Origin of the sequence: Pseudomonas sp. PDM10 (assembly GCF_014852295.1) — a bacterium.
GTDB lineage: Bacteria > Pseudomonadota > Gammaproteobacteria > Pseudomonadales > Pseudomonadaceae > Aquipseudomonas.
Genome location: NZ_JACVBJ010000005.1, coordinates 115,344 through 346,029, shown reverse-complemented (window position 1 = coordinate 346,029; position 230,686 = coordinate 115,344). Strand labels below are relative to the sequence as shown.

Here is a 230,686-nt window from a genome sequence, read left to right as displayed (position 1 = left end):
CGAGATGATGCCGATGAAGGTGGTGTTTTTCAGCATGTCGAAGTTGCTTGGGTCTTGCGCTTCGATGGCCAGGAACGTGGTGTCGATGCCGCCGGTGGCCAGCAGCACGATGATCGGCGTCAGCAACAGGGCGAAGATCATCAGGGTGGCTTGTACGGTGTCAGTCCAGCTCACGGCCAGGAAACCGCCGACGAAGGTGTAGGCAATCGTCGCCGCAGCACCGGCCCACAGTGCAGTCTCGTAGGACATGCCGAAGGTGCTTTCAAACAGACGGGCGCCAGCCACGATGCCGGAAGCGCAGTAGATGGTGAAGAACACCAGGATCACGACCGCGGAGATGATCCGCAGCAGGCCGCTTTTGTCTTCGAAACGGCTGGAGAAGTAATCCGGCAGGGTCAGCGCATCACCGTTGTGCTCGGTCTGCACGCGCAGACGGCCGGCGACGAACAGCCAGTTCAGGTAAGCACCGATGATCAGACCGATGGCGATCCAGCTTTCGGACAGACCGGACATGTAGATAGCGCCCGGCAGGCCCATCAACAACCAGCCGCTCATGTCGGAGGCGCCGGCGGACAATGCAGTCACAACGCTGCCCAGGCTGCGACCGCCCAGAATGTAGTCAGAAAGGTTGTTGGTGGAGCGATAGGCCATGAAGCCGATCAGCACCATTGCTGCGATGTAGATCACGAACGTGATCAGTGTTGGATTGCTTACGCTCATTAAGTGATGCCCTGGCTTTGTTTTTATGTAGCGGCAGAGTGTGAAACCGCCGACAAACGACAACGTTTGTTCAGACGACTTCGGGACCCGCGCATTTAGGACTGATGTTTCCCCAGGAAAGCCATCAGCCGGTGCACCTGTCTTTTGTGACCGGTTGCACCTTGGGCGCGAATGCTATTCAACAAAGCAAATAAGGTGCAACCAGTTTCGCGAGAATAAGTTGCACCTAATCGGATTTACCTGAAAAAGCCCTGTTTTTGCTCCCTTTTAGCGCAGTCTTGGCGGTTTACTAGAAGCAAAAGCACCAAGCAGGAGCGGTACGCCCGTACCGGAATTTATTTCCTGACGAGCTGCGTATTATTCCGACAAAAAAAGGGTTGCACCCGGTTGCACCTCGACGGTTGCACGGCTAATCTTGCCGCCAGCTGATGCCACGCGGTCGTGGCAAACATGAGGATAAAAATATGGCTACCACCACCCTTGGGGTCAAACTTGACGACCCGACCCGCGAGCGCCTCAAGGCCGCCGCGACCTCGATTGATCGCACGCCGCACTGGCTGATCAAGCAGGCAATTTTCAATTACCTGGAAAAACTCGAGGGTGGTGCAACCCTGACCGAGCTGAGCGGTTTGATCAGCAAAGACGCTGACGACGCCGGCGAAGTCCACGCTGACCACGCGCACCAATGCTTCCTCGAGTTCGCCGAAAGCATCCTGCCGCAATCGGTCCTGCGCGCTTCGATCACCGCCGCTTACCGTCGCCCTGAGCCGGAAGTGGTGCCGATGCTGATCGAGCAGGCTCGCCTGCCGATCGCCATGGCCGAAGCCACCAACAAGCTCGCCGCCTCGATTGCCGAAAAACTGCGCAATCAGAAGAGCGCCGGCGGCCGTGCCGGGATTGTTCAGGGCCTGCTGCAGGAATTTTCCCTGTCGTCCCAGGAAGGCGTGGCACTGATGTGCCTGGCCGAAGCGCTGCTGCGCATCCCGGACAAAGGCACCCGCGACGCACTGATCCGCGACAAGATCAGCACCGGCAACTGGCACCCGCACTTGGGCAACAGCCCGTCGTTGTTCGTCAACGCCGCCACGTGGGGCTTGCTGCTGACCGGCAAACTGGTCGCCACCCACAACGAAGCCGGCCTGACTTCATCCTTGAGCCGCATCATCGGCAAGAGCGGCGAGCCGATGATCCGCAAGGGCGTCGACATGGCCATGCGCCTGATGGGCGAGCAGTTCGTCACCGGCGAAACCATCGCCGAAGCCCTGGCCAACGCCAGCAAGTTCGAAGCCAAAGGCTTCCGTTATTCCTACGACATGCTGGGTGAAGCCGCACTCACCGAGCACGATGCCCAGAAATACCTGGCCTCGTACGAACAAGCCATCCACTCGATCGGCAAAGCGTCCCACGGCCGTGGGATTTATGAAGGTCCGGGCATTTCCATCAAGCTGTCGGCACTGCACCCGCGTTACAGCCGTGCGCAGTACGAGCGCGTGATGGACGAGTTGTACCCACGCCTGCTGTCGCTGACCCTGCTGGCCAAGCAATACGACATCGGCCTGAACATCGACGCCGAAGAAGCCGACCGCCTCGAGCTGTCGCTGGATCTGCTGGAGCGCCTGTGCTTCGAGCCGCAACTGACCGGCTGGAACGGCATCGGTTTCGTGATCCAGGCTTATCAAAAGCGTTGCCCGTACGTGATCGACTACGTGATCGACCTGGCTCGTCGCAGCCGTCATCGCCTGATGATCCGTCTGGTAAAAGGCGCGTACTGGGACAGCGAGATCAAGCGCGCCCAGGTCGAAGGCCTGGAAGGCTATCCGGTCTACACCCGCAAGGTGTACACCGACGTTTCCTACATCGCTTGCGCACGCAAGCTGCTGTCGGTGCCGGAAGTCATCTACCCGCAATTCGCCACGCACAACGCCCACACCCTGTCGGCCATTTACCACATCGCCGGTCAGAACTATTACCCCGGTCAGTACGAGTTCCAGTGCCTGCACGGCATGGGTGAACCGCTGTACGAACAGGTTGTAGGCAAAGTTTCCGAAGGCAAGCTGAACCGTCCGTGCCGCGTGTACGCACCGGTCGGTACTCACGAAACACTGCTGGCGTACCTGGTGCGTCGTCTGCTGGAAAACGGTGCGAACACTTCGTTCGTTAACCGTATCGCCGACCAATCTATTTCGATTCAGGAGCTGGTGGCCGATCCAGTGGCCAGCATTGAGCAGATGGCGACGCTGGAAGGCGGCTTCGGCCTGCCGCACCCGCGTATCCCGCTGCCGCGTGATCTTTATGGTGCCGAGCGCGCCAACTCCAGCGGCATCGACATGGCCAACGAACATCGTCTGGCTTCGCTGTCCTGCGCACTGCTGGCAACCGCTCATAACAACTGGAAAGCCGCGCCGATGCTCGGTTGCGCCTCCAGCACTGAAACCCCGGCTCCGGTGCTGAACCCGTCGGATCTGCGCGACATCGTTGGCCACGTACAGGAAGCAACTGTCGAAGACGTCGATAACGCGATCCAGTGCGCCCTGAACGCTGCACCGATCTGGCAGGCCACTCCGCCCGCCGAGCGCGCCGCGATTCTGGAACGTGCCGCTGATTTGATGGAAGGCGAAATCCAGCCGCTGATGGGCCTGCTGGCTCGCGAAGCGGGCAAGACCTTCGCCAACGCCATCGCCGAAGTGCGTGAAGCCGTGGACTTCCTGCGTTACTACGCGGTGCAGGCCCGCAACGATTTCACCAACGACGCCCACCGCCCATTGGGCCCAGTGGTGTGCATCAGCCCGTGGAACTTCCCGCTGGCCATCTTCAGCGGCCAAGTCGCTGCGGCACTGGCTGCCGGCAACCCGGTTTTGGCCAAACCTGCAGAACAAACCCCGCTGGTGGCTGCTCAAGCCGTGCGTTTGCTGCTCGAAGCCGGGATTCCGGAAGGCGTGCTGCAACTGTTGCCGGGCCGTGGAGAAACCGTTGGCGCGCGTCTGGTCGGTGACGATCGGGTTAAAGGCGTGATGTTCACCGGTTCCACCGAAGTCGCTCGTTTGCTGCAACGCAATGTCGCTGGTCGCCTGGATGCTCAAGGTCGTCCGATTCCGTTGATCGCCGAAACCGGTGGCCAGAACGCGATGATCGTCGACTCTTCGGCACTGACCGAACAAGTCGTGATCGACGTGGTGTCGTCGGCCTTCGACAGCGCCGGTCAACGTTGCTCGGCACTGCGTGTGCTGTGCTTGCAGGAAGATTCCGCTGACCGTGTCATCGAAATGCTCAAAGGTGCCATGGCTGAATGCCGTCTCGGCAACCCGGAACGCCTGTCCGTGGACATCGGCCCGGTGATCGACGCCGAAGCCAAGGCCGGTATCGAGAAGCACATCCAGGGCATGCGCGACAAAGGTCGCAGCGTGTACCAGGTGGCAATCGCCAACACCGAAGAAGTCAAACGCGGCACCTTCGTGATGCCGACGCTGATCGAACTGGAAAGCTTCGACGAGCTGCAACGGGAGATCTTCGGTCCGGTGCTGCACGTGGTTCGCTACAAGCGCAAAGACATCGATCAACTGATCGGTCAGATCAACGCTTCCGGTTACGGCCTGACCTTGGGTGTGCACACTCGCATCGACGAGACCATCGCCAAGGTGATCGACAACGTCAACGCCGGTAACGTCTACGTGAACCGCAACATCGTCGGTGCTGTGGTCGGCGTGCAGCCGTTCGGTGGCGAAGGCTTGTCGGGTACGGGTCCGAAAGCCGGTGGTCCGTTGTACCTGTACCGTCTGTTGTCGACACGTCCTACCGATGCAATCGAACAATCCTTCGCTCGTGGTGATGCCATCGCGGCACCGGACGTTCGTCTGCGTGATGCCATGAGCAAACCGCTGAAGGCCCTGCAAGCCTGGGCCGACAGCAGCAAGCTCACCGAGCTGAGCACCCTGTGCGTGCAGTTCGCGGCGCAATCGCAAAGCGGGATCACCCGTCTTCTGGCGGGCCCGACCGGCGAACGCAACAGCTACGCCATTCTGCCGCGCGAACACGTGCTGTGCCTGGCGGAAGTCGAAGGCGATCTGCTGACGCAACTGGCGGCGGTATTGGCCGTCGGCGGTTCGGCGGTATGGCCGGAAGCTGAATTGACCAAGGCGTTGTTCGCACGTCTGCCGAAGGACATTCAGGCGAAGATCAAACTGGTTTCCGACTGGAACAAGGACGAAGTGCTGTTTGATGCGGTTCTGCATCACGGCCATTCCGATCAGTTGCGTGCGGTCTGCCAGCAAGTGGCCAAGCGTGCCGGCGCGATTGTTGGGGTTCATGGCTTGTCGCAAGGCGAGACCAACATCGCGCTGGAGCGTCTGGTGATCGAGCGGGCGTTGAGCGTTAACACTGCTGCGGCGGGTGGTAATGCCAGTCTGATGACTATCGGCTAAACCGCAATACCACCGGGCGCCCGCAATGGACGCCCGGCATGCAATATCCCCTGTGGGAGCGAGCCTGCTCGCGATAGCGGTATGTCATCCGACATCTGTATTGGATGACATACCGCTATCGCGAGCAGGCTCGCTCCCACATTTGATTAGCGGTGCCCGCACCGCACCATCACGCTCATCAATCATCCTGTTCAGCCTTTATTCCCACGCCTAGACTCGGTCCATTCCAAAAAAAGGTAGGCCGCCATGTCCGAGACGTTGCTCAGTTCCCGCAATCTGGCTTTCGAGCTGTATGAAGTCCTTGATGCCGAGGGCCTGACCCAGCGTGAGCGTTTCGCCGAGCACAACCGCGAGACCTTCGACGCCGCCATCGGCACCGCCCGCACCATAGCCGAGAAGTTCTTCGCCCCGCACAATCGCAAGGGTGACGAGAATGAGCCGCGCTATGAGGACGGTCAGGCGATTCTGATTCCGGAAGTGAAACCGGCGGTGGATGCCTTCCTTGAAGCCGGTTTCCTCAACGCTGCGCGCAGTTTCGATGCGGGCGGCATGCAACTTCCTACGCTGTTGTCCCAAGCCTGCTTCGCACATTTCCAATCGGCCAACGCGGCGTCGACTTCTTATCCGTTCCTGACCATGGGCGCGGCGAACCTGATCGAAAGTTTCGGCACCGAGGAGCAAAAACAACGCTTCCTGCAACCGATGATCGATGGTCGCTTCTTTGGCACCATGGCGCTGACCGAACCCCATGCCGGCTCGTCGCTGTCGGATATTCGTACCCGCGCAGAGCCTGCGTCTGACGGCACGTATCGACTCAAGGGCAACAAGATCTTCATCTCCGGCGGTGATCACCCGTTGTCGGAAAACATCGTGCACATGGTGCTGGCCAAGTTGCCGGATGCACCGGCGGGTGTGAAAGGGATTTCGCTGTTCATCGTGCCCAAGTTTCTGGTCAACGATGACGGCAGCCTGGGCAAACGCAACGACGTGTTGCTGGCCGGGCTGTTCCACAAGATGGGCTGGCGCGGCACCACCTCCACCGCGCTGAACTTCGGCGATAACGGCGAGTGTGTCGGCTACCTGGTGGGCAAGCCTCATCATGGCTTGAGCTACATGTTCCAGATGATGAACGAGGCGCGGATCGGCGTCGGCATGGGCGCGGTGATGCTCGGTTACGCCGGTTATCTGTATTCCCTGGAATACGCCCGCGAGCGGCCGCAGGGTCGCGTGCCGGACAGCAAGGACCCGAACACCGCTCCGGTGGCGATCATTCAGCACGCCGACGTCAAACGCATGTTGCTGACTCAGAAAGCCTATGTCGAAGGTTCGTTCGACCTGGGGCTGTACGCAGCGCGGCTGTTTGACGACACCACAACCCTTGAGACTGAAGCCGAGCGCAAACAGGCCCACGAACTGCTGGATTTGCTGACGCCGATCGTCAAATCCTGGCCGTCGGAGTTTTGCCTGAAGGCCAACGAACTGGCGATCCAGATACTCGGCGGCCATGGCTACACCCGCGAATACCCGGTGGAGCAGTATTACCGCGACAACCGCCTGAACCCGATCCACGAAGGGACTCACGGCATTCAATCGTTGGACCTGCTGGGCCGCAAACTGGCGCAGAACGGTGGTGCGGGGCTCAAGCAATTGATCCGCCTGATTGCCGATACCGCCGAGCGCGCTCAAGCGTATGAATCGTTAACCGCGCTGCGTGAGCCGCTGGAGAAATTGGTGGCGCGCCTGCAAACGGTGACCATCGGTTTGCTGACGGATTTGGCGCAAGGCAAGGTTAATAGCAGCCTGGCGAACTCGGCGCTGTACCTCAAAGTGTTCGGGCACACGGTGATTGGCTGGCGCTGGCTGGAGCAGGCGATTCGCGCGCAGGAAGGGCTGGCCAAAGGGAATGCGGCGGATGTGAGCTTCTATAAAGGCAAGCTGCAGGCGGCGCGGTATTTCCTGACGTGGGAAGTGCCGGGTTGCCACCATGAACTGGCGATTCTTGAGGCGCGGGATGATGTGTGCCTGACGATGCAGGATGAATGGTTCTGACACCCTCTCACTGATCGTTCCCACGCTCTGCGTGGGAATGCCTCAGGGGACGCTCCGCGTTCCAATGGGACGCGGAGCGTCCCGGGCTGCATTCCCACGCGGAGCGTGGGAACGATCGGTCAAGTGAGTTTGAAGCTACCCATCTGCCGCGCCAAATCATCGGCCAACCGCTGCAACATCTGACAATCCTCTCGACAAGCCCTGACCTCCCCGGCGGTGGCACGGGCCAGGTCAGAAATCCCCTGCACGTTCCGGTTGATCTCTTCCGTCACCGCCGACTGCTCTTCCGTCGCCGCCGCCACCTGATGGTTCATGTCGCTGATGCGCTCCACCTGCCCGGTAATCGCGGTCAACGACACCCCAGTGCGTTGGCTCGACTCAACGCCCGTGCCGGTCGCCGCTTGCCCGGAATGCATCGACGACACCGCGTTCTCCGCGCCTTGCTTGAGGCTGCCAATCATCTGCTGAATCTCATCAGTCGACGATTGCGTGCGCCGCGCCAACGTGCGCACCTCATCCGCCACGACCGCAAACCCACGCCCCATGTCCCCGGCCCGCGCCGCTTCGATGGCCGCGTTGAGCGCGAGCAAATTGGTCTGCTCGGAAATCCCGCGAATCACTGCCAGCACCTGATCGATGGAGGCCACCTGATGGGCCAACTCGCCCACCGCACTGGCCGCGAGGCCGATTTCATCGGACATGCTTTCGATATGCCGAATCGACCCGCCCACCACTTCCCGCGCCTGCATCGCCTCATCCCGGGCAGTTTGCGAAGCCACCGCGGCATTGCCGGCGTTCTGGGCGATTTCCTGCACCGTCAGGCCCATTTCGTGAACGGCGGTGGCGACCATGTCGGTCATTTCCTGCTGACGGCCGGAGCGTTCAGCGGTGTTGTCCACTACCCGCGCCACCTGGCCGACGGCCGTTCGTAAACGCTCGCTGGTGGTCAACACTTCGCCGATCATGTCGCGCTGGCTTTCCAGGAACCGATTGAAGCCGCGAGCCAGGTCACCCAGTTCATCGGCGCGACTGGAATCTAACCTGTGGGTCAAATCTCCACCACCGCTACCGATGGCTACCAGCGCCGCTGTTACCTGACGGATCGGCCGCACCAATCCACGGGCCAACAACACCACCAGCATCAGGCAAATCAGCGCCACCGCCAGGCCAATGCCGCTGCTCATCCACATCGCGCGGCGGGCTTCGGCGTAGATCTGCGACTGTGGCACTTCGGCCACCAGGGTCCAGCCCAAGTCCCGCAACGGCAGACTCAATGCCAGAAAATCTTCGCCATCGCGATCGAAGCTGCTGTGGGTGGCAGCCTGTTGGCCCATGACGGCTTGCGCTGCCGGGGTGCCAATCTGTTCGGCCAACGTGCGTTTGCCGCTGAACTGCGCTTCGGGGTGAACCTGGATCAAACCGTCGGAACGTACGAGATAGACCTTGCCGCGCTCACCGAAGTTGAAGTTGTGGATCAGCTCCGACAGCTCTTTCATGCTCAGGCCAAGCCCGGCAACGCCCACGACTTTGCCGGCCTGCTCGACCTTGAGGTCGATGAACAGCGCCAACTCTCCGGTCGCGGTGTCATTGTCGATATTGAGGGTGCGCGGCTGGTTGCTGTCGAGAAACGAATAGAACCAGGCGTCTTTGGGGTTGGTGCGGCTGAGGGTCCGGTCCAGGCCTTTTTCCGTGAAGTAATGGTTTGAAGCAGTGCCGACGATCAGCGCGGTAAAGGCTTTGTGCTCGGCGCGGATGCCTTCCAGATAGGTGACGAAGGTGTTGGTCTGGGCACTGTTTTCACCCCCGGCCAACCAGTCGCGCACCATGCTATTGCTGGCGATGTCCTTGGCGGCGGTGAGGGGTTGAACGAGGATTCGCTCGATGTCGTTGCGCATCGCTTCGATGCTCGACGGTAGCGCTTGCTCGACCAGATAGCGCTCGGCGAGGCGATTGACCACGAGGGTATAAATGCCAACCACAATCAGAATACTGACCAGCAGGGCGGTGCCCATGCTCAGGATCAACTGCCATTGAATACTGCGTCGCCAGAACTGCATGGAGCACCCCCAAAGAATAAGAGGCTGAAACACTGCAACAGCCGTGCCGATTGTATACAAAAACAACTTAAATCATCTTTAAAACACAGACCTCTTTGTTGATGATCGGTGGAGATGATCGTGCACATCAGATGCGACCTGTCAACTTTGACAGGTTACAACTCAGTGTTCTGCGACTAGGTTAGGTCTGCCCAAGTCCTGTTTTGCGTAGTGATCAACAGCACCGGCGCCCTCGCCACTTATGTAAAGGTGAAATCATGAACAAAGAAAATGCGATGCCACTACAGCCCAGCGTTGCAGTAGATGCTGATTTCTTTATCAAGCACGCCAGAGTCGGCGCGATAGTGAACGATGGCCCAATGAGTGCCAGAGTGACCAAGAAGCGATTTGTAGAAGCAAATGACAGTCGTATCTTCGTTGAAATTGGATTCGACTCCGACGTCACTTACAAAACATCGCAATCGATCAGCAACCAAGAGTATGCCCCCCTACTCGCGGTGGGTGACCACTTCATCAGAAAGGAGGGGACCACGATGATCGTAAATAGCGTTCTTTATAAGAAGAAGGAGAATGGCGAATGGGAAATCTTCATCGGCTGGCGCTAAGCAGGTGTGCGCTGACCGTGGCCGTTAATTGATTGAAAGCGCCCTAGGCCAAAGGGCGCCCTGAACTATGACAATCAGCCTTGCTGGCCGATCGTCTTGGAGATCACTTCAACCGTGGCGCTGACTTGCTCTTGGTAACGGTCGAGTTCCTGCTTGTGCTGCTTCTGCATTTCGATCTGCTGGGAGCACAGATTCATCGCGGCCAATACCAGCAAGCGGTCACCGATCAACGTCGGGTACTTCCTTTTGGTGTCGGCCAGGGCAGCCTTCAGCATTAACGCGGCGTCCAGCAGGGTTTGTTCTTCCCCGGCCGGCGCCTTGATCGAATAGTCCTCCCCCAGGATCGAGACGACTTTTACCCCTGCGGCGCCGTGATTCATGCGCTGACTGGGCCGGCGCTGACGCGCTCAACCAGGGCCTGGATGCGTGCAGCGGTGGCACCTTGTTTCTCTTCCTGCTCCATCAGGCTCAGTTGCAGGCTTTCGTTTTCATCCTTGGCCTGGGCCAGTTCTGCGCTCAGGGTTTGGTTGGTGCCGAGCAGGGTCTGGTTCTGTTGCACCAGGTCGCTGACCAGCTGTTCCAATTGGCTTAGGGATGCTTCCAACATTTTGATTTTCCAAGCATTTTCAAAGGGCGCGTACGATAAAGAAAAGTCACCACGGATGCCAGGGTTATTGGGGCGCAAGGCCTTGATTTTCCTGGCGGGCGACCTTCCTCGCGAGCTTTAAAGACTGTGATTGGCGGATCTGGTTCCTGCACTTCGTCGCCGCAGCGGTTGTGCGACAAAAACCCGCAGGGGCTCAAGACTTTAGTCGTATGACCGATAAGTCATCCATACGTCAGTCTCAGCGCCGCACGGATGCGCTCTTTTCGGTAAACACCATGTCCCTTCGTAATATGAATATCGCGCCACGGGCGTTCCTCGGTTTTGCCCTGATTGGCGGCCTGATGCTGATTCTGGGTGTGTTTGCCTTGAACCAGATGAGCAAGATTCGCAGCGCCGGTGAAGACATCGCCTCCATGAGCGTGCCGAGCATCAAGAGCCTCGACGAGTTCACTCAGCTGACCCTGCGCCTGCGGGTGTTGTCCTACCGTTTGCTGGTGAACCGCGAGCCGGACGTCCAGCAAAAGACCATGGATCTGCTGGAAACCCGCAATCAGCAGATTCGCGCCGCTCAGGCGACTTACGAAAAACTGATCACCAGCCCGCAGGAACGTTCGGCCTACGACCAATACGTGCAGTTGCTCGGCCAGTACCGTCAGATCGAAGACCGGATGAAGACCCTGTCGCGCAACAATCAGGTGGATGAACTGCGCACCCTGCTCAACACCGATCTGCTGACCAACTCCGAAGCGGTGAACACCGTGTTGAACCGCTTGCTGGAGATCAACACTCAGCAGACCCTCGACACCAATCAACAAGCCGCCGACCAGTACGCTTCGGCCTTCAACCTGGTGATCACCCTGCTGGTGATCGCGACCGGCCTGACCCTGCTGTTCGCCTGGTTGTTGACCAATAGCATCACCAAGCCGATCGCCAACGCCCTGAGCGCTGCCGAAGAAATTGCTGAAGGCAACCTGACCCGCCCGATCACCGTCGATGGTGAGGACGAAGCCGGCCGCTTGCTGCTGGCCATGTCGAAGATGCAGGACAAGCTGCGCGACACCCTGCAACGGATTTCCGGGTCCGCCACGCAACTGGCGTCCGCCGCTGAAGAACTCAACAGCGTCACCGACGAAAGCGCCCGTGGCCTGACCCAGCAGAACAACGAAATCGAACAAGCCGCCACCGCGGTCAACGAAATGACCAGCGCCGTGGAAGAAGTCGCGCGCAATGCCGTCAGCACGTCCGAAGCCTCGAAAAATGCCACTACCTCTGCCGGTGATGGCCGTGACCTGGTGCAGGAAACCGTCAGCGCCATCGAACGCATGAGCGCCGACGTGCAGAGCACCGCCACCCTGATCGGCGACCTGGCCAACGAGTCCCGTGACATCGGCAAAGTGCTGGACGTGATTCGCGGCCTGGCTGACCAGACCAACTTGCTGGCATTGAACGCAGCCATCGAAGCCGCCCGTGCCGGTGAGGCCGGTCGTGGTTTTGCCGTGGTGGCGGACGAAGTCCGTGCCCTGGCGCATCGCACCCAGCAATCGACCAGCGAAATCGAACGCATGATCGGCAGCATCCAGAGCGGTACCGAACACGCAGTGGATTCGATGCGCAACAGCACCGAGCGTGCTGAGTCGACGTTGAACATCGCTCGTGGTGCAGGCATGTCGCTGGACACTATTAATAGCGCGATCGTCGAAATCAACGAACGCAACCTGGTGATCGCCAGCGCTGCCGAAGAGCAGGCGCAAGTGGCCCGTGAGGTGGACCGCAATCTAGTGAACATTCGCGATCTGTCGGTGCAGTCGGCGACCGGGGCTAACCAGACCAGTGCTGCGAGCAATGAGCTGTCGCGATTGGCGCTGGACCTGAACAACATGGTTGGGCGGTTTAGCCTCTAAGAGCACCGCGAACTCTGTGGCTAAGGGATTTATCTGTGGTGGGGGGATTTATCTGTGGCGAGGGGATTTATCCCCGTTCGGCGGCGAAGCCGTCGCAAGACCTGTTTGCGGGGCATGCCTGAAAGAACGCAGGGGGCCGCTTCGCAGCCCAACGGGGATAAATCCCCTCGCCACAGTGATTGCACCCGGAGCTGCGTGTGTCATCTGCTTGCTGCAAAAGCTTTTTGACAGCATCACATTTCAACAGGTTAGAATCGCTGGCACGCAGACTGCATGGTCAGTTTGCGCCCGCCTTTCAGCTTTCTGGAGTACTGCCTTTGAATGCGACGACCATCAACAGCCTGTTCTTGATCGGCGCGTTGCTGGTAGGTGCAAGCATTCTGGTGAGCTCACTTTCATCGCGCCTCGGTATCCCGATTCTGGTGATCATCCTCGCGGTGGGCATGTCGGCCGGCGTCGATGGCGCCGGCATTATTTTCGATAACTACCCAACGGCTTATCTGGTCGGCAACCTCGCGCTGGCCGTCATCCTGCTCGACGGTGGCTTGCGCACCCGGGTTTCCAGCTTCCGCGTGGCGTTATGGCCGGCGCTGTCGCTGGCGACGGTCGGGGTGTTGATCACCACCGGGCTGACCGGCATGGCCGCCGCGTGGCTGTTCAACCTGAACCTGATTCAGGGCCTGCTGATCGGCGCTATCGTTGGCTCCACCGACGCCGCGGCGGTGTTCTCGCTGCTCGGCGGCAAAGGCCTGAACGAACGGGTGACCGCCAGCCTCGAGATCGAGTCCGGCAGCAACGATCCGATGGCGGTGTTCCTCACCGTGACCCTGATCGACATGCTCGCCAGCGGCCAGACCGGTCTGCACTGGAGCCTGCTCGGGCACTTGATGCGTGAGTTCGGTATCGGTGCTGTCATCGGCCTGGGCGGTGGCTGGGTCATGCTGCAACTGGTCAACCGTATCCACTTGGCCACCGGCCTGTATCCGATCCTGGTCATTGCTGGCGGACTGGTCGTGTTTGCCCTGACCAACGCCTTGCACGGCAGCGGCTTTTTGGCGGTTTACCTGTGCGGCCTGGTCATCGGCAACCGCCCGGTGCGCAGCCGCCACGGTATTTTGCACATGCTCGATGGCATGGCCTGGCTGGCGCAAATCGGCATGTTCCTGGTCCTCGGGCTGCTGGTAACGCCCCATGACCTGTTGCCGATTGCCCTGCCCGCTCTGGGCCTGGCGCTGTGGATGATTCTGTTTGCGCGGCCGTTGTCGGTGATCGTCGGCCTGCTGCCCTTCAAGGCGTTCCATGGGCGCGAGAAGGCGTTCATTTCCTGGGTCGGGTTACGCGGCGCGGTCCCGATCATTCTGGCGGTGTTCCCGCTGATGGCCGGCCTGCCCAACGCTCAACTCTATTTCAACCTCGCCTTCTTTATCGTGTTGGTGTCGCTGCTGGTGCAGGGCACGAGCCTGCCGTGGGTGGCGAAGCTTTTGAAAGTGACCGTTCCGCCGGAGCCGGCGCCGATCTCCCGCGCCGCCCTGGAAGTCCACGTCACCAGTGAGTGGGAGCTGTTCGTTTATCGCCTCGGTGCCGAGAAATGGTGCATCGGCTCGCCCCTTCGCGAACTGAAAATGCCCGAAGGCACCCGCATTGCAGCCCTGTTTCGTGGCCAGCAACTGCTCCATCCGTCGGGTAGTACGGTGCTCGAAGTCGACGATTTGCTGTGCGTCATCGGCCATGAACACAACCTTCCGGCCCTCGGAAAACTCTTCAGCCAGGCACCGCAACGGGGCCTCGACTTGCGCTTCTTCGGCGACTTCGTACTCGAAGGAGACGCCCAGCTGGCGGCGGTTGCGGCGCTGTACGGGTTGAAAGTGGAAGGCATCGATCCGGACATGTCGCTCGGCCACTTCATTGCCCAGAAAGTGGGCGGTGCCCCCGTAGTCGGTGACCAGGTGGAGTGGAACAACACCATTTGGACCGTCGCGGTCATGGAAGGGAACAAGATAGGTAAAGTGGGCGTCAGATTCCCCGAAGGAAGTCGCCCCGGTCCGGGCTTGTTCCTCTAAACTCTACACTTCGTCTCGTTTTCGATCGGTCTCTATGTCAACCCTGCGCACGTTTATCATTACGGCCCTGCTGGGCTTGAGTCTTTCTGTCGGTACATTGCAAGCGGCCGAACCGCCGTCCAGCGAAGCCGTGCAGGCGAACCTGGACAAGATCGCCGAGCGCAAATTGCCGGAAGCCGATCAGAAAGCCCTGCAGAGCATCCTGCAAAACACGCTGACACAGCTCAACAACAAGCGTGATTACGAGCAGAAGCTGGCCGATCTCAAGCAGCAACTGGCCAACGCCCCAAAGCAGAACATCGAGAACCAGCGAGAACTGGCCAAGCTCAAAGCCACCAAATTGCTGCCAGTACCGCAGCGCTATGCCAAAGAGCCTATTCAGCAACTGGAGCAAATGCTCACCGAGCGCTCCACCCAGCAAAGCGATCTGCAAAAAGCCCTGGCCGACGCCAACAGTCTGGTGATTACTGCCCAGACCCGCCCCGAGCGCGCCCAGGCCGAAATTTCTGCCAGCCAGACGCGCATCCAGCAGATCAACAACATCCTCAAGATCGGCAAGGACGGCGGCAAGATCTTGACCCCTGAGCAACGCGACCTGCTCAACGCAGAGCTCGCGGCGCTGAATGCCCTGATCCCGTTGCGCCGCCAGGAACTGGCCGGCAACAATCAACTGCAGGACTTGGGCAACAGCCAGCATGACTTGCTCTCGGAAAAATCCGATCGCCTCGATCAGGAAATCCAGGAGCTGCAAACCCTGATCAACCAGAAGCGCCTGGCCCAGTCCCAGGAGACGGTGACGCAGCAGTCCATCGAAGCGCAGAAATCCGGCGGCAGTACCCTGCTGGCGACCGAAAGCGCGGCCAACCTCAAGCTTTCTGACTACCTGCTCAAAAGTACTGACCGCCTCAACGAAGTCACCCAGCAGAATCTGCAGACCAAGCAGCAACTGGACAACGTGACGCAGAGCGACTCGGCGCTGGACGAGCAAATCAACGTGCTCAAGGGCAGCCTGCTGCTCTCCAAGATTCTCTACAAACAGAAACAGTCCCTGCCACGCCTCAGGCTCGACCGTGACCTGGCCGACCAGATCGCCGACATTCGCCTCTATCAATTCGAAGTCAGCCAGCAACGGGAACTGCTCAGCAACCCGGCGACCTACGTCGACAACCTGCTATCGACTCAGCCTCCCGAGCAAGTCACCCCGCAACTGCGCAAAAGCCTGCTGGAGCTGGCCACAACCCGCGCCGACCTGCTGGAGCGGCTGAACCGCGAACTCAGCGCGGTGCTCAACGAATCGATCACGTTGCAACTCAATCAGAAGCAACTGCTCAGCACCGCGCAAAGCCTGCGGGCAACCCTTGATGAGCAGATGTTCTGGATTCCCAGCAACAAACCGCTGGACCTGGAATGGATGCGCGCCGTGCCGGAGCGCCTGGAACGTCAGGTCACCACGCTGCCGTGGGCTTCCAGCCTGAGCGAATTAAGTGACGGCCTGACCCAACGGCCGCTGCTGTTCCTGCCCCTGGCGCTGTTGATCGGTGCCCTGCTGTGGCGACGCAAAAGCCTGTATGCCCGACTGAGCAAGGTTCACCAGGACATCGGCCACTTCAAACGCGACAGCCAGTGGCACACGCCGCAGGCCATCCTGATCAACATTCTGCTGGCGATGCCGGTGTCCCTGGGCCTGGCCTTGTGTGGCCTGGCCTTGCAAATCGACGCCCGCGGACAGAACGCGAACATGGGCGCGGCGCTGCTGCAAATGGCCCAGGCCTGGCTAGTGTTCTACACCGCTTACCGGATCCTTGCGCCGGGCGGCGTGGCCGAACTGCATTTCCGCTGGGAAAAACCCCAGGTCGAATTCCTGCAGGGCTGGGTCCGTCGACTCGGGCTGGTGGTCATGGCGTTGGTCGCGGTGGTGGCGGTCGCCGAGCTGCAACCCGCGACCCTGGCCGATGACGTACTCGGCATGCCGGTGGTGCTGACTTGCTATGCGCTGATGGCCTGGCTGCTCAGCCGCCTGCTGATCAGCAGCCCGACTCACCAGAACGCTTCGCTGTTCCGCAAGGCCGTGGGGATCCTGTTCACCGTCCTGCCTGTCGCGTTGTTCGTGGCGGTGTGCTTCGGCTATTACTACACCGCGCTGAAGCTCAGTGACCGATTGATCAACACCCTTTACCTGCTGATGTTCTGGCTGGTGATCGAGGCCACCTTCGTGCGCGGCCTCAGCGTTGCGGCACGCCGCCTGGCCTACCAGCGCGCCCTGGCCAAACGCCAGGCCGCGAAAGAGGCCGGCGACGGCGAAGCGGTGATCGAAGAGCCAACCCTGGATATCGAGAAGGTTAACGAGCAGTCCCTGCGCCTTATCCGCCTGGCACTGCTGGGCGGTTTCATCGCGGCGTTGTACTGGGTCTGGTCCGATCTGATCTCTGTGTTCTCGTACCTGGATAACGTCACCCTCTACGAATACACCAGCGGCACCGGCGCCAACATGAGCATGGTGCCGATCAGCATTGGCGACATGCTCGGCGCGCTGATCATCATCGGCATCACCTTCGCCCTCGCGCGCAACTTGCCGGGGTTGCTGGAAGTGTTGGTGCTGTCGAAGCTGAACCTGGCTCAGGGCAGTGCGTACGCCACCACCACCTTGCTGTCCTACGTGATCGCCGGCATCGGTTTCGTCTCCACCCTGTCGACACTCGGCGTGAGTTGGGACAAATTGCAATGGCTGGTGGCGGCGCTGTCGGTAGGTCTCGGCTTCGGGATGCAGGAAATCTTCGCCAACTTCATCTCCGGGATCATGATCCTGTTCGAACGTCCGGTGCGGATTGGCGACACCATCACCATCGGCAACCTGTCCGGTACGGTGAGCAAGATCCGCATCCGCGCCACGACGATCACCGACTTCGACCGCAAGGACATCATTGTCCCGAACAAGACGTTCATTACTGGACAACTGATCAACTGGTCCCTGACCGACACCATCACCCGAGTGACCCTCAAGCTCGGTGTCGATTACGGCTCTGACCTGGACCTGGTCAAGGAATTGCTGCTCAAGGCCGCACGCGATAACCCGCGAGTGCTGAAAGACCCGGAACCCCACGTGTACTTCCTGAACTTCGGCGAAAGCACCCTCGACCACGAGTTGCGCATGCATGTACGTGACCTCGGTGACCGTAACCCGGTGCTCGATGAGGTCAACCGCTTCATCAATCGCGAGTTCAAGAAACAGCACATCAACATCTCGTTCCGGCAGATGGAGGTTTACCTCAAGAATCTTCAGGGCCAGGAATACAAAATGGTGCCCATCGAGCCGGAAACCAAGACCATCGTTCCCATGGCCGATGGCAAACCTGTGCAAGAGCCGCCGGCCGCCAAGCTCGACTAAGCGGCTTATCCCTAGCAGAATGCTCGGACATTCTGCTGGAGATGGCCCTTGAAAGCCCTCGACGAACTGACCTTCGATAATCGTTTCGCCCGCCTGGGCGATACGTTTTCCACCCATGTGCTGCCCGAGCCGATCGACAATCCGCGCCTGGTGGTGGCCAGCCCTGCCGCCATGGCGCTGCTCGATCTCGACCCTGCCGAGGCCGAAACCCCTGAGTTTGTCGAACTGTTCAGCGGCCATAAGCTCTGGGCCGACGCGATCCCGAGGGCGATGGTCTATTCAGGTCATCAGTTCGGTTCCTACAACCCGCAGTTGGGCGATGGTCGCGGTCTGTTGCTGGGCGAGGTCTACAACGAGGCCGGCGAGCATTGGGACCTGCACCTCAAGGGTGCCGGCCAGACGCCCTTTTCGCGCATGGGTGATGGGCGGGCGGTGCTGCGGTCCTCGATCCGCGAATTTCTTGCCTCCGAAGCGCTGTATGCCCTGAACATCCCGACCACCCGCGCCCTGTGCGTGATCGGCTCCGACACGCCGGTGTGGCGCGAGAAGCAGGAACGCGCGGCCATGGTCCTGCGCATGGCGCCGAGCCATGTGCGTTTCGGGCATTTCGAGTATTTCTACTACACCAAACGTCCCGAGAAGCAGAAAGAACTCGGCGATCACGTGCTGGCCATGCATTTCCCGCAATGCCTGGAACAGCCGGAACCGTACCTGGCGATGTTTCGCGAAATCGTCGAGCGCAACGCCGAGCTGATCGCCAAATGGCAGGCTTATGGCTTCTGCCACGGCGTGATGAATACCGACAACATGTCGATCCTGGGCATTACCTTCGACTTCGGCCCGTTCGCCTTCCTCGACGACTTCGACGCCCACTTCATCTGCAACCACTCCGATGATCAGGGTCGTTACTCCTACAGCAACCAGGTGCCGATCGGCCAGTGGAACCTCAGCGCCCTCGCTCAGGCCCTGACGCCGTTCATCAGCGTCGAAGCCCTGCGTGAAACCCTCGGCCTGTACTTCCCGCTGTACCAGGCCCATTACCTGGACCTGATGCGCCGCCGCCTCGGTTTCACCACGGCCGAAGACGATGACCAGAAACTGCTGGAGCACCTGCTGCAACTGATGCAGAACAGTGGCGTCGACTACAGCCTGTTCTTCCGCCGCTTGGGAGAAGAATCACCGGAACTGGCCGTCGCCCGGTTGCGCGATGACTTCGTCGACATCAAAGGTTTCGATGCCTGGGGCGAGCTCTACATCGCCCGGGTGACACGTGAAGGCGAGGTTGATCAGGAACAACGCCGCAAACGGATGCATGCGGTGAATCCGCTCTACATTCTGCGTAACTACCTGGCGCAGAAAGCCATCGATGCGGCGGAAAGCGGCGACTATGCAGAAGTTCGCCGCCTGCATGCGGTGCTGAGTAATCCGTTCGAGGAGCAACCGGGGATGGAGAGCTACGCCGAGCGTCCGCCGGAGTGGGGCAAGCATCTGGAGATCAGTTGTTCGTCTTGATGATTGATCAATCCATGGGATCGATGGCACTGACGACTCGAGCAATGATGTCTGCCATCGTGATGTCATCAAGTCGCTCAATGAACTTGGCTGAGCCGTCCCGAACTCGCTGCTCAATATCAAAACTGCGCACCTGATTGCAAACCGCTACACCGTTCGTTTCGTGGCCGGAGATGATGACCGCCAATCCGGAGTTTCGACTGAAGTTCCCACCACTGGTCACGGGCACTGTCATGCTGACACCCAACGAGTTGATTTCCCTTGGCGTAATCACCACAAACCGATGCCGGTTCATCATCTCTCGTCCCGCAACCGGGTTCGGGTCAATCCAGTAGACATCGCCCCGCTGGGGGGCTTGCCGCCTAACCATCAACCTAGCTCCCGGCCGACTGAATCGCCTTCACGTGCAAACGCCGTCTGAGCATTCAGCTCAGCGACTTCTTCGGAACCTTCAAGCAATTCGGCAAGGCTGTAGCGCTTGCGAGGAGGCTGTACAACCGGACGGGCAATCAACTCGCCATCGACCACATTCAGTTCCAACTGTGCCCCTACTTCCAGGTGCAGGAGCTTCAGTAAAGTTGGCGGGAGGGTAATCACCGCAGCCCCACCTTGACGGCGGATTTTGGAAGTCACGGACATGGGATAACTCCTATCCGATAAATGAAAGGCATCGATCTCTCGATAAGTGCAACAAAAGTAGCACGAAGTTAAAGGCAAAGCGAACTCCTCACTAAGAGACTTGAAGATCGTGGCGTTGCTTCCAGCGTAGCCACCGATCCCAAACCGAACGCTTGGAAAATGTGAGGATTTGCGACAAACGCGTAGCTCCTGCCGGCCTTTCACGGCTTGATAAAAGCAGTTTGCAACACCAGATCAGTTCAAGATTGCCCACTCATTTCAGAGTACGACTATGTCCGACCCACTCCTCATCCCCTGCCCCCACTGCAACGGCCTCAACCGCATCCCCGCGGAGCGCCTCAACGACCATCCAAAATGCGGTCGCTGCAAAGCCGAAGTCCTGCTGAACAAACCCTTTGAGTTGAAGCAAAGCGATTACGCCAGCCAGATCAAAGGCGATCTGCCATTGTTGGTAGATGTTTGGGCGGATTGGTGCGGGCCGTGCAAGTCGTTTGCACCAGTGTTCGAGCAAGCGGCGGCGCAATTGGCGGGCAAATGTCGATTGGCCAAGCTGGACAGCGAGGCAAACCAGCAGTTGTCGGCGCAGCTGGGGATCCGTTCAATCCCGAGTCTGATCCTGTTCAAGAACGGCCGGGAAGTGGCGCGTCAGAGCGGGGCCTTTCCGTTACCGCAGTTGATGAGCTGGTTGCGTAGTCAGGGAATTCAATGACACTGAGATCCAACCATGGAACATGGGGTGGCAAAGGCTCGACTTTCGGTCGACCTCTCGCTGGCAGCGTTAGCGGGTGAGCTGCCGAAAAACCTGCTGAAAGTGCGAGATTGAAACGCGAAAAGCACATATTTCACGCTTTGACAAGCTGCGAAATGTGACAGTATCAGAGCTAAAAAAAAGGTGATTGAATCAGGTTCAGCGTTCTGCCACATGGCCGCGACGCCCTCTAAATCCGGCTTGTGCCGGGACTTTTACAAGGGAGAACTGAAATGACTCAATCAACGCCTGATACGTCACGGACTCTTGCCAGGCCAGAACTACCCGAAAAACTGAATGGCAGCATTACGGAGAAATTCCTTGAATCGAACAGACAAAGAATACCCGTGACAATCCACCGCTACCCAGGTCAATCCATAGGTGACCGGATAAATTTGTACTGCGGAGGCCCCAACGCGGACGCTGTTGTGAGCACTGCATTGATCACTCAGTCTGGTGATAAAACAACGATTCAAGTAGATGCCATTAAACTGAGGAAGCTCTCTCCTGGCACACATGCAATGTACTACGACATCACCCCCAAATCCGGGACGTCCGCCCAGAAGTCCTCGTTGCTCCTCTTCAGATGGATACTGGATTAACTTGCAGCTGCATTCAATTTACGGTCGGTACGACCAATTTCGAGCGAGCTGTAAGGCAGCGATCCAACTGCTCAGCCAGTTACGTCGTACCTTCCGCCTGTAGCAATCAGGCATTTTCCAGCAGGTTGTGCAGATCGACGAATTGCTGCGTCAGCTTGTGACGCGGGTCGAGGTGAATCAGCGGTGTGTTGGCCTGGTGGGATTCACGCATGCGCACCGAGCTGCACAGGTACACCGGTAATACCGGCAGGCCTTCGGCGATCAGTTCGTCGAGGATTTGCTGGGGCAGACTGGCGCGAGCCTGGAACTGGTTGACAACGATACCTTCGACTTCCAGCCCTTCGTTATGGTCATCCTTCAATTCTTCGATTTCCGCCAACAGGCCGTACAGCGCCTGACGCGAGAAGCTATCGCAGTCGAAGGGAATCAGCACACGATCAGCGGCAATCAATGCAGATACCGCATAGAAATTCAGCGCTGGCGGTGTATCGAGGTAGATCCGGTCGTAATCGCCGTCCAGTTCCTCGAGCAATTTGCGCAGCTTGTTGATCTTGTGTTTGGCCTCAAGCTTGGGCTGCAAGTCAGCCAGCTCGGCCGTTGCGGTAATCACATGGAGGTTATCAAACGGGGTTTCGTAGATATCGACCTGGTTTTTCTTGGCGAAAGGCCCGGAAGACAGGGTCTGCTTGAAAAAATCGGCGATACCCATGGGAATATCATTACCGGTGAGCCCCGTCAGGTACTGAGTGGAGTTTGCCTGGGCATCGAGATCCACCAATAAAGTGCGATAACCCTCGCTGGCACTGACCGCCGCCAGATTGCAGGCAATGCTGGATTTGCCTACGCCACCTTTCTGATTGAACACCACGCGCCGCATGTCAAAACCTCCGTGTATCAAAGAATGACCGAGTGTAGTAGTCCACGGCGCTGCTTAGCTACCTCGCCAGCATCGGGACTACACAGTCAGGTGCAATCTCGCGCGGAAAAATCCGTGAACTCATGCACCGCTTGCTGACAGAGCCGGCAGATCCGCCGGCCGAAATGCGGATAATGGCCAAACGACAGCCATGCACGAACTAACCGGTACATTTCATTGAGCAAAATGTAACCATCATTTGCTACACGCCCGCCGCAACGGGATAATGCGCACCACTCAGCGCTCAGCGCTACGTAAGGTACGTTCGCCTGTTTTGCGACTCACCGCGTCAAGGAAGCCCGCAGGGGCGGGATGAATGTCAGTGATCAATTTCAACATCGCCCAATGGCGCGCGTGGGCTCCTGGGCTCGAAAGCGTGGACGATTGGCAAGCCTGGAGCCGACAACCGGTCGTGCTTGCGAGCAGCGATGCCGCACCCGACGTCTCGTTTCTGCCGGCCATGCAACGCCGGCGACTCAGTCGTCTGGCGCGAATGGCGTTCAGCGTCGGCTGGCCCTTGGCCGATGGCCGCCAGGACCTACCGTTGGTCTTTATTTCTCGCCACGGCGAAACCCCGCGCACTTTCGATATTTTGAGCGATCTGGCTACCGAACAGCCGCTGTCGCCGACTCAATTCAGCCTGTCCGTGCACAACGCGATCATCGGCCTGTGGTCGATCATGCGCGGCGAAACCAGTGAAATGACGGCCCTCGCAGCAGCCGGCGATGGCCTTGAACACGGCATGCTAGAGGCCGCGGCTTTGCTTTCCGAGGGCGCTCCCGCGGTACTGCTGATCGTCACCGAAGAGCAACCGCCAAAGGCCTACTCGACCTGGATCGACGACGTGCCGTTCCCTTACGCGGTCGGCCTGCTGATCACTCCCGGAAATGACTGGCAGTTGTCCCTGAACAGCGCCTCGGATGAGTTGTCCAAAGCCCAATGGCCCCATGCCCTGAACCTTTTGCGTACCCTGCTCGGCCAGCAAACAACCTGCCAACATGCCTGGAAAAATCGTGTATGGACCTGGCAACGCAACCTGTAACCGAAAAAAACCGCGACGCCTATTACTGGCGCCTGCTGGCTACCGCCGCAAGCTTCACCCTGTTCGGGTTGGGCGGGCTGTGCCTGCGGCTGGTGGTTTTCCCGCTGCTGAACTGCCTGCCCGGCGATGCCCGGACACACCGGCGGCGAGCGCGGCACACCGTCGCCCGCCTGTTCTGGTTTTTTGTGCGATTCATGGCGCGTACCGGCGTGCTGACTTACGACATCCAGGGCGCCGAAAAACTCGGTCGGCCGGGGCAAATGATCGTCGCCAATCACCCGTCGCTGATTGATGTGGTGTTCCTGATCGGCCTGGTGCGCCACGCCAACTGCGTGGTCAAGAAAAGCCTCTGGGAGAACCCTTTTACCCGCGGCCCGCTACGCTGCATCGAATACATCAGCAACGACGGCAGCATGGACATGCTCGATGCCGCCGCCGACGCGCTGAAAAGCGGCCAGACCCTGATCATCTTTCCTGAAGGCACCCGCACTCAGCCCGGTCAGACGCCAGCCTTCCATCGGGGGGCTGCGGCAATCGCCCTGCGCGGTGCGAAAATCCTCACCCCGGTGATCATCAAGGTCAACCCGACCACATTGACCAAGGCCGAGCCCTGGTATCGGATCCCCAAACGCCGTGTGCACTTCAGTTTCCGTGTCGGGGCCGATATAGATCCACAAGCCTTCGCCTCGCTGGGCCCTGCTCCTCAGGCCTCGCGCAAGCTCAATGACTATTTGCATCATTACTACATTAAGGAGCTCGCCGAAGATGAGCGATCTACACCGTGAAATCAAAGAACTGATCATCGACGCCCTGGGCCTTGAAGACATCAGCGCACAAGACATCGGCGACGAGCAGACGCTGTTCGGCGAAGGCTTGGGCCTGGATTCGGTAGACGCCCTGGAACTCGGCCTGGCCATCCAGAAAAAGTACGGCATCAAAATCGACGCCGACGCCAAAGACACCCGCAATCACTTCAGCAACGTGGCGAGCCTTGCGGCGTTCGTCACTGCAAAACAGGCAGCTTGAGACCGGACCATGCAAACTCGTGACGACATCTTCAACACCCTGCGCGATGCTTTGGTCGAACTCTTCGAGCTGGACCCCAAGCGCGTAAGCCTCGAATCCAACCTGTATCAGGACCTGGAAATCGACAGCATTGACGCGGTCGACCTGATCGATCACATCAAACGCCAGACCGGCAAGAAAATCGCGGCCGAAGAGTTCAAATCGGTGCGTACCGTCAGCGACGTGGTCGAGGCGGTCTACCGCCTGGTTCAGCCAGCCGCATGAGCCGACTGATCGGCCTCGGCCTGCTGCTGGCGGGCCTGCTGTACCCCTTCGCGGTGTATTTCGGCATGGAACATTTCGCGCCGTGGCAGTTCGGCCTGCTGCTGGGCAGCCTGTGGCTGGCCCGGGCGCTACTGGGTGCGCGCCGGCCTGGCAATCTGTGGATGGCGATCACCGCGATTGCTTTTTGCCTGCTGCTGGCGTTGTTCGACAGCCCACTGTTGCTGCGCTGGTACCCGGTGCTGATCAGCGCCTTCATGCTCGGGCTGTTTGGCCTGAGCTTGATCGTTGGCCCGCCGATCATCGAACGCCTGGCGCGTTTGCGTGAACCGCAACTGCCGGCCAAGGCGATTGTTTATACCCGCCAGGTGACGATCGTCTGGTGCGTGTTTTTCTTCTGTAACGGTTTGCTCGCTGCCGCCCTGACCCTCTGGGCGCCGCTAAGTTGGTGGATGTTGTACACCGGCCTGATTTCATACGGATTGATGGGCCTGCTGTTTGCCATTGAATGGCTTATACGACAACGGGTACGAGGCCACCCATGAATTGGATAAAACTTGAGCAATTGTTGCTCAAGGCACAACCGGAACGTGCCGTGACGGCCGAACCGACCCTGAATCACGCTCAGCTGTGCGAACGGGCGTTAAGCCTCGCCGCGGGCCTGCAAGCCCAGGATGTGCGGCGTATTGCCGTGCACCTTGAGGACGCCGCTGACCTGGCGATTGCCCTGCTCGGTGCCTGGCGCGCCGGGGTCAGCGTGCTGCTGCCCGCAGACCTGCAAGCCCAGACTCGCCAGCGCTGGTCGACCGAAGTCGATCTGTGGCTGACCGATCAGGCCGATGACGCACACCTGAGCGATTACCGGGATCCGCCGTTGATGGCGGCCGCACTGGATCTGGATCGCTGTTCGCTGAGCCTGTGCACGTCCGGCTCCAGCGGCGAGCCCAAGCGTATCGACAAAACCCTGCGCCAACTGGCCAATGAAGTCGAAGCGCTGGAACGGCTCTGGGGCGCCGATCTTGGCGCCGCTTGCATCATCGGCAGCGTCGCCACTCAACATATCTACGGATTATTGTTTCGGGTGCTATGGCCGCTGTGCGCCGGGCGCTCGTTTGTGCGCAAGCAGCTGGCATTCCCTGAAGACCTGCAGCGCGCCAGCCGTGAACACCCGGCATTTGCCTGGGTCGCCAGCCCGGCGCTGCTCAAGCGCATGGGTGACAACCTCGACTGGCCCGCATTAAGTGCGGTTCGCCGAGTATTTTCCTCCGGCGGTGCATTGCCGGCCGAGGCTGCACAAAGTCTTCAGCAACGCCTGCAGCAATGGCCGACGGAGATCCTCGGCAGCTCGGAGACCGGCGGTATCGCCTGGCGTCAGGGCCACGCGCTCTGGCAGCCCTTTGCTGACATCGAGTTGAGCCAGGACAGCGACGGCGCCCTGCTCATTGCTTCGCCGTACTTGCCGCCCGGCCATATCGAACACACCGCGGATGCCGCGCGAATCGCTGCCGACGGCCGATTCGAACTGCTCGGACGGCTGGACCGAATCGTCAAACTGGAAGAAAAACGTATCTCGCTACCGATGCTGGAACAGGCACTGATGGCCCACGACTGGGTCGCCGAAGCGCGTCTTGGCGTGGTTCAGGAAAACCGCGCCTCATTAGGTGCGCTGCTGGTGCTGACCGAGTCAGGCCTGCATGCCTTGCGCAATCAGGGTCGACGCACCCTCACGCAAGAACTGCGTCAGCATCTGAGCCAGCATTGCGAAGCCCTGGCCCTGCCACGACGCTGGCGCCTGCTGCGGCAACTGCCGCTGAACGCTCAGGGCAAACTGCCCCAGGCCACCGTTGAAGCCCTGCTGCTGGCGCCGCGACCAAAGGCGCCGCAAGTGCTGGAGCAGGTCGAAGTCGATGGCGAGTGGAGCCTGCAACTGGCGGTCCCACCCGACCTCGCCTACTTCAGCGGCCACTTCCCCCAGGCGCCGGTATTGCCCGGCGTGGTGCAAGTGGAATGGGCGTTAACACTGGGCCAGCAATTGATGGACCTGCCGGCAAAATTCGCCGGCATGGAAGTGCTGAAATTCCAGCAACTGGTGCGCCCCGGCGATGAAGTCCAACTGCACCTGCGCTTCGATCCGACGCGCAGCAAGTTGTATTTCACCTATCGCAACGAGACCGCGACCTGCTCCAGTGGACGGATCTTGCTGGAGGCCTCAAGCGATGCATAACCTTAGTGAGTGCTGCGCACTCAATCGCGAGCAGGCTCGCTCCCACACTGGATCTGCGCCCTACACGAATCCCCTGTGGGAGCGAGCCTGCTCGCGATGCAGGCGCCTCGGTGCTTCAGGCGAAACCCAACATGCATAACCCCTGCGCAATTGTCCCGGTCTACAACCACGAAACCGCCATCACCACCGTGGTTGATGCGCTGCTCGCCAGCAGCCTGCCATGCATTCTGGTGGACGATGCCAGCAGCCTGGCCTGCGCAAAGGTGCTCGATCAACTGGCCTTGCGCGACAACGTATTCCTGATCCGGCTTGGCGCCAACCAGGGCAAGGGTGGCGCGGTCATGACCGGTTTTCGCGAAGCCTCGCGCCTGGGCTTCAGCCATGCCTTGCAGGTGGACGCCGACGGTCAGCATGATCTGCAAGACGTCCAGACCTTCATTGAACTGTCACGCGCCCATCCCGAGGCGGTGATCTGCGGCTATCCGCGGTACGACGCCAGCGTGCCGAAAGGTCGCTTGTACGCCCGTTACCTGACTCACGTCATGGTCTGGATCAACACCCTGTCGTTGCAGATTCGCGATTCCATGTGCGGCTTCCGCGTCTATCCGTTAGCACCGACCCTGGCGCTGATCGATTCGGCGAAGATCGGCAAGCGCATGGACTTCGACTCCGACATTCTGGTACGACTGGCCTGGCGCAATCTCCCCATGCAATGGCTGCAAACCAACGTCCATTACCCGCTGGATGGCGTCTCGCATTTCCGCCTGTTCCACGACAACGTGCTGATTACGAGCATGCACACCCGGTTGTTCTTCGGCATGTTGCTGCGCGCGCCAGTGATTCTCTGGCGACGGTGGCGAACATGAGCACTGACGCGGATAAAAAGCACTGGGCTGATCGCGAAGAGCGCGGCAGTTTCTGGTTGATGAAATTCACCGCACTCTGCGCCAAAGTGCTGGGCCGTCGGCTGCTGAGCCCGCTGCTGTACGGCATCGTTCTGTACTTTTTCCTGTTCGGTCGCGGCGCCCGTCGCAGCGCCTGGCAATATCAGCAGCGCCTCGCCGACTGGAGTGGTCGCAACGAATTGCGCCCGACCCATTGGCGGGTGTTCGGCCAGTTCATGGCCTTCGCCGACTCCATGCTCGACAAGCTCGACGTCTGGAACGGCAAATTGAGCATCGAGCAGATTGAAATCATCGACCCGGCCTTGCTGCGCAATCAACTGCGCGGCACCCGCGGGCAGATGCTGGTAGGCGCGCATTTGGGCAATCTCGAGGTCTGCCGTGCGCTGGCCGAGATCGGCGAAAAAGTCACGATGAACGTGCTGGTGCACACCAAGCACGCCGAACAATTCAACCGCTTGCTCGGTGAAGCTGGCGCGACTAATTTGCGGCTGATTCAGGTCAGCGAACTGGACCCGCTGATAATGCTGCAACTCCATGAACGCCTGGAGCGCGGCGAATGGCTGGCGATTGCCGGCGATCGCGTGCCGCTGCATGGCGGGCGCAGCGTGACGGTGGATTTCCTCGGCCATCAAGCCGCGTTCCCTCAGGGGCCCTGGTTGCTGGCCGGTCTGCTGAAATGCCCGATCAATCTGATGCTGTGCCTGAAGAAGCCGACGGGCGACTATCGACTGACCCTCGAACCGTTCGCCGACGCCATCGTGTGGAAACGCAGCGACCGTGAGCAGGTCATTCATCAGTGGGCCTCCCGCTATGCCGAACGCTTGGGTCACTATTGCCTTGAAGCGCCCCAACAATGGTTCAACTTTTACCCTTTCTGGAAGACCGATGACGACGCCAACGCTTGAGCCGGTAACCTTCGGCGAACTCCCTTTGCGCATTGAGGACGTGCTGGCCCTGGCCAACCGTCAGGTGCCGACGCAGTTGCAAAGCGACCCTGCGTACCGCGAGCGTATCGCCAAGGGTGCGCGATTCCTCGACTCCCTGCTGGACAAGGAAGGCGTGATCTACGGCGTGACCACCGGTTACGGCGATTCCTGCGTGGTCGCGGTGCCGCTGCATCACGTCGAGGCGTTGCCTCGTCATCTGTACACGTTCCACGGCTGCGGTCTGGGCAAACTGCTGGATTCGCAGGCCACTCGCGCGGTGCTGGCGGCGCGTTTGCAGTCGCTGTGCCACGGCGTGTCCGGGGTGCGCGTGGAACTGCTGGAACGCCTGCAAGCCTTCCTCGAACACGACATTCTGCCGCTGATTCCCGAAGAGGGCTCCGTGGGCGCCAGCGGTGATCTGACGCCGTTGTCCTATGTCGCCGCGACCTTGTCCGGCGAGCGTGAAGTGATGTTCCGGGGCGAACGCCGACTAGCTGCCGACGTGCACCGCGAACTGGGTTGGGAGCCGCTGGTATTGCGCCCGAAAGAAGCATTGGCGCTGATGAACGGCACCGCGGTCATGACCGGTCTCGCGTGCCTGGCCTATGCCCGCGCCGATTACCTGCTGCAACTGGCCACGCGCATCACCGCGTTGAACGTGGTCGCCCTGCAAGGCAACCCCGAGCACTTCGACGAGCGCCTGTTCGCCACCAAACCGCATCCTGGGCAAATGCAAGTCGCCGCGTGGCTGCGCAAGGATCTGGCGATCGACGCGCCGACCGCGCCGCTGCATCGCCTGCAAGACCGTTATTCCTTGCGTTGCGCGCCCCACGTCCTCGGCGTATTGGCCGACAGCCTGAACTGGCTGCGCTCGTTCATCGAGATCGAGCTCAACAGCGCCAACGACAACCCGATTATCGATGCCGAAGCCGAGCGCGTGCTGCACGGCGGGCACTTCTACGGCGGCCACATTGCGTTCGCCATGGACAGCCTGAAAAACCTGGTGGCTAACGTCGCCGACCTGCTAGACCGTCAACTCGCCTTGCTGGTGGACGAGCGTTACAACCATGGCCTGCCAAGCAACCTGTCCGGCGCCACCGCTGACCGGGCGATGCTCAATCACGGCTTCAAAGCAGTGCAGATCGGCACCAGTGCCTGGACCGCCGAAGCGCTGAAAAACACCATGCCGGCCAGCGTCTTCTCGCGCTCAACCGAGTGCCACAACCAGGACAAAGTGAGCATGGGCACCATCGCCGCCCGCGATGCGATCCGTGTGCTGGAACTGACCGAACAGGTCGCCGCCGCCACCCTGCTGGCCGCCAACCAAGGCGTCTGGCTGCGCAGCAAGGCCGAGGATGCACGTCCATTGCCGCCAGCCCTGGCCGCCATGCACGAAGAACTGGCCAAGGACTTCCCACCGGTCATCGAAGACCGCGCGCTGGAAGGTGAATTGCGCCTGTGCCTGCACCGCATCGCCGAGCAACACTGGAGGCTGCATGCGTAGCAAGGGAGTGCTTCACACCGATACGGAAATCCTCGTGCCGTTCTTTGATGTCGACACCATGAACGTCGTCTGGCACGGCCATTACGTCAAATACCTGGAAGTCGCCCGCTGCGCGCTGCTGGACAAGATCGGCCACAACTATTCGGCCATGGTCGAGTCGGGTTACGCCTGGCCGGTGATCGATCTGCAATTGCGTTATGTGCGCGGCGCCGTGTTTGGCCAAAAGCTCAACGTGCGCGCCAATCTGGTGGAATGGGAGAACCGTCTGAAGATCAGCTACCTGATCAGCGATCTGGAAACCGGCGAACGCTTGACCCGCGCCAGTTCCGTGCAGGTCGCCGTGGACATGAGCAGCCGCGAAATGCAGTTGGCCTCACCCAAGGTTTTCACCAACGCTGTTGAAAGGATGCTCGCATGACCCCGCTGAAAACCCTATGTAGCAGCTGGCGAAGTTGTGGCGAGGGGATTTATCCCCGTTCGGCGGCGAAGCCGTCGCCATGCGTTTATCCTGATGCACCGCACTCTCAGGTTTTACGACGACTTCGTCGCCGAACGCAGCCTCGCGGGCTCGGCAGCTGCTACGGGTTCGTGGTGGGGCTGGTTTTGATGTTTGGCTTTACTTCGTTGGCGCAGGCTTTTGATTTGCAACAGTTGAGCGATCAACTGGCAAAACCTGACGTGATCCACGGCAATTTCATCCAGGAAAAACACCTGCGCGCCCTGCCCCAGCCGCTGACCAGCAAGGGCACTTTCGTCCTCGCAAAAAACCACGGTTTGCTCTGGCTGCTGAAAACCCCGCTGCAACAGGATTACCGCATCAGCGCCAAAGGCATTGCCCGGCGTGACGCCAACGGTTGGCAAATGCTGCCGAGCAAGAGTGCCGGCGCCGAGCAGAACCGTTTGTTCCTCGCCGTACTGCAAGGCGACAGCAGCGGGCTGCAACGGGATTTCGAGCTTTCACTGAGCGGCGACGCACAGAACTGGAAGCTGACGCTGACCCCGCGCTCCATGCTGCTCAAGCAGGTGTTCACTCAGATCAACATTGACGGCGGCGAACTGGTGCACAGCATCGAGCTGCTCGAAACCCAGGGTGACAGTACCCTCTTGCGCATGCAGAACAGCACCAGCGCCCAACCGTTGAGCGACGCGGAGCAACATGACTTTGCCGAGTGAACGGAGGCTTCCACGGCTGTTTCTGATCCTGCTGCTGGCGGTGCTCGCGCTCGCCGGTTGGCAATGGCGTGACGGCGCACCGCTGTCGGCCAACCTCATGGAACTGGTGCCGGGTACGGCGCCGGACGCGCTGGAACTGCGCGCCGAACAACGCATGCAAGAACCACTGAACCGCGAAATGCTGGTGCTGGTCGGCCACACCGATCGCCAGCAAGCGGTCGCGATGGCGCAGAAACTGGGCGAGCAATGGCAGGCGAGCGGCTTGTTCGAGAAGGTCCAGTGGAACCTGCAAGCCGACTTGCCGGCGCTGCGCACGCAATTGCTCAATGGTCGACTCGCGATGTTGTCAACGGCTGACCGACAGCAACTGATCGAGCATCCCGATGCCTTTATCCAGCAGCGAGTCCAAGCGCTGTTCGACCCCTTCACCGGTTTCAGTCTGGTGCCGAGTCAGGATGACTGGCTGGGTCTGACCGGACGCATCCAGAACAGCCAACCGCAGCACGGTTCAGTGCAACTGGACATCGGCAGCGGTGCGCTGGTCGCCGATGCCGACGGCAAGAGTTGGGTACTGCTGCGCTCGCGCACTACCGGCAACGCCTTCGACATGAACCTGCCGCTGCAAGTGGCCGACCTGCTCCAGCACAGCCGTGAAGAAGCCGCCCAGGCCAACGTTCAATTGCTTGCCGCCAGCGGTTTGCTCTATGCGGCCAGTGGGCAAAAGCAAGCCACCCGGGAAATGACCTGGGTCGGTGGCGGCGCCACGGTGGGCATTCTGTTGCTGTTGCTGCTGGCCTTCCGGCGCTGGCGAGTGTTGCTGGCCTTCGTCCCGGTGCTGGTCGGCATGCTTTTCGGCGCGGTGGCCTGTGTGGCGCTGTTCGGCCATATGCATGTGATGACGCTGGTGCTCGGCTCGAGCCTGATCGGCGTGGCGGTCGATTACCCGCTGCATTACTTGTCCAAGAGCTGGAGCCTGAAACCCTGGCACAGTTGGCCGGCCCTGCGCCTGACGTTGCCGGGCCTGACGCTGAGCCTGATCACCAGTTGCATCGGTTACCTAGCCCTGGCCTGGACACCGTTCCCGGCGCTGACCCAGATTGCCGTGTTCTCTGCCGCCGGTCTGCTCGGTGCTTATTTGTCCGCGGTGTGCCTGCTGCCGGCACTGCTCAAGGGCACGGATTTGCGTCCAGCGCAGTGGCCGCTGCGGGTGTCCGAGTATTTGCTGAGGTGCCGTGAAGCGCTGCTCAAACTCGCAAGTACGCCGGTGCTGTTGGCGCTGCTGATTGCCTTTTGTGTGGGCGGCCTGTTGCAGCTCGACACCAAAAACGACATTCGCCAATGGGTCGCTGCACCGCAGCAACTGACTGACGAAGCACAAACCATTGCACGCATCACCGGCTATCAACCCACCAGCCAGTTCTTCCTGGTGCGCGCGGCCAATCAGCAGCAACTGCTGGAACGCCAAACCGCGCTGAGCGAGCGGCTGGATCAGCTGGTCAGCCTGGAAAAACTCCAGGGTTATCTGTCGCTCAATCAATTGGTCAGCCCACCCACCGAACAGCGCAAAGTGCGTGAAGCGCTGAACACGTTGCCGCCGTTCTGGCAACCGCTGCTCGATGTCGGCGTGCCGGCCGAGGCGCTGCAAGCAGAGCTCACGAAGTTACAGGCACTGCCCACCGAAGACATCGACGCAGCGCTGGTCGGTCCGTTGGCTGAACCCTATCGCCCGCTGTGGCTGGGACCGACCGATGACGGCGTAGCGGCGATGGTCAGTCTGCAAGGGCTGAACAACCCTGCCCTGCTGCGCGCCCAGGCGCTGGATTTGCCGGGGGTGGAACTGGTGGACCGCCTCGGTGAGTTGAACAAGGTGTTCGCCGACACCCAGATCAGTGCCGCAGAGTTGAAGCTCGCTTCCTGTGTGCTGATCGTGCTGGTGCTGATCCTGCCGTTCGGTTTCGGCGGCGCGCTGAGAATCGTCTCGCTGCCGCTGTTGGCCGCGCTGTGCAGCCTGGCCAGTCTCGGCTGGCTGGGGCAACCGCTGACGCTGTTCAGCCTGTTCGGCCTGCTGCTGGTGACGGCCATCAGCGTCGATTACGCGATCCTCATGCGTGAACAGGTCGGCGGCGCTGCCGTGAGCCTGCTGGGCACCTTGCTGGCGGCGCTGACCACCTGGCTGTCGTTCGGTTTGCTGGCGGTGTCCAGCACGCCGGCGGTGAGCAACTTCGGTCTGTCGGTGAGCCTCGGCCTGGCGTACAGCTTCATCCTTGCGCCGTGGGCCGGACGCCAGGTTCACACCGCCCCGGTCACGGAGTCGGCAACATGATGGTCGCCGTGTTCTGGGTCATGGCCCTGGCGTTGTTCGCCGTGGCCACCCGTGTCGGTCGTCACTTCGGCGTGATCCCGATTGTCAGCCAGTTGCTGCTGGCCACCTTCGGCCTGCCGCTGCTGATGTACTTCTGGATCGAGCCCCAATGGCAATTGAGCGGTGCTGCACTGGTCGCGCCGGCCTGGCTGAAAAATGTCTACAGCCTGGGCTTTGCCTTGTTGTTGGGGCACATTCTCAGTGATGTGATTGACCTGCGGCTCGACCGTCAGAGCCTGAAAATCGCCCTGCCGAGTTTCTGCATTCCATTTGCCTGCGGCCTCGCGACAGCGGTGTGGCTGTTACCGCCGCAACCCTGGATCAGTTCGCTGGCGGTTGGTCTGCTGTTCGCCATCACGGCGATTCCGGTGTTGTATCTGTACCTGCGGCACATCAAGTACCCGCCTGCCGCTACCCGGCGACTGGTGCAAACCGCGATCCTGATCGACCTCACCTGCTGGACACTGTTCGCCATCGCCCAGGGCAGCCTGCACCTGAGCAGCCTGTTGCTGCCGCTGGCCGGCGCCTGCCTGCCGTTGTTGCTGCGTCTGCTGCACTTGCGCCAACCGTTGCTGCACAGCGGTTGCTTCTTCGCACTGCTGGTCGTGGCGGAACACTTCAAGCTCAATGCGCTGATTTTCGGTATCGGTTACCTGCTGTGGATGGCCGCGCTCAAAGTGCCGCTGGTGCTGCCGTTGCCGGTGATCTGGATGAGTCACTTGCAGACGTATGTCGCGATCCCGCTGATCCTCACGTTCGGTATCGTGCAAATCAACGTCCACGCGGCCATGGCCAGCCTCGGTTGGCTGCAACTGGCGGCACTGTTGCTGTTCCCGATTGCCAGTAAACTGCTGGGCAACTGGCTGGGCCTCGGCTGGGCCGGCGCCTCGTTTGAAGGCGCCAGTCGCTGGCGGGAAAGTGTCTTGCTGAATATTCGTGGCTTGAGCGAGATCGTCTTTCTCAACCTGCTGCTGCAACAACAACTCATCAGCCCGGCACTGTACTTCGCGCTGATGGTGATGGGCCTGATCGCGACACTGCTGCCGGCACTCGCCGGTATGCACCGAACCCCTCTGAACATCGCCGTCCCGGCAAGGAGCCCCCGTGCCAACAGTTGAAATGGAACATCGCCAGGTCGTGGTTATCGGTGCAGGTCCATCGGGCGCCATCGCCGCCGCGCTGCTCAAGCGCAAAGGTCATGACGTGTTGATGATCGAACGCCAGCATTTTCCAAGGTTTTCCATCGGTGAAAGCCTGCTGTCCCACTGCCTGGATTTCGTCGAAGAAGCCGGCATGCTCGAGGCGGTGAACGCCGCCGGATTCCAGTTGAAAAACGGTGCGGCATTCGCTTGGGGCGAGCAATACAGCGCCTTTGATTTCGGCGAGACGTTCAGCAACGGCAAGCCGACCACCTTCCAGGTCCTGCGTGCCGATTTCGACAAGCTGCTGGCCGATCAGGCCGCGCTGCAAGGCGTGGACGTTCGTTACGGCGAAGCCATCGTCAGCGTCGATTTCGCCCTGCCGAAACCGCAGCTCGACGTGCTTCGCGAAGACGGCAGCCAGTACCGCGTCGAAGCCGATTTCGTGCTGGATGCCAGCGGCTACGGCCGTGTGCTGCCGCGCTTGCTCGACCTTGAAGCACCGTCGGATTTCCCGGTGCGCCAGGCCGTGTTCACCCACGTCGAAGACCACATTGACAACCCGGCCTTCGAGCGGGAAAAAATCCTCATCACCACCCATCCGATCCACCGCGATATCTGGTTCTGGACCATCCCGTTCAGCAACGGCCGTTGTTCGGTGGGCGTGGTCGCGGCAGCCGAACACTTCGAAGGCCGTATGGAGAATCTGGATGAGTGCCTACGCGGGTTCATCGCTGAAACCCCAAGCCTGGCCGGTGTTCTGAACAACGCCGTGTGGGACACGCCTGCTCGAACCATCGGCGGCTACTCGGCCAACGTCAAAACCCTCCACGGGCCAGGCTTTGCCCTGCTCGGCAACGCGGCGGAATTCCTCGACCCGGTGTTCTCCTCCGGCGTGACTATCGCCATGCGCTCGGCGAGCATGGCCGCCGCGGTGCTGCATCGCCAACTGCAAGGCGAAAGTGTCGACTGGCAGACTGAGTTCGCCATCCCGCTCAAGCGCGGCGTCGACACGTTCCGTTGCTACGTCGAAGGCTGGTACGCCGGGACGTTCCAGGATGTGATTTATTTTGAGGGCGGCTCGCCGGATATTCGCCGCATGATCAGCTCGATCCTCGCCGGTTATGCCTGGGACGAACGTAATCCGTTCGTCGCCGAACCCAAGCGCCGGCTGCGGATGCTCTCGGAGCTCTGTGCAAAGGACGCCACATGAGCTATTTGAGCGACACCTACGTCGAAGAAACCCGCTTTGGTTTCTGGTTCCTGCGCAGCCACACCTGGCAGCACCATGTTCTGCGAGTGGCAATCACCGATTTGCGCAGCCTGTTCAGCGAAACACCGCCAAGCAACCCGGTGCTGCTGGATGCCGGTTGCGGTCAGGGCAAGTCGTTTCAGTACCTGCGCCAGACCTTCGCGCCCCAGCGCCTGATCGGTCTGGACGCCGACCCGCACAGCCTGAACCTGGCCGGCGAAGAAGCCGTCCGTCAGGGCATGGCGGTGGAGTTGACCGGCAGCGACTGCGCGAGCATCAACGTCCCGAACGCCAGCGTCGATTTGCTGTTCTGTCACCAGACCTTCCACCATCTGGTGCAGCAGGAACAGGCACTGGCCGAGTTCTACCGTGTACTCAAGCCCGGAGGCTATCTGCTGTTCGCCGAATCCACCGAGGCTTACATTGATACCTGGGTAATCCGCTGGTTGTTCCGCCATCCGATGCACGTGCAAAAGAGCGCCGCCGGGTACCTGGACATGATTCGCCAGCAGGGTTTCGAACTCGGCCCGCAAAACGTGTCTTATCCATACTTGTGGTGGAGCCGCGCCAAGGATTTCGGCCTGTTTGAACGCTTGGGTCTGCGCCGGCCAAAGCCCTTCGGCCAACGGGAAGAAACCCTGGTCAATGTGGTCGCGCGCAAACCCCTTGAAGGTGCTGTGTGATGTTCATTGTCAGCCACTCAAAGTATGCAACCTGTGGGAGCGAGCCTGCTCGCGATAGCGGTGGGTCAGCCAACATAGCTGTTGAATGCAGTGCCCTCATCGCGAGCAGGCTCGCTCCCACAGGGACTGCAAACATTCTGCGATTTCTGCTACTCGGCGCGATCCTGTTGCTGAGCGCCTGTGCCAGCCGGGCGCCGCTGCCCGAGCAAACCCCGAACCTGGCGTTGCCGCTGCAATTACACATCCAGCGTCTGGTGGCCGACCAACGGCAGGACTGGGTGCTGGTGATCCAGCGTGAAGGCCCAGGCATTCGCTGGTCGATGATGGACTTGCTGGGCATTCCACAGGCACGCCAGAAACTGGTCGATGGCGAGTGGCAGGCTGACGGTCTGCTGCCACCCAATCCGGAAGCGCGAGAGCTGTTCGCCGCGCTGCTGTTTGCGCTGACTCCCAAAGATGAATTGACGGGCAACTATCCCGCTGCGTGGCAGCATGGCTCGCAACGGTCCTTACCAGCGCACTGGGAAGTCCGCTACTCACAACCCATGAGCTTTGAATTGAACCTGCCCAAAGGACCGAAATATCAAGTCACTCCGCTCAGCGAGGACGCGCCATGACGGCCTACCTGAATGCCCTCGGGGTGATCTGCGCCCTGGGCCGTGACAAGTCCGAAGTCGCCCGCAACCTGTTTGCCGGGGACTGTTCGGGCATGCGCAATGAGGCTGGCTGGGTGGCGGAACGGTCGTTGCCCGTGGCCGCGGTCCAAGGTGAACTGGCGCCGATCCCGTCTGAGCTTGCGCAGCAAGACACTCGCAATAATCAATTGCTGCTGGAAGCCGCGCTGCAAATTCGCGAAGACATCGACCAGGCGATCCAGACCTACGGCCGCGACCGCATCGGTATCGTTCTGGGCACCAGCACCTCGGGCATCGACGAAGCCAGTCGCAGTCTGGCCCATTACATCCGCGAGCATCAGTTCCCGGCCGATTACGACTATCAGCAACAGGAACTCGGCGCCCCGGCCAACTTCCTCGCCGACTGGCTGCAACTGAGCGGCCCGGCCTATGTGATTTCCACGGCCTGCACCTCCAGCGCCCGAGCGCTGATGAGTGCTCAGCGACTGCTGGACCTGGGCGTGTGCGACGCGGTGTTGTGCGGCGGTGTCGACAGCCTGTGCAAGTTGACCCTCAATGGGTTTTCGGCGCTGGAAGCGGTGTCCGGGCAACGCTGCAACCCGTTTTCGGTGAACCGTAACGGCATCAACATTGGCGAAGCGGCGGTGCTGTTTCTGATGAGCAAAAATGTCGGCGACAGCCAGCCGATTGCCCTGCTCGGCAGTGGCGCCAGCTCCGATGCACATCACATTTCCGCACCGGAACCGACCGGCCGCGGCGCCCTGCAAGCGATGCGCAAAGCCTTGAGCCGAGCAAATCTGCAGCCGCAGCAGATCGATTACCTGAACCTGCACGGCACCGCCACCCAACACAACGACGCTATGGAAAGCCTGGCAGTGGCGACGTTGTTCCCGGCGGGGGTGCCGTGTTCGTCGACCAAACCCATGACCGGCCACACCCTCGGTGCGGCCGGCGCCCTGGAAGCGGCGTTCTGCTGGTTGAGCCTGAGTGCAGTCAACCGCGACCACGCCCTGGCGCCCCACGTCTGGGACGGCCAACCGGATCCCCAATTGCCAGCCCTGAAATGGGTGACCCCGGCCGATCGCCTGACGTCCATTGCACCTCGCTATCTGATGAGCAATTCCTTTGCCTTCGGTGGTAACAACGTCAGCCTGATTATCGGAGATGCCCCATGATTGACTGGCCGATCGCCGAGCTGCTGCCACACGCTGGCGACATGATCTTCATCGAGCAGATCCTGTCGTTCGATGACGAGCAGATTTACACCCGCCTCACGGTCAAACCCGATGGCCTGTTCAACCGCCCGGACGGCAGCCTGCCGGCCTGGGTCGGCATCGAACTGATGGCCCAGAGCGTCGCCGCCTACGCCGGTTGCCATGCGCGCCAGCGAGGCGATGCGGTGGAGCTGGGGTTTCTGCTCGGCACCCGCAAATTCGAATGCAACGTCGAGCACTTCCCTGCCGGCACCGAGCTGACCATCCACGGCATCCGCTCGCTGGAGGACGACAACGGCATGGGCGTGTTCGAATGCCACATCACCGCCCCCGGCATTCACGCCACCGCTCGTCTGAACGTGTTCCGTCCGCCTCAGGCTGCCCAATACCTTCATGAAACCCAAGGAACCCAGCCATGACTGAATCCGTACTGATCACCGGTTCCAGCCGTGGCATCGGTCGTGCTATCGCTTTGCGTCTGGCCCAGGCCGGGCATGACATCGTGCTGCATTGCCGCAGTGGCCTGGCGGACGCAGAAGCCGTGAAGGCCGAAATCGAAGCCTTGGGGCGCAACGTGCGCATCGTGCAATTCGACGTGTCCGATCGCGCCAACTGCAAAGCCATTCTCGAAGCCGACGTGGAAACCCACGGCGCCTATTACGGCGTAGTGCTGAACGCCGGCCTGACGCGCGACGGTGCTTTTCCGGCCTTGAGCGAAGAGGATTGGGACGTGGTGATGCGCACCAACCTCGACGGTTTCTACAACGTGCTGCACCCGGTGATGATGCCGATGATTCGTCGTCGCGCCGCCGGGCGGATTGTTTGCATCACCTCGGTGTCCGGGTTGATCGGCAACCGTGGCCAGGTCAACTACAGCGCTTCCAAGGCCGGTTTGATCGGCGCGGCGAAGGCATTGGCGATTGAATTGGGCAAGCGCAAAATTACTGTTAACTGTGTCGCACCCGGCTTGATCGACACCGCGATGCTCGATGAAAACGTGCCGGTGGAAGACATGATGAAAATGATCCCCGCACAACGCATGGGTACCCCGGAAGAGGTGGCCAGCGCGGTGAATTTCCTGATGTCGGCGGAAGCGTCGTACATCACCCGGCAGGTTCTGGCCGTCAACGGAGGCCTGTGCTGATGAAGCGCGTCGTCGTCACCGGCATGGCCGGCATCACCTCACTCGGTAGCGATTGGGACACCATCGCCGCCAACTTCGCGGCCAACCGCAGTGGCATTCGCCGGATGGACGAGTGGGATCGCTTCACCGAACTCAACACGCGCCTGGCGGGTCCGATCGACGACTTCAAAGTGCCGAGCCACTGGACCCGCAAGCAATTGCGCAGCATGGGCCGGGTCTCGCGTCTGGCGGTCGGCGCGGCAGAACAGGCCTTGGCCGATGCCGGGCTGTTGGGTGACGAATCGATCAAGGACGGGCGCATGGGTGTTTCCTGCGGCTCATCCACCGGCAGCACCGACGAGATCAAGGCGTTCGGCAACATGCTGCTCAACTCAGTGGCCGAGGGCCTGAACGCCAACTCCTATGTGCGCATGATGCCGCACACCACGGCGGCGAACATCAGCATCTTCTTCGGCCTCACCGGTCGGCTGATCCCCACCTCCAGCGCTTGCACCAGCGGCAGCCAGGGCATCGGTTATGCCTACGAGTCGGTCAAGTTCGGTCGCCTGCCATTGATGCTCGCCGGCGGTGCCGAAGAACTGTGCCCCACCGAAGCCATGGTCTTCGATGCGCTCTACGCCACCAGCCTGAAAAACGATGCACCGCAGACATCCCCACGCCCCTACGACAGCGGCCGCGATGGCCTGGTGATCGGTGAAGGCAGCGGCATGCTGGTGCTCGAAGAACTCGAACACGCCTTGGCTCGCGGTGCGCACATCCACGCCGAACTCGTCGGTTTCGGCAGCAACGCCGACGGCCAGCACGCCACCCGCCCAGAGCAGGTCACCATGCGCCGAGCCATGGAACTGGCGCTGGAAGACGCCGGGCTGCAGCCTTCTGACATCGGCTACGTGAATGGTCACGGCACAGCCACTGAACAGGGCGACATTGCCGAGACACTGGCAACGAGCGCGTTGTTCGGCGAGCACATGCCGATCAGCTCGCAAAAGAGTTTCCTCGGTCACACCCTCGGAGCCTGCGGTGCGCTGGAATCCTGGTTCAGCATCGAAATGATGAACCGCGACCTGTACATCCACACCCTCAACCTCGACGACGTCGACCCGCACTGCGGCAAACTCGATTACCTGCGCGGCGAGTTCCGGCCGATGAGCAACCAGTACGTGATGAACAACAACTTTGCGTTTGGTGGGGTTAATACTTCGCTGATCTTTCGGCGTTGGTCGTAACAGGGAAGGACGGTGATGCTGCGTTAGATGATCGTTCCCACGCTCTGCGTGGGAATGCAGCCCGGGACGCTCTGCGTCCCATCCAGAGCCGAACGCAGAGCGTCCGTTGAGGCATTCCCACGCAGAGCATGGGAACGATCAGTTGTGTGGCTGCTTACAGGGATTTGCGGTGTGAACCGATTTTTGTTCCACCCCCCATCCACTGTGGGAGCGGGCTTGCTCGCGAATGACTGCGAAGCAGTCACGCCTTCAGCGGCTCAACCTTACGCGTCAACAACTCCACAAACGCCTTGGCCATCGGCGACTTCTGATCCTTGCGCTGCACCAGCCACACCGCCGACACGGCCTCAGGATCGAGCAGCGGCCGATAGACCACCCCATCGATGCGCATCCGCTGATAAGACGCCGGCAGCACCGAAACACCCAACCCCGCCGCCACCAGACCAATGATCGTCATAGCCTCGCCCGCCTCTTGGGCAAAGTGCGGACTGAAACCGGCATCCCGGGCCAGGTTGAGCAATTGTGCGTACAGACCACTGCCATAACTGCGTGGGAAAAATACGAAAGGCTCGAGGGCCAGGGCTGACAGAAACAAGCCTTCTTCGCTGTCGTTCACCAATGGATGCTTGGAGCTGAGCACCGCCACCAGTGGCTCACGCATCAGCTCCACCACGCTGAGCGAGTCCGGCAACCCAAGCGGCCGCATGATCCCGACTTCAATCGACTCATCCACCAGCGCATCCGCTACCTGAGTGCTGCTCATCTCCCGCAGGTTCAGGTGCACCGCCGGGAATCGCTGACGAAACGAAAAAATCGCCTGAGGGATGGTCGAGTTGAATGGCGCCGACGAGGTGAAGCCAATCTTCAGTTCGCCCAGCTCACCCAGCTGCGCCCGCCGTGCAACATCCGCCGCCTTGTCGACCTGTGCCAACACCAGCCGCGCCTCTTCCAGAAACAGCCGACCGGCTTCACTGAGCTCGACCCGACGATTGGTCCGCTCGAACAACCGCGCGCCCACCTCTTGCTCCAGCGCCTGAATCTGCTGGCTCAGGGGCGGTTGCGAGATGCCCAGCACCTGGGCGGCGCGGCCAAAGTGCAGCTCTTCGGCGACGGCGATGAAGTAGCGCAGGTGACGCAATTCCATGAAAACTCAATTAGGTCGTTAAACCTATCAAACAGGTCGAACAATATATTGGATTGAATCATTAGGCAGCTATATGCTTTTTTCATTGCCTGACCGGCTGCGCCCTCCGAGGTCCGAAGTGAAAACTGCTGTTGCTCCCCTTGCCCATGAAGTTCCGCCCGCAGCGGTGGACGATGTTGTCGCCGAATTAAAGGAGATCTACATCGAAAAAGGCACGCCGATGTTCATGCGCACGGTGCTGGCGCTGTTCTGCGGCGGCTTCGCGACCTTCGCCCTGCTTTATTGCGTGCAGCCGATGATGCCGCTGCTGTCCCATGAGTACGCCATCAACGCCGCCCAGAGCAGCCTGATCCTGTCGGTCGCCACCGGCATGCTCGCCATTGGTCTGCTGATCACCGGCCCGATCTCCGATCGCATCGGGCGTAAACCGGTGATGGTCGCCGCGCTGTTCGCTGCCGCGCTCTGCACAATCGCCAGCTCCATGATGCCGAGCTGGCACGGCGTGCTGGTGATGCGGGCGCTGATAGGGTTGTCATTGAGTGGCCTGGCAGCGGTTGCCATGACGTACTTGAGTGAAGAGATTCACCCGCAGCACATCGGCCTGGCCATGGGTTTGTACATCGGCGGCAACGCGATTGGCGGGATGTGCGGACGCTTGATCACTGGCGTGCTGATCGACTTCGTCAGCTGGCACACAGCGATGCTGGTGATCGGCGGCCTGGCCCTGATCGCAGCGGCGGTGTTCTGGAAAATCCTTCCCGAGTCGCGCAACTTCCGCGCCCGCTCTTTGCACCCGCGCAGCCTGATTGACGGCTTCACCCTGCACTTTCGTGACGCCGGCCTGCCGCTGCTGTTCCTTGAAGCCTTCGTGCTGATGGGCGCGTTCGTCACCCTTTTCAACTACATCGGCTATCGCCTGCTGGCCGAGCCGTACCACATGGATCAGGCCTTCGTCGGGCTGCTCTCGGTGGTGTATCTGTCGGGTATCTACAGCTCAGCGAAAATCGGCTCGTTGGCCGACCAGCTCGGCCGTCGCAAAGTGCTGTGGGCGACCATCGTGCTGATGATCGCCGGCCTTGCACTGACCATGTTGACGCCGCTGCCGGTGGTGATCATCGGCATGCTGATCTTCACCTTCGGCTTCTTCGGCGCCCATTCGGTGGCGAGTAGCTGGATTGGCCGCAGAGCTATAAAGGCCAAAGGGCAAGCATCGTCGCTTTATCTGTTCAGCTATTACGCCGGTTCGAGCATTGCGGGTACGGCGGGCGGGGTGTTCTGGCACTTGGGCGGGTGGAACGGAATCGGGTTGTTCATTGGCGGGTTGCTGGTGATTGCGCTGTTGGTGGCGTTGAAACTGGCGAAGTTGCCGCCGCTGGGTGGAGTGAAAGCCTGAATTTGATCCAATACAAAACAACTGTGGGAGCGAGCCTGCTCGCGATGAGGCCATAACATTCAACATCTAAGTTGGCTGTTATGCCGCCATCGCGAGCAGGCTCACTCCCACAGAAAAGCAGGGTGTTTGTTAACCCGTCACGATCACTCGTGATACTGCGCCGACAGTTCATGCACCGCGCGCAGGAAGGCGCCGGCGTGTTCCGGGTCGACTTCCGGGGTGATGCCATGGCCGAGGTTGAACACGTGGCCGCTGCCCTTGCCGTAGCTGGCAAGGATGCGACCGACTTCGGTGCGAATGGCTTCTGGCTTGGCGTAGAGCACGGTCGGGTCCATGTTGCCTTGCAGGGCGACTTTGCTGCCGACGCGATCACGGGCACTGCCGATGTCGCAGGTCCAGTCCAGGCCTAGCGCGTCAGCGCCAGCATCAGCAATGCTTTCGAGCCACAGGCCGCCATTTTTGGTGAACAGGATGACCGGCACTTTACGGCCTTCATGTTCGCGGATCAGGCCGCTGACGATTTTGCGCATGTAGGCCAGGGAGAATTCCTGGTACGCCGCCGCCGAAAGGCTGCCGCCCCAACTGTCGAAGATCTGCACCGCTTGCGCCCCGGCCATGATCTGGCCGTTGAGGTAGCTGGTGACCGTCTGCGCGAGCTTGTCCAGCAGCAGGTGCAAGGCTTGCGGGTTGTCGTAGAGCATGGTTTTGGTCTTGCGGTAGTCTTTCGACGAGCCGCCTTCGACCATGTAGGTGGCCAGGGTCCATGGGCTGCCGGCGAAGCCGATCAGCGGCACGCGGCCGTTCAGTTCGCGGCGGATGGTGCTGACCGCGTCCATGACGTAGCCGAGGTCTTTGTGCGGATCAGGAATCGGCAGCGCTTCGATGTCAGCCATCGTGCTGATGACTTTCTTGAAGCGCGGACCTTCACCGGTTTCGAAGTACAGGCCCTGGCCCATGGCATCGGGGATGGTCAGGATGTCGGAGAACAGGATCGCCGCGTCCAGTTGTGGGTAGCGGTCGAGCGGCTGCATCGTGACTTCGCAAGCGAACTCCGGGTTCATGCACAGGCTCATGAAGTCGCCGGCCTTGGCACGGCTGGCGCGGTATTCCGGCAGGTAGCGACCGGCCTGACGCATCATCCAGACAGGCGTGACGTCTACGGGTTGCTTGAGCAGGGCGCGAAGGAAACGGTCGTTCTTCAGGGCAGTCATGTCGGCATCCGGAAAAAAAGTGCGGGCATTTTCTCAGAGCGCGACGCAAAAGGCACGGTTGCAGGTCAGCCTTTTGTCTATCGGGTCAATTTGTCGCGGTGGAACACAGTATTCGCAACACCACAAAACAACTGTGGGAGCGAGCCTGCTCGCGATAGCGGAGTGTCAGTCAGTACATCTGGTGACTGATTCACCGCTATCGCGAGCAGGCTCGCTCCCACAGGGTTACTGCATTTCAGTTCAGGATCGGGGTTAAACGCCCAGGTAATCCAGGATCCCTTCGGCGGCATTGCGGCCTTCGAAGATCGCCGTGACCACCAGGTCAGAACCGCGAACCATGTCGCCACCGGCGAAGATTTTCGGATTGCTGGTCTGGTGCTTGTACTGACCTTGCTCCGGGGCCACGACGCGGCCCTGGCTGTCGGTCTGGATGCTGTGCTGTTCGAACCACGACGCCGGGCTCGGACGGAAACCGAACGCGATGACCACGGCGTCGGCCGGGATGATCTCTTCGGAACCCGGGATCGGCTCGGGGCTGCGACGGCCACGGGCGTCCGGTTCGCCGAGACGGGTCTCGACCACCTTCACGCCTTCGACGCGGTCTTCACCGACGATCGCGATTGGCTGGCGGTTGTAGAGGAATTTCACGCCTTCTTCCTTGGCGTTTTTCACCTCTTTGCGCGAGCCCGGCATGTTCGCTTCGTCACGACGATAAGCGCAGGTCACCGACTTGGCGCCCTGGCGAATCGACGTACGGTTGCAGTCCATCGCCGTGTCGCCGCCACCCAGCACCACCACCTTCTTGCCTTTCATGTCGACGAAATCTTCCGGCGACTTTTCAAAGCCCAGGTTGCGATTGACGTTGGCGATCAGGAAGTCCAGCGCGTCATGCACGCCCGGCAAATCCTCACCGGCAAAGCCGCCCTTCATATAGGTGTAGGTGCCCATGCCCATGAACACGGCATCGTACTCTTCGAGCAGTTGCTCGACGGTCACGTCCTTGCCCACTTCGGTGTTCAGACGGAACTCGATGCCCATGCCGGTGAAGACTTCGCGGCGATTGCTCAGCACGGTCTTTTCCAGCTTGAACTCGGGGATGCCGAAGGTCAGCAGGCCGCCGATTTCCGGGTTCTTGTCGAACACCACCGGGGTCACGCCGCCGCGGACCAGCACGTCGGCACAGCCCAGGCCCGCAGGACCTGCGCCGATCACCGCAACACGCTTGCCGGTCGGTATGACCTTGGACATGTCCGGGCGCCAGCCCATGGCGAACGCGGTGTCGGTGATGTACTTCTCGACCGAACCGATGGTCACCGCGCCGAAACCGTCGTTGAGGGTGCAGGCACCCTCGCACAGACGATCCTGCGGGCACACCCGGCCGCACACTTCCGGCAGGGTGTTGGTCTGGTGCGACAGCTCGGCAGCCTGGAGGATGTTGCCCTCGGCCACCAGCTTCAGCCAGTTCGGAATGAAGTTGTGCACCGGGCACTTCCATTCGCAATACGGGTTACCGCAACCCAGGCAACGGTGGGCCTGATCGGCCGAGTGCTGGGGTTTGAAGGGTTCGTAGATCTCCACGAACTCTTTCTTGCGTTGACGCAACAGTTTCTTCTTCGGATCCTTGCGCCCGACATCGATGAACTGGAAGTCGTTATTCAGACGTTCAGCCATTGTTAAAACCTCATCAAACTCTTCAGGCGCATATCACTGCGGGTTGGCACGGGTGCTGGAAAGCAACGATTTCAGGTTGGCAGCCTTGGGCTTGACCAGCCAGAAACGACGCAGATAGTCATCGAGGTTTTCAGCGAGGTTACGACCCCACTCGCTGTCGGTTTCCTCGACGTATTCGTTCAGCACGCGTTGCAGGTGGCTGCGATAGGCTTCCATCGCCTCACCGCTGATCCGCTGAATTTCCACCAGTTCGTGGTTGACCCGGTCAACGAAGGAGTTGTCCTGGTCGAGCACATAGGCGAAACCACCGGTCATGCCTGAGCCGAAGTTGTAACCGGTCTTGCCCAATACGCAGACGAAACCACCGGTCATGTACTCGCAGCAGTGATCGCCCGTGCCTTCCACCACGGTGTGAGCACCGGAGTTACGCACGGCGAAACGCTCGCCCGCGGTACCGGCGGCGAACAGCTTGCCGCCAGTGGCGCCGTACAGGCAGGTGTTGCCGATGATGGCACTGTCCTGAGTCTTGTAGACGCTGCCCTTCGGCGGAACGATGACCAGTTTGCCGCCGGTCATGCCTTTGCCGACGTAGTCGTTGGCGTCGCCTTCCAGGTACATGTTCAGGCCACCAGCGTTCCACACGCCGAAGCTCTGACCGGCCGTCCCTTTGAAGCGGAAGGTGATCGGTGCGTTCGCCATGCCTTGGTTGCCATGCTTGCGAGCGATTTCACCGGAGATCCGCGCGCCGATCGAACGGTCGCAGTTGCAGATATCCAGGGCGAAATCGGCGCCGCTCATGTCGTTGATGGCCGAGGTGGCCATGTCGACCATTTTCTCGGCCAGCAGGCCTTTGTCGAACGGTGGGTTGCGGTCGACCTGGCAGAACTGAGGCTTGTCTGCCGGGATGTGATCGCTGCCCAGCAACGGGGTCAGGTCCAGGTGTTGCTGCTTGGCGGTCTGGCCTTCGAGGATGTCCAGCAGATCGGTACGACCGATCAGCTCTTCGAGGGAGCGCACGCCCAGTTTGGCCAGCCACTCACGGGTTTCTTCGGCGACGTAGGTGAAGAAATTCACCACCATGTCGACGGTACCGATGTAGTGATCCTTGCGCAGCTTCTCGTTCTGAGTCGCGACACCGGTGGCGCAGTTGTTCAGGTGGCAGATACGCAGGTATTTGCAGCCCAGCGCGATCATTGGCGCGGTGCCGAAGCCGAAGCTTTCAGCGCCGAGGATCGCTGCCTTGATCACGTCGAGGCCGGTTTTCAAACCGCCGTCGGTTTGTACCCGCACTTTGCCGCGCAGGTCGTTGCCGCGCAGGGTCTGGTGGGTTTCGGCCAGGCCGAGTTCCCACGGAGCGCCCGCGTATTTGATCGAGGTCAGCGGCGATGCACCGGTGCCGCCGTCGTAGCCGGAGATCGTGATCAAGTCCGCGTAGGCCTTGGCCACACCGGCGGCGATGGTGCCGACGCCTGCTTCTGCTACCAGTTTCACCGAGACCAGGGCCTTCGGGTTGACTTGTTTCAGGTCGAAAATCAGCTGCGACAAGTCTTCGATCGAATAAATGTCGTGGTGCGGTGGAGGCGAGATCAGGGTCACGCCCGGCACTGCGTAACGCAGTTTGGCGATCAGACCGTTGACCTTGCCGCCTGGCAGCTGACCACCTTCGCCGGGCTTGGCGCCCTGAGCGACTTTGATCTGCAGCACTTCAGCGTTGACCAGGTACTCCGGGGTCACACCGAAACGGCCAGTCGCGACCTGTTTGATTTTCGAGCTCTTGATGGTGCCGTAACGCGCCGGGTCTTCGCCGCCTTCGCCGGAGTTGGAACGCGCTCCGAGGCGGTTCATCGCTTCGGCGAGGGCTTCGTGAGCTTCCGGCGACAAGGCGCCGAGGGAGATGCCCGCGGAGTCAAAGCGCTTGAGCACCGATTCCAGCGGTTCGATCTCGCTGATGTCCAGCGGCGTGTCCAGGGTTTTGACCTTGAACATGTCACGGATCATCGACACCGGACGGTTGTCCACCAGCGCCGTGTATTCCTTGAACTTGCTGTAGTCGCCCTGCTGCACAGCGGCTTGCAGGGTGTTGACCACGTCAGGGTTGTACGCGTGATATTCGCCACCGTGGACGAACTTCAGCAAACCGCCCTGCTGGATTGGCTTGCGCGGGCTCCAGGCTTCGGCCGCCAGGGCTTTCTGCTCGGCTTCGATGTCGACGAAACGCGCACCTTTGATGCGGCTCGGAACGCCACGGAAGCTCAGCTCGCAGACTTCTTCGGACAGGCCGATGGCTTCGAACAATTGCGCGCCGCGGTACGACGTGATGGTCGAGATGCCCATCTTCGACAGGATCTTCAGCAGACCTTTGGTGATGCCTTTGCGGTAGTTCTTGAACACCTCATAGAGGTCGCCCAGCACTTCACCGGTACGGATCAGGTCGCCCAGCACTTCGTAGGCCAGGAACGGATAGACCGCCGAGGCACCAAAACCGATCAACACGGCGAAGTGATGCGGATCGCGAGCCGTCGCGGTTTCCACGAGGATGTTGGAGTCGCAACGCAGGCCTTTTTCGGTCAGGCGGTGGTGCACCGCGCCGGTGGCCAGGGAAGCGTGGATCGGCAATTTGCCCGGGGCAATGTGACGGTCACTCAGCACGACCTGGGTGCGACCGGAGCGCACGGCTTCTTCAGCCTGATCGGCAACGTTGCGGATCGCCGCTTCGAGGCCGACGCTTTCGTCGTAGTTGAGGTCGATGATCGCGCGCTCGAAGCCCGGACGATCGAGGTTCATCAGCGAGCGCCACTTGGCCGGAGAAATGACCGGCGAGCTGAGGATCACACGCGAGGCGTGTTCCGGCGACTCCTGGAAGATGTTGCGCTCGGCACCGAGGCAGATCTCCAGCGACATGACGATGGCTTCACGCAGCGGGTCGATCGGCGGGTTGGTGACCTGCGCGAACTGCTGGCGGAAATAGTCGTACGGCGTGCGCACGCGCTGGGACAGCACGGCCATCGGCGTATCGTCGCCCATCGAGCCGACGGCTTCGTAGCCTTGCTCGCCGAGCGGACGCAGCACCTGATCACGTTCTTCGAAAGTGACCTGGTACATCTTCATGTACTGCTTGAGCTGGTCGACGTCGTAGAAGGCCGAACCGTGGTCGTTGTCTTCCATGGTCGCCTGGATGCGCAGGGCATTCTTGCGCAGCCATTGCTTGTACGGATGACGCGACTTCAAGCGGTTGTCGATGGCGTCGGTGTCGAGGATCTGGCCGGTTTCGGTGTCCACGGCGAAGATCTGACCCGGGCCAACGCGGCCCTTGGCGATCACGTCTTCAGGCTGGTAGTTCCAGACACCGATTTCCGAGGCCAGGGTGATGAAGCCGTTTTTGGTGGTGACCCAACGCGCCGGACGCAGACCGTTACGGTCGAGCAGGCACACCGCGTAACGACCGTCGGTCATGACCACGCCGGCCGGGCCGTCCCACGGCTCCATGTGCATGGAGTTGTATTCGTAGAATGCACGCAGGTCCGGGTCCATGGTTTCGACGTTCTGCCACGCAGGCGGAATGATCATCCGCACACCACGGAACAGGTCGATGCCACCGGTGACCATCAGCTCAAGCATGTTGTCCATGCTGGAGGAGTCGGAACCGACACGGTTGACCAGCGGGCCGAGTTCTTCCAGGTCCATCAGGTCGTTGGTGAACTTGGTGCGACGGGCCACGGCCCAGTTGCGGTTACCGGTGATGGTGTTGATTTCGCCGTTGTGGGCGAGGAAGCGGAACGGCTGAGCCAGCGGCCATTTCGGCAAAGTGTTGGTCGAGAAGCGCTGGTGGAACACGCAAATCGAGGTCTGCAGGCGCTGGTCGCTGAGGTCTGGATAGAAGGCGGTCAAATCCGCCGGCATCATCAGGCCTTTATAAATGATGGTCTTGTGCGAAAAGCTGCAGACGTAGTGATCGGCGTCGGCGGCGTTGGCCACGGACGAGCGACGACGGGAGGTGAACAGCTTGACGGCCATGTCCTGATCGCTCAGGCCATCGCCGGCGATGAACACTTGTTCAATCTGCGGCAGGCGCTCAAGGGCCAGGCGACCGAGGACGCTGGTGTCGATCGGCACTTTGCGCCAGCCGACGAGGGTCAGGCCAGCAGCGAGGATCTCGCGGTTCATGTTCTCGCGAGCGGCTTCGGCTTTGACCGGGTCCTGGTTGAAGAAGACCATGCCCACTGCATATTGCTTGGGCAGTTCGACGCCGAAGGTTTCCTGGGCGATGGCTCGCAGGAACACATCCGGCTTTTGAATCAGCAGACCGCAACCGTCACCGGTCTTGCCGTCGGCGTTGATCCCACCGCGGTGGGTCATGCAGGTCAGGGCCTCGATGGCCGTTTGCAAAAGGGTATGACTGGGCTCGCCCTGCATATGGGCTATCAGGCCGAAACCGCAGTTATCCTTGAATTCATCTGGTTGGTACAGACCTGCTTTCATAGACACTTTCTCACCAGGCTGCCTCTTATCGAGGCAAATTTCTTTTCAATTCAACCACTTACCATCCGCGCCGAACGTACGCCAGCTTTGCGGGGGCAAAAGGGAGGTCATTGTACACACCGACACGGAGGCTCACAAATTTGACGACGAACTGTCGCAAATCTATGTCGCATTTGTGAAAGGTTTAAAGCGATATGCTGTGCTAGTCAAAACTTTTTTAATTTTGACCGCAACGACTCAAAGACTACTGTGACGCAGACACCACAAGGCACGCGGCCTGTAGAGGCGGCGCGCACTTGCAGAAATTTTGAGGTGCTTGGAGAGGCGGCCTGGGTAAGGCCGCCGAATCTTCAGCGAGTTGTTGCCAGTTCCTGTTGGACGCTGGCGACAGTGCGAGGCCAAGGTTTACCAGCCTGAACCTTCGCTGGCAAGGCCTTGATGGCGGTAACGGCTGCATCGCGGTTGGCGAAGCTACCGTAAGTGATGACGTAAAGCGGCTTGCCGTTGAGGACTTTCTTGAAATAACGGTACTCGCCGCCCTGCTCCTTGACGAAGGATTGCGCGGCCGCTTCGGAGCTGGTGCCGAGGATCTGCACCACGTAGTTACCCGGCGCTTGCGCTGAGTACCAGGTGCCGCCAGCGGCCTTGGCCACGGTGGCTGGTTTCTCGACAGGCTTGGCAGCAGCAGCGGCGGCTGGTTTGGCTGGCACTGGAGCCGGCTTCACGGCAGGCGCAACCGGGACTGGCTTGGCCGTCGCGACCTGAGTCGGCGCAGGCACAGGCTTGGCGGCAGGTGTCGGTGCCGGGCCAGGCTGGACGCCCGCAGGCGGCGCGGTGGTCGTCACGGTCGGCGGCGTAGCGCTCGAGCCTTCGACCGGCACACCGTCATCGCCTTCGGTGATGCCACCGGCGGCTTCGGCCAGCGGACCGCGCATGACCGGCTGCGAGTTGCCGACCAGCGGCAATGGCATCGGTTGCGAGTTACCGGCGAATTCGACGGCAGGCGCGCCGCCGCTGTTAGGTTGTGGCGTGCCCTGGCCGAGCGGCAGTTGCGCCTGTTCGTTGGCAGGTGCGCCAGTGGTCGGTGCTTTGCTGCGACCCGGCATCAACCAGGCGGCGGCTACCGCGACCACGACAACAGCGGAAATCGCCAATACGTGTTTCTTCGGCATGTTGAACCCCATACTTGGACGCTTCACCGCTGAGCGGCTGGCAATCATGGCTTCGATCATCGCATCGCGGGCAACCTGGTTGATGGTGCCAGGCCAACCGTCGGAGCTTTCGTGAATATCAGAGATCTGATCTGCGGTGAAAAGTTCGATACCCCGGCCGGCGCCTTCGAGTCGCTGGTCCAGATATTCGCGGGTTTCTTCTTCGGTGTAAGGCTGCAATTCGATGACGTGGAAACGCTCTTCCTCGAGGCTCAGCGCATCCAGTTGAGCAATCAACGACGACTCGCCGAACAGGAACACATGCGGGCGACCTTCCGGCGCACCGGCGGCCAGGGCCAGCAAGGCTTCCAGCGCGGACTCGTCGAGTTGCTCGGCGTCATCCACCAGCAGATAGACTTCCTGCCCCGTCAGTGCAAGTTGCACCACTTGAGCCAGAATCGCGCCGATCTCGGCCTGGGCGACGTTCAGCGCCTGAGCCACCTGACGCAGCACGCCGGCCGCATCACCGGCGCCACGGGCAGAAACCACCACGCTCTGCACCGACTGCTTGTTGGTGCTGGCCACCAGGGCCTGACGCAACAGCGTCTTGCCACTGCCTTGCGGGCCGGTGACGACCAGCAACAACTGACTGTAGCGTGCCAGGTGATGCAGTTGCCCCAGCACCGGTTTGCGCTGGGCCGGGAAGAATTTGAAGCCAGGCACCCGTGGAGAAAAAGGGTCATGACTCAACTGGTAATGGCCGAGGAAAGCCTCGTCGGCGTGCAAACTAGTCATCGGGATCTTATTAACCTTTAAGCTGAGCCAGAGCGCGGTAATCCGCTCCCAGCGTGGCCTGTAAAACCTCTTTCGGATAATCGTCGGTCACCACCGCTTCGCCCATGTGGCGCAGCAGCACCAGGCGCAAACGACCGTCGATCACTTTCTTGTCAATTGCCATGTGTTCGAGAAAATCGGCTTCTGTCATCTCTTCAGGCGGGATAACCGGCAGGCCGGCACGCTGGAACAGACGAATGCCGCGATCGCGCTCTTGCTCGCTGATCCAGCCCAGGCGCGCGGACATTTCCAAGGCCATTACGGTGCCAGCAGCGACCGCCTCACCATGTAGCCAGACACCATAGCCCATGTGGGTTTCGATGGCGTGGCCGAAGGTATGACCCAGGTTAAGCGTGGCGCGAACACCGGTCTCCCGTTCGTCGGCACCGACCACCGCAGCCTTGGCCGCGCAAGAGCGCTCGATGGCGTAAGTCAGAGCTACTTGATCCAGAGCACGCAGGCGATCAACGTTTTCTTCGAGCCAGGTCAGAAACGGCTCGTCGCAGATCAGCCCGTATTTGATGACTTCAGCAAGCCCGGCGGAGAGTTCGCGGGCCGGCAGGGTATTGAGGGTCGCGGTATCAATCAGCACCACGTTCGGCTGATAGAAAGCGCCAACCATGTTCTTGCCCAGCGGATGGTTGATCCCGGTCTTGCCGCCCACCGAAGAGTCGACTTGCGACAGCAGCGTGGTCGGAATCTGGATGAAATCGACACCACGCTGGTAGCAGGCGGCAGCAAAACCGGCCATGTCACCAATCACGCCGCCACCGAGGGCGATGATCGTGGTACGGCGGTCGTGCCGCGCGGTCAGCAGACCGTCGAAAATCAGTTGCAGGGTTTCCCAGGTCTTGAACGCTTCGCCGTCCGGCAGCACCACGGAAACCACCGAGAACTGTGCGAGGCTGCGGGTCAGACGCTCGAGATAGAGCGGCGCAACGGTCTCGTTGGAGATGATCGCCACTTGCCGTCCGCGGATGTGCGGGGCCAGCAGCTCAGGCTGATCCAACAAACCTTCGCCAATATGAATCGGGTAGCTGCGCTCGCCTAGATCGACCTTGAGTGTCTGCATGTGTCCCCACAGTGAAGATGGAATCAGGCGTCCTGCCTTGAGTTAACGAATGTCCACGGCGTCTGCTGGTATGACGCCGCTCGGTAGCCATCTGCCACAACCTTGAGCGGCCATGACAGGACGCCGAGGATAGCGCATTTCGCGCTGCGCTTTAACGGGGAGGTAGCTGCTGCAAGCGTTCGAGAATATCGAGCACCACCATTCGCGGCGGCCGCTCATCGGTTTCCACCACCAGATCGGCGATTTCCCGATAAAGCGGATCGCGGATCGCCAGCAGATCCCGAAGGGTCTTGGCCGGATCGGCGGTACGCAACAGGGGTCGATTGCGATCGCGGGACGTGCGGCCCACCTGCTGCTCGACAGACGCATGCAGATAAACCACCCGCCCGCCGGCGTGCAGCGCCCGGCGATTGGCCTCGCGCATCACCGCGCCGCCACCGGTCGCCAGCACCACGCCGTCGCACCCACACAGCTCGGCGATCATCGCCTGCTCGCGGTCACGAAAGCCCGGCTCGCCTTCCTTATCGAAAATCCACGGGATATTAGCGCCCGTGCGCAATTCAATTTCCTTATCGGAATCTTTGAACGGCAGGCGCAGCTCTTTGGCCAGCAACCGGCCGATGGTGCTTTTTCCAGCCCCCATCGGTCCAACAAGAATCAAATTTCGCACAGAATCAATGACTCACAGCAATCGCCTGGTTATTCATGATACGCGGAGTGAGGAATACCAGCAGCTCGGATTTTTTCTCCGAAACCACGTCACGCCGGAAAAGGCGGCCAAGATACGGCACATCACCGAGAAATGGCACCTTATCTACAACCTTGCTCTGAGTATTTGAGAAAACCCCGCCAATCACGATGGTCTCGCCGTCGTTGACCAGGACCTTGGCATTGACCTCGTTTTTCTTGATCGGCGGCACATCCTGCACCTTGTTCAGGTAGTCCGGTTCGTCCTTGGTGACCTTGACCTCCATGATGATCCGGTTGTCCGGAGTGATCTGCGGCGTCACTTCCAGAGACAGCGAGGCCTCCTTGAACGACACCGAGGTAGCGCCGCTGGAGCTGGCTTCCTGATAGGGAATCTCTGTGCCCTTGAGGATTTTCGCGGTTTCCTTGTCCGAGGTGACCACCTTGGGCTGCGAGACGATTTCGCCGTTGCCGGTTTTTTCCATGGCCGTCAGCTCAAGATCCAGCAGCACATTGTCGGTGATGAAAGCGATGCCGAGCCCCGAGGTGTTGCCGGCGGCGCCCAGGTCGACAAACGGCGAGTTGGTGCTGGTGCTACCAGGCGTACCGATGGTCGATGAAGCATTCGCCCCATTATTGCTGACGCCTGAGGTGTTCCAGTTGCCCTTGTTCTGGATCGATCCACCCCAGCGCACGCCGAGGCTTTTGTCATAGTCGACGTTGGCTTCGACGATGCGCGCCTCGATCATCACCTGACGCACCGGAATATCCAGTTGCGCGACGATGCGGCGCAGTTCATCGAGGCGATCCTGGGTCTGGTAGGCAATGATGTTGTTGGTCCGCTCATCCACCGTGATCGAGCCCCGCTCGTCGGCTTTTGCCTCGGCACTGGTCACCGACTGGAACAGCTTGGCGATATCGGCAGCTTTGGCGTAGTTGACCTGCAACAGCTCGCGACGCAGGGGGGCCAGGTCGGCGATTTGCTTCTGTGACTCCAGCTCCTGACGCTCGCGGGCAGAGATTTCATCGGCCGGCGCCACCAACAAAACATTACCGATCTTGCGCTTATCCAGGCCCTTGGTTTTCAACACCAGATCCAGCGCCTGATCCCACGGCACGTTCTGCAAACGCAGCGTGATGCCGCCCTGCACCGTGTCGCTGGCCACCAGATTGAGGTTGGTGAAATCGGCGATCAGTTGCAGCACCGAACGCACATCAATGTCCTGGAAATTCAGCGAGAGCTTTTCACCGGTGTAGGCGAAGCGTTCGGTGTTGCGTTTCTGCAGGTCATCGACGGTCATCGGCCGGATGCTGACAGTCAGCTTGTTGTCGGTCTGGTAAGTCGAATAATCGAAGGCGCCGCTGGGTTCAATGCTGATCGTGGCCCGATCACCCGTGGCGCTGGCGTTGACGAACTGCACCGGGGTGGCGAAATCCTTGACGTCCAGACGCACACGCAACGGTTCAGGCAATTGGGTCTTGGGGAAACCGAGGATGATCTTGCCGTCGCGCTCCTGAATGTCCGGGGCGATGGAAGGATCCGACAGATCGATGACCACATTGCCTTCGCCCTGGGTGCCACGCTGGAAATCCACACCCCGGATGGCCTTGCCTACCGGCGCATAGGCTTTCGCCGGGGCTGGCGTTGCAGTCGCTGTGCGCGGGGTTTTTGGCGCCGGGCTGGAGGCCGTTTTGTTGGCGCCTTGCCCGACCACCACGAACAGCGTGTTGCCTTCGACCCGTGCGTTGTACGGCGTCAACTGGGTCAGATTGATGATCAGCCGCGTACGATCCTTGGCTTGCACCACCGTGGCGCTACGGGCATTTCCGCCACCCAGCTCACGACTTTTGCTTTTTAGCTGACTGACAACGCCAGGCAGATCCAGCGCAATCCGTGCAGGCGATTCCGTGGTGTAACCGTGAGGCGACGGTGGCGGCTCATCGAACGACAACTTCAACTCGACGCGGTCCCCCGGCAGCGCCGCTACATCCAGCGCTTTGAGGTTGGCCGCTAGCACCATCGGCGACAGCAACGCTATCCATAGCGAAATACCGAAGGTTGAGAAAATCCTGTTCATTTTTCGAGTTCCACTATGAGTGCTCTTTCAAAGGGATGGTCCGCGGCCGCTCCAGCCAGGCGCCTTCGCCGTCGGGAACGATTTCGACCACATCGACCTGCGAGCCACTGATGGCGACGATCCGCCCATCGTTACGCCCCAGGTAATCGCCGACTTTCAACCGATGTACCCCGCCCGCCCCGCGCAGCAGCGCAAAGGAGCCGGTCGCATTGGCGATCGTTCCGACCATTTCAAACTGCTCGATGTTGAAACCTTCGAGGTACTGTTTGACCCGGTTCGGGTCAGGTTTGACGTTGCGCGAGCCGTGTTTCTGGCCGGCCAGATCGACTCTGATCTGCCGGGAAAACGGGCTTCGCAGGTTGGCGGCGCTGTAGGTGAATGTTGGGTAAGACCGAAATGTCGGCGTTGGTTCAATCTTGCCGGGCGCACGCAAACGCATTTCGTTCATGTACGCGTCCAGGTCGCTGAAGTCATTGTCGCTGCCGCAACCAGCCAGGCTGGCGACCAACACAACCATCGAAAAACAACGAGTCGGGCTCATTTTTGCAGCCCCTTGTCGTTGTAGCGGTAAGTCTTGGCGAGGATGCTCATGCGCAACTTCGGACCACCTTCCGGGTTGGCCGGCGCAAGGTCGAAGTCATGCAGGGTGACAATCCGTGGCAGCCCGGCGACTCCGCTGACGAAGGTGGCCAGGTCATGATAGGCACCGGTGACGGTGATCTGGATCGGCAGTTCGATGTAGAACTGCTGCGTGTTCTCCGGCAGCAGTTTGATCTCTTCGAACTCCAGGCCACTGCCCAGGCCGGTGCGCGTGATGTCCTCCAGCAGGCCGGGCACTTCGGTGTCACTGGGCAATTGCCGCAGCAGCACGCCAAAGGAGTTCTCCATTTCCTTCATCTGCTGCGTATACAGCTCCAGGTTCGCCGCCATATGGGCTTTGTCGGCGAATTGCTCCTTGAGGGTCGACTCTTCCTCGCGCTTGAGTTCGAGCTGGCTCTGAAGGTCGCTGATGGAAAAACTGTAGCCCAGTGAAAACACCAGAATCATGAGCAGGATACCCGCCAGTGCCTTGATGGCTGGCGGCCAGGAACCCATGTTATTGGTGTCCAGGTCATTGATGTCGATCTTGCGCAGGCCTTCGAACCAGTCAGACAGCCTCATTTGCCGCCCTCCGTAGCGGCGGGCTGAGCCTGACGAACGGTCAGCTGAAAGACGTTGGCCTGATCCAGCTGACCGGCGGTCGTCGCTTTGACTTCCGTGAGGCTGGGCGCATCAAACCAATCGGACGCATCCAGATTGCGCATCAGGTCTGACACACGATTGTTGGACTCCGCCGCACCAGTGATGGACAAGGACTTGCCGGCCATTTTCACCTCAGTGAAATACACACCGTCAGGCAGCGTCCGCGCCAGTTGATCGAAAATACGCCCGCTGATCGGCCGGTTGCCTTGCAGGTCCTGGATGATGCGCATGCGCTCGACCAATTGCTGGCGACGGGCCTTCAAATCGCTGATCTGTTTAATCCGCTCGTCGACAACGGCAATCTGTTTGCCGATGTAATCGTTACGAGCCACTTGCCGATCGATAGCGCCACTGATGGCCTGGTTCGCGATCAACACCGCGCCCACGGCCCCCACCATCACACCGACCAGTGTCAGCAAAAAGCGTTTGCGGCGCACTTCACGCAGCTCTTCACGCCAGGGTAAAAGATTGATCCGCGCCATCAGTCGAAACTCCTGAGGGCCAGCCCGCAGGCGATCATCAGTGCCGGCGCATCGCTGGCCAGGGCACCGGCGTTGACCTTGCTGCTCAGGGTCATGTCGGAGAAGGGATTGGCCACTTGCGTCGGCGTTCCCAATCGTTGCTCGATCAACCGGTCCAGCCCTGGGACCGATGCGGTACCGCCGGCCAACAGAATGTGATCAACCGAGTTGTACTGACCGGAGGCGAAGAAAAACTGCAACGAGCGCGACACCTGCTGCACCAGCGCGTCGCGAAACGGCTGCAGCACCTCACTGACGTAATCGTCCGGCAAACCACCCTGCTTCTTCGCCAGCCCCGCCTGCTCAATGGTCAGGCCATAACGTCGCTGGATTTCCTCCGTCAATTGACGACCACCGAACAATTGCTCGCGGGTGTAGATGATCCGCCCCTGATGCAGCACGCTCAGAGTGGTCATGGTGGCGCCGATATCGACTACCGCTACCGTCAGACGCTCTTGAGAGGCAGCCAGCTGGCTCGCCAGCAATCCGTAGGAACGCTCCAGCGCATAAGCCTCGACGTCGACCACGCGGGCTGTCAGACCGGCCAGGGCCAGGGCCGCTTCCCGGACTTCGACGTTTTCCTTGCGACAGGCCGCCAGCAGCACATTGACTCGCTCGGGATTGCGCGCAGAAACGCCCTGGACCTCAAAGTCGATGGCCACTTCGTCCAATGGATAAGGGATGTATTGATCGGCCTCGATCTTCAGCTGGTTTTCCATTTCATCGTCGGAAAGACCGGCGTCCATCTCGATGGTCTTGGTAATCACCGCCGACCCGGCCACGGCCACGGCGACGTTCTTGAGGTTGGTCCTGGCCTTGAGCAGCACGCGCGCGAGTGCCTGCCCTACGCCTTCGAGCTCGGCGATATTTTTCTCGACCACAGCGTTAGTGGGTAAAGGTTCCACCGCATAGGCCTCGACCCGATAACGGTCGCCTTGGCGGCTTAGCTCCAGAAGCTTGACCGACGTGGAGCTGATGTCGATCCCCAGAAGCGTATTGGCCTTTTTATTAAAGAGTCCTAGCACTACCAATTCCCTATGACTATCCGTGTCTTACGGACTCTGTAATATCAGTTGCGTTCAAACCACCCGTCTTGACAGCAGCGCAAATGACGCTCTCGGCGGAAAAATGCTTATAATGCCCAGCGTTTTTTTCCGGTTTTTACTTCAAGCGCGGGTCGTTCCCTGTTTATCTGAACCCTGATGCCTAATTCATTCTTTGCCCTGGATGTCCAAAAGCCTTGATTCGTCTGCTGAAATTTTTCGGATGGTCCATCGTCGCCGTTTTCTGCGGACTGCTCCTCGGTCTTAGCGGCGCCTTTCTCTACCTTAGTCCGGGTTTACCATCCGTGGAGGCTCTGAGAAGCATCCAGTTGCAGATTCCTTTGCGGGTCTACAGCAGCGATAACAAGCTGATCGCAGAATTTGGCGAAATGCGCCGCACACCGATCCGGTTCGCCGACATTCCCCCCAATTTCATTAATGCGTTACTAAGTGCTGAAGATGACAACTTCGCCAATCACTACGGTGTCGACCCCAGCAGCCTGATGCGCGCGGCCACCCAGCTGGTAAAAAGCGGACACATTCAGTCCGGCGGCAGCACCATCACCATGCAGGTGGCGAAGAACTTCTTCCTGACCAGCGAACGCAGCTTCTCACGCAAAACCACCGAAATTCTCCTGGCCCTGCAGATTGAACGGCAGCTGACCAAGGACGAGATTCTTGAGTTGTACGTCAACAAGATCTATCTGGGCAACCGCGCCTACGGCATCGAGGCCGCCGCGCAGGTTTACTACGGCAAGTCGATTCGTGATGTCAGCCTGGCGCAGATGGCGATGATCGCCGGCCTGCCGAAAGCCCCTTCGCGCTTCAACCCGCTGGCCAATCCGGCCCGCAGCAAGGAACGTCGCGACTGGATCCTTGGGCGCATGTACAAGCTCGGCAAAATCACCGAAGCCGACTACACCACCGCGATCAACGAGCCGCTGAACGCCAGTTATCACGTGCCGACCCCGGAAGTGAACGCACCGTACATCGCTGAAATGGCCCGCGCCGAAATGGTCGGCCGTTATGGCAGCGACGCCTATACCGAGGGTTTCCGCGTCACCACCACGGTACCGAGCAACCTGCAGGAAATGGCCAACACCGCAGTCCACGAAGGGTTGATGACCTACGACCAGCGTCATGGTTATCGCGGACCGGAGTCGCGCCTGCCGGGCAAGACTCGCGAGGCCTGGACAATCGAGCTGACCAAGCAGCGCACCATCAGCAGCCTTGAACCTGCCATCGTCACCCAGGTCGACAAGACCGGCCTGCAAGTGATGACCCGTACCGGTGACGAACACGTCGGCTGGGACAGCATGAAATGGGCGCGTCCGTTCCTGAACACCAACAGCATGGGCGCCAATCCGAAGCAGCCTTCGGACGTTGCGCAGGTCGGCGACCTGATTCGTGTGCAGCGCCAGCCGGACAACTCGCTGAGATTCAGCCAGATCCCGCAGGCTCAGGGCGCGCTGGTTTCCCTCGATCCGCAGAACGGTGCCATTCGCTCCCTGGTCGGTGGCTTCGCCTTTGAGCAGAGCAATTACAACCGCGCCCTGCAGGCCAAGCGTCAGCCGGGCTCGAGCTTCAAACCGTTCGTCTACAGCGCCGCACTGGATAACGGCTACACCGCCGCCAGCCTGGTGAACGACGCACCGATCGTGTTCGTCGACGAATACCTGGACAAGGTCTGGCGGCCGAAGAACGACACCAACACCTTCCTCGGTCCGATCCGTCTGCGCGAAGGGCTGTACAAGTCGCGCAACCTGGTGTCGATCCGTCTGGTGCAGGCGCTGGGCGTTGATCGCACCATCGACTACATCAGCAAGTTCGGCTTCAACAAGCAGGACCTGCCGCGCAACCTGTCGCTGGCCCTGGGCACCGCGACGCTGACGCCAATGGAAATCGCCACCGGCTGGAGTACTTTCGCCAACGGCGGCTACAAGATCACCCCCTACATCATCGAGAAAATCGAAAGCCGCAATGGCGACACGCTGTTCGTCGCCAACCCGTCGAGCGTCCCGAAAGGCAACGTCGCCACTGACGGCATCGCCGCTCCTGTCGCGGCCAGCGCCTTCACCGTCAACGCAACCCCGGGCGAAGCCCTGACTGCCCAGCCAGCGCCACAAACGCCGGCCGTGGCCGAGCGCATCATCGATGGTCGCACCACTTTCATCCTCAACAGCATGCTCGAGGACGTCATCAAACTCGGCACCGGTCGCCGCGCCCTGGCCTTGGGCCGCAGCGACATTGCGGGCAAGACCGGTACCACCAACGAGTCCAAGGACGCCTGGTTCTCCGGGTACAACGCCGATTATGTGACCACTGTCTGGACCGGTTTCGACCAGCCTGAAAGCCTGGGTCGCAAGGAGTTCGGCGGTACCGTCGCCCTGCCGATCTGGATGAACTACATGGGCGCCGCACTCAAAGGCCTGCCGCCCCATACGCAGCCAGAGCCGGAAGGCATTCTCAGCCTGCGAGTCGACCCGATCAGCGGCCGTGCAGCCACCCCAGGCACGCCAGGCGCCTACTTCGAGCTGTTCAAGGCCGAAGACACGCCACCGTCAGCGAACGAACTGGGCAACGGCACTGCGCCGGGCAGCCCACTGCCTGCGGATGAAGCGGCACCGATCGATTTGTTCTGATCGCCTGACGCTGCAAAAAGCCCCGCCTTCGAAAGAAGAGCGGGGCTGATCGTTCCCACGCTCTGCGTGGGAATGCCTCTACGGACGCTCCGCGTTCGGCTGTGGGAAGGGACGCGGAGCGTCCCGGGCTGCATTCCCACGCAGGGCGTGGGAACGATCTCTGCAGGCAAAAAAAAAGCTCCGACTCGCAAGAGCCGGGGCTTTGTGTTGAAGCGCTACAACGACTTAGCCGTTGAACACGTCATCCACGCTTTTGAGCGGGTAGTTCTTCGGATACGGCAGGGTCGCTACGCCGGTCTCGATCGCAGCCTTGGCCACGGCATCGGAGATCACGGTGATCAGACGAGCATCCATTGGTTTCGGAATGATGTACTCACGACCGAATTCCAGTTTGATGCCGCCGTAGGCGTCGCACACTTCCTGAGGAACCGGCAGCTTGGCCAATTCACGCAGGGCGTTGGCCGCAGCCACTTTCATTTCTTCGTTGATGCGCTTGGCGCGAACGTCCAGGGCACCGCGGAAGATGAACGGGAAGCCCAGCACGTTGTTGACCTGGTTCGGGTAGTCCGAACGGCCGGTCGCCATGATCACGTCGTCACGGGTGGCGTGAGCCAGTTCCGGGGCGATTTCCGGATCAGGGTTCGAGCACGCGAACACGATCGGGTTGGCCGCCATGGATTTCAGGCCTTCAGCGCTCAGCAGGTTCGGGCCGGACAGGCCAACGAACACGTCCGCGCCTTTCAGGGCGTCGGCCAGCGTGCGTTTTTCAGTCGAGTGAGCGAAAACAGCCTTGTACTGGTTCAGGTCGTCACGGCCGGAGTGGATCACGCCGGTACGGTCAACCATGAAGATGTTTTCGATGTTGGCACCCATGCTCACCAGCAATTTCATGCAGGAGATGGCAGCAGCACCGGCGCCCAGGCAGACGATCTTGGCGTCAGCGAGGGTTTTGCCAGCGATTTCCAGGGCGTTGATCATGCCGGCCGCAGTCACGATCGCGGTGCCGTGCTGGTCATCGTGGAATACCGGAATGTCGCACTGCTCGATCAGAGCACGTTCGATCTCAAAGCACTCAGGTGCCTTGATGTCTTCCAGGTTGATGCCACCGAAGGTGATGGAGATGCGCTTGACGGTGTCGATGAAGGCTTGCGGGCTTTCGGAGTCGACTTCGATGTCGAAAACGTCGATGCCGGCGAAGCGCTTGAACAGCACGCCTTTACCTTCCATTACTGGCTTGGAAGCCAATGGGCCAAGGTTACCCAGGCCGAGAATTGCGGTGCCATCGGAAATGACTGCAACCAGGTTGCCTTTGCCGGTGTATTTGTAGGCCAGTTCAGGATCGCGGGCGATTTCGCGTACTGGTTCGGCTACGCCGGGGCTGTAGGCCAGCGACAGGTCGCGGGCGGTAGCGGTGGCCTTGGTGAGCTCGACACTCAGCTTCCCTGGACGGGGATGGGCGTGATATTCGAGAGCGGCAGTTTTCAGATCAGACATAGGGGCATTCCGCTTTTTACTGTTGGACAGACGGACCGCCGAGGATACTCGTGTCGCAAAGTCCCTACAAGACTGACCGGTCACCCCTGTCAAGCACCCGGCCCTACGACTTTGGACCAAGAGCCGCGTAACACAAGGGATTGACTGTTCACAATCAGAATAAAAAATGTCTACAATTTTTTATCACTGCGCCATCTGAAGCATCGCCGGGTCGGTCAAGGGCAAAAGCCAGCGTGCCTGTCCTTCTTTCAGGCCGCCGCGCCGCGAACGGTCCAGCACCCAGCCACGGGCTTCGATCTGCCTGCCCTTCAGCCGCTCGAGATTCGCCACATCGAACTGCCCCAGCAAATTGGGTGCAACGCGCAGTACAACCGAATCCTGCAATTCGATCCAAACCCCGCCGCGATTGCGCTGAACCTTGCTCACACGACCGCTGAGCACAGCGAAACCGGACGTGTTGATCTGCTCCGCTTTCAGTACAGGGGATTGACGCCACAACCCGAGTCCGGCCTGACGGGCGCGGTGTTCCGCCGCTTGCTGGCAGTCGACCAGATCGACATTTGGCGCGACCGCTACCTGGAAACCAAGTCCTTCAGCGAGCATCTGCGCTTCAAGGTTCGCGCCATCGGCGCTGTAGACATGGGCCAAGGTGCGGCCGTAATGGTCTTTGCTTTCTTTACCGGGCAATAAACCGACCCGTCCGTCGCTTGCAGCCACCAGTGCTTCCAGGCGTTGGCGTGCCGCCACCGCGAACGGCTCGTCGGAGCGACCTTTCTTGCCCAGCTCCGGCGTATTCAAACCGATCATGCGCACGCTACGGCCATCGCTCAGGCGCAGCGTGTCACCATCCACTACCCGTTGCACCACAACGGGTGTCAGCCCGCTCGGCGCCGGGCAGAAGGCCTGGGCACCGGAAAGCCAAATCGCAGACACAAAAAAGGCGCCCACGAGGGACGCCTTTTTCATCAGCAAGGTAAAGCCCATGGGGCTTTGCAACCTTACTCTGCAGCAGCAGGAGCTTTCTTGCCGAAAGCACCGAAACGGTCTGCGAAGCGCTGTACACGGCCGCCAGTATCCAGAGTCTTCTGCTTACCGGTGTAGAACGGGTGGCACTCGTTGCATACGTCAGTACCCAGTGGCTTGCACAGGTTCGAACGAGTTTCGAACTTGTTGCCGCAGCTGCAAGTTACTTCGATGGTTTCGTACGCTGGATGGATATCGGCTTTCATGGTGTATTCCTCAGGCTAGTGTGCCGCCACTCAACACTATTGTTGAATACCGCACATAATTAGGCCGCGGATTCTACCAGACCTTTGCGATCACGCAAGCTGTCCCTTACACCAGTCGTCTGCTAGGCTCCCGGCCCAAAGCGCCGTCCCTGTTGGAGCGAACTGTGGCGAGGGGATTCATCCCCGTTGGGTCGCGAAGCGGCCCTGAACCTGTGATCACGGTGTTTCAGAAAAACCGTATTCACCTGGTTTGCGACTGCTTCGCAGCCGAACGGGGCGGTGCGACGTTTCGCTGAATCCCCTCACCACAGTTAGCTCCCACAGGTGGCAGCCCCGCTGTTTATTTCCTGCTTATCGAGATCCCCCGCGTGCCCGACGCCATTTTGCGCCTCGCCCTGCCTTCGCCTCTGCGCCGCCTGTTCGATTACCGTGCCCCGGCCGGGATCCTGCGTGCCCAGTTGCAGCCGGGCATGCGCCTGCGGGTGCCGTTCGGCCGACGGGAGATGATCGGGATTCTGGTGGAGGTGACCGATCACAGCGAAGTGCCGGTAGAAAAGCTCAAGCCGGCCCTGGCCCTGCTCGATGCCACGCCACCCCTGCCGCCAGCGCTATTCAAACTGTGCCTGTGGACGTCTCAGTATTACCAGCACAGCCTCGGCGACACTTTGAGCTGGGCGCTACCGGTACTGTTGCGACAAGGCGAACTGGCCGAAGCACGGCAGGAGCGCTTCTGGTCCGCCGCGCCCGGCGCCAGCCTTGATGACCCGCGCATCGCTCGCGCTCCGCGTCAACGGGAGGCCCTGGCGACCCTGGCCCAACATCCCCATGGCGTCGCCCATCAGTTGTTGAGCAAACTGATGCTGAGCAAGGACAGCCTGGATTTGCTGCTGGCCAAGGATCTGGTGCACGTCGAAATCCGCAAGCACGCCCCCGACGCCCGCCACGAACACTGGCTGGCGCAGCCGGAACTGCCGCTCAACCCGGAGCAACGTGCAGCCTATGAGGCGATTCGCGCCGGGTTCGACAGTTATCACGCATTCCTGCTGGCCGGCGTCACCGGCAGCGGCAAGACCGAAGTCTATTTGCAGCTGATCCGCGAAACCCTCGAGGCAGGCAAACAAGCGCTGGTGTTGATCCCGGAGATCAACCTCGGCCCGCAGACCCTGGCGCGCTTCGAGCAGCGCTTCAATGCACGCATCGCGCTGATCCACTCGGCGGTCAATGACCGCGAGCGCCTTGAAGCCTGGCTCGCTGCGCGGGATGGTGACGCCGACATCATTATCGGCACCCGCTCGGCGCTGTTCACGCCGATGAAGAACCCCGGCCTGATCATCATCGATGAAGAGCACGACGGTTCCTATAAACAGCAGGAAGGCCTGCGCTATCACGCCCGCGACCTGGCATTGGTGCGCGCACGCCAGGAAAACATCCCGATTGTCCTCGGCTCCGCCACGCCTTCGCTGGAAAGCCTGCACAACGCCTACACAGGTCGATACGGGCTCTTACGCCTGAATGAGCGCGCCGGCGGCGCCAAGCAACCGCGCTTCCTGCGTCTGGACGTGAAAAGCCGTCCACTGGACAGCGGCATTTCCGGGCCGATGCAGCAGGCCATCGGCCAGACGCTGGCCGCTGGGCAACAAGTGTTGGTGTTCCTCAACCGTCGCGGTTTTGCGCCCACGCTGCTCTGCCATGACTGTGGCTGGATGTCCGAGTGTCAGCGCTGCGATGCGCGCATGACCGTGCACCAGCGCTCCGGCGAACTGCGCTGCCACCATTGCGGCTACGTCGAGCGCGTCCCTCGGCATTGCCCGAAATGCGGCAAGGTCGATTTAAGGCCAGTCGGCGCTGGCACCGAGCGCGCCGAAGAACGATTGGGGATTTTGTTTCCGGACGTCCCGGTGCTGCGGGTCGACCGCGATAGCACTTCGCGTAAAGACGCCATGAATCAGCTGTTCGCGACCATTCAGAAGGGCCAGCCCTGCATTCTGGTCGGCACGCAAATGCTTGCCAAAGGGCACCACTTTCCACGGGTGACGCTGGTGTCGATTCTCGATGCCGACGGCGGGCTGTTTTCCGGCGACTTCCGCGCCAGCGAGCGCATGGCGCAGTTGATCGTCCAGGTGGCCGGGCGCGCGGGCCGGGCTGAAGAGCCGGGCAAAGTGATCATCCAGACGCACCTGGCCGACCATCCGCTGCTGGTGCAATTGACTGAACAGGGCTATTTCGCCTTTGCCGAACAGGCGTTGAGCGAACGTCGCTCGGCGGGTCTGCCGCCGTTTGCGCACCTGACGCTGCTGCGGGCCGAAGCGCACAAACCGGGGCAAGCTGAAGGTTTTCTTGATGAGGCGTGCAGCGAGGCCGAGCGTTTGCTGGCCGAACAACACCTGACCGGGATTGAACTGCTAGGGCCGGTGCCGGCACCGATGGAACGCCGGGCCGGGCGTTATCGTGCGCAGTTGTTGCTGCAAGCGACGGCCCGGGCGCCGTTGCATCGACTATTAAGCAGCTGGCTGCTGGTGTTGGAACAGATGCCGAGCGGGCGGGCGGTGCGCTGGTCGCTGGATGTCGATCCTGTGGATTTGTATTGATTTTGATATCGCCATCGCGAGCAGGCTCGCTCCCACAGTGGATTTGCGGCGCTCACCCGGTCAATGTGGGAGCGGGTTTGCTCGCGAAGGCGGCCGATTTGTCACCACATATCCATAACCTGCCCGCTATAGTTGGCAAGCCCGTCTTCGCAACGGATAATGCCCAGTTTTTCCACTAGCGCATCCAGGCGCCGCCGCGCTTGCGGTCGAAAGAGAACACCATGAAAGACACCATTCGCCAGCTGATCCAACAAGCCATCACCCAACTCGTCAACGAAGGTGTGTTGCCTGAAGGCCTGTCGCCGGCGATCCAGGTGGAAAACTCCCGTGACAAGACTCACGGCGATTTCGCCAGCAACATCGCCATGATGCTGGCCAAACCGGCCGGTATGAAGCCGCGCGACCTGGCCGAGAAAATCATCGCCGCGCTGCCGGCTGACGAAAACGTCATCAAGACCGAAATCGCCGGTCCCGGCTTTCTGAACTTCTTCCAGAACACCCAGGCCTTGGCCACTCGCCTGGACGCCGCCCTGGCCGATGCCCATATCGGCGTGCGCAAGGCGGGCCCGGTGCGGCGCACTGTCGTCGACCTGTCGGCACCGAACCTGGCCAAAGAAATGCACGTCGGCCACTTGCGCTCGACCATCATCGGCGACGGCGTGGCGCGCGTGCTGGAATTCCTCGGCGACGAAGTGATCCGTCAGAACCACGTCGGCGACTGGGGCACCCAGTTCGGCATGCTGATGGCGTATCTGCAGGAAAACCCGATCACCAGCGACGAACTGTCGGACCTGGAAAACTTCTACCGCGCCGCCAAGCAACGCTTCGACGAATCCGCAGAGTTCGCCGATCGCGCCCGTGGCCTCGTGGTCAAGCTGCAAGCCGGCGACCCGGACTGCCTGGCGCTGTGGACCAAGTTCAAAGACATCTCGCTGTCGCACTGCCAGAAAATCTACGAACTGCTGAACGTCAAGCTGACCATGGCCGACGTGATGGGCGAAAGTGCCTACAACGATGACCTGATCAACGTAGTCAACGACCTCAAGGCCGCTGGCCTGCTGGTCGAGAGCAACGGCGCCCAGTGCGTGTTCCTCGACGAGTTCAAGAACGCCGACGGCGATCCGCTGCCAGTGATCATCGTCAAGGCTGACGGCGGTTACCTCTACGCCACCACCGACCTGGCGGCCGTGCGTTACCGCAGCGGCAAGTTGAAGGCTGATCGCGCGCTGTACTTCGTCGACCAGCGTCAGGCCTTGCACTTCCAGCAAGTATTCCAGGTCGCGCGCCTGGCCGGCTTCGTGACGCACCCGATGGAAATGGAGCACATGGGCTTCGGCACCATGAACGGCGCCGATGGCCGTCCGTTCAAGACCCGTGACGGCGGCACCGTGAAGCTGATCGACCTGCTGACTGAAGCCCAGGAACGCGCCTACACCCTGGTGAAAGAAAAGAACCCTGCACTTGCCGAAGACGAACTGCGCAACATCGCCAAGGTTGTGGGCATTGGCGCGGTGAAATACGCCGACCTGTCCAAGCACCGCACCAGCGACTACAGCTTCAACTTCGACCTGATGCTGAACTTCGAAGGCAACACTGCGCCGTACCTGCTGTACGCCTACACCCGCGTGGCCGGCGTGTTCCGCAAACTCGGCAAGGACTTCAGCGAAGTCGAAGGCCAGATCGTCCTCGAAGCACCGCACGAGCACGAGCTGGCGACGAAGCTCGCGCAGTTCGGCGAAGTGCTGAACAACGTTTCTGACAAAGGCACGCCGCACATCCTGTGCACCTACCTGTACGATGTCGCCGGCCTGTTCTCCAGCTTCTACGAGAACTGCCCGATCCTCAACGCCGACACCCCGGCGCAAATGCAAAGTCGTCTGCGCCTCGCCGCGCTGACCGGCCGCACTCTCAAGCAAGGCCTGGAACTCTTGGGTCTGGAAACTCTGGAGCGTATGTAAGTTGGCTGCCAAGAAAAAACCTGCACCCAAGCGTGGCGCCAGCCGTTACCAAGCTCCTGCAAAGCAACCGATCCCGGGGTGGCTGTGGATGGCCATCGGCCTGACGGTCGGCGCGTTTGTTGTGTTCCTGATGAAACTGGAACCGGGCAAGGGCAGCGAGAGCGTCAAGCGCGAGAAGATCGAGCAGCAGAAAGCCACCAAGATCGCCGAGGCCAACAAGACCCCGCCGAGCCCGACGCAACCGGTGAAGCCGAAGTACGACTTCTACACGTTGCTGCCGGAATCGGAAGTCATCGTGCCGCCGGATGCCGTGCCGGAGAAAACCCTGCCGACGCCACAAGTGCCGGCCATTCCGACGACGCCGGTTACGCCAGAGCAAGCGGCGAAGATCGATACCGCGCGGGCTCAGGCCGCACTGGCCGGGATTACCCCGCCGCCAGCGCCGCCGGTGTCCAAAGCGGCGCCAGTGACCAAGTTCTTCCTGCAGGCCGGCTCGTTCCGCAAGGAGGCTGATGCGGACAAGGTCCGGGCCCAGATCATCCTGCTCGGCCAGGCGGTGACGGTTGAATCCGGCACCGTGAAGGACGAAACCTGGTACAGGGTATTGGTCGGCCCGTTCAGCAACCGCGAGCAACTGACCACGGCCCAGAAACAACTGGCCGGCAGTGGGTTCAGCAACCTGTTGTTACAACAACGCCAAAGCCGCTGACCCTTTTTTTGTGGGCACCTTAATCTGAGGTCGCCCACAAACCTGTGGTGAGGGGATTTATCCCCGTTGGGTCGCGCAGCGGCCCTCAAACCTCCACCTGCGGAGTATCAGACATACCGCGGGCACTGGTTTCGCGACTGCTCTGCAGCCGAACGGGGATAAATCCCCTCGCCACAGTTATCGCATGCCATTCGTCCCCCACCGTTGAAATCCTCTCCACCACCCCCATATGAGTTGGCATAAGGCATTTTCGCCCCGCTGCGTGGAGACTCTCCCTTTGACCACCATCGTTTCAGTTCGCCGCCACGGCAAAGTCGTCATGGGCGGCGACGGCCAGGTTTCGCTCGGCAATACCGTGATGAAAGGCAATGCGAAGAAAGTTCGCCGCCTGTACCACGGTCAGGTGATCGCCGGTTTTGCCGGGGCCACCGCTGACGCCTTCACCCTCTTCGAGCGCTTCGAAGGCCAGCTTGAGAAACATCAGGGCCACCTGGTTCGCGCCGCTGTCGAACTCGCCAAAGAATGGCGCACTGACCGCTCCCTCAGCCGCCTCGAGGCCATGCTCGCGGTCGCGAACAAAGACGCCTCTCTGATCATCACCGGCAACGGCGACGTGGTCGAACCCGAAGAAGGTCTGATCGCCATGGGTTCCGGTGGCGGATACGCCCAGGCCGCCGCCAGCGCGCTGCTGAAGAAAACCGATCTGTCGGCCCGGGAAATCGTCGAAACCGCCCTCGGCATCGCCGGCGACATCTGTGTATTCACCAACCACACCTTCACCATTGAGGAGCAGGACCTCGCTGAGTAAGCCTGTTTTGGCCACCACGCCACGGCTCACTTTTATCTGAGGACCGCCAATTACTATGTCCATGACTCCCCGTGAAATCGTCCACGAACTCAATCGCCATATCATCGGCCAGGACGATGCCAAGCGCGCCGTCGCCATCGCGCTACGTAACCGCTGGCGCCGGATGCAGCTGCCTGAAGAGCTGCGCGTTGAAGTCACGCCAAAAAACATCCTGATGATCGGCCCGACCGGTGTCGGTAAAACCGAGATTGCTCGTCGCCTGGCGAAACTGGCCAACGCGCCGTTCATCAAGGTCGAAGCGACCAAATTCACCGAAGTCGGCTATGTCGGCCGCGATGTTGAATCGATCATTCGTGACCTGGCCGACGCGGCGATCAAGCTGCTGCGCGAACAGGAAATGACCAAGGTTCGCCACCGCGCCGAAGACGCCGCCGAAGATCGCATCCTCGACGCCCTGCTGCCACCGGCACGCATGGGTTTCAGCAACGAAGACGCCGGATCGTCCGCTGACTCCAACACCCGCCAACTGTTCCGCAAGCGCCTGCGCGAAGGCCAGCTGGATGACAAAGAGATCGAAATCGAAGTCGCCGAAGTGACCGGTGTCGATATCTCCGCGCCGCCGGGCATGGAAGAGATGACCAACCAATTGCAGAGCCTGTTCGCCAACATGGGCAAGGGCAAACGCAAGAGCCGCAAGATCAAGGTCAAGGAAGCACTGAAACTGGTGCGTGACGAAGAAGCCGGTCGCCTGGTCAACGAAGAAGAGTTGAAGGCCAAGGCGCTGGAAGCGGTCGAGCAGCACGGCATCGTGTTCATCGACGAAATCGACAAGGTCGCCAAGCGCGGCAACTCCGGTGGCATCGACGTCTCCCGTGAAGGTGTACAGCGCGACTTGCTGCCACTGATCGAAGGCTGCACCGTCAACACCAAACTGGGCATGGTCAAGACCGACCACATCCTGTTCATCGCATCCGGTGCGTTCCACCTGAGCAAGCCGAGCGATCTGGTGCCTGAGCTGCAAGGTCGTCTGCCGATTCGTGTCGAACTCAAGGCGCTGACGCCTGAAGACTTCGAACGCATTCTCAGCGAGCCGCACGCCTCGCTCACCGAGCAATATTGCGCCCTGCTGAAAACCGAAGGCCTGGTGATCGAGTTCCAGCCGGACGGTATCAAGCGCATTGCCGAGATCGCCTGGCAGGTCAACGAGAAGACCGAGAACATCGGTGCCCGTCGCCTGCACACGCTGCTCGAGCGCCTGCTTGAAGAGGTGTCGTTCAGCGCCGGTGATCTGGCCAGCGCCCACGACGAAAAGGCGATCCTGATCGATGCCGATTACGTCAACAGCCACTTGGGCGAATTGGCGCAGAACGAAGACCTGTCCCGTTATATCCTGTAAGCCAAGCGACCCTCTGTAGGAGCACAGCTTGCTGGCGATAGCGCACTTAAGATCGCCATCGCCAGCAAGCTGTGCTCCTACAGGAGTCAGACCACGCGCCTACAGACGGACTCCAGGTCATGACCCAACTCCCCACCGACATCAAACTGCACAAAGCCTCGAAAACCCTGTCGCTGAAATATGCGTCCGGCGAGGAGCATCACCTGCCCGCCGAGTTCCTGCGCGTGCACTCTCCTTCCGCCGAGGTCCAGGGCCACGGCAAACCTATCCTGCAATTTGGCAAGATCGGCGTAGGCCTGACCAAGGTCGAACCGGCCGGTCAGTACGCACTGAAATTGACCTTCGACGACGGCCACGACAGCGGCCTGTTCACCTGGGAATATCTGTACCAGCTGGGCGTGCGCCAAGAGGATCTCTGGAACGATTATCTTGCCGAACTCAAAGCCGCCGGAAAGACCCGCGATCCGAACGAATCCGTCGTCAAGCTGATGCTCTAGCTCAGGCCTTTCGCTCATTAGAAGGCATTTTCTAATTCCATCTGTTTGAATGCTCCGCTTTCGGGTCAACGATTGGCCCGCTTGCGAAAAAAATTAAACTCGGGTAACCAATGGAGCTGGCAAGGTACCTGCAGTGCTCTCTGAACTAAAAAGCAGCGATGCAGAATTAACGGTCACCCGAGCAGTAGTACCTGGCATTGGCTGTGGACTGCACAGCTGGACCCAGGTATTCGTCTCAGGACAATGGAGCGTCGTAGATGAGTAACAAGAATAACGATGACCTGAAAGTTCAGGCCTCGGAAAATACCTTGGGGCTGAATCCGGTCGTTGGACTGCGTAGAAAAGATCTGTTGGGCTCTGCCCGAATGGTGCTGACCCAGGCCATCAAACAACCGATTCACAGTGCAAAGCATGTCGCTCATTTCGGTATCGAACTGAAGAACGTGCTGTTCGGCAAATCCGCGCTGCAACCGACAAGCGATGACCGTCGCTTCTCCGATCCGGCCTGGAGTCAGAACCCGCTCTACAAACGTTATTTGCAAACTTACCTGGCGTGGCGCAAGGAGCTCCACGACTGGATCGGCGAAAGCAACCTCTCGCCCAAGGACGTCGCACGCGGGCATTTCGTGATCAACCTCATGACCGAAGCCATGGCCCCGACCAACAGTGCGGCCAACCCGGCGGCGGTCAAGCGCTTCTTCGAGACCGGCGGCAAAAGCCTGCTCGACGGCCTCTCCCATCTGGCCAAGGATCTGGTGCACAACGGCGGCATGCCGAGCCAGGTCAACATGGGCGCGTTCGAGGTCGGCACGAGCCTGGGCGTCACCGAAGGCGCGGTGGTGTTTCGCAATGATGTGCTGGAGCTGATCCAGTATCGGCCGACCACCGAGCAGGTGCACGAGCGCCCACTGTTGGTGGTGCCACCGCAGATCAACAAGTTCTATGTTTTCGACCTGAGCCCGGACAAGAGCCTGGCGCGTTTCTGCCTGCGCAACAACATGCAGACGTTCATCGTCAGCTGGCGCAACCCGACCAAGGAGCAGCGTGAGTGGGGTCTGTCGACCTACATCGAAGCGCTCAAGGAAGCGGTCGACGTGGTCACCGCGATCACCGGCAGCAAAGACATCAACATGCTCGGCGCCTGCTCCGGTGGCATCACCTGCACCGCCCTGCTGGGCCACTACGCCGCGCTCGGCGAGAACAAGGTCAACGCCCTGACGCTGCTGGTCAGCGTGCTGGACACCACCCTGGACAGCGACGTTGCACTGTTCGTCGACGAACAGACCCTCGAATCCGCCAAGCGCCACTCCTATCAGGCCGGCGTACTGGAAGGCCGCGACATGGCGAAAGTTTTCGCCTGGATGCGCCCCAACGACCTGATCTGGAACTACTGGGTCAACAACTACCTGCTGGGCAACGAGCCGCCGGTGTTCGACATCCTGTTCTGGAACAACGACACCACACGGTTGCCCGCAGCGTTCCATGGCGACCTGATCGAGATGTTCAAGACCAACCCATTGATCCGCGCCGATGCACTGGAAGTGTGCGGCACACCGATCAATCTGAAGCAGGTCACTGCCGACATCTACTCCCTGGCCGGAACCAACGACCACATCACCCCGTGGAAGTCCTGCTACAAATCGGCGCAACTGTTCGGTGGCAAGGTTGAGTTCGTGCTGTCCAGCAGCGGGCATATCCAGAGCATTCTGAACCCGCCGGGCAATCCGAAATCGCGCTACATGACCAGCACCGAGATGCCGGTCAAGGCCGAGGACTGGCACGAAAACTCCACCAAGCACACCGATTCCTGGTGGCTGCACTGGCAGGCATGGCAAGCCGAGCGTTCCGGCAAGCTGAAGAAGTCTCCAAGCAGTTTGGGCAACAAGGCTTATCCGGCGGGTGAAGCTGCACCCGGCACTTATGTGCATGAGCGATAACTGACACACCTCGCCCCCCTGTGGGAGCGAGCTTGTGTGGCGAGGGGATTTATCCCCGTTGGGTGGCGAAGCCGCCCCAAAACCTGCAGCCTCGGTGTATCAGTTACACCGAGGGCATTGGTTTTACGACTGCTTCGCAGTCGAACGGGGCGGTGCGACGTGTCGCTAAATCCCCTCACCACACAAGCTCAGCTCCCACAGGGGATCGGGGGTGAAATTGAGACAGTGACCCACAGGGCCTGAAGCATGCCGCAACCGTTCATATTCCGTACCGTCGACCTGGATGGCCAGACCCTCCGCACGGCAGTACGCCCCGGCAAGCCTCACTTGACGCCCTTGCTGATTTTCAACGGCATCGGCGCCAACCTGGAGCTGGTGTTTCCGTTCGTCGCCGCGCTGGACCCGGACCTGGAAGTCATCGCTTTCGACGTCCCTGGTGTCGGCGGTTCGTCGACGCCAAGGCGACCGTATCGCTTTCCGGGCCTGGCGAAACTCACGGCGCGGATGCTCGACTATCTCGACTACGGGCAAGTCAACGTAATCGGCGTGTCGTGGGGTGGCGCCCTCGCCCAGCAGTTCGCTTACGACTATCCCGAGCGCTGCAAGAAACTCGTTCTGGCGGCCACGGCGGCTGGCACGGTGATGGTGCCGGGCAAGCCGAAAGTCCTGTGGATGATGGCCAGCCCACGACGCTACATCCAGCCGTCTCACGTGATTCGCATTGCGCCGATGATCTATGGCGGTGCATTCCGTCGCGATCCGACCCTGGCCGCCAGCCATGCCGCCAAGGTCCGCTCGGCAGGCAAACTCGGTTACTACTGGCAGCTGTTCGCCGGCCTCGGCTGGACCAGCATTCACTGGTTGCACAAGATCAACCAGCCAACCCTGGTACTGGCCGGTGACGACGATCCACTGATTCCGTTGGTCAACATGCGGTTACTGGCCTGGCGGATTCCCAACGCCCAATTGCACATCATCGATGACGGGCATCTGTTCTTGATTACCCGGGCCGAAGCAGTGGCACCGATTATCATGAAGTTTCTCCAGGAAGAACGTCAGCGTGCCGTGATGCATCCGCATCCGGCGCCATTGGGCGGCTAATCGGCCCTGGCTTTTGTTACAAAAAGGGGTCGGGAAGACGCAGCGCCGCGCAACAATCCGCAACAGCGTCTATGGTGTTCTGGTTCGGTGTAACTGTATTTGGCCTGAAGACGAAGGAGTGTTGATTCATGCGCGAAAAACCAGCGAGGGAATTTTTGCCCACTCCCGCCGCGTTCATTAATGCGCAGAGTGCGATTTCCGGTTTGCGTGGGCGGGATCTGTTTTCCACCCTGCGCAGCGTTGCCGCCCATGGATTGCGCAACCCGGTGCATACCGCCCGACACGCCTTGAAGCTGGGCGGTCAACTGGGCCGCGTACTGCTGGGCGAAACCCTGCACCCGACCAATCCGCAGGACAATCGCTTTGCCGACCCGGCGTGGAGCCTCAATCCTTTTTATCGCCGCAGTTTGCAGGCTTACCTGAGCTGGCAGAAGCAGGTCAAACACTGGATCGACGAGAGCAACATGACTCCGGACGATCGCGCCCGCGCGCACTTCGCCTTCGCCTTGCTCAACGACGCCATGGCACCGTCCAACAGCCTGCTAAATCCGCTGGCGATCAAGGAGATCTTCAACTCCGGCGGCAGCAGCCTGGTGCGAGGCATCAGCCACCTGGTCGACGACTTCCTGCACAACGACGGTCTGCCCAGACAAGTCACCAAACAAGCTTTCGAGGTCGGCAAAACGGTCGCCACCACTACGGGCTCCGTGGTGTTTCGCAATGAGCTGCTGGAGTTGATCCAGTACAAGCCCATGACCGAAAAGCAGTATTCCAAACCGCTGCTGGTGGTGCCGCCACAGATCAACAAGTACTACATTTTCGACCTGAGCCCGCACAACAGCTTCGTCCAGTTCGCCCTGAAGAACGGCCTGCAAACCTTCATGATCAGCTGGCGCAATCCGGATGTGCGTCATCGCGAATGGGGGCTGTCGACGTACGTCGAAGCCGCGGAAGAAGCGATGAATGTGTGCCGGGCGATCACCGGTGCTCGCGAGGTCAACCTGATGGGCGCCTGCGCGGGCGGGCTGACCATTGCCGCCCTGCAAGGCCATTTGCAGGCCAAGCGACAACTGCGGCGGGTGTCCAGCGCGACCTACCTCGTGAGCCTGCTCGACAGTCAGATGGACTCGCCGGCGACCCTCTTCGCCGACGAACAGACGCTTGAAGCGGCCAAGCGTCGCTCCTATCAGAAAGGCGTGCTGGACGGCCGCGACATGGCCAAGGTCTTCGCCTGGATGCGCCCCAACGATTTGATCTGGAGCTATTTCGTTAACAACTACCTGTTGGGCAAGGAGCCGCCAGCGTTCGACATCCTCTACTGGAACAACGACAACACACGTTTGCCGGCAGCCTTGCATGGCGACTTGCTGGACTTCTTCAAACACAACCCGATGAGTCATCCGGGGGGTCTGGAAGTGTGCGGCACACCGATCGACTTGCAGAAAGTCACCGTCGACAGCTTCAGCGTCGCGGGCATCAACGACCACATCACCCCGTGGGATGCGGTGTACCGCTCGACCCTGCTGCTGGGTGGCGAGCGGCGCTTCGTGCTGTCCAACAGCGGTCATGTGCAGAGCATTCTCAACCCACCCTCAAACCCGAAAGCCAACTTTGTCGAGAGCACGAAGCTGAGCGCTGACCCAAGGGCCTGGTACTACGACGCCAAGCCAGTCAGCGGCAGTTGGTGGACTCAGTGGCTGGGCTGGATTCAAGAACGTTCAGGCGCGCTAAAAGAAACCCACATGGCGCTCGGCAACCAGAACTATCCACCGATGGAAGCGGCACCCGGCACTTATGTGCGCGTGCGCTGACTGACAACGAACCACGGCCGGCGCCGGCCGTGGCATGACTCGACCATTAAGAAGACTGGATGAAAACCCGCGACCGGATTCTCGAATGTGCTTTGCAGTTGTTCAATCACAAGGGCGAGCCGAACGTCTCCACCATGGAAGTTGCCAACGAAATGGGCATCAGCCCGGGCAACCTCTACTACCACTTCCACGGCAAGGAACCATTGATTCTCGGACTGTTCGAGCGCTTCCAGGCCGAACTGGCGCCGCTGCTCGATCCACCGGCCGATGTGGAGCTGGCACCGGAAGATTATTGGCTGTTCCTGCACCTGATCGTCGAGCGCCTGGCCCATTACCGGTTTCTGTTCCAGGACCTGTCGAACCTCGCCGGGCGCTTGCCGAAACTGGCCAAGGGCATACGCAACCTGCTCAATGCGCTGAAGCGCACACTGGCTTCGTTGCTCGCACGATTGAAGGCTCAGGGGCAATTGGTCAGCGATACCCAGGCGTTGGGGCAACTGGTGGAACAGATCACCATGACACTGCTGTTCTCGCTGGACTATCAGCGGATTCTTGATCGCGAGGGTGAGGTGAGATTGGTGGTGTACCAGATCATGATGCTGGTGGCGCCGCATTTGTTGCCGCCGATCAAGGTCGCGACGGAGCAGATGGCCCTTCAATACCTCGAAGAACACGAGTAACCCCTGTAGGAGCTGAGCTTGCTCCGGGCGGCGTTCCGACGATGGCGGCGTGTCAGTCGGTATTAATGTTGGCTGACCCACCGCGATCGTCGGAACGCCGCCCGGAGCAAGCTCAGCTCCTACAGGGACTTGTGGTGCTTTCCAGAATTCCATGCATAAAAAAACGCCCGACCTTTGCAGGCCGGGCGTTTTCTTGAGCCCTGAAAATCAGGACTGACTGGTTGGCGTCGAAGGAGCTGGCGCGACAGTCGGGGTTACAGCAGGGGTCGGCGCAGTCGCGGAGTTCGATGCACTGACCGGAGCCGGGGTTGCCGGTTTGGCGGCAGCTACTGCTGGTTTTGGTGCAGCTGCTTTCGGCGCTGCCGGCTTTTTCACCGCTGGCTTCTTCGCTGCGGCAGGTTTGGCCGCTGGCTTGGTAGCGGGTTTGGCCGCTGCAGTTTTGGCAGCCGGTTTAGCGGCTGGTTTTGCTGCTGCTTTGGCCGCTGGCTTGGCTGCTGCAGGTTTCGCTGCGGCAGTTTTGGCCGCTGGTTTGGCAGCCGGTTTAGCGGCAGCTTTAGCCAGTGGTTTGGCAGCGGACTTCGCTGCAGGTTTGGCCGCCGCGGTTTTCGCCGCAACAGGCGCCACCTTGGCACCAGTGAGTTTTTCGATTTGCTTGGTCAGGGTATCGACCTTGCTGTGCAGTGCTTTGACTTCATTGCGGCTCGGTACACCCAGGCGCGAAATGGCGCTGTTCAGACGCTTGTCGAAAGCCCCTTCCAGCTCATCCCACTTGCCCAGTGCGCGATCTTTCACGCCGCTGATGCGCGACTTGGCCGACGAAGCGGAGTCCTTGGCAGCATCGACTTTTTTGCCGACAGCGCTCTTGGTGAGCTTCTCGGCTTTCTCGCCGTCTTTAACCAATGTATCGAAGAGCTTGCTGCCGTCAGTGTCGATCTTCGAGTACACGCCTAAACCAGCCAGCCAGATTTTGCGGGAGTAGTCTTCGACTTTCCCGATCCACGAGCTGCCTTCTTTTTCGGTGTTCTTTTTACCAGCCATCCCGTTCTCCTTAAGATTTACGCGCGACGCGTTCGAGCAATGCCGTCAGCTCATCGAGCTTGGCAGAGAGTGTCTCAACGTCATGTTTAGACGGAATGCCGATACGATTCAAGGTACTTGCGACACGCGAGTCAAAAGCCTTCTCGACCTTGTCGAGTTGAAGTTCGACCTTGCCTTTGAAAGTGCTTACTTCACTCTTGGCTTCATCGATCTCGGCATTGGCCGCTTCAAGTTTCTCGGCAACTACTTTTTTGCCTTTCTTTTCAACAGTTTGACCAGCCTTTACCAACTCTTGAAAGTACTCGCTGCCCTCTTGGCCGACCTTGGTGTAGGCACCCAGGCCTGCCAGCCAGATCTTGCGGGCATAAGATTTAACGTCGCTCAGAGCAGTTGTCGAAGCGTCGATTTTTTTCTTCAAAATAACTTTGGCCATGGTGCACCTCACGCGCAGAAGGTTTGAGGAACTGCCCGCGAAAGCGTCGGGCTCAGGCACAAAGTAGGGAGAAAAATTAGAAACGGCACCCTAACAACTGACACAAATCCTTGGGCACACCACAAAACAAATGTGGGAGCCAGCCTGCTGGCGATGGCGGTGTATCAGACAACATCTATGTTGACTGACGAGCCCTCATCGCCAGCAGGCTGGCTCCCACATTTGATCCCGTTTCATGCGAAGACCGAATCACGCCAACGCTTTATCCAGCGCCTTTTCGATTTCCGATTTGATCATGCCGCTCATGGCCGACATCATCAGGCCCAACTCCACATCGACGCGGATCGAATCCTCGCCCACATACACCGCGCCTTTCACACCGGAACGTTTGAGGTTCAGGGTGTCGCCGGACCATTGCGGCTCCAGGCCATATTGATCGGACAGCTTCTGCGCCAACAGATCAGCCTTCTCGCGGGCCGCTTCCTTACCCAGGCCATGGGCACGTTCAACACTAATACGGGCCATCGAATGACTCCTGCTTTATGAATACTTCCCTGAAGATCTTGACCGCTACTGCGGCAAAACGTCCCGGTGGTTACCTATCTTACCTGCAGCCTTGCCAAGACAAAGCAGGCCACCGGGATTAGAATGTCCCGCATTCTCTTCTGGTGACAGCGATATGACTGATCAGCGCAAAGGCAGTGATGCCGAACCCACCACTCACTTCGGTTTCAAAAACGTTCCGGAAAGCCAAAAAGCGGAAAAAGTCGCTGAGGTATTCCACTCGGTAGCCGCCAAGTACGACTTGATGAACGACCTCCTGTCTGGCGGCATGCACCGTCTGTGGAAGCGTTTCGCGATCGAGCTGTCGGGTGTTCGCACCGGTAACCGCGTGCTGGACATCGCTGGCGGCACGGGCGACCTGACCAAGAAGTTCTCGCACCTCGTTGGCCCGACCGGCCAGGTGGTGTTGGCCGACATCAACGAATCCATGCTCAAGGTCGGTCGTGACCGCCTGTTGGATCTGGGTGTGGCCGGTAACGTCGAATTCGTTCAGGCCGACGCTGAAAAGCTGCCGTTCCCGGACAACCATTTCGACTGCGTGACCATCGCTTTCGGCCTGCGCAACGTTACCCATAAAGAAGACGCCCTGCGCTCGATGCTGCGCGTACTGAAACCGGGCGGCCGTTTGCTGGTGCTGGAGTTCTCCAAACCGACCAACGCGCTGATGTCCAAAGCCTACGACGCCTACTCGTTCGCCTTCATGCCGCTGATGGGCAAGCTGATCACCAACGACTCGGAAAGCTATCGCTACCTGGCCGAATCGATCCGCATGCACCCGAATCAGGAAACCCTGAAGTCGATGATGGTCGAGGCCGGTTTCGACCGCGTGACCTACCACAACATGACCGCAGGCATCGTCGCCCTGCACCGTGGCATCAAGCCCTGATGTTGCTGGCCGGCCTGCTCGCCAGCGTTGAACTCGGTCTGAACCGGGTGCTGCGTCTCGACAGCACGGCGTTGCCGCGACTGGCGCATTTGAGTGGCAAGGTGATTGCGGTCGACTGCCGAAGCCCGGCGCTGCAAGTGTTCATCCTGCCCAGCGACGAAGGCCTGATGCTGGCTTCCCACTGGGAAACCGGCGCCGACTGCACCTTGCGCGCACCGGCCTCCAGCCTGTTGAAACTGGCCATGAGCAAGGACAAGACGTCGGTCCTGCATGCTCCTGAAGTCGAACTCGACGGCGACAGCGGCGTGCTGCTGGAGCTGGCGGCGATCCTTCAGGACCTTGAGCTGGACTGGGAGTACGAACTCTCGCGCTGGCTGGGACCGGTCGCCACGCAATTGCTCGGCGGTCACCTGCGCAGTCGCGCACGCTGGTATCAGCAAGGGTTCGCCAGCCTGAACCAGAACCTTGGCGAGTACCTGGCCGAAGAATCGCGCGCCCTCGTCGGTCAGCGCGAAGCCGAAGCCCGTTTTAGTGAACTGGACCAGATCAAACTCGATCTGGAACGTCTCGAGGCGCGTTTCGAGCGCCTCTCCCGATCCCTCGACCCAAGCGATAACGCATGAAGCTGCTTGCCGTCCGCCGTTTGTTGCGCATCCAGCGCGTTGTGATTCGCTACCGCCTCGATGACCTGCTGTTCGCCCTGCCACTGCCGTGGTTTCTGCTGGCGCTGCGCTACGCCTTGCCGTGGCGCTGGTTCCCGCGCAAGACGCTGGACCTGAGCCGCGGCGCGCGATTGCGTCTGGCGTTGCAGGACCTGGGACCGATTTTCATCAAGTTCGGGCAAATCCTGTCCACCCGCCGCGACCTGCTGCCCGAAGACATCGCCGATGAGCTGATGAAGCTGCAGGACCGCGTGCCGCCGTTCGACTCGCAAGTGTCGGTCAATCTGATCGAAGAACAGCTCGGCAAAAAAATCAGCGAAGTCTTCAGCCGCTTCGACGTCGAACCGCTGGCCTCGGCTTCGGTGGCTCAGGTGCATGCCGCGCAGCTGAAAACCGGCGAAGAAGTGGTGGTCAAGGTCATCCGCCCGGGGCTCAAACCGATCATCGCGCAGGATCTGGCGTGGCTGTTCATCCTCGCCCGCGCCGCCGAAAAGCTCTCGGCCGACGCGCGCCTGCTGCACCCGGTGGACGTGGTCCAGGACTACGAAAAAACCATCTACGACGAACTCGATCTGCTGCGCGAGGCGGCCAACGCCAGCCAGTTGCGACGTAACTTCGACGGCTCGGAGCTGCTCTACGTGCCGCAAGTCTATTGGGACTGGTGCCGGCCAAAAGTGCTGGTGATGGAGCGCATCTACGGCATTCAGGTCACCGACCTCGCGACCCTGGCCGACCAGCGCACCGACATGAAAATGCTCGCTGAGCGCGGCGTCGAGATATTCTTCACCCAGGTGTTCCGCGACAGTTTCTTCCATGCCGACATGCACCCCGGCAACATCTTCGTCAGCACGGTGAACCCGTGGAGCCCGCAGTACATCGCGATCGACTGCGGCATCGTCGGCAGCCTGACGCCGGAAGACCAGGACTACCTGGCGCGCAACCTGTTCGCGTTCTTCAAGCGTGATTACCGTCGTGTGGCGCAATTGCACATCGATTCGGGCTGGGTGCCGGCGGAAACCAAACTCAACGAATTCGAGGCGGCGATCCGCACCGTGTGCGAGCCGATCTTCGAAAAACCGTTAAAGGATATTTCTTTCGGCCAGGTGCTGATGCGCCTGTTCCAGACCGCCCGGCGCTTCAACATGGAAGTGCAGCCGCAGCTCGTTTTGCTGCAAAAAACCCTGCTGAACATTGAAGGCCTGGGCCGTCAGTTGTACCCGGACCTCGATTTGTGGAACACCGCCCAGCCGTTCCTCGAACGCTGGATGCGTGAGCGCGTCAGCCCCAAAGCCTTGATCGGCAACGTGCAGAGCCAGTTCGAACAGCTGCCGCACCTGGCCAACATGGCCCGCGACCTGCTCGAACGCATGTCCCAGCCCCACGCCTACGACCCGCCGCCACCGTGGCACCGCCGCAAGGACGATTGGCTGCTGCGACTGCTCGGCTGTGCGCACCTGGCCGGCGGCACGATACTCGCTGCCGGTGGGCCGCTGAACGAACTGGGTCATTGGCCGGCCGGCATCATGGTGGCGGTTGGTTTGTATCTGGTCGTTCGCCGATAGCCAGCGTCCCCGCACGCTGGCACACTGTTTCAATGCTGAATTTCACGTAGGCTTCTATTCATGAAGTGTGGGCCTGCATCGGAGTCGAAGATGAAAAACTGGCTGGACGAGATCAAGTGGGACGCCGATGGCCTTGTGCCGGCGATTGCCCAGGATCACAAGACCGGGCGCGTCCTGATGATGGCCTGGATGAACCGTGAAGCGCTGGAACTGACCGCTGCCGAGAACCGCGCCATTTACTGGTCACGCTCCCGTGGCAAGCTGTGGCGCAAGGGCGAAGAGTCCGGCCACGTGCAAATCCTGCATGAGATGCGCCTGGACTGTGACGCCGACGTGATCATCCTGATGGTCGAGCAGATCGGCGACATCGCGTGCCATACCGGCCGTCAGAGCTGCTTCTACCGCGTTTTCGAAAACGGCGACTGGACAACCGTCGACCCGGTGCTCAAAGACCCGCACGCCATCTATTCCGCAGGACACAGCCATGAGTGACACTCTGACCCGTCTGGCCCAGGTGCTGGAAGAGCGCAAAGGCGCCGCCGCCGACAGCTCGTATGTCGCCAGCCTGTACCACAAGGGCCTGAACAAGATTCTGGAAAAAGTCGGCGAAGAGTCGGTCGAAACCATCATTGCCGCCAAGGATGCCGCCATCAGCGGTGACTGCAGCGATGTGATCTACGAAACCGCCGATTTGTGGTTCCACAGCATGGTCATGCTCGCCCAACTGGGGCAGCATCCACAGGCTGTACTCGATGAACTGGACCGTCGTTTCGGTCTGTCCGGACACGCCGAGAAAGCCTCGCGTCCGTCCGCCTGAACAACTATTAGAGAGGAGCAGCGACATGGGCATTTTTGACTGGAAACACTGGATCGTCATCCTGGTTGTCGTCGTGCTGGTGTTCGGCACCAAGAAACTGAAAAACCTCGGCACTGACGTGGGCGAGTCGATCAAGGGCTTCAAAAAAGCCATGAGCGATGAAGACAAGCCAGCTGATCCGACGGTGACGCCGGCCCAACCAGTTCCGCCGGTTCAGCCGCAGGCCTCGGTGAATCAGCCGCACACTATCGACGTGCAGGCACAAAAAGTCGAAGAGCCGATCCGCAAAGACGTGTGAGCACTGACTAATGTTTGGTATCAGCTTCTCTGAACTGCTGCTCGTCGGCCTCGTGGCCCTGCTGGTGCTGGGTCCCGAGCGTCTGCCGGGTGCTGCGCGCACCGCCGGTCTGTGGGTCGGGCGGTTGAAGCGCAGCTTCAACGCGATCAAACAGGAAGTTGAACGTGAAATCGGTGCCGACGAGATTCGTCGGCAACTGCACAACGAGCACATTCTGTCGCTTGAGCAGGAGGCGCGGAAGATTTTCACGCCGACTCAGCAGGAGGCCACGCCGGTTCAGCCGGTTGAGCCTGTGGCGGAGCAGACGATTCATGCTCCAGTCGCTGCCGAACCTGCACCTGTTGTAGCAGCCGTTGAACCTGCGCCCGTTGTTGCAGCAACACCGGTTGAACCTGTTACGCCTGCGGCTGCGCCTGTTGCGTCGGCCCCTCATGACCCAACACTGCCGCCGCGAGCCCCATGAGCGATCTCCCCGAAAACGACCAGCACATGCCGCTGGTTTCGCACCTCACCGAGTTGCGTACCCGTCTGCTGCGTTGTGTAGCGGCGATCTTCATCATCTTCGCCGGGTTGTTTGCCTTCACCCAGCAGATCTACACCTTCGTCTCCACGCCGCTGCGTCAGTACCTGCCCGTGGGCGCGACGATGATCGCCACCGATGTGTCGTCGCCGTTCCTGACGCCGCTGAAGCTGACGATGATGGTCTCGCTGTTCCTGGCGATCCCGGTGATCCTGCATCAGATCTGGGGCTTTATCGCGCCAGGCCTGTACAAGCATGAGAAACGCATTGCGGTGCCGCTGCTGGTGTCCAGCATCCTGCTGTTCTATACCGGCATGGCGTTCGCCTATTACCTGGTGTTCCCGCTGATCTTCAAATTCTTCGCCGCCGCCACCCCGGCCGGCGTGGAAATGATGACCGACATCAGCAGCTACCTCGATTTCGTCATGACGCTGTTCTTCGCCTTCGGCGTAGCGTTCGAGATTCCGGTGGCAGTGGTGCTGCTGGTGTGGATCGGCGTGGTCAACGTCGCTTACCTGAAGAAAATCCGCCCGTACGTGGTCATCGGCTGCTTCGTGGTCGGCATGATCCTGACCCCACCGGACATCTTCTCGCAGACACTCTTGGCCGTACCGATGTGGCTGCTGTTTGAAATCGGCATCCTGTTCGGCAGCCTGGTCAGCAAGCGTGGCGAGCACCCTGACGACCAACCGGCCGACGATCACAACGACCAGCCGCCAGCGACTCAACCGTGAACCTGCTGCTGCTCGAAGAGGCCGACTTCATTGCGGCCGACCGGGCGATCCTGCGTGATCGCCGGTTGACGCACATGCAGGAAGTCCACCGCTCGGTTGTCGGCGACAGCCTGCGGGTCGGGCGTATCGGTGGGCTGATGGGCTCGGCCGAACTGTTGCGCCTGGACGCCGATGAAGCCGAGTTGCGCGTCACCCTCGACCAGCCACCACCGGCCAAGCTCCCGCTGACTCTGGTACTGGCCCTGCCACGGCCGAAAATGCTGCGCAGGGTGTTCCAGACCGTGGCGGCCATGGGTGTGCCACGAATCATTCTGGTGAACAGCTATCGCGTCGAGAAGAGCTTCTGGCAAACGCCGTTCCTGGAGCCCGAGGCGATTCGCGAGCAGTTGATCCTCGGCCTTGAACAGGCCCGGGACAGCGTGCTGCCGGAAATCGTCATCGAGAAGCGCTTCAAGCCGTTCGTCGAAGACCGTCTGCCAGCCATTACCGAAGGCACCCTCGGCCTCGTCGGCCACCCCGGCAATTACCCGCCCTGCCCTCGTGGCCTGAACGAACAGGTGACCCTGGCCATCGGCCCCGAAGGCGGCTGGATTCCTTACGAAATCGACCTGCTGGGCAAGGCCGGCCTGCAACCGGTGCAACTCGGCGACCGCATCCTGCGGGTCGAAACCGCCGTCACCGCGCTGCTCGCTCGCCTGTTCTAAGGTCAAACACGCTCCCCTGTGGTGAGGGGATTTATCCCCGTTGGGCTGCGAAGCGGCCCCCAGCGTCTTTTCAGACAAACCAAATTGTCTGGATTTACGACTGCTTCGCAGCCGAACGGGGCGGTGCGACGTTTCGCTAAATCCCCTCACCACAGGTATTTACTCCCCCGCCCATCGTGCTGCACCTACAGATTCCCGGCTGCCAGCCGATACAGTCCCCATAAAACCAACGAATGGTTCGAGGGAGTAGCACATGCACCGATGGCTAGCCGAGAAACTGGGGAACGTCAGCGTCAATCGCAAACTGAGTGTCGGCTTCGGTCTGGTGCTGCTGCTTACCTTGTTGATCACCTTCACCGGTTGGACCGGCCTGAGCGGCGTGATGAGTCGCGGCGATAAGCTGGGGTTCATTGCCAGCCTCAATGACCTGACCAAAGACCTGCGCGTGGCCCGCCTGGAATACGAAATGCGCCGTGGCGAACAAGGCCCCGGTGCGGTCAACGACCTGCTCGGCCAACTCGATACCGGTCTGAAAACCGCACGCACGCTGATTGAACAACCGGCCGACGTGGCCATGATCGACCAGCAACTGGCCGCCGTCAGTGAGTACAAACAAGCCTTCACCGCCATGACCCAGGCCGGCGCCAACCGCGAAGACGCCCGCGGCAAACTCGGCGCCACCGCCGACAATGCCGTGGCTCGTGTCGCCGAAGTCGAAAAATCCATGCTGCAAGGTGACAGCGTCGCCGATTTCAACAGCGTGATCGACCTGAGCAAACTGATCCAGCAAGCGCGCTTCCAGGTGCGCGGTTACACCTACAGCGGCAAGACCGAGGCCGAGCAACCGGCTCTGGACGCCATCGACAACGCGCTGAAAAACCTCGAAAGCCTGCCCTCCAAACTGCCGGAACAGCACATCGCCAACCTGCAGCAGGCCACTGACTCGCTCAAGGCCTATCGCGCCGCCGTCAGCCAGTTCCGAGACTCTCAGGTTGCCAGCGCCGCAGCCCTCCAACGCATGGCCGATCAAGGTCAGATCCTGCGCGACACCAGCAAAAAACTCACCGTGTCGCAAACCATCGTCCGGGACACTGACGCCGCGCACGCCAAAAACACACTGCTAATGGCCACCGCCCTGGCGCTAGCCTTCGGCATGCTTGCCGCGTGGGCCATCACTCGCCAGATCGTGATTCCCCTGAGCCAGACCCTCAAAGTGGCCGAGCGAGTTGCCGCCGGCGACCTGACCCAAAACCTGATCTCTGAGCGTCAGGATGAACTCGGCCAGCTACAGCGCGCCATGCAGAGCATGACCCTGGGCCTGCGCGAATTGATTGGTGGCATCAGTAACGGCGTCACGCAAATCGCCAACGCTGCCGAAGAACTGTCGGCAGTCACCGAGCAGACCCGCACCGGGGTCAACAGCCAGAAGGTCGAGACCGACCAAGTGGCCACCGCCATGAACGAAATGACCGCCACCGTGCAGGAAGTCGCGCGTAACGCCGAAGAAGCGTCCGAAGCTGCCGTCGCCGCCGACCAGCAGGCCCGTGAAGGTGACAAAGTGGTCGGCGAAGCCATCGCCCAGATCGAGCGCCTGGCCAAGGAAGTCGGCAACTCCACCGAGGCCATGAGCCATCTCAAGCGCGAAAGCGACAAGATCGGCAGCGTGCTCGACGTGATCAAATCCGTGGCCCAGCAAACCAACCTGCTGGCCCTCAACGCCGCCATCGAGGCCGCCCGCGCCGGTGAGGCCGGACGTGGTTTTGCGGTAGTTGCCGATGAAGTCCGCAGCCTGGCCCAGCGCACCCAAAAATCTACCGAAGAGATTGAAGAGCTAATCGTCGGCCTGCAAACCGGTACCCAGCAAGTGGCGACCATCATGGACAACAGCCGCAGCCTGACCGACAGCAGCGTCGAACTGACCCGCCGCGCCGGTGGCTCGCTGGAAAGCATTACCCGCACCGTCTCGGCGATTCAGTCGATGAACCAGCAGATCGCAGCGGCGGCCGAGCAGCAGAGCGCCGTGGCCGAAGAGATCAACCGTAGCGTGCTGAACGTGCGCGACGTATCCGAGCAGACCTCGGCAGCCAGTGAAGAGACCGCGGCGTCCAGCGTTGAGCTGGCACGGTTGGGGACGCATCTGCAGATGCTGGTGGGCAGGTTCAAGGTTTGAGGTGATGTGAATGCCTCGGTTCGCACAGGACCGAGGTGACGCCATCGCGAGCAGGCTCGCTCCCACATTGACCGGCGGCGGACACATAATTTGTGTCTGACACGTAACCCTGTGGGAGCGAGCCTGCTCGCGATAGCGGTTCGACAGGCGCTGAGGTTAGAGGACCTGGCGCAAGAAGGCCTGAGCCCGCGGATCCTTCGGTGCATCGAAGAATTCGGCCGGTGAAGCGTCTTCCAGCAATTTGCCGTGATCGAAAAACAGCACCCGATCCGCCACTTCCCGGGCAAAGCCCATTTCATGGGTGACGCACACCATGGTCATGCCTTCCACTGCCAGGGTTTTCATCACGTCCAGCACTTCGCCGACCATTTCCGGGTCAAGCGCCGAGGTCGGCTCATCGAACAGCATGACCTTCGGTTCCATCGCCAATGCCCGGGCGATGGCCACGCGCTGCTGCTGACCGCCGGACAGGCGCGACGGAAACTCATTGGCCTTCTGCGCAATACCAACCTTCTCCAGCAACGCCAGGGCCTTGGCCTCGCGCTCCTTCTTGCCACGCTTGCGCACGACTTTCTGGGCCAGGCAGAGGTTTTCCAGCACGGTCATGTGCGGAAACAGGTTGAAATGCTGGAACACCATGCCGACTTCACGGCGGTAGGCATTCACATCGGTTTTCGGGTCGGCCAGTTGCAGACCATCGATGCTCACCGAGCCCGAGTCGAACGCTTCCAGCCCGTTGAGGCAGCGCAGGAAGGTCGACTTGCCTGAACCGGAAGGGCCGATCACCACCAACACTTCGCCCTTGGCCACCTGCGTGGTGACGTTATCCACTGCGCGAACCACGTGGCCGCGGGTGTCGAAAACTTTTACCAGATCGCGGACTTCAATCACTTTGCGCGAGCCTCCGCTCAAGCCGGCTGGCGATTTTCGACAGCGGCAGGTTGATCAACAGGTACAGACCGGCCACGCAGAACAGGATTTCGAACGGCGAGAACGAGGTGGTGATGACTTCGCGACCGCTTTTGAGCAGCTCGGTAATGGCGATCACCGACACCAGCGAGGTGTCCTTGACCAGACTGATGAACTGACCGGCCAGCGGTGGCAGCACCCGTTTGAACGCTTGCGGCAGCACCACGTGGCGCATCGACTGACCCGCGCTCAGGCCCAGGGAGCGCGCGGCTTCGTTCTGGCCACGGGCGATGGATTGCACGCCGGAACGGATGATTTCCGCCACATAAGCACCGGTGAACAGCGACAGCGCGGCGATCCCGGCGAACTCCCGGGAGAGGTTCATCACCGTGCCGATGAAGAAGTAAAAGATGAAGATCTGCACCAGCAGCGGCGTACCGCGCACCAGCTCGACGTAGATCGTCGAAAGATCGCGCAGGGTCGGGTTGCTCGACAGTCGGCACAGGCCCGTGGCCAGGCCGATCAGCAGACCGAGCACACCTGAAACCACGGACAACCACAAGGTGGTCCAGAGCCCCCACATCAGCGGTCCGGCGGCCCAATGGCGGGTCACACCGATCACGTCGCCTTCGGCCACGTCATCACCTTGGGCGACTTGCAGACTGCTGTCGTCGACGGTCAGATGCTGCTCGACGCCGGCATCGCTGCGCAGGGTGACTTCAGCCTTGTCGCCCTTGCGCACCAGTTCGCTGACGGTGGAGATGTCGGCGGCACGCTGGGATTCTTCGGCGTGGTAGGCGAAGTATTGCGGCACACGGTTCCAGCGCCATTCGTAGGACATCAGCGAGGTGGCGTAATACAACGCGCCGGCCAGGCCGATCAGCAGCAGCACGGTTAAAACGTGCCACGGCCATTGGGCTTTTTTCTGTTTCATGGGTTTAACAAAATCCGAAAGTTGTGTCGCCAGGAAGGCCGTCATCGCCAGCAGGCTGGCTCCCACAGGGGATTTGTGTACGCCACAGATCCAGTGTGGGAGCCAGCCTGCTGGCGATGGGAGCGACGCGGTCTAACTGACCGGGCCTTATTCCATGTCCTTGAGCCAAGCGGTGTCTTTGAACCACTTGTCATGGATACGATCGTAGGTGCCGTCTTCGTGAATCTGGCGCAGGAAGTTGTTGATGAAGTTGATGCTGTCGTAGTCACCCTTCTTCAGACCGAAGGCCAGCGGCTCGTAGGTGAACGGCTTGTCGAGGAACACCAGTTTGCCGTTGCCGACCTTGTTAACCGCCACAACGTTGTAAGGCGCGTCGTAGATGAAGGCGTCGGCCTTGCCGTTGACCACATCAAGCACGGCTTCCTGCTCGTTGTCGTAGCCGTGGTACTTGGCCTTGGAGATCAGCTTTCTGGCGACCATCTCGCCGGTGGTGCCGAGCTTGGAAGTGATGCGGTAGTCGGCGGTGTTCAGGTCTTTATAGGACTGGATGGTGCCTTCCAGTTCCTTGCGGATCAGCAGGGTCTGGCCCACCACGATGAACGGTTCGCTGAAGTTCAGGCGCAGGTTGCGTTCCTGGGTCAGGGTCATGCCGCTGCCGATCATGTCGAACTTGTCGGTGAGCAAGGCCGGGATAATGCCGTCGTAGCCGGTGGAAACCATCTCCAGCTTGACGCCCATGGCCTTGGTCATGGCTTTGAGGAGGTCGACTTCGAAGCCGATGATCTCGCCGCGCTTGTTGGTCATTTCGAACGGCATGTAGGTCGGGTCCATGCCGACTTTCAGCGTGCCACGCTTGACCGCGTCATCGATGGCACCGGCGTGCGCCGCGCTGACTGCAACCAATGCCGTGACGCCGACCAGCAGCATCGAGAGATACTTCTTCATCTTCAAGTCCCCAAAACCATCGCGTTGTGAGGCGCGCAAACCGCTGATTTTCCTTTGAAAACCGGCAGATACGAACAGAAAGTTGTCCGGGCGCACCAATTCGGGGACGGATGCTAACGCACTCGTTCGTTTGCACAAGGGCTTACACAGGATTTGTTACTCGACGCCGATCAGCAGCGCAAAAAAACCCCGCTTTCGCGGGGTTTCTTGTCAGGCCAACTGAGGCTGCTCACTCAGCGGTTTGAGCGGCAACAGCGGCGCATGGGGGTCGGCGTTCACCGATTTACGCCACGCTTCCAGCCACTCGGGGTGACCTTCACTCCAGATTTGCTCATGCAGACGACCCAGTGCTACCGGGTCACTGAGCAGTTGCACGCGCTCATTGTTGTTCAGACCCTCAGGCCCGACTTTCAGCGCATGACGCACCCGTTCGACCCGCAACCATTCGATCGGCTCGGCCTCACGGTGGCGTGAAGTCGCCAGCGAGCACGCCAAGGCGTTCTGCTGTGGATCGACCACTGCCCGGACAAAGCCGTCGTTCAGCGCATGCCAACGGTTTTCGTGGGTGTACTGGTCGGTCGCCAGCAACGCCTGTGGCGGATTGTATTCCTCAGGGATCAGGAACAGGCTTTCGTCACGGGACTTGAGGCCCAGGCCAACTCGACTGGAGATCACCGACACCGGAATCGACAGCATCAACGAACCGACGATCGGCACCAGCCACCAGAGGAAGCTCGGGTTCAGCCAGATCACCAGCAGGGCCCAGAAGAAGCCCAGCAAGGTTTGCGGACCGTGGCGTTTTACCGCTTCGCTCCATGGCGTGGAGTCGTCGTCACGTTGCGGCGAGTTCCACGTCGCAGCCCAGCCGAGGAACGCGGCGAGCACGAAGCGGGTGTGGAAAATCATCCGCACTGGCGCCAGCAACATGGAGAACAGCATCTCCAGCAGCATCGACAGGGTCACCTTGAACTTGCCACCGAACTCTTTCGCGCCCTTGGCCCAGATCAGGATGACGCTCAACAACTTAGGCAGGAACAGCAGCACGACGGTGGTCGAGAACAGCGCGATCGCCTTGTCCGGATGCCATTGCGGCCACAACGGATAGAGCTGACGTGGCTCAAGGAAGTACTGCGGCTCCATCAACGTGTTGACCGCCAGCAGCGCCGTCGACAGCACGAGGAAGAAGAACCACAACGGCGCCGACAAGTAAGACATCACGCCCGTCAGGAACACCGCACGGTGCACCGGGTGCATGCCTTTTACCAGGAACAGGCGGAAGTTCATCAGGTTGCCATGACACCAACGACGGTCACGCTTGAGTTCGTCCAGCAGGTTCGGCGGCAATTCTTCGTAGCTGCCCGGCAAGTCGTAGGCAATCCACACGCCCCAGCCGGCACGGCGCATCAGAGCCGCTTCGACGAAGTCGTGGGACAGAATTGCACCGGCAAACGCGCCTTTACCGGGCAACGGCGCCAGGGCGCAGTGCTCGATGAATGGCTTCATGCGGATGATCGCGTTGTGGCCCCAGTAGTGGGATTCGCCCAACTGCCAGAAGTGCAGACCGGCGGTAAACAGCGGACCGTACACGCGGGTGGCGAACTGCTGCATGCGTGCATACAGCGTGTCCATGCCAGACGCGCGCGGCGCAGTCTGGATGATCCCGGCGTCCGGGGTGGCTTCCATCAAGCGCACCAGACTGGTCAGGCAATCGCCGCTCATCACGGAGTCCGCGTCGAGCACGACCATGTACTTGTAATCACCGCCCCAACGACGGCAGAAGTCGTCGAGATTGCCGCTTTTACGTTTGACGCGACGGCGACGGCGGCGATAGAAGATCTTGCCGAAGCCTTTGGCTTCACGACAGACGTCCAGCCAGGCTTGTTGCTCGGCGACGCAGATATCGGCGTCGTTACTGTCGCTGAGGACAAAGAAGTCGAAGCGATCCAGGCTACCCGTGGCCGCAACCGACTCGAAGGTCGCCCGCAAACCGGCAAAAACCCGTGGCACGTCTTCGTTGCAGATCGGCATCACCAGTGCGGTGCGAGCGTCCTTGGGGATCGGCTCGTTGCCGGCGCTTTTACCGGAAATGCGGTATTTGTCGTGACCGGTGAGCAACTCGAGAAAGCCCATCAATGCGGTCCAGAAACCGGCCGACACCCAGCAGAACAGAATCCCGAACAAGATCAGGATGCTGGTTTGCAGCGCATACGGCAGCACTTGCGTAGCCGTTTGCGACAGCGGTTGATGCAGCACTTCGTTCAGGTCGACGAACGACCAGCCCTGGTACGGCATGATGCCCTTCATGTACCAGCCGGCGACGATGGTCTGGCCGAGCATCAGCACCAGCAGGATATAGCGGCGGATCGAACCGACGGTGCGCCAGCGAGCGGCCGGCAGCACACGCTCATCCTTCGGCGGGGCCGGCGGATTGGTGCGACCGGTCAGACGACGCCAGCCACGCACCAGAATGTTGGTGCGCCACGGCTCCGGCACGACTTTGGTCCGACGAATCGGCGGGGTTGCCCGCAGGCAAACCCGGCCGCTGGCGTCGAGCACCAGCATTTCGGCGTCGGCCAGTTCTTCGGCGGTGTTCAGGGTCAAACGACGACCCACCGAAGCTTGAGCAGCTTCGGTCGGCGCGTCGAACGTCGAGGACGAAAGGCGCTCATGCAATTCGCTGAAAGACTGGCAGCCCGCGAGTTCCGCGCGCTGCTCGTCGGTCATTGGCAGATGCGCCAGATACTCGGCAAGAGTCTCTGGCTGTACTTGAGAATTACTCATCGGCAGGCAACTGATAGCTCCAGGTCTCGGTCAAGACTTCTTCAGTCGGTACCGATTCCGGTGTGGCTGGGACCGCTTCGGCAGCGACTGGCTGCTTGGCGTCTTTGTTGTCCTTGTCCTTGGAATCTGCGGCTGGCTTGGCTGCGGCCGGTTTGGCTTCAACCTGCTTGGCCTCAGTTTGCTTGGTTTCCTTCGCGTCCTTGGCTTCCTTGTCCAGCTTCTCCTGCTGCCGAGCGGCAATCTTGTCAGCCTTGGCGACGGAAGAATTGGATGCCGGCAACGATGTTTTGGCCAGGTCGGCAGTCACGGCGTTCTTGACCAGTGCTGCACGCATCTCGGTAGGCTTGCCCGGATCCTTGATTTTCATCCGCAGCGTCAGGCGCCAGCCCTTGGTTTCAGGGTTGTAACGTACGCTGTTCTCGACCAGCTCGGCATTCTCGCCAACGCTGACCTGGCTACGAATCTCCGTATCTTCCGGCAATGCCGACAGGGACGGGCCTTCGAAGTCCACCAGATAGGCAACGCTACCGTCCGGCTGACGAATCAGGTTGGACTGTTTCACGTCACCCGTGGAACGCAGGGTCTGTTGGACCCAGGCGCTGTCCGGTGCGTGAAGCGCGGCTTCGTCGATGGTCCAGTGCATGCGATAAGCGACGTCCAGCGGCTGGCCAGGCTCAGGCAGTTTTTCCGGACTCCAGAACGCAACGATATTGTCGTTGGTTTCGTCGGCAGTCGGAATCTCTACCAGATCGACGGAGCCCTTGCCCCAATCGCCTTTTGGTTCGATCCAGGCACTTGGGCGCTTGTCGTAACGGTCGTCGAGGTCTTCGTAGTGGCTGAAGTCGCGGCCACGTTGCAGCAGGCCGAAACCGCGCGGGTTCTCGATCGAGAAGTTGCTCACCGACAAGTGTTTCGGATTGTTCAGTGGGCGCCAGATCCACTCGCCGTTGCCGGCATGGATCGACAGACCGCTGGAGTCATGCAGTTCGCGACGGTAGTTCAGCACTTTCGACGGCTGATTGGCGCCGAACAGGAACATGCTGGTCAGTGGCGCAACGCCAAGCTTGGCGACCTTGTCACGCAGGAACATCTTGGCCTTGACGTCGACAACGGTGTCGCTGCCCGGACGCAGGGTCAAGCGATAGGCACCGGTCGCGCGTGGCGAATCCAGCAGCGCAAAGATCACCAGATGTTTGTCACCCGGTTGTGGCTGTTGAATCCAGAACTCGGTGAAACGCGGGAATTCTTCGCCGGACGGCAAAGCGGTATCGATGGCCATGCCGCGAGCGGACAAGCCATAGGTGTGACCCTTGCCGACAACGCGGAAGTAACTCGCGCCGAGCATGGTCATGATTTCGTCTTGCTTGTCAGCCTTGTTGATCGGGTACAGCACACGGAAACCGGCATAACCCAGTTGTTCGGTGGCTTTAGGATCGAACTTCACGTCGCCGAAATCGAAACGACTTGGGTCGTATTTGATCTCTTCGACGGTGTTAGCTGTGATTTCGTTGATTTTCACCGGCGTATCGAAATGCATACCCTGGTGATAGAACGACAGCTTGAACGGGGTTTTCTGACCGGCCCACTCGGCTTTTTCGGTCAGGAAGCGAATTTTTTGATAGTCCGCGAATTTCATCTCGCGGAACTCGTTCGGCAGGTTACTGCGCGGAGCTTCGTATTTCTGCCCGGCCAGCTCTTTTGCCTTGACCGATACATCATCCAGATTGAATGCCCAAAGCTGACCGGCGCTGAGCAGGCAGAGCAGTGCAGAGCCCGCTACCAGAGCGCTTCGTAACCGTTTGGCAGACAATTTTGCATTACAGGGACTAACAATCACGAGCAACCCTCGCCGAAAACAGATCAAAAAACCAACGGCCAGTTAAAGTGCCTGTGAGGTTTACGGCATGAAAAAACCGACCCTACAGACCACTCTTGCCAAGTTGGCGAGCATTGTTCCGACTCCTATGGGGCTAAATGATTCCCCAAGAGGTCCAGGACAAGTCTCTACCTAAGTCAAAATGGACCAACGAACGCTGATCCCCGTAGCGCGCGATTATCTAGTAGGCCGCGTTACAACGCATCAGGGGTAACAAAGTATTTATCGCGAAAAACGCCTGTTTTCAGTCGAAAAGCCCTTAAAAACATGTTTCAAACGCTTTCAGGTCTGTAACAGGAAGGTGACCGGGCCGTCATTGACCAGGTGCACCTGCATATCCGCGCCGAATCTACCTGATGCCACAGTGCCATGCACCTGTTTCGCCTTACCTAATAGATAGTCGAAAAGCTCCTCGCCCAAGGCTGGAGGGGCAGCGGTCGAAAAACTCGGACGCAACCCGCTCTTGGTATCGGCGGCCAGGGTGAACTGCGAGACCAGCAGCAACCCACCGCCTACATCCGCCAGGGACAGATTCATCTTGCCCTCGGCGTCACTGAACACACGATAGTTAAGCAGTTTCTGCAGAAGTTTGTCGGCGCTGGCCCGAGTATCCTCGGGCTCAACCGCCACCAGGACCAGCAATCCCTGATCGACGGCGCCAACCACCTCCCCCGCTACCTCGACTCGCGCGCCACGCACGCGTTGCAGCAGGCCCTTCATGCTTCTTCAGGGGCCAGGTCGAGCAGACGATGGGCCATCTGATCGGCGGCACGAACCAGTGCGTCAGTAATGCCAGGTTCGGAGGCGGCATGGCCGGCGTCACGGATCACCTGCAATTCACTGTTCGGCCAGTTCTGATGCAGTTCCCAGGCGTTGTCCAGCGGGCAGATCACGTCGTAGCGACCGTGGACGATCACGCCAGGCAAATGGGCGATCTTGCCCATGTCGCGGATCAGCTGGTTGGGCTCAAGGAACGCATTGTTGGTGAAGTAGTGACATTCGATGCGGGCAATCGACAGCGCGCGCTGTGGCTCGGAGAAACGATCGACCACCATCGGGTTCGGGCGCAGGGTGGCGGTCCTGCCTTCCCAGGTAGACCAGGCCTTGGCCGCGTGCATCTGGGCAATCTGATCGTTGCCGATCAGGCGCTTGTGGAAAGCCGAGAGCAAGTCTTCGCGCTCGTCCAGCGGGATCGGTGCGATGTAGTCCTGCCAGTAATCGGGAAACAGACGACTGGCGCCACACTGGTAGAACCACTCGATTTCCTGCGGACGGCAGAGAAAAATCCCGCGCAGAATCAGACCGTGCACGCGCTCCGGGTGGGTTTGCGCGTAGGCCAGCGCCAGGGTCGAGCCCCATGAGCCGCCGAACAACACCCACTTATCGATGCCAAGGTGCTGGCGAATTCGCTCAAGGTCGGCGACCAGATCCCAGGTGGTGTTGTTTTCCAGGCTGGCGTGGGGCGTTGAACGACCGCAACCGCGCTGGTCGAAGGTCACAATGCGATACAGGTTCGGATCGAAATACCGACGGCTCTGGGCATCACACCCGGCGCCGGGGCCGCCGTGGATGAACACAACGGGCAAACCTTCCGGCGAACCGCTTTCGTCGACATACAGCGTGTGGGTTTCATCGACGGCCAGATCGTGCCGGGCGTGGGGTTTGATCTGCGGGTACAAAGTCTGCATTGCGCGCTCCGTAAGGGGTCGAGGTCATCCCTGGGGGGACTTCTATTATTCTGCCGTCCGGCATCATAAACCCGAATTACGCCAATGAGCATGCCTTGCAGAGTCAGAGGTTTTTCAGCCCGTTTTTTCAGACAAATAGCCGAGCAGCGTTTCATAGAGTGCGTCGACCTCGGCGACCTGCCCCCGAGCCCGCAAACAGCCATGGACCAACCCCTCGCCGTAGTAAAGCGTCGCGGTCACGCCTGCTGCGTTCAGTCGCTCGGCGTAGAGCATGCCGTCATCACGCAGCGGGTCGAATTGCGCCACGGCGATCAAGGCCGGCGGCAACCCACTGAAGTCCTCGGCGAGCAACGGCATCGCATAGGCACTTGGCTGTCCAGTGCCGCGCAAGTACAGGGCGTGATAACAGTCCAGATCGCTGCTGCTGAGTAAGGGAGCATCGGTGCATTCACTGCGCGACGGCAAACGGTGATCGCCGCCCAGCCCCGGATAAATCAGCACCTGCGCCGCCGGCAATGGCTCGCCCGCATCGCGTAACGCCAGGCACAACGCCGCCGCAAGGTTGCCACCGGCGCTGTCCCCGGCCACCAGCGTTCGCTCGGGATCGAGCCGGAATGGCCCGGTCCGTAGCGCGCGCCAGACACCCAGACAATCCTCGAACGCCGCTGGAAACGGATGTTCCGGCGCCAACCGATAATCGACGGCGATCACCAGCACGCCGAGCGTCGACGCCAGTTCGGCGCAGATGAAGTCATGGGAATCCAGGTCCCCCACCACCCAACCGCCGCCGTGCAGATAAACGATGCACGGGCAACCGCTGGTCGGTGGTGAAACTGGCGGTTGATAAGACCGCACTGGCACGCCGGCCAATTCGAAATCCACCACATACAGCCCGCCGGGACGCGACGGGGTGAACGCCCGGCACATGTCGCTGTAGGCCTGACGCAAACCGGCGAGGCTGCTTTCGGTGCTGTTGAAGCTGACGGTCTTTTCGACGAAAGCCGTCATCTGTGCAGAAAGCGGGTAAGGAGCCATGAGTCTGATGTCAGCCTGTTCAGGTTTTTGAGACGAACCTAATGACCTGTGGGAGCGAGCTTGCTCGCGATGGCGGACTGACAGGCAACATCGATGTTGACTGTTATTGCCTCATCGCGAGCAAGCTCGCTCCCACAGGTTCTGCATACATCTGGACCAGTGTCAGTTTTTCAAACTGGCCTGAACGGTAGCCACGCCATCCTTGCCATCGAGACTGCTGACACCGGCAAGCCAGCGTTGCAAATCTTCTGGATGGTCGCGCAACCACTGTTTGGCAACATCCTGCGGCGTCTTGCGCTCCATGATCGGTACCATCAACTGGCTTTCCTGGGCGGCGGTGAAGGTCAGGTTTTCCAGCAAGCGATTGACGTTCGGGCAGCGCTGGGCGTAGTCCGGGGCGGTCACAGTGGAGACGGTGGCGGCGCCCTCGTTCGGGCCGTAAACGTCTTCGCTGCCGGTCAGGTAGGCGATCTTCATGTTGATGTTCATCGGGTGCGGGGTCCAGCCGACGAACACCACGAATTCCTTGCGATTCACCGCTCGCTGAACGGCGGCAAGCATGCCGGCCTCGCCTGACTCGATCAGTTTGAAGTCCTTCAAACCAAATTGGTTGGTCTCGATCATGGTTTTGATGGTGGCGTTGGCGCCACTGCCCGGCTCGATGCCGTAGATCTTGCCGCCGAGTTGGTCCTTGAATCTGGCGATATCGGCGAAGGTTTTCAGCCCCGCTTGGGCGACGTACTCAGGTACGGCGAGCGTTGCCTGGGCGTCGGCCAGGCTCGGTTTGTCCATGACTTTCACTTGATTGGCAGCCAGGAACGGCGCGATGTTTTTGTCCATCGCCGGTTTCCAGTAACCGAGGTAGATGTCCAGACGCTTGTCGCGGATGCCGGCGAAGATGATTTGCTGCACGGCGCTGGTTTGCTTGCTTTCGTAGCCGAGGCCATTGAGCAGTACGTCAGCCATGCCGCTGGTGGCGATCACGTCTGTCCAGTTGACCACGCCCATGCGAACGGCCTTGCAGGAAGCGTCATCACTGGCCAGGACGCTGGTGCTCAGCAGAGCCGTGCCGCAGAGGATTGAGAGACAGCGGGTAAACAGTCTTTTCATTGGGGAGGTTCTCGTGCGGCAGCGGATTATTGTCGGGCCGGTGTCTTTGTGCACCGTGGGCCAAACATTACGCAGCAGACGAGCGGTAAAAGCGACCTGTAGCGACCGTGTTTTGCACGGTGGCGACTGTTCCGGAAAGGTATCGAGAAGAACCCCAAACTGTGGGAGCGAGCCTGCTCGCGATTGCGGTGTAACAGTCAACATCGATATTGAATGTTATGACCTCATCGCGAGCAGGCTCGCTCCCACACGGGTTATGCGCTGTAGTGTTTCTCGCCCCAGGCCAGCAGGCCTTGCAGCAATTCCTTGAGCACCACCTGCGTCGGCGCCGCCAGGTCCGGGCGATAACGGAACGGCTCGAATTCTTCCATGTACGTGCACTGGCCCAACTCCAGTTGCACCGCATGGATGTTTTCGGCCGGATTGCCGTAATGCCGGGTGATATGGCCGCCCTTGAAGCGACCGTTCAGCACATGGCTGTAATCGCCGTGGCGCGCGCAGATGGCTTCCAGTTGAGTGGCCAACTGTGGATCGCAACTGGCGCCGTTGAAGGTGCCGAGGTTGAAGTCCGGCAGCTTGCCGTCGAACAGGTGCGGGATGATCGAGCGGATCGAGTGCGCATCGAACAGCAGCGCGTAGCCGAACTCGGCTTTCAGTCGCGCCAGTTCCTGCTGCAAGGTCGTGTGGTACGGCGTCCAGATCTGCTCCAGGTAAGTCGCGCGCTCTGCGGCCGATGGCTCATGCCCTTCGTGGAACAACGGAATACCGTCGAACAGCGTCGCCGGGTACAGACCGGTGGTCGCGCCGGCATACAACGGCTTGTCGTCAGACGGTCGATTCAGGTCGATGACAAAACGCGAGTACTCGGCGGCCAAGGTGCTGGCGCCCAGCTCGGCAGCAAATTCGTAAAGCTGCGGGATATGCCAGTCGGTGTCCGGCAGGCTTTTCGCGTCGGGGATCAACCCGGCTTCGACCGTCGGGGTCAGGCGCAGGCCGGCGTGGGGCATGCTGATCAGCAGCGGTACGCGACCTTGTTTGAAGTTCAGAACCTTATCCACAACTGTTCTCCTAAATGCTCACTTCAACGCCGTGACGCACGACGCGTTTTTCCAGGTCACCGCCCAGCCAGTACGACAGGTCGGCCGGACGATCGATTTGCCAGGCGACGAAATCTGCACACTTGCCGACTTCCAGCGAACCGTGGGTTTCAGCCATGCCCAGCGCGGTAGCGGCATGAATCGTTGCACCCGCCAAGGCTTCTTCCGGGGTCATACGGAAACAGGTGCACGCCATGTTCAGCATCAAACGCAACGACAGTGCCGGCGAGGTGCCTGGGTTGAGGTCGCTGGCGATGGCGATTTTCACGCCGTGTTTGCGCAGCGCCTCCATCGGCGGCAATTGGGTTTCCCGCAGGAAGTAAAAGGCGCCGGGCAGCAACACCGCGACGGTGCCGGACTTGGCCATGGCGATGGCGTCGTCTTCGGTCATGAATTCCAGGTGGTCGGCCGACAGTGCGTGGTAACGCGCGGCCAGACTCGAACCCTGCAACGACGACAACTGTTCGGCGTGCAGCTTCACCGGCAAACCGAGTTTCTGCGCGGTGATGAACACCCGCTCGACCTGCGCCGGCGAAAACGCCAGGTATTCGCAGAACGCGTCCACCGCATCCACCAGCCCTTCGGCGGCCAGGGCCGGGAGCATCTCGGCGCAGATGTGATCGATGTAGTCGTCGGCACGGTCCGCGTATTCCGGCGGCAAAGCGTGAGCGGCCAGGCACGTGCTGCGCACGCTGACCGGCAGTTCGGCGCCGAGACGGCGGATGACCCGCAGGATTTTGCGTTCGCTGGCCAGGTCCAGGCCGTAGCCGGATTTCATTTCGACGGTGGTCACGCCGTCGCGCATCAGGCTCTTCAGACGCTTGGCGGCGCTGGCGAACAGTTCATCTTCAGTGGCCGCGCGAGTGGCGCGCACGGTGCTGGCGATGCCACCACCGGCCGCTGCGATTTCTGCATAGCTGACGCCTTGCAGACGCTGTTCGAATTCACCGCTGCGGTTACCGCCGAACACTGTGTGGGTGTGGCAGTCGATCAGGCCCGGCGTCACCCAGGCCCCTTTAAGATCATTGACTGCCGGGTACTCGCCCGCCGGCAGTTCAGCGCGTGGGCCGATCCACTCAATGTGCGCTCCTGACGTCACGATGGCCGCATCCTCGATGATCGAGTAGGCGCCTTGCGCCATGGTTGCGACGTGGCAGTGTTGCCAGAGAGTTTTCATCCGTGGCCTCCGTTAGGTTATCGATGAGAAAAAGAAGGTTCCCGCTCCACCGGTACTGCCTTGCCTGCCGCCGGTTTCACCCACGTCAGGTAGGCCAGCACCAGCAATACAATCCAGACCACGCCGACGATCAGAGCCGCCTGGGTGTCCGGGAAATAGCCCAGCACGCCAAAGATGAACAGCATGAAGGCAATCGCCGCCATCGGCGCATAGGGCCAGAACGGCACCGGGAATTTCAGTTGGGCGACCTGCTCGGCACTCATGGAGCGACGCATGGCCACTTGGGTGAACAGAATCATCAACCAGACCCATACAGTGGCGAAGGTTGCGATGGAGGCGATCAACAGAAATACGTTTTCCGGAATCAGGTAATTCAGCAGCACGCCCAGCAGCAACGCGACACTCATTACCACTACTGTCATCCATGGCACGCCATTGCGCGACAAGCGGGCAAAGCCCTTGGGCGCATGCCCTTGCTGGGCCAGACCGTACATCATGCGGCCCGCACCGAAGATGTCACTGTTGATCGCCGACACTGCCGCCGAGATCACCACGATATTGAGAATGGTCGCCGCCGAGCTGATCCCCAGGTTGTCGAAAATCTGCACGAACGGGCTACCTTGGCTGCCAATCTGCTGCCATGGAAAGATCGACATCAATACGAACATCGTCAGCACGTAGAACAGCAGGATACGCAACGGTACGGCATTGATCGCCCTGGGCAGCACGCGCTGCGGGTCTTTGGCTTCACCGGCGGTCACGCCGATGATTTCAATGCCGCCAAATGCAAACATCACTACCGCAAACGAAGCGATCAGGCCGCCCACGCCATTGGGCATGAAGCCGCCATGGCTCCAGAGGTTGCTGATGTCGGTCGCCTGGGCGCCCGGCGCCGTGCTGATACCGAACAACATGATGCCGAAGCCACCGAGGATCATCGCGACGATGGCCGCGACCTTGAGCAGCGACAGCCAGAACTCCATTTCACCGAAGACTTTGACGTTGCACAGGTTCAGGCCGCCGACCACCGAAACGATGCCCAGTACCCAGATCCAGCGGGCGACTTCCGGAAACCAGAAGCCCATGTAAATACCGAATGCGGTGACGTCGGCCATGCCGACGATGACCATTTCAAACGCGTAGGTCCAACCGAGGATGAAGCCCGCCATCGGCCCAAGATACGTGCTGGCGTAGTGGCCGAAAGAGCCGGCCACCGGGTTGTGCACCGCCATCTCGCCGAGGGCGCGCATGACCATGAACACCGCCGCGCCACCGATCAGGTAAGCGAGCAGGACCGCAGGACCGGCCATTTGAATGGCCGAGGCAGAACCGTAAAACAGCCCGGTGCCGATCGCCGACCCCAGCGCCATGAAGCGAATATGTCGGGCAGAGAGCCCGCGTTTCAAACCTTTTTCTGGCTGTTGCATTGCTCGTCCTTAATTATTCTTATTGGCGACATGATCGTTCCCACGCTCTGCGTGGGAATGCAGCCCCGTGACGCTCTGCGTCACTGGACGCGGAGCGTCCCAAGAGGCATTCCCACGCGGAGCGTGGGAACGATCATCAGAGAAGGAGCCGTTACAGACTAGGCAGCAACTTCGCCGTAACCAGCTCATTCAGGCAACGCGTCGCCAACAACTCGCTCGCCGCATTGATGTCCGGTGCGAAGAAACGGTCTTTCTCATAGAACGGCACTTCGGCACGCAGGATGGCACGAGCCTTTTCCAGCTTCGCAGAGGTCTTCAGACCTTCACGCAGGTCGAGGCCCTGAGCCGCCGCCAACCATTCCACCGCGAGGACGCCGCGAGTGTTTTCGGCCATTTCCCACAGGCGTTTACCGGCAGCCGGCGCCATGGATACGTGGTCTTCCTGGTTCGCGGAAGTCGGCAGGCTGTCCACCGAGTGCGGATGGGACAGCGCCTTGTTCTCGCTGGCCAGTGCCGCAGCAGTCACCTGGGCGATCATGAAGCCGGAGTTCACACCGCCATTGGCCACCAGGAACGGCGGCAGTTGCGACATGTGCTTGTCCATCATCAGCGAGATACGACGTTCGCTCAGGGAACCGATTTCAGCGATGGCCAAGGCCATGTTGTCGGCAGCCATGGCGACCGGCTCGGCGTGGAAGTTACCGCCGGAGATCACGTCGCCTTCAGCGGCGAATACCAGCGGGTTGTCCGAAACGGCGTTGGCTTCGATGGCGAGCACTTCGGCGGCCTGACGGAACTGAGTCAGGCAGGCGCCCATGACTTGCGGCTGGCAACGCAGGGAGTACGGGTCCTGGACCTTTTCGCAGTTCTGGTGCGAGTCGGATACTTCGCTACGCTCGCCCAGCAGATCGCGGTAAGCGGCAGCGGCGTCGATCTGGCCTTTCTGGCCACGAGCGGCGTGGATGCGGGCGTCGAACGGCGAGCGCGAGCCCAATACCGCTTCAACCGTCATGCCACCAATGGCCAGGGCGCCGGCGAACAGGTCTTCGCCTTCGAACAGACCACGCAGCGCGTAAGCGGTGGACACCTGAGTGCCGTTGAGCAGCGCCAGACCTTCTTTGGCCGCCAGGGTCAACGGGGTCAGACCGGCCACTTTCAGTGCTTCGGTGGCTTCCATCCACTCGCCTTTGTAGCGAGCCTTGCCTTCGCCCAGCAGCACCAGCGACATGTGGGCCAAAGGCGCCAGGTCGCCGGATGCACCGACTGAACCTTTCAATGGAATGTGCGGGTAAACCTCGGCATTGATCAGGGCGATCAGGGCGTCGATCACGACGCGACGAATGCCGGAGAAACCACGGCTCAGGCTGTTGACCTTGAGCACCATGACCAGTCGAACCAGCGCGTCGCTGATCGGCTCGCCAACACCGGCAGCGTGGGACAAAACGAGCGAGCGCTGGAGGTTTTCCAGGTCTTCGCTGGCGATACGGGTCGAAGCCAGCAGGCCGAAACCGGTGTTGATGCCATAAGCGGTGCGGTTCTCGGCGAGGATCTGTTCCACGCAGGCAACGCTGGCTTCGATCTGGGCCGAGGCACTGTTGTCGAGGGTGATTTTGACCGGTTGCTGATAAACATCACGCAGTTGGGCAAGGCTCAGTTGGCCGGGAATAAGGTTTAACGCAGTCATTTCGTGCTCCTTTTGAGAGTTTTTATTAACTCACCAGACGCTCCGGAGATGTCCGTTGTCCGTCGCGTCTCGCCTTCTGGGGAGCCGCGCCTTGGCACGCTGGTGTGGTGGAAATCAGTTCAGGTTCGGTAACACTTTGTGCAGCAAAATCGGGTCTTTCAAAACGGCGGCGGCACTGGCGATGTCCGGTGCCAGCCAGCGGTCCTGATCGTAGGCCGGGACTCGCTCGCGCAGCAGGCGCCAGGCAGCATCGGTGCCGGCCCCGAAGCGTTGCTCTTTCAAGAACTCAAACGCCTGAGCCGCCAGCAAGTACTCGATGGCAAGGATCTGCGTGCAGTTTTCCAGCGCGCGATGAAGCTTCAGCGCGGCGTTGGTGCCCATGCTCAAGTGGTCTTCCTGCAGGCCAGAGGTCACGTAGTTGTCGAGTACCGCCGGTTGCGCTAACTGGCGGTTTTCCGCACACAGCGAAGCGGCGACGTACTGAACGATCATCATCCCGGAGTTAACCCCCGGGTTGGCCACCAGGAATGCCGGCAAACCGCTGACATGCGGGTTGATCAAGCGGTCCAGGCGACGTTCGGCGATGGAGCCGATTTCAGCCATGGCGATGGCCAGCAAATCCGCCGCCAAGGCCACGGATTGACCGTGCGGGTTAGCCTGGGACATCACGCGGAAGTCGTCCGGCGTACCCAGCAGCATCGGGTTGTCGGTGACCGAGTTGAGTTCGGTTTCGATTTGCTTTTTCGCGTGCTCGAGCTGATCGCGAGCGGCGCCGTGAACTTGCGGAATCGAGCGAATGCTCAGCGCATCCTGAGTACGAATGCCTTTGCTGCTGGCGATCACTTCACTGCCATCGAGCAACGCACGCAGGTTGATGCCGACTTGCTGCATGCCTGGATGCGGTTTGAGCGCGATGATCTCGGCATCGAACGCGGCAATCTGACCGCGCTGGGCTTCGAAGCTCATGGCACCGATCACGTCGGCCCATTGCAGCAGACGTGTCGCGTCGGCGAGTGCCAGACAGCTGAGGCCGGACATGCACGGCGTGCCGTTGACCAGGCACAGGCCATCTTTGGCGCCGAGCTGAACCGGCTGCAGACCTTCTTCGGCCAGCGCCTGCTGCGCGGAAACGATCTGCCCGCGATAGCTGACAGTGCCGACACCCAGCAGCGCAATGCTGATGTGGGCCATGTGGGTCAGGTAACCCACCGAACCCTGGGACGGCACTTGCGGGGTGATGCCGCGATTGAGCAGCGCCAACAGGGCTTCGACCACCCGGCGATGAATGCCGGATTTGCCGTGGCTGTAGTTGCGAATCGCAGCGCAGATGATTGCGCGGGTCTGTTCGTCGGCCAAGGGGGCGCCGACGCCACAGGCGTGACTGAGCAGGGTGTTGCGCGACAATTGGCTGAGTTGTTCGTCTTTGAGCGAGACATTGCACAGCGCGCCGAGGCCGGTGTTGACGCCATAGGCGCGCTCGCCGCTGACGACGATGCGCTGGACGATGGCCTGGGCATTTTCGATCCGCGCCCAGACCTGTGGTGACAGCTCAAGCTGTGCGCCATGGCGGGCGACGGCAACCACATCCTGCCAACGCAACGGGGCGTCGGCGATAACGATTTTTTCAGCCTGGGACATCTGGAGCCTCATACAAATTCTGTTGACTACTGGAACCTTGTGGCGAGGGGATTTATCCCCGTTCGGCTGCGTAGCAGTCGTAAAACCATTACACGCGTTATGCCTGAGAAACTGTGGTGGTAGGTTTTGGGGCCGCTTCGCAGCCCAACGGGGATAAATCCCCTCGCCACAACCTCAGACCACCGCAGCCCGACGCTGTACGAACCGGTCGACATACTCATCCGCCGGCGAATGCAGGATCTCTCTTGGGGTACCCACCTGAATCAGGCGGCCATCCTTGAGAATCGCAATGCGGTTGCCGATGCGCACGGCCTCGTCGAGGTCGTGGGTGATGAAGACGATGGTCTTGTGCAGGGTCTTTTGCAGCTCCAGCAACTGGTCCTGCATTTCCGCGCGAATCAGTGGGTCGAGGGCGCTGAACGCCTCGTCCATCAGTATGATGTCGGTGTCCGCCGCCAAGGCGCGAGCCAGGCCCACACGCTGACGCATGCCGCCCGAGAGCTGATGCGGGTATTTGTTTTCGTAGCCCTTGAGGCCCACGGTGTTGATCCAGTGCAACGCACGCTCGGAGCACATTTGCTTGGTCTCGCCACGCACTTTCAGGCCGTAGGCAACGTTATCCACCACAGTCTTGTGCGGCAGCAGGCCAAAGCTCTGGAACACCATGCTGATCTTGTGCCGGCGAAATTCGCGCAGGGCTTCCATGTCGTATTGCAGGATGTCAACGCCGTCCACCAGGATCGCGCCGCTGGTCGGGTCGATCAGGCGATTGAAGTGGCGCACCAGGGTCGACTTGCCGGAACCCGACAGGCCCATGATCACGAAGATCTCGCCGGTGCCGATGCTCAGCGACAGGTCGTTCACGCCGACTACGCAGCCGGTTTCGGCCAATACCTGGTCTTTGGTCTTGCCCTGGCCGATCATGGCCAGCGCATCCTTGGAACGGTTGCCGAAAATCTTGAAGACGTTTTTGACTTCGATCTTGCTGATGGCTTCGTTGTTCATTTGCTCACCTCATGCCGTGCCCGACCATACGCCTGAGTAATACGGTCGATGACCACAGCCAAAATCACGATCGCCAGACCGGCCTCAAGACCACGTCCAACGTTGAGGGTCTGAATCCCCACCAACACGTCCTCACCCAAGCCACGGGCACCGATCATCGAGGCAATCACTACCATCGACAGGGCCATCATGGTGGTCTGGTTAATCCCGGCCATGATGCTCGGCAGGGCCAGCGGAAGTTGCACACCAAACAGTTGCTGCCAGCGGTTGGCACCGAAGGCGTTGATCGCTTCCATCACTTCGCCGTCGACCTGGCGAATGCCCAGATCAGTCAGGCGGATCAGCGGTGGTGCGGCGTAGATCACGGTGGCGAAAATCGCCGGGACCTTGCCCAGGCCGAACAGCATCAGCACCGGGATCAGGTACACGAAACTTGGCATGGTCTGCATGATGTCCAGCAGCGGCATCAAGATCGAACGCAGGCGATTGCTGCGCGCCGAAAGAATGCCCAGTGGAATGCCGATCATCACCGAAATGATGGTCGCCACCATCATCAGCGCCAGGGTCTGCATCAGCTTGTCCCAGAGGCCGACCGCGCCCACCAGGAACAACAAGCCTACGATCACGGCGGTGGTCACGACTTTGCGGGTCGCGTGCCAGGCAACGCCCGCCACGATCGCCAGCATCAGCCACCAGGGCGCCGCACGCAGCAGCCCTTCAAGATTGACGATGGCCCACAACAGGGTGTCGGAGATGTGCCGGAACACGTCGCCGTAGTTGGTGACCAGCGAATCGACCCAACTGTTGACCCAGTCGGCGATGGAAAAGGTAAAGCTTTCGGGAAACATAAGAGACTCTCAATCAAGGGGTTGCGATCAAGCATCCGACTGCCGCTCAGGGCAGTCGGAGAGGCTCAACCTACAAGGCCGCGTCGATCTTTTTGGCTGCGTCGTCGCTCACCCACGCGTGCCAGACTTCAGGATGTTCCTTCAAGAAGATCTTGGCCAGTTTTGGTGACTCGATCCGCTCTTTGGCCATGCGCCCGAGGTTCTGGTTAAGCAGGTCGATTGGCAGGTTGACCTTTTCCAGCACAGCCACCAGTTCCGGGGCTTGCTCGTGGAAGGTCTTGGACAGGCCGACCTTGATGGTCACTTGCTTGTTCACGCCTGGTTTCTCATCGAGTTTGACCAGATCCACCTGGCCCATCAGCGGGGTTGGCGACCAGTAGTAGAACAGGATCGGCTCGCCACGCTTGTAGCTCGACAGCACCGCGGCATCCAGCGCCGGGCCGGTGCCCGGACGGAAGTTGGTATAGGTGCTTTCCAGGCCGTAGCTTTTCAGCATTTCACTGTTGTCCAGCTCACAGGTCCAGCCAGCCGGGCAGTTGTAGAAACGGCCCTTGGAGGGTTCTTCGGCGTCCTTGAACACTGCAGCGTATTTACCCAGATCGGCGATCGCTTTCAGGTCCGGGGCTTTAGGCTCCAGCTTGCGCTTGGCGTCGCCTTCGATCACGTAACGCGGCACGTACCAGCCTTCGACAGCACCCACGACAGGCGCGCCGACACCGACAACTTTGCCGGCCTTCTCAGCCTTGTTCCAGACTTCGCTACGGCCGACCCACTCTTCGGCGAAGATTTGAATATCGTTGCTGCTCAGGGCGTTTTCCATGGTGATGGAGTTGCCCGGCAGGCTGTCGGTCTTGCAGTCGTAGCCTTTCTCCAACACGACTTGCAGCACGTCGGTCAGCAGCATGGCGCTTTCCCAGTTCAGGCCGGCAAATTTCACCGGTTTGCCCGACTCGCACCAACCCGCCGCCTGAGTGGCGCCGGCGCTGGCCAGCAGGCCCATGGAAAGCAATGTGGTCAGCAGGGTCTTGTTCGATTTCATTGTAGTGACGCTCCTAATCATGAGTTGGCTTACGGCAGTCAAGAGGCATCCAGCCCTGTCCACGTCCAATCAGGCCTGCGCCGCAGCGCGACCGGCCCCGCTTGTTATAGGTGCTGCATCGCTGTCCTGCTCGATCGGCAGGATCAGGTGATCGGGAACTGCGCTGTGCCATTTTTTCGCACACACGTAATACAGGGCTGCGGGAATCACCAGACCGATGATCCAGGAAATATCCACATCACCCAGGGCCGCCACCAGCGGACCGGTATAGAACTTGGTGGAGATAAACGGCAGCTGCACCAGCACACCGAAGACATAGACGCTGATACCGAGGGCGTTCCAACGGCCGTAGCGACCATTCGGATCGGCCAGTGCCGGCACGTCATAGCGCTCGCGAGTGATGCAGTAGTAGTCCACCAGGTTGATCGCGCTCCATGGCGTGAAGAACGCCAGCAGGAACAGGATGAAGGACTTGAATGCACCGAGGAACGAGTGCTGACCGAGCAGCGCCATCAGGGTCGCAGCACCGACGATGACCAGCACGAAGACCAGACGCTGCAAGCGCGATACCTTCAGGTCACCACGGAAACCGCTGATGATGGTCGCAATGCACATGAAGCTGCCGTAGGAGTTCAGCGTGGAGATGGTGACCTTGCCGAACGCGATGCTGAAATACAGCAGCGCAGCGGTGGCACCGGTACCGCCCAGACCGACGATGTAGGCGACTTCGTGACCGGCAAATTGGCCGTTGGCCGATGCGGCAGCGAACACGCCGAGGACCATCGCTACCTGCGCACCAATGACCGAACCTGCGCCTGCGGCAAAAAAAGTTTTCACCGAGGAAATCTTGCTCGGCAGGTAGCGAGAGTAGTCAGCCACGTAAGGACCGAAGGCGATCTGCCAGGACGCCGCGAGCGATACCGCGAGCAGGAAACTGCTCCAGCTGAAGTGGCGGATTTGCAACAGTGCGCCAACATCAACCTGGCTCATCAGACGGCTGAACAGATAAACAAAAGCAATCACGCCAATGACACTGGCAACACGGCCGATCCAATGGATCACCCGATAACCAAGCACCGTGACCAGCACGATGACACTGGCGAAGATCAGGATGCCGACGCTGTCGCTGACATCAAACAACTGGCCCAGCGCTTGACCGGACAGCACGGTGCCCGTTGCGGTGAAACCGAGGTACATCAAACACACCAGCACGATCGGGATGGCCGCGCCATAAACGCCGAACTGCACCCGGCTGGAGATCATTTGCGGCAGGCCAAGCTTGGGCCCTTGCGCCGCATGCAGTGCCATTACGCCACCGCCGAGCAGTTGACCGATCAACAGACCGATCAACGACCAGAACACGTCACCGCCCAGCACCACGGCCAGGGCCCCGGTGACAATCGCGGTGATTTGCAGGTTGGCACCCATCCACAGGGTGAACTGGCTCAACAGACGACCGTGTCTTTCCGCTTCCGGGATGTAGTCGATCGAACGTTTCTCGATCAACGGTTTGCTGCCTGCACGATCGCTGTTAACAGCCATGATTCAACCTCTGTGGATTGTTTTAGGTATGCCGGTTGTTGGTGTTGGCTTTTGTGGGAGTGAGCCTGCTCGCGATAGCGGTTTTTCAGTCAACGCAGATGTTGAATGTTCCGCCCTCATCGCGAGCAGGCTCGCTCCCACAGGGTTGTTTACTTACCGGTAATCATCGGCAGGTTCAGCCCCTGTTCCTTGGCGCAGTCGATCGCGATCTGGTAACCCGCATCGGCGTGACGCATAACGCCAGTCGCCGGGTCGTTGTGCAGGACGCGAGCGATACGCTCTGCCGCTTCGTCAGTACCGTCGCAGACAATCACCATGCCCGAGTGCTGGGAGAAGCCCATGCCGACGCCGCCGCCGTGGTGCAGGGAAACCCAGGTCGCGCCGCTCGCGGTGTTGAGCAGAGCGTTGAGCAGTGGCCAATCGGACACGGCATCGGAACCGTCTTGCATGGATTCGGTTTCGCGGTTCGGGCTGGCTACCGAGCCGGAGTCCAGGTGGTCGCGACCGATCACGATTGGCGCGGACAATTCACCGCTGCGAACCATTTCGTTGAACGCCAGACCGAGCTTGGCGCGCAGGCCCAGGCCAACCCAGCAGATACGTGCCGGCAGACCCTGGAAGCTGATGCGCTCGCGCGCCATGTCCAGCCAGTTGTGCAGGTGCGCGTCGTCCGGGATCAGTTCTTTGACCTTGGCGTCGGTTTTGTAGATGTCTTCGGCGTTGCCCGACAGCGCAGCCCAGCGGAACGGACCGATACCGCGGCAGAACAGCGGACGGATGTAAGCCGGTACGAAACCCGGGAAGTCGAATGCGTTCTCGACGCCTTCTTCCTGAGCCATCTGACGGATGTTGTTGCCGTAGTCGAAGGTCGGAATACCCATTTTCTGGAATTCGAGCATCGCTTTAACGTGTACAGCCATCGATTGCTTGGCGGCCTTGACCACGGCAGCAGGCTCGGTCTTGGCGCGAGCGCGGTACTCTTCCCAGGTCCAGCCGGCTGGCAGGTAACCGTTGAGCGGGTCGTGGGCGCTGGTCTGGTCGGTGACCATGTCCGGGCGCACGCCACGCTTGACCAGTTCCGGCAGGATTTCAGCCGCGTTACCCAGCAGGGCGATGGAAATCGCTTTGCCTTCCTTGGTGTATTTGGCGATACGGGCCAGCGCGTCGTCGAGGTCGGTGGCTTGCTCGTCGACATAACGGCTGTTCAGACGGAAGTCGATGCTGACCTGTTGGCATTCGATGTTCAGCGAGCAGGCGCCAGCCAGGGTCGCGGCCAGAGGTTGAGCGCCGCCCATGCCGCCGAGGCCTGCGGTCAGGACCCAACGACCTTTCAGGTCATCGTTGTAGTGTTGGCGACCGGCTTCGACGAAGGTTTCGTACGTACCTTGAACGATGCCCTGGCTGCCGATGTAGATCCAGCTGCCGGCAGTCATCTGGCCGTACATGGCCAGGCCTTTGGCGTCGAGTTCGTTGAAGTGTTCCCAGCTCGCCCAATGTGGCACCAGGTTGGAGTTGGCGATCAGTACGCGCGGGGCGTTGCTGTGGGTCTTGAACACGCCGACCGGCTTGCCGGATTGCACCAGCAGGGTCTCGTCGTCGTTCAGGTTGGTCAGGCTTTCGACGATCTTGTCGTAGCATTCCCAGTTACGTGCCGCACGACCGATACCACCGTAAACCACCAGTTCTTTAGGGTTCTCGGCGACTTCCGGGTCGAGGTTGTTCATCAGCATGCGCAGCGGCGCTTCAGTCAGCCAGCTCTTGGCGGTCAGCTTGTTACCGCGTGCGGCACGGATTTCTACATTGCGGTATTTAGTAGGTTTCTGGGTATTGTCAGTCACGAAAAAGACTCCTCAGCGATCAATCCAAACCAACCCTGGCGGTGGGTAAGCCAGCCTGTGCGCGTCAACGCGACACAAGCGAATCAGTGGACGTTGCGAGGAGTCTCGATCGACTCATACGCATACGTCTTTACTTGTACATACAAGCATATGCAATCAAGCGGCCAACTTGCTGAATGCGTGCTCAAGAAAAGTTCTGAAAGGCTGGAAAGCGCCTGGATCAAGGGTTCTGGCAAAGATGAAATTTTTCGGGGGGATTTTGTGAGGGGATGACAGCTGTTACTTGAGCGGGTTTTTGCGCCACGCTGGGGCGTTCGGTAACAAAATGGTGCGCGATGGGAAACAGGGGTAGAAGGCTGCTCTGTGGTGAGGGGATTTATCCCCGTTGGGCTGCGCAGCAGACCTTTTTTGGGGCCGCTTCGCGACCCAACGGGGCGGTGCGACGTTTCGATAAATCCCCTCACCACATTAGATTGCTTCAGCAGTTAATCAGCGTGCAGTCAGTTCGATCACGCAGCATGGGCCATTGCTGGAGACTTCCAGCAGGCCGGCGTTACCGTCGAGTTGCAGGCAATCATGGCGACCGAGTTGCGAGGCACTGTTACCGACCTTCACTTCAAGTTCGTCGGTGACACTGAACACAAGCACGGAGCCTGCCGAGCTGAAAAACCGCTGCTCGCCATCCAGCCACTGCAACCGCGCGCTATAACGCTGCGGTGCATAAATCAGGTTGAAGTCGCGGATCGGCCCACCGAGCAAGGTGCAGGAAACCTGGCTCTCGCCGCTGAACGCAAAGGGCTCCAGCGGTAACAATGGCCGAGTGTCCTGACCATCAACCCGCAAGGTCATGCCGTCGCCTTGCAGCACAGTGATCACTCGCTCATAGCCGGCGAATGTCGAGAAGCCGCCCGACTCGCCGATGTCGGCAATCGACAGACGCCAGCCGAAACCCTCAAGGCCGGCACCTCCATCACGGGTGATTTCTTCAGTGCTGCCGCCGCCGTTTTTCCACGGCATGCGCGGGTAATCTTTTGCGCGTAGAACCTTTACTTGATTCATTTATGAAACCGACCTTCCAGACGATGACGGGAACCGGGGTGGATCAAACGGGCGGCGGTCACTGGCTGACGGCCGGACCAGGTGCGGCGGCGAATCAGCAGGCACGGCTCGCCCTTTTCAATCTGCAGCAACTTGCACTCGCTGGCTTCGGCCAGAATCGCTTCGACCACGTGCTCGCCTTCAGTCAGCGGCGCGACCTGGTTTAGATAGGCGTATGGCGTTTGCAGGGTGAAGTCCTGCTTGAGGTAGTCCGGTGCTACCAATGCGTTGACGAAACGGTCTTCGATTTGCACCGGGATATCATTTTCAAAATGCACGATCAACGAGTGAAAGACTTTCTGGCCTTCACGCATGTCCAGGGCCAGTGCCCGCTCGGAACCGGCAGCCTCTTCTTCGAGGGTGATGACCTTGCAGGTGTGGCGATGGCCACGGGAGGCGATTTCGTCGGCGATGTTGTGGACTTCAAACAGCGCGGACTGACTTTTCGGCTCGGCGACGAACGTGCCGACACCCTGCATGCGCACCAGCAGACCGTCGGCGGTCATTTCGCGCAGGGCGCGATTGATGGTCATACGGCTGAACCCCAGCTGGTTGACCAGCTCGCTTTCCGACGGAACGCGGTAGTGCGGCGGCCAGTTTCCACTGTCGATTTGCTGGGTGATCATCTGTTTGACGCGGGCGTACAAGGGCGCCGGACTGTCGCCCAGATTGGCGCTCAGATTGGCATTCGGCGGCAATGTGGCAGACGGAGTTGGCACGGTTAATCCTTGTTCATTTGTTAGAGATTGCTAGCTTGCCGGAGTTTACCGAGCAGGCAAACGTCTGTATATGTATATACAAATAACACACGATGGGGTGCTGAACCATGTCCGCCTTCTTTGCCGAACGCGCGCTGCTGCCTAGTGGATGGGCCAACAATGTACGTCTTGAGGTCAGCGCCGATGGCGTGTTGACCCATATCCAGGCCGATTCCAACGCAAATGGCGCAGAACGGCTTAGCGGTCCGCTGCTGCCGGGTATGCCGAATTTACACTCCCACGCCTTCCAGCGGGCCATGGCCGGACTGGCGGAAGTGGCGGGTAATCCGAATGACAGTTTCTGGACCTGGCGCGATTTGATGTATCGCCTCGTCGGAAAAATCAGCCCGGATCAACTCGGCATCATCGCCCGTCAGCTGTACATCGAAATGCTCAAGGCCGGTTACACCTCGGTCGCGGAATTTCATTATGTACACCACGACACCAACGGCCAGCCTTACGCGGACCCGGCCGAACTGGCCCTGCGCATCAGCCACGCCGCCAGTTCCGCCGGGATCGGCCTGACCCTGCTGCCGGTGCTCTACAGCCATTCCGGTTTCGGCGGCCAGGCCCCGAACGAAGGCCAGCGCCGCTTTATCAACAGCACCGAAAACTACCTCAAGCTTCAGTCGCGCTTGCAGCCGATGCTGGCGCAGCAACCGGCGCAGTCGCTGGGTTTGTGTTTCCACTCGTTGCGCGCGGTAACACCGCAGCAGATCAGCGAAGTGCTGGCCGCCAGCGACAAGCAGTGCCCGGTGCACATCCACATCGCCGAGCAGCAGAAAGAAGTCGATGACTGCCTGAGCTGGAGCGGCCGCCGTCCGCTGCAATGGCTGTATGAGAACACCGAAGTCGATCAGCGCTGGTGCCTGGTTCACGCCACCCACGCCAACCCGGAAGAAGTCACGCTGATGGCCAAGAGTCGCGCCATCGCCGGCTTGTGCCTGACCACCGAAGCCAACCTGGGCGACGGGATTTTCCCGGCAGTGGATTTCCTCGCTCAGGGCGGGCGCATGGGCATCGGTTCCGACAGCCATGTGTCATTGAGCGTGGTGGAAGAATTGCGCTGGCTGGAATACGGCCAGCGTCTGCGCGACCAACGCCGTAACCGTTTGTATGGCGCGGATCAGCCGATGGTCGGCCGCACGCTGTACGACGCGGCGCTGGATGGCGGCGCTCAAGCGCTGGGTCAGTCGATTGGCGCGCTGGAAGTTGGCAAACGTGCGGATTGGCTGGTGCTGGATGGCAACGATCCGTACCTGGCGACAGCCAGTGGCGACGGGATTCTCAATCGTTGGTTGTTTGCCGGCGGTGATCGCCAGGTGCGCGATGTGCTGGTCAATGGCCAGTGGGTTGTGCGCGACGGGCGCCATGCGGACGAAGAAGAGAGCAATCGGGCCTTCACCCAAGTCCTGCGCGATTTGTTGGGTTAACACCGGAAACAACTGTGGGAGCGAGCCTGCTCGCGAAAGGGCCGCCAGATTCAACATCAATGTTGACTGACAGGCCGCTATCGCGAGCAGGCTCGCCCCCACATTGGGTTTTCGGTGACTGTCAGTTCGAGGTCTTGGCCATCTGCGTATCTGTCGCGCGCCAGATCAGCCGCGTGGTGTCGTAACCTTGCTGACGCGCCTTGCTCAGCAGTTCCTCACGCACGACGCCATTGACCGTCGGGGTCCGTGACAGCAGCCACAGATACTTGCGGCTCGGATCGCCAACAATGGCGGTCTTGTAGTCATCACTGACGTACAACACCCAGTACTCTCCCTTCGCCGCACCCGGAATCAGCCGCGAAAACCAGGTATCGAACTCGACCCACAGCTTGTCGGTTTTGCCCGGTTCCTGTGGCCAGGCCACGCCTTTGGCCTCTTCCCATTGCCAGTCCGCCGTCAGGCAGCGATTGTGCACCAACACCGTGCCGTCAGGCTTGAGCGTGTAATGGGCTTCGGATTGCGCGCAGTTGCGCTGGAAATACATCGGCAGACGAGCCAACTCGTACCAGGTCCCTTGGTACTTCTTGAGATTGACGCTATTGGCAGTTTTCGGTGCCAACGGATCTACGCCAGAGGTGGCGCAGCCGGCCAATACCAGGCCGGCTAAAAGGACTATCAGTAACCGCTTCATTATTTTTCTCCCGTGGGCGTATAACCCCGGTTTACTTCAGGCCTTGGCCGGAAAACATCAGCACTTTGTCACCGGCGTACTGCACGCTGATAAAGCTGTTCTTGTCGCCCCAGGTACAGCTGGACATGCCAAGCGCGCCCGAGCAATCGGCGGGTTTACCCAGCAAGGCTTCTACTTCGGCCTTGGGCATGCCTGACGACAGCTTCGAGTAGTTTTCCTGATTGATCTTGCTGCAAGCGGCCAACAACACGCAGAACGAAAGCAGAGCAATAGAACGCAGCGACATGGTGTAGCTCCTGGGGCGAAGGGGAATGGCATGGCTGCCAAGCTGAAGCTTAGAAGAGAAAACCCCTATCTGGTTCCCTGGCCGGCCGGCTATTTATCAGGCCGCTCGTCTGCCTTATTTGGAAAATCTGCAACTTTACTTTCGCTATTGGGTATTTCGTCGGTTTTCGCAAAAACCACCTAATCTTTGGCGTCGGCCAGTCGACATAAAAGCAGCGCAACGCCCACGACTGTGGCAAATTGACGCCCCTTTGTTGACCAGCCCCTCCGCGGTAACTCATTTAATGACCAGAAACATGAAGTTCAGCCACAAGATCTTGTTGGCTGCCGCCCTCGTGGTGGCCGTTGCATTCGCTTGTTTCATCCTCTTCAACGACTACCGCCAGCGGCAACCCTGCGCAGCAGTACCGAATCCTCGATGCAGGAACTCGGCAGCCTGACCACCAGCAACATCCAGACCTGGCTGGAAAGCCGCATGCAGTTGCTGCAATCGCTGTCCCAGCAGATCGCCGTGGACGGCAGCGCCCAGGCCAACCTCAAGCGCGCCATCGATCTGCCGGCCTACACCACTAATTTTCAGTTGAGTTATTTCGGTGGCACCGACGGCGTGATGTTCTCGGTCCCGGCCGGCAATCGTGCAGCGGATTACGACCCCCGCGCCCGTGGCTGGTACAAGGCGGCCAACGGTGCGCAACAGACCATCGTCACCGAACCTTACATCGCCGCGTCGTCGGGCAAACTGGTGATCACCGTTGCCACCCCGGTGAAATATCAGAATCAAATGATCGGCGTCGCTGGCGCAGACATCGACCTGTCCAGCGTCAGCGCGATCATCAACTCGCTGAACTTCGGCGGCCACGGCCACGCGTTTATCGTCAGCGCCGACGGCAAGATCCTGATCCACCCGGACAGCAAACTGGTGCTCAAGAGCCTGACCGACGCCTATCCGAACGGCGCGCCGAAAGTCAGCCCGGGCATGAAAGAAGTCGAGATCGAAGGCAAGCGTCAGTTCATCTCCTTTACCCACGTCAACGGTGTGCCCTCGGCAGACTGGTACGTGGCGCTGGTGCTGGATCAGGACACCGCATTCTCGATGCTCAGCGAGTTCCGCACCTCGGCGATCATCGCCATGGTCATTGCCGTGGTGATCATCATCGCGCTGCTGGGCATGCTGATCAGCTTCCTGATGCAGCCGCTGCTGACCATGGGCCGCGCGATGCATGACATTGCCGAAGGCGAAGGTGACCTGACCAAACGCCTGACGATTCACGGCCAGGACGAATTCGGTGCACTGGGCACCTCCTTCAACCGCTTTGTGGAGCGTATTCATACGTCGATTCGCGAAGTGTCCTCGGCCACCGGCCAGGTCAACGAAGTCGCCTTGCGTGTGGTGGCGGCGTCGAACTCGTCGATGTTCAACTCCGACCAGCAAGCCTCGCGCACCAGCAGCGTCGCCGCCGCTATCAACGAACTGGGCGCCGCCGCCCAGGAAATCGCCCAGAACGCCGCCCTCGCCTCTCAGCATTCGAGCGATGCTCGCGCATTGGCCGAGGACGGCCAGCAAGTCGTCGATAAAACCATCGCGGCGATGCAGCAGCTCTCGGCGAAGATCAGCGATTCGTGCGGCAACATCGAAACGCTCAACAGCAACACCGTGAACATCGGGCAGATTCTGGAAGTGATCACCAGCATCTCCCAGCAGACCAACCTGCTGGCACTCAACGCCGCCATCGAAGCGGCCCGAGCCGGTGAAGCCGGTCGCGGTTTTGCCGTGGTCGCGGACGAGGTGCGCAACCTCGCGCACCGGACTCAGGATTCGGCGCAGCAAGTGCAGAAGATGATCGAGGAGCTGCAAGTCGGCGCCCGGGAAGCCGTGATCACCATGACCGACAGCCAGCGTCAGAGCGAAAGCAGCGTTGGCATCGCCAACCAGGCGGGTGAACGTCTGGGCAGCGTGACCCAGCGTATCGGTGAGATCGACGGGATGAACCAGTCGGTGGCCACTGCGACAGAAGAGCAGACGGCGGTGGTGGAGTCGATCAATGTCGACATTACCGAGATCAACACGCTGAACCAGGAAGGCGTGGAGAACTTGCAGTCGACGTTGCGCGCGTGTGCGGATCTTGAGCAGCAGGCGGCGCGGTTGAAGCAGTTGGTCGGCAGCTTCAGGATATAAGCTGCTTTTACTGGCCCCATCGCCAGCAGGCTGGCTCCCACAGGGGATTTGTGAACGACACAAACCAAATGTGGGAGCCAGCCTGCTGGCGATGGCGGCATCAGCTACAGCAGAAAACTAAAAGCGAGAACCAGGCCCCGAAAGAAACGCCAATTCCTCAGCCGTCGACTCCCGCCCCAACACCGCATTGCGATGCGGAAACCGCCCAAACCGCGCAATCACCTTCTGATGCTTTTCGGCGTAATTCAGGTAATCGGTAAACAGTGCCCGTTCAGCTTCCGGCTGTTGAGCAACCAGATCGATGTACCTTGAAACCGCTTCGTTCTGCACTGCCAGATTCTCGCAATGCTCAAACACCAGGTAGATGAATACCCGTTGGATCGGCTGCAACTGCCGATCGAAATCCGCAGCAATGCCTTGCGCCACCAGTGCCTGAGCCCTGAGATCGCCTGAAAAGGATTTGGGAGTGTCGCGAAAGATCATTCGCGGGAGCTGATCGAGCAGCAGCACCAGGGCCAGCCAACCTTCGGGGCGTTGCGCCCACTCGGTCAATCCGCCGGCCAGTGCCTGCTCGACCCAGTCCCCGAAACGCGTCTGCGCTTCGAGGTCCTGGCTGTCGCGCTTGCCGAACCATAACTTGCCCTTGTCAGCCGCTATTTCGCTGGGGGATTCGAATGTTCCGAACCACCATTCGAGCAACGGCTGCCAGGGCGCGGTCATGGTTTATTCCTTGTGGTAAGCCGTGACGCGCTCGACTTCTTCTTTCGAACCGAGGAACACCGCGACACGCTGGTGCAAGCCGTCAGGCTTGATGTCGAGGATGCGCTGATGGCCATCGGTGGAAGCGCCGCCAGCCTGTTCAACCAGGAACGACATCGGGTTGGCTTCGTACATCAGACGCAGCTTGCCCGGCTTGGACGGCTCGCGGCTGTCGCGTGGGTACATGAACAAGCCACCACGGGTCAGGATGCGGTGCACGTCGGCGACCATCGCGGCGACCCAGCGCATGTTGTAGTTCTTTTTCAGCGGGCCTTCTTCGCCCGCCAGCAATTCGCTGACGTAGCGTTGTACCGGCGCTTCCCAGTGACGCTGGTTGGAGGCGTTGATCGCGAATTCCTGAGTGGACTCCGGAATCTTGATGTCCTCATGGGTCAGGACGAAGCTGCCCATTTCGCGGTCCAGGGTGAAGCCTTTTACGCCGTCGCCCAGGGTCAGGATCAACATGGTCTGTGGACCGTAGATCGCGTAACCGGCAGCCACTTGCTCAGTGCCTGGCTGCAAGAAAGCCTTTTCGTTCAAGGGCTCGTTTTGGCTCAGGTATTCGTTCGGGCAACGCAGCACCGAGAAGATAGTACCGACCGGCGCGTTGATATCGATGTTCGACGAGCCGTCCAATGGGTCGAAAACCAGCAGGTACGCGCCTTTCGGGTATTTGCCCGGGATCTGGTAGGCGTTGTCCATTTCTTCGGACGCCATGCCAGCCAGGTGACCGCCCCATTCGTTGGCTTCGAGCAAGATCTCGTTGGAAATCACGTCGAGTTTCTTCTGCACTTCGCCTTGAACGTTTTCGGTGCCCATGCTGCCCAGAACACCACCGAGGGCGCCTTTGGACACGGCGTGGTTGATCTCTTTGCAAGCACGCGCCACCACTTCGATCAGGAAACGCAGATCGGCAGGGGTGTTGTTGCTACGGGTCTGCTCAATCAAATAGCGACTCAGGGTAACGCGGGACATGGAAGGCTCCGGTGGAATGGGGGGCTAAAAACCCGCGCAGTTTAACGCGAGTCAGGGCGCATTTCCTCCTATCAGACGTGTTACATCCAATAGAGTTCATGCGCCCGGTTGAGCGTAGTTCGAATCCGGGTTCTTTACCGACCGATAAACCGCCTTCGCGAGCAGGCTCGCTCCCACAGGGTCCGCATTCCACTGTGGGAGCGAGCCTGCTCGCGATTGGGTGCGCAGCACCCGCCTTCAAGGCTTGACCGGCGGCTTGCGCAACAGACTGAACGCCATCGCGCCCAGGAACAAAACACTGAGCAGCAACACCGCCCACAGCCCGATTTTCTTCCAGTTTGTGTCGATCGTCGCAGCCGTTGTCACGGTCGACGCGGGTGTGGCCACCGCCCCGCCGTCCACCGTAGCCTTGCCCAATGTCGCCAACTTTGCAGCGCTGTAATCCGGAATCAACGTCGACAGCGGCAGGCTCGCCGCCTTTACCGTGGCACTTCCCAGGGCGAGCGTATAAGGCCCCGCCCCGCGCGCCAGGAACACCAATTGAATGGAGCGCACGGCGAATCGCACTGTCGGCGCCTCTGCCCCCAGACCACCGCCGCGCTCGTCCACCGTCAGCTTCAACTGCTGAACGATTTGCCCCGACAGCTGCAATTCGTTCTGCACCACGTCCTGGCCATTCTGGGTCAAGCGATAGAGCAAACCGCTGCTCATCGGCTGCCACGGCAGGCTGCTTTCCCGACGACCGGACAAGGTCACGGGCGCCAAACTGTTGGGCTGGCTCAACTCGACCTGCAAGCGCTCGACATTCAGCCCCATGGGTAATTGCCAAGTGTATTCACCAGCCTTCACGCTGCTGCCGGCCAGCGGTTGCGACCAGACAAGCGGTAGCGGCAGATTGCGGGTCTTGGCGCTTTGCAGCTGCGCCGAAGTCAACGTCGGTGCCGATTGCGGCGTGCTCCACAGCAAGCGCAGATAGCGGGCCGACTGACCCGGCAGGGCGACTTCATGCTGCTCGACCTGTTCGTCAGCAAACGTCAGACGCGCCACCTGACCTTCACCCCAAGACTGCCAATGCTGCAAGTCGTCGCTGGCTTCGATGGTGAAACGCTGGAAGCCGTCGCGTTCGCTGGTCCAGTCGAGGATCAACTGCTGCAACGGAGCTTTGATGCTGCTGGCATCGAGCAACCAGCCGCGCAGCATTTCTTCGCCCGCCTCCAGCTGACTGGACGGTTGTACTTCGACCAGCGTGCCGTTGGCGCTCGATTGCACCCGCACGCTCGGTGCGTGCTCGGTGGAGTCTGCCGAGTTGTACAGCGGGAACCATTTCACGTCGGTCAGGGTACGGTTTTCGCTGGTCTGCGCCGGCGCGCGCGCCAGGGAATACGCCTGCGCCTCTCCGGCGGCATTGAACACGCGCACATCACTGAGATCGGTTTGCCGCGCATTCAATTGCACGCTCAACGGCAATTCGAGGCGATACCACGGGCCGTCGCCGCTGACCGACAACGGCACCTGCGTGGCGAAGTCCGCCAGTTTTTCCTGGGCACTGGCCGACAGCGCCACACCCAGCGCAACAGCGCCCAACCAGACCAGGTTCAGCTTCTGACTCAAGACGACACTCCTTCGGTTTGCGGGGCCGGTTTTTCAGCCTCCGGCTCAGCATCAAAGCGCTTGGGCGGCAACGGGGCGAAATAGCCCACTACCAACAGCAACACGCCAACGCCGATAAACGAGACGATCCGGGCGAGTCCGCCGCGGTTACTCAATTCGACAAAGAACAGTTTGGCCACCACCACACCAATCAGCGCCGCACCGATCAGCCAGACTTCACGGCGATGACGCAGATGACCGCCGATCATCAGACTCAGCGCCATCAAGGTCCAGACGATGGACAGACCGGCCTGCACCAGCATGGATTCGAGCAACGTATCCAGCTCGAACGGCACACCGCCCCAATGGTGGGCCGTGCGCATCACCAGCGCCGTGAAGAACACAAACAGCGAGGCGCCAGCGATCAGTTGCGTGGCGTGTTCAGCATAGTCCTTGCGAATCGCCAGTTGCGTCACGGCGCTGCGGGACCATACGTAGACGCCGAACAGCGCAAACAGCAGACCCAGCTCCAGCGGGTTGATCAGCGGCACGTAAGGCAACGGCTCGGCGGTGCCGTCGCTGACGATGTTCGCCAGCCAGAACCAGCCGAGCATGAGCAATGCCAATGGTGCGGCGGCATAGACACGGTATTCGCGGGCATAAGTCGACACCGGCCATGGCCAGGCACGGGGTGCGGCCGCGAGTACCAGATACAGGCTCGGCAGAATCGCCCAACCCAACCAGCGCCAGGCGTTGTACTGCTCGGACAACAGCAACAGGCCGTAACGCAGCTCCAGGGCCAACACACCGATCAACAGCCAGCAGCCGAGCACGTGCGCGGTACTGAGGGCGCGCGCCGGCAACATCGGCGCCAGACGCCGCAGGGAGATGAAGTGCACAACGAACACGGCCGCCCATACCAGCCAACCAAAATTGGCCGCCGGGTGATAACGCGAGTGCCACGCAGCCAATAACACCAAACCGGCCGCAGGCATCAGCAAGGTGCAGAGCAAGCCCAGCGACGACCATTTCAAACGCAACGCCAACACCGTCCACAGCGCCACGCTCAGCGCCGCAACGGCCAGCAACAACGTCGCTTGCAGATTCAACGGTGCGAAGCGCAGCACCTCACTGACCCACGCCAGCGCCCACCAACCCGCGCCCCACACCAGCAGCACTTCAGACAAACGCTGCAAACTCAGCCCATCGAAGGCCGACGCATGATTGCCGAGCTGCAAGCGCCAAGCGCCCACCATCGCAGCCAAACCCAACACCAGCGGCGTCCAGAAACCGCTGTGAGCCAGAGGTTTCAACCCTTCGCTCGCAAGCGGTCCGAGCAAATCCGGCCCGGCCATCAGGAACGCCGCGCCACCGATCACCTGCAACAGCAAACCGAAGACAAAACTCACGCGCTGCTTCAGGTACAGACTCAGCCAGATGATGAACAGACCGCTGGCCGCCCATACTGCACTCGCCGTTTGCCAAGGCAGGACGAACAGCACCGCCAGATTGATCAACACCAGACCGGCCAACAGCACCACCGACAAGCCGCGCAGCAATCGCACGTCGCTTCGGACCATCTCATCGCGCGCCGCCAGCAACATGCCAGCGATCAGCGCCAGACCGATCAACGACGCGCTCAGCAATCCGCTCCAACCCGCGTTGAACACAGCGCCAGACTCACCGCTCGAACCTTGCAGCCGCAGCAGGAACAACGCACCGCCGAGCAACTGCACGGCGAATGCGGTGAACAGGAAGGTGCGCGACTGCAGACGCAAGCCAACGAACAAGGTCGCCAACCCCGCCAGCGCCCAACTGATCGCCGTGCCGTGAGTGAAGAAGAACAACGGCGCCAGCAGATAAAGGAAGGTCAAACCGAGGCAGGCCAACACGGGCAGCCCTTTGCGCTCCCAGTCCGACGTCTGCTCGGGCAAGGCTTTGCGCAACTGGTAGAAGCTGAACAACAACGCCACGCCGAGCATCAACGCGCCGAGCGGCGCACCGTCGAGCAGGCTGCTCTCGCCGATTCGCAGTTCACTGAGGAAGGCCAGGGCCGAGCCCAGCTGCAACAGCAAGGCAAAGGCTCGGGCCAGCGGTCGTTGCTGACGCAGGCCCAGCCAGAAGATGCCGGCGCCTTCGACGGCCCAAGCGGCGGCAGTCCAGCGCGCATCAAGCCCCAACGGAATCGCCAGGCTGGCGAAGATCACCCCCAGCGCCAGGCAGGTTTCCGCCAACAGCAACGCTCGTCCGCCCATCAGCAGCCGCGCCAGGCCCATGTAAATCATGCCCAACGCCAACGCGCTGAAGGCTGAGGCGAATTCCAAGTGCTGGACCAACGCGAACTGCAAGCCGAAGCCCACCAACGGAGGACCGAACAGCATCGTGCCGTCGACGTAATCGCCCTTGCGCGCCGACCAATGCAGCAGCGCCTCACGGCTGCCATCCTCGGGGGCGTCGCTCATTTCCAGCAACTTGCGCCGGGCGAACAGCAGACCGATGGCCAGGTACATCAGGAAGAACACAATCAGGAACGGCTCGGTACTCCACAACAACTCCGGCGCATAGGAACGCAGGCCCCAGGCGAAACTGATGCCGAAGGTGCCGACGAAGCCGATCAGGTTGAGCAACCGCCAGGCCTTGAACCAGGCGATGGCGAGGATGCCGGCGTTGAGTAAGGCGAAGTAGCTGAACAACGCGACATGGTTGCCGGCGCCGGTGGAGGTCAGGATCGGCGCGGCAAAACCGCCCAACGCCGCAGCGGCAGCCAGGCCCAAGGCATCCTGGGTGATGGCAAGAATCGCCGAGAACACCGTCACCGCGACCAGCAGGCCTAACGCCGCCGTAGGGTCGAGCAGCGGATGCAGGCGCATCGCGGCAAACACGGTCAGGTACAGCACCGCGATCCCGGTGCCCTGCAACATCAACGCGAAATGGCTGTTGCGTGTTCTAAGCCACCAACCCAGCCCCAGAAGCCCCAATGCCGCCGCCGCAACACCGGCGTAACGCAACTCGATCGGCACCACCATGCCTTCGGTGGCGTAACGCAGCAGGAAGGCCAGGCCGAGAAACAACAGCACCACACCGACCCGCAGCACCGTGTTCCCGCCGAACAGCCAGTTGCGGGCGCCACTGATGGCGCGATCGATGAAGTTCGGGCCACGCGGGATGGCGGGTTGTTGTGGTTCGCGGGCGACCGGTTCGGGTTTCCAGGTATCGACGGGCACTGGACGACTCGCTTCGGCGGCCGCCGCGGTAATCGGTTCCAGTTCGGGAGGGAGTTCCCAGATCAGCTCCGGGGCTTCGGCAGGGATTTCGTCGAGCGTGAACTCAGGAGACGGCTCGGGCTCGTGGGATTCCTGCGTCTTGACGCCTGACACTTCCAGCAATGACAGCCGTTGCTGCACCGCATTCAGCGCGATCTGAGCCTGATCAAGTAGCTTACGTTGCTCGGCAGCCTGTGAACCCAGACGGCCAATGCGAATGGCCTGGCCAATACCCAACCCGAGCAGCGCGCCCAGCAGCGCATCGCTGAACGACTCGTCGAGTACCCAGCCCAGCACCAGCCCTATCAGCATGAACATCCATTGCATGGTCGATATCCCTAAGCGGCCCCGCTGCGGGGCGAATCCGGGTAAAGCAGCATCTGGCTGAGTTTAGTGTGAAACCACACAAACCTGTGGGAGCGAGCCTGCTCGCGATGAGGCCTTAACATTCAGCATTGATGTTGAATGTCAGTCCGCTTTCGCGAGCAGGCTCGCTCCCACAATGGATCACCATGCGTACCGCCCGGTGTAACCGGTGCTTAGTATATCGATCAGGCCCAACAACCGTCGGGCCTTGCTCGCAATTATTGCTAAAAGTTACTCCAAAGCTTTCCAGATATCCGTGGCGTACTCGCGAATGGTCCGGTCGGACGAGAACCAGCCCATCCTGGAGGTACTCAGCACTGCCGAACGCCACCATGCTTGAGAATCGTGCCAATGGGCTTCTACCCGCATCTGCGCTTCCCAATAGGAGTCGAAATCGGCGCAGACCAGGAAGCGATCGTAGTCGATCAGCGAATCGATCAATCCTGTGTAACGGGAAGGATCATCCGGCGAGAACACCCCGCCACGTATCGCTTGCAAGACGTCATTAAGCCGATGGGATGCCGCAATATCCGGCGTCGCATTGAACTCATGGTTCTGCTTGCGCGCTTCAACCTGCTGAGCGCTGAGGCCGAAGATAAACATGTGTTCCACGCCGATGCGTTCGCACATTTCCACGTTGGCCCCGTCCAGGGTGCCGATGGTCAGCGCGCCGTTGAGGCCGAACTTCATGTTGCTGGTGCCCGAAGCCTCGAAGCCTGCGGTGGAAATCTGCTCCGACAAATCCGCTGCCGGGATGATGCTTTCCGCCAGACTGACGTTGTAGTTGGGCAAGAACACCACTTTGAGCAAACCGCGCACCGTCGGGTCGTTGTTCACCACCCGGGCGATGTCGTTGGTCAGTTTGATGATCAGCTTGGCCTGGTGATAACTGGCCGCCGCCTTGCCGGCGAAGATCTTCACCCGCGGCACCCAATCGACTTCCGGCTCGGCGCGAATCGCCTGGTACAGCGCAACGGTGTGCAGCAGGTTGAGCAGCTGCCGTTTGTATTCGTGGATCCGTTTGACCTGCACGTCGAACATCGCGGCCGGGTTGACCGCGACCCCCAGCCGTTCGTGAATGATGTACGCCAGGGCTTTTTTGCTGTGCAGTCGCTGCTCGGCGAACGCCTTGCGGAACGCAGCTTTCTCGGCGAACGGCTCCAGGCCGAGCAAACGCTCTTCGGCGTTGTCCAGCAGATCCGGGCCGAGGGCGTCGACCATCATCGAGGTCAGCTCCGGGTTGGCCTGGTAAAGCCAGCGGCGGAAGGTGATGCCGTTGGTCTTGTTGTTGATTCGGTCCGGGTAGAGCTTGTGCAGTTCGGAGAACACCGTTTTGCGCATCAGCTGCGTGTGCAGCCCGGACACGCCGTTGACGCTGTGGGAACCAAGGAACGCCAGGTTGCCCATGCGCACGCGGCGGCCGTTGTCTTCTTCGATCAGCGACACCGCGCGCAGGACCTCGAAGTCATGGATACCCTTGGCCCGCAGCGAATCGATGTGCTGGGCGTTGATCAGGTAAATGATCTGCATGTGCCGCGGCAGCATCCGCTCCATCAAACCGACCGGCCAGGTTTCCAGCGCTTCCGGCAGCAGCGTGTGGTTGGTGTAGGACAGCGTATCGACGGTGACTTGCCACGCGGCATCCCACGCGACGTCATAGACATCGACCAGTTGCCGCATCAGTTCGGCCACGGCAATCGAGGGGTGGGTGTCGTTGAGCTGGATCGCGGCATGATCGCCCAGGGTCAGGACCGAGGTGTGCATGTTGCGATGGCGGCGCAGCAAGTCCTGCAAGGACGCGGCGACGAAGAAATACTCCTGACGCAGGCGCAGCTCCTGGCCCGCTTCGGTACTGTCCGCCGGGTAGAGCACCCGGGAAATGCTTTCGGCCCGGGCGACTTCTGCCACGGCGCCCAAGTGGTCGCCGGCGTTGAAGCGCTCCAGGTGCAAATCTTCCATGGCCCGGGCGCGCCACAGGCGCAGCGTGTTGACGCTCGCCCCGCGCCAGCCGACGACCGGCGTGTCATACGCAATCGCGCGAACGGTTTCCGCTGGCGTCCAGACTTGCTTGGACTTACCGGTGTCGTCGGTGACGGTTTCGACACTGCCGCCGAAACCGATCGGGTAAACGACCTCTGGCCGTTCGAACTCCCAAGGGTTACCGAAATCCAGCCAGTGCTCGGTCTGCTCCTGTTGCCAGCCGTCGACGATGGCCTGGCGGAACAAGCCGTGTTCGTAACGAATGCCGTAACCGTGGCCGGCAATGCCGAGGGTCGACATGCTTTCCATGAAGCACGCGGCCAGACGACCGAGGCCACCGTTGCCCAGCGCGGCGTCGGGCTCCAGCAGGCGGATGCGCTCGAGGTCGACGCCGAGTTCAGTCATGGCCTCGCGGGCGACGTCCAGCAGGCCAAGGTTGCTCAGGCTGTCGTAGAGCAGACGGCCGATCAGGAATTCGAGGGAGAGGTAATAAACCCGCTTTTGACCTTTGCGGTAAATCTGCCGGGTGTGATCCATCCAGTGCTCGACCATGTGATCGCGCGCCGCCAGGGCAATGGCTTCGAACCAGTCGTGGTCGAAGGCGTGATCCGGGTCTTTGCCCACCGCGTAGGTGAGTTTGGTCAAGACGGCGTCGCGAAATGCGGCCACCTCTGCTTCGCGAACAAGTGGTTCTTGAGTCATTGATAGGACCTCGAGCGAGCGTGGAGTAGTTGAGCCTAGACGGTCTGACAGGCCGTTGGAACTCTGGTTCGGCAGTTTTTCCCGTTAGTGTGAGATAGATCGACATTACCTTGCCGCGCACCGGAAAGAATGCAGGGGCCGTGCCGGGTTACAGGTGTTATTGGACGCAATACGAAAAAATCTGGCGAAAGGTTGTTCAAAAATCCACCAGTCCCGGTATGATCGCGCGCCCTGATGCACGCTGGTAACAACCGATGATGAAGTCCAACCTGATCGCCGCCGCGGAGATCGACCGCCTCGATACCTGGGCCAAGTACTCCGCCCCGATGTGTGGTTCGTGCGTTTCCAGCTGCTGCACCCTGCCGGTCGAGGTCAAGATCAAGGATCTGATCCGTATCGGCATCGTCGATGAATTCGAGCGCGGCGAGCCGCCGAAGAACATCGCCAAGCGTCTGCAGAAGGAAGGGATCGTCGAGCGTTACAACCAGAAGTCCGAGATCTTCACCCTTCAGCGCATGAGCAACAACGATTGCCTGTACCTGGATCGTAAGAGCCGTCTGTGCACTATTTATGAAAAGCGCCCGGATACTTGCCGCAACCACCCGAAAATCGGGCCGCGGCCGGGGTATTGCGCGTATAAGCCCAAAGAAGTGGCGCGCGAGACCAGCGAGAGCCGCCGCACCCTCGAAAAGTTCTGATCGAGGCTAAGGGCCGATTCTGCGTCGTTCTTGAGCCCCCCCTCACCCCAGCCCTCTCCCCAGTGGGGAGAGGGGGAAAGGGAGCAGATCTTCAAGCTTTTCAAACCTGAGTTCGACTCGATATTTCAGGTCGATGTATCTCGAAAGAACAACTCGGTCAGTCCCCTCTACCCCTTGGGGAGAGGGTTAGGGTGAGGGGTCGATCCCAAGTCATCCCAAGATTCTGAAAACTCCACCATCAATTTTCCCTTCCCCAAACAAACAAAAACGCCCCCGACCTTGCGGTCGGGGGCGTTTTTTTAGCAGTTAACTAAGTCGAAACTCAGTTACCGGCTTTCTTGGCAGCGCGGGTACGCTCGCTTTCGCCCAGGATCTTCTTACGAAGACGGATGGACTTAGGAGTGACTTCGCACAGTTCGTCTTCTTGCACGAACTCAAGCGCTTGTTCCAGGGTGAAACGGATAGGCGGAACCAGAGCGATGGTTTCGTCTTTACCCGAGGCACGCATGTTGTCGAGCTTCTTGCCTTTGGTTGGGTTAACGCCCAGGTCGTTGTCGCGGCTGTTGATGCCGACGATTTGACCTTCGTACACGTCTTCACCGTGACCCAGGAACAGTTTGCCGCGAGCTTGCAGGGTTTCCAGCGAGTAAGTCAGCGCCTTACCGGTAGCAACCGAAACCAGCACGCCGTTCTGACGGCCGGACATGTCGCCGGACTTCATCACGTCGTAACGGTCGAAGATCGAGGTCAGGATGCCTGCACCGGAGGTCAGGGTCAGGAACTCGTTACGGAAACCGATCAAGCCACGAGCCGGGATGTTGTACTCAAGGCGCACACGGCCCTTGCCATCCGGAACCATGTTGGTCAGGTCGCCTTTACGGATACCGATCTGTTCCATGATCGAACCTTGCGATTCTTCTGGCAGGTCGATGGTCACGTTTTCGTACGGTTCGTGCTTGACGCCGTCAACCATGCGGATGATCACTTCCGGACGACCAACACCCATTTCGAAGCCTTCGCGACGCATGGTTTCGATCAGTACCGAGAGGTGCAGCTCACCACGGCCGGAGACTTTGAACTTGTCGGCGGTGTCGCCTTCTTCAACGCGCAGGGCAACGTTGTAGAGCAGTTCTTTGTCCAGACGTTCCTTGATGTTACGGCTGGTGACGAACTTGCCTTCTTTACCGCAGAAAGGCGAGTCGTTTACCTGGAAGGTCATGGAAACGGTTGGTTCGTCAACGGTCAGCGGCTTCATTGCTTCGACGTTCAGTGGGTCGCACAGAGTGTCGGAGATGAACAGCTGGTCGAAGCCGCTGATGCAGACGATGTCGCCGGCAGCTGCTTCTTCAACGTCGATACGGTGCAGACCGTGGTGACCCATCAGCTTCAGGATACGACCGGTACGCTTCTTGCCGTCGGCGTCGATAGCGACAACCGGAGTGTTCGGCTTGATGCGACCACGGGCGATACGGCCAACGCCGATAACACCCAGGAAGCTGTTGTAGTCCAGAGCGGAGATTTGCATCTGGAACGGACCTTCACGGTCGACTTTCGGCGCAGGTACGTTGTCGACGATCGACTGGTACAGCGGGGTCATGTCTTCAGCCATGTCGGTGTGTTCCAGACCGGCAATGCCGTTCAGGGCCGAGGCGTAGACGACTTTGAAGTCCAGCTGTTCTTCGGTAGCACCGAGGTTGTCGAACAGGTCGAAGATCTGGTCCAGAACCCAGTCCGGACGCGCGCCTGGACGGTCAACCTTGTTGATCACCACGATTGGACGCAGGCCGGCTTCGAAAGCCTTCTTGGTCACGAAACGGGTTTGCGGCATAGGGCCGTCTTGAGCGTCAACCAGCAGCAGAACGGAGTCAACCATCGACATTACGCGTTCAACTTCACCGCCGAAGTCGGCGTGGCCCGGGGTATCCACGATGTTGATGTGGTAGCCGTTCCAGTTGATGGCGGTGTTTTTCGCCAGAATGGTAATACCGCGCTCTTTCTCCTGGTCGTTGGAGTCCATCACGCGCTCGTCGTTGAGCTCGTTGCGCTCCAGGGTGCCGGATTGACGCAAGAGTTTGTCTACCAGGGTGGTCTTACCATGGTCAACGTGAGCAATGATGGCGATGTTGCGTAGATTTTCGATCACTTGTGTATCTCGATCAGAGGATTCGGTGTGCTGACAAGTCTTGGCAGCGATTTACAGTAGAGTCAGGCCTTGCCGTTACAGCTTGACGGCAGAGTCGGGGGGCCGGTGACGCAGGCCACAGGCGTACAGCCCCGGGCTCTTAGCTCGGTCGATAAACGCGCACATTGGCATGCCCCTCACTGAGCAAATGGTGGGCATGCAGGCGACTCATCACGCCTTTGTCGCAATACAGCAGGTACTGGCGAGTAGGGTCCAGTTCCTTGAAACGAGCGTTCAATGCATAAAACGGCATCGTTTGTACCTCAATGCCAACGAGGCTCAGCGGGTCGTCTTCAGCGGCATCCGGATGACGGATGTCGATGACGATCTGACCAGCCAGCGCTTCACTGACTTCTTCGATCTGCAAGTCCTGGCCCAATTCGTCGATCACGCGATCGATCGGCACCAGTTTGGCGTTCTCGAGCGCACGCTCAAGTACTGCCATGTCGAACTGTTGTTCTTCGTACTCCACGCGTGGACGCTTGGCGTGGGTCTTGGGGTTCACCGAGATGACCCCGCAGTATTCCGGCATGTGCTTGGCGAAGTCGGCAGTCCCGATTTCGTTGGCCAGGTCGATGATGTCCTGCTTGTGACTGGCGATCAGCGGACGCAAGACCAGCTTGTCGGTCACGCAGTCGATCACGGACAGGTTCGGCAGCGTCTGGCTCGACACCTGGGAAATCGCTTCGCCGGTGACCAGCGCTTCGATCTCCAGCCGATCGGCAATACGGGAAGCAGCGCGCAACATCATACGCTTCAAAACTACGCCCATATGACTGTTATCGACTTTCCCGAGAATTTCTCCCAGTACTTCCTCGAAAGGCACACTCACAAATAACACGCGTTGGGAGCTGCCGTACTTCTTCCAGATGAAGTGCGCGACTTCCATAACGCCCAGTTCATGGGCTCGTCCGCCCAGATTGAAGAAGCAGAAATGGCTCATCAGGCCGCGGCGCATGATCTGGTAAGCAGCAACAGTGGAATCGAAGCCGCCGGACATCAGCACAAGTGTCTGTTCCAGGGCACCCAGCGGATAACCGCCGATGCTGTTGTGCTGGTTGTGGATCACGAACAACCGTTTGTCGCGAATTTCGAGGCGAACTTCGATTTCCGGCTCTTTCAGCGAGATTCCGGCGGCGCCGCACTGACGACGCAGTTGGCTGCCGACATATTTCTCGACGTCCATCGAACTGAATTCATGCTTGCCGGCACGCTTGCAGCGCACCGAAAAGATCTTCCCGGCCAACGCATCACCAAAGTGCTGCTTGCACTTGGCGACGATGTCGTCGAAGTCACCCAACGGGTATTCGTCGACCTGAAGGAAATGCGCGATGCCCGGCATGCAGCTCAGGCGCTCGGTCATCTCCTTCAGGGCTTTGGGCTCGCTGACGCGGGTTTCCAGCTCGAGATTGTCCCACACACCGTTCACCACCACGGCCGGGTCCAGGTCGCGGAGCACGGTACGGATGTTTTTGGCCAACTGGCGGATGAAACGCATCCGTACCGGGCGGCTCTTGATGGTGATCTCGGGGAAGACTTTTACGATTAGTTTCATGAAAACAGCGCGCGCTGGGCCAGCCGAAAAAGGGGGGCGCGGATTATAGCGGAAATTGCTCAAGGTTTAACCAGTTAATGTGCAGAAGGTTTTTCGCGCACCAAAACAGGTCATTTACCGAATTTGACGCTACATTACGGGGCGCTATTTCCAGCTTTGCTGCGCTTTGCACCTTTATAAGCGTGAAATTGGGGCAAAAAACCCATGGTGGGGCACTGGCATGCAATTTGCTCCCTTGTGAGGCAGGTTGCCTTGGCAGAGTATTCGCGCCGGCATCACCCACATTCTAAGGGCATCCACTACTAAGCCCGAAGCCACCCGGAGGACACTATGTCGAAGTCGGTTCAACTCATCAAAGATCATGACGTCAAGTGGATTGATCTGCGCTTCACGGACACCAAAGGCACTCAGCACCACGTGACCATGCCGGCTCGCGACGCGCTGGATGAAGCTTTCTTCGAAGAAGGCAAAATGTTCGACGGTTCCTCCATCGCTGGCTGGAAAGGCATCGAAGCCTCCGACATGATCCTGATGCCGGACGACAGCACTGCCGTTCTCGACCCGTTCACCGAAGAGCCAACCCTGATCCTGGTTTGCGACGTGATCGAGCCTTCGACCATGCAAGGCTACGACCGTGACCCACGTGCGATCGCCAAGCGTGCCGAGGAATACCTGAAGTCGACCGGTATCGGCGACACCGTATTTGTGGGTCCAGAGCCTGAATTCTTCATCTTCGACGAAGTGAAGTTCAAGTCCGACATCTCCGGTTCCATGTTCAAGATCTACTCCGAACAAGGTTCGTGGATGTCCGACCAGGACGTGGAAGGCGGCAACAAAGGCCACCGTCCAGGCGTCAAAGGCGGCTACTTCCCGGTTCCTCCGTTCGACCACGACCACGAAATCCGTACCTCCATGTGCAACGCTATGGAAGAAATGGGCCTGGTCATCGAAGTTCACCACCACGAAGTGGCGACTGCCGGCCAGAACGAAATCGGTGTGAAGTTCAACACCCTGGTTGCCAAGGCTGACGAAGTTCAGACCCTGAAGTACTGCGTACACAACGTTGCTGATGCATACGGCCGCACCGCGACCTTCATGCCTAAGCCTCTGTACGGCGACAACGGTTCGGGTATGCACGTTCACCTGTCCATCGCCAAAGATGGCAAGAACACCTTCGCGGGCGAAGGCTATGCCGGTCTGTCCGACACCGCCCTGTTCTTCATCGGCGGCATCATCAAGCACGGTAAGGCTCTGAACGGCTTCACCAACCCGTCGACCAACTCCTACAAGCGTCTGGTCCCAGGTTTCGAAGCTCCGGTAATGCTGGCCTACTCGGCTCGTAACCGTTCCGCTTCGATCCGTATTCCTTACGTGTCCAGCCCTCGCGCTCGCCGTATTGAAGCCCGCTTCCCGGATCCAGCAGCTAACCCGTACCTGGGCTTCGCTGCACTGTTGATGGCTGGCCTGGACGGTATCCAGAACAAGATCCACCCTGGCGATGCTGCCGACAAAAACCTGTATGACCTGCCGCCCGAAGAGGCGAAAGAGATCCCACAAGTTTGCGGCAGCCTGAAAGAAGCCCTGGAAGAGCTGGACAAAGGTCGTGCGTTCCTGACCAAAGGCGGCGTATTCAGCGACGACTTCATCGACGCTTACATCGCTCTGAAAAGCGAAGAAGAAATCAAAGTACGTACCTTCGTACACCCACTGGAATACGAGCTGTACTACAGCTGCTGATCCGGTAGCGCCTGCGCAAGCGGCGTGACAAATGAGGCCTCCTTCGGGAGGCCTTTTTTATGCCGCGGTTTAGAGACCAACACAGAACCCTGTGGGAGCGAGCCTGCTCGCGATAGCATTACTTCATTCAACATTGATGCTGACTGTTCCACCGCTATCGCGAGCAGGCTCACTCCCACAGGGGGTTTGCAGTGTTTGGGAGATCGATGTAAATCATGCCCAAATGTTTTCAACTTGGGTCAACCGCCGCCCCTGACCTATGCTGCAACCCAACGCCTTCGCTTCCGGTCAATTTTATGGGTCGTGGTTTTCTATTGATGCTGCTGTTGATCGCCCTGCCCGCCGCCGCGCAGATCTACAAGTACACCGACGCCGACGGCAACACCGCCTACAGCAATCAACCGCCCGATGGCGTGAAAGCTCAGCCGGTCGAGTTGCCACCGCTGAACAGGGTTGAGCCCCAAGCCCCTTCTGCGCCACCTGTCGAAGCCACCAGCCGCGAAAAGCCGCTTAGCGCTTACGAGGTGCTGGAACTGACCAACTTGCCCACCACCGAAGCGCTGCGTGCCAACAACGGCACCTTCACCGTCAACGTGCTGATCAAACCGCGCCTGCAAGGCCCCCATTTGTTCAGGCTGTTGCTGGACGATCAACCTTACGGCCAGCCGAGCAACGTGCCGATCCTGCAACTGGTCAATATTGATCGCGGCACACACAGCCTCGCGGTACAGGTGATCGACGGGGAAAACATCGTTCAACAAAGTCCCGCCGTGACGTTCACCGTACAACGGGTGCACAAGCCGTGAGGCTGTGGCTTCTGATCACCTGCCTGATCGCCCTGCCGGTGACAGCGGAGGTGTTCACCTACGTCGACGCCCAGGGCAATCGGGTCTACACCGACCAGCCAGGTTCCGGCAATGCCAAGCGTGTGCCGATGGCAACGAGCAATCGCATGTCCGCCAAGCCCGGCGGCGCAGCACCGGTGACGACTGGAAAGAAGGCCGAAGCAAAACCACTGTTCCACTACGACATGCTGAGAGTACTTGTGCCGGAGCCAGATGCCACGGTACGCAGCAATGCTGGCGAGATTATTGTCAGCGTCACCAGCGAACCCGGCCTGCAGCGAGGCCATCGCTACCAACTGCTACTCGACGGCCAACCCACCGCAGCGCCCGGCCTGAGCCCGGTATTCGCCCTGAGCAACATCGATCGCGGCAGCCATAACCTCTCGGTGGAAATCCTCGACGAGCAGGGCCGCACGGTCGAGCGCACCGCCAACCAGCCGTTTCACATGCTGCGCATCTCCCTCGCGCAGAAGCGCCAGGTCAAACCCTGCGCCCTCACCGATTACGGCCAACGGCCGGAATGCCCGCTCAAAGACAAACCCATAGTAGAAGAAAAAAATCCCTTCCTGCGCTTCTTCTAACGCCGTTCAGGTTTGCGCACTATATTGGTGCAATTGGTTGCACCGTACCCATATACCAACCCATTTTGGTTCGAAAGTACCCGTCAAAGCTGGCAGAACGCCACGCAAACGAGCGTCAAACGCCCGTTTCAGGCCTTAAACGCTTCTTTTCGGAGCCTTGGTTTGGTTTTTGCATTTTCCTCGTATCGGCGCGTTATTCATGCGCATGCCCTGCTCCAAAAGAGGTCCTGATGACCATTAGCGACGCACTGCATCGATTGCTACTCGACAACCTGACCACCGCCACCATTCTGCTCGATGCCGAACTGCGCCTCGAGTACATGAACCCGGCGGCGGAGATGCTCCTGGCCATCAGCGGTCAGCGTAGCCATGGGCAGTTCATCAGTGAGTTGTTCACCGAATCCACCGAGGCGCTGAACTCCCTGCGCCAGGCGGTCGAGCAGGCCCACCCGTTCACCAAACGCGAAGCGATGCTCACCGCCCTCACCGGCCAGACGCTGACCGTCGACTACGCGGTAACGCCCATCCTGGCCAACGGCGCCACCATGCTGCTGCTGGAAGTCCACCCCCGTGACCGCTTGCTGCGAATCACCAAGGAAGAGGCGCAGCTGTCGAAGCAGGAAACCAGCAAGATGCTGGTGCGCGGCCTCGCTCACGAGATCAAGAATCCTCTCGGCGGAATTCGCGGCGCGGCGCAATTGCTCGCCCGCGAACTGCCGGAAGAAAGCCTGCGCGACTACACCAACGTGATCATTGAAGAGGCCGACCGCCTGCGCAATCTGGTCGATCGCATGCTCGGTTCCAATAAGCTGCCGTCACTGGCGATGTGCAATGTCCACGAAGTGCTGGAACGCGTTTGTCATCTGGTGGAGGCCGAAAGCCAGGGCTGCATCACTTTGGTGCGCGACTACGACCCAAGCATTCCCGACGTGTTGATCGACCGCGAACAGATGATTCAGGCCGTGCTGAACATCGTGCGCAATGCGATGCAGGCCATCAGCAGCCAGAACGAACTGCGCCTCGGCCGCATCAGCCTGCGCACCCGCGCCATGCGCCAGTTCACCATCGGCCACGTGCGCCATCGCCTGGTGACCAAGATCGAAATCATCGACAACGGCCCGGGCATTCCCGCGGACTTGCAAGAAACCATCTTCTTTCCCATGGTCAGCGGCCGTCCGGACGGTACCGGGCTGGGCCTGGCCATTACCCAGAACATCATCAGCCAGCACCAGGGCCTGATCGAATGTGACAGCCATCCAGGCCACACCACCTTCTCGATCTTTCTGCCACTGGAACAAGGAGCCACATCGACATGAGCCGTAGTGAAACCGTGTGGATCGTCGATGACGACCGTTCTATCCGTTGGGTCCTGGAAAAAGCCTTGCAGCAAGAAGGCATGACCACGCAAAGCTTCGACAGCGCCGATGGCGTGATGAGCCGCCTGGCGCGCCAGCAGCCGGACGTGATCATCTCCGACATTCGCATGCCGGGTGCCAGTGGCCTGGACCTTCTGGCGCGGATCCGCGAACAACACCCACGGCTGCCGGTCATTATCATGACCGCTCACTCCGATCTGGACAGCGCTGTCGCGTCCTATCAGGGCGGCGCGTTTGAATACCTGCCGAAACCGTTCGACGTTGACGAAGCGGTGTCACTGGTTAAACGCGCGAACCAGCACGCCCAAGAACAACAAGGCCTGGAAGTCCCGGTCGCCTTGACCCGCACCCCGGAAATCATCGGTGAAGCGCCGGCGATGCAGGAAGTGTTTCGCGCCATCGGGCGCTTGAGCCACTCCAACATCACTGTGCTGATCAACGGCGAATCCGGTACCGGTAAAGAGTTGGTGGCCCACGCGCTGCACCGTCACAGCCCGCGTGCGGCTTCGCCGTTCATTGCGCTGAACATGGCGGCGATCCCCAAAGACCTGATGGAATCCGAGCTGTTCGGCCATGAGAAAGGCGCGTTCACCGGCGCGGCCAACCTGCGTCGCGGGCGTTTTGAACAGGCTGACGGCGGTACGCTGTTCCTCGATGAAATCGGCGACATGCCGGCAGACACCCAGACTCGTTTGCTGCGGGTGTTGGCGGACGGCGAGTTCTACCGCGTCGGCGGTCATGTGCCAGTGAAGGTCGATGTGCGAATCATCGCCGCGACTCACCAGAATCTGGAAACCCTGGTGCATGCCGGGAAATTCCGTGAGGACTTGTTCCACCGCCTCAACGTGATTCGCATCCACATTCCACGGTTGTCGGACCGTCGCGAAGACATCCCGACCCTGGCCAAGCACTTCCTCAGCCGTGCCGCGCAAGAACTGGCGGTGGAGCCGAAGCTGCTGAAAAGCGAAACCGAGGAATACCTGAAGAACCTGCCGTGGGGCGGCAACGTGCGTCAGCTGGAGAACACCTGCCGCTGGATCACGGTGATGGCTTCGGGTCGCGAAGTGCACATCAGCGACCTGCCGCCGGAGCTGCTGAACCTGCCGCAGGATTCGGCGCCGGTGACCAACTGGGAGCAAGCGCTGCGCCAGTGGGCCGATCAGGCGTTGGCTCGTGGCCAGTCGAGCCTGCTCGACAGCGCCGTGCCGGCGTTCGAGCGGATCATGATCGAAACCGCCCTCAAACACACCGCCGGCCGCCGCCGTGATGCCGCCGTTTTGCTGGGCTGGGGGCGTAATACCCTGACGCGCAAGATCAAGGAGTTGGGGATGAAGGTTGATGGCGGGGATGATGATGAAGGGGATGAGGGTTAATCGCCCCACCTGATCGTTCCCACGCTCTGCGTGGGAATGCCTCAATGGACGCTCTGCGTCCGCTTCGGCAGGGACGCAGAGCGTCCCGGGCTGCATTCCCACGCAGAGCATGGGAACGATCATCACCACCCTTCCGTGCACCGCCGCAATGCACCGTGAACCGCAATCGCGCATGACAATCGACCCAAAACCCCGCCTTCATCTGCAAGAAAACCCCTATCGAAAAAACACGAAAGCCCCGGAATACGGGGCTTTCGACGTTTCAGCGCGACATTCTGTTTCAACTTGTTAAAACCTGGCACGCCCCCTGCAATAGTCCATTCAGTGATTCAGTTCACTACCCAGTTTCGGGGACCTTGGTACAGGCAGGCCGGGGATTCCCCTCTTTACACCGGGCTCACACCGCACAAGCGACGAGCCCAAGCAGTTTTGGGGCCCTTGATACAGGCAGGTCAGGGGTTCCTTCTTTACACCGGGCTCACGTCGCAATGCGCGAGCCCTGCCGTTTTGGGGACCTTGGTACAGGCAGGCCGGGGATTCCCTCTTTTATTGCTCTCGGAGATGGATCTCCAGCCGCCAGCGGTCATCGACCTCGCTACCGGCCCACTCGCCCTGCAGTGGCCGGGCCGCAACCACCGTCAGCAACAACCCCCCATCACTCAAACGCACGCGCCAGTTCACGCTCTTGTCGTTGATTTTGAGCTGACCTTTCTGTGCCTTTCCTTCAGCCTCGAACAGCAACGCGAGGCTACCGTCGACGAACTCGCCGTGAGCCTTGGGTTCGTTGTTGAACCACACCACCAGCCCATCGTTCGTGACCTCGACCTGCTGCAATTCGCTGGGGTCGGGAGTGGTCAGGCGACCGATCATCAGCCCCACCATCACCCCGACAATCGCCAGCGAAGCCATCACTCGCGGGAATAGCTTCGAACGCGGGTCAGCTTCAGGCGTAGAATGCCGCTCATCTTTACCTTCGGAGCCGTGCATGTTTCACGTCATCCTTTTCCAACCAGAAATTCCGCCGAATACCGGCAACGTTATCAGGCTGTGCGCCAACAGTGGCTGCCACCTGCATTTGATCGAACCGCTGGGCTTCGAGATGGACGACAAGCGTCTGCGCCGGGCCGGCCTCGATTACCACGAGTATGCCACCCTGCAGCGCCACGCAGACCTCGCCAGCTGTCTGGAAAGCCTCGGTCATCCTCGGCTGTTCGCCTTTACCACCAAGGGCTCGCGGCCGTTCCACGATGCCAGCTTCGCGGAGGGCGATGCGTTCCTGTTCGGCCCGGAAAGCCGTGGCTTGCCGGCAGAAGTACTCGATGCCCTGCCCGGCGAACAGCGCCTGCGCCTGCCGATGCGTGAAGGCTGCCGCAGCCTGAACCTGTCGAACACCGTGGCGGTCGCCGTGTACGAAGGCTGGCGCCAGCTCGGCTTTAAATAACACCACATAACAAATGTGGGAGCGGGCTTGCTCGCGAAGAGGTCATAACATTCAACATCATCGTTGTCTGTTACACCGCTTTCGCGAGCAAGCCCGCTCCCACATTGGACTTGCTTTGACTCAGGACCGCTTACTGAACGGTTGGAGTCTCGCCAGCCGTCTGCATGCGTTGCAGCTCTTGTGCGTACAGCGCGTCGAAATTCACCGGGGCCAGCATCAGCGCCGGGAACGAACCACGGGTGACCAGGCTGTCCAGGGTTTCGCGAGCATACGGGAACAGGATGTTCGGGCAGAACGCGCCGAGGGTGTGGCTCATCGAAGCGTCGTCGAGGTTCTTGATCAGGAAAATCCCGGCCTGTTGCACTTCGGCAATGAACGCCACTTCTTCACCGTTTTTCACGGTAACGGACAAAGTCAGTACGACTTCGTGGAAGTCGCCTTCCAGAGCCTTTTGACGGGTGTTCAGATCCAGACCGACGCTCGGTTCCCACTGCTGGCGGAAGATTGCCGGGCTTTTCGGTGCTTCGAAGGACAAGTCACGTACGTAGATGCGCTGCAAGGAGAATTGCGGTGCGGTTTCTTCTTCGCTAGCTGCAGTGTTCTGTTGGTCAGTCATCTCAGATCCTTTCTGATCTTGGGGTCTTATAGGGAAGGCATTCAGGCCTTGAGCATGGCGTCGAGCTTGCCGGCGCGCTCAAGGGCGAACAAATCATCACAACCACCCACATGGGTGCTGCCGATCCAGATCTGCGGCACGGACGTACGTCCGGCCTTCTGAGCCATGGCGGCACGCACCTGCGGCTTGCCATCGACCTTGATCTCTTCGAAGGCCACGCCTTTGTTCTCGAGCAGGTACTTGGCTCGCGAACAGTAAGGGCAGTAATCGCTGGAATAGACGACGACGTTGCTCATATCACTTCACCAGCGGCAGGTTGTCGCCTTTCCAGCTGGAAATACCGCCGGAAAGCTTGGCGGCGGTGAAGCCGGACTTCATCAGTTCGCGGGCATGCGTGCCAGCAGTCTGGCCCATGGCGTCGACCAGGATAATGGTCTTGGCCTTGTGCTTTTCCAGTTCGCCAACGCGAGCGGTCAGTTTGTCGTGAGGAATGTTCACCGCGCCAACAATGTGACCGGCGGCGAAGTCCTTGGTCGAACGAATGTCGATCACAATGCCCGCGTCCTTGTTGACCAGCCCGGTCAGTTCACCGGTGCTCAGGCTGCGGCCGCCGCCTTGCATCTGATAGGCCAAAAGCAAGGCCGCCAGTACGACGAAGATACCCACGAGAATGTAGTGGTTGGTGGCGAATTGGATCAGATGTTCAACCATCGAAGGAAGTTCCAGGGCGTTAAAATGTCGGCCAGTATACACAGCCACTATGGTGGGCCAAACCCCGTCCGGCGGTGACGTGGCCGGAACTTCGCTTTAAACTGCCACTCCCTTTTCCATCGCCCTCTTTTAACTCAGCCACGAGTGGAATCCATGACTACCACGCCTAAACCTTTGGTCCTGATTATTCTCGACGGCTTCGGTCACAGTGAGAGCCCTGAATCCAACGCCATCTTTGCGGCGAAGAAGCCCGTACTGGACCGTCTGTGGGCCACCGTGCCGAACGGCCTGATCTCGGGCAGCGGCATGGACGTCGGCCTGCCGGATGGCCAGATGGGCAACTCCGAAGTCGGCCACATGAACCTCGGCGCCGGCCGCGTGGTGTATCAGGACTTCACGCGCGTGACCAAATCGATCCGCGACGGCGAGTTCTTCGAGAACCCGACCATCTGCGCCGCTGTCGATAAAGCCGTCGCTGCCGGCAAAGCCGTGCATTTCATGGGCCTGTTGTCCGATGGCGGCGTTCACAGCCACCAGGATCACCTGATTGCCATGGCCGAACTGGCTTTCAAGCGCGGCGCTGAAAAAATCTATCTGCACGCCTTCCTTGATGGGCGCGACACGCCGCCGAAAAGCGCTCAGTCGTCCATCGAACTGCTGGATGCGGCCTTCCAGGCTCTCGGCAAAGGCCGGATCGCCAGCATTATTGGCCGTTACTTCGCCATGGACCGCGACAACCGTTGGGACCGCGTGTCCCAGGCTTACAACCTGATTGTCGATGGCAACGGCGAATTCAACGCCGCCACCGCCCAGGAAGGCCTGCAAGCCGCGTACGAACGCGGCGAGAGCGACGAATTCGTCAAAGCCACCAGCATCGGTGAGCCGGTGAAAGTCGAAGACGGCGACGCCGTGGTGTTCATGAACTTCCGCGCTGACCGCGCCCGCGAACTAACCCGCGTGTTCGTCGAAGACGATTTCAAGGAATTCGAACGTGCCCGCCAGCCAAAACTGGCCGGCTTCGTCATGCTGACCCAGTACGCCGCCAGCATTCCCGCCCCATCGGCCTTCGCCGCGGGCAGCCTGGACAACGTGCTGGGCGACTATCTGGCGAAAAACGGCAAGACCCAGCTGCGCATTGCCGAAACCGAGAAGTATGCCCACGTAACCTTCTTCTTCTCCGGTGGCCGTGAAGAACCGTTCCCGGGCGAAGAACGCATCCTGATCCCGTCGCCAAAAGTCGCCACTTATGACTTGCAGCCCGAGATGAGCGCCCCGGAAGTCACCGACCGCATCGTTGATGCCATCGAAAACCAGCGTTACGACGTGATCGTGGTCAACTACGCCAACGGCGACATGGTCGGCCACAGCGGCGTGTTCGACGCAGCGGTAAAAGCCGTTGAATGCCTCGACCTGTGCGTCGGCCGCATCGTTAATGCCCTGGAAAAAGTCGGTGGTGAAGCCCTGATTACTGCCGACCACGGCAACGTCGAGCAGATGTCCGATGAAACCACCGGCCAGGCGCATACCGCCCACACCACCGAACCGGTGCCGTTCATCTATGTCGGCAAGCGTGACTTCAAGGTTCGCGACGGCGGCGTGCTGGCGGACGTGGCACCGACCATGCTGATGTTGATGGGTCTGGAAAAACCGGCGGAAATGACTGGCACGTCGATTCTGGTGTAACCCGCCCCTTCAAACACCACCAAAACCCTGTGGGAGCGAGCCTGCTCGCGATAGCAATCTGACAGCCAACATCTTTGTTGAATGTACTGATGCCATCGCGAGCAAGACCGCTCCCACATTGGTTTTGCGGTGTTTTTCTGTCCGGTTATCACACAACCCCAATTGGGCGTTTTTTTTGCAGCGCTTGGCGGGCATACTAGGCCCGTCCCTTTCCCTGGTGTCGCCCGCCTCTATGCTTCGCGTCCTGATAGCCCTTGCTCTGACATGCCTGCTCCAACCGGCCTTTGCTGACGAGCGCGCGCAAACCCAACAACAGTTGGACGCCACGCGTCAGGACATTGCCGAGCTGAAAAAGCTGCTGGGCAAGCTCCAGGAAGAAAAGTCCGGTGTGCAGAAAGACCTCAAAGGCACCGAGACCGAGATGGGCAAGCTCGAGAAGCAAGTCGAAGCCCTGCAAAAAGAGCTGAAGAAAAGCGAATCCGAGCTGCAGCGACTCGATGCCGAGAAAAAAAAACTCCAGAGCGCGCGCATTGAACAGCAGCGACTGATCGCCATTCAGGCCCGCGCGGCCTATCAGAACGGTCGTCAGGAGTACTTGAAGCTGTTGCTCAACCAGCAGAACCCGGAAAAATTCGCCCGCACCCTCACCTATTACGACTACCTGAGCCAGGCCCGCCTGGAGCAGCTGAAGAATTTCAACGAAACCCTGCGCCAACTGGCCAATGTCGAAAAAGACATCGCCATGCAACAGGCGCAATTGCTGGTGCAGAAAAGCAGCCTCGACAGCCAGCGTGAAGAACTCGACAAAGTCCGCAAGGAGCGCCAGCAAGTCCTGGCCAAACTCAGCGACGACGTGAAGGCCCGGGATCAGAAGCTGGCGGCCCGCGAGCAGGATCAGGCAGACCTGTCTAAAGTCCTTAAAACCATTGAAGAAACCTTGGCCCGTCAGGCCCGAGAGGCAGAAGAAGCGCGGCAAAAAGCGCTGATCGCCCAGCAGGAAGCCGAAAAAAAGCGTTTACGTGAGGCCCAGGCTGCAGCAGATGCTGAGGCCACTGATGCCCCACGCAAACCCGTTAAATCGACACCCGGCGCCCTGGTATCAAGTTCAGGTGAGACCTTCGGCGGCCCCTTTGCTTCAAGCCGGGGAAAACTTCCCTGGCCAGTCGATGGTCGACTGCTGGCACGCTTTGGCGAAACCCGTGGCGACGACGCCCGCACCAAGTGGGACGGCGTGATGATCAGCGCCTCCGCCGGCAGCCAGGTGCACGCCGTGCATGGCGGTCGCGTGGTGTTCGCCGACTGGTTGCGAGGCGCCGGGCTGCTGGTGATTCTCGACCACGGCAACGGTTTTTTGAGTCTTTATGGTCACAACCAGACGCTGCTCAAGTCTGCAGGTGACGTGGTAAAAGCCGGTGAGTCCATCTCCACTGTGGGTAGCAGTGGCGGGCAGGACACGCCAGCGCTGTATTTCGCTATTCGTCAGCAGGGTCACCCGAGTGATCCAGCGCAATGGTGCCGCGCGCAAGGATAGGCGTTGAGTCACCTACATTAGGAGTTCGTTCGACATGCTGCATTTGTCCCGCCTTACCTCGCTGGCCCTGACGATCGCCCTGGTGATCGGCGCGCCTCTGGCGTTTGCCGCTCAACCTGCTCCGGCAGTCGCGCCTGCGGGCACTGCTGCGACCACCAAGGCGCCGTTGCCTCTGGAAGAGTTGCGCACTTTTGCCGAGGTCATGGATCGGATCAAGGCAGCCTATGTCGAGCCGGTGGACGACAAGACCCTGCTGGAAAACGCCATCAAAGGCATGCTCAGCAACCTCGACCCACACTCCGCCTACCTGGGCCCGGAAGACTTCGCTGAATTGCAGGAAAGCACCAGCGGCGAATTCGGCGGCCTGGGCATCGAAGTCGGTGCCGAAGACGGTTTTATCAAAGTGGTTTCGCCGATCGATGACACCCCGGCCTCCAAGGCTGGCATTCAGGCCGGCGACTTCATCGTCAAGATCAACGGCCAGCCGACCCGCGGCCAGAGCATGACCGAAGCTGTGGACAAGATGCGCGGCAAGATCGGCCAGAAAATCACCCTGACCCTGGTGCGCGACGGCGGTGCGCCATTCGACGTAACCCTGGCCCGCGCCATCATTCAAGTGAAGAGCGTGAAGAGTCAGCTGCTGGAATCCGGCTACGGCTACATCCGCATCACCCAGTTCCAGGTCAAGACCGGCGACGAAGTCTCCAAGGCCCTGGCCAAGCTGCGCAAGGACAACGGCAAGAAGCTCAAAGGCATCATCCTCGATCTGCGTAACAACCCCGGCGGCGTGCTGCAAGCGGCGGTGGAAGTGGTCGACCACTTCATCACCAAGGGCCTGATCGTTTACACCAAGGGCCGTATCGCCAACTCCGAACTGCGCTTCTCCGCCACCGGCAAGGACGAAAGCGAAGCCGTGCCAATGGTCGCGCTGATCAATGGCGGCAGCGCCTCGGCCTCGGAAATTGTCGCCGGTGCCTTGCAGGATCAGAAACGCGCGGTGGTCATGGGCACCACCAGTTTCGGCAAAGGCTCGGTACAAACCGTGCTGCCGCTGAACAACGAACGCGCCCTGAAGATCACCACGGCGCTGTATTACACGCCGAACGGCCGCTCGATCCAGGCTCAGGGCATCGTCCCGGACATCGAAGTGCGCAAGGCCAAGATCACCAACGAGCAGGACGGCGAGTACTTCAAGGAAGCCGATCTGCAAGGTCACTTGGGCAATGGCAACGGCGGCGCCGACAAACCGACCAGCTCCAGCGGCAAAGCCAAGGCAATGCCGCAGGATGACGACTACCAATTGGCCCAGGCCCTGAGCCTGCTCAAAGGGTTGAGCATCACCTCCGGCCGCTGAGATGCGCCTGCGGTTATTACTCGGTCTGCTGTGTTGTCTGGCGGGTGTCGCTCACGCGGCGCCTGCCACAACAGCGGCCACACCTCAAAAAGCTTATCTAAGCCTGATCATCGATGACCTGGGGCAAAACCTGCCCCGGGATCGCCGCGTGCTGGCCCTGCCCGGCCCAGTCACCGCGGCGATCATGCCGGACACGCCCCACGCCACCGAATTCGCCCGCGAGGCCCATCGCGCTGGCAAGATTGTCATCCTGCACATGCCCATGGACCCGGCCACTGGCCCGTTCGCCTGGCACCCTGATTTGCCCATCGACGAACTTGAGAAACGCCTGAACGCAGCGTTCAAGGTCGTGCCCTACACCGCTGGCATCAACAACCACATGGGCAGCCGCATGACCGTTCAGCCGGCTGCCATGGCTTGGTTGATGGCGGACTTGCAGCGTCGGCGCAAACTCTTCGTCGACAGCCGCACCAGTGTGCAAACCGTGGCGGCCGCCGAAGCACAGAAGATTGGTCTGGCGAGCGTTTCGCGGGATGTGTTCCTGGATGACGAGCCCACTGAAGCCGCGATATTTACTCAGCTGCAGACGGCAATCAGCCTGGCGCACAAGCAGGGTTCTGCGGTGCTGATCGGGCATCCGTATCCGCAGACTCTGGCAGTTCTGGAGCGTGAACTGCCCAGGCTCAGGGCGCAGGGAATCGAGTGGATTGATATCAGGCAGATGATCAGCGTGCGCGGCAATCGCGCAACAGCTGCACACGGCAAGGACGGGCTTTACCGCATCCCTCCTGCCCGCTGATTGATCGGAACTTCTGATCTCACGATAACTATATATGTCTCTTGGTACTCAGCCTAATGCCACGATAGTGCTTATCTGAATTCCCAAGGAACAGTCATGAGAAATAAACTTACGATAATTAAATACTGCACTTTTTTGATACTTTTGCTGTCCCAAGCCTCGCACGCAGGTGATCTCGGCGAGGGACTGACCAACCAATCAAATTCGATACTTTTGAAAAACAATGATGCTAAATACAACCATTGGAATGGCATTGGCAAAATTTTCAAAGACAGCAAACCACAGTGTACAGCCAGCCTATTAGATACCCGAGACGAAGACAACAATGCACGGGGCCCGGCTTATCTGCTCACAGCAGGACACTGTGTAGCCCAAGGTCTGGATCACCCTGCCACCGATATACCTTTTGAGGCAAGCGTGACATTTAACTTCTTCATCGATACCTCGGATAAATACAAGAGCTACAAAATTCATAAAGCAAACTGGGCTAGCATGTCCACCACTGACATTGCTATTTTGGAGCTGGACACCCCTCTGTCTACGCTACTTGAAGATGGGGTGACACCACTGAAGCTGGCATACAGAACCTCCAGGATAGCTAGCGATATACTTATTGTCGGCGCACCAGATAATCTTCCAGAATCCGGTCTGCGCCTAGCTGCTTGCTATCAGGAATCAACAGAAGCAACGCTTGTGTTGAAATGGTGGGTCTTTCCGAACACCCTGAAAAACAGGTGCAAGGGTATTCGTCATGGCGCTTCCGGGAGCCCTGTCCTTGATCGTGAAACAGGAAGTATTGTCGGCGTGTTATTTGCTTCTACATTTGTATCGACACTAGATGAATTATGTTTCGACACCGCTTGTGAAGTGAAAAATGAAAAAACCGAATTGTCTCCTGAAACCAATTACAGCCACACGGCCGATTACTTACCAAGTTGTTTTGTAAAGGGAATTTTCAGCACCACATCTAGCTCTTGCACGCTGGAACCAACGTTCAATTTAGAACTGAACGATTACGCTCCATTGAGATACGCCACCGTACCATCTACTGAAAACCCGACGCTGCCTACATGGGGTCTGGATTTTTCGATGGACAAGCCTTACTACCGCTTTAAAACTGTCCGCGACGCCAGGGACTGTTTGTCCCCTCACTACTACAGCGACGTAATAAGCACCACCGGTGCTTTGATCAATACTCCTACAGGTCGCAAAGCAGGCATGTATTTTCTCTGCGTACTGGGCGTCGAATCAGCAGAGCAGACTCCGACAGCAGGGCTACTGAGAACCGTCTGGATTTCTCCAGCACAACTCGTAGAGGCAGAACCCGTCAGAATGGCAGAACCCATAATTACGTTGGGAGCCGACTGGAATTACAATGTCACATGGCGTCAATCGTTACCTTTGTATTTTAATAGCTTCTACTACGCCGGCCCGACAGACACAACAAACTGCGGCGACATAAAGCGTGAAGATTATACTTATGCTTATGGAAATAACGCAGTGACTTTTACTGCCGAGCAGCTTCCTCTAACACTGTGCAGCTACAATAACAGCCTGGACTCCCGATCCTCTGCGGTACGCACCGACTTGCTGACATTGCCTTGACACGATCTGACAGCTTCAACTATCCATATAACTCGACCGACCCACTAAGCACCGAAATTAACCAAATTAAATTTATCGCCAAGGAATGGCCATGAACTACACGCGCACCGTATTAATCGGCTGTTTATTCAGCAGCTTCCTTAGCCCTGCCCAGGCAGCCCCAAGAGATATTGGTGAAGGACTCAGAAATAATTCCATATCGAAAGCACTGAAAAATAGCGAACAACAATATTCGCTCTGGAATGGTATCGGCTACCTAACCACCCAAGACAGTGCTTGCACGGCGACCCTTATCGACACCAGAAATTTTGAGCACAAAGCTGTTGGACCTGCTTATTTAATCACCAGCGGTCACTGCGTAACAGCCGAAATCGGAACGTCCAAGCTAAACCAGACATTTGATGCGAGCATAACTTTCAATTATTTCTATGACACGCCCGACAATCATAAGACATATAAAGTTCGAACATCCAATTGGACCAGCATGGTCGGCACGGACATGGCTTTACTTGAAGTCGATAAACCTCTTGCACTGCTAATTGAAAACGGAATTGTCCCGCTCAAACTTGCACCCCTCCCGCCCCTGGACAGGCATGACGTACTCAATGTGGGCGCACCTGGAAAATTCGTGGAGAAGGGGCTGCGCTTGAGCGCATGCACTCAAGAAGTTTCCAGAACCATGTCCGACAGCATCTCAAGATTCCCTGGGGGCTTAACGAATCAGTGCGCTGATTTACACCCAGGAAGCTCTGGAAGCCCGATGCTGGATCGTCGTACAAACGAGATCATCAGCATTACCTCAGAAAAAGGCTATAGCTACGCGGCAAATTTTATCTCCGACTGTTTTATTAATGGAGTCTTCACAAACAACTCAGAAAACTGCACATTACGGGAAGTTGATATTACTGTCGACCTACCGAGTCTTTTCACAACACATGCATACTCTCATTGGAATTCAGCGGGGAAAGAAATTTTACCTACGTGGGATTACAAGTTCAGTATCAACAGCCCTTACTATCGCTACAAAACCACACGCGACGCCATAAATTGCCAAGACCCCAGCCGGTACAGTGCCGCTATTAGTTCGACAAGTCCTCACATAAACAGCGCTATTGGCCCTCAGACTCGCATGCACGTCTTGTGCATTATTGGTGTGGAGTCACAAGAGCAGAAGCTCTCCAGTGGATTACTACGAAATACTTTCACGCACGCTGTCTATCTGGCAGAGCCGGCTCCTGTACCGAATATTACTCTGAGCTCCAATCGGCACATTAACATCACATGGGAAAACTCATATCCAGAATATACCACCCACTTTTTTCACTTAGGCCCGGCCGACTCCACACAATGCGGCAATCATGATGATCCGCGTTACAAAACCATAGCCGGCAGCGGAGTTTTATACTCATTCTCACCTGTCAAACTCTGCAGCTACGCCCGCCGAGATACTGAACCACACCTATCCGCGATACGCTTTGACGTGATCACCCTTCCTACAATCGAGCTGAATACAACATCCACTACAAATACCGCGCCATGATGTCGTCGACCACGCCTTCCTTGCGTAACTGATCCAGCGCAGCCTGAAGCTTTGCGACCACCTCATCCGGCACGTCCTTGTTCAACGCCAGGTACAACTCGGCGCTGTTGAAGCGCAGCACAGTCTTGAGCCCGTTCACGCCGTCCTGGCGCGCCAGATAGCGGCCTGCCGGGTCACCCGTGGCCCACAGGTCGATCTGGCCGTTGACCAGTTTTTTGGCGTTGTCCTGATCGCGCAGCACAACGATCGGTTTCAATCCTTGCTTGGCCAGCGTCTCGGCAATCGCATCGCCCTTGTAGGCGCCGATCTTGTACTTGCGCGCCTGATCCAGCGTCTCGAGCGTGATCTTGCTGTCCGCATTGGCCAGCATGATCCAGTCGTCCGGACCAATCGGGCCGACCCACTTGAAGAGTTTCTCGCGGTCCGGCAAACGCGCCATCACGAACACGCCATAACCGGGTTTTTCCAGCGCGAGTTTGTAGATTCGCTCCCAAGGGAAACGCAGCGTCAAGCTGTAAGGGATGTCGGCACGTTTGAACATCTCACGGACAATGTCCACGGCAATGCCGTTGATGTTCTCGTCCTGAGCGAAGTTCTTGCCATTCTTCGCCATGTTGTACGGTGGGAAGTTTTCCGTCAGCAACACCAGACCGGTGCCGGGATTTTCTGCGGCGTGAACTCCGTTGATGAACAACAGAGAAGCACTGGCGAGGACAAGAAGAAGGCGTTTAAGCATGTCTGGCTACCGAGATCCATGGCGTACCCAAGAGTGCCCTGAGCCCGCCATGCTGTCCACTGGCCTGTACTGTTTAACGCATCACGATGCCGCGATGAGCCATGTAGGCCTTGGCTTCCTGCACGGTGTATTCGCCGAAGTGGAAAATACTCGCCGCCAGCACCGCGCTGGCGTGGCCTTCGAGGATGCCGTCGGCCAAGTGCTGCAGGTTGCCGACACCGCCGGAAGCGATGACCGGAATCCCCAGCGCATCGCTGATGGCGCGGGTGACGCCCAGGTCGAAGCCGTTTTTCATGCCGTCCTGGTCCATGCTGGTCAGCAGGATTTCACCGGCACCGAGACCTTCCATCTTCTTCGCCCACTCAACGGCGTCGAGACCGGTTGGCTTGCGACCGCCGTGGGTGAAGATTTCCCAGCGCGGGATTTCGCCCGGACCGGAAACCTTCTTGGCGTCGATGGCGACGACAATGCACTGCGAGCCGAAATGCTGAGCCGCTTCGCCGACGAATTCCGGGTTGAACACCGCAGCGGTGTTGATCGAAACCTTGTCCGCGCCGGCATTCAACAAGTTGCGAATGTCCTGCACGGTACGCACACCGCCGCCCACGGTCAGCGGGATGAACACCTGGCTGGCCATGCGTTCGACGGTATGCAGCGTGGTATCGCGGCCATCGACGCTGGCGGTGATGTCGAGAAAGGTAATCTCGTCGGCACCTTGCTCGTCGTAGCGACGGGCGATTTCCACCGGGTCGCCGGCGTCGCGAATATTCTCGAACTTGACGCCCTTGACCACCCGGCCGTTATCCACGTCCAGGCAAGGGATGATGCGTTTGGCCAGCGCCATGGTCAGTCCTCAGCCTTTGTACGAATCGCAGAAAGCTTGCGCTTCAGCGACATCGAGGGTGCCTTCGTAAATCGCCCGGCCGGTGATGGCGCCGATGATGCCTGGCGCCTTGGCGTCGAGCAGCGACTTGATGTCACCCAGATTGTGGATACCGCCGGAAGCGATCACCGGAATCTTCGTCGCAGCGGCCAGGGCGGCGGTGTACGAAACGTTGCAGCCCTGCATCATGCCGTCTTTGGCGATGTCGGTATAAACGATCGCGGATACGCCGTCGGCTTCGAATTGCTTGGCCAGGTCGATCACCTGAATGGTGCTGATTTCAGCCCAGCCGTCAGTGGCGACAAAACCGTCTTTGGCATCCAGACCGACGATCACCTTGCCCGGGAACGCGCGGCAGGCTTCAGCAACGAAAGCCGGATCTTTCACGGCTTTGGTGCCGATGATCACGTAGCTCACGCCCGCTTTGACGTAGTGTTCGATGGTTTCCAGGGAGCGGATACCGCCGCCGATCTGGATCGGCAGGTTCGGGTAGCGCTTGGCGATGGCGGTGACCACTTCGCCGTTGACCGGCTGGCCTTCGAAGGCGCCGTTCAGGTCGACCAGATGCAGACGGCGGCAACCGCCTTCCACCCACTTGGCAGCCATGCTCACCGGGTCATCGGAGAACACCGTGGAATCTTCCATGCGGCCCTGGCGCAGACGAACACAGGCACCGTCTTTAAGATCGATAGCGGGAATAATCAGCATTTGGCAAACCTTCAAATTCGATTGTTCAGCTTCGCTCGAAAATCAGTTTTTCTCGAGCGCCCACAAGTCGCTTTCGATGCTTTCGAACCTCTCTTTGAGGTGCGTCTGCACATCGAAAATCGCCCTGTTGTAATAGTGCGGAGCAATTTCGCGGGTAAATAGCTCAAGGATTTCAGCCGCTTCGAACGAACCCAGGTCCAGCTCGAAGCGGTCTTCCATGAAGCGTTTGATCTTGTGATTGGCCTCGTTCTCCTGTTCAGGAGTGAGGGTCAGGATCGGCGGCTTTTTCTTGACAGCCATTTACCAGCGACCATCCCACGCGGCGAAGTTCTGCAGCAATTGCAGGCCATGGGTATGGCTTTTCTCCGGGTGGAACTGCACCGCGAACCGCGAGCCATCGGCCAGCGCCGCAGCGAAATCGACACCGTAATGACCGCCACCCACCACTTGCCGCGGGTTGCCGGCAGCAATGTAGTAGCTGTGCACGAAATAGAAACGCGCCAGGTCCGGAATGTTGTGCCACAGCGGATGGGTGACCGTCTGCTTCACTTCGTTCCAGCCCATGTGCGGGACTTTCAGGTGTTCGCCATCTTCGTGCAAATCCTTGCCGAAGAACTTCACCTGACCCGGGAACAGGCCGATGCAGTCGACGCCGTCGTTCTCTTCACTGTTGTCGAGCAAGGCTTGCATGCCGACGCAGATGCCGAGGAACGGGCGATCCTGGCTGACTTCGCGCACCAGCGAATCGAAGCCCAGGCGACGGATCTCCGCCATGCAATCGCGAATCGCGCCGACGCCGGGAAAAACCACCCGGTCGGCTTCGCGAATCACAGCGGCATCGCTGGTGATCAGGACCTTGCCGGCACCCACGTGCTCGAGGGCCTTGGCCACCGAGTGCAGGTTGCCCATGCCGTAATCGATAACCGCAACCGTCTGCATTACAGAACGCCTTTGGTCGACGGCATCTGACCGGCCATGCGGTCATCCAGCTCCACAGCCATGCGCAGGGCGCGGCCGAAAGCCTTGAACACGGTTTCGATCTGGTGGTGAGTGTTGGTGCCGCGCAGGTTGTCGATGTGCAGGCTGACGAGCGCGTGGTTGACGAAGCCCTGGAAGAATTCCTGGAACAGGTCAACGTCGAAGCCGCCAACGGTGGCACGGGTGTAGGGAACGTGCATCTGCAGGCCAGGGCGGCCGGAGAAGTCGATCACCACGCGCGACAGCGCTTCATCGAGCGGCACGTAGGCGTGGCCGTAGCGACGGATGCCTTTCTTGTCGCCGATGGCTTTGGCAAAGGCCTGACCCAGGGTGATACCGACGTCTTCCACCGTGTGGTGGTCGTCGATATGCAGGTCGCCCTTGCTGACAATATCCAGGTCGATCAGCCCGTGACGGGCGATCTGGTCCAGCATGTGCTCAAGAAAAGGAACACCGATATCAAATCGGGCCTTTCCGGTGCCATCCAGGTTGATCGAGGCTTTGATCTGGGTTTCCAGAGTGTCGCGCTCGACTGACGCCTTACGTTCGGCCATCACCAGCTCCGCAAAATCATTGGGCGAAAAAAGGCAATCATTATAGGGGCGCGGGCGCCAAACAGAAACACGGGAGGTGATATGACTGACGGAGTGAATCCCCTGTTGTCGGGGATAGACATGTCCATACAAGCCATTTGCATACACTACAAAACAAATGTGGGAGTGACGGTGCGACGATTCGACCTGCTCGCGATGAGGCCCTAACATTCAACATCTCTGTCGACTGTCAGGCCGCTATCGCGAGCAGGCTCACTCCCACAAGGGGTGATGCGTTTACTTAACTTAGTGGAACAGTACTGCCGTTTTCTGCAGAGTCACCCAAACACCCCACGCCAACGGAATACCCACCACCAGCCATGCAGCCACTGCCAAAGGCTTGGTGCCCGCATCCGCTTTCCACTCCAGTACGGTGCTGCTGTCAGCCCCTTTGTCGTGGCCCAGCGCCTGTTCGGCGGCCAGTTCAGCGTCGGTCATGAAGTACTTGTCAGCCACCGGACGCACCAGCAGGTTGCAGATGAACCCCAGCACCAGCAGGCCCGCGAGGATGTACAAGGTGATGTCGTAAGCCGCGGCGCGTTCAACGCCGATGCTCAGCTGATACTCACGCAGGTAGTTCACCAACACCGGACCCAACACGCCCGCCGCCGCCCAGGCCGTCAGCAGACGACCGTGGATCGCGCCGACCATTTGCGTGCCGAACAGGTCCGCGAGATACGCAGGAACCGTCGCAAAACCACCGCCGTACATCGACAGGATGATGCAAAAAGCCGCCACGAACAGAGCAACGTTGCCCAGGTGACCGAGGTTCGGGATCAGCGCGTACAGGGCAAAACCCAGGGCGAAGAACACGAAATAGGTATTTTTGCGGCCCAGGTAGTCCGAGAACGAGGCCCAGAAGAAGCGGCCACCGATGTTGAACAGGCTCAGCAAACCGGTGAAACCGGCAGCAATCGCCGCGATCGAGGCCAATTGCGAAGCGTCCAGTTGACCGAATGTCAGGCCGTTACCCAACAACGTGCCAGCGAACACTTCCTGCAACAGCGGAGAAGCCATGCCGAGAATGCCGATACCCGCCGAAACGTTCAGGCACAGCACCAGCCACACCAGACGGAATTGCGGGGTTTTCCACGCCACATTCACGTGGACGTGACGGTGGGTGATCATCGCGTTGGAAGCTTTCTTCGCCGGAGCGGTCCAGCCTTCAGGCTTCCAGCCGGTTGGCGGAACGCGGTAAGACAGTGCGCCACCGATCATGAACACGAAGTAGATCGCGGCCATCACCAGGAAGCTCTGCCATACGCCGACGCTGGTTGGCGAAGCGAAGTGGCCCATCAAGGCTGCGGCCAGCGGAGCACCCACCATCGCGCCACCACCGAAACCCATGATCGCCATGCCGGTCGCCATGCCGCGCTTGTCCGGGAACCACTTGATCAGAGTCGATACGGGCGAGATGTAACCCAGGCCCAGGCCGATACCGCCAATGACCCCGGAGCCGATCCACATCAGCCATATCTGGTGGGTATAGACCCCCAGCGCTGAAATCAGCAGACCGCCACACCAGCACAGGGCCGATACAACGCCAGCCTTGCGTGGCCCGGCGTGTTCCAGCCAGCCGCCCCAGATGGCTGCCGAGCAACCGAGGAAGATGAAGAACAGGGTGTAGATCCAGCCGAGCATCGAGATCGGCCAGTCACATTGGGACGAGAAGACCTGCGAGATGAAGCTCATGTCCGGCGCGCAGGCCACGGCCTTGGTCACGCCCAGGGCTTTGGACAGTGGCAACCAGAACACCGAAAAGCCGTAAGCCATGCCGATGCAAAGGTGAATGGCCAAGGCGGCCGGTGGTACCAGCCAGCGGTTGAAACCGGGCTTGGCGATGATGCGTTCCTTGGACAGGAACGCGGGCTGGTCGGCTTTGAGGCCGTCCGCCGTGATGCTCGTGGTCATGGTGTATCCCCCAATTATTAGAATGGTTCGTCAGCGCTCCTCACCCCCAGCCTTTATGCGCACGCATGACTGTTTTTGAGGTGAAGCTCCATTTTGGTGCGACATCGCGTCGCAGAAGGACGGACGAACCAGCAAAGGTTACCATCTGTACGTGACAGAAAAACCAAAGTGATATCACCTTTTGTATGTCATCAGTTCTCGTACCACTGAAGGAGCCCTCATGCCGATCATTGTCGAGCCGCTAAACGAAGCCACTTATCAAGATCAGCAAGATCTGCAGAAGATCTACCGCGATGCTCCGGACTGGCTGTTTGCCCCGTTTGCCGGGGAATTGCAGTTGATCGAAGGCTGCCTGCTGGACGGTTCGCTGATCGCCGGCCGCTTCAACGATCGGCTTTTGGGCGCGGCACGCCTGCAACGGCACTCGGATGTCTGGCACCTGTCCCAACTATGCGTACGAAAAATTACCCGTCGTCGTGGCGTGGCCGAGCGACTGGTGAATGAAGCGCAGAAAATGGCGTCGCAAGCGGGTGCGACATTGCGCCTGTTGGCGCCTGCCGGGCATCTGGAGGCACAAGCGCTGGCGGCCAAACTGAAAATACCGCTGGATGTGTTGCCGAGGTGATCGCTGACCGGTCGTCCGCTGCGGAGCGCTATACTCCCCGGCTAAATTTCGAATTCGACTAACTACAAGGACTCGCCCATGAAAGCGTTCGGCAAAATCCTGGGTCTGGTACTTCTCGGGCTATTGCTGATCATTGTGGCGCTGGGCTTTGCCCTGACCCACCTCTTTGATCCCAATGACTATAAAGACGAGATTCGCCAGATAGCCCGCGACAAGGCCCACATCGAGCTGACGCTCAATGGCGATATCGGCTGGAGCCTGTTCCCGTGGCTGGGCCTGGAATTGCACGAAGCCACGGTCGCGACCCTGGCCAAGCCCACCGAGCCGTTCGCTGATTTGCAGATGCTCGGCTTGTCGGTCCGTGTGCTGCCGCTGCTGCGCCGTGAAGTGCAAATGAGCGATGTGCGCGTCGAAGGCCTGAACCTGCGCCTGACCCGCGACAAGGACGGCCACGGCAACTGGCAAGACATCGGCAAGGTACCGGCGCCGGCTACCCCGGCCACACCGCCCGCGACCACTGGCGAACCCGCGATCGAGACCACCACCCAAGCGGAAAAACCGGCCCAGCCGATTCGCCTGGACATCGACAGCCTGACCGTCAACAACGCCCGCGTTGAATACAGCGACGAAAAAACCGGCAAGCAATTCAGCGCCGAAAGCATCCAGCTGAGTACCGGCCCGGTGCATGACTCCACGAACATCCCGGTCAAACTCACTGCGTTCCTGGGCACCAACCAGCCGGTCTTGCGTGTCCGTACCGAGCTCAACGGCGAGCTGCGTTTCGAGCGCGCACTGCAGCGCTACAAATTCGAAGACATGAAACTCTCTGGGGAAGTGGCTGGCGATCCGCTGCAAGGCAAAACCATGACCTTCGCCGCCCAGGGCCAGTTGCTGCTGGATAAAGCGGCGAACGTCGCCGAATGGACCGGCATCAAGATCTCTGCCAACCAACTGCGCGCATTGGGTGAACTGAAGGTCAACGACCTCGACAAAACCCCGCAAATCAGTGGCGGCCTGTCGATCGCCCAGTTCGATCTGGCGAAATTCGTCGACAGCATTGGTCAGCAGCTTCCGGCGATGGCTGAAGGCAGCCTGAGCAAAGTCGAACTGGTCAGCCGCCTTGCCGGCACGCCGACCAGCGTGATCCTGGACGACATCAACCTCAAAGTCGACGACAGCACCTTCAGCGGCCGCATCGCCGTCGAGGACTTCGCCAAACAATCGCTGCGGGCGAACCTCAAGGCCGACACCTTCAACGTCGACCGTTATCTGCCACCAAAATCCGCCGAAGCCAACAGCGCGACGCAGGTGCGTAAGGCCGAAGTGGCCAACACCGAGGCCGAAGCCATGGCTGGCCCGGGCAACACCCCGCTGCCGCCAGCACCGACCAAAGACGCGTGGAGCAACGAGCGCCTGCTGCCGGTGGAACGCCTGAGCAAACTCGACGTAGACGCCGACCTCACCTTCGGTCAGTTGACCCTCGATAAATTGCCGATCCAGAACGCTGCGCTCAAGGCCTCGGGCCAGGGCGGTCTGCTGACTCTGGAAAGCCTTCGCGGCGACCTGTACGACGGCAACTTCGACGCCAAAGGTACGCTCGACGTGCGCCAACAGGTGCCAGCGCTGAACATACAGACGAGCATCAGCAAAGTACCCGTGGAAAAAATCCTCGAAAGCCAGGGTAAAAATCCGCCGGTCAATGGCCTGGTGACATTCAACAGCAACCTGACCGGCAGCGGCAACAGCCAGAAAGCGCTGATCGAAACCCTCAACGGCAATGCCAGTTTCATCATCAACAACGGCGTGTTGCTCAATGCCAACCTCGAACAACAGCTGTGCAAAGGCATCGCCACCCTGAACCGTAAAACCCTCAGCGGCGAGCCACGGGGCAAGGACACACCGTTCCAGGAGTTCAAGGGCAACCTGACCTTCCGTAACGGCGTGGCCAGCAACCCGGACCTGAAAGTGCGCATCCCGGGCATGACCGTCAACGGCGACGGCGACGTCGATCTGCGGGTGCTTGGCATGGATTACCGCGTGGGCGTTATCGTCGAAGGCGACAAGAGCGACATGCCGGACCCGGCCTGCCAGGTCGGCGAGAAGTTCGTCGGCATCGAGTGGCCGCTGCGCTGCCGTGGCCCGCTGGAACTGGGCGCCAAGGCTTGCCGCCTCGATAACGAACGCATGGGCCAGGTCGCGAGCAAACTGGCCGGCGAAAAAATCAGCGAAAAAATCGACGAGAAGCTTGGCGACAAAGTCAGCCCGGAACTGAAAAACGCGTTGAAGGGGCTGTTCAAGCGATGAGAGCCGAGCAGTTTTCATCGGCGGTGCTGGACTGGTACGACCGCCACGGCCGCCACGACTTGCCCTGGCAACAAGGCATCACCCCGTATCGGGTGTGGGTCTCGGAAATCATGCTGCAGCAGACCCAGGTCAGCACGGTGCTGAACTACTTCGACCGCTTCATGGCCTCGTTGCCGACGGTCGAAGCCCTGGCCGCTGCGCCGGAAGACGAAGTCCTGCACTTGTGGACCGGCCTCGGTTACTACACCCGTGCGCGCAATTTGCAGAAGACCGCGAAGATTGTCGTCGCCGAGTACGGCGGCGAGTTTCCGCGGGATGTGGAAAAGCTGGTTGATCTGCCAGGCATCGGCCTGTCTACGGCAGGTGCTATCGCCAGCCTGAGCATGGGCCTGCGGGCGCCGATCCTCGACGGCAACGTCAAACGGGTGCTGGCGCGCTTTACCGCGCAAGAGGGCTATCCGGGCGAGCCCAAGGTCGCCAAACAGCTGTGGGCCAACGCTGAGCGCTTCACGCCGCATGATCGGGTCAACGCCTACACCCAGGCGATGATGGATCTGGGCGCCACGCTCTGTACCCGCAGCAAACCAAGCTGCCTGCTCTGCCCGCTGGAAAAGGGCTGCGAAGCGCACATGCTCGGCCTGGAAACGCGCTACCCGATCCCCAAACCGCGTAAAGCAGTGCCACAGAAGCGTACGCTGATGCCGATGCTCGCCAACGGTGACGGCGCGATTCTGCTTTACCGTCGCCCTTCCACGGGCTTGTGGGGCGGTCTATGGAGCCTGCCGGAACTCGATGACCTCGACGACCTGCAACATCTGGCTTCGCAGCATTCGCTGGAACTTGGCAGTCAACAGGCGCTGCCGAGCCTGGTCCATACCTTCAGTCATTTCCAGTTGTCCATCGAACCCTGGCTGGTTCAGGTCCAGGAGGCCGGCCATCACGTGGCCGAGGCCGACTGGCTCTGGTATAACCTCGCCACCCCGCCGCGCCTGGGCCTTGCCGCCCCGGTCAAAACCTTGCTCGAACGCGCGGCCGCCGTATTGAACGCAGGAGAGTCGTCATGACCCGCACCATCATGTGCCGCAAGTACAAAGAAGAATTGCCCGCCCTGGAGCGTGCTCCATTTCCTGGCGCAAAAGGTCAGGACATTTTTGACCACGTCTCGGCCAAAGCCTGGGCAGACTGGCAAAAGCACCAGACCCTGCTGATCAACGAAAAACGCCTGAACATGATGAACGCCGAAGACCGCAAATATCTTCAGGGCGAGATGGACAAGTTCTTTTCCGGCGAGGAATACGCCAAGGCTGACGGCTACGTTCCGCCGGCTGAATAATCCCGCTTTTTCGAGGGTCGGAACGTAAGCGACGGTAATAATTAAAATTTTTTTGAAAACTTTCTTGACGACCCCCTGAAAAACCAGTTTAATGCGCCCCGTTGCCCAGATAGCTCAGTCGGTAGAGCAGGGGATTGAAAATCCCCGTGTCGGCGGTTCGATTCCGTCTCTGGGCACCAAATACCGAAAACCCTGAATCGCAAGATTCAGGGTTTTTTTATGCTCGCGATTTGATCAGACCTCGCGCAAGTCGTCTCTCTTTGGCTAGTTTTCACTACCCCAATGGAAGACCAGATTGCGAGCAGCACCGCTTCCTACCTCCGCCGTATCACGCCGCTCCTCACCATTACGTGTCGCGACGACGGTGTACTTGCCGGGTGGCAGCTGAACGTAGACCAGCGGACCCGCCTCACTCAGCGTCAGCACGGGCGACCCCGGGGTTTTCTGAATGACCAGATTCACATCTGGCACATACTCATCCTTCGGCCCGGTGGAAAAGGTCATGTGCAGGTTGTAGCCCTGCGTATGTTGAATGGCTTTAGCCTCATCCTCTCCGATCCCTCCGGACAGGTAAGTAATCCCGTTTTGCTGTTGCTGCTGGACTTGCACACCTGTGCTGTCAATCGGTTCAAGACTGGCGGCGTTAAGCACGACTGGAAACATCAGTACGCCGACGGCGGCGATGGGCAGCATGAATGAATGGACGTTCTTCATGATGGTGACTCCCGGGTTGCTCAGAACCCAATCGTTACTCTTCTTAGATTTGTTACAGAATGTTCAAGTTTTAGATCGATTAGCACTTGAGCTAACTGCGAATCGGACTACGTGATGTATTCCTCATGCACGCGCTGTCGTCGGCCCGGTCCTGCAAAGCAAACTCGCCTTTCCTTCCGATTTACCAGCAACGCCCGGCATCGCGGACTATCACTCTCTTGCCATCCTCTTCCGCCTGTTTCCTTCAGCCGCGGAAAATGTCATGAGTCCTCTCAAACCCGGTAACACTCAAGATTCACAGATCACTTCACTGCTCGGCAATCTTGGCGAATTGATCCGTGAAGCGCGTCAGAAGGTGCTGCGAGCGGTCGATACCGTCCAGGTGCAAACCTGTTGGCAGATCGGACGGCATATTGTGGAGTTCGAGCAGGAGGGGGCTCGGCGGGCGGGTTATGGGAAGCAGTTACTGGCGACGCTGGCGAAGAGTCTGACAGCAGAGTTTGGCAAAGGCTTTGACATCTCCAACCTTCGCTACATGCGCCTGTTCTATCAAGCATTCCCAATTCGTGACGCACTGCGTCACGAATTGAGCTGGACCCACTACCGCAGATTGCTACGAGTCGAGAACGACCACGCTCGCCATTGGTACATGAACGAATCAGCGATGCAGAACTGGTCAAGTCGCGCCCTCGAGCGCCAGATCAATACCCTCTATTACGAACGCTTGCTGGCAAGTCGCGACCGGCCGGCCGTCAAACAGGAAGCCGCCATTCATATCGAGCAAATGAACGCCAGCCCTCGGGATTTCATCCGCGACCCAGTGCTTCTGGAGTTTCTCGGCCTGCCCAATGCGGGCTTGATCCAGGAAAGCGAACTTGAACAAGCCTTGATCAATCAACTCCAGGGCTTCCTGCTCGAACTGGGCAAAGGCTTCGCCTTCATCGCTCGCCAGCAACGCATCAGTACCGAGAGCAAGGACTTCTACATCGATCTGGTGTTCTACAACTACCTGCTCAAGTGCTTCGTCATCTTCGACCTCAAGCGCGGCGTACTGACCCATCAGGATGTCGGCCAGATGGACATGTACGTGCGCATGTACGACGACCTCAAGCGCGGACCGGAGGATGGTCCCACCGTCGGCCTCATTCTCTGCGCGCAAAAAGATGAATCGGTGGTGCGCTATTCAGTGCTGCAAGGCAACGAACAACTGTTCGCCAGTACCTACAGACTGGTACTGCCGAGCGAGGAGGAACTTCGCACAGAACTGGATCGGGAATGGGCGGTGCTTGAGGAGCGATTACTCAAGCAGAGGCTCCGATAAGCACGGGCGGATTGTTCATACGCTGCGTGAAGACTATCGTTGGCAGCTACCCGCAAAGGTCCGACGCCGATGAATTTGCAGGACATGCCCTCACTGGCACCCACTCAAACCGAGTTGCCACCACGCACATCTACGGCAGGCGAACCGTTCAAGGAGCTCGCCGCAGACGGCTACAGCCTCGGCGGTTTTACCTGGAGGCACCCCCGCCAGGACGCTACCCGCCCGGTCGTCATCATCAACGCCGCCACCTCCGTCCGCTGCCGCCATTACTCGCGCTTCGCCGATTACCTGTTCGCCAACGGCTTCGACGTGATCACTTACGACTACCGTGGCATCGGCGAATCGCGCCCCGCCTCGCTGAAAGGGCTTCGGGCTTCATGGTCAGATTGGGGCGCGCTGGACTTCGAGGCGATGCTCAAGCGCGCTCAGCGTGAATTCCCCGGGCAACCCATCGATGTTGTAGGCCACAGCTTTGGAGGCTGTGCCGCGGGCCTGGGAGCTTCCGGGCATTTGATTCGACGTCTGCTGACCGTCGGTGCGCAATTCGCTTACTGGCGCGATTACGCGCCCGCCCATCGCTGGCGGATGTTCGGCAAGTGGCATCTGGTGATGCCATTGATGACATTGCTTTGCGGCTACTTCCCCGGCAAACGTCTCGGCTGGCTAGAGGACACGCCCGCCGGCGTGGTTCGCGACTGGAGCATGCCCACCGCGCACTACGAGAAACGCCCCAGCGGTCGCGTCCTTCACGCAAAGTCCGGACGACTGCCCTTCTCATCCGTCACCGCACACACCCTGGCCATCAGCATCAGCGACGATCCTTACGGCACGATTCCAGCCATCGAACGGCTGCTGGGTTACTTCACCAACAGCACGAACGCCCACCTGCGAATCGCCCCCGAAGACATCGGCGAACAAGAAGTCGGACATTTCGCCTTTTTTCGTAGCCCATACCAAGCCACACTATGGCCCATTGCATTGTCCTGGCTGCAGACCGGCAAACTGGCCCCCGACACACCAGGGCGGCTCGTGCCACGCAACTGACTGATGCGCCCACTCAACGGAATACGGAACGACGCCCATGGCATCCGCCAACAAGCAGAACAAACGCGCCACTCGCGCCAAAGCCAAGGCCAAGCAGAACCGCACCCAACGGGCTGCCGCGCCGGTCGAGCTGGACCCGAACGACGACCGCATCGACTTCGAATCGGTGGACCTGACCGACCTGTTCAAAGAAATGATCGACGCACAAAAGATCAGCCAGCAAGCCATGTGCAAGGTCTTCCTTGAACACCCGCTGCTCGCGCTGGTGCTGGAGCAGGAAGGCGAAGAAACAGCGACAGACTTTATCGTCGCCGCGCTGATCGAATACCGCCAATGGTCCACCGAAGTGGACGAAGCCGGCGCACTGGCGTGGATCGAATCCCCGGCCTTCCAGGCTGACTACGTGGCGGCGTCCGACGCCATCGCGGCCCAAACACAACCGAAAGCGAACGGAATTTAATGGCCTCCCTGAACAAGCAACAGAAACGCGCCAAACGCGCCAAGATCAAAGCCAAACAAATCAATATCCACGGCAGAAAACCCGCCGCACTGGACGATGACCTGGGCGAAATCGGCGAGCCGATCCCGGAACACACCCTGGCGATGTTCAGCAAAATGCACGACGCAGAAGCCACCAGCCGCAACGACATGCTGCTGACCTTGCTGTCGAACCTCGCCGGAATCATCAGCGACCATCCAGAACTGCTGGACATGGAAAACGCCGACAACGAAGCCATGGCCGCCACTCACCTGGCCGCCGACATGCTGATCGATTACCGCATGTGGGCCGACGGCATGGACCGCGACACCGCCCAGGCCTGGCTGACGGATCCGCAGTTCATCACTGACTTCGGCACGGCGCTCGACAGCTATCGCGAGTCGCTGGATGCTCAGGAAGAAAAGGCTGAGTAAACACTCGCCTCAGAAACAAAAACGGCCGCTTGTCATTACTGACAGCGGCCGTTTTGCGTTATGCGGTGCGAATCAGTTCAGCACCACCGCCCCCATCTTCTGCAGCTTGCGACGACGAGCCACAAACAAGCCGGCAGCCACCACCAGCAAACTCAGCAGACCGGTCGCGAGGATCTCCACGCGATGCGCTTCCTGGAACAGCATGATGGTCAGGGCCGCAACGATGAAGATGATCACCGCGTAGGTCAGGGCCGGGAACAGCCACATGCTGAAGGCGATTTTTTCACCGCGTGCCATGCGCTGCTTGCGCATACGCAATTGCGAGATGGCGATCACCAGGTACACCAGCAGCGCGATAGCGCCGGAGCTGGCCAGCAGGAATTCGAACACGGCGGCCGGGGCCACGTAGTTGGCGAAAACCGCGATGAACGCAGCACCGGTCGACAACATGACGGCCCAGTACGGCGTGCCGCTGTTGTTGGTGCGCTGGGAAACGGCCGGTGCATCACCGCGCTTGCCCAGAGAGAACATCATGCGCGAGGCGGTGTACAGCGCCGAGTTCAGGCAGCTGGTCACAGCAACCAGCACCACGATGTCGACGATCAGCTTGGCATTCGGGATGCCCATGCGCTCAAGCACAGTCTGGTAGGAGCCGACGGCTGCCAGTACCGGGTCGTTCCATGGCACCAGGGCCACAACAATGAAGATCGACACGAGGTAGAACAAGCCAATCCGCCAGATCACCGAGTTGGTGGCCTTGGAGATTTGCTGGCCAGGGTTCTTCGATTCCGCGGCCGCGATGGTCACGATCTCGGTGCCCATGAAGGAAAACATGGTGGTCAGGATCGCGCCCAACACGGCGCCCATGCCGTTTGGCAGGAAGCCCTGGGTGTCAAACAGGTGCGAAACGCCGCTGACCTGGCTGGTCGGCAGGAAGCCGAAGATCGCCAGAATGCCGAGGCCGATGAAACCGATGATCGCCACGACTTTGACCAGGGCGAACCAGAATTCGAATTCACCGTAGTTCTTCACGCTGAACAGGTTCGTCACCGTCAGCAGCAAGGTGATGATCAAGGTGAAGGCCCAGATCGCCACATTCGGGAACCAAGCGTGCAGGATGGTCGCGGCGGCGTTGGCTTCCAGCGGAATCACCAACACCCAGAACCACCAATAGAGCCAGCCGATGGTGAAACCGGCCCAGTGACCGATCGCGCGATCGGCGTACGTCGAGAAGGAGCCTGTGTCCGGCGAGGCCACGGCCATTTCGCCGAGCATGCGCATCACCAGCACCACCAGCATACCGGCGGCAGCGTAGGCCAACAGCACGGCCGGGCCTGCAGCAGCGATGGCGTGGCCGGAGCCGACGAACAGGCCGGCACCGATAACCCCGGCGATCGACAGCATGGTCACATGACGCGGTTTGAGCCCCTGTTCGAGGCCATTGGAGCTTGGGGTACTGCTCATTGAAACTACCTTTGTAAGGAAAAGCGATGACGTTCACCCGGCGTGGCGTTCCTTCTCGTAAAAAGAAACCAACGGGGCGTTCCGTATTCTGCACGCAATAATTGCGCCAAAATGTTACAGAACGCCCAAGCATGGGGCTCTCCGCCAGACCGGGCAGTCATCGCAAGTCATTGAGATTAATGGCAATTCGCCAGAGCGTTACCCTGCGACCCACTTTAAGAACAAAACAGCGCACCAGAAACACACCCAAAAATATAGCGACGCACAATAAAAGTGCGGTTCAGGAACGTTTGGCCGGTTAGCGCTTCCAACCCCCCGGCAAAGCTGGCAACATCGCGCCCTTTTTTGGAACAGCCCCAGCCTTTTTATCGACAGGCAGGGTTCAAACGGCTGTTCGGTTGATAGCAGCGCGACAGTCTGCTGTACCGATGCGACAACCTGCCACAGACCACCCGTTTACCGCCCGTAGCGCTGTTGGCTGCCATTCAGACGCTATGCTAGCTTGGCCGCCTCGCCAGGAAGGCCGCCAATAGCAGGAGCGAAATACTTATGAGGAACGCACATGGCTGAGGCCACGCCCGCGCTTGAAATCCGCAACTTGCACAAACGCTACGGACAGCTTGAGGTGCTCAAAGGCATCTCGCTGACCGCCCGCGACGGCGACGTGATCTCGATCCTGGGTTCTTCCGGTTCCGGCAAGTCCACCTTCCTTCGTTGCATCAACCTGTTGGAAAACCCGCATCAGGGACAAATCCTGGTGGCTGGCGAAGAACTCAAGCTCAAAGCCGCCAAGAACGGCGAATTGGTTGCTGCCGATGGCAAGCAGATCAATCGCCTGCGCAGCGAGATCGGTTTTGTATTTCAAAACTTTAATCTCTGGCCGCACATGAGCGTGCTCGACAACATCATCGAAGCGCCGCGCCGCGTACTCGGTCAGAGCAAGGCCGAGGCCATCGAAGTCGCCGAAGCCTTGCTGGCCAAGGTCGGCATCGCTGACAAACGCCACGCCTACCCGGCGCAACTCTCCGGCGGCCAGCAACAACGCGCGGCCATTGCCCGCACGTTGGCGATGCAGCCGAAGGTGATCCTGTTCGACGAACCCACCTCCGCCCTTGACCCGGAAATGGTCCAGGAAGTACTTAATGTCATCCGCGCATTGGCCGAAGAAGGCCGCACCATGCTGTTGGTCACCCATGAAATGGGCTTTGCCCGTCAGGTCTCCAGCGAGGTGGTGCTCCTCCACCAGGGCCTGGTAGAAGAGCAAGGATCGCCACAGCAGGTGTTCGAAAACCCGCTTTCGGCGCGCTGCAAACAATTCATGTCCAGCAACCGCTAACGGAGCTACCCGCATGCAGAACTACAAAAAAATCTTCCTGGCTGCTGCCGTCACCCTGGCCTTCAGCGCCGGTGCCGCCGCCGAGACCTTGAAGATGGGCATCGAAGCGGCCTACCCACCGTTCAACAACAAAGATGCCAGTGGCAATGTCGTCGGCTTCGACAAAGAAATCGGCGACGCCCTGTGCGCCAAGATGAAAGTCGAATGCACCGTGGTTACGTCCGACTGGGACGGCATCATTCCGGCCCTGAACGCCAAGAAGTTCGACTTCCTGATCTCCTCGATGTCGATCACCGACGAGCGCAAGCAAGCGGTGGACTTCACCGACCCGTACTACTCCAACAAGCTGCAATTCATCGCACCGAAAAACGTCGATTTCAAAACCGACAAGGATTCCCTGCAAGGCAAAGTGATCGGTGCACAACGTGCGACCCTCGCTGGCACCTGGCTGGAAGACAACATGGAAGGCGTTGAAATCAAACTCTACGACACCCAGGAAAACGCCTACCTCGACCTGACCTCCGGTCGTCTGGACGGCATCCTGGCGGACAAGTACGTCAACTACGAGTGGCTGAAAAGCGACGCCGGCCGTGCTTATGAGTTCAAAGGCGACCCGGTGGAAGAAAGCGACAAGATCGGTATCGCTGTACGTAAAGGCGATGAGATTCGTACGAAGCTGAACGCCGCACTGAAAGAAATCGTCGCTGACGGCACCTATAAAAAGATCAACGACAAGTACTTCCCGTTCAGCATCTATTGATTCTGACCTGCCGGGCCGGTGCCGTTATTTGACGGCGCCAGTCCTTGGTATTGCCTGCGTGATTTGAAAAGAAATCCATGACTATCGATCTCTACGGATTCGGCCCGGCGCTCGCCGCTGGCGCGCTGATGACTGTGAAACTGGCACTCTCGGCCTTGTGCCTGGGGCTGGTGCTCGGTCTGCTCGGCGCCTTGGCCAAGACTTCCCCGTACAAGCCGCTGCAATGGCTTGGCGGCACTTATTCAACCCTGGTTCGCGGCATCCCCGAATTGCTCTGGGTGCTGTTGATCTACTTCGGCACGGTCAACCTGATGCGTGCCCTGGGCGAGTTCTTCGGCAACCCCGACCTCGAACTCAATGCCTTCGCCGCTGGCGTGATTGCACTGGGGCTGTGCTTCGGCGCGTACGCCACGGAAGTATTTCGTGGTGCAATTTTGGCCATCCCCAAAGGTCACCGCGAAGCGGGTGTGGCGTTGGGCCTGTCGAAATTCCGTATCTTCACCAAACTGATCATGCCGCAGATGTGGCGCATCGCCCTGCCCGGTTTGGGCAACCTGTTCATGATCCTGATGAAAGACACCGCGCTGGTATCGGTCATCGGCCTGGAAGAAATCATGCGTCACGCGCAAATCGGCGTGACCGTGTCCAAGCAGCCGTTCACCTTCTATATGGTGGCCGCGTTCATGTACCTGGGCCTGACGGTTCTCGCCATGTCCGGCATGTACTTCATGGAAAAACGCGCCGCTCGCGGCTTCGCGAGGAGCACCCAATGAACTGGGAAGTCATCATCAAGTGGCTGCCGAAACTGGCTCAGGGCGCGACACTGACCCTGGAACTGGTGGCCATCGCCGTGATCGCCGGTTTGCTACTGGCAATTCCGCTGGGCATCGCGCGCTCGTCGCGACTCTGGTACGTGCGGGCAATTCCCTACGGCTACATCTTCTTTTTCCGTGGTACGCCGTTGCTGGTTCAGCTGTTCCTGGTCTACTACGGCCTGGCGCAGTTCGACGCGATCCGTAACAGCTCGATGTGGCCATACCTGCGCGATCCGTTCTGGTGCGCCACGGCGACCATGACCTTGCACACCGCGGCCTACATCGCCGAAATCCTGCGCGGTGCGATCCAGGCGATTCCGCCGGGCGAGATCGAAGCGGCGCGAGCCTTGGGCATGTCCCGGGCCAAGGCGCTGGTCTACATCATCCTGCCCCGTGCCGCGCGAATCGGCCTTCCGGCCTACAGCAACGAAGTCATCCTGATGCTCAAGGCCAGCGCCCTGGCCAGCACCGTGACCTTGCTGGAACTGACCGGCATGGCTCGCACCATCATTGCCCGGACCTACCTGCCGATTGAAATCTTCTTCGCCGCGGGCATGTTCTATCTGTTGATGGCCTACGTGCTGGTTCGCGGCTTCAAGCTGCTGGAGCGCTGGCTGCGCGTCGATGCCTGCCAAGGGCGTTGATTCCCACGTGCTGACGGGCGAGGCCCTACTCGCCCGCTTCACGGCGCTGGATGCTTTTCTGATCGAGCATCAGGCGTTATGGAAGCCTCGTCCGTTTACTCATCTGCGGCTTCCGTGGGAAGCGTCCTACCCCGAGTTGTCTGTATGGCTACGCGGCAGGTCATTGGACGATGCGGAAAATGCTCATAACCAACCCGCTCTTCTGGAGGCGCCGGAGCCATTCGCTTCACTGGCGGCGTTTTCCCTTGAGCTGAGCGCTGTAGGTGAATTGCCGCCTCATGCACTCGAAGCCGCTGGCCATCGGCTGAACGTCGATGTGCCGGGGCGCAAGTGGCAGCAAATCGAGGCGTTTGCCAGTCGGCTGGAATTTTCTGAGTCGCCGAAACATTGGCTGGATTGGTGTTCAGGCAAGGGCCACTTGGGGCGACGCCTGTTACAAACCGGTCAGCAGCTCACTTGCCTGGAATATGACCCGGCGCTGGTCGCCAATGGCCAGGCACTCAGTCAGCGTCATCAATTGCATGCGCTTCACGTCGAGCAAGACGTGCTCGCGCCGGGGGCGGCCTCTTTATTGAAGGCTGACCACACGCCAGTAGCGCTGCACGCCTGCGGTGATCTTCATGTGCGGCTGATGCAACTCGCGAGCGCCACCGGCTGCAAGCAGCTGGCCATCGCCCCTTGCTGCTACAACCGGATCAGCGTGAGCGAGTATCAGACGCTTTCCTCTGCGGGCATGCGATCCGACCTACAACTATCGCTCGAAGATCTCTCGCTGCCGATGAACGAAACCGTCACTGCCGGCGCTCGCGTCCGACGTCAGCGTGACACCTCCATGGCCCGGCGCCTGGCCTTCGACCTGCTACAACGGCAACTGCGCGGCGTTGACGAGTACCTGCCCACCCCTTCCCTCCCCAGTGCCTGGCTGGATAAATCCTTTGCCGATTACTGCCATCATTTGGCCGCGCTCAAGGAGTTATCCACAACGGGACCGCAAGATTGGCCAGCGCTCGAAGCTACCGGTTGGCAGCGACTGGCTGAAGTACGCAATTTGGAGCTAGTGCGCGGACTTTTCCGACGCCCGCTGGAGCTGTGGCTGGTACTTGATCGAGCCCTTTTCCTCTCCGAGCAAGGGTATGCGGTTCGCCTCGGCACCTTCTGCGAAAGCACGCTCACCCCGCGTAATTTCCTGATCCTCGCTGAGCGCCCTTAAAACGCCTCAACCTGTGGATAACTCTGTTGATGAAATTATCGTGGATCCAATATATACGGCTGTTTCGGGCTAGAAACACAACTGTTCAATTTTCGTACACCTATAAAAAAAGCGGGAAAACAGGTATTTGCGAGCAAATGAGAACGGGTCCACAAATTTGCCTTTAAGCAGGTGCGGTACAGATCCCGTTGTGCATAAGCATTAAGGCAAAACAGCATAACGACCTGCGAAACCTCAACTATCTTTGCCAAGCGCCAGATTTTCCTGGCGTTCAAACAGCAAGGAGCTGGGAAAATCATGAGCACATTGAACAGTGCGCAGGAAGCCGTCGATACCGTCGCCAACCAAGCCATTGATGCTGCGCTGCAACAAACCTTCGCGGTGGGCGGCGCCATCATCAACAATGCAACGGGCGAGGTCATCGCCGCGCTGCATAACAACGTGCTGATGCCTTTCCCCGGCAGCGGCACCACGTACTTTCTACCTCATGACCCGACCGCCCACGGCGAGCGGCAATTGGTGGACTGGTACTACGAAAACGTCGCGCCATTGAACCTGCCACCGCCCAATCAGTTGACCGTCGTCACCACGCTAGACCCGTGTGCCATGTGCGCCGGTTCGCTGCTGACTGCAGGATTTAACGTCGCCGTCAGTGCGATCGATGACTACGCAGGCATCAACTACAACAGCCAGTTCACCTTTCCGTCGCTACCGCCGCAGATCCGCCAACAGGCGCAGGCCACCTGGGGTTACTACGCGATTGCGGCGCCGGTCAGCCGGCCCTATCAGGGCTCGACCAGTCCGGTTTTTGCTGGCCAGACCATCGACTCGGCGGCTTACTTCCTCACCAGCTCGATTTTCTCCGCCAGCGTCAACACCGTGCGCGAGGCCAGCAACAACAGCGGTTTGCCACCGGATCAACTGCAAAACCCGGCAAACCTCCCGGCCAACAGCAAAGTCCGCCAGGCACTGACTGCGCTCAGCCCGTTTGCGCTGACCGTGCAATCGGCGAACCCGCGTGACCCAGGCGCAGAACTCGCGCCACCACTGTTACAAACCGCACAGCACAGCCCGGTGTTCAACTCGGTGGCCCTCATCGATCCGTTCGGCAACCTGCTGGTGTGCCTGGGAGGCGTCGAGAACCAGTCGCCGATTCGTACAGCGTTCATGGAAACCACCCGCAGCTATGCGGTCATGCGCTGGACCCTGATGAACGACCCCGACCCCGTCGTGCGCGCCGAGGCCGGCCAATACCTGACCCATCCGAAGTACGGCACCTTCGTCTTCCTCTACGCCCCCGACCCCACCACCCCGCAGGCCGTGATGACCTTCGGCGCGTACGGCTCGACCATGGAAGGCCCCGTGCCGCAAAGCTATCCGTCCAACCTGCAATACGTGTTGCTGCCGGGTAATACCACCCCGCAAGCCTTGTCGACACTGGCCCAGAACCTGCCGCCGTTCTACACCCAAAGCGTGCAAGTGGCGCCCGCGCAGGTACTGAGTCAGGACTTGATCAACGCAGTTAAAAACGGCGTGTAACGCTTTAAAGCAATCGCATTGGCCGGCCCCGCAGAAGCGTCCGCGGGGCGGGCCTGACGTCTACGCAAAAATAGTCTGAATTCAGGGGTTTACAGAACCAACCCAATCGCTATAATCGTCGCCCAACACGCCGGTATAGCTCAGTTGGTAGAGCAACTGACTTGTAATCAGTAGGTCCCGGGTTCGACTCCTGGTGCCGGCACCATACAAGGTTCCAGAGAAGGCTTTCAAAATCTCTGGAACCCCCGAAAAACCCGCCTTCTGGCGGGTTTTTTCGTTTTGGGGTTCTGTCGGGTTACGTCAAAATCTGGTGGATTCCAGCCGTTTTAGGGGTAATGTTAGGGGTAAGGTAATTCGATAAAGGGGGAGTACCCTTATGTCGCGCACCACTGCTCCACTCTCCGATTCGGCTTGCCGCTCAGCCAAGTCCACCAGCCGCGCCTACAAGCTTTTCGACGGCGACGGCCTCTACCTTCTAGTCCAACCCAATGGCCGTAAAGGCTGGCGTCTCAGGTATGTCAAACCTGATGGACGCGAAGGACTGACCTCGTTCGGCAGCTATCCCGTGGTCGGCCTCGCCGATGCGCGCGACAAGCGCCTGGAGGTCAAGCGGATGCTGGCGAAAGGCGTCGACCCCATAGAGACCAAACACCAAGCCAAGACGCAGGCCGCAATCAAAGGCCGAACTTTTGAAAGCGCCGCACTGGACTGGCACAAGGCGATGTCTGCCAAATGGGCACCGGGCCATGCCAAGACCGTTCTGAGCCGCCTCAAAACCCATGTCTTCCCGCTGATCGGCGCTCGCTCCATTGTCGATCTGGACACCCATGACCTGATGCAACCTCTGGAAGCGATCCAGAAGCGCGGCACGATTGACGTCGCTTTAAGGGTACAAAACTACCTGCAAAGCATCATGCGCGAGGCGAAGCGTTCACGGCAGATCAGCGCAAACCCTGCCTACGACCTCGAAGGCTTGATCAAATCCCCGAGAGTGATTCATCGCCCCGCTCTACCCTTATCGCGTCTGCCTGAATTGCAGGAACGTATCGACACCTACAAAGGCCGCGCACTTACCCGGCTGACGGTCATGCTCTCGCTGCATGTGTTCGTACGCTCCAGCGAACTGCGCTTCGCCCGCTGGAGCGAGTTCGACCTCAAGCGCGGCACCTGGGAGATACCGGACACTCGACCTGCGCTGGACGGCGTTCCCTTTTCAACAAGGGGTACGAAGATGGCCGGGGACATCCACCTTGTACCCTTATCGCCGCAAGCCGTGGCCCTACTTGAACAGATCCACGCCCTCACCGGCAAATTCGACCTGGTGTTTGCAGGCGATGCCAAGCCCTGGAAACCCATGTCTGAAAACACGGTGAACAGCGCACTCAGAAAGATGGGCTACGACACCAAAACCGAAATCTGCGGCCATGGCTTTCGCTCAATGGCCTGTAGCGCGCTGATTGAATCAGGACTGTGGTCCGAGACCGCCATTGAAAGGCAGATGAGCCACAAGGAGCGGAATAACGTCCGAGCTGCTTACATCCACAAGGCAGAGTTCATCGAGGAGCGCAGGCTGATCATGAACTGGTGGAGCCGGTATCTAGAGGCCAACCAGCAGGAGCATGTCACTCCACACGAGTTTGCAAACCAGACCGGGACGAACGTCACGCGGCTCAAGGCGAAAAGCCGCTTGAGGGAGTAGGCCGTTAGCCTACTCCTCGTCCTGCCCACCAACGTACGCTTTGTACGCCTGCCTTTCATGAGTCGGCTTGGACGGAAATGCCAACTGAATCTGCCTACTTTTCACCATTCCATTCAGGTACTGCTGACGGAGGGCATCTGGACTGCGCTTTACCAAATTAGCCAACACGTTGAGCGTCAGATAGTGCTCCTTGCATAGGGTGATAATCACCTGTTGCATACGATCCTTTTGCATGCGCTCTCGATTGCGCGGCTCCTCAGCCAGTATTTCGAGCTTTTCTCGAAACCCTGCATCAAGCCTGTCCAAAGCATCGATCAGCGGCGCGTCAATATGATCGCTCAACAAGCAGCCATCATCGTTTCGCTGCATATCCAGCTCGACCTTATGTTCGGAGCTACCTGCGTTATGTTCGGAGCTAGCCCCGTTATGTTCGGAGCTGCCGGCGTAATGTTCGGAGCTCTGTAGCGGACCTGCGAACACTTGCTCCGGCGTAGGCAGTTGCTCACCCGGCAGGTGATAAATCATGCCCCGTGAGCGCCCGTCGGGCACAAGGAATCCCTCGCGTACCAACCGCGCAAGCAGTTGGCTCAAGTCATGAGCATGAGTATCACAAATCTCAAGGAGACGATTATGGCTGACCACCCGCTCAATCGCGGCCGTGGCCAAAATCAACCTGGCAGTATGTTCCAAGCTCTCGAAACGAACCCCAAATCGCTCTCGTAACTGCTCCACCACCCCTTCAGGAAGCAAGTCCAACATGCGAAGCTCAAGAAGGGTTTGCTCGGGCTCGGGCTTTTCATAAAGGGCTGGCGGTCGCCAATGCTGGCTGCGCCACCCACTGTAGATTTTTGGAACCCCAGAACCACCACGCTCGCCAAGACCGATAAGAAGAAACATTTGGTGCATTAGCCTGTTCCGGCAATCGCTGGTACCACCTTGCAACACCTGCTCAAGGGGTAAACGTAAGCCGCCTGGATTGCGAAAGCCAAACAAGTCAGGACGCTTCACGACTAACACAGAAACCCGCCCGGTATAGTCCGCATGGACCAAGGTATTAACCAAAGCCTCGCGCAGAGCTTCATGTACCGGTGTGTCATCCTGGCGCTGATCACCTTTGAGAGCGAACGGTACCTTTAGGTCCTCAACCAACTTGCGATAAACCCGCCGGTAGAAATCAAACAGATTTCCTGACCAGGTTCCATCAGGGACGAGTCTATCCACCCAACGTAGTTCTGTTTTGGCCTGCGGCCGCTCCTGATAGTCCACAAAGTAATGCGGCACACTCTCTTGGATCGAAAGCCAGCGTCCGAACATCAGTAAACCTGCCAGAGTCAGCCCTTCGACTCCGTTCGCTCGGTCCTTTCGCCAGCCGCCTATCTGTCGAAGAAACTCAATCCCTTGGTGCTCCAGCGCTGGATGGCCTGGCTTTATGTCGCTAAGCATCTGGCGGTAGATACGCAGACTGTCCGGATCGATGTCTGCGAAGTCGTAATTTGGCAAAATCCGCTCGTCCCGACAGTCCTCCACTTGCTCTGCGAACATGCGGCGAACATCTTCCTCAGAGCAACGCCGATCACCCTCATGTAATCGACGATAAGTGTTACCTAGCGGCTGACCATTGAGAAATACCGGCTTCTGCTTACGCGAAGCCGCCGGGATTTTCACTTCAAGTACCTGCTTGCCCTCCAACTCTCTGACGACCACCTCCCGGTCAGTCAGCAGATTGACACTGACCTTGGCCGGATTGTTGAGGGTATTGAACAGGTCAGTACGTACTTTCTCGATATTTGATAGGCCTGCAACGCTGAACTGCCCATCCTTCTCGCGCACGCCAAGCAGTACTACCCCACCCTGAGTGTTAGCAAAAGCGGAGTAGGTTAACCAGAAATCCTTAGGCAACTCTCCCTTCCCATCCTGCCCCTGAGCGAGCTTGCATTCGAGCTCGACAGATTCAACCAGCGAGGGCAGGTCTTCAAGGGTGTGGGGATTGAGTGACATCAAAGACTTCCTAAATGATCAGCCTGCTTCACGTAGCTGCAAAAGGTCGAAGAAAAGACATACGTGCGGGGATTGTACTCAGTCTTCCATAGTCGCACGCAACTCGACGAGCGGAGACTGATCATGAACTGGTGGAGCCGATTCCCTGTCACGAATCAGCAGGAGGATGTCACTCACGACTCTGCACGAATGTCACACGGCCAAAAGCCAATCGCGGCGCAGCAAAGTAAGCGTACGTTCTCGAAATCTCGATGATCCGTTTGTCCACGCGGGTCCATCCAAACAGGGCTGCAAAGCCGCCCTGCTTGGATGGACCTCACTTAAAAAATCTAAAGCTCATCCAACTGTCTGTGGAAAACCACGGATTTCCACCGGTGGATAATTTCATCCACAGCCGCAGTACTCCCGAAAATTCGAGCCTTGACCCAAATTATCCACAGGCGTAGAAAAGATCGGGCAAAGCGCTGTCGTTGACAGCAACCCAGGTAGCCAGAACCTTTAAGGCTACGCCATACCGTGGTGGTTCCCCCAAAGTGCGATTAGCGTCCGGCGGCTCGCACGGTCACAGCGATGTGATGGATGCCCACTTCTACCAGAGTGCCACTGCGGCAACTCATACCCTTTTATAGCTGCCCTGCAGCAACCTATTCGCTTGGCCATTTCATTGCGCCAACCTGCGCCCGTCTCTTTCTCCCGGAAAGAGACGGGCGCTCCTACCGCTGCTGCAGCCCAACTCGTACAAGGCTTTGCGGCACTCCCCCTCGTGACAATCGGCGTGACAAACACCGAAGTAACCAACAACAGCGATGCAGATGATGGTGCCGCAGTCCAAGGAACGGACTGCACCTGACTGACAGTCAGGCATGCCCCGGTCATCGCATCACTGCCTTCACCCAACTCAGGATCTCGCGACGCTGGTCTCGTCAGCCAGCGCAGCCTCCACCCGCCCACTTCTTTGGAAGTGTTCAGGAGGCCGGATCATGAGATGCCCAAGCTCCCGGTTGTAAAGAGCCGCCAGTCCCGCGTTAGGGGACAACCCTCACAGGTCGCAGGGGCCTTGATCCCTGATAACACTCAACATTCGTGGCGGGATGACGTGAGGAAGGTTTGAAACGTTTTGGCTTCAAGAGGAGTTCGATCATGGCACTGGTAGGTAAACGTGACGGGCGTAATTTTGGCTATGGCCGGCAATTGAGTTATGCCGGGCCGCAGGCGTTGAAAGACATGTTCGGCGGAGGGCATTACGGGACCGTCAAAGCGCACAGTGATCGTTGGCTGGCATTTGTACGATGGTGTCGGTCTGAGGATGGGCCCGGGTTTAACGATGCGAGGCAAATTGATTGGCGGACCTTGCTGGACTACGCCGGTCATCTGCGTCACCAAGTTGAACAAGGCGCTATCAGCATCGCCACCGCGCAAAACCGGTTGTCCAGCGTAAACCGAACCATGGCCGCACTTCGCGGTGATCAGTATGTGAAAGTGCCGAGTCCGAGCAATACGCTGGAAATGCGGCGGAACAGTGTTCGTCGCTCGGTGCCGCAAGGCCAAGACCGCGAACACGTGAAGCGGATCGTCGACGTGCTCTGCGAACACCAAATGCCGCGTGCGGCGGCCATCGCCCAGTTGGCGCGAGCCACCGGCATGCGCTTGCGCGAGGCCATCTTGGCCGACCTTCCGCGCCTGCGAAGAGAAGCCGAACACTACGACAAGATCAACATCCAGGATGGCACTAAAGGTGGCCGCAGCGGCGCAACCGCACCTCGTTGGATCAGGGTGGATGACCATATTCGCAAAGCGCTCAGGTACGCCGAACAGGTCTCTCCCGACGGTAGCCGCAACCTGCTGGCACCGAACGAGAGCTACCTCGATTTCCAACCGAGTGTCATACGCCCCGCCCGAAACATCCTCCATACGCACAACCTCAAAGGCTTCCACGAATTGCGCGCGGCTTATGCATGCGAACGCTATGAGCAGATCACCCATCACCTAGCGCCCATCAACGGTGGCAGGGGCAGGCGCCTCGATCCACGCCTGGATCGAGAGGCACGCTTACAAATCAGCTATGAGCTGGGACACGGTCGAATCGACGTGGTATCGGCGTACATCGGTGGTCGGGTATGAATAAACCATTCGATATGGAGATCTTCTTGGCTGGGGCACTGACTGGAGCACATGCCACACGAGAACGTCACATCCGCCAGGCCAAGACTATTCAAGCAGCCATTTCTGAACGCTGGAACCGAGATAATCCATGGACATGGCAAAGAAAGCATCTCGTTTGGTTTTTGAACCACCACATGAACTCAAACTCGAAATCGACGCGCTACTACTACCTGCTGACCACAAGCCTGATCACTCTGCGCCTAGGAAAATCCTGGAATTTTCAACGTTAGCCGAATGCCAGCAACTGCGCGCTCTGTATCCCTAACTGGCAGATTGATCCAGCCAACAATTTGATTGGGATTAGGGCGGACCTCTTGAGCCCCTGAACCTAACCTCTGTTGTTTGATAACCTCTATGTTTTACTGATGGACTGAGGGTTGTAGCTCGAGGCTACAGGCTTCACCTGAGACGTAGAGGCTGAAGGCGGTGATAGACACTAGTCTGGTGGCGAAGCTAAGGGCTGAGAATGCAAGATTGGTTGCCTTGCTGGATGCTCATGGCATCGAATGGCGCCCGCCTGCTGAGCCAGTCAAGATAGCGATTGTCCAAGCAGAACAATCACAGCAACTCGATACTGATGGAAAGCTTGCCCTATTCCGAAGCTTGTTTCGTGGTAGGACGGACGTTTATCCCATCCGCTGGGAAAGCAAGGCAGGCAAATCAGGATACGCACCCGCTTGCGCAAACGAATGGAGGCCTGGCGTTTGTGAGAAGCCCCGAATTAAATGTGGCGACTGCGGTAACCGCCAGCTGCTTCCGCTGACCGATGAGGTGGTCTATCGCCATCTGGCGGGCGAAGTGGTCGTTGGTATCTACCCCCTACTCTCTGATGACACTTGTTATTTTTTGGCAGTCGACTTCGATGAGGCCGAATGGCGTGATGATTCCAAAGCTTTTGTGCAGTCATGCCATGAGCTGAACGTCCCGGTGGCGCTGGAAATATCGCGCTCAGGCCAAGGGGCTCATGGCTGGATTTTCTTTGAGCGTAATGTTCCTGCCTGCGATGCGCGCCGCCTCGGTGCTGCAATCATCAGTCATGCCTGTGAGCGCACCCGCCAGTTGGCGCTCAGCTCCTATGATCGACTGTTTCCAAACCAGGACTATATGCCCAAAGGCGGCTTTGGAAATCTCATCGCGCTCCCTTTACAAAAGCGGGCCAGGGCCCAAAACAATAGCGTTTTTGTAAACGACTCGCTTGAGCCTCATCCTGATCAATGGGCCTTCCTGGCATCGATTCAGCGCATGAGTCCAGAAGATATCCAGCCCGTTATTATCCAGGCGATGGGTAATCGGGACCCTCTAGGGGTCGCCTATGTCGATGACGAAGGTGATGCAGAACCTTGGAAAGATCGTGAATCGAGATCACGTAAATTGACATGCCCGTTGCCTGCTGCTGTCAACATCACGCTGGCTAACTTAATTTACTTTGAAAAGTCGGAATTGCCACAGCCATTGGCAAACCAGCTTGTCCGGCTCGCTGCCTTTCAAAATCCTGAGTTCTACAAAGCTCAGGCCATGCGCATGTCAGTGTGGAACAAGCCAAGGATTATCGGCTGTGCCCAGAACTTCCCCAAACATATTGCGTTACCACGTGGCTGTTTGGATGCTGCGCTGGAGCTTTTAGAGGAAAACGGGGTTACCCCTATTCTTAAAGACGAACGCTTCGCGGGCGACCCCATCGACGTGAGCTTTCTCGGGACCCTGCGTTCTGACCAAGAGGCTGCTGTCAGCACAATGCTAAGTCATGACACCGGTATCCTCTGCGCACCGACAGCTTTCGGTAAAACGGTGAGTGCTGCTGCGTTGATTGCCGCACGTGGCATTAACACGTTGGTGCTTGTGCATCGGACGGAACTGTTAAGGCAGTGGCAAGAGCGCTTGCAGGCGTTCTTGGGAGTCGGGAATGGTGTCGTTGGTACTCTTGGGGGCGGAAAAGCGAAGCTTACCGGCATCATCGACATTGCCGTAATGCAGTCGTTATCGCGAAAAGGCGAGATCAGCGATCAGGTAAAAAATTACGGCCAGATCATCGTTGATGAGTGTCATCACCTATCAGCAGTGTCATTCGAGGCACGACTGAGGAGCGCGAGCGCGCGGTACATACTGGGACTCACAGCAACCCCAGTGCGCCGAGATGGGCAGCAGCCCATTATTTTCATGCAGTGCGGACCGATCCGACATTCTGCTGCTCGACCAGCGAGTGCGCCCCATGACCTATCTGTCGTGCCTCGATTGCTGCCCAAACCAATAGTGGTCCCCGACGGCTTTGGGATTCAGGACGTTTTTCGGCGTCTAGCCGACGACTCTGAGCGGACAGCCAAAATCGTCTCGGAGATTGAGCTGGCGTACAACGAGGGTAGAAAAATTCTAGTGCTAACGGAGCGGACGGAACATGTGGATGCCCTTGAATTAGAATTGAAGCAGCGCGTGCATAACCTTTTCACGCTTCATGGGCGAGTGCCTAAGAAACAGCGGATTTCCCGTATGCATGAGCTTGAGTCCCTTCCCCCTGATGCTCCACGAGTGCTGCTGGCAACAGGAAAACTAGTAGGTGAAGGCTTCGATCATCCGCCGTTGGACACGCTGGTGCTGGCAATGCCCATCTCATGGAAAGGAATCCTTCAGCAATATGCGGGGCGGTTGCATCGAACGCACGCCGATAAGACCGACGTGCGAGTGATCGACTTCGTTGACGAGGGTAATGTCGCGCTGCTGAGGATGTGGGATAAGCGCCAGGCGGGTTACAAAGCGATGGGCTACCGTATGGCTGATTCCAAGACCACCATGGACCTACTCTAACTCTAACGTGGTTGACGGTAGACACTTCAACGACCCCACTTCCGTAGACGAATGACCGGCCGCTGTGGGGTCGACTCCAGCCATTCGCCATTAGTCACGTCAAGCAAGATCCTCAGGCGTACGAGGACCTTGAGGTAGTTTTAGAGGTAGAGTCGCACAGGTCTTTAAGTATTAAACAGCTAATTCAATAGCTTATGAAATCGTTCGACTCCTGGTGCCGCACCATACAAAACGAAGCCCTTGTAGAAATACGAGGGCTTTGTTGTTTCTGGGGTGTGGAAATCAACTCCCTGGACGTCGCCAGATTGCCGCGACAAGACCATTGTCCTCGACAGTGCCTGTACGCCCACCCGTTACAATTTCACGTCAGTGCAACGTTGACGGGCTCTCACGTCTACCTATAATGCACCCCAACATACCCGCCAAGCCTAGGTTGACTCAGTCAGCAAGCTCAAATCGTGCGGGTTTTTTTTGCCTGGAGAAAAGCTACATGAGGCCCTTTGACAAACCGGCTCTCAGCGTAGAACAGCAATTGGAACTGCTAAAGCAACGAGGCCTACAAGTCGCCAACGACGACAGGGCCATGCGCTTCCTCGAAGTGGTCACGCTGTTTCGTCTGAGCCCCTATATGCGTCCCTTTCAGGAACAAGGGCCGGATCACACCTTCAAGTCGGATAGCACCCTGAAAGCGGTAGTCGACATTTATCGGTTCGATGGCTCTTTGCGGCGCATAACCATGGATGCCATTGAGCGGGTCGAAGTTGCCATACGAGCAACCATCAGTAACCACATGTGCCCCAAATATGGACCCGATTGGATTGCTGATGCTTCCGTATTCTCCTCGTCCTACTCGCATTGCGAGCTACTACGTCCCCTTCGCGAGCAGTTGAGCAAAGAACGAAAAAAATTCGGACGTGAGATTGATCGCATCAAAAGAGGTCGACAGGAAGATGGGCTTCAGCAACAGAGGATCGAAAACCGTATGCGCGATAACTATTTTCGGTACTACGGCGCGACCTATGCCCTTCCTGAACTACCGCCCGCATGGGCGATTCTTGAAGAACTCAGCCTCGGAACGGTATCCACCCTCTTTAATGCCATCGGCAGAAGTGCCGACAAGAAAGCTATTGCGGCCAGATTCCGCTTGCCATTCGATGCATTGGCTTCTTGGCTCCACACCCTGACCTTCATACGAAACTGCTGCGCACACCACTCGCGACTATGGAACAGAGAACTCTCAATTCGACCTTCGCTTCCGAAAGAGTGGAATATCCCAAACGCAGCAGCCGACAGACCTCAGCCGAAGCAACGGCTTTATATTGTATTGACAATACTCGCGTATCTAACCGACTTGATAAGTCCAGACAGCCTTTGGAAGCCTCGTCTCGAAGAAATCATGGACCATCTGGAATCAACGAATTTGAGCCTTATGGGCTTTCCAAGTGATTGGAAACGTCAACCGCAATGGCTCCTCGAATAAAAATACGGCACGACAACAAAGCCCTCGTAGAAATACGAGGGCTTTGTTGTTCCCGGGGTTTGAGTTTCTATGCGACCAGAGTTTCGATCAGTCGAACTCGGTCGATTCCGAAAGGTGCTCCCAAGCGTCGATTTCCGCCTGAAGATACGCAATCTTTTCGCGCACCAGCCTCACAGCATCCTTCCCCAGTAACAGATGAACCGGCGGCTTTTGCGCAGCCACCAGGGTCAACAATGCCTGGGCCGCTTTGTGCGGATCGCCGGCCTGCTTGCCACTTTTTTCTTCACGCGCCTTGCGGACCGGATCGAACACCGCGTCGTACTCACTCAATGTGCGACTCGAACGGATCATCGAACGCCCCGCCCATTCGGTCCGAAACGAGCCCGGCGCCAGGGCGGTCACGTGGATGCCCAGACTTTCCACTTCTTTGGCCAGCGCTTCACTCACGCCTTCGAGGGCGAATTTGCTGCCGCTGTAGTAGGCGATGCCCGGCAACGTGATGAAGCCGGCCATGGAGGTGATGTTGACGATATGCCCGCTGCGCCGCTCACGCATACCGGGCAGAACTGCCTTGATCATTGCCACCGCGCCAAACACATTAACGTCGAACTGGCGCTGCATCTCGGTCAGAGGTGACTCTTCGAGGATGCCCTCATGACCATAACCGGCGTTGTTCACCAACACATCGATCTGGCCCACCTCGCGCAGAATATCGGCCACCAGCGGCTCAATCGCCGGGAAATCGGTGACGTCGAGCACGAACGCTTTGGCGCGACGGGCGTCCAGTGCTTCGAACGCAGCACGCTCGGATTCGCGCCGCACCGTCCCCACCACCGTGTGTCCCGCCGCCAGCGCTGCTTGTGAAAAAGCCAGGCCGAAGCCTGAACTGACCCCGGTGATCAGGAAAACCTTGTGAACGTGGGCATTCATGGTGTGCTCTCCAATGAAAACGCCGTCGACATTGATCGACGGCGCTGGGGACAGATCAGGTCTTAGTGACCCGCGCTCTGCCCACCATCCACATGCAGGATCTCGCCAGTGACAAAGTTGGCGCTGTCCAGATACACGACCGCCTGCGCGATGTCGCTGATCTCGCCCATATGCCCGACCGGGTGCAGATTGCCCAGCGCTTCGTGGGTTTCTTCGCCATGCATTGGCGTCTTGATGATGCCTGGGGACACCGCATTCACCCGAATCCCGCGCTTGGCGTATTCAATGGCCAAGGATTTGGTCGCCGCGTTCAAGCCACCTTTAGTCAGCGAAGCCAGTACCGACGGCACACCGTCAATCGCGTGGTCTGTCAGGCTGGTGGTGATGTTGACGACGTGGCCTTTGCCTTGTTTTTCCATCTCGTTGATCGCGAGTTGGGTGATGTAGAAGAAGCCGTTCAGGTTCACCGACAGCACGTTGGCGTAGTCTTCCGCGGTGTACGCGGTGAACGGCTTGGCAACGAAGATCCCGGCGTTGTTGACCAGGGTGTCGATGCGGCCGAAACGTGCGATGGCCTCACAGATGACTTGCTGGGCGACTTCCGGATTGCCGATGTCGCCCGCCACGGTGAGGATGTCCGGGTCGGTGGACGGTTTGATCGAACGCGAAGTGGCGACAACTTTGTAATCCAGATCACGGAAAGCTTTGACCATGCCTGCGCCGAGACCTTGGGAGGCGCCAGTAATGACGATGACTTTTTTCGAATTGCTCATGATGAACCTCAACTAATAAATGATGGTTTGAAAAAGTAAGTAATCAGGCTTCGGCGGGGGCCTTCGCCATTTGTCTCAACATCTGTTCGTAGTACTCGACCGACTGCGAACCGGACACCAGGTGACGACCGTTCAGCACCATGGCCGGAACCGAATTGATGCCGCGCTGGCGGTAAAACTCTTCAAGCTCACGCACTTCTTTGGCGAACGCGCCGGACGCCAACACCTCTTGAGCCGCCGCCGCATCCAGTCCCGCTTCAGCAGCCAGACCCACCAGCGTCTCGCGATCGCTCGGGTTCCGGCCGTCGGTGAAGTAAGCGCGCAGCAGGATCTTCTTCAGTGCGACCTGCCGCCCTTCCTGCAACGCCCACATCAACAACCGGTGAGCATCAAACGTGTTGTAAAAGTGGCTGCGCTTCTCCAGATCGAACTTGAAGCCGATGGCCGCGCCGCGTTCGATCTGCATCGCTTTGCCGGCGGCGACGTCTTCGGCGGTTCGTCCATATTTGCGCATCAAGTGCTCAACCGCTTTTTCGCCGACTGCCGGCATATCCGGGTTCAACTCGAAGGGCTTGTAGGTCAGCTCCACCGCGACTTCACCAGCAACGTTCTCGATCGCCTGCTCCAACGCCGTTGCGCCCAAGGCGCACCACGGGCACACCACGTCGGAGATGAAATCGATGGAGACGGTCGCGGTCATGACTTCCCCTCCGCCTCAGCCAGCTGCTTGCGGTACTGGGTGGTGGTGATGCCGGCGTAGCCCCAGTTATCGGTGTCGACTTCTTCGATCACGATGTGGGTCAGGTGCGGGTCCTTGTTGAGAACGCGTTGCAGGGTTTCAGTGATTTCGGCGATCACCTGAGCTTTCTGCTCAGAGGTAACACCATCGCGGGTGATGCGTACGCTTACGAAAGGCATGAGGAATCTCCAAGTGACCTTCCCTTCGGAATGAATGGGTCGGCGTTGGAGTTCAATGTATGGGGTTGGCTGGAGGGGATAAAGGTGGGGGCGGGAACATCATTAGTTACGCGGTGTAATGTATATGCGCGCGGAGTAATAGCTCTGATGGTCCCTTTCAGGCGATGACTAATCTGTAGGAATCAGCCCCCCCCGTAGTCCAGTTTTTTACGTGTCGTTATTTTCCAGTTTCGGCGACACGTTCTTGTGATGTGTCGCTGACGACGACATGTACACCTCAATGCAATCCTCTGTTTGCCACGGGCGAACTTCAGAGCTCCGAACGGCGCGGCTCGCATTCATTTCGCGCGCTGACTCCAGTAGATCCTTCTGAAACTGGCGCAGTTCAACATCCATCTGATCTCTCCTCTGTGGAGCAACAAAGTATCAGCAGGCTTATCCAAATTGTGAAGAATTATGGCTGAGCAATAATTATTGCCCAGCCATAACGCTCACCAAAACCTGCAGCATTGCAGTGCGCTCAGGCCGGTTCCCAGTCTTTATGCTAAATTATGGCTGGCCAATAATTATGGCGTATCCATAAAAAGAGGTAATTGCATGAGCAGCATTTTTCAGCGCCCTGAACTGGCTGAAGAGATGGCGAACCAGCTTCTTAATCCGGGTGTGCTCGATGAAGGTTTACGCTCAGGTCTGTTTTTATCCGGCCTGCGCAGGACCGGTAAAACGACATTCCTGAGGAGCGACCTCATCCCTGCGTTGGAAGAAGAGGGGGCTCTGGTCATTTACGTCGACCTATGGAGTGACACGCTGGCCAATCCAGCAGCACTGGTGCATGACGCCATCCGTAAAACCCTGCAGCAGCTCCAAACACCAGGCTCTGGTTTGCTCGAGATGCTTAAGCGTGTCAGCGGTGTTGATGTAGGCGCTGCAGGATTCAAATTTGGTTTCAAACTCGACAGCATCGGGAGCTCAGGTGGGCCAACGCTGGCGCAGGCGCTGACAGAGGTTGTTGATCAAGCGAAAACCGATTTGGTGCTGATCATCGACGAAGTGCAGCATGCCATTTCTTCCGACGATGGCAATCAGCTGCTTCTGGCACTCAAAGCTGCTCGTGATGCGATCAATCCTCGACCCGATACGCCGGGTTACTTTCTGTTTATTGGAACGGGATCGCACAGGGCGCAAGTCAGCGAGCTCACGGCAAAGAGGAACCAGGCGTTTTCTGGTGCGACATCGACAGCGTATCCAGTACTAAAAGGGGATTACGTTGAATACCTGCTTAACCGGCTCGCTGCGACGGTGAAGAAAGAAAAGCTACCTTCACTCAAAGTCGCCATCGAAGCATTCAATACCTTGGGGAATCGGCCTGAGGAAATGCTCAAGGCGCTCAGACAACTCATGCAGCAAGACGGCGATCCCGATCTTTTCTTACCGGTTATCGCTAGCACTTTGCGCTCCGCGGCGGCCAGCATCGAACTAGAAAAAGTGGAGCTGCTAGGTAGTTTGGCTCAGGCTATTTTCAACAAAATCGCGTCAACGGAAGGTGATGCCCGGGGCATTTTTTCCATCGATGCTGCAGCTGAGTATTCGAAGATCGTCGGCCGTGAGGTGCGCGTTGAAGAAATTCAGCCAGTGGTAATTGCACTGGTTGCCGAGAACATCATCATGCGGCGCGGGCATGGAATTTATGCGATTACGGACCAGTTTGTTCAGGAGATTTGGTTGGAAGAACGAGCGCTGATTGATGCTAGCTAGCGATCTCTACGCTGTTGCCGTTGCTTGTCGAACCAATCAATTCCACACCGACGCCACCACCTAGCCACGATTGCGCATCCTGCTCCCTCAAGCTACCTTCAGACCGTCGCTGCCAATTCAGCGACCGGGCCTGAGAACTCGAATTCGATGCAGAAACCAACCGGAGTTCTCCTTATGCATGCCCGCAATCTATTCAAAATTTTCGCTACTACTACACCGGGTCACGCCCACCACCGCCCAAAAACCGGAGGTGCCCAATGACCAACCCCCAAGACCTGAAAACCATCGGCCTCACCCCTTTCTCCTTCCACGGCAACCAACCGCTGTTCCGCATCAACGGCGGTGTCCCGATCATCCAGGCCCTCTCCCACGCCTCAGATCTGCTCCACATCGCCAAACTTCTCGCATCTGACGCCGCCATGGTTCGTGATACCGACCGGCATGCCTGGGCGTCGCATTTTTTGCAGGAGATGAGTAAGGCGATCATCGATGACGTAGCGAAGGTGCTCGATGCACCGGGTAACAATCGCAGCCAGTAATATCGTCAAATAAACCTACGCCGCAAACATGGAAAAGCCCCGAATCAATCGTAATGCTGTTCACTTAAGACATTCTTCAGTCGAATAAGAACCTGTGGCGAGGGGATTTATCCCCGTTCGGCTGCGAAGCAGTCGTAATCCAGACAACTTAGTTAGTCTGAAAAGACACTGGGGCCGCTTCGCAGCCCAACGGGGATAAATCCCCTCGCCACAAATGTGGACGCCGCGCTTAAGTGAACAACGATTGATTCGGGGCTTTTTGCGTAAGTCGGTCATCGACCCACTGGCTGATTCGGGTGATATCGATCACTCACGCTACTGTCTATCGGCTCCTCCCCCCGAACCGACTCAGCCACAGCTTCGATAATGGCGGCCCAAATATCCGGCCTTGCCAGCACAGGCATTTCCTTTGCCAATACGTTGCTCAGCTTCCCTTCGTTCTGCTCTATGGATCGCAAGAGCCGATCAGCCTGTGGATCAGGCATCTCAACGACCTCCTTGATTGCCTGTCTGGCCCTTATGTGACTGCGCAAATACCGCGACTCTTCACGCATCTGTTCGGTGATGGTGCGGCGAATGACGTTAGACATAAAAACAACGTGTGGCCCCAGGTTCGGATAGCGCCACACCGGACGGGCCTGATCCTGGCCTGTGAATTCAATATTCGAGACCACGCCGTCAGGATATTGCGTACGAGTGTTGGCGAATGCTACCTGGTCTCGTATGCCCTGCATGAGTGGTTTTGAAACCTGATCCAGCACGCTGTCGTAAAGACGCCGCTCAGCAGAGTCGTCGGTGATAACTGCTGAAATCGGAAGAATCACCGGGTCTGGAATGGCCCCATCACGCCGCAAAATGTCATTGATCAGGAAGCGATGGACCCGGCCGTTGCCGTCGGCCAGCGGATGGATATACACGAAAGCGAACGCTGCTACAGCACTGCGCATGACTGGGGATTGCCCTTGAGTACGATTCAGAAAGATGCGAATGCCTTCCAGCATCCGCTCCAGATCACTTTCCGGGGGAGCGACATAATGGACAATCTCCTGATAGCGGATAGTTTCGCCAACAAACGCCGGAGATTGCCGAATCCCCAGGCGTGTCAGTGTGGTCACTGCTCCAAGGATTTCTTCTTGCATCTCAGCTAGTGCAGCATCGGTGAGCGGCAGTTCGCCCTGACCTGTTCGTCGCGCCAACACATCTGCGAAACGCTGGATACGTGTTGAACGATCTGCCTCCCCTTCAATGGCGAAGCTGGCTTTACTTTCCCTGAGCGTCATCCATGCGGCGGCGCGCAGCAGAAGCGCTTCGCCAAACTCTGCGGTCAGTTGGCCAAAGAGGTGAGGCACATCAAGGTCCGCTGCTGACTTGACTGCTGCAGTCTTGGCGACAATTGGGCAGAAGTAGTTCGAGCCAGGCAGGTTGTCATTCACTCGCCAACGCGGCACTTTCACCGCCTTTTCAGGTGAAGCCGCCACCATCAGATCGGCGTTGATGGCGTCGACATACTTACCGCCTATAGGTTCTGGCGCCTGCAACCGCTCGCCAGTGAGCCACTCAAACAAGAACGCCGACCTGCGGGCATATTGGCCGGTGGGCTCGTCATTCAACCAGCCTTGTACCGGTGCAGGCCCCACCTTGGTAAACAGTCTGGTCAAGAACTCAAGGTTCGGGACTTCATGCCGCAGGTGAAATTGCAGATGGGATGAAAAGTCCGGATCGGGGCGCATGTTTTCCGTAAAGGTCTCAAGACGAAACCCGTCTTCGACCTGAGTTGACCGTCGACTACCGACCTGACTTAACACGGATAGCCGTGCCATCGGCCGCACGTCAAATGTCGTTGCTAGCCAGGCAGCACCGATGGGATCTACGGGAAACTCGCTCACGTCACACTCCTTTTAAACCTCGGCCAAATCAAACCACTACAAATGGAGAGTAACGATCAAAATCAGATCCCGCTGCATAAAAATGATTATTTTTCGGTACTAATGCATAAAAACAAACATTCATAGCACATAAAAATTGAGCTCCGCTATTGAATTGGGCACCGTCGAACTGACCTCAAACGCATAAAAACGATTTTACTTGCTCAAAAACGATCATAAATCTGGCTTTTTGCACAAAACCGTTTCGAACCTGGACAATCCCACTGAACCCCTCACGCAATGAAACCCGCAACGCCGCCCCTTTCAGACAAAAAAAGCCCCGAATCGGTCGCAATGCTGTTCACTTAAGAGAGTCTTGAATCGGAGAAACCTGTGGCGAGGGAGCTTGCTCCCGCTTGAGTGCGTAGCACTCACAAAAATCGGCAATGATTGTCAGATTTTTGGGGCCGCTACGCAGCCCAGCGCGAGCAAGCTCGCTCGCCACATGGGTGCAATCAAGCGACGTCCACGGTTTGCACAGTGATTTGCTTGAGCGCATAAAACGGCGCAAGCGCTGCTTCATCTGCGGTGGAGCCGGTAATCAACCGCCACTCCCGCTCAATCGGCGTCCAGTGCTGTTGCCTCGCGCGGCCCAATTTATCGGTATCTGCCAGCACCACAATCTGCGCCGCCCGCTTGATGATGCATTCCTTGAGATACGCCTGCTGCGCGCTCGCTTCGCACAAGCCGAATTCCGCGACGACGCCGTCAGCACCGAGGAAGGCTTTGTCGACACTCAACCGGCTCAACGTCAACTCGGCCAACGGTCCCAAGGTGCTCATGCTCGAACCGCGCAAATCGCCACCGATCAAGGTCAGTCGTACGCCCGGCGCATTGGCCAGGGTCATCACGGCCAGCAGGTTGTTGGTGACCACATGCACGTCTTGTCGCGAGCACAAATGATGGGCCAGTGCGGCGCAGGTGGTGCCGCCGTCGAGCAAGACGGTATCGCCATCCTGGACGTGAGCCGCGGCCGCCTGCGCGATAGCGTCCTTCTGCTCCCACTGGCTGGTCTTGCGTTCTTCCAGTGAAGCTTCCGGTTCATGAACGCCCACCACCGCCGTCGCGCCGCCATAGGTGCGCACCAAATGTCGCTGTTTGGCGAGCATGGTCAGGTCGCGCCGCACCGTCGCTTCCGAGACCCCGAGCGCCGCGCTCAATTGCTCGACGTTGGCATCGCCAATGCGTACGAGATCGAGGATGGCGCGGTGGCGGTCGGATGCTTTCATGGCGGGTCTCGCACGGTGGACGGTGGTCGATCTTACACGACCGCGCCCGTGCAGCTCATCCCCGTCGCGTGGCAAGCTCCGCACCCTGGCGCAGCGCTTCGAGCAGGCTGCGTTCATCGGCGATGCCCTTGCCCGCGATATCGAAGGCAGTGCCGTGGTCGACCGAGGTGCGGATCACGTCTAGGCCGACGGTCACGTTCACGCCCGCTTCAAGTCCCAGCACTTTGACCGGGCCGTGACCCTGGTCGTGATACATCGCCACCACCAGATCGAAGTCGCCGCGTCCGGCGCGGAAGAACAGCGTGTCGGCGGGCAACGGGCCCGTCACGTCGAGGCCGCGCTCCTGCAACAGCTTCACCGCAGGAATGATTTTTTCTTCCTCTTCGCCGTAGCCGAACAGACCGTTTTCGCCGGCATGCGGGTTGATTCCGCACACGCCGATACGCGGCTTGACGATGCCGGCCTTGATCAGCGTCGCGTTGCCGCGCTCGATCGTGCGCTGGACCAGGCCCGGCTCGATCTTGCGGATCGCGTCGATGATGCCGATGTGGGTCGTGACGTGAATCACCCGCAGTTGCGGCGCCACCAGCATCATGGAAACTTCGTCGACATTGGTCAGGTGCGCGAGCATTTCGGTGTGGCCGGGGTACTTGTGGCCGCCGGCGTGCAGCGCTTCCTTGTTCAGCGGCGCGGTGCAGATCGCGTCGATCTGATCGGCCTCGGCGAGTTGCACGGCACGGGCGATGTATTGATAGGCCGCGTCACCGGCGATGGGCGACAACTCGCCAAACGGCAGGTCGTCGGGAATCAGATTGAGGTCGATGCAGTCGATGGTGCCGGCCTCGTACAACGCTTGGGAGGCGTCCTCGATACGGCGCACTTTGGCGCTGCCGCCGACGATGACATTGGCCTGCTCAAGACGACGGGCATCGCCGATCACCAGCGGTCGGCATTGTTGATAGACGACGTCATGCGTCAGGCTCTTGACGATGATTTCCGGACCGACGCCCGTGGCGTCGCCCATGGTGATGCCGATGATCGGGAGGTAATTGCTCATAGTGTTCATTCGAGTCCTTGGATTCGTGTGCGTTTGGGCGAGGAGTGATCGGCGCTGTCGCTCAGGTGTTGCCATGCCGCGTACAACGCGTGATCGCTGCCGAACGCGCCCGCCTTGGTAACAATTGCGGGACGATGGCCCTGCCGGGAAACGGTCGGTCGCGCGTAGGCGACGCCGGCTTCGATTTCCGTCAGCAATTGCAGGCTGTCGATCCCGACAGTGGTCAATATGGCCCGCGCCGTCTCACCGCCCGTGGCGATCAGGCCACCGACCTTGGCGAAGTGCGGTTCTACCAGCACGGCCAGCATCGTCGAGAGTTGCGCGCCCTCCTGGGGATCGAACGCCTCATCGCGACCGATGCGCAGCAGCAGGTCACTCCAGCCGTCCAGCTGCTCGCCGATGCGCGCCTGCCAGATCGCCCAATCGCCGTGGGTTGTGCCTTGGCGAAGAACCTCGGGCGGGACAACCAATTCGCTGACGCCACCACGTTCCTTGAGCAGTGCGCATTGCCGCTCGCAGACGCCGGAGAGGCTGCCGACGAGTATCAGAATCGGCGCCTGACTTTTTTCGATGGCGTCGGATTCGATGGCTGCGAAGCGTGTTTCGCAGAAATCGGGAAGGCTGGCTACTTCCCGAGCAAGGCCACCCGAACCGATCCAGAACAGCGGCTGGTCCATCGACGCGGTCAGGCGAGCGAGGGTTAGCAAGTCGTCTTCAGTTTGCGCATCGACGATCAGCGCCTGCGTGCCGCTGCGGGCGACCTCGGTAATGTGCTGCGCGAGTGCGTCTTCGTTGCCGCGCAAGGTGTCGAGGTCAAGCTTCGCGGTGCTCAGGCCTGCGGTGACAAGCATCGCTTCGACATCGGCTGGACGGTCGGCGTTTTCCAGTTTCCAGGTATCGGTGGTTTCCAGCGGCTGGCCATTCACGAACACCCGACCGCCGCGCAACGTACGACCTGTAGCGGGAAACGCCGGGGCCACAATCGCCAGCCCCGCAAACGGCTGCAGAGCAGCGACTTCAGCCGCCCAGTTGCCGCGCAAGGTCGAATCGATTTTCTTGTACAGCCGCTGCCCGGGCTGATGCAGTGCCTTGAACGCGGCGACGGTGCGCTCGGCAGCCTGCGCCGGTGAGAGGCGCCGAGTGTCCGTATCGGCGGCAATCACTTGAGCGTCAGCCTTGTCATTCAAGGGGTCGAGCGTGACGACCGTTTGCATTCCCGCACTCGCAAAGCCGATGGCGCAATCTGCCGCGCCCGACAGATCGTCAGCGATGATCAGCATCCTCATCGCAAGGCCTCCAGCTTTTGAGGTTCAATCTCCGCCTCGGGAACGACGTTGGGGCTGCGCTGCTGCACACGCTTGGCGACGGCGGCGGTGAGCAGCGGCGCGAGGATCGCGGTGACCACGACGCAGGCGGCCACCAGAATGGTCGCGCTCTTGGCCGCCTCCGCGTACACCGGATTGGCCGCTGCGATTAACGCAGGGACGGCGGCGGCATTCCCGGCGGTCGTGGCCGCGGCGACACCCGCGACGCCAGTGCCACCGGTCAAACGGTCAGCGAAGAACAGCGGAATACCGGTCAGCACCACAACCGCAACACCCATGCAGAGACCCAGCAATCCGGCCTGCCAGACGTTATGCAAGTCCAGGCTGGCGCCGAGTGCCAGGGCGAAGAACGGGATCATCACCGGGACAGCCTTGGCCAGAAAATCGCGCATGTCACGGTCGAGATTGCCCAGCAGCATGCCGAGCGCCAGTGGCAGGATGCTGCCCACCAGCGTCGGCCAGGGGAATGCCGACAGGCCGGCGATGCCCAGCGTGACCATCGTCAGAAAAGGACCGGACTCCAGCGACATGACCGAGTAGGCGCCGACGTCTTCGGAGCGACCGTACTGCCCCATCAGCGCCATATATAAGCCGCCGTTGGTGTCGTTCATCGCAGCGACCACTGCCAGCGTGGAAATGCCGGCGAAGAGTCCCGAGGAAATCGGCTGCTCGCCCAGGAAGTGCCCCAGCACAATACCAATGAGGACGGCGATGCCGACTTTGGTCGCGAGCAACGTGCCGCCCTTCTTGAGCAAGTAAGGCGTGGCTTTGATATTGATACTCGCGCCCATGCAGACGTAGAACACCGCGAGGATCGGTAGCGCCCCGGTGAACAGTGCATTGGTGAATGAGCCGAAAAACTTGGGCGTGTCGGGCAGGAAGGTCGCCACCAGCGAGCCAATCAGCAGGGGCACGATCATCATGCCGCCCGGAATGCGCTCAATAGTGCGTTTGATAGGAAATTGGGCCACGAGGGTCTCCTTTTATAATTGTGGGTAGACGTGCATCACCTCGAAACTGACTGAACCGATCATTTAGTGATTGTTTCAGTCAAATTTATCTTAAGCCCTCGGTTTAATTTGCGCAAAACAATCATTCAAATGATCGTTTCGATCATTTGCGATGAAAAATCTAAGCAATGACGGGCAGCTCGAATCGCCCGGAGGCGCATGCCAGAGCCATTCTGCGCCCACAAAAAAGCCCCGAACCAGTCAGGGCTTGTAGTGAGAGGCGTTACTTGAACAGCTCAGAATGACTTCCGAGATCAACAAATGTGATCAGATCGGAGCGCGTGTGCTCATAAATCATCAAGAATCTGAAGGATTTCGATCATGCCACGGCGTCCGGGCTGATGTTTTTGCGTACTGTTTGGGCAACTCAGCTCTCCTTTGCTTTTTTTTCCGGTTTCGCCATCAGCGTCCCTCAGCATGTCGTCTATCGAGTCGAACCGCTGGCGAATATCTCGTGCTTCCATCATGGCGCGGGCCGTCTTCTCCGAGAGGGCGCGTACCTCAAACGGGAGGCCCTGAGTTGCCACAACCTGACGAAGAAAAAGACGCATGGCATCACTGATGCTCAAGCCGCAAGTACCCAAGACCTCAGTAGCCCGCGCCTTCAAATCCTCATCTATGCGGCAACGCACTGTAGTTTTCAACAATATGCCCATGGTAGTAACCAAAATCAGCTGGATTCCTCACTCAGTATTTCAACCGTTTGAGCACGCAATGAATATCAGCCTGATCCCTTTCCTACTCGAGAACCGTCCTGGTTCAACGCAGGAAATAGCTGAGCGCGTTGAGCTCTAAATCGCGCCCAAAAAAAAGCCCCGAACCAGTCGGGGCTTCTCCTTTCTCAGCCTTGCATCAGGCCTCGATAGCGCAACCGATCATCAGAAAATGTTGATCGGGTAATCCACGAACACACGCACTTCATTACCGCTGGAGTTGTACTCACTCGATTTCTGCGAGACACGCAGGATCGAGCTGCGCAGTTTCACGCTCAGGTCTTTGGCCGGGCCGCTTTGCACGACGTATTTGAACTGGTTGAAGATTTCGCGCTCGGTGCCGCCTTCGCTGGTGGAGGTGGTGATGTTGTCGCCGCGCACGTAGGCGAAGTTGTAGCTCAGGCCTGGAACACCGAAGGTGCTGAAGTCCAGGCCGTAGCCCAGCTGCCAGCTGCGTTCGTCTTCGGCGTTGAAGTCGGACCAGTAGGAGTTCGCCAGGTAGATGGTGTTGCCGCCGTCGCCGACGCGACCTTGATCCTTCTGGTAGCCGCCGTAGGCATAGCCCAGGTTGCTGTCGCCGGTGCTGCGCTGGTGGGCGAGCGTGAACGAGTGCGCGCCGGTGGCGAAGGTGGCGGCCAGGCTCCAGATTTTGTTGTCGTCGCCAGTGGCACCGCTTTCGCGAACGTAGGAATCGTCCAGCTTGGTGCGGTAGCCGTTGAAGTCCAGGGTCAGGGACTGATCCTTGTCGATCGGGAACACGTAGTTGGCGTTCACGTATTGCTTCTTCAACACGTCTTCGACGTCGGAGGCGTACAGCGCAGCCTTGAACTGTTCGGTGAACTGGTAACTGCCGCCCAAAACGTTGATCGACTTCAGGCCACCGCTGTCATGGCCTTCAGCACTTTTACGCGATTCGGCGGTGAAGCGACCGGCGTTCAGCTCCAGGCCTTTGATCTCTTTGGAGGTGATCAGCGTGCCGGTGTAGCTTTCCGGCAGCAGACGCCCGTTGTCATAGCTCAACACCGGCAGCACTGGCATCTGGTCGCCGTAGGTCAGGACAGTGCTGGATACGCGGAATTTTACCGCGCCACCGGCTTTGGCCAGGTCGCCGGCCGGGTTACCGCTGTCGCCTTCCTTGAAGAAGTCGATGCCTTGGCCGCCGCTGTGGCTACCACGGTCCAGACGCAAGGCGTACAGACCGAAGGCATCAACGCCTACGCCGACGGTACCTTGGGTGAAGCCCGAGGTGTAGGTGCCGATGGCAGCCTGACCCCATTCACGCTGGTCGTCGTTGCCGTCTTTTTTGTCGCGATTGATGTAGGCATTGCGCAGCAGCACTTTGAGGCTGCTGTCTTCAACAAAACCCTTGGATTCGGCCTGGTCGTTAGCCATGACCTGTGTAGCACTCAACATCCCCAGAGCGATCAGGCTGATTCGCTTGTTCAACATTTTGTTCTTTTCCTTATGATCGGTTGATACGCGCTGTGTCGAACGGCTGAAACGGCGCTATCGCGCTCTTTTTTCACCCCAAACAAAAAGGCCCGCGCACGAAGAAATCGTGGCGGGCCTTTTTGTTATTTTTATGAGTCGTGGCGGTTGGCCACAGGCGTGGGGCGAATCCTAGCCGCGCCCTTAACGATGTGTCAATTTCATGAATCGTCTGTGAATAGGCGAAAAACGTCTAAGAAAACACTTGTCGCGCGTCAATGGGCGCAGCCGTCGAGGCCACAGGCTTGAAGCGCCGATGATGACCCTTGTGCGGGCAGCGACTGACTCAGCCATGCCGCGAAGGCTTGCGGCTTGCCGAGCCACGGGCCGATATCGATCAGGGTAAATTGGCCGTTGCGTTCCAGGGCAAAGGTCGGGAAACCCTGACCGCCGACCTCGGCCAGCAACGCTCGACTGTCCTTGATGTGGCGATCGGTTTCAGCTTCCTTGAAAGCAGCCTGGAACGCTTGAGGTTCCAGTCCGATGTCTTTCGCGAGTTCTGACAACACCGCTTCATCGGCAATGCGTCGACCTTCCTCGTAGTGAGCACTCTGCAAACGCCCCAGCAACTCCAGTCCTCGGCCGGCGACCTGCTCGGCTGCCAGCACGGCGGCAATCGGCGGTGCGGAATCGAACACCGCTGTCTCATCGCGCAGCAATCCTTCGAAATACGCCTCGCCGAACGGCTGGCCGGTGTACTCGGCAATACGTCGGTCGTGGGGCATCACGTAGTTGCGCAGTTTTGGTGAAACGGTCTGGCGGTTGGCGCCGGTCATCATGCCGCCGCCATGGGCGATCACGGGCAACACAGCCTGAGCGGCTTGCACCAGCGGTTTTGCGCCATAGCACCAGCCGCATAACGGGTCGTAAATGTAGTGAAGGATCATGGGAAGACTCCGGCAAAAGCGTAGGAAAACGAGATGCCGGCAGATTAGTCCTCCGCCCGTTTCTGAAAAACGCTGGAATGGCTTTCAGTCTGTTTCATGAATCGGTCGAATGAACCCGCCGAGTCGTTGCAGCAGGATTTACGCGCGGCGCTGAACAACATCAGCGACAAGACCTATTACTCGTCGGCCACCAGTGCAGCGCAGATTCAGCCGGGTGAACCGCGTAGCCTGGTCGTGACCGGGACATACAGGCTCTAAAAACACTGCCACCCCCACGACTTGATCGTTCCCACGCTCTGGTGTGGGAATGCCTCACCGGACGCTCTGCGTCCGCTCTTGGGACGCGGAGCGTCCCGGGCTGCATTCCCACGCGGAGCGTGGGAACGATCATCAACGGACAAAAAACTTTCGCCCATAAAAAAAGCGCCGCCATCCCGGCAGCGCTTTTACCAATCCTTTGTTTTTTCTTCTTATCCTTCCATCACATCCCACAACGCTTCCAGCTCCGCTTCGCTGAATAAACCAGCGGGGTAGCGTTCGATCATCGTCCGGCGCGGATCAGGTTCTCTGATCTGACGCGTTCCATTGGACTTCAACCAGTGCGCCAGGACCTGGAGCGATTCGCTGTTTACTGCCAGGGGATGCAACGCCCGCTCGCTCACCACATTCATTTCGGCGTTCATTTCCGCGCTCTCTCCTGGATTGTGAGCGGCTAACTTATCCAAGGTTTATGACAGAACATCGCAGTTCTCCCCCTCCCTGTTACACCCTGAGCGATACAAGAGCTGTGCCAAAGTTTCGCAACTGTCGACAAGCGGATACAAAAAAGCCCGCAGTCCTGTAGGGCTGCGGGCTTTGTGCTAAACCGTGAGCGAAAACGTTTGCCTGGACTATTTTGCAATCAACTCAAGCTGTTACAACCGCACTCACTCTTTGTGGGGGGCTGGCTGTTGTTGGGTAAGGCAGTGGATGTTACCGCCTCCCAGTAACAGTTCGCGGCCGGGCACCATCACCACTTCGTGCTGCGGGAACAGTGCCTGCAACATCTCTTTTGCCGGGCCATCCAACGGGTCGTCAAAGCTCGGCGCGATGATGCCGCCGTTCACGATCAGAAAGTTCACGTAGGAACCGGCCAGACGCACCGTCGGATTACGTTCCTGAGTCCCGTCCACCGGATCAACCCCCGCGCACTCTTCTTCGGTCGCATACAGCGGCCCCGGAATCGGCATCTTGTGCACCGTGAATGGGCGCCCCTTGGCGTCGGTGCTGCTTTCCAGCACTTTCATTGCCGCCTGGCAGCGCGGGTAGTTCGGGTCCTGCGGGTCATCGGTCCAGGCCAGCAACACTTCGCCCGGACGCACGTAGCAGCAGAAGTTATCCACATGGCCGTCGGTTTCGTCGTTGAACAAACCGTCCGGCAGCCAGATGATTTTATCCACAGCCAGATTCGCGCTGAGCACCGCTTCGATCTCTGCACGGTTCATGTGCGGATTGCGATTGCGGTTGAGCAGGCATTCTTCGGTAGTGATCAGTGTGCCTTCGCCATCGACGTGAATCGAACCGCCTTCAAGCACAAAGCCCTCGGTGCGGTAGCGCTGGCTGCGCTCGATCTCGAGGATTTTGCCGCCGACCTGGGAATCGCGATTCCACGGCGAGTACAGCCCCCCGTCGAAACCGCCCCACGCGTTGAAGTCCCAGTTCACACCACGGACTTCGCCGCCGTTATTGATGACAAACGTCGGCCCCGTGTCGCGAACCCAGGCGTCGTCGCTGGACATTTCCACCACACGAATATTCGGCACGTCCAGACGGGCGCGGGCGTTTTCGTATTGGCCGGCGGAAACCGCCACGGTCACCGGTTCGAAACGCGCAATGGCTTTGGCTACCGCGACGTGCGCGGCTTGCGCCGGTTTGCCACCCAGACGCCAGTTGTCCGGGCGCTCGGGCCAGATCATCCAGGTCTGGGTTTGCGGCGCCCATTCGGCGGGCATGTAAAAGCCGTCGGCGCGAGGCGTGCTGTGCAAAGTGGTCATGACAATCAGGACTCCAGGGAACCGTCGAGGGTTTTCAGTGTGCCATACAGGTTCGGGCGACGATCACGGAAAGAGCCCCAGGCGCTGCGGATGTGTTCCAGTTCGTCCAGATCGAAGCTCTGAACCAGTACGCCTTCTTCGGTTTCGTTGAGCTCTTGAACCTTCTCGCCGAACTGGTTGGCGATGAACGACGAGCCGTAGAACGTAATGTCGTAGCCGTCCTGCTCTTCGTTGCCGATGCGGTTGCTGGCGATCAGCGGCATCAGGTTGGCGCCGGCATGGCCTTGTTGCACGCGCTGCCAGTGATCACGGGACGAAATAGTCTTGTCGTGTGGCTCGCTGCCGATCGCGGTCGGGTAGAACAGAATTTCCGCGCCGAGCAACGCCATGCTGCGGGCGCATTCCGGGAACCACTGGTCCCAGCAGATGCCCACGCCGATTTTCGCGTAACGGGTGTTCCAGACTTTAAAGCCGGTGTCGCCCGGATTGAAGTAGTACTTTTCATGGTAGCCAGGGCCGTCCGGGATATGGCTTTTACGATAAATCCCGAGGTTGCTGCCGTCGGCATCGATGATCGCGATGCTGTTGAAACGCGCGCGGCCCGCCAGTTCGTAGAAGCTGATCGGCAGAACCACTTGCAGCTCCTTGGCGACTTTCTGGAAGTGCTTGATGGCGACGTTGTCTTCAACGGTCGTGGCCAGTTGCAGGTAATCCGGGTTCGGCTTCTGGCAAAAGTACGGAGCCTCGAACAGTTCCTGGATCAGGATGATCTGCGCGCCTTGCGCCGCGGCCTCACGGACCAGCCGCTCAGCGGTCTCGATGTTGGCTTCAAGGTCCCAGGAACAGGCCATCTGGGTGGCGGCGACGGTAACGATACGGCTCATGAATCATCTCCGGGGCAATTGCTTGAGGGTCGAGCGTGGCATCGACCAATGACAGAAATGGGAAGCACCGGGCGTGGTGAGGCCACACCGGGGCAGCGGTGACTTTATAGCCGATAAAAATCGGCTTTAGAAGTCACAAGCAAACATTTTGTCATGTTTTTTTGCTAAAAAGCCGATATCTATCGAATTAACACCGTACCAATGTGGGAGTGAGCCTGCTCGCGATTGCAGTCGAACATTCAACTTGGATGTCGACTGATCCTGCCCAATCGCGAGCAGGCTCACTCCCACAGGGATGTGTGTTTACAGACCCTCTGCGAGAACTTTCGACAGCATGTCCACGAAGAAATCCACGCTCTGACGCGAGGTCACCATCGGCGGTTTGATCTTGAGGACGTTCAGGAAATCACCCGTCGGCTGCATGAAGATCCCCAGCTCGCGCAATCGATCACACAGCGCCGAGGTTTCTTCGGTTGCCGGTTCCAGGGTTTCGCGATTGCGGATCAACTCGACGCCCAGATAGAAGCCGGAACCATGCACCGCGCCCACCAACGGATGAATATCGATCAGCGCTTCAAGCCGTTCCTTGAAATACCCGCCCACGACCTGAGCGTTTTCCCAGAGCCTTTCTTCCTCCATCACATCCAGCACGGCCATGCCGATCTGGCAACTGACCGGGCTGCCGCCGGCCGACGAGAAGAAGTAACCCTCAGCCTCCAGCGCTTCGGCGATTTCCCGACGGGTGATCACCGCGCCCAACGGCTGGCCATTGCCCATGCCTTTGGCCATGGTGATGATGTCCGGCACCACGCCTTGCTCTTCGAATCCCCAGAAAAAGTTGCCCATGCGGCCATAACCGACCTGCACTTCATCGGCGATACAAACGCCGCCCTGGGCACGAACCAGCGCATAAACCTGTTGCAAATACCCCGGCGGCAGCGAGATACCGCCGGCATTGCCGTACACCGGTTCGCAGATGAAACCGGCCAGCTGACGCTTCTGCTCGGCAATTTTCGCCAGGTTGTGTTCGACGCTGCGCACGTAGTCCGGGGCGCTATCCGGGCCACGGAATTCGCCGCGATAGGTGTTCGGCGCGGTGACCGGATGCACCCAGTCTGGACGGCTGCTCAAAGCCTTCGGGTTGTCGGCGATCGAGGTCGAGACCGCGTCCGCGCCCACTGTCCAGCCGTGATAGGCCTCGAGCACGCTGAGCATGTCGCGACCACCGCTGTAGGCCCATGCCAGGCGGATTGCCAAGTCATTGGCCTCGCTGCCACTGTTGACCAGAAACACCCGGTCCATGGAGTCCGGCGACAGTTTCAGCAAACGTTCGGAGAATTCAGCAACCGCCGCGTAGTTAAAACGCGAGTTGGTATTGAGCAGCGACCACTGACGACTGGCGACAGCAGCCATGCGCGGATGACCGTGGCCAAGCACCGCGACGTTGTTGAGCATGTCGAGGTAGGAACGGCCTTGCATGTCGATCAAGTGATTGCGCCAGCCGCGTTCGATGCGCGGCGGGTCGACGTAATAGTGCTTCTGGGTACGGGCGAAACTGGCATCACGGCGCGCCAGCAACGTCTGCGAATCGAGTTCCTCTTCGGCGTCACAGGCCAGTCCCAGCAGCACCGCCGGTGATGGGCACAACGCTTGCCAGGCAGACGCGCGAGACGGCGTGCAAAACAACGGCGCCGTGAACGAAGCGCCACGGCACAACTGCACGATCAACGGCCCGCTGACGGAACCCAGCACCTGGCCTTTGACCAGCGCTGCGCCCGTGTGCAGCGACGGCGTCACACCCCACAGGCGCACGCTCAGTTGCGGGCCGTCCAGTTGCAGCACACCCGCCGCCGGCTGATGCACCACACCGGCAAACGGTGATTCGACCGCCGTGCCGTGGGGCACTCGCAATTCGACGTGCAATGGGCAGGTGTCGGGTTCGCTGGCGCTGTCCGGGCGGGTGCGGGACAAGCGATATTGCCCATAACGACTGGCCGCCAAACCGTGAGCCGCGGCAGCTTCGGTCAGCAGCCGCTGATCGATCCCCTCCTGCTCCCAATTGCCGGCCTCGAAATGCGGACTGAGCACGCCCAAATCGATCAAAGCAAACTCACGCCCCACCAGGCTCGGCAGCAGCGGCGCAAAGCCTTCGCTGCCGATGCCCGGCAGTTTCTGGCCGACGGCGGTCAGGATCGCGGCTTCCATCAACGCCAACGGCACCGATGTAGCGACGCGGAAAATCTCCCACTCGTGGGTGAGGTTGTCGCGGCTGTATTCGTTGCCCGGATCGATGCTGACCTGCTGTTCGCCGCTGAGCACCAACACCGCCGCACGGGCGACGATCAGCGGCCAGAGCGCCAGTAGCTCTTCATGCGTGAGCGGATTGACCGCGTGATAGGCCCGAACCGCCGGCAAAATGTAGAACGGATCGCCATCAGCGTGGTGCAGCAGCGCCGCGCAGGTCACCGACAGATCAGTGATGCGCCAGGTACGAACCAGGTCGCCGAAATCAATCACCCCCTGCAATTGCCACTGACGTTGCGAATCTCGCTGCCACACCACGTTGTCGTCAGTGATGTCCATGTGAATGGCCTGCACCGGCAGCTTATCCACAAGCGGCTGCAAATGACGCTCGGCCTGTTCAGCCGCATCAGCGATCAGCCGGCGTTGCTGTTCGTCAGTGATGACCGGCAGCAAATGCGCGATCAACGCGTTGGCGTGGCGGGCGTCCCATTGAAGCGTGCGCTCGAGGCCCGGATGGTCGAAACCGGCCAGCGCCAGGTCCATTTCACCGCAGAGTCGACCAAAACCGGCTACCACTGAACCGGGCAGATGCTCCAGGTGTGTGAGCGACTGGCCTTCGATGTAATCGAGCAGGCGCACATGCACCGGTTGGCCGCCGACTTCCAGGGAGAGAAGGTCTGCACCGTTTTTGGCGGCAATCACTCGCGGCACATGCACATCAGGGTGTTCACCCAAATGCTTGAGTCCGGCGTGCTGGGCGTGCAACTCCTGCGCCGAGTAATCACCACGGCAGATTTTCAGGACAAAACGCCCCTGGTCGCTGTCGACCCGATAGTTAATATCCTGCTGGCTGCCGAGGGCCTGCAACCTTCCACTCAGGCCGTAATGTCCCTTCAACAGCTCAAGCGCTTGCTCCGCAGACACTTTCGGGCTGGGCAAACTGGCGCGATGAATCAACGTGGCGAGTGGCATACAACGACCCCTGAAATTTTATTAGGCGCTTATATCGCCACCGCTTTGGGTGATACGCAACCCCTTCGCCTGCCAGCCTCCCTCCTGAGGCTCGACAAATCAGTTAACTGATCAGAAAAAAATCACTCCACTCGCGCCAGCCGCCACTTTGCGCAAGAATGTCGCCCATCAATGCCTATTGCTGGAGAAAGCCATGAAAGTAGTCACCACCGACCTGCCCGGTGTTCTGATCATCGAACCCAGGGTATTTGGTGACGAGCGCGGTTTCTTCTATGAAAGCTTCAATGCCAAGGCTTTCAAAGAAGCGACTGGCCTGGAGACGAATTTCGTCCAGGACAACCATTCCCGTTCACAAAAAGGCGTACTGCGCGGCCTGCATTACCAACTGGAAAACACTCAGGGCAAACTGGTTCGGGTCACCTCCGGTGAAGTACTCGACGTGGCCGTGGACATTCGCCGCAGCTCGCCCCATTTCGGTAAATGGGTGGCTGTGCGTCTGTCCGCCGAGAACCATCGCCAACTCTGGGTCCCGGAGGGTTTCGCCCACGGTTTCGTGGTGCTGAGCGAGTTCGCCGAATTCCTCTACAAAACCACCGACTACTACACCCCGTCCGCCGAGCGCAGCATTCGCTGGGACGACCCGGACCTGGCCATTGATTGGCAACTGGACGAAGCGCCACAACTGTCCGGCAAAGATCAAGCCGCTGCGTTCTTCAAGGATGCTGAAGTCTTTTCCTGAAACACCGTCTGAATCATCACCGCGCAAGCGTGCCTGACCCACGGCGCGCAGACTGCGCCCGCAAGCCTAGGCATAATGCGCCTGTACCCACAGGCGCTCGATGCTCATGACTCCGACCCTCCCCCGCAGACCCCGTTGGCGCAGCCTGGCCCTGCTCGCGCTGTGCCTGGCACCGTTGCTGTGGCCGCTGGAGCATCTGGCCGAGCGTTACTACCGCAGCGAACTGGCCGGGCAGAACCGTCAGACCCTCGATCTTTACGTCGCCAACCTGCTGGGCACCCTGCACCGCTATGAAGTGTTGCCGCAGATCCTCGGCGATCTACCGGCCCTGCGAGCCGTCCTCGGTGCGCCCGACGATGGCGTCACCCAGGGCAACGCCAATCGCTTGTTGAAAAACATCAGCGCCCAGACCGGCGCCGAAGTCATGTACCTGATGGACACCACGGGCAAGACCCTGGCCGCGTCCAACTGGGACAAACACGACAGTTTCGTCGGGCGTAATTTTTCCTTCCGGCCGTATTTCAGCGAAGCCATGGCCGGGCGGCTTGGGCGCTTTTTCGGTTTAGGCACAACATCGGCCAAGCGCGGCTATTTCTTCGCCGCCGCCGTGCGTAACGGCGAAAAGATCATCGGCGTGCTGGTGGTCAAGGTCGACCTGGACCACACCGAAAGCCTCTGGGGCAAAACCCCGGAACAACTGTTGCTGACCGACCATAACGGCGTGGTCATTCTCACGTCGCGGCCCGAGTGGCGATTCCGCTCGACCCGCCCGTTGGGCGAAGAGGAAAGCAAGGCGATCACCGCGATTCAGCCTTATCCGACCCGTGATCCCAAACCCTTGCGGCTCAATCCCAACGCCTGGCTGACACAAACCCAGTCCATCGCAGAAACCGGTTGGAACGTCAGCATCCTCGCCCCACGTACTTTGATCGATCGCCCGGTACGCACGGTCGTCGCCATCGGCGGCGCGACGTTGTTGGTGTTGATGTTGCTGCTGGGTCTGATGATGCAGCGCCGCCGCCATTACCTTGAACGAATCGCCTTCGAAGCCAAGGCCCGTCGCGAGCTGGAAGGCCGGGTGGCCGAGCGGACCAGCGACCTCGAAGGCCTCAACCGTCGACTGAAACAGGAAGTGCTGGAACGCGAACAGGCCCAGCAAGAGCTGGTTCGCGCTCAGGATGATCTGGTGCAGGCCGGCAAACTGTCGGCCCTTGGCACCATGTCGGCGAGCATCAGCCACGAATTGAATCAACCGCTGGCGGCGATCCGCAGCTACGCAGAAAACGCCGAAGTGCTGCTCGATCATCAGCGCACTGAAGATGCACGCGGCAACCTCAAGTTGATCAGCGAACTGACCGGGCGCATGGCGTCGATCATCGCCCACCTGCGCGCCTTCGCCCGGCGCGATCGCCACGCCCCGGAAAGCGTCGCCCTGCAACCGGCGCTGGACGATGCGCTGGCGCTGCTGGCCAAGCGTCGACGCAGCATGGAAGTCGAGCTGATCCGCGATTTGCCGGCCGCCACCCTGTGGGTCGAGGCCGGGGAAACCCGTCTGCGTCAGGTGCTCGGCAATCTGCTGGCCAACGCCTTGGACGCCCTGACGGAAAAAGGCCCGCCGCGCAAGCTCTGGTTGAGTGCCCAATCGACTGCCGACGGCGTCAATCTGTACATTCGCGACAATGGCCCCGGGTTCTGCCTGGAGGCACTTGGCCGCGCCAGCGAGCCCTTCTACACCACCAAGACCCGCACTCAGGGGCTTGGGTTAGGGCTGGCGATTTGCGAAACCCTGATGCGCGCCTTCGGCGGTGAACTGTCGTTCTCCAACCACAAGGAAGGTGGCGCCCTGATTACCCTGAAGCTGCGTGCAGGCGCACCGGGTGTGAGCCTGCAACCGTCCGAGGACCGAAGTGCATGACCATCGACAACCGCATCCAGGTCGTGTTGATCGACGACGATCCGCACCTGCGTCAGGCCTTGAGCCAGACTCTGGATCTCGCTGGCCTGAAAATCCTGCCACTGGCCGAAGCCAAGGGCCTGGCGGCGCAACTGGAACGCGACTGGCCCGGCGTGGTGGTCAGTGACATCCGCATGCCGGGCATGGACGGCCTCGAATTGCTGACTGAACTGCATGCCCAAGACCCGGAACTGCCGGTGCTGCTGATCACCGGTCACGGCGATGTGCCGCTGGCCGTGCAAGCCATGCGCGCCGGGGCTTATGACTTTCTGGAAAAACCCTTTGCCAGCGACGCCCTGCTCGACAGTGTGCGCCGCGCCCTGGCCCTGCGCCGGCTGGTGCTGGACAACCGCAGCCTGCGTCTGGCCCTGAGCGATCGCAATGAACTGAGCGCCCGATTGGTCGGGCAATCGGCGCCGATGCTGCGACTGCGCGAGCAGATCGGTGCATTGGCGGCGACCAAGGCCGATGTGCTGATCCTCGGCGAAACCGGTGCAGGTAAAGAAGTTGTCGCACGTGCATTGCACGATCTGTCGAGCCGTCGAAACGGTCCGTTCGTGGCGATCAATGCCGGCGCCCTCGCCGAGTCGGTCGTAGAAAGCGAGCTGTTCGGTCATGAGCCAGGCGCCTTTACCGGCGCGCAAAAGCGCCGCATCGGCAAGTTCGAATTCGCCAATGGCGGTACGTTATTTCTTGATGAAATCGAAAGCATGAGCCTGGATGTGCAGGTGAAATTGCTGCGTTTGCTGCAAGAGCGGGTCGTCGAGCGCTTGGGCGGTAATCAGCTGATCCCGTTGGACATCCGCATCATCGCTGCGACCAAGGAAGACCTGCGTCAATCCGCCGATCAGGGCCGCTTCCGTGCCGACTTGTATTACCGCCTGAACGTCGCACCGCTGCGTATTCCGCCGTTGCGTGAGCGTGGCGAAGATGCGCTGATGCTGTTCCAGCACTTCGCCGATGAAGCCAGTGCTCGTCACGGTCTGCCACCCCACGAGTTGCAACCGGGACAACGCGCCCTGCTGCTGCGCCACACCTGGCCGGGCAACGTGCGGGAATTGCAGAACGCCGCCGAACGCTTTGCCCTGGGCCTGGAATTGGCCCTGGACAATAGCGCCGCCGATGGCGCTGTCGGCATGACGGTCGAGATGGTCAGTGGCGGTCTCAGTGAACAAGTGGAAAACTTCGAGAAAAGCTTGATCGCCGCCGAACTGGCGCGTTCTCACAGCTCGGTGCGCAGCCTCGCCGAAGCCCTTGGCATCCCACGCAAGACCTTGCACGACAAACTGCGCAAGCACGGGCTGAACTTCGCCGACGGTGGCAGCATCCACACCGACGAACCCGATTGAGCTACCGTCCAATCATCATCTTCAAACAAGAGATCCATGCATGAGCCGCGACAGCCGTCATCTGGAATCAGTTCTCCATCGCGACATTCCCCTGACGCGGGACATGGGCCTCAAAGTGCTCGATTGGCACGACCAGCAACTGCGCCTGCACTTGCCGCTGGAGGCCAACGTCAATCATAAAAGCACGATGTTTGGCGGCAGCCTGTATTGCGGCGCGGTGCTGGCCGGTTGGGGCTGGTTGCATTTGCGTTTGCGTGAAGAAGGGGTTGAAGGCGGGCACATCGTGATTCAGGAAGGGCAGATCAGCTACCCGCTGCCGGTGACCATGGACGCGACAGCGATTTGCCATGCACCGAGTGCGGCGGTGTGGAAGAAGTTTTTGGCGATGTATCGGCGGTATGGACGGGCGCGGTTGACGTTGCATTCGCGGATCGTCAATGCCGACAGTGATGAGGATGCGGTGAAGTTTACGGGGCAGTACGTACTGCATCGGTAGGGCTTAAGAACCACCCCTCACCCTAACCCTCTCCCCGGAGGGTAGAGGGGACTGACCGAGGTGTATTTTTGAGCTACATCGACCTGAAAGTCCGAGTCGAACTCAGGTTTTGAAAAGCGTGGAGATCGGCTCCCTTTCCCCCTCTCCCCTATGGGGAGAGGGCTGGGGTGAGGGGTGGCTCTTGAATCCGAACGATCAGCTCCGAGCCAACGCCAGCAGTTTTTCGCGCCACGCAGCCTTCGCCGGCAGCGCCAGGAAAAACGCATTCAACAACGATTCCCGCGCCGGATAACTGAACGGCGCACCGCTCAAATCCAGCACTTCACCACCCGCCCCTTCCAGCACGCCTTGCGCAGCCGCCGTGTCCCACTGCGAAGTCGGCGCCAACCGCGGATAACAATCCGCCGCCCCTTCCGCCAACAAACAGAACTTCAACGAACTGCCGATGTTAGCCAATTGCAGCTCACCCAGACTGTCGCTCAACCCGGCCAGCAGGCGCTCCTGCTCAGGACTGGAATGTCGACGGCTGGCGACCACGGTAAACGCTTCACCCTCAGCAGGAACCTCGCGAACCTGAATCGGCAAAGGCTGCGCGTCTTTATCGCCACGCCACGCGCCCAGACCCGCACCACCGACGTAGAAGCGCCCGTTGGTCGGCATCGACACCACGCCAAACACCACACGCCCCTGCTCGATCAGCGCGATGTTGACGGTAAATTCTTCGCTACCGGAGATGAACTCCTTGGTCCCGTCCAGTGGGTCCACCAGCCACCAACGCTGCCACCCGGCGCGCACGCTCTGGGGAATGTTGGCGTCTTCTTCCGACAGCACCGGGATGCCCGGGTCCAGCGCCGTCAGCCCGGCCAGAATCACATGGTGAGCGGCCATGTCGGCGGCCGTCACCGGAGAATCATCGGATTTTGCAGTCACGGCGACGTTGGCACGCCAGAACGGCAAAATCGCTTCACCGGCTTTCAGCGCCAGTTCAACAACAGGCGCCATCAACGGATGGGGGAAAATCATGGCTGGAACACTCCACGCTGAGTCAGCAGATCACGGGCCAGATACAGTGCTGCCAATGCCCGGCCCTCGGTGAATCGCGGGTTCTGGGCCAAGGCCGACAACTCACGCAGGTTGATTTTGTCCACGCCCATTGGCTCGGGCTCATCGCCTTCAAGGCTTTCTTCGTACAGATCAGTGGCCAACACCACCTGGATCTTCTGGCTCATGTAACCGGGGGACAACGACAACTCAGTCAAATGCTCCAGTTGCCGCGCGCCGTACCCGGCCTCTTCCTTGAGCTCCCGCTCGGCCGCCGCCAGCACGTCCTCGCCCGGCTCGATCAAGCCTTTGGGCAAGGACAGCTCGTATTCATCGGTGCCGCCGCAATACTCTTCAACCAGCACCGCGTGGTCCGCATCCAGCATCGCCACGATCATCACCGCGCCATAACCGGCGCCCTTGCCCACCAGTCGCTCATACGTGCGCTCCACGCCATTGGAAAAGCGCAACTTCAGCTCTTCGACGCAGAACAAACGGCTGGTGGCGACGATCTCGCGGGCGAGGACGGTGGGTTTCTGGCGCATGAGCGGCTCCTTGGCGATAGCGCGTTACTATACCCGGCCTATCCTGATTGTTTACGTCGGATATCTTTTTTACCGCTGGAGAAGTTTTTATGTCCCTGCTGCCCTGGCGCGACATCGACACCGTTCTGCTGGATATGGACGGCACGCTGCTGGACCTGCATTACGACAACCATTTCTGGATGGAGCACCTGCCCCAGCGTTACGCCGAATTGCACGGGGTGAGCCGGGCGATGGCCGAGATGGAATTGCAGCCGTTGTTCGAACGCAACGCCGGCCAGTTGCAGTGGTATTGCCTGGATTTCTGGAGTGCCGAGCTCAAGTTGCCGGTGCGCGAACTGAAACTGGAAACCGCGCATTTGATTGCCCTGCGTCCGGACGCGGACACCTTTCTGGCCGCCATCAAACGGGCCGGCAAGCGTGTGGTGCTGATCACCAATGCGCATCGCGATTCGCTGTCATTAAAACTGGAAAGAATTGAACTGGCGCCGTACTTCGAGCGATTGATCAGCTCGCATGATTACGGTTTTGCCAAGGAAAACCCGCAATTCTGGGACGCCTTGCAAGCGGACATCGGTTTTGATCCGGCGCGCAGTCTGTTTATCGACGATACGTTGCCGATCCTGCGTAGCGCGCGGAATTTTGGGGTGGCGCATCTGTTGGCCGTGAGTGAGCCGGACAGCCGTAAAGGGCCGAAGGACACGGCGGAGTTTGCGGCGGTTGGGGATTATCGGGAGTTGATTGCAGGCCTAGACCGAGTCTAGAGCCCTGATCGTTCCCATGCTCCGCGTGGGAATGCCTCATCGGACGCTCCGCGTTCGGCTCTGGATGGGACGCAGAGCGTCCCGGGCTGCATTCCCACGCAGAGCGTGGGAACGATCATCACACGGCCTTGAGACTTACTCAGGAATCCGCAACGACTGCCCCGGATAGATCTTGTCCGGGTGAGTCAGCATCGGCTTGTTGGCCTCGAAGATTTTGTTGTACTTGTTGGCATCGCCGTACTCAGCCTTGGCAATCGCGCTGAGGGTGTCGCCCTTTTTAACGGTGACGAACCGCGCCGCCTGGGCAACCGGGCCCGTTACGGTGATCTGGTCATCCACACTACCGACACCGGCAATATTGCCCACCGCCAGCAGGATTTTTTCCTTCTCTTCCTGACTGCCGACTTCGCCGGTCACGGTGACTTTGTCGCCATCCACCGTCGCCTGTACATTCGGGTTACCCAGGCCGACCTTGCTGATGTGTTCTTTCAACTGCTCGCTGGCATTGGCGTTGCCTGGCGTCAGCAAGTCGATAAGTTTTTCGCCTGCTTCTTTCACAAAGCTAAAAATACTCATAGTGCACTCTCCTTGGGTTTTGGGTTCCAGACGCAAAAGCCTAGACCAAGGCTGTTACCTGCGGTTCCAACCCGACCAATGACGCCGCTTCCCCCCAAGCGCTAGAATCCGAGCCTTCCCGCGCCCTGGAGCGAAGATGGACATCAAGCAACTTAAATTCCTCATCGCCCTCGATGAAACCCGACATTTCGGCCAGGCCGCTGCGCGTTGTCACATCACCCAGCCGACTCTGTCCATGCGCCTGCGCAGCCTCGAAGAAGAACTCGAGTTGCCGCTGGTCAATCGCGGTCAGCGCTTCGAGGGTTTCACCGCACCGGGTGAACGGGTGCTGGCGTGGGCGCGCACCGTATTGGCGGCCTACGACGGCTTGCAGGCCGAGGCGGCGGCCTGTCGCGGCAATCTGGTCGGTACGTTGCGTCTGGGCGTGGTGCCGCTGTCGAGCTTCGATCCGTTGCCGCTGATGCAACGCCTGCACGCCGAACACCCGAACCTGCGCTTCGAACTCTCGGCACTGAGTTCTGAACAAATCCTCGAACAACTGGCAAACAATCGCCTGGATCTGGGCGTGTCGTACCTGGAGCGACTGGACGGCGAACGCTTCGATTCCCTGGCATTCAGCGAAACCCGCATGGGCCTGCTCTACGATCAGCGCTTCTTCAGTTTCGGCGAGGCGCCGCTGAGCTGGGAATCGCTGATCGAACTGCCGCTGGGCATGCTCAGCAGCGGCATGCATTTTCGGCAATCCATCGACCACAACTTCCACAGTCGCGGCCTCACCCCGCAGCCGTTGCTGCAAACCGATGCCGTCCACCAATTGTTACAAGCGGTGCACGGTGGATTCTGCTGCGCCGTGATGCCGCTGGACGGTGGCCTGGAAAAACTCACCGATCATTTGCGCCTGCACCCCATCGAAAATGCTCAAACCCTCGCCCGGCTGGGGCTGATCATGCGTCGCAGCGCCCCGCGTTCGGCGCTCGCGGAAGCCTGTTTCGCGATATTTCAGCAATCGCTGCCGAGCTCTTGATCGACGCTATCTATCGGCAGATCAGTATTTGCGATTAGACGCGACAAGTTGACACGCCTAGGCTTAAAGCAGCCTAACCCTTCGGTGATACCTCATGAACGCCAAGCGCCCTGCCTGCGCGGCGCCAGCCCTCGAAACGCCAGCGCCCGCCGCAAGCCAGACATACAGTTACTGCGACCTTCAAGACACCGAATCGGCCAGCACCGCGCTGGCCGAAGAAGTCGCGTTGGCGATCGCTTATAACGGCATCAGTCAGGCGGTCATGTTGGTGACGCCGACGGACCTTGAAGACTTCATCGTCGGCTTCAGCCTCGGCAGCGGCATCATCGAAGACGCTTGCGACATTTATGACCTGCAACTCAGCGGCTCGGGTTCAGCGCAATACGCGCAAGTGACCATCGCCAACCGCGCTTTCTGGAACCTCAAGCAACAGCGTCGGCAAATGGCTGGCACCAGCGGTTGCGGGCTCTGCGGCGTGGAAGCGGTGGAGCAGGCATTGCCAGACCTCAAGGTGTTGCCCGGCGCACCCTTGCCGCCCGCCGAATGGCTTGATGGCTTGCGTCAGCGCATCGGCGCGTTCCAGCCTCTTGGCCAGTACTCCGGCGCGGTGCACGCCGCCGTGTTCATGAACAGTCAGGGCCAATTGCTGCTGGGTCGCGAAGACATCGGCCGACACAATGCCCTCGATAAACTGATTGGCGGACTGATCCGTCAGAAGATCCCGACCACCGGCGGGCTGGTGATTGTCACCAGCCGTTGCAGTCTCGAACTGATCCAGAAAGTGTTGCGCGCAGGTATCCAGACCCTGGTCAGCCTGTCGTCGCCCACGGGCCTTGCCGTGCAATGGGCCCGTCGCCACAACCTCAATCTCATCCACCTGCCGCAGAAAAGTGCGCCGCGGGTCTACAGCCCCGCGACGGAGAACCCAGCGTGAGTCAACATCAACAAGCCGACCAGAAACCCGTTCCGCGTTATAAGCCCTACAAAGGTCCAGCCGGTGGCTGGGGCGCGTTGGCCAGCGTTGCCCGGGCCTGGTTGACCAGCGACAACGCGCTGAAAAACCTGCGCATGATGCTCAAAACCAACAAAAACGGCGGGTTCGACTGCCCCGGTTGTGCCTGGGGCGATTCCAATGAAGCCGGCATGGTGGCGTTCTGCGAGAACGGCGCCAAAGCAGTGAACTGGGAAGCGACCAAACGCCGTGTCGACGGTGCGTTCTTTGCCAAACACAGCGTCAGTTCATTGCTGGAACAAAGTGACTACTGGCTGGAATATCAGGGTCGCCTGACCGAGCCATTGAGCTATGACGCCGAAACCGATCGCTACAAGCCGATCAGCTGGGACGCTGCGTTCTCCCTGATCGCCAAACATTTGCAGGGCCTGTCGAGCCCGGATCAGGCCGAGTTCTACACCTCGGGCCGCGCCAGCAACGAAGCGGCGTACCTGTATCAATTGTTCGTGCGTGCCTACGGCACCAATAACTTCCCCGATTGCTCGAACATGTGCCACGAGGCCAGCGGTGTGGCCATGGCGCAAAGTGTCGGCGTCGGCAAAGGCACCGTCACCTTCGACGACTTCGAACACGCCGACGCGATTTTTGTCTGGGGTCAGAACCCTGGCACCAACCATCCGCGGATGCTCGAACCGTTGCGCGAAGCGGTGAAACGCGGCGCTCAGGTGGTGTGCATCAACCCTTTGAAGGAGCGTGGCCTGGAACGCTTCCAGCACCCGCAACACGCGATCGAAATGCTCACCAACAGCGACAAACCGACCAACACCGCGTACTTCCGTCCGGCATTGGGCGGCGACATGGCGATCATGCGCGGCATGGCCAAGTTCCTGCTGCAGTGGGAGCGTGACGCACAGAAGGAGGGTGAGCTTGCCGTATTCGACCACGACTTCCTCAATGAACACAGTGTCAACGTGCTGGAATACCTGGGCATCGTCGACGACACCTCGTGGGAGCAGATCGTCGAACAATCCGGACTGACGCTGGTTGAAATCGAGCAAGCGGCGCGGATGTACGCCAATGGCAAGAACGTGATCATGTGCTGGGCGATGGGTATTACCCAGCATCGCCATTCGGTGGCGACCATCCAGGAAATCGCCAACCTGATGTTGCTGCGCGGCAACATCGGCCGTCCCGGCGCTGGTCTGTGCCCGGTGCGCGGCCACAGTAACGTGCAGGGCGACCGGACCATGGGCATCAACGAGCGTCCGCCGGTGGCGTTCCTCGATTCCCTGGAGCGTCGCTTCAAGTTCAAGGTGCCGCGTGAAAACGGTCACAACGTGGTCGAGGCGATCCATGCCATGGCCGATGGCCGCGCGAAAGTCTTTATCGGTCTGGGCGGCAACTTCGCCCAAGCCACCCCGGACAGCTCACGGACGTTCCAGGCCCTGAGCAACTGTGACCTGACCGTGCAAATCAGCACCAAGCTCAACCGCAGCCATCTGGCCCACGGTAAAGAGGCGCTGATCCTGCCGTGCCTGGGCCGCACCGACATCGATATCCAGACCGAAGGCCCGCAAGCGGTGACCGTCGAAGACTCGTTCAGCATGGTTCACGCCTCCAACGGCCAGTTGCAGCCGCTGTCGAAGCAGATGCGCTCGGAGCCCGCGATCATCGCCGGTATCGCCGCCGCGACCCTGGGCAGTGAACCGGTGGACTGGAACTGGCTGGTGGCCGATTACCGGCGCATCCGCGACCTGATCGCCGACACCATTGTGGGTTTCAAGGACTTCAACGAGAAGATCCAGAACCCGGGCGGGTTCTACCTCGGCAGCAGCGCCGGTGCTCGCCGCTGGAATACCGCGTCGGGGCGCGCCAATTTCCGTCCGAACGTCCTGCCTAAAGATCTGGTGCACGAACGCACGCGCGCCACCGGCGTATTGCCGGACCTGATCATGCAGTCGATGCGCTCTCACGATCAGTACAACACCACGATTTATGGGCTTGATGACCGCTATCGCGGCGTGAAAGGTCAGCGTGATGTGTTGTTCGTCAACGAAGCCGACATCATTCGCCTGGGGTTCAAGCCGGGGCAGAAGGCTGACATCGTTTCGATCTGGGATGACGGCCGTGAGCGTCGGGTGAAGGGCTTTACGCTGCTGGCGTTTGATATCCCTGCCGGGCAAGCGGCGGCTTATTACCCGGAAGTGAATCCGCTGGTGCCGCTGGAGAGCATCGGGGATGGCAGCCATACGCCGACATCGAAGTTTGTGGCGATCCGGTTGGAAGCGGCGAGTGAAACCGGACTCATCATGGCCAAGTCGGCCTGACGCAGCGTCTGATCTACCGCAATCGCGAGCAGGCTCGCTCCCACATTTGATCTGTGCCGTACACAAATCCACTGTGGGAGCGAGCCTGCTCGCGATTGCGGTGGAACACTCAACGAATCTTGCGGATCAGTCACTTTCCAAACGCCCACAAAAAAGGCCGTTTTGCATGAAAACGGCCTATCCGAAGTAGCTAAAGACCGGCGAAAAACACTTAAGTTCCAGCTAAAAAACAGTAACTTATAGAAATGTGCTCAAGTCGTGTTACTCGTCGGATTTCGATTGTCAGGACCATGACACGGCCTCAGGATCGCGCCGTCATCCCCTTGAGGTTCCTCTATGAAGTTCTCCTCGATTCTCTTGTTGTCCCTTGGCCTGGTCAGTGGCTTCGCTTCTGCTGGCGGCACCACCGAAGCAGGTGTGGGCGGCGCATTGGGCGGGGTTCTGGGCTCGGTCGTCGGTCAGTCATTAGGCGGCAGTACAGGTTCCACCATTGGCGCGGCCCTGGGCGGCGCGGGTGGTAGCGCAGTTGGCGCAGACAAACGCAGCCGTGGCGAAGCCGCCATTGGTGGTGCGTTGGGCGCAGCAGGCGGTAACGTGGTCGGCCGCAGCATGGGCGGCACCACCGGCAGCCTGATCGGCTCCGCAGCAGGCGGCGGCGTCGGTGGCGCGCTGGGTAATCACATGGGCAACAGTAGCAATGACGATGATGATGACCGTCGTTCTTATCGTGGCGACCGTGGTGATCGTGGCTACTACCGTGACGACCATCCTGGGCGCGGTCATGCCTATGGCCACCGCAAGCATCACCATCGCTATCGCGACTGAGGCTTGAATCGCCTGACTTGCCGATGCATCAAAAAATCGCAGCCCAAGGGCTGCGATTTTTTTTGCCCGTCAAACCGCCAACCGCTGAAGCGCCCCGCGCAACCCGGCAGGAATCGCCACCGGCTGATTCGATGTCCGATCCACAAACACATGCACAAAGCGCCCTGCCGCGCAGGCTTCGTCTTCCCCGGCCTTGAACACCGCCAGCTCGTATTGCACCGAACTGTTGCCCAACTTGCCCACCCGCAAACCGATTTCGATCCGGTCAGGGAAGGCAATGGAAGCGAAGTAATCGCAGGCCGAACTCACCACAAAGCCAACGACTTCGCCGTCATGGATATCCAGACCGCCGACTTCGATCAGGTAGGTGTTCACTGCCGTGTCGAAGAAGCTGTAATAGGTGACGTTGTTGACGTGACCATAGGCGTCGTTATCGTGCCAGCGGGTGGTGATGGGTTGGAAGTGGGGATAGTCGGTGCGTTGGGACATCAATGCGGTCCTTTCATGATCGTTCCCACGCTCTGCGTGGGAATGCAGCCCGTGACGCTCTGCGTCACATTCAGGAGCGGACGCAGAGCGTCCATGGAGGCGTTCCCACGCAGAGCGTTGGGAACGATCAGCATTATGAAGTCTACCGATCCGCAAACCCTTTACCCACCGCCGCCAACTCCCCGATCAACCGCGCCGGGTTCCACTGATCACCCTGCTTCGTCTCAAGCGCCAGCAACCGCTGGTGAATATCCGCCAGCCCTTGTTGATCCGCCCAGGCCATCGGCCCGCCCTTGTCCGCCGGGAAGCCGTAGCCATTGAGGTACACCAGATCGATGTCGTGCGCCGATTCGGCAATCCCTTCCTGAAGGATCTTCGCCCCTTCATTGACCAGTGCCAGCAAGCAGCGCTCCAGAATCTCCTCGGGGCTTATCTCGCGTCGCTGGAACCCTAGTTCTTCGCTGACCTTCAGCACCAGCGCATCGACTTCAACATCGTGCTCAGCCTGGCGACTGCCCGGCTCATAGTGGTAATAGCCATTGCCACTCTTTTGACCGAAACGACCCAATTCGCACAGACGATTGTCCACCTGAACTTCGGGCGCATCTTGCCCAATGCCGGCCAACTGCCGAGCGCGCCACTCCAGATCGATGCCGACCACGTCGTACATGCGGAACGGCCCCATGGCAAAGCCAAAACCTTGCAGCACCGCATCGACTTGATAGGGATAAGCGCCTTCGAGCAACATCTTGCGCGCTTCGAGCACATACGGACGCAGCATGCGGTTGCCGATGAAACCATGGCAGTTGCCCGACACCACGCTGACCTTGCCCATGCGCTTGCCCAGTCCCAGAGCCGCCTCAAGCACCACCGGTAAAGTCTGGGCACCGCGAACGATTTCCAGCAGTTTCATGATGTGCGCCGGGCTGAAGAAGTGCAGGCCCAGGACCTGTTGCGGACGGCGAGTAGCCGCAGCGATGGCATCGATATCCAGCGCCGAGGTATTGCTGGCCAGAATGGCTTCAGGTTTGAGCAAACCGTCCAGTTCACGGAAGATTTTCTGCTTGAGTTCGAGGTTTTCGTACACCGCTTCGATCACCAGATCGACCTCGCGGATCGCCGCATAGTCAGCAGCCGCCGTTACCCGTGCCAGGCGAGCGTCCGCCTCGGCCTGATCGATCCGTCCCTGACGCACGCTGTGGGCGTAGGTGTCCGCCACGCTCGCCAGCGCCTGTTCAAGCATCTGTGGATTGTTATCGACCCACTGCACCGGGACGCCGGCGTTGGCCAGGCACATGACAATGCCACGGCCCATGGTGCCTGCGCCAATGACGGCGGCGCGCTGAATAGTGAACGGTGTCTGGCTCATGGTTATTCTCTTGTTGGCGATCCAAAGACAGCCTTCACCATAGTCAGCCACCGCGCGTTTTTGAAATTTATTCCTGTGATGAGCGACATTCAGCGGATGGATGACCGCCCACTTGATCGTTCCCACGCTCCGCGTGGGAATGCAGCCCGGGACGCTCCGCGTCCCCTTCTAAAGCCGAACGCAGAGCGTCCGTTGAGGCATTCCCGCGCAGAGCGTGGGAATGATCTAGCGTGGCAAATGCGCCTCGGCCCACGTCCGGACTTCGGCATACGGATAGTCCTCCAGCGCCGCAAACCCGGGAATCGACCGTGCCTTGAGCTTGGTGAACAGCGGCACACCAATGCCGCATAAAAACCGTGTCACGCGTTCCGCCGATGGAGTGTTGCCGGTGTACTGCGCGTGCCTGTGGATAAAGTCACCGCACAACGCCTCGAAGTTTTTATCCACAAGCGCCGGTAATTCCGGTGGCGTCGGCAACCGCGCCACATCCCCGTGGCACACCGAACAATGCCCGCACTGCTGCGGCGCATTTTCATCGCCGAAGTACTCGGCCAAGCGATAACCCAGGCAATGGTCCGTGGCGAACAGATCCAGCATGGCGTGAATCCGCGCGATCTCGGTTTGTTCATGGCGGGTGAAGTAGGCGTGCAACTCTTCGCTCAAGGCTTGGGCATCAAAGTCCGTTTTCAGCAGGCTGTAGACCTCGGTCATCTGCTTGCTTTCGAGCTCGACCCAGCCCTTTTCCTGGAAATAATCCAGCGCCTTCACCACCCGATTACGCTCGGCCTGATGCTGCTCATACAGCGCATCGAAATTCACCGTGGCCCAGGTCCGTGCTCGGTTCGAGGTCTGGATGATCGCCGCGACAAAGTCTTTGCGCTCACCCTCGAAGCGGGCCAGCAACGCCTCGGGTTCCTGCAAGTATTTGAAGCGGTATTCGGCGTAATAGGCGTAACGCGGTGCAATGATTGCGCGCAGTTCCAACTGCACCAGCAAGGTCTTGAGCGGCAATTGGCGGATGTTGCTGTGGTCCGCCAACGGCCCCAACAGAAACTCCCACTGCCCCTCGGGCGCGGCGGCCTGCAACTCGTCGAGTACATGGCGGATGCCATCCAGCTCAGGCGTATCGCCGTAGACGAAGTTTTCCAGCACGTTGAGGCTGTCGCGGTTGGCCAGTACCAGGCAGTCGGACGGCTGCCCGTCACGCCCGGCGCGGCCGATTTCCTGGCTGTAGTTTTCGATGGATTTGGGCAGGTCGAAATGCACCACGTTGCGGATGTCGCTCTTGTCGATGCCCATGCCGAAAGCAATGGTGGCGACGATGCAATTGGACTGCCCGCCCATAAAGCGCTTTTGAATGGCTTCCCGTTGTTCGTGGGGCAAACCGGCGTGATACGCCTCGGCCTGTATGCCGTTGCGCCCCAGGTGTTCGGCGATGTGCTCAGCGGTTTTCTGCAAGGTGACGTAAACGATGCTCGGCTGGTCGGGACGTTCGCTCATCCATTCGACCAGGCGTCGGCGTTTGTCCTGCCCGCGCACCGGTTCCACTAACAGATTGAGGTTCGGCCGATAGAAACCGGTGGTCACCACATCGTCGGGGGCTATGCCGAACTTGGCCTCCATGTCAGCGATCACCTTGGGTGTCGCGGTGGCGGTCAGCAGCAACGCTTGAGGAATGTTGAACTGGCGCTGATAGTCGGGAAGCTTGAGGTAATCGGGGCGGAAATTGTGGCCCCATTCCGAGATGCAGTGCGCCTCATCCACCACCAGTAACGAGATGGGCACTTGCTGCAAGAAATTGCGGAAACGCTCGTTCTTCAGGCGCTCCACGGAGATCATCAAAATCTTCAACTCGCCGGACTTGGCCCGGGCCATCACATCGCTGGCGTCATCGCGGCTCTGGGCCGAATCGATACTGCCCGCCGCAATGCCATGGTGCTGCAGGAACGCCAGTTGATCCTGCATCAACGCCAGCAGCGGCGAGACCACCAGCGTCAGGTGCGGCAGCAGCAAGGCGGATAATTGATAACACAGGGACTTGCCCGAGCCGGTGGGGAAAATCGCCGCCGCCGAACGCCCGGCCAACACCGCGCTGACCGCCGCTTCCTGGCCGGGCCGAAACTGTGGATAACCGAAAACCTGTTCCAGGGTGTTGTGCATAAGCTGTCACTCCGTTGACCGCTGCGAAGCCCAAAGCCTAGCCGGCAAACGCAGCGAGTCGAGAAAAGGTCGGGGACCAAAACGATACGGGATGATACAGCTTCGAACGATCGTCAGCAGTCGATGAGGCTACGGCTTCGCACGCGAGGGCAGAAGGGTTCGCCGAGGCCACACGTAGCCATTGCATACCTAATTCCCGTTAAGCGTTGGGCGGACATTTGGAAACGTCCTACTGATTCTGGCGCGCACCCTACAGAGGTTTGATGGATTGAGCCTGACAAACCCGTAGGAAATTTGCCGTGTAAGGGGTTGGGCGTAAAAAACCTTGGGAAACACGTAGGTTCGGTCCGAAAAGGCAGGTAAACCCCCTACAAAACCTGTCCATCGAAGCCGTATTGCCGCGCAGCGCCGTGCCCTTCTATAGTCTGCGGCGCGGCTGAAATCAGGGTGTCGGCCTGCCGGCGAGATTGCCCGAATTCCTATAGGACTGACCTCAATGCAAGACCGCTATCGCCCCCTCAAAACCAGCTACAGCGAAACGCCTGTCCTCGTCATCGACACCACGGCCAGCACTGGCGCCGTCCTCGACGCCGCACACCAACGTCTGCGCGCGGCCAGCGATTTGCTCGAAACGCTTTATTGCCTGTGCTTCAAACAGGCCGATGTTAAAGACATCCCTCATATCGTGAATGCGCTTTATTTATTAACGCAGGATGGTTGCGAACTACTAGAAGTTGCCAAACAAAGAATAGGGCACTAAAACTTCTAACACACACTACAACCCCGGTAACAACTAACCACTTCATTATTTAAATAACTCAAACTAGCCTGTACGCTCTTAAACCAAACAAGAGCATTACAATGACTACATTAACTATTTTTTTTTGCGGTACCGGCTCAACCAAATTTGACAACCAAAACCCAACTTACTGGAATGGCGAACTGGTTTCGGCACTCGCCTCCCATCATGCTGGCCGAGAGTTTGCCGAATGGATCGTGGTCGACGGTCCCGGCACCAGCAACCTGCAAGCTGATGAACTGTTCACTCAATCCAAGGACTATGGCCTGAGTGGCACGCTGTTCGGCAGCGGCTGGGAGGAGAACGTCAAGCACGCCGTCAACATCATCAAAGGCCAGTGTGACTGGCAACGTGAAAAACTGACCGAGACCGAATACAACCGCCTGAAGGCTGCGGGCATTCCAATCGAAGACGTGATCGTCGAAGGTTCCTGGCTGTGGCGTAAATACAACTACGGCGACCGCAGCGTGACTCAGCAGAAGTTGCAAGAACAAATCATTAAAACGTTTCGCAAGGACGGCGTTATTCCAACCAAGGTCAACTTGGTAGGCTGGAGCCGCGGCGGCATTAGTTGCCATATGCTGGCCAATGCCATGTTCAAGGACAGCGAACTGAAGAACATCCCGGTCAATATCTTTGCGATTGATCCGGTACCGGGCATCGGTAACTTTCAGGAGGACAAAGTAAAACTGAATGCCAACGTAAAAGAATACGTCGGCTTCTACGCCCGAGACGAGCGCTCCAAAGGCTTCAGCTGCGTCATCCCGCAAACGGCCACCGGCACCCGAACCCACATTTACCCGATGCCCGGCCGCCATGGCACGCTGGTTGGCAACGCCGCAGCAGACGGTGTCAGCGGCCCTAAAGTGCTGGCCGAACCCGGCCTGATCGTCCGCCACTTTGCCGAAGTGTGCCTGAAGCGCTGGGGCGTGCCGCTGAACAAGACCCTCGACCTGAGCGCGGCCGACCTGCAAAACCACCACAACACCATGGCCAGCGCCGCAGCGAAATACAAAGCGATGGAAAAGTGCTCGTACACCTACTTCACCGAGCTGGACCAGGGCGAGCGCTACGTTTCGCTGGGCAGTAATGGGGTCAGGTTCTCGGCAGTGAAAGGCACAATCTATGCGCCGGCGACCGGGCTGAGCACTGACCTTCTGGATGTGGCTTCGTATCAGCATATTCGTTGAGGTGATGGGCGCGGGAGGGTGGAAAGCGCGAGATATTTCGTCGCGAAAATTCCTATAGAAAGGGCCTAGCCGAGGTTCGGCCCGATCCTACAAACGGGGACTCTTTATCGTCTATCGCTGCCCGGTGGCTGACACCTATAGTCGGGCTGTCGCTGCTAATTCAGCGGCTCGGGCTTGGTCACCCGAATAGCTCATATCTACGCGTCCGTTGTATGCTGCCGGCACTTCAAGTGCCTGCACGCTATATGGTGGCTGTGTTTGGGACGCCCTCGGGCGTGCCGGGATGTGAGCCTCATCGGTTGACCAACCCGAACACAGTCCGCCTCCTATCGCTTGGTCACGATAGCGCGGGTTATTGCTAACGCATTTGAGGCTACAAACAATGAAAACGTTGAACCCTTTCCCCGATCGCTACCGCCCACTCGAAACAAACCTCACCGATTCCCCACCCCTGATCATCGACACAGAAGCCAACCCGCAAGACATCCTCGAAGCCGCCCTCCAGCGAATCCGAGCCTCCGGCGACCTGCTCAAAACCCTACATTGCCAATGCTTCAAAAACGGTGACGTGGAAGACATCCCGCACATCACCCACGCCGTCTACCTGTTGACCCAGGACGGCTGCGACCTGCTGAAAGTCGCCCAACAACGCATGATGGGCTGGAAAGCACCCACCTGACGCCGAACCAGGATCGTTCCCACGCTCGGCGTGGGAATGCCTCAAGGGACGCTTCGCGTTCCAGCTCTCGAAAGGGACGCGGAGCGTCCCGGGCTGCATTCCCACGCCGAGCGTGGGAACGATCAAAACCCGGGGATAACCATGAGGAAGTTTTTTGATGAGCTGATGGAAAGCGTGCAACAAATGAACGAGATCGTACGGGGTGAGCGCCAGCCTTCCCGCGAATTCCATGTTCGCAGCTCTGATCGACATCCAACGCATCGCAAAATCAGGCTTAATCCGTCTCACGAAATGGCCCTGAACAGAAGACGCCCCATGAACCTCGCCCCCAACTTCCCCGACGACCACGCCATGCACCTGCTCATGCAGCTGCTGCACGAAGAGCTCGGCCTGCCCGAACGCAAAACCATCAGCCTCACCACCTCGATCAACTTCGACCTGGGTTGCGATGGCGCGGACGCTCGGCATCTGATGGAAGCATTGGAAGAACAATTCGCCATCGACTTCATCGACTACGACGCTTATCGGTATTTCCAGCCCGAAGGCTTTGACGTATTCCTCAAGCGCCGGGCCAAGGGGCGCGGCGATAAGGCCCCGCTGACCATTGGAATGATTTACCAAGCGATCAAGTTACAACGGTGGGATACGCAGAAATTGGAAGGCATCGAGCCTAACGCATAAGTGCCATTATTCTGGTCGTTTAACGACAATTCAGATGGAATATTGGTAGTTGTGCGTTTGACGGTTAAACCGAGCGCCCACAAAAAAGCCGCCCCGAAGGGCGGCTTTTTCATTCGCTAAATCCAAGCCTTACAGCTTAGGCCCAGCAGCCTTGATCGCGTCGCTCACTTCAAACTTCTTGAAGTTCTCAACAAACAACCCAGCCAGTGCTTTAGCCGCTTCATCGTAAGCAGCCTTGTCAGCCCAGGTGTTACGTGGGTTCAACAGGCCAGTCTCAACGCCCGGTACGGCCAACGGCACGTCGAGGTTGATGGTGTCGAGGTGTTCGGTTTCAACACCGATCAACGCGCCGCTCTGGATCGCTGCGATCACGCCGCGAGTGGTCGGGATGTTGAAGCGTTTGCCGACGCCGTAGCCGCCGCCGGTCCAGCCGGTGTTGACCAGGTAGACCTTGGAGCCGAAGCCGCGGATGCGCTTGATCAGCAGTTCTGCGTATTCGCCAGCCGGACGCGGGAAGAACGGTGCGCCGAAGCAGGTGGAGAAGGTCGATTTGATGCCGCTGCCGGAACCCATTTCGGTCGAGCCCACCAGTGCGGTGTAGCCGGACAGGAAGTGGTAGGCCGCTTGTTCTTCGCTGAGGATCGACACTGGCGGCAGTACGCCGGTCAGGTCGCAGGTCAGGAAGATCACAGCGTTTGGCTCGCCACCGAGGTTTTTCTCGGAACGCTTGGCAACGTGCTCCAGCGGGTAGGCGGCGCGGCTGTTCTGGGTCAGGCTGACATCGGCGTAGTCGGCGTGCTTGGCGTCGTCGATAACGACGTTTTCCAGGACTGCGCCGTGCTTGATGGCTTTCCAGATGACCGGCTCGTTCTTCTCGGACAGGTCGATGCACTTGGCGTAGCAGCCGCCTTCGATGTTGAAGACAACGCCTTCACCCCAGCCGTGCTCGTCGTCACCGATCAGGTAACGGCTTTCATCGGCCGACAGGGTGGTCTTGCCGGTGCCGGACAGACCGAAGAACAGGGTCACGTCGCCCGCTTCGCCGATGTTGGCGGCGCAGTGCATTGGCAGTACGTCGGCAGCCGGCAGCAGGTAGTTCTGTACCGAGAACATGGCTTTCTTCATTTCACCGGCGTAACGCATGCCGGCGATCAGCACTTTCTTTTGAGCGAAGTTGAGGATCACGCAACCGTCGGAGTTGGTGCCGTCACGCTCTGGCACGCACTCGAAGTTGGCAACGTTGAGCACTTGCCACTCATCACGGCCAGCCGGGTTGTACTTTTGCGGGTTGATGAACAGGCAACGGCCAAACAGGTTCTGCCAGGCAGTCTGGGTGGTCATCTTCACGGCCAGGTAGTGGTCTTCGGACGCACCTACATGCACGTGGGAAACGAAGTGCTCTTGCGCATTGTTGAACGCTTCAACACGGTCCCACAGGGCATCGAACTTGTCGGCCGGGAACTTGCGGTTGATCGGGCCCCAGGCGATGGAAGCCGAAGTGGACGGCTCGTCAACGATGAAACGATCGACTGGCGAGCGGCCGGTGCGGTGACCGGTGCGAACAACCAGCGCGCCGGTATCGGCAAGCTCGCCCTCACCGCGACTCAGAGCTTCTTTTACCAGATCATCAACACTCAGATCGGTGTACACGGCGTTATTGGCTTGCGTCATGAGATTCCCCGTCGGCCAGTGGCCGAGTGTGCTCCAAACGTTTTGTAGTAGAAAGTCGTGCACTACTACCGCGACAAAAAGTGGGCCGGATTATGCCAGAAAAGCCCAAAAATAGTAGGGCCCTCCCGTCGTAATGGCGTTATTCCGGCACAAACCAGTGAATTTACCTGCGCTGAACCGTTTTAGTGACGGGTATCTGACGGCGTATCGACACCCGCTCCAGCGAATAATTGAGCGATATCGGCGGCGTCGAACAGGTAGCGCTCGTTGCAAAACTGGCAATCAATCTCGATATTGCCGCCATGTTCGATCACGAGCGACTGGGCATCTTCCAGACCCAAACTGACAAGCGCATTGGCAGAACGTTCGCGCGAGCAGCTGCAACGGAAGCGCAGTTTCTGCACATCGAACAGACGAACCTGCTCTTCGTGGTAGAGACGATGGAGGATGGTTTCGTTGTCCAGGCTCAGCAATTCATCGGCGGTCAGGGTGCTGCCCAGCGCGGTGATGTGCTGCCAGCTGGCGGCGCGTTCTTCTTCGTCTTTCAAGCGATCAGCAGGCAGTTGCTGCAGCAACAGGCCACGGGCGCGACGACCATCGGCGTACAACCAGAAACGCGTACCGACTTGTTGGGACATCACGAAGTAATTAGTGAAGCACTCCGACAGGGTTTCGCCATCGAGGTCGACGATGCCCTGGTAACGCTGGCCCTGGGTCGGGTCGACGGTCAGCGCCAATACGCCGTTGGGCATCAGGTCGGCGAGGGTCGCGTCGGGGGCGATCTGGTCGGCTTCGTATCGGGCCAGGCCACGGATTTCGCGCTCGCTGGAGCACTCGATCATCAGCAGCGGGATCGGGCCTTCGGAACGGGCCTGGAGAATCAGCAAGCCATCGAACTTCAAGGTGCCGACCAACAACGACGCCGCCGCCATCAGCTCGCCAAGCAGTTGTGCAACCGGCTCCGGGTACGGGTGTTTAGCGAGGACTTCGGCGTAGCTACGCTCCAACGCAACCAGCTCGCCGCGGGTGTCGCTGTCATCGAAGATGAAGCGTTGGGTGTAGTCGGTATCCGGTAAATCGGTCATAGGTCTGGGTATCTGAAGTAATGACAAAATGATTTAAAACAGCGAGAAATTGCGCCTCTGCGGCACCATTCGGGTACGCGATGTTCAGCCGTGAGGGGCATTTTATGAACAATCCGGGTTTGTTCCAAGCAAGGTGGAACGCATGCCGGGCGCTTATGCAGTTTCTTGCCTCTGGCGCCGCTGGCTTTCTGGTTATGGCCTACGGCTCAGAAGCTGTGGGTGGTTTTCGACGAGTGGCACTTTCACCCATCCAACGTGCTGCTGGCGATTAACCCGATATGGCTACATGTTTGGGCAATTGCAAGTCTGTGGCCTTTCGATGTGGTGGTTGGGGCTGCTTTTTATCCGCATGTTATTCGCCAAATTCGCTGGCCAGGCGAGTGCTGCGCACTCGTTCGCGAGCAAGCCCGCTCCCACATTGGAATGCTGTCTCGTGTGGGAGCGGGCTTGCTCGCGAAGGCTGCCTCACAGGCAACACAGCGCTAACTGACTTACTCGTCGTTACTGCTTCCACGAAACTTGAACAAATCCCGTCGCTGCTTCTTGCTCGGTTTGCCATCAGTGCTCACGCCCAGCGCACCGGCCTTACGCATGGCCGCAGCCGCCTCGCGCTTGGCGATGCTGGCGTCGGTTTCGGCGTAGAGCGCCTGAGCTTCTGGCGCACCACGGCGTACGATCGACAGCGCCTGAACCACCACCGTGCGCTCCTCGAACCCTGTGCGAATCTGAAACTCGTCGCCGATCCTCGGTTCCTTGCCCGGTTTGCAGCGCTCGCCCCGACAATGCACCTTGCCGCTTTCAATCGCCGCCTTGGCCAAGGCACGTGTTTTATAAAAACGCGCGGCCCACAACCACTTATCGAGACGGACTTTGTCGTCCTCTTCGCTTTTTTGTGCCATGGAATTTCCTCATTCTGAAATATTGCTGAACTGTACTACCGTTTCTGTCGTGCCATGAATTACGCCGGCTCGGATTACAATGCACACGTTCCAGCGCCTCCCTTGAGGGCTGGAAATCCGGGCCGTAGATATCTGTCGCCTTTTACCCATTATTCTGCGTGAATACCGCGAATTCGGCCGCGTGCGGCCTGAGCGGTTTCTACCGGTTGAGCACCTTTGAAGACATTTGACCATTTGACCGTTGTCGGTCTGCGCGAGTGGGTGGCGCTCCCGGATTTGGGAGTCGCGGGCCTGCGCGCAAAAATCGACACCGGCGCCAGCACCTCCAGCCTGCATGCCACCGATATCGAACCGTTCGAGCGCGACGGGGAACAGTGGGTGCGCTTTACTGCTCACTTGGGCACGGTGGTGCAACTGCGTCACCGGCGCTGCGAAGCACCCCTGGTGACGATGAAAACCATCAAAAGCTCCAACGGCCACGCGCAGATGCGTTACGTGGTCAGCACCACCCTGGCCCTCGGTGATCGGGTCTGGCGGGTCGAGTTCACGCTCGCCTGCCGCAAGTCCATGCGTTATCGCCTGTTACTCGGTTCCAAAGCCTTGATCGACGGCCAGTTGGTGGTCAATCCGGGCATTAAGTACGTACAAGACAAGCCGGTGTTCCCGGTATCTACCTCCTCCACAGGTGTTGCATGAAGATCGCTGTGCTGTCGCGGAACCCGCGTCTGTATTCCACTCGTCGTCTGGTCGAAGCCGGTACCGAGCGTGGCCATGAAATGGTGGTGATCGACACCCTGCGCGCCTACATGAACATCGCCAGCCACAAGCCGCAGATCCACTACCGCGGCAAGCCGCTGGAGGGTTTCGATGCGGTGATCCCGCGGATCGGCGCGTCGGTGACGTTTTATGGCTGCGCGGTGTTGCGTCAGTTCGAAATGATGGGCGTTTTTCCACTCAATGAATCGGTGGCCATCGCCCGCTCGCGAGACAAACTGCGGTCCCTGCAATTGCTGTCACGCCGAGGGATTGGTTTGCCGGTCACCGGGTTTGCCCACTCCCCGGATGACATTCCCGACTTGATCGAGATGGTCAACGGTGCGCCGCTGGTGATCAAGGTGCTGGAAGGCACCCAGGGCATTGGCGTGGTGCTGTGTGAAACGGCGACGGCGGCGGAGTCGGTGATCGAGGCGTTCATGGGCCTGAAGCAGAACATCATGGTTCAGGAATACATCAAGGAGGCCGGCGGGGCGGACATTCGCTGCTTCGTGGTGGGCGACAAGGTAATCGCGGCAATGAAACGCCAGGCCAAGCCTGGGGAATTTCGTTCCAACCTGCATCGCGGCGGCAGTGCCAGCCTGATCAAGATCACACCGGAAGAACGCATGACGGCGTTGCGCGCGGCGAAGGTCATGGGGTTGGCGGTGGCGGGTGTGGATATCCTGCGTTCCAATCACGGGCCGTTGGTGATGGAAGTGAACTCGTCGCCTGGGCTTGAAGGGATTGAAACCACCACCAGCAAGAACGTGGCGGGGATCATCATTGAGCATCTGGAGAAGAATGGTGGGCCGAATATGACGCGCACCAAAGGCAAGGGCTAAAGCCAAGAGCCCCCTCACCCTAACCCTCTCCCCAAAGGGGCGAGGGGACTGACCGTGGCGTTCTTTCGAGCTACATCGACCTGAAAAATCGAGTCGGGCTCAGGTTTTGAGAACAACCGAGATCTGCTCCCTTTCCCCCTCTCCCCTATGGGGAGAGGGTTGGGGTGAGGGGTGGATTCAGAATTCCCTCAAATCTAAAGCCATGACCGCAGTCGTTAAACCGCATCTCTAGGCAACATTAGTCCCAAAGGCAACCGCACCCGCGCTTCCAGCCCGCCACCGGACCGATTGCGCAGTTCAACATTCCCGCCATGCATCGAAGCAATCCGCTTCACGATCGCCAAGCCCAACCCGGTCCCCTTCCCGCCCCGAGCTTGATCACCCCGGGTAAACGGGTTGAAAATCGCCTCCAGCTCCGACGGATCAATCCCCGCCCCACGGTCCATGACACTCAGCACCACATACGGCGCGCTGGTGTCCCCGGACACATAAGCCGCCACCTCAACCCCGCTGCCCGCGTGATGCAAGGCGTTGCCAATCAGGTTGTTCAGCAGCCGCTTCATCGACACCCGACGCAATGGAAACGGCTGAATCGGCTCCAGGCGCAGGCGCACTTTCTCTTCGTTCTGGTTGTAGGGCGCCGCGACTTCGCGCACCAGATCGCTCAGGTCCACCTCTTCCACCGACTCGTCACGACCATCGCGAATGAACGCCAGGAACTGATCGAGAATCGCGTCCATGTCTTCGATGTCGCGCACCATGTCGTCCGTCAGGTCGCTGTGGTCGCCCATCAGCTCCAGAGACAACCGCAAACGGGTCAGTGGCGTGCGCAAGTCGTGGGACACCCCGGCGAGCATCAGTTCGCGCTCGCGGCCCGCCTGTTCGACGTCTTCCGCCATCTGATTGAAGGCCCGGTAAACCTCGGTCATTTCACTCGGCGTGTCGCTGATCGGCAGACGCACACTGCGGCCCTGGCCGAGTTGCCTCGCGGCATAGACCAGACGTTTCAAGGGTTGATTGAGCTGGCTGACGAAGATCCACGCCGAGGCAGTGGACAGCAGACCGATAGCGAGGAACCAGCCGAGTACGTTCCAGATTTTCTGGCCGCGCAATGGATGTGGGTAAAGCGGCACTTTCAACCAGCCATCACCGAGGCTTGGCGCCCGAACCCACAGGGCCGGCGGCGAGTGCATACGCAATCGGACTTCAGTGTCGGCACCCAGCTCCGCCTGCATCTGCCGCTGATAGATCTCGCTGTAAGGCCAGTGTTGCTCACCTTCCGGCACGCCAGCACCCACTACCCGGATCAAGGTCGCGGCATCGGCAATCTTCGTGCGGTTTTCTTCATCGGCCGCCCAATAGGCGCGTAGCGTCAGGGCGACGCCGTGGCTGTATTGGCGATCCACCAGCACGTCTTCGTTCATCAACAGATAAACCAGGGTCAGCGCCTTGGAGAACAGCACGACGATCAGCACCAGCCAAAGGGTGCGGGAGAAGAAACTCTGGGGGAACCAAACGGGGGTTTTCATGGATAACCGCTACACACTTGCAGGAGCGAGCGATGCTCGCATATTGCGGATCGCGAGTCTGCGAGCAAAGTCATCTGACCCGTTGCCCGCAAGACCCGCTCCTACAAATCGCCGATCACTTGGTGGCGGCGCCATCCGGAACGAACACGTAACCCACGCCCCAGACAGTCTGGATGTAACGCGGTTTGGACGGATCGGGCTCGATCATCCGGCGCAGACGGGAAATCTGTACGTCGATGGAGCGCTCCAGGGCGTCCCACTCGCGGCCACGGGCCAGATTCATCAACTTGTCGCGGGTCAGTGGCTGACGGGCGTTCATGAC

Annotated in this window: 201 protein-coding genes, 2 tRNA genes and 4 pseudogenes (2 of these 207 only partly in view); 109 read left to right on the top strand and 98 right to left on the bottom strand. The window is 59.4% G+C overall.

All coding sequences use genetic code 11. From position 1 onward, the window contains the following. Positions 1 to 720 carry the 5' end (the start) of a sodium/proline symporter PutP gene (gene putP / locus IB252_RS19245; RefSeq protein WP_192409932.1) on the bottom strand. It extends 765 nt beyond the left edge of the window, so 720 of the gene's 1,485 nt are visible here — the first part of the coding sequence; it begins with the start codon at positions 718 to 720; its stop codon lies beyond the left edge, outside the window. Between the two features lie 464 nt (positions 721 to 1,184). Between putP and putA the strand changes: the two genes are divergently transcribed. Continuing rightward, entirely contained in the window at positions 1,185 to 5,138 is a 3,954-nt protein-coding gene (putA, locus tag IB252_RS19240) for a trifunctional transcriptional regulator/proline dehydrogenase/L-glutamate gamma-semialdehyde dehydrogenase (protein ID WP_192409931.1), read from the top strand. Positions 5,139 to 5,384: 246 nt separating this feature from the next. Beyond that, positions 5,385 to 7,187: an acyl-CoA dehydrogenase gene (locus tag IB252_RS19235; protein WP_192409930.1), complete on the top strand. Its 1,803-nt coding sequence runs from the start codon at positions 5,385 to 5,387 to the stop codon at positions 7,185 to 7,187. A gap of 119 nt (positions 7,188 to 7,306) precedes the next feature. Here IB252_RS19235 and IB252_RS30615 read toward each other — a convergent pair whose 3' ends face one another. After that, positions 7,307 to 8,038: a methyl-accepting chemotaxis protein gene (locus IB252_RS30615; RefSeq protein ID WP_412548178.1), complete on the bottom strand. Its 732-nt coding sequence runs from the start codon at positions 8,036 to 8,038 to the stop codon at positions 7,307 to 7,309. A gap of 135 nt (positions 8,039 to 8,173) precedes the next feature. Then, positions 8,174 to 9,199 (bottom strand): annotated as a pseudogene (locus tag IB252_RS30610) (sensor histidine kinase); the annotation flags it as partial. Between the two features lie 302 nt (positions 9,200 to 9,501). On the opposite strand from IB252_RS30610, the gene IB252_RS19225 reads away from it, so the two are divergent. Further along, entirely contained in the window at positions 9,502 to 9,849 is a 348-nt protein-coding gene (locus IB252_RS19225) for a hypothetical protein (RefSeq protein ID WP_192409928.1), read from the top strand. A 74-nt stretch (positions 9,850 to 9,923) separates the two neighbouring features. Here the strand turns inward: IB252_RS19225 and IB252_RS19220 are convergent, their stop codons facing one another. Both IB252_RS19220 and IB252_RS19215 read right to left on the bottom strand, forming a co-directional pair. Continuing rightward, positions 9,924 to 10,229, bottom strand: a complete 306-nt coding sequence (locus IB252_RS19220; protein ID WP_192409927.1) for a cell division protein ZapA — start codon at positions 10,227 to 10,229, stop codon at positions 9,924 to 9,926. Beyond that, positions 10,226 to 10,456 (bottom strand): hypothetical protein, encoded by a 231-nt coding sequence (locus IB252_RS19215; protein WP_008149645.1) that lies wholly within the window; start codon positions 10,454 to 10,456, stop codon positions 10,226 to 10,228. The genes IB252_RS19220 and IB252_RS19215 overlap by 4 nt, the downstream gene beginning before the upstream one ends. Positions 10,457 to 10,665: 209 nt before the next feature. Between IB252_RS19215 and IB252_RS30605 the strand changes: the two are divergent. The 5 genes and pseudogenes from IB252_RS30605 to selO form a co-directional block, all read left to right on the top strand. After that, a pseudogene (locus IB252_RS30605) lies at positions 10,666 to 11,502 on the top strand (MCP four helix bundle domain-containing protein); the annotation flags it as partial. After that, positions 11,485 to 12,357, top strand: a complete 873-nt coding sequence (locus tag IB252_RS30600; RefSeq protein WP_371925560.1) for a methyl-accepting chemotaxis protein — start codon at positions 11,485 to 11,487, stop codon at positions 12,355 to 12,357. The pseudogene IB252_RS30605 and the gene IB252_RS30600, both read left to right, overlap by 18 nt. Positions 12,358 to 12,674: 317 nt before the next feature. Further along, positions 12,675 to 14,417, top strand: a complete 1,743-nt coding sequence (locus IB252_RS19205; protein ID WP_008149642.1) for a potassium/proton antiporter — start codon at positions 12,675 to 12,677, stop codon at positions 14,415 to 14,417. 34 nt (positions 14,418 to 14,451) lie between these two features. Then, entirely contained in the window at positions 14,452 to 17,802 is a 3,351-nt protein-coding gene (mscK, locus tag IB252_RS19200) for a mechanosensitive channel MscK (RefSeq protein WP_192409925.1), read from the top strand. A 48-nt stretch (positions 17,803 to 17,850) separates the two neighbouring features. Further along, a complete protein-coding gene (gene selO / locus IB252_RS19195; RefSeq protein ID WP_192409924.1) occupies positions 17,851 to 19,314 on the top strand; it encodes a protein adenylyltransferase SelO in 1,464 nt (487 codons plus the stop codon). Between the two features lie 7 nt (positions 19,315 to 19,321). Here the strand turns inward: selO and IB252_RS19190 are convergent, their stop codons facing one another. Both IB252_RS19190 and IB252_RS19185 read right to left on the bottom strand, forming a co-directional pair. Then, complete coding sequence (locus IB252_RS19190) at positions 19,322 to 19,684, bottom strand: type II toxin-antitoxin system PemK/MazF family toxin (RefSeq protein ID WP_192409923.1); 363 nt, start codon at positions 19,682 to 19,684, stop codon at positions 19,322 to 19,324. Then, the gene (locus IB252_RS19185; protein ID WP_095127471.1) at positions 19,684 to 19,953 is read right to left on the bottom strand and encodes an AbrB/MazE/SpoVT family DNA-binding domain-containing protein; all 270 of its coding nucleotides are present in this window, start codon (positions 19,951 to 19,953) and stop codon (positions 19,684 to 19,686) included. Before IB252_RS19185 ends, IB252_RS19190 begins: the two co-directional genes overlap by 1 nt. Positions 19,954 to 20,224: 271 nt before the next feature. Between IB252_RS19185 and trxC the strand changes: the two genes are divergently transcribed. Together trxC and IB252_RS19175 are read left to right on the top strand one after the other, a co-directional pair. Then, positions 20,225 to 20,662 (top strand): thioredoxin TrxC, encoded by a 438-nt coding sequence (gene trxC, locus IB252_RS19180; protein ID WP_192409922.1) that lies wholly within the window; start codon positions 20,225 to 20,227, stop codon positions 20,660 to 20,662. Positions 20,663 to 20,934: 272 nt separating this feature from the next. Further along, positions 20,935 to 21,303: a hypothetical protein gene (locus tag IB252_RS19175; RefSeq protein WP_192409921.1), complete on the top strand. Its 369-nt coding sequence runs from the start codon at positions 20,935 to 20,937 to the stop codon at positions 21,301 to 21,303. A 106-nt stretch (positions 21,304 to 21,409) separates the two neighbouring features. Here IB252_RS19175 and IB252_RS19170 read toward each other — a convergent pair whose 3' ends face one another. Further along, positions 21,410 to 22,180 (bottom strand): ParA family protein, encoded by a 771-nt coding sequence (locus tag IB252_RS19170; RefSeq protein ID WP_111449343.1) that lies wholly within the window; start codon positions 22,178 to 22,180, stop codon positions 21,410 to 21,412. Between the two features lie 355 nt (positions 22,181 to 22,535). Here IB252_RS19170 and IB252_RS19165 point away from each other — a divergent pair, with 355 nt between their 5' ends. From IB252_RS19165 to IB252_RS19070, 20 genes are all read left to right on the top strand, one after another. Then, positions 22,536 to 23,261 carry a beta-ketoacyl synthase chain length factor gene (locus IB252_RS19165; RefSeq protein ID WP_192409920.1) on the top strand — a complete coding sequence of 242 codons (726 nt, stop codon included), beginning with the start codon at positions 22,536 to 22,538 and terminating at the stop codon, positions 23,259 to 23,261. Then, on the top strand, positions 23,237 to 24,046 hold the full coding sequence (locus tag IB252_RS19160; RefSeq protein WP_192409919.1) for a lysophospholipid acyltransferase family protein: 810 nt from the start codon (positions 23,237 to 23,239) through the stop codon (positions 24,044 to 24,046). The genes IB252_RS19165 and IB252_RS19160 overlap by 25 nt, the downstream gene beginning before the upstream one ends. Beyond that, positions 24,027 to 24,287: a phosphopantetheine-binding protein gene (locus IB252_RS19155; RefSeq protein ID WP_046045641.1), complete on the top strand. Its 261-nt coding sequence runs from the start codon at positions 24,027 to 24,029 to the stop codon at positions 24,285 to 24,287. The genes IB252_RS19160 and IB252_RS19155 overlap by 20 nt, the downstream gene beginning before the upstream one ends. Before the next feature lie 9 nt (positions 24,288 to 24,296). Next, on the top strand, positions 24,297 to 24,551 hold the full coding sequence (locus IB252_RS19150; protein WP_110965992.1) for an acyl carrier protein: 255 nt from the start codon (positions 24,297 to 24,299) through the stop codon (positions 24,549 to 24,551). Further along, positions 24,548 to 25,093, top strand: coding sequence for a hypothetical protein (locus tag IB252_RS19145; protein ID WP_111449346.1), 546 nt, complete (start codon positions 24,548 to 24,550; stop codon positions 25,091 to 25,093). Before IB252_RS19150 ends, IB252_RS19145 begins: the two co-directional genes overlap by 4 nt. Next, positions 25,090 to 26,772 (top strand): acyl-CoA synthetase family protein, encoded by a 1,683-nt coding sequence (locus IB252_RS19140; protein ID WP_192409918.1) that lies wholly within the window; start codon positions 25,090 to 25,092, stop codon positions 26,770 to 26,772. Before IB252_RS19145 ends, IB252_RS19140 begins: the two co-directional genes overlap by 4 nt. A gap of 131 nt (positions 26,773 to 26,903) precedes the next feature. Further along, complete coding sequence (locus IB252_RS19135) at positions 26,904 to 27,638, top strand: glycosyltransferase family 2 protein (protein ID WP_192409917.1); 735 nt, start codon at positions 26,904 to 26,906, stop codon at positions 27,636 to 27,638. Continuing rightward, positions 27,635 to 28,582 (top strand): glycosyl transferase, encoded by a 948-nt coding sequence (locus IB252_RS19130; protein WP_192409916.1) that lies wholly within the window; start codon positions 27,635 to 27,637, stop codon positions 28,580 to 28,582. Before IB252_RS19135 ends, IB252_RS19130 begins: the two co-directional genes overlap by 4 nt. After that, positions 28,563 to 30,107, top strand: a complete 1,545-nt coding sequence (locus IB252_RS19125) for an HAL/PAL/TAL family ammonia-lyase (protein ID WP_192409915.1) — start codon at positions 28,563 to 28,565, stop codon at positions 30,105 to 30,107. Before IB252_RS19130 ends, IB252_RS19125 begins: the two co-directional genes overlap by 20 nt. After that, positions 30,100 to 30,525 carry an acyl-CoA thioesterase gene (locus IB252_RS19120; RefSeq protein WP_192409914.1) on the top strand — a complete coding sequence of 142 codons (426 nt, stop codon included), beginning with the start codon at positions 30,100 to 30,102 and terminating at the stop codon, positions 30,523 to 30,525. The genes IB252_RS19125 and IB252_RS19120 overlap by 8 nt, the downstream gene beginning before the upstream one ends. A 188-nt stretch (positions 30,526 to 30,713) precedes the next feature. Then, entirely contained in the window at positions 30,714 to 31,280 is a 567-nt protein-coding gene (locus IB252_RS19115) for an outer membrane lipoprotein carrier protein LolA (RefSeq protein WP_111449352.1), read from the top strand. After that, the gene (locus IB252_RS19110; RefSeq protein ID WP_192409913.1) at positions 31,264 to 33,603 is read left to right on the top strand and encodes an MMPL family transporter; all 2,340 of its coding nucleotides are present in this window, start codon (positions 31,264 to 31,266) and stop codon (positions 33,601 to 33,603) included. Before IB252_RS19115 ends, IB252_RS19110 begins: the two co-directional genes overlap by 17 nt. Next, positions 33,600 to 34,760, top strand: a complete 1,161-nt coding sequence (locus IB252_RS19105) for a sodium:proton antiporter (protein ID WP_192409912.1) — start codon at positions 33,600 to 33,602, stop codon at positions 34,758 to 34,760. Before IB252_RS19110 ends, IB252_RS19105 begins: the two co-directional genes overlap by 4 nt. Continuing rightward, the gene (locus IB252_RS19100; protein ID WP_111449355.1) at positions 34,747 to 35,994 is read left to right on the top strand and encodes an NAD(P)/FAD-dependent oxidoreductase; all 1,248 of its coding nucleotides are present in this window, start codon (positions 34,747 to 34,749) and stop codon (positions 35,992 to 35,994) included. Before IB252_RS19105 ends, IB252_RS19100 begins: the two co-directional genes overlap by 14 nt. Next, entirely contained in the window at positions 35,991 to 36,716 is a 726-nt protein-coding gene (locus IB252_RS19095) for a class I SAM-dependent methyltransferase (protein WP_192409911.1), read from the top strand. Before IB252_RS19100 ends, IB252_RS19095 begins: the two co-directional genes overlap by 4 nt. Beyond that, the gene (locus IB252_RS19090) at positions 36,716 to 37,333 is read left to right on the top strand and encodes a hypothetical protein (RefSeq protein WP_192409910.1); all 618 of its coding nucleotides are present in this window, start codon (positions 36,716 to 36,718) and stop codon (positions 37,331 to 37,333) included. The genes IB252_RS19095 and IB252_RS19090 overlap by 1 nt, the downstream gene beginning before the upstream one ends. After that, complete coding sequence (locus IB252_RS19085) at positions 37,330 to 38,526, top strand: beta-ketoacyl-[acyl-carrier-protein] synthase family protein (protein WP_192409909.1); 1,197 nt, start codon at positions 37,330 to 37,332, stop codon at positions 38,524 to 38,526. The genes IB252_RS19090 and IB252_RS19085 overlap by 4 nt, the downstream gene beginning before the upstream one ends. Further along, positions 38,523 to 38,984, top strand: coding sequence for a hotdog family protein (locus IB252_RS19080; protein WP_008149597.1), 462 nt, complete (start codon positions 38,523 to 38,525; stop codon positions 38,982 to 38,984). The genes IB252_RS19085 and IB252_RS19080 overlap by 4 nt, the downstream gene beginning before the upstream one ends. After that, entirely contained in the window at positions 38,981 to 39,709 is a 729-nt protein-coding gene (fabG, locus tag IB252_RS19075; protein ID WP_111449358.1) for a 3-oxoacyl-ACP reductase FabG, read from the top strand. Before IB252_RS19080 ends, fabG begins: the two co-directional genes overlap by 4 nt. Further along, on the top strand, positions 39,709 to 40,935 hold the full coding sequence (locus IB252_RS19070; protein WP_111449359.1) for a beta-ketoacyl-ACP synthase: 1,227 nt from the start codon (positions 39,709 to 39,711) through the stop codon (positions 40,933 to 40,935). The genes fabG and IB252_RS19070 overlap by 1 nt, the downstream gene beginning before the upstream one ends. Before the next feature lie 241 nt (positions 40,936 to 41,176). Here the strand turns inward: IB252_RS19070 and IB252_RS19065 are convergent, their stop codons facing one another. Next, positions 41,177 to 42,079, bottom strand: a complete 903-nt coding sequence (locus tag IB252_RS19065; protein ID WP_192409908.1) for a LysR family transcriptional regulator — start codon at positions 42,077 to 42,079, stop codon at positions 41,177 to 41,179. 166 nt (positions 42,080 to 42,245) lie between these two features. Here IB252_RS19065 and IB252_RS19060 point away from each other — a divergent pair, with 166 nt between their 5' ends. Further along, on the top strand, positions 42,246 to 43,472 hold the full coding sequence (locus IB252_RS19060; RefSeq protein WP_412548177.1) for an MFS transporter: 1,227 nt from the start codon (positions 42,246 to 42,248) through the stop codon (positions 43,470 to 43,472). A 143-nt stretch (positions 43,473 to 43,615) separates the two neighbouring features. Here the strand turns inward: IB252_RS19060 and hemE are convergent, their stop codons facing one another. The 11 genes from hemE to IB252_RS19005 form a co-directional block, all read right to left on the bottom strand. Then, on the bottom strand, positions 43,616 to 44,683 hold the full coding sequence (gene hemE / locus IB252_RS19055; RefSeq protein ID WP_008149581.1) for a uroporphyrinogen decarboxylase: 1,068 nt from the start codon (positions 44,681 to 44,683) through the stop codon (positions 43,616 to 43,618). Positions 44,684 to 44,935: 252 nt separating this feature from the next. After that, positions 44,936 to 46,354: an FAD-dependent oxidoreductase gene (locus IB252_RS19050; RefSeq protein WP_008149580.1), complete on the bottom strand. Its 1,419-nt coding sequence runs from the start codon at positions 46,352 to 46,354 to the stop codon at positions 44,936 to 44,938. 33 nt (positions 46,355 to 46,387) lie between these two features. Continuing rightward, positions 46,388 to 50,833, bottom strand: coding sequence for a glutamate synthase large subunit (gltB, locus tag IB252_RS19045; protein ID WP_192409906.1), 4,446 nt, complete (start codon positions 50,831 to 50,833; stop codon positions 46,388 to 46,390). A 350-nt stretch (positions 50,834 to 51,183) separates the two neighbouring features. Further along, complete coding sequence (locus IB252_RS19040; protein ID WP_111449364.1) at positions 51,184 to 52,779, bottom strand: AAA family ATPase; 1,596 nt, start codon at positions 52,777 to 52,779, stop codon at positions 51,184 to 51,186. Between the two features lie 10 nt (positions 52,780 to 52,789). Continuing rightward, positions 52,790 to 53,890: a 3-dehydroquinate synthase gene (gene aroB, locus IB252_RS19035; protein WP_192409905.1), complete on the bottom strand. Its 1,101-nt coding sequence runs from the start codon at positions 53,888 to 53,890 to the stop codon at positions 52,790 to 52,792. 151 nt (positions 53,891 to 54,041) lie between these two features. Beyond that, on the bottom strand, positions 54,042 to 54,560 hold the full coding sequence (gene aroK / locus IB252_RS19030; RefSeq protein ID WP_010464421.1) for a shikimate kinase AroK: 519 nt from the start codon (positions 54,558 to 54,560) through the stop codon (positions 54,042 to 54,044). A 4-nt stretch (positions 54,561 to 54,564) separates the two neighbouring features. Further along, positions 54,565 to 56,655 (bottom strand): type IV pilus secretin PilQ, encoded by a 2,091-nt coding sequence (gene pilQ, locus IB252_RS19025; RefSeq protein WP_192409904.1) that lies wholly within the window; start codon positions 56,653 to 56,655, stop codon positions 54,565 to 54,567. Between the two features lie 13 nt (positions 56,656 to 56,668). Then, the gene (locus IB252_RS19020) at positions 56,669 to 57,196 is read right to left on the bottom strand and encodes a pilus assembly protein PilP (RefSeq protein WP_192409903.1); all 528 of its coding nucleotides are present in this window, start codon (positions 57,194 to 57,196) and stop codon (positions 56,669 to 56,671) included. Continuing rightward, positions 57,193 to 57,816 (bottom strand): type 4a pilus biogenesis protein PilO, encoded by a 624-nt coding sequence (gene pilO, locus IB252_RS19015; RefSeq protein WP_192409902.1) that lies wholly within the window; start codon positions 57,814 to 57,816, stop codon positions 57,193 to 57,195. Before pilO ends, IB252_RS19020 begins: the two co-directional genes overlap by 4 nt. Continuing rightward, entirely contained in the window at positions 57,813 to 58,379 is a 567-nt protein-coding gene (locus tag IB252_RS19010) for a PilN domain-containing protein (protein ID WP_192409901.1), read from the bottom strand. The genes pilO and IB252_RS19010 overlap by 4 nt, the downstream gene beginning before the upstream one ends. Further along, positions 58,379 to 59,443 (bottom strand): pilus assembly protein PilM, encoded by a 1,065-nt coding sequence (locus IB252_RS19005; RefSeq protein ID WP_111449370.1) that lies wholly within the window; start codon positions 59,441 to 59,443, stop codon positions 58,379 to 58,381. Before IB252_RS19005 ends, IB252_RS19010 begins: the two co-directional genes overlap by 1 nt. A 215-nt stretch (positions 59,444 to 59,658) precedes the next feature. Here IB252_RS19005 and IB252_RS19000 point away from each other — a divergent pair, with 215 nt between their 5' ends. Next, positions 59,659 to 62,103, top strand: a complete 2,445-nt coding sequence (locus tag IB252_RS19000) for a penicillin-binding protein 1A (RefSeq protein ID WP_192409900.1) — start codon at positions 59,659 to 59,661, stop codon at positions 62,101 to 62,103. A gap of 225 nt (positions 62,104 to 62,328) precedes the next feature. Here the strand turns inward: IB252_RS19000 and IB252_RS18995 are convergent, their stop codons facing one another. The 3 genes from IB252_RS18995 to rpmE all read right to left on the bottom strand — a co-directional run bounded on the left by IB252_RS18995 (position 62,329) and on the right by rpmE (position 64,826). Beyond that, positions 62,329 to 63,597, bottom strand: a complete 1,269-nt coding sequence (locus tag IB252_RS18995; protein ID WP_008149557.1) for a malic enzyme-like NAD(P)-binding protein — start codon at positions 63,595 to 63,597, stop codon at positions 62,329 to 62,331. A gap of 183 nt (positions 63,598 to 63,780) precedes the next feature. Continuing rightward, on the bottom strand, positions 63,781 to 64,581 hold the full coding sequence (locus IB252_RS18990) for a thermonuclease family protein (RefSeq protein ID WP_192409899.1): 801 nt from the start codon (positions 64,579 to 64,581) through the stop codon (positions 63,781 to 63,783). Positions 64,582 to 64,595: 14 nt separating this feature from the next. Then, positions 64,596 to 64,826: a 50S ribosomal protein L31 gene (gene rpmE, locus IB252_RS18985; protein ID WP_008080648.1), complete on the bottom strand. Its 231-nt coding sequence runs from the start codon at positions 64,824 to 64,826 to the stop codon at positions 64,596 to 64,598. Positions 64,827 to 65,194: 368 nt separating this feature from the next. On the opposite strand from rpmE, the gene IB252_RS18980 reads away from it, so the two are divergent. The 10 genes from IB252_RS18980 (at position 65,195) to IB252_RS18935 (ending at position 78,311) form a co-directional block, all read left to right on the top strand. Then, positions 65,195 to 67,414 carry a primosomal protein N' gene (locus tag IB252_RS18980; protein ID WP_192409898.1) on the top strand — a complete coding sequence of 740 codons (2,220 nt, stop codon included), beginning with the start codon at positions 65,195 to 65,197 and terminating at the stop codon, positions 67,412 to 67,414. Positions 67,415 to 67,635: 221 nt separating this feature from the next. Beyond that, positions 67,636 to 69,372 (top strand): arginine--tRNA ligase, encoded by a 1,737-nt coding sequence (gene argS, locus IB252_RS18975; protein ID WP_192409897.1) that lies wholly within the window; start codon positions 67,636 to 67,638, stop codon positions 69,370 to 69,372. 1 nt (position 69,373) lies between these two features. Next, positions 69,374 to 70,081 carry an SPOR domain-containing protein gene (locus IB252_RS18970; protein WP_192409896.1) on the top strand — a complete coding sequence of 236 codons (708 nt, stop codon included), beginning with the start codon at positions 69,374 to 69,376 and terminating at the stop codon, positions 70,079 to 70,081. A gap of 277 nt (positions 70,082 to 70,358) precedes the next feature. Next, positions 70,359 to 70,889, top strand: a complete 531-nt coding sequence (gene hslV, locus IB252_RS18965) for an ATP-dependent protease subunit HslV (protein WP_007899242.1) — start codon at positions 70,359 to 70,361, stop codon at positions 70,887 to 70,889. A gap of 55 nt (positions 70,890 to 70,944) precedes the next feature. After that, positions 70,945 to 72,285, top strand: coding sequence for an ATP-dependent protease ATPase subunit HslU (gene hslU / locus IB252_RS18960; RefSeq protein ID WP_192409895.1), 1,341 nt, complete (start codon positions 70,945 to 70,947; stop codon positions 72,283 to 72,285). A 119-nt stretch (positions 72,286 to 72,404) separates the two neighbouring features. Continuing rightward, positions 72,405 to 72,782 carry a gamma-butyrobetaine hydroxylase-like domain-containing protein gene (locus IB252_RS18955; RefSeq protein ID WP_008025216.1) on the top strand — a complete coding sequence of 126 codons (378 nt, stop codon included), beginning with the start codon at positions 72,405 to 72,407 and terminating at the stop codon, positions 72,780 to 72,782. Positions 72,783 to 73,039: 257 nt separating this feature from the next. Continuing rightward, the gene (gene phaC / locus IB252_RS18950; RefSeq protein WP_192409894.1) at positions 73,040 to 74,719 is read left to right on the top strand and encodes a class II poly(R)-hydroxyalkanoic acid synthase; all 1,680 of its coding nucleotides are present in this window, start codon (positions 73,040 to 73,042) and stop codon (positions 74,717 to 74,719) included. Between the two features lie 246 nt (positions 74,720 to 74,965). Next, positions 74,966 to 75,820 (top strand): poly(3-hydroxyalkanoate) depolymerase, encoded by an 855-nt coding sequence (gene phaZ / locus IB252_RS18945; RefSeq protein ID WP_111449378.1) that lies wholly within the window; start codon positions 74,966 to 74,968, stop codon positions 75,818 to 75,820. Positions 75,821 to 75,948: 128 nt separating this feature from the next. Further along, on the top strand, positions 75,949 to 77,631 hold the full coding sequence (phaC, locus tag IB252_RS18940) for a class II poly(R)-hydroxyalkanoic acid synthase (protein ID WP_192409893.1): 1,683 nt from the start codon (positions 75,949 to 75,951) through the stop codon (positions 77,629 to 77,631). Positions 77,632 to 77,690: 59 nt separating this feature from the next. Then, a complete protein-coding gene (locus tag IB252_RS18935) occupies positions 77,691 to 78,311 on the top strand; it encodes a TetR/AcrR family transcriptional regulator (RefSeq protein ID WP_008149531.1) in 621 nt (206 codons plus the stop codon). Positions 78,312 to 78,518: 207 nt separating this feature from the next. Here the strand turns inward: IB252_RS18935 and IB252_RS18930 are convergent, their stop codons facing one another. From IB252_RS18930 to IB252_RS18920, 3 genes are all read right to left on the bottom strand, one after another. Continuing rightward, positions 78,519 to 79,349 (bottom strand): phasin family protein, encoded by an 831-nt coding sequence (locus IB252_RS18930; protein ID WP_192409892.1) that lies wholly within the window; start codon positions 79,347 to 79,349, stop codon positions 78,519 to 78,521. A gap of 10 nt (positions 79,350 to 79,359) precedes the next feature. Next, positions 79,360 to 79,782 (bottom strand): phasin family protein, encoded by a 423-nt coding sequence (locus IB252_RS18925; protein ID WP_074872868.1) that lies wholly within the window; start codon positions 79,780 to 79,782, stop codon positions 79,360 to 79,362. 249 nt (positions 79,783 to 80,031) lie between these two features. Then, positions 80,032 to 80,307, bottom strand: coding sequence for a polyhydroxyalkanoic acid system family protein (locus tag IB252_RS18920; RefSeq protein WP_192409891.1), 276 nt, complete (start codon positions 80,305 to 80,307; stop codon positions 80,032 to 80,034). A gap of 154 nt (positions 80,308 to 80,461) precedes the next feature. Between IB252_RS18920 and ubiE the strand changes: the two genes are divergently transcribed. From ubiE to IB252_RS30590, 11 genes and pseudogenes are all read left to right on the top strand, one after another. Next, positions 80,462 to 81,232, top strand: coding sequence for a bifunctional demethylmenaquinone methyltransferase/2-methoxy-6-polyprenyl-1,4-benzoquinol methylase UbiE (gene ubiE / locus IB252_RS18915; protein WP_007948968.1), 771 nt, complete (start codon positions 80,462 to 80,464; stop codon positions 81,230 to 81,232). Further along, positions 81,232 to 81,855: an SCP2 domain-containing protein gene (locus tag IB252_RS18910; RefSeq protein ID WP_033055343.1), complete on the top strand. Its 624-nt coding sequence runs from the start codon at positions 81,232 to 81,234 to the stop codon at positions 81,853 to 81,855. The genes ubiE and IB252_RS18910 overlap by 1 nt, the downstream gene beginning before the upstream one ends. After that, positions 81,852 to 83,456: a ubiquinone biosynthesis regulatory protein kinase UbiB gene (gene ubiB / locus IB252_RS18905; protein ID WP_134101070.1), complete on the top strand. Its 1,605-nt coding sequence runs from the start codon at positions 81,852 to 81,854 to the stop codon at positions 83,454 to 83,456. The genes IB252_RS18910 and ubiB overlap by 4 nt, the downstream gene beginning before the upstream one ends. A 90-nt stretch (positions 83,457 to 83,546) precedes the next feature. Then, the gene (gene hisI / locus IB252_RS18900; protein WP_192409890.1) at positions 83,547 to 83,948 is read left to right on the top strand and encodes a phosphoribosyl-AMP cyclohydrolase; all 402 of its coding nucleotides are present in this window, start codon (positions 83,547 to 83,549) and stop codon (positions 83,946 to 83,948) included. Next, positions 83,941 to 84,273 (top strand): phosphoribosyl-ATP diphosphatase, encoded by a 333-nt coding sequence (locus tag IB252_RS18895; protein ID WP_007899279.1) that lies wholly within the window; start codon positions 83,941 to 83,943, stop codon positions 84,271 to 84,273. Before hisI ends, IB252_RS18895 begins: the two co-directional genes overlap by 8 nt. 25 nt (positions 84,274 to 84,298) lie before the next feature. Then, entirely contained in the window at positions 84,299 to 84,571 is a 273-nt protein-coding gene (locus IB252_RS18890; RefSeq protein WP_192409889.1) for a twin-arginine translocase TatA/TatE family subunit, read from the top strand. Positions 84,572 to 84,581: 10 nt separating this feature from the next. Beyond that, complete coding sequence (gene tatB / locus IB252_RS18885) at positions 84,582 to 85,034, top strand: Sec-independent protein translocase protein TatB (protein ID WP_111449385.1); 453 nt, start codon at positions 84,582 to 84,584, stop codon at positions 85,032 to 85,034. Further along, positions 85,031 to 85,825, top strand: coding sequence for a twin-arginine translocase subunit TatC (gene tatC, locus IB252_RS18880; protein ID WP_169372009.1), 795 nt, complete (start codon positions 85,031 to 85,033; stop codon positions 85,823 to 85,825). Before tatB ends, tatC begins: the two co-directional genes overlap by 4 nt. Beyond that, on the top strand, positions 85,822 to 86,529 hold the full coding sequence (locus tag IB252_RS18875) for a 16S rRNA (uracil(1498)-N(3))-methyltransferase (protein ID WP_192409888.1): 708 nt from the start codon (positions 85,822 to 85,824) through the stop codon (positions 86,527 to 86,529). The genes tatC and IB252_RS18875 overlap by 4 nt, the downstream gene beginning before the upstream one ends. A gap of 253 nt (positions 86,530 to 86,782) precedes the next feature. Further along, positions 86,783 to 87,841: pseudogene (locus tag IB252_RS30595) on the top strand (methyl-accepting chemotaxis protein); the annotation flags it as partial. Continuing rightward, complete coding sequence (locus IB252_RS30590; protein ID WP_372241596.1) at positions 87,827 to 88,699, top strand: methyl-accepting chemotaxis protein; 873 nt, start codon at positions 87,827 to 87,829, stop codon at positions 88,697 to 88,699. The pseudogene IB252_RS30595 and the gene IB252_RS30590, both read left to right, overlap by 15 nt. A 156-nt stretch (positions 88,700 to 88,855) precedes the next feature. Here the strand turns inward: IB252_RS30590 and IB252_RS18865 are convergent, their stop codons facing one another. The 21 genes from IB252_RS18865 to hutC all read right to left on the bottom strand — a co-directional run bounded on the left by IB252_RS18865 (position 88,856) and on the right by hutC (position 114,996). Then, positions 88,856 to 89,590: an amino acid ABC transporter ATP-binding protein gene (locus IB252_RS18865; protein ID WP_111449389.1), complete on the bottom strand. Its 735-nt coding sequence runs from the start codon at positions 89,588 to 89,590 to the stop codon at positions 88,856 to 88,858. Beyond that, a complete protein-coding gene (locus tag IB252_RS18860; protein WP_192409886.1) occupies positions 89,583 to 90,542 on the bottom strand; it encodes an amino acid ABC transporter permease in 960 nt (319 codons plus the stop codon). The genes IB252_RS18865 and IB252_RS18860 overlap by 8 nt, the downstream gene beginning before the upstream one ends. Before the next feature lie 147 nt (positions 90,543 to 90,689). After that, complete coding sequence (locus IB252_RS18855; protein ID WP_192409885.1) at positions 90,690 to 91,487, bottom strand: transporter substrate-binding domain-containing protein; 798 nt, start codon at positions 91,485 to 91,487, stop codon at positions 90,690 to 90,692. Between the two features lie 210 nt (positions 91,488 to 91,697). Then, complete coding sequence (gene mdoH, locus IB252_RS18850) at positions 91,698 to 94,268, bottom strand: glucans biosynthesis glucosyltransferase MdoH (RefSeq protein ID WP_111449391.1); 2,571 nt, start codon at positions 94,266 to 94,268, stop codon at positions 91,698 to 91,700. Beyond that, positions 94,261 to 96,105 (bottom strand): glucan biosynthesis protein G, encoded by a 1,845-nt coding sequence (locus tag IB252_RS18845; protein WP_218536875.1) that lies wholly within the window; start codon positions 96,103 to 96,105, stop codon positions 94,261 to 94,263. The genes mdoH and IB252_RS18845 overlap by 8 nt, the downstream gene beginning before the upstream one ends. Positions 96,106 to 96,426: 321 nt before the next feature. After that, entirely contained in the window at positions 96,427 to 96,864 is a 438-nt protein-coding gene (gene dtd / locus IB252_RS18840) for a D-aminoacyl-tRNA deacylase (RefSeq protein WP_008149496.1), read from the bottom strand. Beyond that, the gene (gene pip / locus IB252_RS18835; protein WP_046045592.1) at positions 96,861 to 97,832 is read right to left on the bottom strand and encodes a prolyl aminopeptidase; all 972 of its coding nucleotides are present in this window, start codon (positions 97,830 to 97,832) and stop codon (positions 96,861 to 96,863) included. The genes dtd and pip overlap by 4 nt, the downstream gene beginning before the upstream one ends. 114 nt (positions 97,833 to 97,946) lie before the next feature. Further along, complete coding sequence (locus IB252_RS18830) at positions 97,947 to 98,867, bottom strand: alpha/beta hydrolase (RefSeq protein WP_192409883.1); 921 nt, start codon at positions 98,865 to 98,867, stop codon at positions 97,947 to 97,949. 162 nt (positions 98,868 to 99,029) lie between these two features. Further along, positions 99,030 to 99,977: a choline ABC transporter substrate-binding protein gene (locus IB252_RS18825; protein ID WP_192409882.1), complete on the bottom strand. Its 948-nt coding sequence runs from the start codon at positions 99,975 to 99,977 to the stop codon at positions 99,030 to 99,032. A gap of 254 nt (positions 99,978 to 100,231) precedes the next feature. Continuing rightward, positions 100,232 to 101,035 carry an N-formylglutamate deformylase gene (hutG, locus tag IB252_RS18820; RefSeq protein ID WP_192409881.1) on the bottom strand — a complete coding sequence of 268 codons (804 nt, stop codon included), beginning with the start codon at positions 101,033 to 101,035 and terminating at the stop codon, positions 100,232 to 100,234. A gap of 10 nt (positions 101,036 to 101,045) precedes the next feature. Beyond that, on the bottom strand, positions 101,046 to 102,251 hold the full coding sequence (hutI, locus tag IB252_RS18815) for an imidazolonepropionase (RefSeq protein ID WP_192409880.1): 1,206 nt from the start codon (positions 102,249 to 102,251) through the stop codon (positions 101,046 to 101,048). 17 nt (positions 102,252 to 102,268) lie between these two features. Beyond that, positions 102,269 to 103,678, bottom strand: coding sequence for an amino acid permease (locus tag IB252_RS18810; RefSeq protein ID WP_192409879.1), 1,410 nt, complete (start codon positions 103,676 to 103,678; stop codon positions 102,269 to 102,271). A 151-nt stretch (positions 103,679 to 103,829) separates the two neighbouring features. Further along, entirely contained in the window at positions 103,830 to 105,362 is a 1,533-nt protein-coding gene (gene hutH, locus IB252_RS18805; protein WP_111449400.1) for a histidine ammonia-lyase, read from the bottom strand. Between the two features lie 114 nt (positions 105,363 to 105,476). Further along, entirely contained in the window at positions 105,477 to 107,000 is a 1,524-nt protein-coding gene (gene hutH, locus IB252_RS18800) for a histidine ammonia-lyase (protein ID WP_192409878.1), read from the bottom strand. A 174-nt stretch (positions 107,001 to 107,174) separates the two neighbouring features. Continuing rightward, positions 107,175 to 108,005, bottom strand: a complete 831-nt coding sequence (locus IB252_RS18795) for a quaternary amine ABC transporter ATP-binding protein (protein WP_052962672.1) — start codon at positions 108,003 to 108,005, stop codon at positions 107,175 to 107,177. Continuing rightward, a complete protein-coding gene (locus IB252_RS18790) occupies positions 108,002 to 108,853 on the bottom strand; it encodes an ABC transporter permease (RefSeq protein ID WP_111449402.1) in 852 nt (283 codons plus the stop codon). The genes IB252_RS18795 and IB252_RS18790 overlap by 4 nt, the downstream gene beginning before the upstream one ends. 70 nt (positions 108,854 to 108,923) lie before the next feature. Then, complete coding sequence (locus tag IB252_RS18785; protein ID WP_111449403.1) at positions 108,924 to 109,892, bottom strand: ABC transporter substrate-binding protein; 969 nt, start codon at positions 109,890 to 109,892, stop codon at positions 108,924 to 108,926. A 69-nt stretch (positions 109,893 to 109,961) separates the two neighbouring features. Beyond that, the gene (locus tag IB252_RS18780) at positions 109,962 to 111,434 is read right to left on the bottom strand and encodes a purine-cytosine permease family protein (protein ID WP_192409877.1); all 1,473 of its coding nucleotides are present in this window, start codon (positions 111,432 to 111,434) and stop codon (positions 109,962 to 109,964) included. Between the two features lie 149 nt (positions 111,435 to 111,583). Next, positions 111,584 to 113,272, bottom strand: a complete 1,689-nt coding sequence (gene hutU / locus IB252_RS18775; RefSeq protein WP_033055312.1) for a urocanate hydratase — start codon at positions 113,270 to 113,272, stop codon at positions 111,584 to 111,586. Between the two features lie 489 nt (positions 113,273 to 113,761). Then, positions 113,762 to 114,331 carry a HutD family protein gene (locus IB252_RS18770; RefSeq protein ID WP_192409876.1) on the bottom strand — a complete coding sequence of 190 codons (570 nt, stop codon included), beginning with the start codon at positions 114,329 to 114,331 and terminating at the stop codon, positions 113,762 to 113,764. Further along, positions 114,328 to 114,996, bottom strand: a complete 669-nt coding sequence (gene hutC, locus IB252_RS18765) for a histidine utilization repressor (RefSeq protein ID WP_236713266.1) — start codon at positions 114,994 to 114,996, stop codon at positions 114,328 to 114,330. Before hutC ends, IB252_RS18770 begins: the two co-directional genes overlap by 4 nt. 200 nt (positions 114,997 to 115,196) lie before the next feature. On the opposite strand from hutC, the gene IB252_RS18760 reads away from it, so the two are divergent. Continuing rightward, positions 115,197 to 116,561: a formimidoylglutamate deiminase gene (locus tag IB252_RS18760; RefSeq protein ID WP_192409875.1), complete on the top strand. Its 1,365-nt coding sequence runs from the start codon at positions 115,197 to 115,199 to the stop codon at positions 116,559 to 116,561. 121 nt (positions 116,562 to 116,682) lie between these two features. On the opposite strand, the gene IB252_RS18755 is transcribed toward IB252_RS18760, so the two are convergent. Together IB252_RS18755 and IB252_RS18750 are read right to left on the bottom strand one after the other, a co-directional pair. Beyond that, positions 116,683 to 117,252: a lipocalin family protein gene (locus IB252_RS18755; RefSeq protein ID WP_192409874.1), complete on the bottom strand. Its 570-nt coding sequence runs from the start codon at positions 117,250 to 117,252 to the stop codon at positions 116,683 to 116,685. Positions 117,253 to 117,283: 31 nt separating this feature from the next. After that, positions 117,284 to 117,538, bottom strand: a complete 255-nt coding sequence (locus IB252_RS18750) for a hypothetical protein (protein ID WP_111449408.1) — start codon at positions 117,536 to 117,538, stop codon at positions 117,284 to 117,286. Positions 117,539 to 117,568: 30 nt separating this feature from the next. Here IB252_RS18750 and IB252_RS18745 point away from each other — a divergent pair, with 30 nt between their 5' ends. After that, positions 117,569 to 117,721 carry a hypothetical protein gene (locus IB252_RS18745; RefSeq protein WP_192409873.1) on the top strand — a complete coding sequence of 51 codons (153 nt, stop codon included), beginning with the start codon at positions 117,569 to 117,571 and terminating at the stop codon, positions 117,719 to 117,721. Positions 117,722 to 117,955: 234 nt separating this feature from the next. Further along, entirely contained in the window at positions 117,956 to 119,713 is a 1,758-nt protein-coding gene (locus IB252_RS18740; protein ID WP_412548176.1) for a methyl-accepting chemotaxis protein, read from the top strand. 117 nt (positions 119,714 to 119,830) lie between these two features. On the opposite strand, the gene IB252_RS18735 is transcribed toward IB252_RS18740, so the two are convergent. From IB252_RS18735 to IB252_RS18715, 5 genes are all read right to left on the bottom strand, one after another. Further along, positions 119,831 to 120,433, bottom strand: a complete 603-nt coding sequence (locus tag IB252_RS18735) for a DUF924 family protein (protein WP_192409872.1) — start codon at positions 120,431 to 120,433, stop codon at positions 119,831 to 119,833. A gap of 3 nt (positions 120,434 to 120,436) precedes the next feature. Continuing rightward, positions 120,437 to 121,447 (bottom strand): class 1 fructose-bisphosphatase, encoded by a 1,011-nt coding sequence (locus IB252_RS18730; protein WP_074872770.1) that lies wholly within the window; start codon positions 121,445 to 121,447, stop codon positions 120,437 to 120,439. A 237-nt stretch (positions 121,448 to 121,684) separates the two neighbouring features. Then, positions 121,685 to 123,058: a DUF3999 domain-containing protein gene (locus tag IB252_RS18725; protein WP_192409871.1), complete on the bottom strand. Its 1,374-nt coding sequence runs from the start codon at positions 123,056 to 123,058 to the stop codon at positions 121,685 to 121,687. Beyond that, entirely contained in the window at positions 123,055 to 126,627 is a 3,573-nt protein-coding gene (locus IB252_RS18720) for a DUF2339 domain-containing protein (RefSeq protein ID WP_192409870.1), read from the bottom strand. Before IB252_RS18720 ends, IB252_RS18725 begins: the two co-directional genes overlap by 4 nt. Positions 126,628 to 126,897: 270 nt before the next feature. Beyond that, positions 126,898 to 129,348 carry a glycogen/starch/alpha-glucan phosphorylase gene (locus tag IB252_RS18715; protein ID WP_192409869.1) on the bottom strand — a complete coding sequence of 817 codons (2,451 nt, stop codon included), beginning with the start codon at positions 129,346 to 129,348 and terminating at the stop codon, positions 126,898 to 126,900. A gap of 254 nt (positions 129,349 to 129,602) precedes the next feature. Between IB252_RS18715 and IB252_RS18710 the strand changes: the two genes are divergently transcribed. Then, entirely contained in the window at positions 129,603 to 130,046 is a 444-nt protein-coding gene (locus tag IB252_RS18710; RefSeq protein WP_008149447.1) for a YkgJ family cysteine cluster protein, read from the top strand. Positions 130,047 to 130,368: 322 nt separating this feature from the next. Here the strand turns inward: IB252_RS18710 and typA are convergent, their stop codons facing one another. After that, positions 130,369 to 132,189 carry a translational GTPase TypA gene (typA, locus tag IB252_RS18705; protein ID WP_008149445.1) on the bottom strand — a complete coding sequence of 607 codons (1,821 nt, stop codon included), beginning with the start codon at positions 132,187 to 132,189 and terminating at the stop codon, positions 130,369 to 130,371. Between the two features lie 139 nt (positions 132,190 to 132,328). Beyond that, a complete protein-coding gene (thiI, locus tag IB252_RS18700) occupies positions 132,329 to 133,783 on the bottom strand; it encodes a tRNA uracil 4-sulfurtransferase ThiI (RefSeq protein WP_111449415.1) in 1,455 nt (484 codons plus the stop codon). Positions 133,784 to 134,113: 330 nt separating this feature from the next. Here thiI and glnA point away from each other — a divergent pair, with 330 nt between their 5' ends. The 5 genes from glnA (at position 134,114) to ntrC (ending at position 139,695) form a co-directional block, all read left to right on the top strand. Next, complete coding sequence (glnA, locus tag IB252_RS18695) at positions 134,114 to 135,520, top strand: glutamate--ammonia ligase (RefSeq protein WP_111449417.1); 1,407 nt, start codon at positions 134,114 to 134,116, stop codon at positions 135,518 to 135,520. A 296-nt stretch (positions 135,521 to 135,816) separates the two neighbouring features. Then, positions 135,817 to 136,326, top strand: a complete 510-nt coding sequence (locus IB252_RS18690; protein ID WP_192409868.1) for a DUF4124 domain-containing protein — start codon at positions 135,817 to 135,819, stop codon at positions 136,324 to 136,326. Continuing rightward, positions 136,323 to 136,946, top strand: a complete 624-nt coding sequence (locus IB252_RS18685; RefSeq protein ID WP_192409867.1) for a DUF4124 domain-containing protein — start codon at positions 136,323 to 136,325, stop codon at positions 136,944 to 136,946. Before IB252_RS18690 ends, IB252_RS18685 begins: the two co-directional genes overlap by 4 nt. A 230-nt stretch (positions 136,947 to 137,176) precedes the next feature. Further along, on the top strand, positions 137,177 to 138,262 hold the full coding sequence (glnL, locus tag IB252_RS18680) for a nitrogen regulation protein NR(II) (protein WP_010464561.1): 1,086 nt from the start codon (positions 137,177 to 137,179) through the stop codon (positions 138,260 to 138,262). Beyond that, entirely contained in the window at positions 138,259 to 139,695 is a 1,437-nt protein-coding gene (gene ntrC / locus IB252_RS18675; RefSeq protein WP_008149434.1) for a nitrogen regulation protein NR(I), read from the top strand. The genes glnL and ntrC overlap by 4 nt, the downstream gene beginning before the upstream one ends. Before the next feature lie 546 nt (positions 139,696 to 140,241). Here the strand turns inward: ntrC and IB252_RS18670 are convergent. After that, entirely contained in the window at positions 140,242 to 140,682 is a 441-nt protein-coding gene (locus tag IB252_RS18670) for a hypothetical protein (RefSeq protein WP_046052179.1), read from the bottom strand. Here IB252_RS18670 and IB252_RS18665 point away from each other — a divergent pair. Continuing rightward, positions 140,681 to 141,136 carry a tRNA (cytidine(34)-2'-O)-methyltransferase gene (locus IB252_RS18665; RefSeq protein WP_007949025.1) on the top strand — a complete coding sequence of 152 codons (456 nt, stop codon included), beginning with the start codon at positions 140,681 to 140,683 and terminating at the stop codon, positions 141,134 to 141,136. The genes IB252_RS18670 and IB252_RS18665 overlap by 2 nt on opposite strands. 130 nt (positions 141,137 to 141,266) lie before the next feature. Here IB252_RS18665 and secB read toward each other — a convergent pair whose 3' ends face one another. From secB to IB252_RS18650, 3 genes are read right to left on the bottom strand one after another with little or no spacing between them, the layout of a single operon-like run. Beyond that, positions 141,267 to 141,752 (bottom strand): protein-export chaperone SecB, encoded by a 486-nt coding sequence (gene secB, locus IB252_RS18660; protein ID WP_192409866.1) that lies wholly within the window; start codon positions 141,750 to 141,752, stop codon positions 141,267 to 141,269. A 41-nt stretch (positions 141,753 to 141,793) separates the two neighbouring features. Beyond that, entirely contained in the window at positions 141,794 to 142,048 is a 255-nt protein-coding gene (gene grxC / locus IB252_RS18655) for a glutaredoxin 3 (protein WP_008149430.1), read from the bottom strand. A 1-nt stretch (position 142,049) separates the two neighbouring features. Then, positions 142,050 to 142,463 (bottom strand): rhodanese-like domain-containing protein, encoded by a 414-nt coding sequence (locus IB252_RS18650; RefSeq protein WP_111449421.1) that lies wholly within the window; start codon positions 142,461 to 142,463, stop codon positions 142,050 to 142,052. Between the two features lie 153 nt (positions 142,464 to 142,616). On the opposite strand from IB252_RS18650, the gene gpmI reads away from it, so the two are divergent. The 6 genes from gpmI (at position 142,617) to IB252_RS18620 (ending at position 150,975) form a co-directional block, all read left to right on the top strand. Continuing rightward, positions 142,617 to 144,146 carry a 2,3-bisphosphoglycerate-independent phosphoglycerate mutase gene (gene gpmI / locus IB252_RS18645; protein WP_192409865.1) on the top strand — a complete coding sequence of 510 codons (1,530 nt, stop codon included), beginning with the start codon at positions 142,617 to 142,619 and terminating at the stop codon, positions 144,144 to 144,146. 232 nt (positions 144,147 to 144,378) lie between these two features. Then, positions 144,379 to 145,677 carry a murein hydrolase activator EnvC family protein gene (locus IB252_RS18640; protein ID WP_192409864.1) on the top strand — a complete coding sequence of 433 codons (1,299 nt, stop codon included), beginning with the start codon at positions 144,379 to 144,381 and terminating at the stop codon, positions 145,675 to 145,677. 34 nt (positions 145,678 to 145,711) lie between these two features. Beyond that, a complete protein-coding gene (locus IB252_RS18635; RefSeq protein ID WP_111449423.1) occupies positions 145,712 to 147,031 on the top strand; it encodes a S41 family peptidase in 1,320 nt (439 codons plus the stop codon). Position 147,032: 1 nt separating this feature from the next. Then, a complete protein-coding gene (locus tag IB252_RS18630) occupies positions 147,033 to 147,830 on the top strand; it encodes a divergent polysaccharide deacetylase family protein (protein ID WP_192409863.1) in 798 nt (265 codons plus the stop codon). Between the two features lie 96 nt (positions 147,831 to 147,926). After that, on the top strand, positions 147,927 to 149,435 hold the full coding sequence (locus IB252_RS18625) for a trypsin-like serine peptidase (protein ID WP_192409862.1): 1,509 nt from the start codon (positions 147,927 to 147,929) through the stop codon (positions 149,433 to 149,435). A 91-nt stretch (positions 149,436 to 149,526) separates the two neighbouring features. Next, positions 149,527 to 150,975: a trypsin-like serine peptidase gene (locus IB252_RS18620; RefSeq protein WP_192409861.1), complete on the top strand. Its 1,449-nt coding sequence runs from the start codon at positions 149,527 to 149,529 to the stop codon at positions 150,973 to 150,975. On the opposite strand, the gene IB252_RS18615 is transcribed toward IB252_RS18620, so the two are convergent. The 7 genes from IB252_RS18615 to IB252_RS18585 form a co-directional block, all read right to left on the bottom strand. Next, entirely contained in the window at positions 150,956 to 151,711 is a 756-nt protein-coding gene (locus IB252_RS18615; protein WP_192409860.1) for a substrate-binding periplasmic protein, read from the bottom strand. The two genes, IB252_RS18620 and IB252_RS18615, sit on opposite strands and share 20 nt — an antisense overlap. Before the next feature lie 73 nt (positions 151,712 to 151,784). Continuing rightward, a complete protein-coding gene (hisF, locus tag IB252_RS18610; protein WP_084318197.1) occupies positions 151,785 to 152,555 on the bottom strand; it encodes an imidazole glycerol phosphate synthase subunit HisF in 771 nt (256 codons plus the stop codon). A 9-nt stretch (positions 152,556 to 152,564) separates the two neighbouring features. Next, on the bottom strand, positions 152,565 to 153,302 hold the full coding sequence (hisA, locus tag IB252_RS18605; RefSeq protein WP_007897434.1) for a 1-(5-phosphoribosyl)-5-[(5-phosphoribosylamino)methylideneamino]imidazole-4-carboxamide isomerase: 738 nt from the start codon (positions 153,300 to 153,302) through the stop codon (positions 152,565 to 152,567). A 42-nt stretch (positions 153,303 to 153,344) separates the two neighbouring features. Then, complete coding sequence (locus IB252_RS18600) at positions 153,345 to 153,602, bottom strand: DUF2164 domain-containing protein (protein ID WP_008024930.1); 258 nt, start codon at positions 153,600 to 153,602, stop codon at positions 153,345 to 153,347. Then, positions 153,603 to 154,241 (bottom strand): imidazole glycerol phosphate synthase subunit HisH, encoded by a 639-nt coding sequence (hisH, locus tag IB252_RS18595; protein ID WP_111449427.1) that lies wholly within the window; start codon positions 154,239 to 154,241, stop codon positions 153,603 to 153,605. Then, positions 154,241 to 154,834, bottom strand: a complete 594-nt coding sequence (hisB, locus tag IB252_RS18590; RefSeq protein WP_003218037.1) for an imidazoleglycerol-phosphate dehydratase HisB — start codon at positions 154,832 to 154,834, stop codon at positions 154,241 to 154,243. The genes hisH and hisB overlap by 1 nt, the downstream gene beginning before the upstream one ends. A gap of 285 nt (positions 154,835 to 155,119) precedes the next feature. After that, complete coding sequence (locus IB252_RS18585) at positions 155,120 to 156,784, bottom strand: OFA family MFS transporter (protein WP_008149415.1); 1,665 nt, start codon at positions 156,782 to 156,784, stop codon at positions 155,120 to 155,122. A 220-nt stretch (positions 156,785 to 157,004) separates the two neighbouring features. Between IB252_RS18585 and IB252_RS18580 the strand changes: the two genes are divergently transcribed. From IB252_RS18580 to IB252_RS18560, 5 genes are all read left to right on the top strand, one after another. Further along, positions 157,005 to 157,409, top strand: coding sequence for an acetyl-CoA sensor PanZ family protein (locus tag IB252_RS18580; RefSeq protein ID WP_192409859.1), 405 nt, complete (start codon positions 157,005 to 157,007; stop codon positions 157,407 to 157,409). Positions 157,410 to 157,487: 78 nt separating this feature from the next. Next, entirely contained in the window at positions 157,488 to 159,713 is a 2,226-nt protein-coding gene (locus IB252_RS18575; protein ID WP_192409858.1) for an AsmA family protein, read from the top strand. Continuing rightward, positions 159,710 to 160,777 (top strand): A/G-specific adenine glycosylase, encoded by a 1,068-nt coding sequence (gene mutY, locus IB252_RS18570; protein ID WP_134101152.1) that lies wholly within the window; start codon positions 159,710 to 159,712, stop codon positions 160,775 to 160,777. Before IB252_RS18575 ends, mutY begins: the two co-directional genes overlap by 4 nt. Continuing rightward, positions 160,774 to 161,046 carry an oxidative damage protection protein gene (locus IB252_RS18565; protein WP_008149405.1) on the top strand — a complete coding sequence of 91 codons (273 nt, stop codon included), beginning with the start codon at positions 160,774 to 160,776 and terminating at the stop codon, positions 161,044 to 161,046. The genes mutY and IB252_RS18565 overlap by 4 nt, the downstream gene beginning before the upstream one ends. A gap of 103 nt (positions 161,047 to 161,149) precedes the next feature. Beyond that, positions 161,150 to 161,225: transfer RNA gene (locus IB252_RS18560), tRNA-Phe, on the top strand. Positions 161,226 to 161,310: 85 nt separating this feature from the next. Here the strand turns inward: IB252_RS18560 and IB252_RS18555 are convergent. Continuing rightward, positions 161,311 to 161,760 (bottom strand): carboxypeptidase regulatory-like domain-containing protein, encoded by a 450-nt coding sequence (locus tag IB252_RS18555; RefSeq protein WP_192409857.1) that lies wholly within the window; start codon positions 161,758 to 161,760, stop codon positions 161,311 to 161,313. Between the two features lie 262 nt (positions 161,761 to 162,022). Here IB252_RS18555 and IB252_RS18550 point away from each other — a divergent pair, with 262 nt between their 5' ends. From IB252_RS18550 to IB252_RS18535, 4 genes are all read left to right on the top strand, one after another. After that, positions 162,023 to 163,081 carry a PDDEXK nuclease domain-containing protein gene (locus IB252_RS18550; protein ID WP_111449432.1) on the top strand — a complete coding sequence of 353 codons (1,059 nt, stop codon included), beginning with the start codon at positions 162,023 to 162,025 and terminating at the stop codon, positions 163,079 to 163,081. 69 nt (positions 163,082 to 163,150) lie between these two features. After that, positions 163,151 to 164,125 carry an alpha/beta fold hydrolase gene (locus IB252_RS18545; RefSeq protein WP_192409856.1) on the top strand — a complete coding sequence of 325 codons (975 nt, stop codon included), beginning with the start codon at positions 163,151 to 163,153 and terminating at the stop codon, positions 164,123 to 164,125. 37 nt (positions 164,126 to 164,162) lie between these two features. Then, positions 164,163 to 164,585 carry a hypothetical protein gene (locus IB252_RS18540; protein ID WP_192409855.1) on the top strand — a complete coding sequence of 141 codons (423 nt, stop codon included), beginning with the start codon at positions 164,163 to 164,165 and terminating at the stop codon, positions 164,583 to 164,585. Continuing rightward, the gene (locus IB252_RS18535) at positions 164,585 to 165,037 is read left to right on the top strand and encodes a hypothetical protein (RefSeq protein ID WP_192409854.1); all 453 of its coding nucleotides are present in this window, start codon (positions 164,585 to 164,587) and stop codon (positions 165,035 to 165,037) included. The genes IB252_RS18540 and IB252_RS18535 overlap by 1 nt, the downstream gene beginning before the upstream one ends. 72 nt (positions 165,038 to 165,109) lie before the next feature. Here IB252_RS18535 and gabP read toward each other — a convergent pair whose 3' ends face one another. Further along, entirely contained in the window at positions 165,110 to 166,501 is a 1,392-nt protein-coding gene (gabP, locus tag IB252_RS18530; protein ID WP_192409853.1) for a GABA permease, read from the bottom strand. Positions 166,502 to 167,063: 562 nt separating this feature from the next. Here gabP and IB252_RS18525 point away from each other — a divergent pair. The 8 genes from IB252_RS18525 (at position 167,064) to IB252_RS18490 (ending at position 174,504) form a co-directional block, all read left to right on the top strand. After that, complete coding sequence (locus IB252_RS18525; RefSeq protein ID WP_192409852.1) at positions 167,064 to 167,837, top strand: ABC transporter ATP-binding protein; 774 nt, start codon at positions 167,064 to 167,066, stop codon at positions 167,835 to 167,837. Between the two features lie 13 nt (positions 167,838 to 167,850). Further along, positions 167,851 to 168,597 (top strand): ABC transporter substrate-binding protein, encoded by a 747-nt coding sequence (locus tag IB252_RS18520; RefSeq protein ID WP_111449438.1) that lies wholly within the window; start codon positions 167,851 to 167,853, stop codon positions 168,595 to 168,597. A gap of 77 nt (positions 168,598 to 168,674) precedes the next feature. Then, on the top strand, positions 168,675 to 169,370 hold the full coding sequence (locus tag IB252_RS18515) for an ABC transporter permease (protein WP_111449439.1): 696 nt from the start codon (positions 168,675 to 168,677) through the stop codon (positions 169,368 to 169,370). Next, positions 169,367 to 170,056 (top strand): ABC transporter permease, encoded by a 690-nt coding sequence (locus IB252_RS18510; protein WP_111449440.1) that lies wholly within the window; start codon positions 169,367 to 169,369, stop codon positions 170,054 to 170,056. Before IB252_RS18515 ends, IB252_RS18510 begins: the two co-directional genes overlap by 4 nt. Beyond that, positions 170,037 to 171,266 (top strand): methyltransferase, encoded by a 1,230-nt coding sequence (locus IB252_RS18505; RefSeq protein WP_192409851.1) that lies wholly within the window; start codon positions 170,037 to 170,039, stop codon positions 171,264 to 171,266. The genes IB252_RS18510 and IB252_RS18505 overlap by 20 nt, the downstream gene beginning before the upstream one ends. Positions 171,267 to 171,563: 297 nt before the next feature. Further along, positions 171,564 to 172,805 (top strand): nucleoside deaminase, encoded by a 1,242-nt coding sequence (locus tag IB252_RS18500; RefSeq protein ID WP_192409850.1) that lies wholly within the window; start codon positions 171,564 to 171,566, stop codon positions 172,803 to 172,805. A gap of 129 nt (positions 172,806 to 172,934) precedes the next feature. Then, positions 172,935 to 173,010, top strand: a tRNA-Thr gene (locus IB252_RS18495). 171 nt (positions 173,011 to 173,181) lie between these two features. Further along, a complete protein-coding gene (locus IB252_RS18490) occupies positions 173,182 to 174,504 on the top strand; it encodes a tyrosine-type recombinase/integrase (protein WP_192409849.1) in 1,323 nt (440 codons plus the stop codon). Between the two features lie 9 nt (positions 174,505 to 174,513). Here the strand turns inward: IB252_RS18490 and IB252_RS18485 are convergent, their stop codons facing one another. Then, the gene (locus IB252_RS18485) at positions 174,514 to 176,502 is read right to left on the bottom strand and encodes an RNA-binding domain-containing protein (protein ID WP_072342827.1); all 1,989 of its coding nucleotides are present in this window, start codon (positions 176,500 to 176,502) and stop codon (positions 174,514 to 174,516) included. A gap of 1,140 nt (positions 176,503 to 177,642) precedes the next feature. Here IB252_RS18485 and IB252_RS18480 point away from each other — a divergent pair. The 4 genes from IB252_RS18480 (at position 177,643) to IB252_RS18465 (ending at position 182,944) form a co-directional block, all read left to right on the top strand. Continuing rightward, positions 177,643 to 178,623 carry an integrase domain-containing protein gene (locus tag IB252_RS18480; protein ID WP_192409848.1) on the top strand — a complete coding sequence of 327 codons (981 nt, stop codon included), beginning with the start codon at positions 177,643 to 177,645 and terminating at the stop codon, positions 178,621 to 178,623. Next, on the top strand, positions 178,620 to 178,895 hold the full coding sequence (locus tag IB252_RS18475) for a hypothetical protein (protein ID WP_080932528.1): 276 nt from the start codon (positions 178,620 to 178,622) through the stop codon (positions 178,893 to 178,895). Before IB252_RS18480 ends, IB252_RS18475 begins: the two co-directional genes overlap by 4 nt. A gap of 196 nt (positions 178,896 to 179,091) precedes the next feature. Beyond that, the gene (locus tag IB252_RS18470) at positions 179,092 to 181,464 is read left to right on the top strand and encodes a TOTE conflict system archaeo-eukaryotic primase domain-containing protein (protein WP_192409847.1); all 2,373 of its coding nucleotides are present in this window, start codon (positions 179,092 to 179,094) and stop codon (positions 181,462 to 181,464) included. Positions 181,465 to 181,954: 490 nt separating this feature from the next. Further along, complete coding sequence (locus tag IB252_RS18465) at positions 181,955 to 182,944, top strand: Abi family protein (RefSeq protein WP_192409846.1); 990 nt, start codon at positions 181,955 to 181,957, stop codon at positions 182,942 to 182,944. Positions 182,945 to 183,031: 87 nt separating this feature from the next. On the opposite strand, the gene IB252_RS18460 is transcribed toward IB252_RS18465, so the two are convergent. The 5 genes from IB252_RS18460 to IB252_RS18440 all read right to left on the bottom strand — a co-directional run bounded on the left by IB252_RS18460 (position 183,032) and on the right by IB252_RS18440 (position 185,961). After that, positions 183,032 to 183,874, bottom strand: a complete 843-nt coding sequence (locus IB252_RS18460; protein ID WP_192409845.1) for an oxidoreductase — start codon at positions 183,872 to 183,874, stop codon at positions 183,032 to 183,034. Between the two features lie 62 nt (positions 183,875 to 183,936). Then, on the bottom strand, positions 183,937 to 184,647 hold the full coding sequence (locus IB252_RS18455) for an SDR family NAD(P)-dependent oxidoreductase (RefSeq protein ID WP_192409844.1): 711 nt from the start codon (positions 184,645 to 184,647) through the stop codon (positions 183,937 to 183,939). A gap of 43 nt (positions 184,648 to 184,690) precedes the next feature. Next, positions 184,691 to 185,347: a DsbA family oxidoreductase gene (locus IB252_RS18450; protein WP_192409843.1), complete on the bottom strand. Its 657-nt coding sequence runs from the start codon at positions 185,345 to 185,347 to the stop codon at positions 184,691 to 184,693. Further along, positions 185,344 to 185,565 (bottom strand): tautomerase family protein, encoded by a 222-nt coding sequence (locus IB252_RS18445; RefSeq protein ID WP_008149366.1) that lies wholly within the window; start codon positions 185,563 to 185,565, stop codon positions 185,344 to 185,346. Before IB252_RS18445 ends, IB252_RS18450 begins: the two co-directional genes overlap by 4 nt. A 207-nt stretch (positions 185,566 to 185,772) precedes the next feature. Next, complete coding sequence (locus tag IB252_RS18440) at positions 185,773 to 185,961, bottom strand: hypothetical protein (protein ID WP_192409842.1); 189 nt, start codon at positions 185,959 to 185,961, stop codon at positions 185,773 to 185,775. A gap of 201 nt (positions 185,962 to 186,162) precedes the next feature. On the opposite strand from IB252_RS18440, the gene IB252_RS18435 reads away from it, so the two are divergent. Next, positions 186,163 to 187,320, top strand: coding sequence for an AAA family ATPase (locus IB252_RS18435; RefSeq protein ID WP_192409841.1), 1,158 nt, complete (start codon positions 186,163 to 186,165; stop codon positions 187,318 to 187,320). Positions 187,321 to 187,577: 257 nt separating this feature from the next. Continuing rightward, entirely contained in the window at positions 187,578 to 187,859 is a 282-nt protein-coding gene (locus tag IB252_RS18430; protein WP_192409840.1) for a DUF3077 domain-containing protein, read from the top strand. A 272-nt stretch (positions 187,860 to 188,131) separates the two neighbouring features. Here IB252_RS18430 and IB252_RS18425 read toward each other — a convergent pair whose 3' ends face one another. The 8 genes from IB252_RS18425 to IB252_RS18390 form a co-directional block, all read right to left on the bottom strand. Further along, positions 188,132 to 189,745 carry a Fic family protein gene (locus tag IB252_RS18425; protein WP_192409839.1) on the bottom strand — a complete coding sequence of 538 codons (1,614 nt, stop codon included), beginning with the start codon at positions 189,743 to 189,745 and terminating at the stop codon, positions 188,132 to 188,134. Between the two features lie 494 nt (positions 189,746 to 190,239). Continuing rightward, on the bottom strand, positions 190,240 to 191,013 hold the full coding sequence (locus IB252_RS18420; protein WP_192409838.1) for a DeoR/GlpR family DNA-binding transcription regulator: 774 nt from the start codon (positions 191,011 to 191,013) through the stop codon (positions 190,240 to 190,242). A 55-nt stretch (positions 191,014 to 191,068) separates the two neighbouring features. Further along, positions 191,069 to 192,070, bottom strand: a complete 1,002-nt coding sequence (gene pdxA / locus IB252_RS18415) for a 4-hydroxythreonine-4-phosphate dehydrogenase PdxA (RefSeq protein WP_192409837.1) — start codon at positions 192,068 to 192,070, stop codon at positions 191,069 to 191,071. 5 nt (positions 192,071 to 192,075) lie between these two features. Continuing rightward, positions 192,076 to 193,356, bottom strand: coding sequence for a four-carbon acid sugar kinase family protein (locus IB252_RS18410; protein ID WP_192409836.1), 1,281 nt, complete (start codon positions 193,354 to 193,356; stop codon positions 192,076 to 192,078). Then, positions 193,353 to 194,366, bottom strand: coding sequence for a 2-keto-3-deoxygluconate permease (locus IB252_RS18405; protein WP_192409835.1), 1,014 nt, complete (start codon positions 194,364 to 194,366; stop codon positions 193,353 to 193,355). Before IB252_RS18405 ends, IB252_RS18410 begins: the two co-directional genes overlap by 4 nt. A 326-nt stretch (positions 194,367 to 194,692) precedes the next feature. Beyond that, on the bottom strand, positions 194,693 to 195,061 hold the full coding sequence (locus IB252_RS18400) for a type II toxin-antitoxin system RelB/DinJ family antitoxin (protein ID WP_192409834.1): 369 nt from the start codon (positions 195,059 to 195,061) through the stop codon (positions 194,693 to 194,695). A 222-nt stretch (positions 195,062 to 195,283) separates the two neighbouring features. Next, positions 195,284 to 196,567, bottom strand: a complete 1,284-nt coding sequence (locus IB252_RS18395; protein ID WP_008149359.1) for an OprD family porin — start codon at positions 196,565 to 196,567, stop codon at positions 195,284 to 195,286. Between the two features lie 254 nt (positions 196,568 to 196,821). Next, positions 196,822 to 197,493 (bottom strand): DsbA family protein, encoded by a 672-nt coding sequence (locus IB252_RS18390; RefSeq protein WP_192409833.1) that lies wholly within the window; start codon positions 197,491 to 197,493, stop codon positions 196,822 to 196,824. 96 nt (positions 197,494 to 197,589) lie between these two features. On the opposite strand from IB252_RS18390, the gene IB252_RS18385 reads away from it, so the two are divergent. Next, positions 197,590 to 197,751 carry a hypothetical protein gene (locus IB252_RS18385; RefSeq protein ID WP_218281363.1) on the top strand — a complete coding sequence of 54 codons (162 nt, stop codon included), beginning with the start codon at positions 197,590 to 197,592 and terminating at the stop codon, positions 197,749 to 197,751. Positions 197,752 to 197,963: 212 nt separating this feature from the next. Here IB252_RS18385 and IB252_RS18380 read toward each other — a convergent pair whose 3' ends face one another. From IB252_RS18380 to IB252_RS18365, 4 genes are all read right to left on the bottom strand, one after another. After that, complete coding sequence (locus IB252_RS18380; protein WP_046052216.1) at positions 197,964 to 198,176, bottom strand: hypothetical protein; 213 nt, start codon at positions 198,174 to 198,176, stop codon at positions 197,964 to 197,966. Positions 198,177 to 198,419: 243 nt separating this feature from the next. Continuing rightward, complete coding sequence (gene aguA, locus IB252_RS18375; RefSeq protein ID WP_192409832.1) at positions 198,420 to 199,526, bottom strand: agmatine deiminase; 1,107 nt, start codon at positions 199,524 to 199,526, stop codon at positions 198,420 to 198,422. A 5-nt stretch (positions 199,527 to 199,531) separates the two neighbouring features. Next, positions 199,532 to 200,410: an N-carbamoylputrescine amidase gene (aguB, locus tag IB252_RS18370; protein WP_008149347.1), complete on the bottom strand. Its 879-nt coding sequence runs from the start codon at positions 200,408 to 200,410 to the stop codon at positions 199,532 to 199,534. Positions 200,411 to 200,713: 303 nt separating this feature from the next. After that, a complete protein-coding gene (locus tag IB252_RS18365; protein ID WP_192409831.1) occupies positions 200,714 to 203,626 on the bottom strand; it encodes an aminotransferase in 2,913 nt (970 codons plus the stop codon). A gap of 193 nt (positions 203,627 to 203,819) precedes the next feature. Between IB252_RS18365 and rfbC the strand changes: the two genes are divergently transcribed. The 4 genes from rfbC (at position 203,820) to IB252_RS18345 (ending at position 208,164) form a co-directional block, all read left to right on the top strand. Further along, on the top strand, positions 203,820 to 204,365 hold the full coding sequence (rfbC, locus tag IB252_RS18360; RefSeq protein WP_192409830.1) for a dTDP-4-dehydrorhamnose 3,5-epimerase: 546 nt from the start codon (positions 203,820 to 203,822) through the stop codon (positions 204,363 to 204,365). Between the two features lie 106 nt (positions 204,366 to 204,471). Beyond that, positions 204,472 to 206,280 (top strand): sensor histidine kinase, encoded by a 1,809-nt coding sequence (locus IB252_RS18355; protein WP_192409829.1) that lies wholly within the window; start codon positions 204,472 to 204,474, stop codon positions 206,278 to 206,280. After that, positions 206,277 to 207,668, top strand: a complete 1,392-nt coding sequence (locus IB252_RS18350; RefSeq protein WP_192409828.1) for a sigma-54-dependent transcriptional regulator — start codon at positions 206,277 to 206,279, stop codon at positions 207,666 to 207,668. Before IB252_RS18355 ends, IB252_RS18350 begins: the two co-directional genes overlap by 4 nt. A gap of 40 nt (positions 207,669 to 207,708) precedes the next feature. Continuing rightward, positions 207,709 to 208,164, top strand: coding sequence for a thioesterase domain-containing protein (locus IB252_RS18345; RefSeq protein WP_192409827.1), 456 nt, complete (start codon positions 207,709 to 207,711; stop codon positions 208,162 to 208,164). A 195-nt stretch (positions 208,165 to 208,359) separates the two neighbouring features. Here IB252_RS18345 and cysQ read toward each other — a convergent pair whose 3' ends face one another. Next, complete coding sequence (cysQ, locus tag IB252_RS18340; protein ID WP_192409826.1) at positions 208,360 to 209,187, bottom strand: 3'(2'),5'-bisphosphate nucleotidase CysQ; 828 nt, start codon at positions 209,185 to 209,187, stop codon at positions 208,360 to 208,362. After that, a complete protein-coding gene (nudE, locus tag IB252_RS18335; protein WP_123367042.1) occupies positions 209,184 to 209,750 on the bottom strand; it encodes an ADP compounds hydrolase NudE in 567 nt (188 codons plus the stop codon). The genes cysQ and nudE overlap by 4 nt, the downstream gene beginning before the upstream one ends. Positions 209,751 to 209,839: 89 nt before the next feature. Here nudE and yrfG point away from each other — a divergent pair, with 89 nt between their 5' ends. Beyond that, entirely contained in the window at positions 209,840 to 210,511 is a 672-nt protein-coding gene (yrfG, locus tag IB252_RS18330) for a GMP/IMP nucleotidase (protein ID WP_192409825.1), read from the top strand. 135 nt (positions 210,512 to 210,646) lie between these two features. Here yrfG and lysM read toward each other — a convergent pair whose 3' ends face one another. Further along, positions 210,647 to 211,087, bottom strand: coding sequence for a peptidoglycan-binding protein LysM (gene lysM / locus IB252_RS18325; protein WP_111449461.1), 441 nt, complete (start codon positions 211,085 to 211,087; stop codon positions 210,647 to 210,649). A 136-nt stretch (positions 211,088 to 211,223) separates the two neighbouring features. Between lysM and IB252_RS18320 the strand changes: the two genes are divergently transcribed. The 4 genes from IB252_RS18320 to IB252_RS18305 all read left to right on the top strand — a co-directional run bounded on the left by IB252_RS18320 (position 211,224) and on the right by IB252_RS18305 (position 216,215). Next, positions 211,224 to 212,111 carry a LysR family transcriptional regulator gene (locus tag IB252_RS18320; RefSeq protein ID WP_111449462.1) on the top strand — a complete coding sequence of 296 codons (888 nt, stop codon included), beginning with the start codon at positions 211,224 to 211,226 and terminating at the stop codon, positions 212,109 to 212,111. Between the two features lie 94 nt (positions 212,112 to 212,205). After that, positions 212,206 to 213,045: a formate dehydrogenase accessory sulfurtransferase FdhD gene (fdhD, locus tag IB252_RS18315; protein WP_192409824.1), complete on the top strand. Its 840-nt coding sequence runs from the start codon at positions 212,206 to 212,208 to the stop codon at positions 213,043 to 213,045. After that, a complete protein-coding gene (locus tag IB252_RS18310) occupies positions 213,042 to 215,390 on the top strand; it encodes an FdhF/YdeP family oxidoreductase (protein ID WP_192409823.1) in 2,349 nt (782 codons plus the stop codon). Before fdhD ends, IB252_RS18310 begins: the two co-directional genes overlap by 4 nt. Before the next feature lie 336 nt (positions 215,391 to 215,726). Further along, a complete protein-coding gene (locus tag IB252_RS18305; RefSeq protein ID WP_192409822.1) occupies positions 215,727 to 216,215 on the top strand; it encodes a glycine zipper domain-containing protein in 489 nt (162 codons plus the stop codon). Between the two features lie 69 nt (positions 216,216 to 216,284). Here IB252_RS18305 and IB252_RS18300 read toward each other — a convergent pair whose 3' ends face one another. The 3 genes from IB252_RS18300 to IB252_RS18290 form a co-directional block, all read right to left on the bottom strand. Then, positions 216,285 to 216,704: an acyl-CoA thioesterase gene (locus tag IB252_RS18300; RefSeq protein WP_111449466.1), complete on the bottom strand. Its 420-nt coding sequence runs from the start codon at positions 216,702 to 216,704 to the stop codon at positions 216,285 to 216,287. A 142-nt stretch (positions 216,705 to 216,846) separates the two neighbouring features. After that, complete coding sequence (locus tag IB252_RS18295) at positions 216,847 to 218,073, bottom strand: 3-hydroxyacyl-CoA dehydrogenase (RefSeq protein ID WP_192409821.1); 1,227 nt, start codon at positions 218,071 to 218,073, stop codon at positions 216,847 to 216,849. A 225-nt stretch (positions 218,074 to 218,298) separates the two neighbouring features. Then, positions 218,299 to 220,233: an ATP-dependent DNA helicase RecQ gene (locus IB252_RS18290; protein ID WP_192409820.1), complete on the bottom strand. Its 1,935-nt coding sequence runs from the start codon at positions 220,231 to 220,233 to the stop codon at positions 218,299 to 218,301. A gap of 496 nt (positions 220,234 to 220,729) precedes the next feature. On the opposite strand from IB252_RS18290, the gene IB252_RS18285 reads away from it, so the two are divergent. The 4 genes from IB252_RS18285 (at position 220,730) to IB252_RS18270 (ending at position 223,582) form a co-directional block, all read left to right on the top strand. Next, complete coding sequence (locus IB252_RS18285) at positions 220,730 to 220,993, top strand: hypothetical protein (RefSeq protein WP_074872576.1); 264 nt, start codon at positions 220,730 to 220,732, stop codon at positions 220,991 to 220,993. Positions 220,994 to 221,094: 101 nt separating this feature from the next. After that, entirely contained in the window at positions 221,095 to 222,222 is a 1,128-nt protein-coding gene (locus tag IB252_RS18280; RefSeq protein WP_192409819.1) for a hypothetical protein, read from the top strand. A 382-nt stretch (positions 222,223 to 222,604) separates the two neighbouring features. Then, positions 222,605 to 222,901 carry a hypothetical protein gene (locus IB252_RS18275; protein ID WP_192409818.1) on the top strand — a complete coding sequence of 99 codons (297 nt, stop codon included), beginning with the start codon at positions 222,605 to 222,607 and terminating at the stop codon, positions 222,899 to 222,901. Positions 222,902 to 223,216: 315 nt separating this feature from the next. Then, positions 223,217 to 223,582 carry a DUF1493 family protein gene (locus tag IB252_RS18270; protein WP_192409817.1) on the top strand — a complete coding sequence of 122 codons (366 nt, stop codon included), beginning with the start codon at positions 223,217 to 223,219 and terminating at the stop codon, positions 223,580 to 223,582. A gap of 129 nt (positions 223,583 to 223,711) precedes the next feature. Here IB252_RS18270 and IB252_RS18265 read toward each other — a convergent pair whose 3' ends face one another. Beyond that, positions 223,712 to 225,253, bottom strand: coding sequence for a phosphoenolpyruvate carboxykinase (locus IB252_RS18265; RefSeq protein WP_111449477.1), 1,542 nt, complete (start codon positions 225,251 to 225,253; stop codon positions 223,712 to 223,714). Between the two features lie 182 nt (positions 225,254 to 225,435). After that, positions 225,436 to 226,338, bottom strand: a complete 903-nt coding sequence (hslO, locus tag IB252_RS18260) for an Hsp33 family molecular chaperone HslO (RefSeq protein ID WP_008149293.1) — start codon at positions 226,336 to 226,338, stop codon at positions 225,436 to 225,438. A gap of 104 nt (positions 226,339 to 226,442) precedes the next feature. Between hslO and IB252_RS30180 the strand changes: the two are divergent. Next, positions 226,443 to 226,671: pseudogene (locus IB252_RS30180) on the top strand (phosphoesterase); the annotation flags it as partial. A 158-nt stretch (positions 226,672 to 226,829) separates the two neighbouring features. Here IB252_RS30180 and IB252_RS18255 read toward each other — a convergent pair. Continuing rightward, positions 226,830 to 227,237, bottom strand: a complete 408-nt coding sequence (locus tag IB252_RS18255) for an RNA-binding S4 domain-containing protein (protein WP_008149291.1) — start codon at positions 227,235 to 227,237, stop codon at positions 226,830 to 226,832. Between the two features lie 234 nt (positions 227,238 to 227,471). Between IB252_RS18255 and IB252_RS18250 the strand changes: the two genes are divergently transcribed. Together IB252_RS18250 and rimK are read left to right on the top strand one after the other, a co-directional pair. Continuing rightward, positions 227,472 to 227,933 (top strand): ATP-dependent zinc protease, encoded by a 462-nt coding sequence (locus IB252_RS18250; RefSeq protein WP_176471525.1) that lies wholly within the window; start codon positions 227,472 to 227,474, stop codon positions 227,931 to 227,933. Beyond that, complete coding sequence (gene rimK, locus IB252_RS18245) at positions 227,930 to 228,835, top strand: 30S ribosomal protein S6--L-glutamate ligase (RefSeq protein ID WP_008149287.1); 906 nt, start codon at positions 227,930 to 227,932, stop codon at positions 228,833 to 228,835. Before IB252_RS18250 ends, rimK begins: the two co-directional genes overlap by 4 nt. Before the next feature lie 215 nt (positions 228,836 to 229,050). On the opposite strand, the gene IB252_RS18240 is transcribed toward rimK, so the two are convergent. After that, positions 229,051 to 230,364: an ATP-binding protein gene (locus tag IB252_RS18240; protein WP_111449478.1), complete on the bottom strand. Its 1,314-nt coding sequence runs from the start codon at positions 230,362 to 230,364 to the stop codon at positions 229,051 to 229,053. 115 nt (positions 230,365 to 230,479) lie between these two features. Then, positions 230,480 to 230,686: the final stretch of a two-component system response regulator OmpR gene (ompR, locus tag IB252_RS18235; protein ID WP_007903084.1), read on the bottom strand. Its footprint extends 534 nt past the window's final position; 207 of the gene's 741 nt are visible here — the last part of the coding sequence; its start codon lies beyond the right edge, outside the window; the stop codon is at positions 230,480 to 230,482.

What these genes read in the sequence shown, in the direction of transcription:
- putA (WP_192409931.1), top strand. Translation starts at nt 1,185, where the DNA reads ATGGCTACCACCACCCTTGGGGTCAAACTTGACGACCCGACCCGCGAG.
- IB252_RS19235 (WP_192409930.1), top strand. Translation starts at nt 5,385, where the DNA reads ATGTCCGAGACGTTGCTCAGTTCCCGCAATCTGGCTTTCGAGCTGTAT.
- IB252_RS30615 (WP_412548178.1), bottom strand. Translation starts at nt 8,038, where the DNA reads ATGGTCGCCACCGCCGTTCACGAAATGGGCCTGACGGTGCAGGAAATC.
- IB252_RS19225 (WP_192409928.1), top strand. Translation starts at nt 9,502, where the DNA reads ATGAACAAAGAAAATGCGATGCCACTACAGCCCAGCGTTGCAGTAGAT.
- IB252_RS19220 (WP_192409927.1), bottom strand. Translation starts at nt 10,229, where the DNA reads ATGAATCACGGCGCCGCAGGGGTAAAAGTCGTCTCGATCCTGGGGGAG.
- IB252_RS19215 (WP_008149645.1), bottom strand. Translation starts at nt 10,456, where the DNA reads ATGTTGGAAGCATCCCTAAGCCAATTGGAACAGCTGGTCAGCGACCTG.
- IB252_RS30600 (WP_371925560.1), top strand. Translation starts at nt 11,485, where the DNA reads ATGTCGAAGATGCAGGACAAGCTGCGCGACACCCTGCAACGGATTTCC.
- mscK (WP_192409925.1), top strand. Translation starts at nt 14,452, where the DNA reads ATGTCAACCCTGCGCACGTTTATCATTACGGCCCTGCTGGGCTTGAGT.
- IB252_RS19190 (WP_192409923.1), bottom strand. Translation starts at nt 19,684, where the DNA reads ATGGTTAGGCGGCAAGCCCCCCAGCGGGGCGATGTCTACTGGATTGAC.
- IB252_RS19185 (WP_095127471.1), bottom strand. Translation starts at nt 19,953, where the DNA reads ATGTCCGTGACTTCCAAAATCCGCCGTCAAGGTGGGGCTGCGGTGATT.
- trxC (WP_192409922.1), top strand. Translation starts at nt 20,225, where the DNA reads ATGTCCGACCCACTCCTCATCCCCTGCCCCCACTGCAACGGCCTCAAC.
- IB252_RS19175 (WP_192409921.1), top strand. Translation starts at nt 20,935, where the DNA reads ATGACTCAATCAACGCCTGATACGTCACGGACTCTTGCCAGGCCAGAA.
- IB252_RS19170 (WP_111449343.1), bottom strand. Translation starts at nt 22,180, where the DNA reads ATGCGGCGCGTGGTGTTCAATCAGAAAGGTGGCGTAGGCAAATCCAGC.
- IB252_RS19165 (WP_192409920.1), top strand. Translation starts at nt 22,536, where the DNA reads ATGTCAGTGATCAATTTCAACATCGCCCAATGGCGCGCGTGGGCTCCT.
- IB252_RS19160 (WP_192409919.1), top strand. Translation starts at nt 23,237, where the DNA reads ATGGACCTGGCAACGCAACCTGTAACCGAAAAAAACCGCGACGCCTAT.
- IB252_RS19155 (WP_046045641.1), top strand. Translation starts at nt 24,027, where the DNA reads ATGAGCGATCTACACCGTGAAATCAAAGAACTGATCATCGACGCCCTG.
- IB252_RS19150 (WP_110965992.1), top strand. Translation starts at nt 24,297, where the DNA reads ATGCAAACTCGTGACGACATCTTCAACACCCTGCGCGATGCTTTGGTC.
- IB252_RS19145 (WP_111449346.1), top strand. Translation starts at nt 24,548, where the DNA reads ATGAGCCGACTGATCGGCCTCGGCCTGCTGCTGGCGGGCCTGCTGTAC.
- IB252_RS19140 (WP_192409918.1), top strand. Translation starts at nt 25,090, where the DNA reads ATGAATTGGATAAAACTTGAGCAATTGTTGCTCAAGGCACAACCGGAA.
- IB252_RS19135 (WP_192409917.1), top strand. Translation starts at nt 26,904, where the DNA reads ATGCATAACCCCTGCGCAATTGTCCCGGTCTACAACCACGAAACCGCC.
- IB252_RS19130 (WP_192409916.1), top strand. Translation starts at nt 27,635, where the DNA reads ATGAGCACTGACGCGGATAAAAAGCACTGGGCTGATCGCGAAGAGCGC.
- IB252_RS19125 (WP_192409915.1), top strand. Translation starts at nt 28,563, where the DNA reads ATGACGACGCCAACGCTTGAGCCGGTAACCTTCGGCGAACTCCCTTTG.
- IB252_RS19120 (WP_192409914.1), top strand. Translation starts at nt 30,100, where the DNA reads ATGCGTAGCAAGGGAGTGCTTCACACCGATACGGAAATCCTCGTGCCG.
- IB252_RS19115 (WP_111449352.1), top strand. Translation starts at nt 30,714, where the DNA reads ATGTTTGGCTTTACTTCGTTGGCGCAGGCTTTTGATTTGCAACAGTTG.
- IB252_RS19110 (WP_192409913.1), top strand. Translation starts at nt 31,264, where the DNA reads ATGACTTTGCCGAGTGAACGGAGGCTTCCACGGCTGTTTCTGATCCTG.
- IB252_RS19105 (WP_192409912.1), top strand. Translation starts at nt 33,600, where the DNA reads ATGATGGTCGCCGTGTTCTGGGTCATGGCCCTGGCGTTGTTCGCCGTG.
- IB252_RS19095 (WP_192409911.1), top strand. Translation starts at nt 35,991, where the DNA reads ATGAGCTATTTGAGCGACACCTACGTCGAAGAAACCCGCTTTGGTTTC.
- IB252_RS19090 (WP_192409910.1), top strand. Translation starts at nt 36,716, where the DNA reads ATGTTCATTGTCAGCCACTCAAAGTATGCAACCTGTGGGAGCGAGCCT.
- IB252_RS19085 (WP_192409909.1), top strand. Translation starts at nt 37,330, where the DNA reads ATGACGGCCTACCTGAATGCCCTCGGGGTGATCTGCGCCCTGGGCCGT.
- IB252_RS19080 (WP_008149597.1), top strand. Translation starts at nt 38,523, where the DNA reads ATGATTGACTGGCCGATCGCCGAGCTGCTGCCACACGCTGGCGACATG.
- fabG (WP_111449358.1), top strand. Translation starts at nt 38,981, where the DNA reads ATGACTGAATCCGTACTGATCACCGGTTCCAGCCGTGGCATCGGTCGT.
- IB252_RS19070 (WP_111449359.1), top strand. Translation starts at nt 39,709, where the DNA reads ATGAAGCGCGTCGTCGTCACCGGCATGGCCGGCATCACCTCACTCGGT.
- IB252_RS19065 (WP_192409908.1), bottom strand. Translation starts at nt 42,079, where the DNA reads ATGGAATTGCGTCACCTGCGCTACTTCATCGCCGTCGCCGAAGAGCTG.
- hemE (WP_008149581.1), bottom strand. Translation starts at nt 44,683, where the DNA reads ATGACTGCCCTGAAGAACGACCGTTTCCTTCGCGCCCTGCTCAAGCAA.
- IB252_RS19050 (WP_008149580.1), bottom strand. Translation starts at nt 46,354, where the DNA reads ATGGCTGAACGTCTGAATAACGACTTCCAGTTCATCGATGTCGGGCGC.
- gltB (WP_192409906.1), bottom strand. Translation starts at nt 50,833, where the DNA reads ATGAAAGCAGGTCTGTACCAACCAGATGAATTCAAGGATAACTGCGGT.
- IB252_RS19040 (WP_111449364.1), bottom strand. Translation starts at nt 52,779, where the DNA reads ATGACTAGTTTGCACGCCGACGAGGCTTTCCTCGGCCATTACCAGTTG.
- aroB (WP_192409905.1), bottom strand. Translation starts at nt 53,890, where the DNA reads ATGCAGACACTCAAGGTCGATCTAGGCGAGCGCAGCTACCCGATTCAT.
- pilQ (WP_192409904.1), bottom strand. Translation starts at nt 56,655, where the DNA reads ATGAACAGGATTTTCTCAACCTTCGGTATTTCGCTATGGATAGCGTTG.
- IB252_RS19020 (WP_192409903.1), bottom strand. Translation starts at nt 57,196, where the DNA reads ATGAGCCCGACTCGTTGTTTTTCGATGGTTGTGTTGGTCGCCAGCCTG.
- pilO (WP_192409902.1), bottom strand. Translation starts at nt 57,816, where the DNA reads ATGAGGCTGTCTGACTGGTTCGAAGGCCTGCGCAAGATCGACATCAAT.
- IB252_RS19010 (WP_192409901.1), bottom strand. Translation starts at nt 58,379, where the DNA reads ATGGCGCGGATCAATCTTTTACCCTGGCGTGAAGAGCTGCGTGAAGTG.
- IB252_RS18995 (WP_008149557.1), bottom strand. Translation starts at nt 63,597, where the DNA reads ATGTCTGATCTGAAAACTGCCGCTCTCGAATATCACGCCCATCCCCGT.
- IB252_RS18990 (WP_192409899.1), bottom strand. Translation starts at nt 64,581, where the DNA reads ATGGGCTTTACCTTGCTGATGAAAAAGGCGTCCCTCGTGGGCGCCTTT.
- rpmE (WP_008080648.1), bottom strand. Translation starts at nt 64,826, where the DNA reads ATGAAAGCCGATATCCATCCAGCGTACGAAACCATCGAAGTAACTTGC.
- argS (WP_192409897.1), top strand. Translation starts at nt 67,636, where the DNA reads ATGAAAGACACCATTCGCCAGCTGATCCAACAAGCCATCACCCAACTC.
- hslU (WP_192409895.1), top strand. Translation starts at nt 70,945, where the DNA reads ATGTCCATGACTCCCCGTGAAATCGTCCACGAACTCAATCGCCATATC.
- IB252_RS18955 (WP_008025216.1), top strand. Translation starts at nt 72,405, where the DNA reads ATGACCCAACTCCCCACCGACATCAAACTGCACAAAGCCTCGAAAACC.
- phaC (WP_192409894.1), top strand. Translation starts at nt 73,040, where the DNA reads ATGAGTAACAAGAATAACGATGACCTGAAAGTTCAGGCCTCGGAAAAT.
- phaZ (WP_111449378.1), top strand. Translation starts at nt 74,966, where the DNA reads ATGCCGCAACCGTTCATATTCCGTACCGTCGACCTGGATGGCCAGACC.
- phaC (WP_192409893.1), top strand. Translation starts at nt 75,949, where the DNA reads ATGCGCGAAAAACCAGCGAGGGAATTTTTGCCCACTCCCGCCGCGTTC.
- IB252_RS18935 (WP_008149531.1), top strand. Translation starts at nt 77,691, where the DNA reads ATGAAAACCCGCGACCGGATTCTCGAATGTGCTTTGCAGTTGTTCAAT.
- IB252_RS18930 (WP_192409892.1), bottom strand. Translation starts at nt 79,349, where the DNA reads ATGGCTGGTAAAAAGAACACCGAAAAAGAAGGCAGCTCGTGGATCGGG.
- IB252_RS18925 (WP_074872868.1), bottom strand. Translation starts at nt 79,782, where the DNA reads ATGGCCAAAGTTATTTTGAAGAAAAAAATCGACGCTTCGACAACTGCT.
- IB252_RS18920 (WP_192409891.1), bottom strand. Translation starts at nt 80,307, where the DNA reads ATGGCCCGTATTAGTGTTGAACGTGCCCATGGCCTGGGTAAGGAAGCG.
- ubiE (WP_007948968.1), top strand. Translation starts at nt 80,462, where the DNA reads ATGACTGATCAGCGCAAAGGCAGTGATGCCGAACCCACCACTCACTTC.
- IB252_RS18910 (WP_033055343.1), top strand. Translation starts at nt 81,232, where the DNA reads ATGTTGCTGGCCGGCCTGCTCGCCAGCGTTGAACTCGGTCTGAACCGG.
- ubiB (WP_134101070.1), top strand. Translation starts at nt 81,852, where the DNA reads ATGAAGCTGCTTGCCGTCCGCCGTTTGTTGCGCATCCAGCGCGTTGTG.
- hisI (WP_192409890.1), top strand. Translation starts at nt 83,547, where the DNA reads ATGAAAAACTGGCTGGACGAGATCAAGTGGGACGCCGATGGCCTTGTG.
- IB252_RS18895 (WP_007899279.1), top strand. Translation starts at nt 83,941, where the DNA reads ATGAGTGACACTCTGACCCGTCTGGCCCAGGTGCTGGAAGAGCGCAAA.
- IB252_RS18890 (WP_192409889.1), top strand. Translation starts at nt 84,299, where the DNA reads ATGGGCATTTTTGACTGGAAACACTGGATCGTCATCCTGGTTGTCGTC.
- tatB (WP_111449385.1), top strand. Translation starts at nt 84,582, where the DNA reads ATGTTTGGTATCAGCTTCTCTGAACTGCTGCTCGTCGGCCTCGTGGCC.
- tatC (WP_169372009.1), top strand. Translation starts at nt 85,031, where the DNA reads ATGAGCGATCTCCCCGAAAACGACCAGCACATGCCGCTGGTTTCGCAC.
- IB252_RS30590 (WP_372241596.1), top strand. Translation starts at nt 87,827, where the DNA reads ATGCAGAGCATGACCCTGGGCCTGCGCGAATTGATTGGTGGCATCAGT.
- IB252_RS18860 (WP_192409886.1), bottom strand. Translation starts at nt 90,542, where the DNA reads ATGAAACAGAAAAAAGCCCAATGGCCGTGGCACGTTTTAACCGTGCTG.
- IB252_RS18855 (WP_192409885.1), bottom strand. Translation starts at nt 91,487, where the DNA reads ATGAAGAAGTATCTCTCGATGCTGCTGGTCGGCGTCACGGCATTGGTT.
- mdoH (WP_111449391.1), bottom strand. Translation starts at nt 94,268, where the DNA reads ATGAGTAATTCTCAAGTACAGCCAGAGACTCTTGCCGAGTATCTGGCG.
- dtd (WP_008149496.1), bottom strand. Translation starts at nt 96,864, where the DNA reads ATGAAGGGCCTGCTGCAACGCGTGCGTGGCGCGCGAGTCGAGGTAGCG.
- pip (WP_046045592.1), bottom strand. Translation starts at nt 97,832, where the DNA reads ATGCAGACTTTGTACCCGCAGATCAAACCCCACGCCCGGCACGATCTG.
- IB252_RS18830 (WP_192409883.1), bottom strand. Translation starts at nt 98,867, where the DNA reads ATGGCTCCTTACCCGCTTTCTGCACAGATGACGGCTTTCGTCGAAAAG.
- IB252_RS18825 (WP_192409882.1), bottom strand. Translation starts at nt 99,977, where the DNA reads ATGAAAAGACTGTTTACCCGCTGTCTCTCAATCCTCTGCGGCACGGCT.
- hutI (WP_192409880.1), bottom strand. Translation starts at nt 102,251, where the DNA reads ATGAAAACTCTCTGGCAACACTGCCACGTCGCAACCATGGCGCAAGGC.
- IB252_RS18810 (WP_192409879.1), bottom strand. Translation starts at nt 103,678, where the DNA reads ATGCAACAGCCAGAAAAAGGTTTGAAACGCGGGCTCTCTGCCCGACAT.
- hutH (WP_111449400.1), bottom strand. Translation starts at nt 105,362, where the DNA reads ATGACTGCGTTAAACCTTATTCCCGGCCAACTGAGCCTTGCCCAACTG.
- hutH (WP_192409878.1), bottom strand. Translation starts at nt 107,000, where the DNA reads ATGTCCCAGGCTGAAAAAATCGTTATCGCCGACGCCCCGTTGCGTTGG.
- IB252_RS18795 (WP_052962672.1), bottom strand. Translation starts at nt 108,005, where the DNA reads ATGAACAACGAAGCCATCAGCAAGATCGAAGTCAAAAACGTCTTCAAG.
- IB252_RS18790 (WP_111449402.1), bottom strand. Translation starts at nt 108,853, where the DNA reads ATGTTTCCCGAAAGCTTTACCTTTTCCATCGCCGACTGGGTCAACAGT.
- IB252_RS18785 (WP_111449403.1), bottom strand. Translation starts at nt 109,892, where the DNA reads ATGAAATCGAACAAGACCCTGCTGACCACATTGCTTTCCATGGGCCTG.
- IB252_RS18780 (WP_192409877.1), bottom strand. Translation starts at nt 111,434, where the DNA reads ATGGCTGTTAACAGCGATCGTGCAGGCAGCAAACCGTTGATCGAGAAA.
- IB252_RS18770 (WP_192409876.1), bottom strand. Translation starts at nt 114,331, where the DNA reads ATGAATCAAGTAAAGGTTCTACGCGCAAAAGATTACCCGCGCATGCCG.
- hutC (WP_236713266.1), bottom strand. Translation starts at nt 114,996, where the DNA reads ATGATCACCCAGCAAATCGACAGTGGAAACTGGCCGCCGCACTACCGC.
- IB252_RS18760 (WP_192409875.1), top strand. Translation starts at nt 115,197, where the DNA reads ATGTCCGCCTTCTTTGCCGAACGCGCGCTGCTGCCTAGTGGATGGGCC.
- IB252_RS18755 (WP_192409874.1), bottom strand. Translation starts at nt 117,252, where the DNA reads ATGAAGCGGTTACTGATAGTCCTTTTAGCCGGCCTGGTATTGGCCGGC.
- IB252_RS18750 (WP_111449408.1), bottom strand. Translation starts at nt 117,538, where the DNA reads ATGTCGCTGCGTTCTATTGCTCTGCTTTCGTTCTGCGTGTTGTTGGCC.
- IB252_RS18745 (WP_192409873.1), top strand. Translation starts at nt 117,569, where the DNA reads ATGGCTGCCAAGCTGAAGCTTAGAAGAGAAAACCCCTATCTGGTTCCC.
- IB252_RS18740 (WP_412548176.1), top strand. Translation starts at nt 117,956, where the DNA reads ATGCAGGAACTCGGCAGCCTGACCACCAGCAACATCCAGACCTGGCTG.
- IB252_RS18735 (WP_192409872.1), bottom strand. Translation starts at nt 120,433, where the DNA reads ATGACCGCGCCCTGGCAGCCGTTGCTCGAATGGTGGTTCGGAACATTC.
- IB252_RS18730 (WP_074872770.1), bottom strand. Translation starts at nt 121,447, where the DNA reads ATGTCCCGCGTTACCCTGAGTCGCTATTTGATTGAGCAGACCCGTAGC.
- IB252_RS18720 (WP_192409870.1), bottom strand. Translation starts at nt 126,627, where the DNA reads ATGCAATGGATGTTCATGCTGATAGGGCTGGTGCTGGGCTGGGTACTC.
- IB252_RS18715 (WP_192409869.1), bottom strand. Translation starts at nt 129,348, where the DNA reads ATGACTCAAGAACCACTTGTTCGCGAAGCAGAGGTGGCCGCATTTCGC.
- IB252_RS18710 (WP_008149447.1), top strand. Translation starts at nt 129,603, where the DNA reads ATGATGAAGTCCAACCTGATCGCCGCCGCGGAGATCGACCGCCTCGAT.
- thiI (WP_111449415.1), bottom strand. Translation starts at nt 133,783, where the DNA reads ATGAAACTAATCGTAAAAGTCTTCCCCGAGATCACCATCAAGAGCCGC.
- glnA (WP_111449417.1), top strand. Translation starts at nt 134,114, where the DNA reads ATGTCGAAGTCGGTTCAACTCATCAAAGATCATGACGTCAAGTGGATT.
- IB252_RS18690 (WP_192409868.1), top strand. Translation starts at nt 135,817, where the DNA reads ATGGGTCGTGGTTTTCTATTGATGCTGCTGTTGATCGCCCTGCCCGCC.
- glnL (WP_010464561.1), top strand. Translation starts at nt 137,177, where the DNA reads ATGACCATTAGCGACGCACTGCATCGATTGCTACTCGACAACCTGACC.
- ntrC (WP_008149434.1), top strand. Translation starts at nt 138,259, where the DNA reads ATGAGCCGTAGTGAAACCGTGTGGATCGTCGATGACGACCGTTCTATC.
- IB252_RS18665 (WP_007949025.1), top strand. Translation starts at nt 140,681, where the DNA reads ATGTTTCACGTCATCCTTTTCCAACCAGAAATTCCGCCGAATACCGGC.
- IB252_RS18670 (WP_046052179.1), bottom strand. Translation starts at nt 140,682, where the DNA reads ATGCACGGCTCCGAAGGTAAAGATGAGCGGCATTCTACGCCTGAAGCT.
- secB (WP_192409866.1), bottom strand. Translation starts at nt 141,752, where the DNA reads ATGACTGACCAACAGAACACTGCAGCTAGCGAAGAAGAAACCGCACCG.
- grxC (WP_008149430.1), bottom strand. Translation starts at nt 142,048, where the DNA reads ATGAGCAACGTCGTCGTCTATTCCAGCGATTACTGCCCTTACTGTTCG.
- IB252_RS18650 (WP_111449421.1), bottom strand. Translation starts at nt 142,463, where the DNA reads ATGGTTGAACATCTGATCCAATTCGCCACCAACCACTACATTCTCGTG.
- gpmI (WP_192409865.1), top strand. Translation starts at nt 142,617, where the DNA reads ATGACTACCACGCCTAAACCTTTGGTCCTGATTATTCTCGACGGCTTC.
- IB252_RS18640 (WP_192409864.1), top strand. Translation starts at nt 144,379, where the DNA reads ATGCTTCGCGTCCTGATAGCCCTTGCTCTGACATGCCTGCTCCAACCG.
- IB252_RS18635 (WP_111449423.1), top strand. Translation starts at nt 145,712, where the DNA reads ATGCTGCATTTGTCCCGCCTTACCTCGCTGGCCCTGACGATCGCCCTG.
- IB252_RS18630 (WP_192409863.1), top strand. Translation starts at nt 147,033, where the DNA reads ATGCGCCTGCGGTTATTACTCGGTCTGCTGTGTTGTCTGGCGGGTGTC.
- IB252_RS18625 (WP_192409862.1), top strand. Translation starts at nt 147,927, where the DNA reads ATGAGAAATAAACTTACGATAATTAAATACTGCACTTTTTTGATACTT.
- IB252_RS18620 (WP_192409861.1), top strand. Translation starts at nt 149,527, where the DNA reads ATGAACTACACGCGCACCGTATTAATCGGCTGTTTATTCAGCAGCTTC.
- IB252_RS18615 (WP_192409860.1), bottom strand. Translation starts at nt 151,711, where the DNA reads ATGCTTAAACGCCTTCTTCTTGTCCTCGCCAGTGCTTCTCTGTTGTTC.
- hisF (WP_084318197.1), bottom strand. Translation starts at nt 152,555, where the DNA reads ATGGCGCTGGCCAAACGCATCATCCCTTGCCTGGACGTGGATAACGGC.
- hisA (WP_007897434.1), bottom strand. Translation starts at nt 153,302, where the DNA reads ATGCTGATTATTCCCGCTATCGATCTTAAAGACGGTGCCTGTGTTCGT.
- IB252_RS18600 (WP_008024930.1), bottom strand. Translation starts at nt 153,602, where the DNA reads ATGGCTGTCAAGAAAAAGCCGCCGATCCTGACCCTCACTCCTGAACAG.
- hisH (WP_111449427.1), bottom strand. Translation starts at nt 154,241, where the DNA reads ATGCAGACGGTTGCGGTTATCGATTACGGCATGGGCAACCTGCACTCG.
- hisB (WP_003218037.1), bottom strand. Translation starts at nt 154,834, where the DNA reads ATGGCCGAACGTAAGGCGTCAGTCGAGCGCGACACTCTGGAAACCCAG.
- IB252_RS18585 (WP_008149415.1), bottom strand. Translation starts at nt 156,784, where the DNA reads ATGACCACGAGCATCACGGCGGACGGCCTCAAAGCCGACCAGCCCGCG.
- IB252_RS18580 (WP_192409859.1), top strand. Translation starts at nt 157,005, where the DNA reads ATGCCGATCATTGTCGAGCCGCTAAACGAAGCCACTTATCAAGATCAG.
- IB252_RS18575 (WP_192409858.1), top strand. Translation starts at nt 157,488, where the DNA reads ATGAAAGCGTTCGGCAAAATCCTGGGTCTGGTACTTCTCGGGCTATTG.
- mutY (WP_134101152.1), top strand. Translation starts at nt 159,710, where the DNA reads ATGAGAGCCGAGCAGTTTTCATCGGCGGTGCTGGACTGGTACGACCGC.
- IB252_RS18565 (WP_008149405.1), top strand. Translation starts at nt 160,774, where the DNA reads ATGACCCGCACCATCATGTGCCGCAAGTACAAAGAAGAATTGCCCGCC.
- IB252_RS18555 (WP_192409857.1), bottom strand. Translation starts at nt 161,760, where the DNA reads ATGAAGAACGTCCATTCATTCATGCTGCCCATCGCCGCCGTCGGCGTA.
- IB252_RS18550 (WP_111449432.1), top strand. Translation starts at nt 162,023, where the DNA reads ATGAGTCCTCTCAAACCCGGTAACACTCAAGATTCACAGATCACTTCA.
- IB252_RS18545 (WP_192409856.1), top strand. Translation starts at nt 163,151, where the DNA reads ATGAATTTGCAGGACATGCCCTCACTGGCACCCACTCAAACCGAGTTG.
- IB252_RS18540 (WP_192409855.1), top strand. Translation starts at nt 164,163, where the DNA reads ATGGCATCCGCCAACAAGCAGAACAAACGCGCCACTCGCGCCAAAGCC.
- IB252_RS18535 (WP_192409854.1), top strand. Translation starts at nt 164,585, where the DNA reads ATGGCCTCCCTGAACAAGCAACAGAAACGCGCCAAACGCGCCAAGATC.
- gabP (WP_192409853.1), bottom strand. Translation starts at nt 166,501, where the DNA reads ATGAGCAGTACCCCAAGCTCCAATGGCCTCGAACAGGGGCTCAAACCG.
- IB252_RS18525 (WP_192409852.1), top strand. Translation starts at nt 167,064, where the DNA reads ATGGCTGAGGCCACGCCCGCGCTTGAAATCCGCAACTTGCACAAACGC.
- IB252_RS18520 (WP_111449438.1), top strand. Translation starts at nt 167,851, where the DNA reads ATGCAGAACTACAAAAAAATCTTCCTGGCTGCTGCCGTCACCCTGGCC.
- IB252_RS18515 (WP_111449439.1), top strand. Translation starts at nt 168,675, where the DNA reads ATGACTATCGATCTCTACGGATTCGGCCCGGCGCTCGCCGCTGGCGCG.
- IB252_RS18510 (WP_111449440.1), top strand. Translation starts at nt 169,367, where the DNA reads ATGAACTGGGAAGTCATCATCAAGTGGCTGCCGAAACTGGCTCAGGGC.
- IB252_RS18505 (WP_192409851.1), top strand. Translation starts at nt 170,037, where the DNA reads ATGCCTGCCAAGGGCGTTGATTCCCACGTGCTGACGGGCGAGGCCCTA.
- IB252_RS18500 (WP_192409850.1), top strand. Translation starts at nt 171,564, where the DNA reads ATGAGCACATTGAACAGTGCGCAGGAAGCCGTCGATACCGTCGCCAAC.
- IB252_RS18490 (WP_192409849.1), top strand. Translation starts at nt 173,182, where the DNA reads ATGTCGCGCACCACTGCTCCACTCTCCGATTCGGCTTGCCGCTCAGCC.
- IB252_RS18485 (WP_072342827.1), bottom strand. Translation starts at nt 176,502, where the DNA reads ATGTCACTCAATCCCCACACCCTTGAAGACCTGCCCTCGCTGGTTGAA.
- IB252_RS18480 (WP_192409848.1), top strand. Translation starts at nt 177,643, where the DNA reads ATGGCACTGGTAGGTAAACGTGACGGGCGTAATTTTGGCTATGGCCGG.
- IB252_RS18475 (WP_080932528.1), top strand. Translation starts at nt 178,620, where the DNA reads ATGAATAAACCATTCGATATGGAGATCTTCTTGGCTGGGGCACTGACT.
- IB252_RS18465 (WP_192409846.1), top strand. Translation starts at nt 181,955, where the DNA reads ATGAGGCCCTTTGACAAACCGGCTCTCAGCGTAGAACAGCAATTGGAA.
- IB252_RS18460 (WP_192409845.1), bottom strand. Translation starts at nt 183,874, where the DNA reads ATGAATGCCCACGTTCACAAGGTTTTCCTGATCACCGGGGTCAGTTCA.
- IB252_RS18455 (WP_192409844.1), bottom strand. Translation starts at nt 184,647, where the DNA reads ATGAGCAATTCGAAAAAAGTCATCGTCATTACTGGCGCCTCCCAAGGT.
- IB252_RS18450 (WP_192409843.1), bottom strand. Translation starts at nt 185,347, where the DNA reads ATGACCGCGACCGTCTCCATCGATTTCATCTCCGACGTGGTGTGCCCG.
- IB252_RS18445 (WP_008149366.1), bottom strand. Translation starts at nt 185,565, where the DNA reads ATGCCTTTCGTAAGCGTACGCATCACCCGCGATGGTGTTACCTCTGAG.
- IB252_RS18440 (WP_192409842.1), bottom strand. Translation starts at nt 185,961, where the DNA reads ATGGATGTTGAACTGCGCCAGTTTCAGAAGGATCTACTGGAGTCAGCG.
- IB252_RS18435 (WP_192409841.1), top strand. Translation starts at nt 186,163, where the DNA reads ATGAGCAGCATTTTTCAGCGCCCTGAACTGGCTGAAGAGATGGCGAAC.
- IB252_RS18430 (WP_192409840.1), top strand. Translation starts at nt 187,578, where the DNA reads ATGACCAACCCCCAAGACCTGAAAACCATCGGCCTCACCCCTTTCTCC.
- IB252_RS18420 (WP_192409838.1), bottom strand. Translation starts at nt 191,013, where the DNA reads ATGAAAGCATCCGACCGCCACCGCGCCATCCTCGATCTCGTACGCATT.
- pdxA (WP_192409837.1), bottom strand. Translation starts at nt 192,070, where the DNA reads ATGAGCAATTACCTCCCGATCATCGGCATCACCATGGGCGACGCCACG.
- IB252_RS18410 (WP_192409836.1), bottom strand. Translation starts at nt 193,356, where the DNA reads ATGAGGATGCTGATCATCGCTGACGATCTGTCGGGCGCGGCAGATTGC.
- IB252_RS18400 (WP_192409834.1), bottom strand. Translation starts at nt 195,061, where the DNA reads ATGGGCATATTGTTGAAAACTACAGTGCGTTGCCGCATAGATGAGGAT.
- IB252_RS18395 (WP_008149359.1), bottom strand. Translation starts at nt 196,567, where the DNA reads ATGTTGAACAAGCGAATCAGCCTGATCGCTCTGGGGATGTTGAGTGCT.
- IB252_RS18390 (WP_192409833.1), bottom strand. Translation starts at nt 197,493, where the DNA reads ATGATCCTTCACTACATTTACGACCCGTTATGCGGCTGGTGCTATGGC.
- IB252_RS18385 (WP_218281363.1), top strand. Translation starts at nt 197,590, where the DNA reads ATGAATCGGTCGAATGAACCCGCCGAGTCGTTGCAGCAGGATTTACGC.
- IB252_RS18380 (WP_046052216.1), bottom strand. Translation starts at nt 198,176, where the DNA reads ATGAACGCCGAAATGAATGTGGTGAGCGAGCGGGCGTTGCATCCCCTG.
- aguA (WP_192409832.1), bottom strand. Translation starts at nt 199,526, where the DNA reads ATGACCACTTTGCACAGCACGCCTCGCGCCGACGGCTTTTACATGCCC.
- aguB (WP_008149347.1), bottom strand. Translation starts at nt 200,410, where the DNA reads ATGAGCCGTATCGTTACCGTCGCCGCCACCCAGATGGCCTGTTCCTGG.
- IB252_RS18365 (WP_192409831.1), bottom strand. Translation starts at nt 203,626, where the DNA reads ATGCCACTCGCCACGTTGATTCATCGCGCCAGTTTGCCCAGCCCGAAA.
- rfbC (WP_192409830.1), top strand. Translation starts at nt 203,820, where the DNA reads ATGAAAGTAGTCACCACCGACCTGCCCGGTGTTCTGATCATCGAACCC.
- IB252_RS18355 (WP_192409829.1), top strand. Translation starts at nt 204,472, where the DNA reads ATGACTCCGACCCTCCCCCGCAGACCCCGTTGGCGCAGCCTGGCCCTG.
- IB252_RS18350 (WP_192409828.1), top strand. Translation starts at nt 206,277, where the DNA reads ATGACCATCGACAACCGCATCCAGGTCGTGTTGATCGACGACGATCCG.
- IB252_RS18345 (WP_192409827.1), top strand. Translation starts at nt 207,709, where the DNA reads ATGAGCCGCGACAGCCGTCATCTGGAATCAGTTCTCCATCGCGACATT.
- cysQ (WP_192409826.1), bottom strand. Translation starts at nt 209,187, where the DNA reads ATGATTTTCCCCCATCCGTTGATGGCGCCTGTTGTTGAACTGGCGCTG.
- nudE (WP_123367042.1), bottom strand. Translation starts at nt 209,750, where the DNA reads ATGCGCCAGAAACCCACCGTCCTCGCCCGCGAGATCGTCGCCACCAGC.
- yrfG (WP_192409825.1), top strand. Translation starts at nt 209,840, where the DNA reads ATGTCCCTGCTGCCCTGGCGCGACATCGACACCGTTCTGCTGGATATG.
- lysM (WP_111449461.1), bottom strand. Translation starts at nt 211,087, where the DNA reads ATGAGTATTTTTAGCTTTGTGAAAGAAGCAGGCGAAAAACTTATCGAC.
- IB252_RS18320 (WP_111449462.1), top strand. Translation starts at nt 211,224, where the DNA reads ATGGACATCAAGCAACTTAAATTCCTCATCGCCCTCGATGAAACCCGA.
- fdhD (WP_192409824.1), top strand. Translation starts at nt 212,206, where the DNA reads ATGAACGCCAAGCGCCCTGCCTGCGCGGCGCCAGCCCTCGAAACGCCA.
- IB252_RS18305 (WP_192409822.1), top strand. Translation starts at nt 215,727, where the DNA reads ATGAAGTTCTCCTCGATTCTCTTGTTGTCCCTTGGCCTGGTCAGTGGC.
- IB252_RS18300 (WP_111449466.1), bottom strand. Translation starts at nt 216,704, where the DNA reads ATGTCCCAACGCACCGACTATCCCCACTTCCAACCCATCACCACCCGC.
- IB252_RS18295 (WP_192409821.1), bottom strand. Translation starts at nt 218,073, where the DNA reads ATGAGCCAGACACCGTTCACTATTCAGCGCGCCGCCGTCATTGGCGCA.
- IB252_RS18290 (WP_192409820.1), bottom strand. Translation starts at nt 220,233, where the DNA reads ATGCACAACACCCTGGAACAGGTTTTCGGTTATCCACAGTTTCGGCCC.
- IB252_RS18285 (WP_074872576.1), top strand. Translation starts at nt 220,730, where the DNA reads ATGCAAGACCGCTATCGCCCCCTCAAAACCAGCTACAGCGAAACGCCT.
- IB252_RS18280 (WP_192409819.1), top strand. Translation starts at nt 221,095, where the DNA reads ATGACTACATTAACTATTTTTTTTTGCGGTACCGGCTCAACCAAATTT.
- IB252_RS18275 (WP_192409818.1), top strand. Translation starts at nt 222,605, where the DNA reads ATGAAAACGTTGAACCCTTTCCCCGATCGCTACCGCCCACTCGAAACA.
- IB252_RS18270 (WP_192409817.1), top strand. Translation starts at nt 223,217, where the DNA reads ATGAACCTCGCCCCCAACTTCCCCGACGACCACGCCATGCACCTGCTC.
- IB252_RS18265 (WP_111449477.1), bottom strand. Translation starts at nt 225,253, where the DNA reads ATGACGCAAGCCAATAACGCCGTGTACACCGATCTGAGTGTTGATGAT.
- hslO (WP_008149293.1), bottom strand. Translation starts at nt 226,338, where the DNA reads ATGACCGATTTACCGGATACCGACTACACCCAACGCTTCATCTTCGAT.
- IB252_RS18255 (WP_008149291.1), bottom strand. Translation starts at nt 227,237, where the DNA reads ATGGCACAAAAAAGCGAAGAGGACGACAAAGTCCGTCTCGATAAGTGG.
- rimK (WP_008149287.1), top strand. Translation starts at nt 227,930, where the DNA reads ATGAAGATCGCTGTGCTGTCGCGGAACCCGCGTCTGTATTCCACTCGT.
- IB252_RS18240 (WP_111449478.1), bottom strand. Translation starts at nt 230,364, where the DNA reads ATGAAAACCCCCGTTTGGTTCCCCCAGAGTTTCTTCTCCCGCACCCTT.